The organism is Paenibacillus sp. UNC496MF (assembly GCF_900113915.1).
Taxonomy (GTDB): domain Bacteria; phylum Bacillota; class Bacilli; order Paenibacillales; family Paenibacillaceae; genus Paenibacillus_Z; species Paenibacillus_Z artemisiicola.
The window spans coordinates 92,759-323,444 of the sequence record NZ_FORE01000006.1 but is presented as its reverse complement, the minus strand read 5'-3'; the positions used below and the strand labels follow the sequence as shown (position 1 = coordinate 323,444).

Genomic DNA, 230,686 nt, shown 5'->3' with positions numbered 1-230,686 from the left:
CGCCTTTTTTGCGTACAGAATGCGCCGCGCCCTTACGCGTCCGGCGAGCTCTCGTCCACGATCCGGTGCCCGTGCGTGTACACGTTCATTTCCTGCCCGCGGATGAAGCCCGCGCAGGTAATGCCGAGGTCGTCGGCGAGCTTCAGGGCGAGGTCCGTCGGCGCGGACTTCGACAGCAGGAAGCCGACGCCGATCTTCGCGGCCTTCAGGACGACCTCGGACGAGATCCGGCCGCTGAAGGCGACGATCTTGTCCGCGACGGGCATGCGCGCCCGCAGGGCGTAGCCGAACAGCTTGTCGAGCGCGTTATGCCGGCCGATGTCGGTCCGCGCGGCGAGCAGCTCCGTCGCCGTGCAGAGCGCGGCGTTATGCACGCCCCCGGTCAGCCGGAAGTCGGCGGACTCGAGCTGCAGCAGCCGCATGAGCGCCATGCACTGGCCCGGCGTCAGCGTCATCCGCGTCATCGACGTCCGCGCCGTGCGGGCGTCGCTGCGAAAATAAAACTGCCGGCTCTTCCCGCAGCAGGAGCCGATGAACCGCTTGGCGTAGTCGTCCTTGCCCGTCGACTGCGGGCGGTGCAGCGACGCATACGCGTAGCCGCGCGCCTCGTCGATCCGCAGCTCCTTCACGTCCGCCGCCTCGAGGATGATGCCCTCGGACGCGAGGAAGCCGATCGCGAGCTCCTCCAGATCCGTCGGCGAGCAGACGATCGTGGCGAATTCCTCGCCGTCCACCTCCAGCGTCAGCGGGTATTCCGACGCGATGTCGTCCTCCCGCAGGATGGCGGCGCCGTCCGCGTACTTGCGGATCGGCCAGGTCGTTACGATACGGGGCAGCATGCCGTCTCCTCCTCTCCTGTCGCCGGGCCTCGGCCGGCGTCCGTTCCGCGCGGCGCCGTCCGTCATGTCGACGCACGGCGGTCCTCTTCTTCGTCCGCTTCATGGTCCAGCTCCGCGATGCGCTTCTCCACGTAGCGGGTATCCTTCAGCGCATGGTACGTGTCCGCGCGCTCCAGGACGACCGCCGCGTTGTACTCCGGGATGCCGGCATGGGGTTCGTACACTTTCTTCGGGATGAGCGCGTTGCATTCGGGCCAGAAGAGCTCCAGGTTGCCCGGCGCGACGGAGGCGAATTTGGCCCGGCCGTGGAACGTGCCGCTGGCATTGTAGAGCACGACCGCGTCGCCTTCCTTGACGTCGTGCTTCGCGCCGTCGTTCGGGTGCATGAGCACGTCGTACCGGTCGGCCGCGTTGAAGGCGTCCTTGTCGCTGTAAATCATCGAGTTGAACTGCTTGCCCCGGCGCGAGGTCACGTAGAAATGTCCCTCGGGCTTGCGCAGCTCCGGCAGCTCGATCGGCAGCAGCTGGCCGCGGCCGTCGCGCGTCGGGCAGACGCCGCCTTCGCACAGCCACGCGCCGCCCCATTGGAACACGTCGCCGCGTTCCTTCAGGAACTGGATGCCGTCGTAGTTGGGCGCGGCGAGCGCGATTTCCGAGCGCAGCGCTTGCGCGCTCCGGAAGACGATCGCCTTGGCGCGCTCCGGGTACACCCGCGACGCCAGGTCGCCGTAGATGGCCCATTCCGCGCGCGCTTCCCCGATGCGGGGACCCGCGATCTCCGGCGAGAAATACACCATCCGCTCCGTAGAGGTGGACGTGCCGCCGCCCGGCTGCTCGTAGCGGGTCATGGCCGGAAGGACGACGACGGCCTCCCGCGCGTCGGCGAGCGTCGACGTGTTCAGGACGATGTCCTGGTGCACGCGGATGTCGACCGCCTCGAGGCACGCGCGGACGAAGTCCGGGTCCGGCATCGTCTCGAGAAAATTGCCGCCGGAGGTGTAGAACACCTTGAGCTTCCGCTCGTGGTCGTCCGGCAGCATCGCGTTCTCCAGCGTGACGCCGACGATGTCGCCTTGCCAGCGCGGGAGCGGGAAGCCCCAGACCCCCTCGATGCGCGGAATGTCCATCCCCTTGAATTCGCCGCCTGGCAGGCTGAACGGATCGGCGCCCATCTCGCCGGAGCCCTGCACGCCGCTGTGGCCGCGGATCGGCATGAGGCCGCAGTGCTCGCGGCCGAGGAAGCCGCGCAGCAGCGCCAGGTTCGCGACCTGCGAGATGTTGTCCGTGCCGAAGCGGTGCTGCGTCAGCCCCATGCTCCAGACGAAGACGCCGGACTTCGCGGCCGCCAGCAGCTCGGCGAATTCGGTCATCCGCGCGCGGGTCAGGCCGGAGGAGCGCTCCAGCTGCGCCCAGTCCTGGCGCTGCGCGTGCGCGCGAAGCGCCTCGTAGCCGTTCGCGTGCTCGCGGACGAACGCATGGTCGACCGCGGAGCCGGGCTTCGCGGCTTCCATGTCGAACCAATGCTTCATGACGCCGTGCATGAAGGCGATGTCCCCGCCGATGTTGACCTGGTAGAAGTCGTCGGCGAGCTTCGTGCCGAACAGCGCCGACTCCGCGATGGACGGCACCCAGTAGCCGTCCATCGCCGGCTCGCGGTACGGGTTGATCACGATGATCCGCGTGCCCTTGCGCTTGGCGGCATACATGTATTTGGTCGAAACCGGCTGGTTGTTGGCGGCGACGCTGCCCCAGAAGACGAGCACGTCCGTGCCGATCCAGTCCTTGTAATTGCAGCTCGACGCGCCGATGCCGACCGACCGCTTCAGCGCCGTCTTGGACGGCGAGTGGCAGATGCGCGAGGCGTTGTCGATGTTGTTCGTGCCGAGGAAGCGGGCGGCCTTGGCCGCCGCGTAATACGATTCGTTCGTGATGCCGCGCGCCGTCAGGTAGAAGGCGAGCTGCTTCGGATCGATCGCGCGGATGCGCGCCGCGACCAGATCGAGCGCCTCGTCCCAGGACAGCCGGCTGAACCGCCGCTCGCCCTTGCGCCGGATGAGCGGGTAAGGCAGGCGGCCGAGCTTCCGCAGCGCGGCGCTGTCGTGCTTGCGCAGCTCGTCGATGTCCGCGTGCAGCGCGTCCGGCTTGATGGCCGGCATCGTGTTCAGCCGCAGCAGGTTGAGGCGCGTCGTGCAGACGTGCGGCCCCGCCAGCGTCCGGTCGTGCAGGCCGGACACGCCGAGCGCGCAGCCGTCGCAGACCCCCTGCGTCAGGATGCGGTACGCGTACGGCAGATTGTCGCGGTTCTCCGCCACGACCTTCAGCGTGTCGCGGATATGGTGGGGCTTCACCTTGCCGAGCCCGAACGGCATTTTGCTGACCCACAGCTTGGGATCCGGCCGGCCGGGCAGCTTGACCGGTCCCGTATGCTTCGTTTTCCCCATCTTAAGCGTCTCCTCTCGTACGTCGGCGGGCCGGAAGGGACAAAAAAACCGCGCCGGGGCGTTTCTCTCCAAGCCGTTGCCAGACCGGAAAAAAATCGTCCCGAACGCGGTTAGTCTCTCGCAGGTTCGCTGCCAAGCGCCAACGCGTGCCGTTATGGGCGGCTTCCGCCGAACTTGCGCTCGATGTCCTGATCGAACACGAAGATCGACATGCCGAAATCTTTATCGATATCGATATCCACGTACAGCTCCAAAAAGCGGGCGCCGAGCAGCGCCTCCATCTCGACCGGCGGGTGGTTGCGGTAAATGTCCTTCACCCACTGCGTGCGCGCTTCGCGCAGCATCTGCTTGCCGTCGTCGGCCGTCGCGATGAATTTCTCCACGGGGGAGAGGTTGCCTTCCATCTCGCAAATCGCCCAATGCTTGCAGAAGGTCGTCGTGATGCGGCCGGGGCCTTTGCCCATGTGGCGCTTGCGGAAGGCTTTGACCAAATTGCTGAATTCCGCTTCCGCCTTGTTCATTGCCATGCACCTCGTTTGCCCGCAGAACCGGTGACAGGAGCGCTGTTCCGTGTCGTGCGGCGTCTGTTCAACGCGCAGCTTCCCTTACTGGTTTCATTCTAGTTCAATCTTAGCAAGAAAGCGCAACCATGGCAATGCATCGGCGAGGCCTAGAATGCCGCCGCGAAGAGCGAGACGCCGAGGGGGATCAGCGACAGGAGGAGCAGGAAGGCGAGCGCGCCGCCGAACCGCTTCCGCCGGCTGCCGGTACTCGCCAGCGTGAAGTCGGCGAAGAAGAAGAGCGCCGCGCACAAGGCGCCGAGCCAGCCGCCGCTCAGGGCGCCGAACAGCAGCGGAAGCGCCCAAAAGCCGCAGAGGGCGTGCAGCAGCAGCGAGATCGGGGCATGCGGACGGCGATGGAGCAGCCGAAAGAGCGTCAGCTCGATCAGCATGGAGCAGGCGACGCCGTAGACGAAGTTGAACGGCGCGGCGTAGATCAGCAGCACGAAGCTGCCGAACAGCCAGGATCTCAGCGCATCCGCCCAAGACGGGCTGCCGGACGCGAAATGGAATAACGCGGGGAGAAAGACGGCGGAGATCCCCGTCGCGACCGCGGCGGCCGCCAGCTTGCGGCCAAGCCAGGGCAGAACGTGCCGGAAGAGAGGGGCGGTCGGGTCGGCCATGGGAGTCACTCCTTCGGGAAGGTTTGTTTCCAGCATAGCGCCGCCCCGCGCGCGCGGAGAGTTCTAACTTTCGTGGTACCCTCGAGGCGCCGGCATGCGTTTCGCGCCGATTTGTGGTACCATTTTTTCAGAAAAACGCATTATCGTAGGGGGATTACCGTTCATGATCGCATTAGCTTACGCCCTGCTCTGCATGCTGGCGCGCAAGCCCTGCTCGGGGTACGAGCTCACGAAGCTGCTGCAGCTCTTCTGGCAGGCGCAGCACAGCCAGATTTATCCGCTGCTCGCGAAGCTGGAGAAGGAGGGACTGGTCACCTTCGAGCTCATCGGCCAGACCGGCAAGCCGGACAAGAAGCTGTACAGCATCACGGAAGCCGGCACCGGGCGCCTGCGCGCCTGGATCAAGGAGCAGCCGCCGTCCGACATTCTCGAGCGCGACGAATTCCTCATTAAGATCTACGCGATCGGCCTCATGGACCCGGAGACGGGCCGTCAGCTGTTCCTGGAGCGCCGCGAGGCGCTGCTCGCCCGGCTGGCGCGGATGCAGGAGGGCATGAGGGGCATGGAGGAGGACGACGATCCGCCCGTTACGGACATCGCGTCCAAGCAGTTCGGCCGCTACCTGATCTACGAGCGGCGGATGCGCCTGCTGCGGGAGGAGGTCGGCTGGATCGAGTGGGCGCTGCCCTTGTTCAAGCCGTCGTCCGCGCGGCCGCGGCCGGAGGAGTGACGCCGCGATCCCGGCGCGGCGGGAACAGTCTCTTCCGCGACCAGCGAAGCGTCATCCAGGCCGTCGCAAAGCTCCGTTTTTCGAACGCGCGCGCGATGGCCGCGGCGACGTACCGGAAGCCGGAATTTTTGTATTGTGTTTCCCTCGCGAATCCGGCAAACTGTTGTCAGGCTTGACGCAAGCGACCAACTGGCGGAATGGGGTTCGAGGAGAGACATGAGAGAGACGAAGCAGGAACGCAAATGGATGCATTATGCCGGGCTGGCCGTCGTCGCCGCCGTCTGGGGCGCGAATTTCGGGGTATCGCGGAAGGGGATGGAGACGTTCGATCCGGTGCTGTTCTCGTTCCTGCGCTTCTCGCTCGCGCTGCCGTTCTTCTTCCTGCTGCTGAAGGCGCGGGAGGGCAGCGTCGGGCTGCCCGCGAAGGAGCTGCCCCGCCTCGCGGTGCTCGGCTTGTTCGGCGTGACCGGGCTCGAGATCGCGGTCATGTATTCCATCAAATACACGACGCTCGCGAACGCGTCGCTCCTGAACGTCGCTCCGTGGCCGATCTTCGCCGCGCTGTTCGGGCCGCTCTTCCTGCGGGAGCGGATCACGCCGCGCCTCGTCGCGGGCGGGATCGCCGCCATGGTCGGCGTGTGCTTCATCATTCTCGGCGGCGGGGAAGGCTTCGACCTCTCGTCCGGCCACATGACCGGCAACCTGCTCGCCTTGGCCGTCAGCGTGGTGGGCGCCTTGTTCAACCTGGCCTGCATGCCGCTCATGCAGCGCTACTCCGCGCTGCGCGTCAGCACCTGGTATACGGCGTTCGGCGTGCTGTTCATGTTTCCGTTGACCCTGCCGTCCTGGGGCAAGGTCGAGTGGGCCGCGCTCGGCGGCAGCGAGTATACGGCGATCCTGTTCAACGTGTTCGTCTGCACCGTCTTCGCCTTCGTCGTCTGGAACGCCGGCATGTTCAGCATCGGCGCCGCGCGGGCGAATTTCTTCCGCTACGTCGTGCCGGCTTCCGCGGTCGGGGCCGGTTATCTGTTCTTCGACGAAGCGTTCAGCGGCTGGCAGCTGGCCGGGACGGCCTTCATGGCGGCCGGCCTGCTGTGGATCAGCATCGAACGCCGCGAGCCGGCGTCGATCGGCGCCTGAGCGGGCGCGCGTCGGCGCCCATAGAAATTGGACGACCCCCGCTTCGTAACGAAGCGGGGGTCTTGTATGTGCAAGCAGAGCGTAGCGCCGGGTATTACCTGCAGCGCTGCCCCGATATAGTTAAGCGTAACCGCCATGTCTTCCTACTTTCATAAACATGCACGAAAGCGACGATAGCCCGACCTCTCGATCGTCCTTGCGGTTCCTAGACCGCGCCAGTGGTGAATCCGTGTTCCTTCAAGCAGCCGTGTTAAAAGGAATTAAACTGCGGTGATTCGTGGAGGGTAAATCACATCAATTCGAGGAAAAACCAGAGGTTACACTTGACACTTGATACGATTCATCATTATACGCGCATAACCGTAATCCGTCAAGCCGCGGCCGCGCCGGCGCGCATGACAAACATGCCGCGAAACGGGTGACACTTGTCATGCGAAACGCATTACGTTCATGCGTACCGGGAGACCGGCGCCGGCGGTAGAATGAAATCATCAAGAACGCGAAGGCGGGAGTGAACGAGATGAAACCAGCAATTCAGTTAACCGGCGTGAGCAAAATCTACAAGGACAAAAAAGCCGTCGACAATTTGACGCTGTCGATCGCGGAAGGCACGGTCGTCGCGCTGCTCGGCCCGAACGGCGCCGGCAAGACGACGACGGTGTCCATGATCCTCGGCCTGCACAAGCCGACGAAGGGCACGGTCAAGCTGCTCGGCGGCGATCCCGGCGACGCGCGCGTCCGCGACCGGATCGGCGCGATGCTCCAGGAGGTCAGCGTCATCGACGGGCTGAAGGTGGGCGAGAGCATCAACCTCTTCCGCAGCTATTACGAGAAGCCGCTGCCGCTCGATTACCTGCTGAAGGTATCGAACCTCGAAGCCGAGAAGGATAAGCTCGCCTCCGCGCTGTCCGGCGGCCAGCAGCGCCGGCTCGGATTCGCCCTCTCGCTCGCGGGCGACCCGGACGTCATCTTCCTCGACGAGCCGACGGTCGGCATGGACGTGACGTCCCGCCAGTTGTTCTGGGACACGGTCCGCGCCATGGCCGGCAAAGGCCGGACGATCGTGCTGACGACGCACTACCTCGACGAGGCGGACAGCATCGCCGACCGCATCGTCGTCATCAACAACGGCCGGATCATCGCCGACGGCACGCCGGGCGAGATCAAGTCGGATACGACCGGCCGGGTCGTCTCGTTCGTGGCCGGTCCGTCGGTCACGACGGACGCGCTGCACCGGCTGCCGGGCGTCACGGACGTCGAGTGGAGCGGGCGCAAGGTCAAAGTGTTCAGCCGCGATACCGACGGCCTGATCCGGGCGCTCGTCGAAGGCAAGTTCGACATGCGCGACATCGAAATTCACAGCGGCGGGCTGGACGACGCGTTCCAGGCGCTCGTGGAGCAAGCCAACTAAGGCGCGCGGCCGGACTTTCGGCTTGACGGAACGAAAGGCGAGATCGCGAATCGCATAGCCCACCCTCATTTAGGAGATGAATACGAATGAATCAAACGATGCTTCGGGCGACGGTCGCCCAATGCAAGGCGGAATTGCTGCGGACGGTCCGCAATAAACGGTTCGTCATTTTCTCGGTCATCATGCCGGTCGTCTTCTACTTCCTCTTCTCGAGCACGATCGGCAACCAGGACATCGCGGGCACGAATTTCAACGCGTACTATCTCATGTCCATGACCTGCTACGGCATCATCGGCGCGAGCTTCACGACCTTCAGCATGCGGCTCGCCCGCGAGCGTTCCCAAGGCTGGATCCGGATGCTGAAGATCACGCCGCTCCCTTCCTGGGCGTACATCGTCTCCAAGATCGGCGCGCAGGCGCTCATCAACCTGTTCATCATCGTCATGATGTTCCTCATCGGCGGCTTCGGCAAGCATCTCGACCTGCCGGCGTCGACCTGGCTCTCGTGCGGCCTGTGGATCTGGATCGGCGGCATGTCGTTCATGGCGCTCGGCACGCTCTTCGGCTCGATGCGCAACCCCGACGCGGTGCAGGTCGTCAGCATGATCGTCTACATGGGCATGTCCGTGCTCGGCGGCCTGTGGATGCCCATCACGACGATGTCGAAGACGATGCAGGACATCGCCAAGGCGCTGCCGACCTACCGGCTCGGCCAAGGCGCGTGGAACATGCTTGCCGGCGGCACGGTCGATTGGGCCGGCATCGGAATATTGGCTGCATACGTGGTCGTGTTCATGGTAGTATCTTCTTATATCATGAGAAAGCAGGAAGCGGTGTAATCCATGTTCAAATTCGCCAGGCGGCCCGCATCGGGACCGCCTCTCGTCTTTACGCTGGTCTGGCTCGTCTATCTGGTGTTTCCGCTCACGGCGCTGTTCCAGCTGCCCGCGGTGCAGATGATCGAAGGCCTGGGCGTCGTCCTCGTCTTCGTCGCGCTGTACGTCGGCGGCTACTTCCTGGACCGCTGGCGGATCGTCTCCGTGTTCGGCCTCATCGCGATCACGCTGCTGTTCTGCCTGAAGTTCGACGCGAGCGGCATCTACCTGGCGTTCTACGCGTCGCCGCTCGTCGGGCAGCTGCGGAAGCGCTGGGAGCTGATCGCCGGCTACATCCTGATGCTGGGGCTGTTCGGTTTCAATATCGTCTATTGGCACGTATATCGCGATCCGGACATGATGGTGCAGCTCTTCCCGGCCATGGCCGTCATGCTGCTCATGCCGATCGGCTTCAAGCTGGGGCAGCGGTCGAAGGAGCTGCGCAAGAAGCTGAACCTCGCCAACGAGGAGATCGCGCGGCTGTCGAAGAACGAAGAACGGCAGCGCATCTCCCGCGACCTGCACGACACGCTCGGCCATACGCTGTCGCTCATCACGCTGAAGAGCGAGCTGGCCGAGAAACTGATTATGAAGAACCCCGATCGCGCCGCGCAGGAAGTGAAGGACATTCAGATGACGTCGCGCGCCGCCTTGAAGCAGGTCCGGGAACTAGTATCGGGCATGAACGCGGTGACGATTCGCCAAGAGGTCGACCATGCCAAGCAAATTCTGGCCGCCGCGGGCATCTTCCTCGAGAAGCGGGGCGAGCTGGCCGAGGCGGCGGCGCGCGACGACGGAACGGTCTCGCCGGAGGAAGAAGCCGCCTTCGCGGGCGAATCCCCGCGCTTCGGCATCGCGCCGCAAGGGAGCGAGAGCGATGCCGAGCGCTTGAGTCCGTCGCCGCTCATCGACAACATCCTCGGCATGTGCCTGCGCGAGTCGGTCACGAACGTCGTGAAGCACAGCCGGGCCCGCGTCTGCACCGTGGATCTGCGGCGGGAGCCGGGCGTCCTGCGGATGACGGTCGAGGACGACGGCGTCGGGCTGCCGGACAAGGGCAAGGACGAGACGGCCGCGGGCTGCAACGGCATGAAGGGGATGCGCGACCGGCTGAAGCTGATCGAGGGCGTGCTCGCGGCGGAGCGGCCGCTCGCGGAGCGCGGAACGCGGCTCGTCTTCACGGTGCCGCTCGTGGATAAAGCAAGGGAGGGCGCATAGGCCATGAAAGTCATCGTAGCGGAAGACCAGGGCATGCTGCGCGGCGCGCTCAGCGCGCTGCTCGACCTGGAGGACGACATCGAGGTCGTGGCCCAGGCGGAGGACGGCCGGCAGGCGCTGGAGCAGATCGAGCGGCTCCGGCCGGATATTTGCGTCATGGACATCGAGATGCCGCACATGAGCGGACTCGACGTCGCGGAGAAGCTGAAGGAGCGGAGCCATGCGTGCAAAGTCGTCATTTTGACGACCTTTTCGCGTTCGGGGTATTTCCAGCGGGCGATGAAGGCGGGAGTGCGCGGCTTCCTGCTCAAGGATTCGCCGATCGACGAGCTGGGCGCGGCGCTGCGCACGGTGCACAAGGGCGGCCGCGCGGTCAGCCCGGAGCTCGCCCTGTCGTTCTTCGAGAGCGAGAACCCGCTGTCGGAGCGGGAGCGCGAGGTGCTGCGCCTGGCCGCGGAAGGGCTCTCCGCGGGCGATATCGCCGGCAGGCTCTACCTGTCCGCGGGGACGGTGCGCAACTACTTGTCCGAGGCGATCCAGAAGCTGGAGGCCAAGAACCGGATCGACGCGATCGGCATCGCGGAGAAGAACGGCTGGCTGTAAGGCGGGCATTTCGGGGAAATCGCAAAAAACAGTCTGACCGCGAAAATAACGCGGCCGACTGTTTTTTTGTTTTGCCGCACGATCATCCGTCAGCCCGAACAATCAGAATATCGTCGGTACCATTCCGCCGTCCATGCGGATCGGCGAGCCTTTGAAGGCCGAAGCCATCGGGCTGCAGATGAAAGCGGTCAAGCGCCCGATCTCCGCGGGCCGGATAAACCGTTGGATTTCGGATTGAGGCAGGTGCTTCGCCATAAAGTCTTTCTCTTTCGCCTCGAAGGCCATCTCTTCGTTCGAATACGCGCTCTCGATGATCTGCCGCACGTTCTCGGAGAGGGTCGGTCCCGGCAAGATCGCGTTCACGGTCACCTCGGCGCCGCGGGTCAGCTTGGACAAGCTCCGGGACAGCGCCAACAGCATGGATTTGGTCGTGCCGTATGGAGGCATCAGGCCGGAAGGCATGACGGCTTCCTCGCTCGCGATGAAGACGATGCGGCCGTATTCGCGGCTCAGCATGTCGGGCAGATAGAACTTGGTTAAGCCGTTGGCGGCCAGAACGTTGGTGCGGATGTACTTCTCCCATACGTCATCGTCTGCATCGTCATAAGCCATGATTTCGTAGATGCCCACGTTGTTGACGAGTATATCGACGCAAGGGAACTTCGCGAGCAAAGCCTCTCTTTGCCGCGCATCGGCGAGGTCGGCCGCCGCGTTCCGCGGTTCCGTCTCCGGAAACGCCGCTCGGATCTCCGCGACCGTGCGCGCGACGTCCTCGTTGTTCCGGCCATTGACGAGCACGTGAACGCCTTCCCGGGCGAGTTCAAGGGCAATCGCTTTTCCGATGCCTCGGGTCGATCCCGTTACTAAAGCCGTCTTATTCGTTAATCCCATATCCATCCGCGTGTACTCCTTTTATCTAGGATAGGGATTAGGATACTTCACTTCGCCTGCCCGGTAACTAGCGCGGAACGTCAACGTTCTTGCGCGGCGCGCCAATTGGCGGGGGTCTCCCCCTCCCACGAGCGGAACGCGCGATAGAACGAATTCTGGTCTTCGTAGCCGACGAGAAAAGCGATCTCTTTGATCGCGAGCGACGGGTCCGCCAAGTAAGCGAGCGCCCGCTCGTGCCGGGTTTGCGCCAACAACCGCTTGAAGTTCGTGCCTTCGTCCGTCAGTCTGCGCTGCAAGGTGCGATCGCTCGTCCCCAGCTCGAAGGCGACGGTTTGGATGTCGATTGGCCCTCGCGCGAGGAATCGGGACAAGGTCTGCTTCACCTTGGCGCTCATAGTGAGCCGGTTCCGTCGTTCATCCAGCGTACGGTCCAAGGCGGGAGTCAAAATCTCGAGAAGCTCTTCGTTGTGCGAAGCGAAGGGACGGTCCAGATCGTCCCGATTCAGCGTGAGCCGATTGCGGTCCGCCCCGGCCCGGACGCGGCAGCCGAAATAATCTTCAAGGGCACGAACGTCGCCCATGGAAGGGATGATTTCGACGGAACGAGCCGTGAGACGACGGCCGGTTCCCCGGCGCCCGAGCTCGATCAGGTAGGCGAACGTGATGCCGACCAGCACCGGCGGTCCGGGTTGCCCGGCATCCCGCCACGCCAATTCAATCAAGGATTGCCGGCCTTCTTCCCGCATGCGCAAGTTTTCCGGAGGACACAGCTGCTTATAGCGCGCCATGCGGTTCAGCGCGTCCCGGTAGTCGCGGGCGTGGAAGGTCGTCAAGGCGGCCGGAGGATACAGAGCCGTTTCGTACGCGGTCGCAAGCTTGACGATTCCCGCGGCGGCGTCGCCGATTAGATCGGAATAGGCTTGCCAGATCGCGTAATAGTGGGCGGTCGTGACGAACGGTTCGTTGATGACGGATCGCGCAAGACGGGCTTGGATCGCTACGTCAACGGGCTCTACCCCTATGCTTCTTAAGCTTGTCCAGAAGCCCGGCGCGATCTTGATGCGGTCTGCGGAAGGAGCGTTCATGGCTGTCGACCTCCTAAGACAACGTCCAATCGCAAACGGTCCGCGGAGCCCGCGGACCATCGATGCTTCCGAGTATAGCTTAACCGTCGGGCGCCGTCACCTTGGGTCTTTTTAACTCCTCGTCGCCGTGTCGATGCCGGCGCTGTTCCGCAGCGTAACCCGGGATTGCCCCTGGCGGCCGCGACTAGGCCGTTCGGGGCATTTTCGCGTCCGCGGAGTTCAAAATATTGTAAATCGCGGCCGCGCATGTGGTAAGCTAGGGACGAAATGCTAGATTCATAGCGTTGGCGAGCAATCGAGAGATTCCTAGCGAACACGCGGGAGGGTACGGAAACGGATGCAGATACAGAAGCGGATACAGAAGCAGCTGCAAATGGGGAAACGGAAGACGGAACAGAGACGGAAACCAATACGGACGCCAATGCGGATACGAACGAGCAGCATGGGGATCGCGCTTATCTTGATCGTCGCGCTGCTGGCGGGACAGCTGGGCTGGCCGGCCCGGCCGGCGGCCGCCGCGGCGGCGGGCGCGCCGAGTTCCTGGGCGAAGGCCGAGATCGACGCGGCCATCGCGAGCGGGCTCATTCCGTACGGCCTGACGAACAGCTACCAGCTGGCGCTCACGCGGCAGGAATTCAGCGACATGGCGGTGCAGCTGTACGAGGTGCTGACCGACCAGGAAGCGCCGGCGCCGGGCGCCAATCCGTTCAAGGACACGAGCAGCGCCGGCGTGCTGCGCGCGTACGCGCTCGGCATCGTGAAGGGGACGGGCGCGCATACCTTCTCGCCCAAGGCGACGGTGACGCGCGAGCAGATCGCGCTCATGCTCTACAACACGCTCGCCAAGGCGGGCTTCCGCGACGAGCTGGCTTCGGGCGCGGCCGGGACGGCCCCCGTATTCGCGGACGCGAAGCAGCTGGCCGACTGGTCGCGCGGGGCGGTCGGCTTGCTGGCGGCGAGCGGCGTCATGAAGGGCGACGGCACGGGCCCGTACGCGCGCTTCCTGCCGAAGCAGACGACGACGCGGGAGCAGTCCATCGTGCTCGTGTACCGGATCTTCGAGCGGTTCGGCTCGTACTTCGTCCGCGGCGAGGCCGACCTGCTGGGCGCGCCGCTGCAGGCGAAGCCGGTCGTCATCAAGGACGAACGGGCGGGCATCGTCGACAAGAAGGCGCGCGAGATTCTCGCCGAGATCGTCGAGCCGGGCATGACGGAATACGAGCGGGAGCTGGCGATCCACGATTATATTTTGCTGCACGCGGCTTACGATTACGATAATTACCGCAAGGACACGGTGCCGGCCGATTCCTACACGATGTACGGTCTGCTGGTCGACGGCGTCGCCGTCTGCCAAGGCTACGCGTACACGGCCCAGCTGCTGCTGCGGATGGCGGGCATCGAGGCCTACTACGTGCGGGGCACGGCCGGGGGCGGCGCGCATGCGTGGAACAAGGTCAAGATCGACGGCAGCTACTACAACCTGGACGTCACCTGGGACGATCCCGTGCCGGACCTGGAAGGGCGGGTGGCGTACGGGTACTTCAACGTCACCGACGCGGAGCTTCGCCGCGACCACGTGTGGACGGACAAGCTGCCGAAGGCGACCGCGCAGGCGTACAACTACTACGTCTACAACGGGCTGGTCGCGGACACGCCGGCCGCGTTCGAGGCGCGCGTCGACGCCGCGATCGAGGCGGGCGAGGAGACGATCACGCTGAAGCGGACGTATGACGACCCGAACGGCGAGGATTTCTGGAACGCCATGATCACGAAGCACGGCAACGTCCGGTCGTACGCCTATACGCTGGACAACAGCGGCGTGGTGACGTTCCGCTTCGCGTACGCTTGAACCCGGCCTTTTTTGATCGGGAGCGGCTTCGGGTGATACACTAGTTGAAAACGGCTTTGCATTGGAGTGCTTGCATCATGATTCGTATTCTTGCCGCAACGGAAGACAAGCGGATGGTTCAGTTGTCCTCGCTCGATGAGCTGAAGGATTACGCGGTCGCCTGGTTTTGGGTCGACTTCATGGCGCCGACGCAGGAGGAGGCGCAGCTGCTGGGGGAAGGGCATTTCCGCTTCCATCCGCTCGCCATCGAGGACTGCCTCTACTACTTGCAGCGCCCGAAATTGGACCATTACGACGACGTCCACTTCCTCGTCCTGCACGCGATGTCGGCGGACACGCTGGAGACGCAGGAGGTCGACCTGTTTCTCGGCCCGAACTATCTGGTCAGCTACCATAAGCACCCCCGCCGCGAGCTGCTGCGCGCCTGGGAGAAGGTGCTGCACAAGCCGCATTGGGAGGCGCACGGCTGCATCCATGCGGCGTACGTCGTCGTCGACGAGCTGGTGGACGAATATTTTCCGGCCGCGCAGGCGATCGAGGACCAGATTCTGGAGTTCGCGACGGGCTCGAACGACCAGGGCACCCAGCAGAAGCTGGCGCAGGTGTTCGACATGCGGAACCGGCTGCTGAAGCTGCGCAAGACGGTCCTGCCGATGCGCGAGCTGCTGTACCGGATTTTGAACACGCAGCGGATCGAGAACCTGAACCGCTACCAGATGTTCTTCACCGACGTGTACGACCATTTGCTCAAGCTGTCCGAAATCGTCGAGTCCAACCGCGAGATGACGTCGGATCTGCGCGACCACTACATGTCCCTCAGCGCCAACCGCATGAACACGATCATGAAGACGCTGACGGTCATCACGGTCATCTTCATGCCGCTGACGTTCATCGCCGGCGTCTACGGCATGAATTTCGAGAATATGCCGGAGCTAAAGTGGCATTCCGGCTACTACGGCGTCCTGGTCATCATGGGAATCGTGGCGCTCGGCATGTTCGCGTGGTTCAAAGTGAAAGGCTGGTTCGACTGACGCGCGCATAAGATGCCCGCCGCTTGGGGAACGTAGGACTACCGATACCCGAGGAGGCGAGACACATGTCAAGACGCAGCAGGCGCAAGCATCTCGTGCCCGGCGCGGATGCCGCGATGAGCGCGTTCAAGGCCGAGGTGATGCGGCGGGAAGGGTTCGTCGTGAACCCGAGCCGGCCGGACGACGTGAAATTCGAGGTGGCGCAGTCGCTCGGCATTCCGCTCGAGCGGGGCTACAACGGCGACGCGTCCACCGAGCGGATGGGCCAGATCGGCGGCCAAATCGGCGGCGCGATGGTCAAGGAGCTCGTGCGCATGGCGCAGGAGAAGCTGGCCAAGCAGCAGCCGTAAGGCGGCAGCTGATTGGGCGGCCTTATGATGACGGCCTTTTTCGCTCAAGCGGCGAGAGGACCGTTGGATGGCTATCGTTTCGGAAGAAATTCCGCAGCCGAAATCCGAAGTCGCCATTCGCATCGATACGCAACTCTTGCCGTCATCATGCAGTCATTATGCCGATCGTCAAACGATGAAGCCAAGCCGTCCGGGCAGCCGGGCGGCTTTCGCGCGTCCGGGCGGCCATCGTTCCGGCGGCGCCGGACGCGTATTAGCTTGCCTGGGTTTTTCAGCTAAAATTCAGATTGCTTTCATTTTTGCTTCAGCAAGGGCGGCTACACTGAACGTATCTTAGTTCAATGGGGGTTGTTTGCCTATGCCCGCGGCTATTCTTGTCATTGAGGACGACCAGGCGATCCAGGAGCTGATCGCGGAGTTTCTGCGCGCCCAGCAGTACGACGTCGACGTGGCCGAAGACGGCTTGGAAGGATGGGAGAAGTTCCAGGCCGGGACGTACGATCTCGTCATCCTCGATCTGATGCTGCCGACGCTGGACGGCTATACGATTTGCCGGCGCATCCGGGAGAAGGGCGATACGCCCGTCGTCGTGCTGACGGCGCTCGGCGAGGAGAAGGACCAGCTGCGCGCCTTCGAGGAGGAAGCGGACGATTACATCACGAAGCCGTTCTCCTTCCACGTGCTGATGAAGCGGGTGGAGGCGGTGCTGCGGCGGACGCGCGGCGCGCAGTCCGGGGAGCAGCTATGGGGCGGCCGGCTGCGGCTCGATGCCGACGCGTACAAGGTGTTCGTGGACGGCAAGCCCGTGGAGACGACGACGAAGGAGTTCGACATCCTGAACACGCTGATCGCGAACGCCGGCCGCATCATGACGCGGGACATGCTGCTCGATAAAGTCTGGGGCTACGATTATTTCGGCGATTCCCGGATCGTGGACGCGCATATCAAGAACATCCGCAAGAAGCTCGGGATCTCCGTGATCCGCACGGTGAAGGGCGTCGGGTACGCCCTGGAGTCGGAGCTGGCCGGGGTTGGCGGATGATCCGGCGCAAAGGGATCCGGTTCAAAATCTTCCTCGTCACGACGGCGCTGCTCGTCGTCTCGGCGGTGCTCATCTACCTGACGCTGTATTTCATGCTGCCGAGCTACTACCGCTACATCAAGCAGTCGCGGCTGGAAAGCGGCGTCAACGAGCTGATCCGCGCCGTGGACGGGCAGTCGGCGGAGGACGGACTGCCGCGGATCGCGGCGTTCGGGCAGGAGCATAACGCCGTCATGATGCTGCGGGACAAGGACGGGGGCGGGTATTACATTCCGCCGAACTTCCGCTCGTTCAAGGGCTGGCTGTCCGACGGCTCCGGCGCGGGCGGCTTCCCGCTGCTGCGCAAGCAGATGGAGACGGGGCGGTTCGTGGACCGCGGCGGGCCGGGCTCGCCGAACGGCGAGCGCATCCTGAGCGCCGAACGGCAGGTCTCGTTCGCGGGCAGCGACGACTCGTTCACGCTGTATGTGGACGCGCCGCTGCAGCCGATCGGGGAAGCGGCCGACGTCATCCTGCTGTTCCTGCCGTACATGCTCATCCCGATCCTGCTGATCGCCATCGGGGGCGCGTTCATCTACGCCCGGCTGATCGCGCGGCCGCTGCTGTCGCTGAACGGCGTGGCGCACCGGCTCGCGAAGCTCGATTTCACGGCGACGGAGCCCGCGCTCAAGTCGCGCGACGAGCTCGGGGAGCTGTCGCTCAGCCTGAGCAAGCTGGCCGTGAACCTGCAGTCGACGATGGGCGAGCTGCAGGACGCGAACGCCCAGCTGAAGAGCGACATCGAGCGGGAGCGGGAGCAGGAGGCGAAGCGGCGGGAGTTCGTGGCGACGATCTCGCACGAGCTGAAGACGCCGATCACCGCGGTCAGCGGCCAGCTCGAGGCGATGATCGCGGGCGTCGGGCCGTTCCGCGACCGGGACACGTACCTGCGCAAGTCGTATCGGATCATGCAGGACATGGACAAGCTCGTGCACGAGATTCTGGAGCTGTCCAAGCTGGAAAGCCGCGATTTCCGGCCGCTCATGCGGAAGGTGGACCTGTCCGAGCTCGTGCGGGAATCGATGGACGGCATGAGCTATCTGGCGGGCGTGAAGCAGATGGAGCTGGCCTGCGAGCTGCCGGAGGAGGCGATGATCATCGCCGACGAGCGGCTCATCTCGAAGGCCGTGTCGAACATCATCACGAACGCGGTGCAGTATTCCGGCGAAGGCGAGCGGGTGTACGTGCGGCTCGTGGAGGAGCGCCGGGCGGCCGGCGGGGCGGCGGCGGGGACGCCGGACGAGGCGCTCGGCGGGCATGGAGGCGCGAAGGAGGCGGCGGCCGGTTCCTCCGGCGCGACGCTGGAAGGCACGACGGCGTCCGAGCTGCTGGACGACCTCGAGGCGGCGCCGCTCCGCTACCGGCTGGAGGTGCTCAACACCGGCGTCCAGCTGGACGAGGCGAAGCTGCCGCGCTTGTTCGAGCCGTTCTTTCGCGCGGAGCAGTCGCGCAGCCGGTCGACGGGCGGCAGCGGGCTCGGGCTGTACATCGTCAGCAAGGTGCTGGACGCCCACGGCGCGAAGTACCGGATCGGCAACACGCCGGAGGGCGTGCGCTTCGACGTGCTGCTGCCGGGCGCGGCGTAGCTTGGGTTATGGGGAGAGCCTCCGCTTGTCCGCGGTCGTCGCGGGCGGGCGGGGGTTTTTTGCGGTTCGGCCGCTAGGAAGTCGGGAGGGGAGAGCGGCCGCTGTTAGGCGGACAGGAGAGCCGCTATTGCGGCGAATGGGCATAAATCTCCATTTCGCGGACACAAGAGCGCTTATTGGCTTGTTCGGCAAGCAAATATGCCGCGTTATGATTCAATAGCGGAACGTGTGGCCGCTTCAAGCGCCCGCGATTGCCGTTTTGGACGGCAGGGCGGATGAACCGGGCGGTCCCGCGGGCGGCGGATGCATGCGGACATGCGGCGGCCTAAGACGCGGCGGCCGGGCGCCGCGCGCAAGCATGGCCAAGCATGCGGCGCGGCTAAAGCTCCATGAACTCCAGCCGGTTGCCGAACGGATCGTTCGCGTAGAAGCGCCGCACGCCTTCTTCGCCGCGCGCGTCGTCGGGCGTAACGGCATAACCGCGCTCGGCAAGGCGGGCGATCAGCGCGTCGAGCCCGCGGATCGCGAAGGCCGGGTGCGCCTTCGTCGCCGGCGCGAAATCGCGCTGGACGCCGATGTGCGCCTGATGCGCGCCGCAGCGGAACCAGACGCCGCCGCGCCGCGCGAGCGGCTCCGGCTTCGGCAGCTCCGGCCAGCCCAGCACGCCGCCGAAAAACGCCCTTGCCGCCGCCTCGCAGCCCGCCGGAGCGGCAAGCTGAACGTGATCGATGCCGAGGAACGAGAATGTCATGAACAAGACCTCCTAACGAGGGATGATTTCGAGGTATGGCGTTGCCGTATGATTTCATGGCTTGGTTTTCCGTAAGATTTCATGTCCCGGTTCGTGGGATGATTCTATATAACGGTTTCATTGTATGAAATTTAGTTTCGTATAATGACAGTATAGTCGTTGAGCGGCAAGTTGAGCAAACGGAGCTAATCCGGTCGGGAGCGAGCCGGGCGCCGCGCGGAAACCCCGCACCGGCACGCGACAAAAAAAGGGACGGGAGGTCGCCTTCGACCTGCCATCCCTTCCTCGTTCGCCCTTCCGTCCCTTCCTCGTCCCGCGCTCAAACCACTTTCAAACGAATCACGTTCCACGACGCTCGGCCGAGCCGCGCCCGCACCGCGCCGCCGTCGGCTTCGGCGCCGCCGCGCGCGTGCGGGGCGACGCGGTCCGGCGCGTCCTGCGTGTTCGCCGCCTTCAGGTCGTCGCTCTCGAGCACGAGATGCTCCAGCACGCGGCAGGCGCCGAAGCTGCGCAGGTCGATCTCGAGCGGCAGCGCTTCGCTCAGGTGGCGGTTGACCGCGAAGACGGTCACTTCGCCGGCTTCCGCGTTGTGCACCGCGACCGCGTCGAGATAAGGCACGTCGGTGTAGTCCTTCGCGTCGTACTTCGGCGACGAGACGAGCGGCACCAACGCCGTGCCGCGGCCGAACAGGCTCGCGTGCATGTACGGGAAGTAAATCGTCTGCTTCCAGGCGCCGCCGCCGTTCGCGGTCATGATCGGCGCGATGACGTTGACGAGCTGCGCGAGGCAGGCCATCTTCACCCGGTCCGCGCGCTTCAGCAGGCTGATGAGCATGCTGCCGACGAGCAGCGCGTCCTCGTGGTTGTAGACGTCCTCGAGCTGCGGCGGCGCGACCGACCACGGCTCGATCCGGGCGTCGGCGTCGTTGGAGTGGTACCAGACGTTCCATTCGTCGAAGGAGAGGTGAATCTTCTTCTTGCTCCGCTTCTTCGCCTGCACGTAGTCGGCCGTGGCGATGACGGTGTGGATGAAGCTGTCCATGCCCATGGATTGGGCGAGAAAGTTCGCCGTATCTTTGTCGCGGTTGCCGTAATATTGGTGCAGCGACAGGTAGTCCACCTGGTCGTAGCACAGCTCGAGCACCGTCCGCTCCCACTCGGGGAAGGACGGCATGTGCAGGCTGGAGCTGCCGCAGGCGACCAGCTCGATGGACGGGTCGACCCAGCGCATGACCTTCGCGCTCTCGGCCGCGATACGGCCGTATTCCGCGGCGGTCTTGGCGCCGATCTGCCACGGGCCGTCCATCTCGTTGCCGAGGCACCACGTCTTGATGCCGTGCGGCTGCTTATACCCGTGCGAGACGCGCAGATCGCTCCATTGCGAGCCGGACGGATGGTTGCTGTATTCCACGAGCTGCCGGGCTTCTTCGGGGCCTCGCGTCCCCAGGTTGACCGCCATCATCGGCTCGGAATTCGCCTTGCGGCACCAGTCGACGAACTCGTTCAAGCCGATCAGGTTCGGCTCGACCGTGCGCCAAGCGAGCTCCAGCCGCTTCGGGCGCAGCTCGACCGGTCCGACGCCGTCCTCCCAGTTGTAGCCCGAGACGAAATTGCCGCCGGGATAGCGGATGATCGGCACGTCGATGCCTTTCACGAGCTCCAGCACGTCGGTCCGGAAGCCCTGCTCGTCGGCCGACGGATGACCGGGCTCGTAAATGCCGCCGTACACCGCCCGCCCCAAATGCTCGATGAACGAGCCGTAGAGACGCTTGTCGACCTCGCCGATCGTAAAATCCTTATCCACGATCATCGTCGCTTTCATTGCCATGGAACCCACCTCGTCAATTAAATTAATATTGTTGTTAACCAATTAACATAATAGCGTTTACAACCCTATTAAACCTTATCCCGAAGTCCTGGAGCAAGCTTTTCTTTTGCTTCGTTCTGAATTAATATAAAGGTTAACTTGAATGGGATGGAGCGGTGTGAAGCAATGATACGCGCGAATTTGGACCGGAAATGGCTTCCCCTCTACGAAGCGCTCGCGAGCGACGTCCGCCTGCGGATCCTGGAGCTGCTGTCGGCGCAGCCGATGAACGTGAAGGAGCTGGCCGCGGCGCTCGGCCTCAGCAGCGCCATCGTGACGATGCACACGAAGAAGCTGGAGAAAGGCGGCCTGATCCGGACGAAGCTCGTCCGGCGGGGCGGCGGCACGCACAAGATCTGCTCGCTCGCCGTCAGCCGCGTCGAGCTGTCCCTGCCGCAGCCGGAGGGGCAGAAGCGGGAATGCCAGGAAATCGCCGTACCCGTCGGGCATTACACGGATTTCGAGGTGCATCCGACCTGCGGGCTCGCGACGACGGAACGGATCATCGGGCAGTTCGACGACCCGCGCTATTTCATGGAGCCGGAGCGGATGCACGCGCAGATCCTCTGGTTCGGCAAAGGCTTCGTCCAGTACCGGATCCCGAACTACATCCTCCCCGGCCAAGCGCTGGAGGAGATCGAAATCTCGTTCGAGATCGGCTCGGAGGCGCCCGGCGTGCAGGCGGACTGGCCGTCGGACATCCATTTCTACCTCAACGACACGCTGCTCGGCGTTTGGACGAGCCCAGGCGATTCCGGCGACGGCCGCGGCCGGCTGACGCCCGCTTGGTGGACCGTCAACCAGTACGGCTGGCTGAAGGTCGTCCGCGTTACGAACGAGGGCACCTTCATCGACGGCCAGCGGCTGTCCGCCGTGACGCTGCGGGACATCGTCCGGGCGCGCAACGACTGGCAGCTGCGCTTCGAGGTGCCCGAGGACGCGGAGCACGTCGGCGGCCTTACTCTCTACGGCGAGGGCTTCGGCAACTACAACCAGTCCATCCTCTTCCGCACGTACCGCAGCGCGGGAATGGAAGGCTGAGGATATGCAAAACATGCAAAACATGCAAAACATGCAAAACATGCAAAACATGCAAGAGCTGGAACGCCCGGCTTTTCTCTACCCGGTCGCCTCGCACGAGGACGAGCGGGACTTGTTCCTCCTGGAGATGCGCGCGCTGTTCGGCGCCGAACCTGTCGACGGTTGTGTGATATCCGGTAAAAACGTCGATCCGAGCCGAAGTCCGTTCATCCGCGGCCGGCTCGCGGTCACGGCGTCCGCCGAGCTTCCGGAGGACATCGCCGCCTACGCCGCGGACGCCGTGCGGCTCGAGGGCCGGACGTTCAAGGTGACGTTCGTCAGCGGCGAGCTGGACTACGACGCGCAGCGCGCGGCCGAGCGGACGATCGGCTGGCGGATCGCCGGCAAAGCCGAGATGCGCCGGCCGGAGCGGCTGTTCGGCGTCGCCTTCGCGCGGGGGCGCTATTGGTTCGGGGAGTATGCGAAGAGCGAGGCCGCGTGGCTGAAGCACAACGATAAGCCGCAGCCGTATTCCACGGCGCTCGGCACGCGCGTCGCGCGGGCGGTCGTCAACCTCGCCGTGCCGGACATCCGCGCGGGCTTGCGAGCCGTCGACCCTTGCTGCGGCATCGGCACGGTGCTGATCGAGGCGCTGTCGATGGGGATCGACATCGTCGGCTACGACCTGAACCCGCTCGCGCTGAAGGGGGCGCGGCTCAATTTGGCGCATTTCGGCATGCCGGACGTCGTGAAGCTCGCGGACATGACGACGCTTGCGCCCGGCCCGGACGGGCCTTGCGACGCGGCGGTGCTCGACCTGCCGTACAATCTGTGCTCCGTGCTGCCGGAGGACGAGCGGCTCGCCATGCTGCGCGCCGCGCGCCGGCTCGCGCGCCGCGTCGTCGTCGTCACGGCGGAGACGATCGACGCCGCCCTGGCGCAGGCGGGCCTGCGCGTTCTGGACCGCGCCGCGGTCCGCAAGGGCAAGTTCGAGCGGCACGTGCTGATGTGCGAAGGCGAATGAGCGAAGCGGCAAGGCGCCAATGAAACACAACGGCAATGAAGCAAGCAGCGAAGATGCGAATAAGGCGCATGGAATGAGCGTTTCGCATACTAAACGCTTAGAATGGCTGTACCCGGTATTGATGAAGCATTTAAGCGGAACCTCCCGGGAACGGGGAGGCTTTTTTGCCGTGCGGCCGTGACGAAACGCCGCGAATTTCTTCCATATTTATGCGATTCGCCAAATCCTTCCGGTTTTCGCCGGCACGCGGGACGAACGGCCTTCCTTTTTCCGGGAGTCCCTTGTCGGCCGGGCCGGGCAGCGGTACACTGGAATCTATAACGCAATACTGTTACTTGTTGGGGCGGACAGATACGGGGGGATTCGCAACGTGTACAAATTGCTGATCGTGGACGACGAGAAAGAAATTCGCGAGGGCCTCGCTTCCTGGTCCTGGGAGACGGTCGGAATCGAAGTGGCGGGCACCTGCTCGCATGGATTGGAAGCGCTTCAATTCGTGGAGGAGCGTCCCGTCGACATCGTGGTGACGGATATCCGCATGCCGTTCATGGACGGCATCGAGCTGATGACGTCCATGAACGCGCGCTATCCGTTCATCCGGGTCGTCATTTTGTCCGGCTACAGCGATTTCGAATACGCCCAGAAGGCGCTCCAATTCGGGGCGATCGATTACTTGCTGAAGCCGCTGCAGTTCCAGATGCTGCGCGATACGTTCGCGCGTGCCGTGGAGCGGCTGCGCGAGGAGAAGCAGGCCGAGCTTCGCGTCTCCGTGCTGAAGCGCAAGGCCGAGCTGCTCACGAGGGTGCTGCGCGACGATTTCCTGCGCCGCCTGTTCCAGGAGCCGCTCTCCGAGGCCGATTTCGAGGAGGGCTGCGCGGGCGGCGAGGTGCTGCTCGAAGGCGGCAGCTTCACGGTCGCAATCTTCCGGCCGGACCGGATCGCGGCGGGCGCGCCGATCGGGGACAAGGAGCGGCGGCTGCTCGCGTTCTCGCTCGACAACATCTTGGAGGATCTGTGGGAAGGCAAGGAGCTCGGCTACCATTGGGTGAACGGGCAGACGGGCGAGGCGTACGTGCTGTGCGCGAAGCCCGAGGCCGAGCGGCATTTCGCCGAGCTGCTCCCGATGTGGCGCAAGTACCGGGGTCTGTTCAAGTCCGCCTTCTCCGGCGGCATCGGCCATGCGGCGGCGTTCCCCGCCGGCATCCATCTGTCCGCCCGGGCGGCGGCCGCGGCGCTCGCGGCGAACGCCGAGGAAGGGACGCTCGCGTTCGCGTCGCCCGTCCACGCCGCCTTCCGGCCCGAGACGGCGGAGCCCGCGACCCGCGAACCGTCCCGCGCCGGCGCCGCCGAGGGCGGCCGGCCGGGCGAGGAGCCGGTCAGCGCGCTGCTGACGCAGGCGAAGCAGTATATCCGGGACCATTACGACCGCAGCCTGACCTTGAAGGAGGTCGCGGAGCAGGTGCACGTATCCGGCAGCCATCTGTTCGCGCTGTTCAAGAACTCCGGCCAAACGTTCCTCAGCTTCCTGACCTCGATCCGGCTGCAGCGGGCCATGGAGCTGCTGAGCGGCACGAATCTCAAGATTTACGAGATCGTCGAGCAGGTCGGCTATTCCGATCCGGCGTACTTCACGGAAGTGTTCAAGAAACACACGGGCAGGACGCCGCATGAATACCGCAGCCGATCGCGCTAGCATCCGGGGGGAGACATCATGATCAACCGGTTCGGACCGACGCTGAAGCGCATCGTCATCCTCGCGTCGGCGCTTACCCTGGTCACGCAGCTGGCGCTTGCCTATATCGGCCTCACCTATATGGACGCCATCGACAAGTCGCTGCACGAGAAGCGGACGCAGGACATGCTCTACCAGTTTCGGCAAAACGTGCTCGTCCAGCTGAACAACATCGATAACCTGATGCTCCTGCTCCAGACGCCGGAGTTCAGCGATTATTACAAGAACCTGATGCGCCTGCGGAGCGACAGCGTCGCGGAGCTCGGAATGCGGGAGCTGCAGCAGAAGTTCGACACGCTCGACCTGCCGCCGGATTCCGTGCAGGCCGTTTATTTCCTGGGCCAAAGCTTCGTCCAGCGCTCCATGGTGCAGCGGATCGGCTCCGGCTTCGTCGACCTGCCCCGGCTGGATCAGGACCGGCTGCATTATTCCAAGCTGGACCGGCTCATCCTGCCGGACCGCGAGCAGCTGACGCGGTATACGCCGGAGGATTTCGCGGGGGCGTTCCGCACGGCCAATCCGATGCTCGAGAAGAGCGACGTCAAGCAGCTGCAGACGTTCATGGCGGCGCTGACGGGCCGGCTCGTCTTCTCGAACGGCAACGAGAACGGCGTGCTGACGATCATCGTGCTGAGCGACGACTTCTTCCGGCAGGCGATTCCGGCGCAATCGCCGGAGGGGACGTACTTCTCCGTGCTCGGCAAGGACAAGCGGCTCCTATGGACGACGGCGCCGTCGAATCCGCTGCCCGTGCCGGCTTCCGCCGCAGCCGGCACGGGCGCCGCCGCGACGAACGCCGCCGCGGACGCCGCGACGAACCCCGGGGCGTCCGGCCCGGCGGACGACCCGTCCTACAACAACGCGGTGCGGCAGCTGTCGCCGTTCAACCTCAGCATCGTGTACACCGACAGGGGCGGCTCCGCGGGCGCGGTCCGAGGCGAGCGCCTGTACCAAGTAGCGGCGCTCTCGCTGGTGACGCTGCTGATCACGGTGCTGTTCGGCTGCTTGTACCTCAAGCAGGTGTTCAAGCCGTTCCGGATGATCTCCAAGCAGATCAAGAGCTTCTCGCTCAGCAGCGACTGGCTGCTGCGCTCCCTGCCGGACGACCTGATCAAGAAAGGCTTTCACGCCGTCTCCATGCGGAACAAGATCATACTCGCGCTCATCGTCGCGGTCGGCGTGCCCGCCGTGGCGGACGGGGTGCTGTACGCCTGGCTGTCGAAGCACGACATCCGGCGCGAGATGCAGACGTCGGTCGACGTGACGGGGCGCTTCTCCGCGGTCAGCATCCATAACCGGCTGCAGTTCACGGAGACGATCCTGAAGGAGATCTCCGCCAGCCGCCAGCTGCAGGACTACGTCACGAACGATTACACGACGCCCCTCATGATGGGCGGTCTCCCGACCAATCTGCTCATGTTCCCGGGGCTGAACGACATTTCGTACTTCGTCCTGCTCGACGACAGCGGCAACTGCATCTATTCGTCCATCTTCTCGAACAACAAGAGCGCCTTCAACACGGACACGGACTACCTGGAGGACCGCGACGACCCGTACTGGATCACCAATTACAAGAACGTCTTCAACCCGCTGTCGACCGCGCTCGTGAAGCGGCTCGAGGGCTCCGGCGCGAACGGCGAAGCCACGTACCTGCTCATGGTGCCGAAGCAGTCGATCTTCGAAAATCTCGATTCGGGGCTCATCAATACGTCCTACGCCATCACCGACGCCAAAGGGCGCACGATCTACGAGTCGGACGCGAACGCCGCCTTCGGGGACGCCGGCCGGTACTTCTACGCGAGCGGCATCCCGAACACGGACTGGAAGCTGAAGATCGGCTTCGTCTTCGGCGACGTGCTGGAGAAGAACCGGGAATACCAGGAGCAGTTCCTGCTGTTCACGTCGATCGTGCTGCTGCTCGCCATCGCCGTCGCGGTCGCGATCGCGATCCAGCTGGTCAAGCCCATTCACCGGCTAAAGGAGACGATGCTGCGCGTCGGCGAAGGGGATCTGTCGCTGCGGCTCGAGGACGTCGACAACACCGAGATCGGCGGCATCGTGCGCAGCTACAACCGGATGATCGACCAGCTCGACCGCGTCATGCGCGAAGAGAACGAGCTGATCGCGATGAAGACGCGGGCCGAGCTCGACATGCTGCAGGCGCAGATCAATCCGCACTTTCTGTACAACACGCTGGAAGTCATCAACATGCGCAGCATGAAGACCGGCAACCTCGAGGTGAGCGCGATCGTCGGAGCGCTGGCGGACTTGTTCCGCTACAGCATCGCCAAGGGCTCGGACATCGTGGAGCTGGACAAGGAGCTGACGCATGTCGCGAACTACGTTACCATCCAGCAGATCCGGTTCGGCCACAGCTTCGAGGCGGCGTACGAGGTGCCGGACGAACTGCGGAACCTGCCGATCGTGCGCTTCGTGCTGCAGCCGATCATCGAGAACGCGATCAAGCACGGCTTCGAGGGCTGGGAGGAGGGCGGCCTGATCGTGATCTCGGCGTCGGCGTCGGGCGGCCTGCTGCAGGTGCGGATCGCGGACAACGGCGTCGGCATGGACAAGGAGACGCTCGCGATCGTGCGGGCCGACATGGAGCGGGAGGACGGGAAGGCGCACGGCGGGGAGAACGGCATCGGGCTGCGCAACGTGTACCGGCGCCTGAAGCTGACGTACAGGGAAGGGATGTCCATGACCATCGCCAGCGCCGAGATGCGCGGGACAAGCGTCACCCTGACGGTGCCGCTGCTGACCTTGTAAGGTGCGCCCGGGCACCCGTCCGTTCTCCCGCAGAGGCGGCGCGATCGACGGGGACATCGACGACGTCCGGGCATACCGGAAGTAAACGCAGCGGCTGTCCGCGGCTCCGAGAGGACCGGCGGACAGCCGCTTTCGGTTGGCCGGCGCCGGGTCGAATCTCCCGCAAAAGCCCGCCCGAACACCGTATGATTACCCCGTAAAATTGGAGGATTCTCGTATACAAACGCTTTCATTTCCCATGCTATCCTTAATGCAGCAAGAAACCATCATCATTACTTCTCCGAGGGGGAAAAGAACTTGAGAAAATGGTCCATCATGCTGACGGCGGTCACGGCCGCGGCCGTCGTGCTTTCGGGCTGCGGCAGCAACAACGGCGACAACGGGGGCAATGCCGCAACGAATAACGGCGGCAACGCCGCGACGACGAACGACGGGGCGGACGGCGGCAACGCCGGCGGCAACGCGGCGGCGGGCAACGGCGGCGGCGCGAGCAGCGGCGAGGTGGTCACGATCCGCACGAACATCACGGACGGCGAGCTGTCCAAGGACCAAATCGCCGAATTCGAGAAAGAGCATCCGAACATCAAGGTCGAGATCGAAACGGTCGACGCGACCAAGCTGGCCGCGGAGCTCGCGACCGGCGACGCGCCGGACGTCATCCGCCTCTCCGGGGTGTTCGACCTGCCGAACTACGTCATCAAGGGCATCGCGCTCGACCTGACGGACCGCATGAACACGAGCGCCGTCATCAAGCAGGACGACCTGCTGCCGATCACGAACGTGTTCCGCTTCGACGGCAAGACGGTCGGCGCCGGCCCGATTTACGGCCTGCCGAAGGATTGGTCCAACGACTACGCCATCTTCTACAACAAGAAGCTGTTCGACGCCGCCGGCGTGCCGGTGCCGGATCCGACGAAGCCGCTCACGTGGCCGGAGGTCATGGACCTGGCGAAGAAGCTGACGATCAAGGACGGCGACAAAGTGAAGCAGTACGGCCTGGCCGCCAACGAATGGGGCAAGACCGAGCCGAACTTCAACAACATGCTCCAATACCTGCTGAGCGCGGGCGTCGACGTCAGCGCGGCGGACGGCGCCTCCGTCGACTTCAACCAGCCGGCGGTGAAGGACTACATCAACCTGTGGGTCGACGCGGTGAAGAACAACGTCGGACCGAACTCCGTCAACAACGACCAGACGTCCGGCGGCGACCTGTTCTTCAAGGATCAAGTCGCGATGATCATCGACGGCTACTGGTACAGCGGCGCGATCCGGAGCAACGAAACCGCGAAGACGCATCTGGCCGACTACGGCATGCTGCCGACGCCGACGGCGCCGAACGGCGCGCGCGTGGCGCCGACGGGCGGCGCGACCGGCGCGATCATCAACAAAGCGTCGAAGCATCCCGACGAAGCGTGGACGTTCTTCGAATGGTTCTTCGGCGGCAAGCCGGCCGACGACCGCGCCTCGACCGGCTGGGGCCTGCCGATCTTCAAGAGCAAGATGGACCTCCTGCCGAAGGACACGGACTTCGACAAGCAAGTCAACGCGGTGCTCCAAGACGAGCTGAACTACACGAGCCAATACCTCAAAGTCAACCCGTACCTCGCGGGCGGCGGCTGGTCGATCTTCGACAAGTACGTGCAGCCCCTCTACTTCGGCAAATCGAGCCTGGACGAAGCGATCGGCGGCATGACCAAGGACGCGAACGTCGCCATCCAGGAAGCGAAGGACGCCGTCGAAGCCTCGCAGTAATCCGAAGCCTCGCAGTAACGCCTACCGGGGAGAGTTCCCAGCGGAACTCTCCTTTCTTCGCATAAAGGAGTGGAAAGCATGAAGGAGAAGACGAAGCGTACGATCGCGTTCTATTCGATGATCTCGCCGTGGTTCGTCGTGTTCATCATTTTCGGGCTCTACCCGATGCTGTACGGGCTGTACCTCAGCTTTACGAACTACTACGGCTTCAACATCAAGCATTTGAAATGGATGGGCCTGCAAAACTACCATAAAGCGTTCACGGATTCCGATGCCATGTACTCCCTCGGCCGGACGCTCTACGTCACGGCCTTCAACGTCCCGCTCAGCGTGGCGATCGGCCTCGGCCTCGCGCTGCTGCTGAACCGGCAGGTGCGCGGCGTCAGCGTCTACCGGACGATCTTCTATCTCCCGTCCATCGTGCCGGCGCTGGCCAGCGTCATCATGTGGAAGGTCATCTTCTCCAGCAACAACGGCATTCTGAACGGCATCTTGAAATTGATCGGACTGCCGGAAGTGAACTGGCTTGGCTACGACTATGCCACGACGTCCCTGCTCATCTTGCTTCTGTGGGGCGCAGGCGGCGGCGTGTTGATCAATCTGGCGGGACTGAAGGGCATCCCGCGGGATCTATACGAGGCGGCTTCCATCGACGGCGCGACCCCGATCAAGCGGACGATCTACCTGACGCTGCCGCTCATGACGCCGGTGATCTTCTTCAACGTCATCATGGGCATCATCGGCTCGCTCCAAATCTACATGCAGCCGATCCTGCTGAACGGCACGGAGCTGCTCGCGCGTCCGATCCAGCCGAACTACCTGTATTTCGTGCACGCCTTCCAGCAGATCTTCGCCTTCCAGCGGTTCGCCTACGGCATGGCGCTGCTGTGGATCCTGTTCCTGGCGATTCTGGCGCTGTCGGTCATCGTCTTCACGACGAGCAAATACTGGGTTCATTACGAAACGGATCAGGAGTGATAGGACGTGAATACGCAATCGCAAAAAGGAAGCGTCCCGCTGTACGCGGCGCTGGTACTGTTCTCCGCCGTCTTCTTGTTCCCGATGTACCTGGCGGTCGTCAACGCGTTCAGCGCCTGGAATACGACGCCGGGCCTGCTGCCGGCGGGCTTTCACCCGGAAAACTTCAAGTACGCGGTAACCATGATCGACTTCTGGAAATTCGCCCGGAACTCGCTCATTCTGCTCGCGATCACGCTCTGCACCTCGACCTTCACGAGCGGTCTCGTCGGGTACGCCTTCGCGCGGATCGTCGCGCCGGGGCGCAACGCGCTGTTCATGATCGTGCTGTCGACGATGATGCTGCCGGGCATCGTGACGCAGATCCCGCAGTACATCCTGTTCCACAATTACGGCCTGCTCGATACGTTCTGGCCGTGGGTGTTCTGGGGCATCGGGGGCAACGCCTTCTACATCTTCCTGTACCGGCAGTTCTTCGCCTCGGTGCCGAAGGAGCTCGAGGAGGCGGCGCGCATCGACGGCTGCTCGATCCTGCGGACGTACTGGAACATCTTCCTGCCGATGTCGCTGCCGGTCGTGGCGACCGTCGCGATCATGAACTTCCAAGGGTCGTGGGGCGACTTCATCGGTCCGTTCATGTTCCTCAAGCAGGACCATTACCCGCTCGCGACCGCGCTCAGCACGATCAGCTACACGCAGAACGGCTCGAAGCTGGTGCTGCAGTCGGTCACGACCGCGGCGGCGCTCCTCATCCTGCTTCCCGTGCTGGTCATCTACTTCTTGGGACAGCGCTTCATCGTCGAAGGGATCGTGACGACGGGCGTGAAAGGGTAAGCCGGGCTTGAAGGCACGAGGCGCGCATCGGACAACCGGTGCGCGCCTCGTCCGCTTCCCGTCCGTCCGGCGTTCGCGGAGGACGAAAGGCGTGACGCCCGCGCCGGCCCGAGCGCGCAAAAAAGCCATCCCCGGCCGCTGCCGAGGATGGCTATTCGCGCTGCGACTCGGCGCGGAGACGAAACCGCGCTATATCGCAGCTCGCCTGCCCGCCGCCCAATCCAGCCGCCGCCGAGGCGCCCTTACCGCCGCCCGCACAGCGCCGACAGCTCCGCGAGCTCGCGCAGCTCGTCCGCGTCCAGCGCGAACGTCATCGCGCGGACGTTCTCCTCCGCGTGACGCGGCTTGGAGGCGCCGGGGATGGCGAAGACCGTCTCGCCGTTCGCGTGAATGAGCCAGTTGAGCGCCACCTGGCTCGGCGACGCGCCGTACTTCGCGGCCAGCTCCTCGAGCCGGTCGATCAGCGGCAGCGTCCGCTGCAGGCCGGCGGCCCGGAAGCCGGGCGAGAACCGGCGCGGTCCCGAGAGGCGCTTGACCAGCCCGGGATCGCGGTGGAACTTGCCGCTCAGCAGCCCTTGCTCGAGCGGCGAATAGGCGATGATGGCGACGCCGAGCTCCTTGGCGGTCTCCAGGACGCCGTTTTGCTCGATGCGCCGGTCGAGCAGGCTGTACTTGACCTGGTTGGACGTCAGGCGCAGGCCGTGCGCGCGCAGCGCCCGGTCGGCCTCGCGCATTTTCGCCGCCGAGAAGTTGCTGACGCCGACGTGCCGGATGCGTCCGGCTTTCGCCAGCTTCGCCATCTCGTTCATTTCGGCGGTCGCCGAGGAGAAGGAGAACGGCTGATGCACCTGGTACAGAGCGATCGGCCACCCCTTCAGCCGGCGCTCGCGTTCGCCGATCGTGCGCGGAATGCCGTCCGCCGTCCGCAGGACCGGCCACCATTTCGTCGCGACGCGCGCGTCCTCGGGCGTGGCGCCGATCGCGTTCAGCGCGTCGGCCAGCGCCTCCTCGGAGCGGCCGCCGCCGTACACCTCGGCGGTATCGAACCAATTGATGCCGCCCGCGAGGCTGATGCGCACGATCGACGCGATGTCGGCGTCGTCCAAGGCGGGCCAGAACTTGCCGACCAGCCCGCTGCCCTTGCTGAACTGCCAGCAGCCGAGGCCGAGCGGGGACAGCTCCAGATCCGAAGCCCCCATGCGCCTGCGCATCGCCGGTCCGGCCGACCGGCCGCCATCCTGCCGGTTCCCCCGCTCCGTTCGGCCTTCCCGCCCGCCGCGCCGGGCCGCCTCGTTCGATTTGTCCTGCCCGTCAACGCGGCGCGTTTGCGTTACTTCCCAGTCCTCCGCCATGTCCGATTCGCCCTCTCTCCCTATAATCAGCGATTCAAACGATTCCGCGGCCCCGGCCCGACGACGGCAGCCCGACCGGCCGCCTCGCGAGCGAAGCCGTCCGCGGCCGCCGCGGCGCGGTCTAGCCGCCGCGTTCGCGCGGCCGCGCCGCGCTTACCGCGCGTAGCCGATCGCGACCTCCAGCTCGAGCGTGCCGCCCGCTTCCAGCTCCGGCAGGCCGTCGCGCGTGTTCAGCGCGGCGTTCAGCGCCATCCACGGCTCGACGCAGACGAACGGCGAGCCGTTCACCTGCCACAGCACGACGTAACGGAACGCGTCGCTGTACGTCAGGACGACGGTGCCGCCGTCCGGTCCCGGGAAGGCGATCCGGCGCTCCGAAGCGTCGAGCAGGGCGACGGATTCCTTCAAGCCCGTCAACCGCACGGGGCCGTCGATCGGCTTGACGGCGTTGTCGTTGTAGTCGAGGTATTTCGTCGCGTCCGTCTCGTAGGCGAGATCCTTGTTTTCCGTGCGGAAATACGGGTGGAAGCCCGCGTAGAACGGCATGCCGCGGTCCGACAGGTTGCGGTACGTCTGGCGGATATGGAGTTCGCCGTCCCGCAGCGCGTAGGTGAACTGCAGCTCGAAGGCGAACGGGAATTCCGCCAGCGTGCTCTCGTCGCTGCGCAGCCGGACCGTCAGCGCCGCTTCGCCTTCCTCGGACGTCGACACGACGTCCCACGGGCGGTTGCGGGCGACGCCGTGGTTGCGCATCGCGTACTCGCGGCCTTCCCATTCGAATTTGCCGCCGACGAGCTGGCCGCAGATCGGGAACAGCACGGGATTGCCGCCGCGGATATTCGCCTGCGGATCCTCGAACGTCGCCCGGTCGAGATAGAAGAGCTCGGTGCCGCGAAGCGTGCAGCCGATGGCGATGGCTCCGCGTTCCGGACAAATCGTGACCGAAGAGCCCGTCTCGGCGTCCTTCAGCGTGTACAGCGGATAAGCGTCCTCGCGGCGCGCGACTTCATAGCGATTCTGGTGATTCATGCGTAATTGGCCTCCATTCATATCGGTCGGGATACGAAAATCATACCATATCGCGCCGCTTGTTCTAAAGCGGACCGAAGGAGCAGCGTCTTGCGGCCCCCGCAGCGGCCTCGTCTTGCGGCCCCCGCAGCGGCCTCGTCCTGCGGCAGCCAGGGAAGACGAATCATTTTCGACCAATTGGCGAGATTTTCCAATCAGGTATATTGCATTGTTGAATAGCTGATGATATAGTATAGCTGTAACGCGGATAGCCGCTTCTTTTTTTGGCCGGCTATTCTGCATTGATTAATACTCAACGATAACAAATAGGGGCGCTGCGAATGAACGTGCAATTCAAGAAAGGCGTGCTCGATTTGTGCGTGCTGGCTCTGACCGCATGGGAGGACCGGTACGGCTACGAGCTGGCCGTGACGATGTCGTCGAAATTCGAGGTCGCGGTCGGCAGCGTCTATCCGCTGTTGAACCGGCTGACGCAGGAGGGCTTCTTCTCCACGTACCTCAAGGAATCAAGCGAGGGACCGCCCCGCAAGTACTACAAGCTGACGCCGCAGGGGCATTCGCATCTGATGGGGCTGATCCGCGAATGGCGGAGCTTCTCCGTCGCCGTGGACGAACTCATTAAGGAAGGTGTAGAGCGATGATCAGAGAGCAGTATTTGGGCCAGCTGCGGGAGCTGCTCGCGCCCGTGCCGGAGAAGCTCCGGCGGGAGTGGCTGTACGATTACGAAGAGCATTTCCGCGTATCGGCGGAGCACGGACGGAGCGAGGCGGACGCGGCCCGCGAGCTCGGCGATCCCCGGATCATCGCGAAGGAGCTGCTGCTGAACTACCGCGTGGAGCAGGCGGACGGCAAGCGCGGCAGCATTACGCTCGTCTCGCGCGCGGTATTCGCGGCGGTCAGCCTCGGCTTCTTCAATCTGATCTTCGTGCTGGGGCCGTTCGTCGGGCTGCTGGGCGTGCTGGCCGGCATCTGGGCCGCCGCGATCGGCGTCGGGCTTTCCTCGCTCGCCGTCATGTACGAAGGGCTGTTCGGCGGCGCGTTCACGGGCATGGAGGCGTCGTTCGTCGCCCTCGCCTTGATCGGCCTCGGCATGCTGCTCGGGGCGGGCGCGCACTGGCTGACCCGGGCATTCGCCAAGCTGACGCTGCAATATTTGAAGTTCAATTCCAGAGTGATAAGGGTGAGAAAATGAGAAACTGGATCGTTATCGGCCTCATTTTGCTGGTCGTCGGCCTGATCGGCACGTTCGGTACCTTGGGCGCGAGCGGGAATTACGCGTTCGGCACGGAGAAGGTCGAGCGCGAGCAGGCGGTCGCGGCGGACGGCATTCGCGCCGTCGAGCTCAAGACGGGCAGCGTCGACGTGAAGATCGTGCCCGGCGAGGGAACGGAAGCGAAGGCGAGCCTGACGGGCCGCGCCAGCAAGAAGTACCTCGCCAAGCTGGAGCTGAAGCTCGAGAAGGACGGCGACACGCTGAAGGTCGGCTTTCAGGATCATGCCGGCTTCCAATTCGGCTTCAATATCCTGAGCCTGAATCTCAAGCTCGAGCTGCCGAAGCGGACGTACGAGCGGCTGACGATGAACACCGGCAGCGGGGACATCGCCGTCGACGGCGTGCAGGTCGATACGGCCGAGCTGAAGGGCGGCTCCGGCGACGTCGACATCAGCCGGGTGCAGGCGAAGGCGGTCACCGTATCCATCGGCAGCGGGAACCTGCATTTCGAGGACGTCACGGCGGATGACGCCTTGACGGTCAAGGCGGCTTCCGGCGACGTGACCGTCAGCGGCGCGAAGACGAAGCTGCTGAGCGTGGACGTGAAGAGCGGCGACGTGGACCTGGCCGACGCCGACGCGGAGCTGAAGGTGCAGACGGGCAGCGGCGATATTTCCGCGGAGCAGCGGACGCTGAGCCGGCCCATGACGCTCCGGACGGGCAGCGGCGACGTCGACATCATGACCGACGAGCAGCCGGCGGACGCGGAGATCGCGTACAGCAGCGGCTCGGGCGATCTCGACAACGATTGGGACGGCGCCAAGGGCTCCACGGACGACGACGGCGCGCACCGTCTCGTGTTCGGAAGCGGGTCCGTCCGCGCGCAGGTCCGCACGGGCTCGGGCGATCTCGACGTCGGCCGGCGATAATGGAGACCCTTCCGGGCTTTGCCCCGTCCTCGCGGCGGGCAAGGCCCTTTTTGCGTCTTTGGAACTACATTTTGCCCGGCGGAAAACCGATATTCTGAAGGAGGCGCCGTCGCGGGAATTCGCGGCGGCGAAGCCTCATAACGCCAACAACTTCACTCTGCCTGCGGGCTGCGCGTTCGCGAATTCAAGTCGGCTAGGCCGGACAGAGGGGACCGATTGGACAAGGGAGAGGATTTTGGATCATGCAGGTTAAACGCACCGCCGTCATCGGCCCGATATTGGCCGCCGTTCTTCCGGTCGTCCTGTTCGAATGGTTCCGCTCGGACGCGGCGGCCGACGTCGCGCTGAAGGCGCCGCAGGGACATTTCTACTTCGTGACGGCGGTCGCGGCGCTCGCCACGATCGTCGCGATCGCCGTGGGCATCGCGGGCCACCGGCTCCGCAACATCAAGGTCGGCTTCATGGCGCTCGGCTATTTGTCGCTGGCCGGCATCTTCCTCCTGCACGGCCTGACGACGCCGGGCTTCGTCATCCATACCGGCAACCTGCCGGCCATGTTCGCCCAGCTCAGCATCCTGCTGACGTCCCTGTGGCTGTGCTTGTCGGCGGTGTCCTCCGACCATGGGCTCATCCGGCGGCTGTCCAGATGGCGCGAATGGCTCATCCCCGTTTGGCTGCTCCTGCTGGGAGGGCTGGCGGCCTTCACGCTGCGGATGCCGCACGACATGACCATGATTCCGCTCGGCGGCGACGGGCCGTACAAATGGGCGGCCGTGACGCTGACCTGCGCGGCCTGCCTGTGGACGATGTACCGCTACTGGCAATCGTACCGGCATGCCGGCTTCCCGCTGCAGCGGGCGATCGTCTACAGCGTCAGCCTCATCCTCGCGGCGCAGTACATCATCGTGGCCGGGACGATGTGGCGGCTCAGCTGGTGGCTGTACCATCTGCTGCTGCTCGCCTCCATGCTGGTCATGCTCGTCGGGCTGATCCGGCAGTATTTCTCCCAAGGCTCCTTCAGCTCGTCGCTGCGCGTGCTGTTCCAGGCCGATCCGCGCGCCTGGCTCGAGGCGTGCAAGACGCCGAGCGTGAAGGCGCTCATCATGGCGACGGAGGCGCGGGACGCCTACACGGCGGGGCACAACAACCGCGTCGCGCTCTACGCGCTGCGGCTCGGCGAGGAGATGCAGCTCTCGAAGGACGAGCTGCGCGCCATCGCGCAGGGCGGCGTCGTCCACGACGTCGGCAAGCTGCGGGTCCCGGACGCCATCCTGAACAAGGCCGGCAAGCTGACGGCGGAAGAGCGGCTCGTCATCGAGCGGCATCCCGTCTCGGGCTACGACATGTGCAAGCAGCTCGGCTTCCTGGCCGACGAGCTGTCCGTGATCCGTTCCCACCACGAGAAATGGGACGGCACCGGCTATCCCGACCGGCTGAAGGGCGAGGAGATTCCGCTGCTCGCGCGCATTACCGCCGTGGCCGACGTCTACGACGCCCTGACGTCGTCCCGTTCGTACCGGCAGGCGATGTCGCACGAGGAGGCGATGGCCATCATCGCCGGGGGGAGCGGCGTCCATTTTTGTCCGGCCAGCGTGAGGGCATGGCAGCGGCTCGCGGCGGAGGACGCCGGGTTTTTCGCCGAGATCGCCGCCAGCAGCCGCACGCTGCGCCTCGTGCGCAAGGAGGCGCAGTAAGGGGGTTTAACCGTGCGCTGCTGTGGCGCACTTCCCCGTTCCTCCGGCGCTACTGCAACGCACCGTTCCGTTTATCTGGCAATGCTTTAATGCACTAAACCGCGAGGGCGCAAAGTCCCGCGGTTTTTGCGTTCTGAGGGTATTTTCGGGTTTACGGCCAGATGTCCTGCGGCGCGACTTCCAAGGCTTTGGCGATGAGCAGCGTGGTCTGTCGCTGCGGCCGGCCGATCTTGCCGTTGCGCAGCTTCGAGATGGTTTGAAGCGAGATGCCGGTTGCGGACGAGAGCTGCTGGGCGGACATGTACTTGCGGGCCATCAGCACTTTCAAGGTAACGGAAGGGTCCAAAGCGGCGGCTTCGGTTTCGGCGAGCGAGCGGATGTCCGTGGCGATGAAGGCGATGCACTTCAGGGTTCCGTCTCCGTGGAAGAACGGGCGGTACGTGATCTGGAGCTCCAGCTGGACGGATTCGGCCAACCTCTTGGTATGGACGATGAGATGTTCGGTGCGGCGATGGAAGGCGGCGTGTTTCAGCGAAGCGAGGATGCGTTCGCGCTCGCTGTCGTGGAAGAACCGGCTGAGCGATTCCTCTTCCACGGAGAACAAGCGGTCCACGACGGGCGCAGGGTAGTGTTTGTAATAGCGTTCGACCACGAGCCGTTCGTTCAGAATTCCGGATAACAGCACCTGCCCGGAGGCCGCCATGCGATCGATCCACGATTTGGCGCTGATGTCCTCGACGGTCAGCAGGAAGGCCGGTTCGTCCGCGCCGGCGATCGCTTCGCAGGTCAGCACGAGCCGCAGCGGATCGTCGTCGGACCAGGACCGGAGCAGGGACGTCTCATGGCGGTCGTCCGAGCGGAGCGCGCTGCTGCTCCATTCCGAGAACACCCTGTCCGGCGGGAGCCCTTCGAGGACGTCGCCCGAGCACCCGACCAGCCTGGAAAAGGCTTTGTTGGCCAGGTTGAAGTGGCAGTCGTCGTCCTGGCCGACGACGACGGCCAGCGGCGTTTTTAAGTTTTGGAAGACAGCGGTAGTCAGCGTCAAAGGCATTCCCTCTCAATCTGTAACTAAGCTGGTTTATAGAACAGTATAAGAGGCGTTATCCGACTTTTCAACCGGGACGAACACAAAAAATAAGAAAGCGTTTTTTTTTGCTTTTAGTTCTGAAGGATTAGATGCCCGCATGTCCGTCCGATCCCCCTCGAGGGGCGGCGGGAAACGTCCGGCGCGCGGAATATTTCAAGGGAACCCCCTGCATTTCCGCATGTTGGGTTTCAGTCCGCTAACGTGTTGAAATTTCCAGGAAATTTGCGGCATTGAAGGCTTTTCAAAGCCGATTCGATCCCTCATAATGATAATCTATCGCGCACCAGAGACTCCTACACCGAGAGGACGAAGCCGGATGGAATTGTGTACCGTCGATGCTTGCCGTAAACCTGTAAAAGCGAAGCGGATGTGTGCGATGCATCATCAGCGCTGGAGGAGACACGGCGATCCGGGCGTCACCAAGGTCCGACGGGCCGCGGAGCCGACCCCGTGCAAGTGGGTCAACTGCGCCAAGCCTTCCTTGAGCAAGGGGTATTGCTCGAAGCATTACTACATACACCGGACGCGCGCGAAGGCGCGGCCGGAAGCCTGAGCGTCCGCGCCCGCGGACGCTCCCCCCGGCTTTTCCTGAACTAGCCAGCCTATGAAGCGTTTCCCTCCCAAGGTATAATAGGGCCGATACGACCTATTGTACGGGAGGTTTTTTGCCGTGGGTACCTTTTCGCTCCGGACGAAAGTGCTTGTCCTGATCCTGTTCGTCACGACCGGCGTGCTGTCGGTCGTCGGCTACGGCAATTACGCCGCGGCCAAGCGCGCCATCATGGAAGCGCTCGTCGACAAAGCCGGCACGAAGGTGCAAAACGCCGCGGGCAGCCTGGCGTCCTGGATCGAAACCCGGCGCGCCGAGGTGGAGGTCATGAGCCGCACCGACCAGGTGCGGTTCGGTTCCTCCGCGGAGCGCCTCGCGTATTTTCGCGGCGAGATCGGGCGCTCCGCTTCGCCCTTCCGCACGATCGGCTTCGCCGACAAGACGGGGCGCGCCGAGCTGAGCGACGGCTCGGTCATCGAGATCGGGGACGAGCCGTCCTTCCCGGCGGCGATCCGGGGCAAAGCGATCGTCACCGACCCCTTCGTCGGCAAATACGGCGGCGGCGGCATCGTCGTCATTCAAATTCCCGTCTACGGACGCGACAACGCCATCATCGGCCTCGTCGACGCGGCAATCCCCGCGGAACGGGTGTTCCGGGAGCAGCTGAACGTCCGCGTCGGCCGAACGGACCACGCGTTCGTGTACAACGACGGCGCCGCGGTCATCGAGGCGCCGCCGGCGGCCGGCGCGCTCCGGCCGTCGTCGTCGCTCGCTTCGCCGGAGCTGCCCTTCGCGCCCGTCGCGCGGGACATGCTGCGGAATCCGTACGGCACGGCCCGGCTGAGCGGCGGCTCCGCCGGCGGTTCGATGCTGTTCTACGCGGCGGTGGAGGGCACGAGCTGGCATCTCGCCCTGAACGTGCCGCTGCGGGAGATCGAAGCCCCGCTCGCGGCGATCAAGTGGCGGTCCATCCTGTCCATCGCCGCCGCCGAGGCGATCCTCACGATTCTCTTCTTCCTCTTCTCGTACCGCGCCATCGGGCGGATCAAGCGGATTCTCGCCGTCACCGAGGCGGCCGCGGCCGGGCGGTTCGACGTGAACGACGTCCGGGACGCGGGCGGCGACGAGCTGTCGCAATTGTCCAAGTCCGTCAACCAGATGAAGCTGCGGCTGAACGGCATGTTCAGTCAAATGGACGCCATGATCAACCAGAACCAGTTCGCGTTCATCGTGCTCGACAGCCAGTACCGGGTCACTTACTTCAGCAAGGCGGCGGAGCGCATGCTCGGCTACGCGGCGGAGGAGGTGCTCTACAAGGCGACGGGGCTCGCCTTCGTCGCGCCGGAGGACATCGTCCGGGAGGCGGAACGGCTGAGCGGGCGGTACGGCCGGCCGGTCCCGCCGGACATCACGGTGTTCGAGCTGCTGCGCAAGGATCATTTCGCGTACGAGCGGGAATGGAACTACGTGCGCAAGGACGGCACGCGCTTCCCCGTCGCGCACAGCTCGAACGGCATGCGCGACCGCGAAGGCCGCTTCGTCGGCGTCGTCGGCATCGCGCGGGACATCACCGGACAGAAGCAAGCGGAGAACGCGCGCAACCGGCAGCTGAAGGTGATGGGCGCGGCGAAGGATCTGATCGCCACGTTCGACGAAGCGGGCAAGCTGCTCTATATGAACGAGGCGGGCCGGGCGATGCTGGGCATGCGGCCGTACGGCATGAGCGTGGACGAGGTGCCGAAGCGCACGGTCCGGGAGCTGCTCGACGGCATCGAGGACGCGCGGGAGGCGGGCTACCGGGAGAAGGAGGCGCTGCTGCGCACGCTGCAGGGCGTGTTTTTCCCGGTATCCAAGATCCTGGTCGTCCATCGCGACGACGATACCGGCGAGACGTTCTACTCTTGCATCGCGCGGGACATCACGGAGGCGAAGCGCGTCCAGTCCGAGCTGGAGCAGGCCAAGCGCGACGCGGAGAGCGCGAACGTGGCGAAGAGCCAGTTCCTGGCGCAGATCAGCCATGAGATCCGCACGCCGCTCGCCGGCATCATCGGCTTGACGGGACTTATGCAGAAGACCGGCCTGACGCCGCTGCAGCGGGATTATCTGCGCAAGACGCGGGATTCGTCCCAGGCGCTGCTCGCCATCATCAACGACATTCTGGATTTCTCCAAAGTCGAGGCCGGCCGCATCGAGCTGAACGAGAAGCCGTTCGATCCGTACGAGCTCGTCCAGAAGCTGGCGGAGACGCTGAGCGTGTTCGTCGGCGGCAAGGAGCGGTTCCAATTCGTCGCCGAGACGCCGACCGGGCTGCCGGAGCGGGTCGTGGGCGACTGGCTGCGCATCGAGCAGGTGCTGCTCAATCTGTGCGTGAACGCGATCAAATTCACGGAGCGGGGCTACGTCCGGCTGCGGCTCGCGCTGCCGGAGGGCATGGCCGCGGAAGAAGGGCGCGTCCGCATCGCGTTCTCCGTGGAGGACACCGGCATCGGCATGACGGAGGAGCAGCTCGGCCGGCTGTTCGAGCCGTTCGTGCAGGCGGACGCGGAGACGAACCGCAAGTACGGCGGAACGGGTCTCGGGCTCGTCATCGTGAAGCGGCTCGTGGAGCTGATGGGCGGCGACGTCCGCGTCCGCAGCGAGCTTGGCCGGGGAAGCGCGTTCTCCTTCGCGCTCGACCTCGCCGTGGCCGAGCCGCCGCGCGCCGGCCGCTTCGCGATCCGGGCGGACGCGGAAGGCTCCGTCTGGGTCGTGGAGGACCATCCGCTTATGAGCGGCCTGCTATGCGCCGTCATCGAGGACGGCGGCTTGACGCCGGTCCCGCTCGGCTCGTGGAAGACCGCCCGGGAGCGGCTGGCGCGCTCCGGAATCGGCGTCCGGCCGTCCGCGCTGCTGCTGGACTTCGAGATGCCGGACATGTACGCGGAGGAGACCTGGCATGCCATGCGCGAAGCGGCGCAGGAGGCGGGCGTCCTGACGGTCGCGCTCACGACCGCGTTCGGCCGGGAGGAATTGCTGAAGCTGCCGCAGGAGCAGCGGCCCGACGCCATCCTCGTCAAACCGGTCACGCGCGTCGGCGCGCACCGGGCGCTGCAGACGCTGTTCGACCGGCCGGCGCGGGACGCGGAGGCAGGCGCGCGGGAAGCCGCGGCCGCCGCGGAGGCGCCGGAATCGCCGGCGGGCACGATCCTGCTCGCGGAGGACAACGACGTCAACCGGATCGTCGCGGTCGAGCAGCTGCGGGCCGGCGCGTACCGGGTGGACGTGGCGCGGAGCGGGACGGAGGCGCTGCGGATGCTGACGGAGAAGCGCTACGACCTCATTCTGATGGACATCCATATGCCGGACATGGACGGCGACGAGGCCGCGCGCATCATTCGGCTCGATTCCAAGTACGACCGCATGCCGATCATCGCGCTGACGGCGAACATCATGCGGGAAGACCATGACCGGTACATGCAGCTCGGCATGAACGACGTGCTGACGAAGCCGATCGATCCCGAGGAGCTGACGGCGGCCATCGGCAAATGGCTGCGTCCCGGCAAGGAGCCGGGCACCGAGGCGGCCAAGGCCGGGCCGAAGGAGCGGGAAGCGGCGAACGCCGCGTACGTGCCGGCGCCGCCAGCGCCTGACGCCTGGTTGGACCGGGGCGTGCCGGGGATGCGGCTGGGCGAGGCGCTGCGGCGGGTCGGGGGCAAGCGGGCGATTCTGACGCATATGCTGACGCTCTTCGTCCGGGAATACCGCGGCTTCGGCGAACGGCTGGCGGCCGCGCTCGCGGCCGGGGATTACGCCGGCGCCCGGCGGATGGCGCACACGCTGAAGGGCGTAGCCGGCAATCTGTCCGCGGAAGGGCTGTTCGAAGCCGCGCGGCGGCTCGAGACGCGGCTCAAGGAAGCGGGGGACGGCACGCCGGGCGGCGCGCTCGCGGAAGCGGCGGCCGAAGCGGACGAAACGCTGCGCGGACTCTTGTCGGAATTGGCCGGCGTCATGCCGGATTTCGACAGCGAATCCTAACAATTTTCTAACATTCTATTGTTGGGTGGATCTTCCTATTGTATAGTTAAGAGGAATCCAGGTTCGTCCGGAGCCAGCGGCGCCGCGAACGGCGTCGAACGGACGGGCCCCTTCACGAGGTGAGGCGTCATGTACAAGCTCCTGGTGATCGAAGACGATAAGATGATGAGCGAGATGCTGTCCATGTACATGTCTGGCGAAGGTTACGAAATCAAACAAGCGGAGAACGGCGAACAAGGCCTGAAGCTGCTCGCGTCGTTCGACCCGGACGTCGTGCTGCTCGACCTGATGCTGCCCGACTGGGACGGCACCGAGCTGTGCATCCGGATGCGCCGGCAATCCTCCGTGCCGATCATGATCGTATCGATGAAATCGGAGGTTTCCGAGCGGGTGCAGGCGCTGCGCGCCGGCGCGGACGATTACTTATGCAAGCCGTTCAGCATGCACGAGCTGAGCGCCCGCGTCGAGGCGCTGATCCGCCGGTCGCGGCTGATGCAGGCCGGCGCGGCGGGCGAGCGCCCGGAAGAGGGCGGGCCCGATGCCGAGAAGGAGATCAAGCTGGATGCCGAGCGCAGGCTGCTCCTCGTTCGCGGCGGCTTCGTCGAGACCACGTTTTCCGAATTCGAGATCATGAAGCTGTTCCTGTCCCATCCCGGGAAAGTGTTCACCCGCGAGGACCTGATCAACGCCATCCGCGGCTTCGACTCCTTCGTGACGGACCGCGCCATCGACGTGCATATCGTGAACCTGCGCCGCAAGATCGAGAAGAACCCCAAGGAACCGCATTACATCCGCACCGTATGGGGCGTCGGATACAAATACGTGACCGAAGTGGAAGCGCCGCACTAATACTTTCCTAACAGCTCCTATTCGCCGGCTTGGCCGGCGGAAGGGGCTTTTTGTTTGCGCGCCGAACCCGTTTGGGGCCGGGCCGGGTGAAGAAGCTAACGCCGCGCTCATACCCGCCTGTTTCTTTTCTAATCGTTTTATGCGAAAATTTACCTATTTACGAGATGAAGAGACTAGGACCAATGGCGGCGTGGAGGATCGGTTATGAACGAACAGGATTACGGTAGCGGCACGACGTTCATCACGCGGAAGGGAGCGCCGGCGCTCGGCGAAGTGGTCGATTCCTCGACGGGGGTGCCGGGGCGGAAGGCGGCTTTCGCGATGCTCGCGCGCGCGGTCGTGCTGGCCAGGCAGACGGGGCGGCGCGTCGTGGCGGCGCTCGTGGACGTGGACCGCTTCTACATCGTCAACGAGACGAAGGGGACGGCCTTCGGGGACGAGGCGCTGCGGCAGATCGCGCGACGGCTGAAGCGGCTTCGAGGTCGTCGCCGAGGGCGGCGAGACGACGGAGCAGCTCCGTCTGCTGCGGGAATGGGGCTACGACTTCTTCCAGGGCTATTTGCTCGCCGGACCGCTGGACGAGGGGGCGGTCGGCCCGCCGCTGCTGCGGGCGGCGCGGGAGCTCTTCGGCGCCGCGGGCGAGCGCTTGGAGCCGGCGATGCGGCGATGGGCGGCTCGGGCGCAGCGCGCGTGCGCGGGCGCGGCCGGCGCGAACGCGCAATCAAGCGCGTCGGCAACAACAAAGGCAGCCTGCGCGCAAGCGGGCCGCGGCCGTTCGGGCCGGGTTCGCGTGCGCGGGCTGCCTTTTTTTGCGGGTTTCGGTCGCTCAAGAGGACAAGGGAGGTCTAATCAGCACACTTCCAGGTAAAGCTTGGTACCGTCGCTGTATTGCAGAATCGCGACGTCGCGGATCATTTCCACGGACTTGATGCGTTTCCACTTCTTCCGAAAATCGAAGTTGTATTCCATTTCCTGCAATTTATTTTGCAGCAGCTCCATGTACGAAAGCTGCTCGGATGGATAATGTACCGGGACGGAACGGTTTTTGAAGGTAATGACTCTGGTCACGGGAAGTGCACCTCCTCTTTAATGATGCCATTGTACAAGGCGAATCTTAGTCCCTTATAAAATGAACATGAGCCGGTTGTTTGTTTTGCTTACCCTTTTCTAACAGGTTTTAAAAACAAGGCGGATTGCCGCGCGCAAAGCATCGATATCCGCATTCCGCCGACGACCCGCGCCCGCGGCGTAGTGGTATTATGCGCGGAATGCCGGAAAGTTTATCCGCTCTGCTTCAAGTCGGGAAGGAACGGGTAATGACGGGAAATGGAATGCGGGGGGATCAACGACTTGACATTCGTCTTTGCTAAAGCGTTATTCGCCAACATCAGCCTGCTGATCGCGTTGGCGTACTTATTCGATCTCGGGTACCGGTACCTGTTTCAATACGCGCCCGCCCGGGTCAAATACGGCATCACCGTCGCCGTGTTCATTCTCGGCGGCTGGCTCGCGATGGCGTTCGGCTTGAAGACCGACGGCATGCTCGTGCTGGATTTGCGGTTTCTGCCGATCGTCGTCGCCGTGCTCGTATTCCCGAGTCCGCCGGCGATCCTCATGATCGGGCTCGGCATCGGCATCGGCCGGCTGCTGATGGGCTTCGATCAGACGGCGATCGGCGCCTGTCTGAACATGGTCGTCCTTGGCGTTCTGTCCATGTGGCTGACCAAATGGCTGCACGCCAAGCCGTGGACCTTCTTCGCGAAGAGCGCTTTCGCGCTCGGCTTCGTCAACGTGCTCTTCGCCCTCAACGCGACGCTGGTCGTCATGGCGTCCCCGGACGTGACGGCAAAGCAATTTTGGCTGAATTACGGCTTGTATTCGTTCCCGCTGCGGATTCTGCTGAGCGCGCTGTTTGTGTTCATCATCCGCGACTTTCAGAAGGAGCAGCAGCGGGTGGACGAGCTTCGCAAAATGAACATGCTGCTCCGCCGGCAAACCCGCGAGCTGCGGGCGGCGAAGCGCGACGTGGAGGCGAAGGCGCGCGAGCTGATGCTCGCGAACAAGTACAAGTCGGAGTTCCTCGCGAACATGTCGCACGAGCTGAAGACGCCGCTGAACAGCATCATCATGCTTTCCCAGCTGCTCAAGGAGAGCGAAGAGGAGCGCGGAGACCGCGGCGAGGATGCCGGGGAGGAAGCCGGATACGCGGAGCTGATCAACGCGGCGGGCAACGACCTGCTGCAGCTGATCAACGATATATTGGACCTCTCCAAGGTGGAGGCGGGCAAGATGGACATCAACATCGAACCGCATTCGACCCAGGAGCTCGTGCAGACGCTCTACCAGCAATTTCTGCCCATCGCGGCGCAGAAGAACCTGGCGTTCGAGATCGAGATGGGCCCGCTGGTGCCGGAGGCGATTCAGACCGATGCGCTGCGGGTCAACCAAATCCTGCGCAATCTGCTCGCCAACGCGTTCAAATTCACGGAGACGGGCGGCGTGCGGATCGTCGTCAAGGCGGAAGGCGGCATGCCGATCGAGCCGTCCGCGCTCCGGAAGCGCCGGCTGCGGAACTGGTATCCCGGAGCCTGGGGCCGGCCGGCCGTGCGCATGATTCCGCCGATGCGGATCTCGTTCTCCATCGCGGATACGGGCATCGGCATCGACGAGGAGAAGCAGCAGCTCATCTTCGAGGCGTTCCGGCAGGAGGACGGCTCCATCAGCCGCAAGTACGGCGGCACGGGGCTCGGGCTGTCCATCAGCCTGCAGCTCGCGCGGCTGTTGGGCGGCACGCTTTCGCTCGAAAGCCGGAAGGGCGAGGGCAGCCGATTTACGCTGCGGCTTCCGGCGGCCGCGCAGGCCGGCGGGGAGTCGCCCTCCCGGGCGCAAGAAGGGGCGGAAGCGAGGTCGCAGGACGCCTGACGGAAGGGCGGAAAAATATTTTTTAAAAAGCATTGACTCCTTCACACTACTGCGGTATATTATAAAAGTCGCCTCAAGCGAACGAGGTTGTACAAGCTGGTGTAGCTCAGGGGTAGAGCAACGCACTCGTAATGCGTAGGCCGGGGGTTCAATTCCCTTCACCAGCACCATTTACTCCAATAACGGCGGGGTTTCCGAGCAATCGGCGATCGCGCTTTTTTGCATGCGGAGAAGGCAGCCGGGAACGGAAGTCCGGCGAAACGGAATGAAAAACCGGATGTAAACTGGAATGATTCCAATGTATCGACATGGGTTGACACCGTTTGCTGAAAGCGCTACTATTGACACATCACTTCTTTGACTTATCGAAATTGGAACGTTCCCAAAACGAACGAAGCCGTTTGTGCAAACGCGGCAATTCGGTTGCGGACATTCCGATTCTCGGCTGCAAGGAGAGATTTTATTTTTTGCGTCTTTTGGGAACGTTCCCAAAACCAGAAGGAAACATTGGCGACTCGTTTCTCTCTTCCTTTCGGGGAGATTGATTCCAGGTTCCAGGGCAGCGATGCCCGACATCCAGGGATGAGAGCGGTCGTTCCGACAAGATTGGGAACGTTCCCGAATGTAGGGTTTCCGAAGAAACCCTATCGCGGCACCGGTATTATTTGCTAAAATGGGAACGTTCCCAAACACCTCGGAAGCAAATGGCGCAAACGGGAAACGATAACAGAAAAGAGTGATCGCAAGTGGGGCCGACAATTCATGACGTAGCACGGCTGGCGGGGACGTCGAAGAGCACCGTTTCCCGCTATTTGAACGGACAGCAAGTGAAAAAAGAGACGCAGGAAGCGTTGGAAAAAGCGATCAAAGAATTGAACTTCCACCGCAACGCCAACGCGCGCCGGCTCGTGCTCGACCGGACGAACAGCATCGCGGTCGTGGTCGACAACATCTCCAACATCTTCTATTCCGGCATTATCCGCGGGATCGAGACGGTTGCGAATATGAAAGGCTATAACTGCATCTTTCTCAGCTGGACGTCGAACTACGAGAACGAAATTTCGTTCCTGAACCTGCTGTACGAAGGCCAGGTCGACGGCATCATCCTCGTCAGCTTCCAAAAGCGGGCGAAGCAGGACCTGGAGCAGATCCGGAGCTCCAGCTACCCGATCGCGCTCGTCGGCGACCACGGCGAGATGGACGGCATCTTCTCCGTCGACGTGGACAACGCGGCGGGCGTGTACGAGATCGTCGAATACCTGCACGGCCTCGGGCACCGGAACATCGCGTACATCTCCGGCCCGGACCACGCGGCGGCGAACAAGTACCGCTTCAAAGGTTACCTGCAGGCGATGGAGCATCTCGGTTTGAAGCACAACCCGGAGTGGGTCGTGCAGTCGGACTGGAGCAACCAGGGCGGCTATCAAGCCATGAAGAAGCTGCTGCAGGCGGACGGCTTCACCGCCGTCGTCGCGTCGAACGACGAGACGGCGATCGGGGCGCTGCGGGCCACGCAGGAGCACGGTCTGAACGTGCCGAAGCGGATGTCGGTCGTCGGCTTCGACGATATCACGATTTCCGAATGGGTGTATCCGTCGCTGACGACCGTGCGGCAGCCGTTTCAAGACATCGGCATGAAGGCGGCGCAGGGACTTTTCCGGAAAATCGACGGGAACGCGGAGGACGACGGAGACAACCATTATCTGTTAAAGCCGACGCTCATAATTCGCGATTCGTGCGGAAAATTATAGAAAAGAGGTGAGGTCGAATGGGCTCCAAGGTTAACAAATCGTACTACGGCTATTTCTTCGTCGCGCCTTTCTTCATCGGATTCGCCGTATTCGGTTTGGCGCCGATTCTGTATACCTTGTACTTAAGCTTCATGAAGTGGGACGGTTTCACCGACCCCGTCTACGTGGGCTTCGCGAATTACACGCGGCTGCTGCACGATACGTTCTTCTACCAGACGATCTGGAACACGCTGATCATCTGGGTGCTCTCGAACACGCCGCAGCTGATCCTCGCGCTGCTGCTGGCGCTGATCCTGAACGAGAAATTCATCCGGGGCAAGCATTTCTTCCGGGCGGTCTACTTCTTCCCGCACATCATTACGCCCGTCACGCTCGGCGTCATCTTCAGCCTCATGTTCGACTGGCAGACGGGCAGCATCAACAAGGTGCTCATGGACCTCGGCATCGTGCACGATCCCATCAACTGGTTCAACAGCCCGTGGTGGTCGCGGCTCATCGCTTCGGCGGTCATCTGCTGGCAGTACTTCGGCTTCAACATGATCGTCTTCATCGCCGGCCTGCAGGGCATTCCGAACGAAGTGTACGAAGCGGCGGAGATCGACGGCGCCTCGAAGACGCAGACGGCGCTCTACATTACGCTGCCGCTGCTGCGTCCGGTGTTCCTGTTCATCTTCATCACGTCCGTCATCGGCGGCCTGCAGCTGTTCGACGCGCCCCTCATGCTGGGCGACGGCCCGGACAACACCGCGCGGACGATGGTCATGTACTTGTACGAGACGGCATTCAAAAACTTCGATTACAGCTACGGCGCAGCGGTCGCGTACGGCATTTTCTTCGTCGTCATGGTTTTCACGGCAATTACCGCCCGGGCCTCGCGGCTGAAGGATTAAGGAGGCGAAGCATATGGCTAAAGCCATCACAAGAGGAATCCTGTACTTGTTTCTGATCGCCGTGGCGGCGACCTGTCTGATTCCGTTCTACAGCATGATCATCACGTCGACGCACACGAACTCGGATATCGCGCGGAAGCTGCTGCTCGTCCCGGGCGACCAGTTCATCGACAACTACAACCGGCTGAAGGACACGGTCAACATCTGGCGCGGCTTCGGCAATACGGTCTTCCTGACGGTCATATCGACGATCATCAACGTGTATTTCGCGGCGCTCGCCGGCTACGGCTTCTCGAAATACAACTTCAAGTACCGCGGCTTGCTGTTCCTGTTCGTGCTCGGCACGATGATGATCCCGGGACAGCTCGGCATCATCGGCTTCTACAAGCTGATGGATTCCTTTAACATGCTCAACACCTACTGGCCGCTGATTCTGCCGGCGATCCACAACGCCTTCGGGATCTTCCTGATGCGCCAGTTCGCGGATTCGTCGGTGCCGACGGAGATCATCGAATCCGGCCGGATGGACGGCTACGGCGAGCTGCAGATCTTCAACCGGATCGTGCTGCCGATCATGAGTCCGGCGCTGGCGACCTTGGGCATCTTCGCCTTCATCGGCAAATGGAACGACTTCCTCACCCCGATGATCATCCTGTTCGACAACAATCTGCAAACGCTCCCGGTCATGATCGCGAGTTTGAAATCGCAGTTCACCTCCGATTTCGGCGCGCAGTACGTCGGCATCGTCATCGCCGTCGTGCCGGTGCTCGTGTTCTTCTCGTTCATGTCGAAGCGGATCATCGACGGCGTCGCGGCAGGCGCGGTCAAAGGCTGATCCGAACCGAATTCCATCGAAAGAGGTGATGCCGCCGATCGGGCATGCATGACCGGAACGGTCAGAAGCGAACGCGCAATCTAGGGGTACGCATTTCACGCATTTCAAACGTCTCAAGGAAACCATGAAAAAGGGGAGATCGGTTTTGAAAACGAAAAAATGGCTGACGATGACGACATCGGTCGTACTGGCTGCCGGCCTGCTCGCGGGCTGCGGCAACGGCGGCAACGCCAACAACGGCGGCAACGCGGCGGGAGAAGCGAACGGCGGCGCGACCAACAACGGCGGCACGAACGCGGGCGCGGCGAACGGCGGCACGAAGGAATTGTCCGGCAAGCTCGTCATCTGGACGTTCTTCGATCAAGTCAAAGACATGGCCGACCAGTTCCATGCGAAAAATCCGGGCGTGACGGTCGACGTCAAAATGTTCCCGGGCGACCAGTACCAAACGAAGCTGCTGACGGCGCTGCAATCCGGCAGGGACGTGCCCGACATTTTCGACCTCGAGCGCGGCTACATCGGCAAGTTCATCGACTCCAAATTCCTGACCGACCTGTCCGCGATGGGCGGCGACGATCTGGTGAAGGACTACATTCCATACGTACAAGAGCTGGGTCGCTCGACCGACGGCAAGCTGCGCGCGATTTCCGACCACTCTTCGCCGGGCGGCTTCTGGTACCAGAAGGAAGTGGCGAAGAAATACCTCGGCACGGACGACCCGGACAAAATCGGCGACATGGTCAGCTCGTGGGATAAAATCGTCGAACTCGGCAAGAAAGTCGCGACGGACAGCGGCGGCAAAGAGCATCTGATCCAAAACTCCGGCGACCTGTTCGACATCGAAGCGTACAACACGGAGCCGTGGGTCAAGGACGGCAAGCTGAACATCGATCCGAAATGGCAGACGGTCTACGACGCGCAAGTAAAAATCCGCCAAAACAACGTCGACGCCAAGCTTCCGTTCATGTCGGCGGGCTGGGGCAACGCGCTGAACGACGGCAGCGTCGTCCTGACGTCGATGCCGGCATGGGCCGGCTTCATGATCGACAACAAGGACAACAAGGCGAACGGCAAATACGGCGTCGCCAAAACGCCGGAAGGCTTCTACGTCGGGGGCACGTACCGCGGCATCTACGACAAATCGGACAACAAAGACCTGGCGTACGAATTCATCAAGTACATCGCGGGCGAAGAATGGCAGCAGCACAACCTCGAGAAGACGGGCAACATGCCGGGCAACGGCAAGGTGTACGAAACGAACCTCGAGACGTACAAATCCGCCTTCTTCGGCGATCAGAACATCCTGAAGCCGTACTATGAATCCGTCAAGCAAATGCCGGCGATCAAAGCCGACAAATACGGCGAGGACATCCTCAGCAAGTGGAGAAAAGCCGCCGGCGACGGCGTGACGAACAACAAGAGCTTCGACGACGTCGTGAGCGCGTTCAAGAAAGAAGTGAAAAACACGTTCCCCGAACTGAACGTAGACTAATCGGTCAGCACAAGGCGCGGCTGCTTCTCCCCGAGAGGCAGTCGCCCATTTTTGGAAGGAGAATCGGCCCGATGAGCAGCATTCATGAATACGTAAAGCAACTTCGGATCATCGACGGACATGAACATCTGGCGACCCCGCTAATCCGCAAGCACGAAAACCAGGACTTTTTCTCGCTGATGCATTATTTGGACTCCGACCTGATCACGGCCGGCATGGCGCGCGGCGCGCTGGGCCGGAAAGCCGGCACCGACGAAGAGCGGGCGGCGACGTTCCTGCGGCATTGGGAGCGGACGAGCAACACGACGTACGCGCGGATGTTCCGGACCGCGATGGAGGATCTGTACGGATTTCACGATTGGAGCGTTCCCGGCATTCTGGCCGTCAACGAGAAAGTCAAAGCGGCGACGCACGATCCGGGCTGGTACGACAAGGTGCTGTACGAGAAATCGGGCATCGACCTGGCGTTCACGCTCATTCAGACGACGAAGCTGGACTATGAACGGTTCCGCCCGATCATGTTCATGGATTTCACCTTTAAATTGCGAAATCGAAAGGACATCCGCGACGTGGAACGCAGCGCCGGCGCGAACGTACATACGTTCCCGGCCTATCTGGACGCGGTGGATGCCTTATTGCATAGATTCAAATCGGAAGGCATGGTGGCAACGAAGCTCGGCCACGCCTACTGGCGCTCGCTGGCCAGTTCGAAGCCGACCTTCCAGGAAGCCGAAGCCGTATTCAACCGGCTGATCGGCCGCACGCTCGAGGACGGGCTGTCGCAGGCGGAGTCGGAACCGCTGCAGGATTACCTCATTCATTTCGTCATCCAGCGTTCTACCGCGTACGAGCTGCCGATCCAGATTCACACGGGGCATCACGAGACGAGCGTATCGAGCAACGGGAACTTGATTCCGAATTCGAACGCGTCGCTGCTGCTCCCGCTGCTGGCGGAATACCAGGACGCGAAGTTCGTCCTGCTGCACTGCGGCTTCCCGTACCACGAGGCGTACCTCAGCATCGCCAAGAATTATCCGAACGTGTACACGGATTTTACGTGGACGTACATCATTTCGCCGACGGCGGCGAAAGGAATTTTGCACCAAATGATCGAAATGGTGCCGCAGACGAAAATTCAGGGCTTCGGCGGCGATTACAATTACGTCGAAGGCACGTACGCGCACCTGAAGCTCGCGCGGGGCATCGTCGCGGACGCGCTGGCGGAGAAGATCGCCGAAGGCGCGATGAAGGAGAAGGACGCGATGCGCTTCGCGGACCGGATCTTCCGCGACAATCTGATCGAGCTGTACCAGCTGGAGCTGTAAGCGAAAGGACGGGGAGATAGCATGGGTTGGAAGGCGGAATGGAGCGGCGGCGGCCGCGAGCTGCGGGTGTTCGCCCCGGAAAGCGAGGACGGCGCGAGCTGCATGCGGTTCGGCCGGCTGCTGGCCGTGCGGGACGCCGAGGGCCGCGAGATCGGCGAGCTGCCGATCGGCGAGATCGCCGATGACGGCGGCGGCCTGCGGATGACCGGCGCGTCGGAGCTGTACGAGGCGGAGGCGGTCTGGACGGCCGCCGCCGACGCGCGCGGCGTGTACGACGTGACGCTGCGGTTCGTCTATAAAGGCGAGGCGCCGGGCGCGTTCGGGCTGACGTTCGGGTGCGAGCTGCTCGGCCCGGGCCGGCCCGACTGGATGATCCCGGGCGCGTTCTACAAGGAGAACCGGTTCGAGAAAAACCTGCGCATGTATCCGCGCTACGATTACCGGGGCGGCGATCCAGGCAAGATGGTGTCCGACCATTGGTCGTTCCGTTCGGACCGCGCGGCGCTGCCCGCGGTGTTCGCCTGGAACGACGGCATGTGCGGCGCGCTCTGCACCGGCGAGACGTCGGAGCTCGGCCTGACGGGCCTCGGCTTCCGCGGCAACGAGGCGGGCACGGCGATCTGGCTCGACTTCCCGTACCGCGAGACGCCGGTCACCTTCGTCGGCGACGCGGTGCCGCGGCCGGCGGACGTCGCCGTCGCGACGTTCGCGCCGGGACAGGCGGTCACGCTGAAGCTGCACGCGTACGCCGCGAGCCCGGATCCGCATGCCTACGACCCGTTCGTGCGCCGGATGTACCGGCTGGACGCGGCGGAGCACGGGCTGAACCCGTGGATGGGGCTGGAGCAGGCGGCGGAGCTGACGGCGCACGGCCTCTACACGTGGCATTACGATCCCGAGGAAGCGATCTTGAACGAGACGGCGGCGTTCGACCGCGAATTCAATCACAACGTCAAAGGGATGGGCGACCGTCCCCATATGCATGTCGGCTGGGTCAGCGGAGCGCCGTACGCGTACGCGCTGCTCGCCTACGGCCGTCGGAAGGGCATAGAGGACTACGCGTCGGCCGGCGCAGCGGTGCTCGACAAGATCGCCGGCGGCCTCTCGCCGAGCGGCATCTTCTGGGCGTCGTGGGTCGCGGGCAAGGGCTGGACCGCCGGCTGGAATCCGAAGTCCGATTGGCTGCAGGCCCGCACGATCGCGGAGGCGACGCTGTTCATGGCGCGCGCGCTCGCGTTCGAACGGGAGCGCGGCGAGGCGCATCCCGCCTGGGAGGCGGCGGTACGGTCCAACCTGGACTTCGCGGCGTCCCGGCAGCGGGCGGACGGCAACTTCGGCTCGTACTACAACTGCCGGAGCGGCGAGGTGGAAGAATGGGACGGCGCCGGCGGCCTGCTGTGGATTGCCTCGCTGCTGGCGGGGGCATCCTATTTCGGCGAGGCGCGCTACGCGGAAGCGGCCGTGCTGGCCGGCGGCTATTATAGCCGATTCGTCCGCGACGAGTACATCTACGGCGCGCCGGAGGACGTGCACCTGACGCCGACGTCCGAGGACGCGTACAACGCGGTCGCCTCGTACGTGCATCTGTACGAGCACGACCGCGACCCGCAGTGGCTGGCGCTGGCCGCGAGCGCGGCGGACTGGATGATGACGTTCCGCTGGACGTACAACCTGGCGTTCCCGCGCCATACGCTGCTCGCGCAGTACGATTATCGCTCGCGGGGCGCCGACCAGGCGTCGACGTCCAACCAGCATTTGCATAATTACGGCTTGTTCTGCGTGCCCGAGATGCTGCGGCTGTGGACGTACACGAAGGATGCGTATTACCTCGACCGGACCCGCGACCACATCGCCTGCTTCCTGCAGTTCATCGCCCGGGAGGACGGCGACTTCAACGCCTACAAGGGCATGGTCACCGAACGGTTCTACAACACGAACTGCTTCCAGCCGAAGGGCATGATGCTGACGCTGTCGCATTCGTGGTGCGTCGGGCTCATCCTGTACGCCGCCCAAGAGGCGCAGGCGTACGCCGACGACCTGAAGCTGTAGCGGTTCGGGCCGGCGGCCGCAAGCCAATCAAGATCCAATCCCGAATGGAGGTTCACGTATCGTGCAAGTAGCAGGAATCGATATCGGCACCACATCCATCGCGCTCGTCATCGCCTCGGACGCGGGCGAGACGCTCAGCGCGGCGACGAAAGCGAACGACGCCGCCCTGCCGAGCGAACGAAGCTGGGAGCATGCGCAGGAGCCGGAACGCATCGTCGCGCTCGTCCGCGAGCTGATCGCGGACAGCGCGCCATACTGGGACGAGGCGGCCGCGGTCGGCATCTCCTGCCAGATGCACGGCGTGCTGTACGTGAACCGGGAAGGCCGCAGCGTCAGCCCGCTCTATACGTGGCAGGACGGGCGGGCCGATCTGCCGATGGCGCGGGGCGACGGGACGTACGCCGAGCAGCTCGGCCGGCTGTCCGGCCATGCGGTCAGCGCCGGCTTCGGGCTCGCGACCCACTATTACAACCTGCTGAACGGCGAAGTGCCGAAGGACGCGGCTTATCTGTGCACGATCGGCGATTACGTCGCCATGCGGCTGACCGGGTCGGCCGCGCCGCGCATGGACGCGTCGAACGCGGCCGCCCTCGGGTTGTTCTCGAACCGGCTGCTGGCTTTCGACCTGTCGGCGCTCGCGCGCGCCGGCATCGACGCGTCGCTGCTGCCTCCGGTCTGCAAGGGCGACCGGATTCTCGGAACGACGCCGGACGGCAAGCCGGTCGCCTGCGCCATCGGCGACAACCAGGCGAGCTTCATCGGCGCCGTGCCGCGGCTCGAGGGGACGCTGCTCGTCAACGTCGGCACGGGCTCGCAGATGTCGGTGTACGTCCCGCGGCAGGAGGAGGTACCCGGGCTGGAGACGCGTCCGTTCCCGGGCGGCGGCTTCCTGCTCGTCGGCGCGCCGCTTAGCGGCGGCAAGTCTTACGCGCTGCTGGAACGGTTCTTCAAAGCGGCGTGCGGCGCGTTCGCGGACGTCGATCTGGACGACGCGGACATCTACGAGCGGATGAACGCGCTCGCGGGCGAGGCGCTGGACGACGGGCTCGGCCAGCTCCGGTTCGCCACGCAGTTCTACGGCACGCGCCACGATCCGCTCGTGCTGGGCCACGTGGCCGGCATCGGCCCGGCCAACTTCACGCCCGGCCATTTCGCGGCGGGCGTGCTCGGCGGCATCGTCGACGAGCTGCTGGGCTACGTGCACCTGCTGCCGGGACGGCTGCTCGGCGGCGTGACGAACGCGGCCGGCTCCGGGAACGGCATCCGCCGCAACCCCGTCCTGCAGCGGCTGCTTCGGGAGCATCTGAACCTGCCGCTGCAGCTGGCGGAGACGCAAGAGGAGGCGGCGTTCGGGGCCGCGGCGTACGCCGCGTCGGCATCGGGCGCGTTTCCGGATTTGAACGCGGCCATGGCCGCGATGAAGAAGGGATGATCGAACATGGGAGAGAGCAGAACCGATTGGTCCGGCCGCAAGCTGGCCATTATCCACACGACGCCGCTGACGGTGGAGCCGCTGAAGGGGCTCGCGCTGTCGCTGATGCCCGGCCTTAACGTCGTGAACCTCGTCGACGATTCCGTCCTGCCGCAGCTGGCGGCGAACGGCGGGCGCGTCGAAGAAGTGCGCGGCCGCTGGCGGGATTACGCCCGGATCGCCGAGCAGCTCGGCGCGGATTGCATCCTGAACGCCTGCTCGTCGATCGGCGAGCTGTGCGCGCAGGTGCAGCCGGAGATCGGCGTGCCGATCGTGCGCATCGACGAGGCCGTGGCGGAATACGCCGTGGCCCGCGCGGCGCGCATCGGCGTCGCCGCGACGCTGGCGACCACGCTCGAGCCGACGCAGCGGCAGCTGCGCGCCAAGGCGGAGCAGGCCGGCCGCGAGGTCGAGCTCGTGCCGGTCGTCGCCTCGACCGCCTACCAGCTGCTGCTGGCGGGGGACAAGGACGGCCACGACAACGAGCTGGCGGAGGCGCTGCGCGAGCTGGCGGCGGACACGGAACTCGTCGTGCTGGCGCAGGCGTCGATGGCCCGCGTCGTCGAACGGTTCGCGCCGGAAGAGCGGGCGCGTTTCCTGACGAGCCCGGAGCCGGGCATGAACCGCGTGCGGGATACGCTGGCCCGCGCGCGCTGACGAACGGCGCGTTACAAAACAGACCGTTAACCGACAGAGATAAAAAACAGCGGATACCGAGAGGAGAGAAATCATACATGTCTCATCAAACGAAGCCCCAAAACGTCATCACCCTCAAACGCGCGCTGGAGTTCGCCGAAGCGGGCCGGTTCGCGATCGGCTCGTTCTCGCCGCGGTACACGCCGATGATCGCGGCCGTGCTGCAAGCCGGCCAAGAGGCGAATTCGCCCCTGATCGTGCAAATCTCGCATAAGGAGCTGATCCGCTATGGCATTACGCCGGCGGAATTCGGCGAAGAATTCTACTGCCAGCTCGGCGAGCTGAACATCACGGTGCCCGTCGTGCTCCATCTCGACCACACGAAGGAGCTGGCCGCGATCGCCGAAGCGATCGACGCGGGCTTCACGTCCGTCATGATCGACGCCTCCGAGAAGCCGTTCGACGGCAACGTGAAGGACAGCAAGGAAGTCGTCGATTACGCGCACGCGAAGGGCGTCTCGGTCGAAGCGGAGCTCGGCATGATCGGCACGACGGACTTCGTCGAGACCGACAAGGACGAGGAGCTGTACACCGACCCGCGGGAAGCGGCGGAATTCGTCCGCCTGACCGGCGTCGACGCGCTGGCCGTCTCGTGCGGCACGGCGCACGGCGTCTACAACGTGAAGCAGCCGAAAATCGACTATGACCGCCTGTCGGCCATCCGCGCCCTGACGCCGGTCCATCTCGTGCTCCACGGCGGCTCCGGCGTGCCGGCGGAGATGATGCAGCACGCGTTCCGCCTGCCGGGCGGCGGCGTGAGCAAGGTCAACATCGCCACCGACCTCGAGCTGTCCCTGCTGGCGGCGCTCGGCCGCGAAGAACGGATGTCGAACGTCGAGTGCAAGTCGCTCTCGCCGGAACGGCTGGCCGTCGGCCGCGGCGCGGTCAAAGGCACCGTCATCGACAAAATGCAAAACTTCGTCTGCAGCGCCGGCCGCGCGGACCGTTTCCGCCTGTAAGCGCCGCGCGGCGGCTCTATGAACAAGCGATCGCCCAACACGTTTTGATAGGAGCTGACTTCATCGATGAAAGACAAGAAGCTGTATATGATCGGCAATGCGCATCTGGACCCGGTATGGCTGTGGCAATGGCAGGAGGGCTTCCAGGAAGCGAAAGCGACGTTCCGCTCCGCCCTCGACCGGATGAAAGAATCGGAGGATTTCATCTTCACCTCGAGCTCGGCCGCGATGTACGAATGGATCGAGAACAACGACCCCGGCATGTTCGAAGAAATCCGGAGCCGCGTGGCCGAAGGACGCTGGAACATCGTCGGCGGCTGGTGGATCCAGCCCGACTGCAACATCCCGAGCGGCGAATCGTTCGTACGCCAAGGCCTGTACGGCCAGCGCTACTTCAAGGAGAAGCTAGGCGTGACCGCGAAGGTCGGCTACAACGTCGACAGCTTCGGGCATAACGGCATGCTGCCGCAAATCCTGAAGAAGAGCGGCATGGACTACTACGTCATGATGCGCCCGATGCCGAACGAGAAAGGCCTGCCGGGCCGCACGTTCTGGTGGCAGTCCGACGACGGCTCGAAGGTGCTGACGTTCCGCATCATGTACGAGTACCTGTCATGGGGCAAGGACCTGGAAAACCACGTCCGCCGCTGCCTCGGCGAATTCAAGGAGCCACTGAACGACCTGATGCTGTTCTACGGCGTCGGCAACCACGGCGGCGGCCCGACGAAGGAAAACATCGCCAGCATCCGCCGGATGAACGGGGAAGCCGATCTGCCGAAGCTCGAATTCGCGACGCCGGACCGATACTTCGACGACATGGTCGAATCCGGCCTGTCCTTCCCGGTCGTGCACGACGACCTGCAGCACCACGCGAGCGGCTGCTACGCCGCGCATTCCGGCATCAAGCAGTGGAACCGCCAGGCGGAGAACCGGCTGATCGCCGCGGAGAAATTCTCGGCGCTCGCGTCGTGGATCACGGGCCAGCCGTATCCGCAGGCGGATCTTAGCCGCGCGTGGAAGAACGTGCTGTTCAACCAGTTCCACGACATCCTGGCCGGCACGAGCCTGGAAGCGGCGTACGACGACGCGCGCTACCTGTTCGGCGAAGCGATGGCGATCGCCGACCGCTCGCTCAACTACGCCGTCCAATCGCTCTCGTGGAACATCGGCATCGAGCAGGACGAGTCCATGCACCCGATCGTCGTCTTCAACCCGCACGCATGGCAGAGCCGCGTCAACGTGGAGCTCGAGGTCGGCGGCATGAAGGACGCGAGCGTGCTGCTCGACGAGACCGGCAAGCCGGTGCCGTTCCAGACGGTGAAGTCGCAGGCGTCCGCGCGCGGCCGCTACCGGCTCAGCTTCATGGCGGACCTGCCGCCGCTCGGCTACCGCACGTACAAGCTCGTGAAGGAGTCCGCGTCGCTGAAGCCGGTCGGCGAGCCGATCACGGCGAGCGATCTCGTGCTGGAGAACGGCCTGCTGCGCTTGGAATTCGACAAGCACACCGGTTTCATCAAGAGCCTGAAGGACAAGGAGCTGAACTTCGAGGTCATGAAGGACGGCGCGCGTCCGGTCGTCATCGAAGACAAGTCGGACACGTGGAGCCACGACGTGCTGCATTTCAACGGGCCGTCGGAGACGTTCAAGGCGGCGAAGGTGCTCCGCATCGAGCACGGGCCGGTCAAATCCGTCGTCCGCGTCGTCAGCGAGTACGGCAGCTCGAAGCTGGTGCAGGATTTCGCCATGTACCCGGGCAGCAAGCAGATCGACGTCAGCGTGACGGTCGACTGGCGCGAGAAGTTCAAGATGCTGAAGCTCGTGTTCCCGGTCAACGTCATTTTCAGCAAGCAAACCTATGAAATTCCATCTGGCACCATCGAGAGAGAGCATAACGGCGAAGAAGAGCCGGGCCAAAACTGGGTCGACTACACGGGCATCGTGCAGGAGACGAACGACGTGTACGGCCTCAGCCTGATGAACGACGCCAAATACAGCTACAGCATGCACGCGAAGGAAATGGCGCTGACGGTGCTGCGCAGCCCGATCTACGCGCATCACGTGCCGTACGAGCCGGATCCGAACGGCGAATATTCGTTCATCGACCAAGGCATCCAGCACTTCAACTACGCCCTGCTGCCGCACCAAGGCACCTGGGAGCAGGCGGGCACGGCGCGCCGCGCGGCCGAGCTGAACTGCAAGCCGGCGGCGGTCATCGAGACGTTCCACGAGGGCAAGCTGCCGCAGACGGATTCGTTCGTCCATGTCGATCGCGACAACATCATCGTGAGCGCGGTCAAGAAGGCCGAGGACAACGACGACCTGATCGTCCGCTGCTACGAGACGGCCAAGCGGGCGACGTCCGCCGAGATCCGGCTGCCGAAGTGGAACCGGGTCATCCGCGCCGACTTCAAGCCGTCGGAGATCAAGACGTTCCGCGTGCCGGCGAACGCCGAGGCGGCCGTCACGGAGACGAGCATGCTGGAATGGGAGCTCGCGTAGGATGACGCGGCGGGAGGAGACGGCCGCGGAGCTGCGCGCGGCGGGCAAGTACATGATGGACAACGGGCTGGCGTGGGGGAACGCGGGCAACATCAGCGCGCGCCTCGACGACGGCGGCTTCCTGATTACCGCGACGGGGACGTTCCTGGGGGAGCTCGGCGAAGACGATTTCGCCGACTGCTCCCTCGCCTCCGGCGGCGCGGACGCGGTTCCCGGGACGGGCAAGAAGCCGTCCAAGGAAGTGCCGATGCACGCCGCGGTGTACGAGGAGCGGCCCGATATCGGCGCCGTGCTGCACGCGTCGCCGTTCTACAGCACGCTGTTCGCGTGCGCGTCCGAGCCGGTGCCGTCCGGGTTATTCGTCGAGACGATGTATTACCTCGAGCGGATCGAGCGCGTCGGGTATTATCACCCCGGCTCGGCGGCGCTCGGCGAAGCGGTTAGGGCCAAGGCGAAGAGGGCGAACGTGCTGCTGCTCGAGAACCACGGCGTGCTGGTATACGACGCGAGCGTCAAGGAAGCGCGAATGGCGCTGCAGACGCTGGAGATGGCCTGCCGGATGATCGTCGAAGCGCTGGGCGCGGGCATCGGGCTGAACCGGCTGCCGAAGACGATCGAAAGCGATTTCCTGGAGAAGTCCGGCTACCGGCCGAGAAGGAAGTGGGAAGGGTGAGCGGGATGATCGGCATCGTCGCGGACGATATCACGGGCGCGAACGACATCGGCATCATGTACGCGAAGGCGGGGCTGCGCACGGACGTCTATCCGCTTGAAGCATGGGACCCGGACGCGGTCGCCAAGGACCGGCCGGACGTGCTCGTCATCGACACCAACTCGCGGCTCGACCGCCCGGAGGAAGCATACGCGAAGGCCGCGAAGGCGACGCGCGCGCTCCGGGAGGCCGGCTGCGTCCGGTTCGTCAACAAGACGTGCTCCGTCTTCCGGGGCAACATCGGGCCGGAGTTCGACGCCATGCTGGATACGCTCGGCGCCGCGTTCGCCGTCGTGGTGCTCGGCTTTCCGAAGAACGGCCGGACGACGCTCGGCGGCGTGCATTACGTGCACGGCAAGCTGCTGGAGGAATCGGAATTCCGGCGCGACCCCGTCCATCCGATGACGGAGTCGAACCTCGTCGATATCCTGCGAAAGCAGACGGAGCGGAAGGTCGCCCTGCTGACGATCGAGACGGTCGAGCGGGGGCCGGAAGCGCTCCGCGCCGAGATCGAGCGGATGCGGACGCGGTGCGCGTACCTGATTCTCGACGTGCGCGACCAGGCGTCGCTGCGCATCATCGCCGAAGCGGCGAAGGAGGAGCCGATTCTGTGCGGCAGCTCGGCGCTGTCGGAGGAGTCGGCGCTCCTGATCGCGGCGGAGCGGGCGGCAGCGGCCGGCGACGGGCAAGGCGGAGCGGCCGGCGAAGGCAGGCCGAATGGCGAAGGCGCGTCTCCGCTTGCGGCGGGTGCCGGCGCGGAGCAAGGCGTCCCGGGCGGCGTGCTGTGCGCCGCCGGCAGCCTGATGCCGCAGACGGTGGCGCAGCTCGCCTATGCGAAGCGGAGCGGCGTCGCGGCGCTCGAGCTCGATTCGCTCGTGCTGCTGCGGCCGGAAGAGAAGGACGCGCATCTCGCGGCGCTCATCGGCCTCGCCTGCGCGGAGCTGCGCGCGGGACGCGACGTGGTGGTGCACGCGTCGAACGAGCCGGAGAAGGTCGCGGCGACGAAAGCGCTCGCCCGGACGCTCGGCAGCGGCAACACGGACATCTCGCGCGTCGTCTCGGGCGCGCTGTCGTCCGTCGTGGCGGCGGTCGCGGAGCGGACCGGCCAGCGCAGCCTGCTGATCGCGGGCGGCGAGACGTCCGCGGCGGTATGCGGCGCCCTCGGCGTCCGCGGCCTGCGGCTGCTTCGGGAGATCGAGCCCGGGCTGCCCTCCTGCCTCGCGCTCGGGGGCACGCCGTACCGGCTCGTGCTGAAATCCGGCAGCTTCGGCAGCGAAACGTTTTTCGTCAAGGCGATCGAGCACCTGAAGCGGCTCGGCGACGATATTGAATAGGGAGTGGTTGCGGTGAGCGACGTATTCAACGGACTTTTTGCGAAATATCCCGATCTGGAGCCGTGCCGGGAATCGATCCGGCAGGCGTTCGAGGCGATGGAGGCCTCGTTCCGCAAGGGCGGCAAAATGCTGCTGGCCGGCAACGGCGGCAGCGCCGCGGACTGCGAGCACGTCGTCGGCGAGCTGATGAAGGGCTTCATGTCGCCGCGGAAGCTGCCGGCATCGGAGCGCGAGAAAATGCTGATCCACGGCGAAGAAGGCCAATACATCGCCGACCGGCTGCAGGGCGCGCTGCCGGCGATCTCGCTCGTCAGCCAGAGCGCGCTCGCGACGGCGTACATCAACGACGTGGCCGCGGACATGGTGTTCGCGCAGCAGGTGTACGGCTACGGCCGGCCGGAGGACACGCTCGTCGTGTTCAGCACGTCGGGCAATTCGGCCAACGTCGTCCGCGCGGTGCAGGTGGCGAAGTCGCTCGGCCTGGCGACGATCGGCTTGACCGGCCAAGGCGGCGGCCGCCTGAAGGAGCTGTGCGACGTCACGGTCCGCGTGCCGTACGCGGGCACGCCGGACATCCAGGAGCGCCATCTGCCGATCTATCACGTCTTGTGCATGATGCTCGAGGAGGCGTTCTTCGGATGAGCATGCTGCTGGGCGGATTCGATATCGGGGGGACGAAATGCGCGGCCGTCCTCGGCATCGCCGCGGACGGCAAGGTCGAAATCGCGGCGAAGCGCGCCTTCCCGACGCCGGCGACGCCGGAGGAGACGATCCGGCAATTCGGCGAAGCGATGGAAGCGCTGCTGGCGGACGCGAAGGACGCGGGGCCGCTGCGGGCGATCGGCATCAGCTGCGGCGGGCCGCTCGACAGCCGCCGCGGCCTCGTGCTGTCGCCGCCGAACCTGCCGGGCTGGGACGGCATCGACGTCGTGTCGCCGCTGCGCGAGCGGTTCGGCGTGCCCGTCGCCCTGCAGAACGACGCCAACGCCTGCGCGCTGGCCGAGTGGAAGTGGGGCGCGGGCAGCGGCGTCTCGAACCTGGTCTTCCTGACGTTCGGGACGGGCATGGGCGCCGGACTGATCCTGGACGGCCGGCTGTACGCGGGCATCTCCGACATGGCGGGCGAGGTCGGCCATATGCGGCTCGAGGACGACGGCCCCGTCGGCTACGGGAAAGCGGGCTCGTTCGAAGGCTTCTGCAGCGGCGGCGGCATCGCGCGGCTGGGACGGGCGCTGGCCGAGCGGCGGCTGCGGGAAGGGGGCGCGACCGCGGTCTGCGCGGACGCCGCGGGGCTGGACGGCATTACGGCCAAAGCGGTGTTCGACGCCGCGCACGATGGCGATGCGCTGGCGCTTGAGGTCGTCGGCCTCGTCGGGCGCAAGCTCGGCAGAGGGCTGGCGCTCCTGATCGACGTGCTCAATCCCGAGCGCATCGTCATCGGCAGCATTTACGCGCGGCAGGAGGCGCTTCTGCGCCCGATCGTCATGGCGGAGCTGGCCCGCGAGGCGCTGCCGCTGTCGCTGTCGGCCTGCGAGATCGTGCCTTCGGGGCTCGGCGAGCACGTCGGCGACGCGGCGAGCCTGTCGGTCGCTTTGCACGCGCTGGGATAAACGAACATCATTCGATTCACGGATAGATCGCGGGAGGAGCGGGGAGACATGTTTGCATTCAACGAGAAGGGCGCCTTTCGCGCGTCTTCGATCGCGTTCGGGCCCTTCGAGGTCGCGGTCAAGCTGGACGGGCGGGCGCAAGAGACGCTGGCGCCGCGGGGCTTCGAGCCGGACGCGGCGGGAAGCGGGGGCGTGTACCGGTACGCCGACGAAGGGGAGACGGTGCGCGCCTCGGTGCGCGTCGAAGTGCTGGCGGACGGCACCGCGCTGGCGAGCGTGAGCGCGGAGACGGCGAACGACAACGATTTCGGCCCGCAGCGCATGTTCGCGGCGGAGCACGCGATTATCGTGACGGTCCGGCCGGCGGAGCCGATCGAAGGGCTGATGGCGAACTATCAGCATAAGGACTGGTGGACGCGGCCGCATTTCGACGCCGATCCGGCGCGGCTGCCGGGGCGGACGCAGTCGATCCTGTGGCGGTCGGCCGGCGGCTACCGCCACCTGCTGCCGGTGACCGGCGCCGTCTGGCGCACGGACGCGGCCGGCGCGGAAGGCGGCTTCGCGCTGCGGCTGTCCGCGTACGAGAGCGGCCATCGCCGCTGCGAGACGCTGGCGTTCGCGCTTTCGGCCGGCGACGATCCGTACCGGCTCGTGCAGGCGAACGTCGACGCCGCGCTGCAGGCGCTGGACTACCCGACGCTGCCGCGCGAGCGGAAGACGTATCCGGCGCCGCTGGACCGGCTCGGCTGGTGCAGCTGGGACGCCTTCTATCATAAAGTCGACGAGGCGGGGCTGCTGGAGAAGGCCGAAGAGCTCCGGAAGCTCGGGCTGCCGGTCGGCTGGGTCATGATCGACGACGGCTGGTCCGAGATCAAGGACGGCAAGCTCATGCATTTCGAAGCGGATCCGGTCAAATTCCCGGGCGGCTTGAAGCGGACCGTCGCGGCGCTCAAGGAGCGCTTCGGCATCCGCCACGTCGGCGTCTGGCATACGATCGCCGGCTACTGGGGCGGCGTGCACGCGGACAGCGCGATCGCGCGCGAGAACCGCGAGTCGCTGTATCAGGTGCCGCGGGGCAACTTGATCCCGTATCCCGAAGCGGGCCGCGGCTTCGGCTTCTGGCATGCCTGGCACGGCTTCCTGCGCCGCCAAGGCGTCGATTTCGTCAAGGTGGACAGCCAGGCCGCCGTGCTGAACTATCTGAAGGAGCGCCGGTCCGTCGGCGAAGCGGCCGCGGCGGCGCACGGGGCGCTGGAAGCGTCGGTCGCGCTGCACTTCGACGGCACGATCATCAACTGCATGGGCATGGCGTCCGAGAACGTTTGGCACCGTCCGAAATCGGCGGTCTCGCGCAACAGCGACGACTTCGTGCCGCAGGAGAAGCGGGGCTTCCCGGAGCACGCGCTTCAGAACGGCTACAATTCGTACTACCACGGCGTCTTCTACTGGGGCGACTGGGACATGTACTGGACGAACAACCACGACGACAAGCAAAGCGCGGTGCTGCGCTCCGTGAGCGGCGGCCCGATCTACATCAGCGACGCGCCGGGCAACACGAATCCGGCCAACGTCTGGCCGCTGATCTATGCGGACGGCGCGATCATCCGCTGCGACGGCACGCCGAATCCGACGCCGGACTGCCTGCTGGCCGATCCGGCCGAAACGCCGGTGCCGCTGAAGCTGTGGAATACGGCCGGCGGCGCGGGCGTCGTGGCGGCGTTCCATATCCATCGCGACTCGGCGCCGGTCGACGGCTTCATCGGTCCGGACGACGTGCCTGGCCTGGCCGGCGACGAGTTCGCGGTCTATGAGCATTTCACGCAGAGCTGCTCGTTCCTCGCGGCCGGCAAGCGCGAAGCGATCCGCCTGGAAGAAGGCGGCTACGCGCTGTTCGCGGTCGTGCCGGTGACGGGCGGCATCGCGCCGATCGGTCTCGCGGACAAGTATATCTCGTCGGCGGCGATTACGGGCTGCGAAGCGCGGGGCGCCGCGACGGCCGTGACGCTGCGGGAGGGCGGACGGTTCGTCTTTGCCGCCAAACGGCAGCCGCCGCGCGCGAGCGTGGACGGCGAAGAAGCCGAGATCAAGCCGATCGGCGACTACGTGTACGAAATCGCCGCCGGCTCGCCGGACCGTGCCGTCCGGATCGAGATCGCGACGGCGTAAAGGCACGCGGGAGGAGCGATACGGATGAACAAGCTGAACATCTTGCGCGCGGCGGTGCCGGTGCTGGACGAGGCCGACGCGGCCGTCGTCGGCGGTTCCCTCGCCGGCATCGCCTGCGCGCTGGAGCTGGCCGCGGCGGGGAAGCGCGTCTGGCTCGTCGAGCCGCGGACCTATATGGGCCGCGAGCTGACGGCGACGATGCGGCCGTGGCTCGCGGCGCCGGAAGCCGGCGCTCCGGTGCCGGCGCTGCTGGCGCGCGTGCTGGAGGCGCAGCGGCAGGCGGGCGGCGCGGAGCGGCTCGAGGCGGCGTCCGTGCGCGGCGTCGACGCGCCGCTGCACCCGGACGCGCTGAAGCGGAGTCTGGAAGATCTGCTGGAAGCGGCGGGCGTGAGATTCCTGTACGCGTCCCTGCCCGTGGAGATCGCGCGCCGGAACGGGCGCGCGTCGGGCATCGTCGTCGCGAACAAGTCCGGGCGCCAGCTTATCGCGGCGCCGCTCGTCGTCGACGCGACCGAGACGGCGCTCTGCGCCGCGCTCGCCGGCGAAGACGTCTCCGGCTATGCGCCCGGAGCGGAAGCGCGGTACAGGCGGACGCTGGAATTCGTCGGCGTCGACGAGGACGCTTGGTCCGGCGGGCTGCCCGCGGAGCTGGCGGCGCCGGCCGGGATCGGCATCGACGGCGGCGCGGTCCGGCTGCGGCCGGGCTATCGCGGCCCTGGCCACGTCTACGCCGAGTTCGCGCTGACCCTGCCGAGCGCGAACGCGCTGGACGCGGCGCGGGCGCGCGAGCTGGAGGCGCGCCGCCGGGGCATGCGGCTCGCCGTGCACCTGCTGCAGCGCGAGCCGGCGTTCGCGAAGGCCGTGCTGAGCGCGGCCTCGCACGAGCTGCACGGCCCGTTCCCGCTCGGCGAGCGGGCGGGCGGCGACGCCGGCGCGGATCCGGCGGCGGCCGCCACGGCGCTGCCGGGCGTCTGGTCGCTGTGCCGCGCGGCGTATCGCTTCGGCGGCGCGGCGGTGCTCGAGCCGGCCGGCGCGGCCGCGGCCGGCGAGCGGCTCGGCCGCCTGCTGGCGGCCGGCGGCGCGGAGGCCGCATGGCCGGGCGAGGCCAGCGGCGGCGCCGATGCGCGGCCGAACGCTTACGCCGGCGAGCCCGGTACTGGCGCCGATGCGCGGCCGGGCGATTCGGCCGGCGAGCCCGGCGGCGGCAGCGCATCGGCGCCGGGTATGCGCGGCGCCACGGATGCACCGGGCGCCGCGCACGCGGCTTCCGGCACGGAATCCGCGGCTTCGGCCGCTGCCGGAACGCTGCCATGGACCGTCCGCATCCCGACCCTCGGGAGCGGCGATACGCTCTACCCGATGGCGGACGTCCCCGCCTCGGACGTCCCCGTCGTCGCCGACGTCGACGTGCTCGTCGCGGGCGGCGGGTCGAGCGGCGCCTGCGCGTCGTTCACGGCGGCGGGCGAAGGCGCGCGCACCGCGCTGATCGACCTCAATCCCGGCCTAGGCGGGACGGGCACGTTCGGCGGCGTGGACAGCTACTGGTTCGGCCGCAGGGCCGGCTACGCCGCGCGCATTCACGACGCCGTGACGGCGCTGCAGCGGGAGCTGCGCTACAAGGGGCACAAGTGGAACATCGAAGCGAAGATGCACGCGCTGCTGGAAGAAGCGGCGGGCCGCGGCGTCATGCTGTTCCTGAACGCGATCGCGTTCGGCGCCGTCATGGAAGGCAGCCGCCTCGCCGGCGCGGTCGTCGCGACCCGCTGGGGACCGGCCGCCATCGCGGCGCGGGCTTCCGTCGACGCGACCGGCGACGGCGACCTCGCGGCGTTCGCCGGCGCGGGCTACGTGTACGGCTCGGAGCGGGACCATACGGTCATGTGGTACTCGCTCGCGCAGTATGCGGCGCCGGACAAGATCCAAAACAATTTCACGAGCATGGTCGACGTCTCGAACGCGCTCGATTACACGCGCGCCATTCTGGCGGGCCGCCGGCGCGGTGCGGCCGACGTCCACGACCACGGCACGTACGTCGCGACGCGCGAGAGCCGGCACGTCAAAGGCGACGTCGTGATGAAGCTGTCGGACCAGCTGCTGCACCGGCGCTGGCCGGACGCGATCAACGTCCACTTCAGCAATCACGACGTGAAGGGCGTCAGCGGGGCGGATTGGGTCAATATCGGCCTGATCCCGCCGAACCTGGACATCGAGATTCCGTACCGCATGCTGCTGCCCGAAGGGCTGGACGGCCTGCTCGTCGCGGGCAAGGCCGTCTCGGCGACGCACGACGCGCTGCCGGCGATCCGCATGCAGGCGGATCTCGAGAACCTCGGCGCGGCGGCGGCCCTCGCCGCCGTGCAGGCGGTCCGCGCGGGCGTGCAGCCGCGCGGCATCGACCTGCGGCCGCTGCAGCTTCGCCTGGAGGCCGAGGGGCTGCTGCCGGCCGGCACCGCCGACCGGACGCTCCGCCCGCGCGCCTGCGACGACGCGGACCTCGAGCGGCTCGTCGCCTCCATCGAAGCCGAGCAGCCGCTTTACGATTATTCCAACATGCGGATGAACGAGGTCCGGACGGAACCGATTCCGTTCGTCGAGATCGTCTCGGCCGGCCCGCGGATCGTGCCGTTCCTGGAGCGGGCGCTCTCGCGCGCGGACGGCCTGCGGCGGATCCATCTGGCGCAGGCGCTGGCCATGATCGGTTCCAACGCCGGCGTGCCGGCGCTGCTCGACGCGGTCCTGCGCGACTTAGCCGGCGGCGCGCTGCCGCGGCGGACGGCGGACATCATGTACGTGCAGCTGCCGCCGGATCACGGCGCGATGCCCGACGCGGCCTACCTGCTCTATTCGCTGGCGCAGGCGAAGGACGCACGGAGCATCGAGGCCTGGAACCGGGTCGCGGCGCTGCTGGATCCCGCCGAGGACGATTTCAAGGATTCGCTGCTGGGGCTCTATTATTACGTCGACGCCGTCTGCCAGGGCGCGGAGCGGCTTGGCGACCCGCGCGCGATCCCGGCGCTTGCGGCGATTCGCCGCGTGCCGCTGCTGCGGGATCAGCAATCCCGGCAAGGGTACCAGCCGGATTACTTCCCGGAGCGCCGGGCGATGCTGGAGTTGGCGATCGGCCGCGCGCTGGCCGCCTGCGGCAGCCGGGAAGGCTACGAGGTGTTGATCGGCTATCTGTCCGACGCGCGTTCGCTGCTGGCCCGCCAAGCGCTGCTGCTGCTGCGCCGGCTGAGCGGACGGACGTATCCGGCGGAGCCGGCGCGCTGGACGGCGTGGCTGGCCGAGGCCGAAGCCGGGGACGGCTTGACGCCGCGGCCGTACGACCTTCGGCTGGACGTCGAGACGGACAGCGCGCGGCTTTTGCGTTGAGACTTTATCATGCAGGACATTCAAGCAGGGACATTCACGCCGGCCGGCACGGCCGATGCCGGCGTTGGCGACAATGTGCGGGACGAACCGGCTTCGGATGCGAATGCCGGTTCGCTTGCGATCAGGGGAGGGAAGCGGCATGCTGCTGGCCATCGACGTCGGCACCACGAATCTGAAAGCGGGGCTGTTCCGCGAGGACGGCTCGTCCGTCGCGCAGGCGGAGCGGCCCAACGCCAAGGCGGCCGGTCCCGCCGGGACGGTCGCTTACGACCCCGAGCGGCTGTGGGAAGCGGCCGCCGGTCTGATCCGCGACGTGACGGCGGCCGCCGGCTCGCCCCGCGTGCGGACGGTCGGCCTCACGAGCATGGCGGAGAGCGGGCTGTTGCTGGATCCGCGGAGCGGCCGGGCGCGGACGCCGATCTTGCCGTGGTTCGAGACCTGCTCGCTCGCGCAGGCGGAGCGGGTAAGAGGGGAGATCGACGCGAAGGCGCATTTCCGCCAAACCGGCCTGCACGCGTCGTTCAAATACGGCCTGCCGAAGCTGCTCTGGATGCGGGACCATTGTCCGGACGCGTTCGACGGGAGCGGCGTCTGGCTGTCGATCTCCGCGTACCTCGCCTACCGCCTGACGGGCGCGATCGCCGAGGACGAGACGCTCGCGGCCCGGACGTTCGCGTACCGGATCGACCGCCGCGAATGGGACGAGCCGTTCCTCCGCCACTTCGGCTTCGGGCCGGAGCGCTTCCCCCGCGTCGTGCCGCCCGGCAGCGCCGTCGGCACGGTCTTGCCGGGCGTCGCGCCGCGGCTCGGGCTGGACGAGGGCGCGGCCGTCTGCCTGGCGGGCCACGATCATGTCGCCGCTTCGCTCGTCTGCTCGGCGGACGGGGACGGCGTCTACAATTCCATGGGCACGGCGGAAACGCTGGTCGGCTCGATTCCCGCCCGCGCGCTGGACGACGCCGACTACGCCTCCGGGCTGTCGTTCGGGCGCCACGCGTTCCCGGACCGGATGTTCTGGATGGGCGGCCATTCGACCTCGGGGGGCTCCGTGGAGTGGCTTCGCGACGTTATCGGGGACGGCGGCCTCCCGTACGCGGCGATCATGGAGCTGCTGGAAGGGACGGCGCCCGGACCGACGGGCATTCTCTACTTTCCTTACCTCGCCGGCAGCGGGGCGCCGCGGATCGACCCGGCGGCCAAGGCCGCGTTCGTCGGCTTGACGGCGAAGCACGGCCGGGCGGAGCTGCTCAAGGCGGCGCTGGAGGGCAACGCCTACCAGCTGGAATTCATGCGCCGCGAGGCGGAGCGGGTCGGGGGAAGCCCGATCCGCGGGATGAACGTCGTCGGCGGAGGCGCGAAGAACGGCGTCTGGCTGCAGATCAAAGCCGACGTGTCGGGCATCGCCCTGACGGTGCCGGGCGCCGCCGAGGCGACGCTGCTCGGCGCGGCGCTGGCCGCCGGCGTCGGTTCGGGCGTCTACGGCTCGTTCCGGGAAGCGGCCGCCGCGGCGCGCCGGCCGGCAAGCCGGCGGTACGAGCCGGATCCGGGGCGCCATGCCCGATACGCGCGGCTGTTCGAGCACGGGTACATGGCGCTGCTCGGCCCGCTGTCGGCCTATTACAAGGGCCTGCCGTAATCGGTATAATCGGCTAAAATGCCCGGCCGTCCGGCCGCCCGCGGGTCTTCCGCGGGCGGCTTTTCGTTTGCCGGTACGCGCGGCCTCCGGCAGCATTTCGCGGGGGTCGCCGGGTGCGACGGCGTTCCGCTCCCGCCCGGAAGCCGCGGTTTCCGGCCGCTTCGGCGGCGGGACGGTTGCCGGGCCAGGCGCGCGCCCCCGCGAATTTCCTGCGCTGCAGCTTGTGCGCTTGGCATTGGCATCTTGTCTTATTCAAGGATGTCCCCCTTCACATAGAGTAAATTAGCTCTCGAGAAGGAGGAATTACAATGTCCGCCAAGTTTAAAGTGAAGAACGTCAAGGCCGTCCGCACGAAGTCGAAGTCCGCCCGCAAAGCGAAGGTGTCCAACGAAATGGTGGGTGGCGTCAGCATGAGCCACGGCTGCTGCAACCGCCGCGACGGCGCCGTCGAAGGCATCCAGGAGGCAGGCGCGGATCTGAGCGATCTGTTCTGCCAGCTGAAAAACCCGGTCGTTGCCGCTAAGCTCGTCCGCGCCATCCGCTGCAGAAACCGCAAGATCGTCGAAGAATTGATCGGCGCGAACTGCCAAGTCGTCTGTTTCTTCCACCAAGGCCGTTTCTCCTGCGTCCGCATCGCGTGCACGTTCGGCAACTGCTGCGACGTCCGCATTTCGTTCGACATCTGCGTGTCCCAAGGCAACTGCCACAACGTATTCTAATTCTCCTCTCGATCCTCCGGTCAGGCCGGAATGTCCCGGGAAGGTCCGCAAGGACGCTTCCCGGGACGTTTTGGCGCGCAACGCGGCAAGGCCGTTCCCGCCAACCGGCGACGGAACGGCCTATTCGCGATTCGTCGTCTGGATTCAACCTCGTACGGAGCCCTGCCGTCCGGTCAAGCCTCCGGCGCCTGCAGCCATGCATTGGCGAGCAGGAGCGCGCCGCGCGCCGCGGCGGTGCCGGCCAGCTCGTTCAGCATGACGAAGTCGTGGATGATGCCCTGGAAGCGGACAGCCGTCACGCGCACGCCGGCCTCCCGGAGCTTCGCGGCGTACGCTTCGCCCTCGTCGCGCAGCACGTCGGCTTCGCCCGTGATGACGAGCGCCGGGGGCAGGCCCTTCAGCTGCTCGACCGTCGCCCGCAGCGGCGACGCCGTGATCTGCGCCCGCTGCTCCGGATCGGTCGTGTATTGGTCCCAGAACCACTGCATCCCTTCGCGGCTGAGAAAATACCCTTTCGCGAACCGCTCGTAGGACGGCGTATCGAACGACGCGTCCGTGACGGGATAGAACAGCAGCTGCTTGGCGATCTTCGGGCCGCCGCGCTCCTTGGCCATCAGCGTCACGGCCGCGGTCATGTTGCCGCCGACGCTGTCGCCGGCGACGGCGAGCCGGTCCGGATCGGCCCCGAGCTCGTCCGCATGCTCGGCGGTCCACCGGAGCACCGCGTAGATTTCCTCGATCGCGGCCGGGTATTTATGCTCGGGCGAGAGGCCGTATTCGGGAAAGACGACGACCGACCGCGCGCCGTCCGCCAGCTCGCGGATCAGCCGGTCGTGCGTATGCGCGTTGCCGAACACCCAGCCCGCGCCGTGAACGTAGACGACGACCGGCAGCGTTCCTTCGGCCCCCTTCGGCTTCAGGATCGTCACCGGCACGCTGCCGCCCGAACCGTTCGGCACGAGACGCTTCTCCATCCGCACGTCCGGCTTGTCGGCCGGGCTCGTCTGCACCTCGTCCACCTGCTTGCGGCCCTTCTCCGGGCCGAGCTCGTACAGGAACGGCGGATTCGCCGTCTTCTCCGCGAATTGCCGCGCTTCCTTCTCCAAAATCACGTCGTTGCCTTGCATGTCGATCGTACTCCCTTCCTTGCTGGAATGCGTGCCGTTCTTGTCTTAATACACGGCAGGGGCAATTGCGAAACCGGCGCGGGAGAGGCGAACCGATGCCGGGCCCCCGGCATATGCTGATGACCAGAACGCTTGCAAAGGGAGGGGACAGGTATGCCGCTCATTCCGAATTTCCCGCAGTCGCTGCTCGAAGAGCATATGCGCTGGCATCATGCGAACCATTACGACGACTTCTCGCAGCTTCCCCCGGGCTACGGACAGAGCTTCCTCAATTTCCACCGGCAGTTCATTAATAAGGTCTACCAATGGTACGGCACGACCGGCTACGACCCGCGGGCGATCGCAGGCTGGCAGAGCGTCCCGGAAGCGATCCGCAACACGGCCTGCTACAACCGCGCGGCGGAGGCCCGCGTGCTGAACAATCCGCAGTCGTTCGCGTCGGCGGACCAGCTGGGGATCTTCCTCGAGGCGTCGAGCCTGCACGGGTGCATTCATCAGGAGTCCGCCCGCCTCTTCGGCGAGCCCGCGCTCAACGACTTCGACGAGGCGCCGCGGACGACGATGTTCTATAACATCCACGGCATGATCGATCAGTGGTACCGCAACTGGGAGCGCGCGGCCGGAGTCGCCCGGGAAGCAGGCAAACCGTCTTCCGGCGCGGCCCGCAAACGGAACCGGCGCTAGTTCCGGCGCGGCCGCCTTCCGGGCAGCGCGAAAAGGACCGCGAATGCTCGCGGTCCTTCTTGGCGTGCCAGGGCTGCCGCTCACAGACGGAGCAGCAGGTCGCGGAACACGCCGCTGTAATAGGCGGCCGGCCGCGGCACGAAGCTCGCGGCTTCGACGTCCGTCTCCGCGTCCTCCGGCGCGCCGTCCGCGCCGAGGCGGAAGCCGGACGCGCGCACCCGGTCCGTCCGGTTCTCGAACAGCGCGATCATGGCCTCCAGCTCCGCCTCGTAGACGCCGGCTACCTCCTCGCGCTGCAGCGTGAGCGCGGAAAGCGGCTCCCCGTAGACGAAGCCGTACACGCCGCTGATCTCGCGGTCGACGAAGGCGAGGCCCTTCGCGGTGCCGGCCGCTTCCTTGCGGGCTTCGCCGAGCGGGATCAGCGCTTCGAACGGAATGGCGGCGCCGAGCTCCTCCTCGATCTCCCGCGCCGCGTCCCGCATCGTCTCGCCGGCGGCCAGATGGCCCGCCGCCGTAATGTCGAACAGGCCGGGGAACGTGTCCTTGCCCGCCGACCGCTGCTGGAACAGGACGAGCTTCCGGTCGCCGTCGCGCCGCGCCAGCCAGCAGTGGATGGACCGGTGCCAGAGGCCCCGGGCATGCACCTCGCTCCGCGGCGCGGTGCCGAGATGGACGCCGTGCTCGTCGTAGATATCGAACCGTTCCTCTTCGCCGGCCGGACCGGCTTCGCCGCGCGGGGCCCGCGCATCCCGTTCCATGTCCATCGTCAGGACAAGCCTCCCTCAAGCTCGGGCTCGACCTCGAGATGGGACGTGCAGTGCGAGCAGCGCGTCGCCTTGATCGGGATTTTGGACAGGCAGTACGGGCAGTTCTTGTCCGTCGGCTCGGACGGAGCGGCCGGGTCGGGCTGGCCGAGGCGGCGCAGCGCGTTCGCGCCCTTGACGATCATGAAGATACAGAAGGCGACGATCGCGAAGTCCAGGATGACGTTGAGGAAATTGCCGTAGGCGATGACCGTGACCGATTCTTTCTGCGCATCGGCGAGCGTCGTCGGATGCTTGTCCAGCTTCGATATCTGAATGAATTGGTCGACCAGGTTGACGCTGCCAAGCAGCCGGCTGATCGGCGGCATGATGATGTCGTTCACCAGCGAGGTGACGATCTTGCCGAAGGCGCCGCCGATGATGACCCCGACCGCGAGATCGAGCACGTTGCCGCGGACGGCGAATTCCTTGAACTCTTTCAATATTTTTTTGATCATGATTCCACTCCTTCCACTTGTCTTATTATAGCGGACGGCGCGGCCGCATCAAGCCCGAATTCCCGGTTCCGGGACCCGCGCGCAAAAGCGTGTCGCGAAAAAAAGGTTTTTCTGGAAATCTGTCGAAATGGAGGACGTAACCACTACTTCGGACTATTGGAGAAACGTCATGATGGAACCTTGGATTGGCGATAAATGGATGATGCTCCTGCTCGCGCTGGCGATCCATTTATTCGCGTCGATGACCATTTATAGCATGATCGGCCAGCTCAAGCGGGTGCGGGCCATGCATCCGTACTGGCTGCTGAGCGGCGCGCTCGTCTACGCGCTCGGCCTGTGGGTCAGCCATTTCATCATCCTGCTGACGTCGGATTCGATGATCGCCATCGACTGGACGAGCGCGGTCAAGCTCTTCGGCATCATGGCCTGCACGTACGGCGCGTTCCGGCTGCTGGGCTCCCGGGCGTCGTACGCCGTCCGGCTGTCCGGCGGCAGCCTGCTCATGGCGCTCGGCGCGAATCTCGTGCTGTACACGGCGCTGCTCGGCAACCAGGCGGAATCGTTCCGCGTCGATCCGAGCTTCGTGCTGTTCACGTTCCTCTTCGGCTTCGTCGGCACGGCCGGCTCGCTCTACCTGTTCGACCGCAAAGCCGGTTCGCCGCTGGTGCCCGGCCTGCTGCTCGGCCTGACGGACATGGTCATGGAGCTGTTCGGGCTCGGCACGGTCACGAGCGTCGACGCCGACTACGTCCTGACCGCCGACCGGCTCAACGATTACATGCAGCTGCTGTCCATCGTGCTCGGCCTCGCGACGCTCGTCATCTTCGCGTTCAGCCTGGTCGCGCGCTACGTGGACCGCCGGTACACGTCCATCAACGAGCGCTACAAGCTGCTCGTCGAGAATTCCATCGACATGATCGCCGTCATCCGCGACGAGCATTGGGAATACATCAACCGCTCCGGCATGCGCATGTTCGAGGCCGAGAGCGGCCGCGACCTGATCGGCCGCAGCATCTACCTGCACCTGCAGCCGAAGTTCCACGCGCCGATGCGGCAGCTGCTGCAGACGCCGCGGCCGAAGGAACGGCAGTCGCCGATCGAGATGGACTGGTTCACCGCGCAGGGCGGGACGCTGCATACGGAGGTCATCGAATCGGTCACGAAGCTGTCGGGGCAGCCGGTCACGCAGGTGATCATCCGGGACATCTCGGAGCGGAAGAAGAACGAGGAGCTGCTGATCAATTCCGAGAAGCTGTACGTCGCCGGGCAGCTCGCCGCGGGCATCGCCCACGAGATCCGCAATCCGCTGACGTCGCTCAAGGGCTTCCTGCAGCTGATCGCTTCCGGCCGGAGCAGCAAGAACTACTACGACATCATGAAATCGGAGCTGACCCGCATCGAGTCGATCGTCAGCGAGCTGCTTATGCTGTCCAAGCCGCAGATCTACGACCTGTCGCATCAGGACATCCGCGTGCTGATCGCGGATACGATTACTTTGCTGGAGGCGCAGGCGATCCTGCACGACATCGTGATCGAGGCGAATCTCGGCGACGAGCCGCTGTGGGTGCACGGCGTGGAAAACCAGCTCAAGCAGGTGTTCATCAACGTGATCAAAAACGCGATCGAGGTCATGCTGGACGGCGGCAGCATCGACGTCGCCTGCATGCGCGACGCGGGCGGGCGCATCGTCGTGCGGATCGCGGACCGGGGACCCGGCATCCCGGAGGACCAGCTGGCGAAGATCGGGCAGCCGTTCTATACGACGAAGGAGAAGGGCACGGGTCTCGGCCTCATGGTGACGTACAAGATCGTGGACAACCACCAAGGGAGCGTCGTGGTCAACAGCCGCGTCGGGGAAGGCACGACGTTCGACATCCTGCTGCCGTACCAGGCGCCGCCGGGCGCCGAGGAGTCGGGCCGGGGCAAGGTCATTTCGCTGCACCGGTACCGCGAAGACAACGAAAGCGCGTCTTAGTCCGCTACAAGTCGTTCCGTTCGCCAAATCCGGCGGCCGGTTTTCGCTGCCAACGGCGGGGGAAGCCGGCCGTTTTCGCGCGCGGAGGCAGCGGCGGCGAACGGCTTCGGCGCGGACGGGAACGAAAGACCGGTGGGGCGGAAGGCGCGTAAACGGCGTATAGGGAGGAAAGGGAACGCGCGCTTTTTTATCTTCGCCCGCGGATCGTCTATAATAGCGGAAGGAGGCGAGAGAAGAACATGCCCGAACCGTTGAAAGGGATGTATGATCTGCCGTTTCTCCGGCAGTTCGCGGCGATCGTGTCGTCCGCTTGGCCGGCCTTCCCCGGGGAGGACTTCGTCCGGCGCGCGACCGCCGCGGGCTGGGAGGAGCTGGAGCTGAAGGGCCGCATGCGGCGGATTACGACGTCGCTCGGGGAGACGCTGCCCCCGAAGTATCCGGAAGCGCTGGACGTGCTGCTGTCCGTCTGCGACCGGTGCGGCGGATTTCCTTATTTGTTTTTTCCCGATTTCGTCGAAACGTACGGCCTGGATGACTGGGAGCGGTCGATGGCCGCGCTGGAGCGCTTCACGGTCCAATCCTCGGCGGAGTTCGCGATCCGGCCGTTCATCCTGCGGGAGCCCGAACGGACGATGGCGCGGATGGCGGAGTGGTCCCGCCACGGCAACGAGCACGTCCGCCGGCTGGCCAGCGAAGGCTGCCGGCCACGCCTGCCGTGGGGGCGGGCGCTGCCTCTATTCAAGCGCGACCCGTCGCCGATCCTGCCGATTCTGGAGCAATTGAAGGCCGATCCGTCCCTGTACGTGCGCAAGAGCGTGGCGAACAACCTGAACGACGTCGCCAAGGACCATCCGGACGTCGTCAAGGCGATCGCGGCGCGGTGGATGGGCCGGAATCCGCTGACCGACTGGATCGTCCGGCGGGGCTGCCGCTCGCTCGTCGGCGCCGCCGATCCGGAGGCGCTGGCGCTGTTCGGCTACGAGGGAACGGCCGCCGCGGACTTGGTCGCGGCCGCCGAGCTCGAGGCGCCGCATCCCGAAGCGGAGCTCGGGGGCAGCACGGAGCTGCGATACGCGCTGCGGCTGAAGGACGAGGGAGCGGGGCCGGTCCGGCTGCGGCTGGAGCTGGGCGTCGGCTACGTGAAGTCCGGCGGCAAAGTATCGGAGAAGCGCTTCCTGCTCGGCGACAAGCGCGCGATGCCCGGCGCGGGCATCCAAGGCGCGAAGCGGATCGACTGGAAGGACCTGTCGACGCGCAAGCATTACGCGGGGCCGCACCGGCTGGCGCTGCTCGTGAACGGCGCGGCCGTCGCGGAGACGTCCGTCCTGCTGCGGGACGGGGCGCAAGCGGCGCGGGCAACCGGCGCCGCCCCGGCAAGGAGCGATGACGCATGACGATCGGAGCGCGCGTGGTCAAGACCGGCCTGGCCGTGGCGCTGGCCGTGTACGTCAGCACGCTGCTGGGCTTCCCGTCGCCGATTATTTCCGCGGTCGCCGCGATCTTCACGATCCAGCCGTCGATCTCGCGTTCCTGGCAGCAGGTGGTGGAGCAGGTGCAGACGAACGTGCTCGGCGCCGTGCTCGCGCTGGCCGCGGTCCGGCTGTTCGGGCAGACGCCGATCGCCCTCGGCATGGTGTGCATCATCGTCATTCTCGTCTGCATCCGGCTGCGGATGGAAAGCGCCGTCGGCCTGACGCTCGTTACGGTGGTCGCCGTCATGGAGGCCAACAACCAGGCGGGCTGGCAGTTCGCGGTCGAGCGGCTGCTCATGGTGCTGACGGGGATGGCCGCGGCGTTCGTGGTGAACATCCTCGTGCTCCCGCCGCGGCCGCGCAAGCAGTTCATCGCGCAGGTGCACGACGCGCACGACCAGCTGTCGCTGCTGCTGCGCATGGCGATCTCGAACGAGATGAAGGAGAGCGTCCACCGCGACGAGAAGGAGAAGCTGCAGGGCAAGCTGCGCAAGCTCGACGAGGCGCACCGGCTGTTCGAGGAGGAGCGGCCGCTGATGCCGAACCGCAAGCAGGCGAACGCGCGGCAGCTGATTCTGTCCAGGCACATGATCAAGGCGCTGCACAAAGGCGTGGACCTGCTGGAGGCGGTGGAGGAGCACTACTTCGCCGTCTCGGGGTCGGAGGCGTGGGCGCAGCGGTTCGACCAGCAGATCGAGGAGCTGTCGAAGTACCACGAGCATCTGCTGCTCAAGCTCGAAGGGAAGATGAAGGCGAACGCCGCCATCGAGCCGGAGGAGGAGCGGGAGGGCCGGCTGATCGCGCAGCTGAGCGATTATTTGCACCGGAATCCCGAGGAATACAAGCGGCTCGTCTTCGTCGCGTCGACGATGCTGGAATACGCTTACCATCTGCGCCGGCTCGACCGCGTCGCGGACCAGGTCCAGCAGCGCCGGGAGGCGGAGGCGGCGGAAGCGCAGCGACCCGTTTAGCGGCAGCCAAACGGCAGCAAACGGCGGCCAGCCGCAGCCAAACGGCAGCCAAACGGCAGCCAAACGACAGCCAAACGACAGCCCAATAGCAGCCTTTTCGCCGCCTTGGCGCACGCCGAGGCAGGGCCGAACGGCCTGCCGACCGCGCATTGCGCGGTTTTTTTATGCCGTACGAAGGGCAGCAGCCCTCGCCCGGCTGCGCCTCCGACGAACGGAAGAGCCCGCCATGAATGGCGGGCTCTTGTCGCAGGCTTAGCCGGCCGATTCCCGGGCTGGCGCGGTATAGACGAGCGGGAAGTCGTCGCCGGTCAGCAGCTCGCCCGGCTTCACCCGCACGTAATCGTGCATCGGATGATCGGCGCGCGGCTCGTAGCGGATATGGCCGGGCATGTAGTGGACCGCGATCGCGCGGCGCTTCAGCTCGGACCGGTTGTGCGGGCTGCCGTGCCAGGTCAGGCTGTGGTGATACCCGACCTGGCCCTTTTTGATTTCGAACGGGACGGCTTCGACGACCGCGCCCGGCGGCAGCAGCTCCGGTTGTTTATGATAGGGCTTGAACGCCTTGTCGCTCGCCAGATGCTTCTGGTGGTTGCCCCATTTATGGCTGCCCGGCACCATCCACATGCAGCCGTTCTCGATGACCGCGTCGTCGAGCGCCACCCAAGCGCTGACGAGGTCGGCCGGCTGGATGATCGGCCACAGCGGGTGATCCTGGTGCCAGCCCGTCGGGCCTCCGGACACGGGCGGTTTGTACTGAATCTGGTCATGCCACACGCGAAGTTCGCTCGTGCGGCAGAGCTGGGCGACTTCTTCGCAGATGCGGGGATTGGCCGCGTGCTGGAGGAAAGCGTCGCTGGCCATCCAAATATTCACGATCTGGACGACCCGATCGTTCACGGTCATTTTCATGTTGTCGTACAGCGTGCCCCCGCCCAGCATGTTGTGATTCAAGACGGGCTTCTTGACCGTTCTGCCTTCCATGACGTCGTCCAGCTCCCGGCGAAGCATCTCCACTTCGTCCTCGTCAAGCACGATCTCCCCTTTAAGAAATCCGCTGCGGTCGAACTCTTCGATCTGGCTTTGCGTCAGCATGCGCGCTGCACCTCACAGGTTTGAATTTGGCCGTACTCTCGATTCCAGCATACTAAGCTTTCGCCCGGATGTATTTAGCAGAATGCCAGGCAGTTTTGCGATTTTCCCATATCGCGAAGTCGAATCGGACCTTATTCTGTCGAACGCGACGAAATCTGGGAAAAACGCAAATAAACCTTCTTTTTTTCTAAATACAAGCGAGGGGCGCGTTAGTATGATGAAAGCGCAATCATCCTTGCGATGGAACAACGCCTCAGGAGACCATTACGGGAACGCGCCGGGGAGGCGCGTCCGAAAAAGGGGAGGGTTCGTCGGTTCGTTCGGTTTCCCCCGGTCGCTCCGCAACTATGCGCAAACCTATATATATACGCGGAACGGTCGTCCGTCATCACGGTTGTAAGCGATTGCCATGACGAATGGAAAAGCCGGTAGGTCAGCCAAATTTTACGGTCGGAGGATGCCTATGAGAAAAAAGAAGCACAGGTCGCTCGCGCTATTGTGCGCGGTCGCGCTGATTCTGTCCGCCGCCTTGAGCGCGTGCGACAGCGGCGGCGGCGGAGGCGCCGAAATCGGAGCCATTAACGATACGGCCAAGGAAGGCGACGCCGCGGGCAACGCCGGCGGCACGAACGCGAAAGCCGACAACGCGAAGCCGGAGAACGACGCCGATGCCGCGGCGCCGGCGGATGAAGGCGCGGCGCCGGCGGAAGACGTCAAGCTGACCGACTTCAAGCAGTCGCCGGCGCTGGACAGCTTCGCGGTCGCGCTGAAGGACCGCCTGCCCGAGGACTACAAAATCACGAACGAAATGCCCGGCAGCCTGCTGAAGTACGAGGTCGGCACGTACGGCGGCACGCTTCGCACGGTGACGTCGGTCGTCGACTGGGACGCGGACGTCTTCATCATGAACGACGAGGCGCTGCTGAACACGCCGGGCCTGCTCGGCGAAGAGGTCACGGGCAACGTCCTGAAGAGCTACGAGATGAGCAGCGACGAGAAGAGCTTCACGTTCCACATGCGCAAGGGCCTCAAGTGGTCGGACGGCCAGCCGGTGACGACCGAGGACGTCCGGTTCGCCGTCGAGGACGTGCTGCAGAACAAGGAGCTGACGCCGATCTTCCCCGCGTGGCTCAATGCCGGCGGCGATCCGAACGGCAAGCCGTTCGTATTCGAGCTGATCGACGAATACACCTTCAAGCTCAGCTTCGACCAGCCGTACGGCGGCTTCCTGCTCAGCCTGGCGGTCCAAGGCTGGCGCGGGTATACCGATCTGCTGAAGCCGGCGCATTTTCTGAAGAATTACCACACCAAGTACACGGAGCTCGCCAAGCTGGAGCCGGCGATCAAGAAGGCCGGATTCAAGAAGGGCGAGTGGGTGAATCTGTTCAATGAGATGGACGTCACGAACTGGGAGCTCACGAAGCCAAGAGCCATCGGCTTCCCGGTGCTCTACCCGTGGATGCTGACGAAGAAGACGAACACGACGGCGACCTTCGAGCGCAACCCGTATTACTTCAAGGTCGATTCCGCGGGCAACCAGCTTCCGTACATCGATAAAATCCAAAGCACGCTCGTTCAGGACATCGAGATGGTCACGCTGAAGACGATCGCCGGCGAAGTCGACTTCTCCCGCGAATCGGCTTCCCTGGTCAAGATGCCCCTGTACCGCGAGAACGAGAGCAAAGGCTTCAAGGCGATGCTCAGCAATCTTCACGTGTCGCCGACGGACATCTTCCTGAATCTGAGCAGCAGCGACAAGAACTGGGCGCAGGTCGTGAACGACGTGCGGTTCCGCAAGGCGCTCAGCCTCGCGCTCGACCGCGACGAGATCATCGACTCCATCTACTACGGGTTCGCGGAGAAGAACACTTGGCAGGACTCCACGTACAGCGTGGACGAAGCCAACAAGCTGCTCGACGAGATGGGGCTGAAGAAGGGCGCCGACGGTTTCCGCGTCGGACCGGACGGCAAGAAATTCACGATTCCGATCGAGGTCGGCGCGCAGGCGCCCGATATCGTGCCGATGACCGAGCTCGTCGTCGAGATGTGGAAGCAGCTCGGCCTCGACGTCACGATGAAGAAGATCGACGGCACGCTGTGGGGCAAGCGCAACGAGGCGAACGACCTGAAGGCGACCATTATCTGGGCGGCCGATCCGATGTGGTACTACGGCGATTGGGGTCAGGGCATCTGGGGTCCGGCCTGGAACCTGTACAATTCCTCCGGGGGCAAGAAGGGCGTCAAGCCGCCGGCCGACGTCGCCGCGTTCTACCAGAGCCTGGCGAAGGCGAACGTCGCCAATCCGAAGGACGCCAAGGCGATCGTCGACAATGAGATCAAAAAAGCGCTCGGCGACCAGTTCTACTTCATCGTTCCGCTTCAGAACGTCAAGCAGCCGCTGATCGTGAACGCCAAGCTGCATAACGTCGGCAACGAGAACGCGCTCGCGGTCGCGACCGATTACGCCGGCGAGCAGCTGTTCTTCGGCAAGTAAGCCTTGGCTCGGCATCGCCCAGGACCATCGGCAGCTTCTCTGCCGCCTGGGCGTTGCCGTTTGGGATATTCCCGAGAGGAGGGAGCGCATGCTCAATTACATCGGCTACCGGGTGCTGCAGCTGATTCCGCTGCTGATCGCGATCAGCATCATCGTGTTCTTCATCATCCAGCTGCCGCCCGGCGATTTTCTGTCCACGTACATCCAGCAGCTGGAGCTGTCCGGCACGAAGGTCGACGCCGGCACGATTCTCAATCTGCAGCGGCAGTACGGGCTGGATCAGCCGTTCATCGTCCAATACCTCATCTGGATCAAGAACATCGTCGTGAACGGCGACCTGGGCCGCTCGTTCCAGTGGAACCAGCCGGTATCCGAGGTGCTCGGCGGCCGGCTGATGCTGACGATGGTCATCTCCGTCGTCTCGCTGATCTTCGTCTGGATCGTCGCGATTCCGATCGGCATCTATTCCGCCGTGCGGCAGTATTCGATTCTCGATTACGTGTTCACGTTCATCGGCTTCATCGGGCTCGCCGTTCCCGGCTTCCTGATCGCCCTGGTCGTCTTGTATTTCGTGTTCGCCACGACGGGCGTCTCGCTAAGCGGCCTGTTCTCGCCGGAATACGTGGACGCGCCGTGGAGCATGGCGAAGGTGATGGATATGCTGCCGCGGCTGGTGCTGCCCGTCGTCATCATCGGCATGTCCGGCACGGCGGGCCTGATCCGCGTCATGCGGGGCATGCTGCTCGACGAGCTCTCGAAGCAATACGTCATCACCGCCCGCGCCAAAGGGGTCGAGAGCAAGAAGCTGCTGTTCAAATATCCGGTCCGCATGGCGATCAATCCGCTCATCAGCACCATCGGGTGGACGCTGCCCGCGCTCATCTCCGGAGAAGCGATCGTGTCCATCGTCATGAATTTGCCGACGACCGGGCCCGTGCTGCTGCGGGCGCTCATGTTCCAGGATATGTACCTCGCGGGGAGCTTCCTGCTGATCGTGAGCGTGCTGACCGTCATCGGCACGCTGATATCCGACATTCTGCTCGCGTGGCTGGATCCGCGCATCCGGTTTGGAGGGGTTGCCGATTGAATACCGCCGTACCGACGAAAGCGGAGAAGAAACGATGGTTCCGCCTCGGCAAAGTCCCGAAGACGGCCGAGCCGGACGAGGCGTACGAGGTCGCTTCCCAGTGGAAGCTGATGTGGTGGAAATTCAAGAAGCACCGCATCGCCATGGCCGCGGCCGTCGTGCTCGTCCTGTTCTACCTGTCCGCGCTGTTCTGCGAATTCCTGTCGCCGCATCTGCCGCTCGACCGGTATACCGCCTATAAGAACGCGCCGCCGCAGGCGATCCATTTCTACAGCAAGGAATCCGGCTTCAGCCTGCGTCCGTTCGTCTACGACATGAAAATGAGCGTCAACCAGGAGACGTTCCTCCGGACGTTCCAGCCCGATACGTCCAAGAAGTATTACCTCCACTTCTTCGTCAAGGGACGGGAATATACGATGTGGGGGCTGTTCAAGACGGACATCCACCTCTTCGGGACGAAGGACATCCGCGCCCCGCTGTTTCTCGCCGGAACGGACGATCTCGGGCGCGACTTGCTGTCCCGGATGATCTACGGCGGCCGGATCTCGCTCTCCTTCGGGGTGCTGGGCATCGTGCTGACGCTGATCCTCGGGCTGCTGCTCGGCGGCCTGTCGGGCTATCTCGGGGGCGTGACCGACACGATCGTGCAGCGGACGATCGACCTGCTGATCTGCATTCCGACCATTCCGTTATGGATGGCGCTGTCCGCCGCGCTGCCGCGGGACTGGTCCGCGCTGGAGATCTACTTCGGCATGGTCATCATCTTCTCGATCATCGGCTGGACGGGGCTGGCGCGCGTCGTGCGGGGCAAAATCCTGTCGCTGCGGGAAGAGGACTTCACGATGGCGGCGCGGCTCGCCGGCGCGAGCGACCTGCGGATCATCCGCAAGCATCTGCTGCCGTCGTTCGCCAGCTACACGATCGTGACGGTGACGCTGTCCATCCCGGCGACGATTCTCGGCGAGACGGCGCTCAGCTTCCTCGGGATCGGCCTGGCCCCGCCGGTCGTCAGCTGGGGCGTGCTGCTGCAGGATTCGCAAAACCTCGAGACGCTGGCCCACCATCCTTGGCTGCTCTGGCCGGCGGCGCTGATCGTCGTGACCGTGTTGATGTTCAATTTCTTGGGAGACGGGCTCCGCGACGCGGCCGATCCCTACAAATAAGGAGGCCGTGCGATGAGCATCGAGCTGCCGAACCGGCCGCTGGCCGGCTCGATCGAGGACGACGACGTCATTTTGCAGGCGACCGGCCTGAAGGTGCATTTCCATTTGGACGAAGGCAGGCTCAAATCCGTTGACGGCGTGGACCTGCTCATCCGCAAGGGCAAAACGCTGGGCATCGTCGGCGAGAGCGGCTGCGGCAAGAGCGTGACGTCGCAGGCGCTGCTGCGGATCGTGCCGAAGCCGGGCCGCGTGGAGGGGGAAATTCTGCTCAAGCGCGGGGGCGGCGAGACGAAGGCGGAGGTCGTCGATCTGGCGAAGCTGGACGGGGACGGCAAGGAGATCCGGAGCGTCCGGGGCGGGGAGATCGCGATGATCTTCCAGGAGCCGATGAAGGCGTTCTCGCCGATCCACACGGTCGGCAACCAGATCATGGAGGCCATCCTGCTGCACCGGACGAACGACAAGAAGGAGGCGCGGGAGATCGCGCTCGAGACGCTCGCCAGCGTCGGCATGTCGAACCCGCGGCAGCGGCTGGACGAATATCCCCACCAGCTGTCCGGCGGCATGCGCCAGCGCGCGATGATCGCCATGGCGCTCGCCTCGCATCCGAAGATCCTGATCGCGGACGAACCGACGACGGCGCTGGACGTGACCGTGCAGGCCCAGGTGCTGATGCTGATCAACCGGCTGAAGGAGAAGCTCGGCACGTCGGTCGTCTTCATCACGCACGATCTCGGCGTCATCGCGGAAATGTCCGACGAGGTGGCGGTCATGTATCTCGGCAAAGTCGTCGAATACACGGACGTCGATACGCTGTTCTACGGCCCGCGCCATCCGTACACGAAGGCGCTGCTGCATTCGATTCCGTCCGTCGCGCACCGGAACGCGCGGCTCGAATCGATCGAAGGCTCGGTGCCGTACCCGATGAACCTTCCGGCGGGCTGCGGGTTCTACTCCCGCTGCCCGAAGGCGCAGGCGGGGGCGTGCAACGTCGCGGACATTCCGCTGATCAAGGTGAAAGACAATCATTACGTGCGCTGTCTGTTCGCCGAAGACGATACGACCGGAGGAGGTGCGGGACAATGAGCGTGCGCGAAGCCGATCTCGGAGGCCGAGCCAACATGGGGGCCGGGCAAGGCGACGTCATTTTAAACGTCCAATCGTTGAAAAAATATTTCCCGATCCGGAAAGGCTTTCTCCAGCGGACGGAAGGCTACGTCAAGGCGGTCGACGACGTGAGCTTCTATATCCGCGAAGGCGAGACGTTCGGGCTCGTCGGCGAATCCGGCTGCGGCAAGACGACGCTCGGCCGCTGCGTGCTGCGGGCCATCGAGCCGACGGAAGGGACGACGCTGTTCAAGGACCGGGAAGGCCGCGTCAGCGACCTCAACGGCCTGGACAACAAGCAGATGCGCAAGCTTCGCCGGGACATCCAGCTGATCTTCCAGGATCCCTATTCGTCCCTCAATCCCCGGATGACCGTGTACAACATCGTGGCGGAGCCGCTGATCTGCAACGGGCTCGCGCACGGCGAAGAGCTGCGGAGCCGGGTCCGCCAGCTCATCGAGCTGGTCGGGCTGAACAGCCGCCACATGGACCGGTATCCGCACGCGTTCAGCGGCGGCCAGCGCCAGCGGATCGGCATCGCCCGCGCGCTCGCGACGAATCCGCGGTTCGTCGTCTGCGACGAGGCGGTCAGCGCGCTGGACGTGTCCGTTCAGGCCCAGATCTTGAACCTGCTGCAGGATTTGCAGCGGCAGCTCGACCTTAGCTACTTGTTCATCTCGCACGACTTGGGCGTCATCCAGCATATCTCCGACCGCGTCGGCGTCATGTACGTCGGGCGGATGGTGGAGACGGGGCGGACCGCGGAGCTGTTCCGGCGGCCGCGCCATCCGTATACGGAGGCGCTGCTGTCCGCCAAGCCGGTGCCGGATCCGCGCCGGAAATCCGAGCGGATCGTGCTGCAGGGCGAGGTCGCCAATCCCGCGAAACCGCCGTCGGGCTGTTATTTTCACCCGCGCTGCCCGTACGCGCAGGAGACGTGCAGGCTTCAGAAGCCGGAATGGCGAAGAGTCGGCGAGGATCATTTCGTCGCCTGCCACCTCGCCGACGAATTGACGCTGCAGGGAGCGCTCGAATTATGAGCCCCCTCCTCGGCGCGATCCTGCTCTACGTCGCGGCGTTGATCGGCTTCCTGCTCGGCACGGCGGCGTTCGTCCGCTTCGCGGTCAATCGCCTGATCGGGCAGAAGCACCGGCTGCTGGAAGAAATCTTGGACACCGGCAAGCTGCCGCAGGCGTGGACGGACGGGGCGGCTCGGCCCGCGGACGCGGAGAAGCGGGTCAGGCGGCTGGCGGCTTACGTCCGCAAGACGCGGCTGGTCGACGGCGAAGAGACCCGCGCGCTGCTGCTGGCCAGGCTGGAGCAAGCCGGAACGTCCGGAAAGGAATAGCGCGCATGGATCCTTATCTGAGACAAGAGAAGCGCAGGGCCAGCGCCGGCTTTCTGTCCTGGCTGCTCGTCCTCGCGCCGTCGCTGCTCGCCCTGTTCCTATGGTTGTCGCTGCAGCGGGCGATCGAGATCGCGCTCGTCGCGGGCGGCGTCAGCACGTGGTCGTGGAGCGCGATCAAGTCGTTCGCGTTCATCGGCTTCGGCCTGGCGTGGCTGGCCGGCGTCTTCTTGATGCAGCATCTGCTGTACCGGAGCGCGCTCCGCGGCAGGCTGTCCGACCGGATCCTGCAGCTGCTCGCGCTGCTGCTGGGGCTGCTGGCGTGCAGCCAGGCGATCCGCTATCCGCTCGGCGCCGAGGAAGCCACCTTCCGCTCGCTGCTTCCGGTCGTCCTGGAGGCGGCGGCGGCCGTCCTGCTGTACGCGGGCTCCCGCATCGCCCGCGCGCGGCGGGCGGCCCGATCGGACCCGGCGGATCGTTAGCTTCGAGAAGATGAGGAGGACCCGATGGGAGAAGTGCCGCACTACCTGACGATCAAACGAGACATTCAACGGCTGATCCGCGACGGGCAGCTCCTTCCCCACGTGCTGCTGCCGGGACGCTGGAAGCTCACGGAGCAATACGGCTGCAGCTGGGCGACGGTCAACCGCGCCATCCAGGAGTTGATTCTCGAAGGCATGCTGTACGCCGAGAAGGGGAAGGGGACGTTCGTCAGCCCCGCGGCTCCCGGGCGGGCGGGCCCCGTCCGTACGCTGTCCGTCCTGCTGTGCAGCTTTACCGAGAGCGTCTACCATTCCGTGCTGAAATTGATGCAGGGCATTCACGAGGCGGCAGGCGAAAGCGGCGTGCACGCGGAATTTACCGGCATGCGGGAACCGGGGCGGCTCCATGACCTGGGCGGACTCGACGGCCGGATCGTCATCACGCCGGGGGCGGCGGATTATCCCGAGCTGGCCAAGTCCGTCTCGCGCGGAGAGCGGTTCGTCGTGCTCGGCTCCGAATTCCGCGAGCCCGGCGGGCGGTGGGTCAGCTCCGATACGCGGGAAGGGACGCGCCGGGCGGTCGGGCAGCTGCTCGCCGCCGGACACCGCCGCATCCTGCTGTTCGGGCTGCGGCGCGGCATGGCCAACTACGAGCAGAAGGCGCGCGGCTACGAGCTGGCCCTGACCGAATACGGCCTGAAGCCCGACGCGGACTGGATGGTGCACCGCCCCGAGAAGCCGGCGGACGCCGAAGCGCTGCTCGGCCGCTGGATGGGCGGACATCCCGCGTGCAGCGCCGTGTTCGCCGCGGATTACACGTCGGGCTTGGCCGTGCTCGGGTGGGCGATGAAGGCCGGCGTCCGCATTCCGCGGGATCTCTCGCTGTTCGTCATGGGGGAGGTGGATTCGTCGCCGTATCTGGTCGTGCCGCCGAGCAGCGTGGTGCAGCCGTTCGCGGAGATGGGCAGGCAGGCAGTCCGGATGGCGCTCGGCGACGACGACGATCCGTGGGCGCTGCTGCCTTGCCGGATCATTAATCGCCAATCGGTCCAGCCGCCCTCCGGCCGCGGTTAGAGAAGGCGCGGGAGAGCGTCGGAGGACGGGCCGCCGTCCGGGCGATGAAAGGGGATAAGCTGACGGACGCTAAGGCAGTCAAGGTACGCACGATGCCAGGCTAAGACAAGGCTCGGATCGGGTTAAGGCATGGATTCTTATCGGGAGGCGACCGTTCATGCATATGGGGAACTTGATGGAATTGACGCCGAGATTGAATTTCGCGAGCCGCGACCGGGCACGGGCGGGGGACCGCTGGGGGCCGCGGACGATTCCGGATTGGCAGATCTTCTCGGTCGTGTCCGGAGAAGCGCTTCTGAAGCTGGGCAGGCAAACCTACCGGATCCGTCCGGGCGAAAGCGTACTTTACGGGCCGAACAGCCCGCATGATCTGTCCGCCGAGATGCCGACCGAATATTTCAGCTTCCACTTCTCCTGGCACGAGACGTCCCCGGCGCCGGTGCATCCCGCGTACCGCATCCAGAACGTGCCGGCCGGAGCGCTGACGACGCGGCCCGAAAGCTGCGGCGTATTCGTGCCCGGCGTGGGCGAGATGGAGATTCCCCCCCACTTCCCGACGGGCGGCTTGGATGCCATCATGTTCCGGATGGTCAAGGAGTACCATGACGAAGCGGCCGGCAATTATTTTCTGCTGCGGGCGATGCTGATGGAGCTGCTCGTCCTGCTCATCCGGCAGCTTGCCCGCCAGCATAAAGGCGCGCCGGCCAGCAAGATCGAGCCCGCGCTTGCCGCGATCCGGGACAATCCCGGCGCGAAATGGTCGGTGTGCCGGCTCGCCGAGATGTGCGGGTACCATCCGAGCTACTTTACGGGCTTGTTCTTTCAGGAGGTCGGGCAAAATCCGAAGGAGTACCTGATCGCGGAGCGGGTCCGGCAGGCGAAGACGGCGCTGCTCAAGGGCGAGCCGGTCGAACAGATCGCCGAAAGCTTGGGCTATGCCAGCATCCATTATTTCAGCAGCAGCTTCAAAAAAGCGACGGGCCTGTCGCCGAGCGAATTCAAGCAGAATCCGACCACCCTGGTGCATATGCTGGCCGTCAAATCCTAATCCTGATTCTCATTCCGATCCGCCCGCGCGCATACGAATAACAAACGCCCTTGCACCGGACCGGCTCGGCCGGCGTGCAAGGGCGTTCCGCATTAGTTCGTTTCCTTCGTGTCCTTCGGATGGCGGCGCGGATGCTGCAGATGCGCCTCGAGCGAGCTCGTCTCCTTCTTGGCCACGAGCCGCACGTCGGTCTTGCCTTCATGGTGATTCTCGAAATCGAGCTGCGTAAGCTCCCATTCCGTCGTGCCGAGCTGCGGATCGGCGGGGAAGATGTCGCCGCGGCTCAGCTTCTCCTCGCGGCCCCATTCGTTCTTGTAGACGCCGTCCACCTCGACCGGCTCGCCGGATACGGGCTCCATTTCGAAATGCCCTTGTTGTTCGCTCATATCGATCGCCTCCTGATGGTTCGCGGCCGCGGCTTACAGGCCGTGCTTCGGCACGGCGGCGCGGTCGGCGTCGGATTGGGCTTTGCTCGCCGCTTCCTTGCCTTGGCCGCCGCCGCGGTCCGCTTTGGACTGCGCCCTGCTCGCGGCGCGCTGCAGATGGGAAGGATGTTCGCCTGGCATGATGATCGTCCTCCTGATCGGATAAGTCATGATGACCCACCTTCAGTGTGCCACGGCGGCGCGCAAACTATGTGCGCGCCGCCGCGGCCGGATCGCCGGCGGGCGGCGCCGTTACAGCAGCCGCAGGCCGCAGCCGGAGCATTCGGCGTCCCGGTGCGTCGTCACGGCGCCGCAGGCCGGGCACGGCTCGCTGAAGGGCTCCCGCTGTGCGGCGAGCTGCCGGGCGGCCGCTTCCGCTTCTTCGTCCTTCGCGGCGTCCTGGCGCCCCGCGGCGCCGCCGAAGAGCGCCTCCACGAACTGCCGGAGCTCGGAGGCGCGGCCGGAGTCGTCGGCGGCGAGCCGGACGACGAGAATCATGGCCGCGACGAGCGCGCCGGCAACCGCGAGGACGATCAAGGTCGCAATCGTGTTCATCATGGGCGGACGCTCCTTCTCGCGGGCTATTTCAACTGATAACGGGCTTCCAGCCGTTTGCCGCCGAACCACATGACGACGAGCAGCACGAGCGCGAGCAGAATCCGCCACGGCTGCTCGAGCAGATCGCCGATGTTGAAGCTGAGCAGCGACACGGCGAAGATCATGACGGCTTTGCCGAGCAGGATGGCAAGGGCGAAGGAGCGGAACGAGATGCCGCTCAAGCCGGAGATGACGTTGATGAGCGCGGACGGGGAGAAGGGAAAGCAGGCGAAGAGGAAAATCGGCGTGAACCCCTTGCGCTCGACGTAGCCGAACAGCTTGCCCGCGCGGGGGAAGCGTCTGCGCAGCCAGCCGCCGAAATGGCCCCCGAGCTTGCGCGAGAGCCAGAACAGCAGCAGGGAGCCGCAGCAGACGCCGAGCCACGAGTAGAGCGAGCCGAGGAACAGGCCGTAAATGTTGGCGTTGGCCGCCACGAAGACGAGCAGCGGGAGCACCGGAAGGAACGATTCCGCGAACGGCAGGAGGATCCCGGGGAGCGGACCGAAGGCGGAGTAGCTCTCAAGCGTCCGCTGCAAATGCTCCAAGTCCATGCCCTTCAGCTTTTGGAGCCAGTTTTCGACCAATTCCATCCCTTGTCCCCCTGTTTTGTCGGCCCGTCAGCCGGGCGCCTTGGGATCGTGAAACGCGCGGAACGGAAACCAAATGTAAAAAAAACCGATCGCGGCGTACATAATGCCGCAGTACAAGAGCACGTGGGCCTGGCTTTGCCACAGCGCGAGCGTGCCGCCGACGACGGGGCCGACCATGCCCCCGATCCCTTCGACGGTGGAGAAGATGCCCCAGCCGAGCCCCTGCTGCATCGGCGGCACGTAATTGGCGAGCAGCGCGTTCCAGGCCGGCAGCAGCGTGGCGTAGGAAAGCCCGAGCAAGCCGGTCAGCGCGATGCAGATCCCGATCGGCGGCGCCATGGACAGCAGGTACAAGCCCCCGCCGATCAGCAGGAAGCCGAGCACGAGGAACCACTTCTTGCCGCCGAGCATGTCCGACAGGCGGCCGAGCGGCATGAGGCTGATGACGGTGCAGGCGCCGCCCGCGAGCAGCAGCAGCGAATACTGCGAGCCGTTCATGCCGAGCTTGTCTTCCGCGAAGCTGGGCAGTATGGGCACGAGCATGCCCGCGCCCATCGTTTGCAGCACCATGCCGGGAAGCAGCAGCCGCATATGGCGCAGCCGCTCCCGCAGGATGGCGAACTGCTCCCGCACCGGAAGCGTCGGCGCGACGCCGGACGCCCGGGCGCTCGTGAGCAAGAGCGAGAACAGCCAGCTGAGCGCGGCGATGCCGAGAATCAGGTAATAGGCCGCCGTCCGGCTGACGTCCATGAGCAGGTTGCAGGCGATGGGCCCGGCGCCGATGCCGATGAACCAGATCGTATAGAAATACCCCATTTGCATCGCGCGGCGCTCGCCGGTCACCTTGGTCAGGCAGACGATCCAGATCGGCGAGATGCCGACGCCGTACAAGGCCGACGCCGCGATGAACAGCCACGGCTCATTCGCGACCGGAAGCAGCAAAATGCCGGCGATCGAGATGAGCAGCCCCGTATGGACGACGAAGCGGATGGAGAAGCGGTCGAGCAGATACCCGATGAACATTTTGAGCACGGTGTCCGTCAGGTAATGGGCCGTGATGGCGATGCCGATAATGTCGAGCGACAGCCCCAGCGTCTTCTCCCCGTAAATGGGCAGGAAGCTGATGAGCGCCGCTCCGCGGATGAATTCGACGAACAGCAGAATGACGGAAAACAGCATGATTTCGCGGTTGAAACGGCTTGGTTCGATGACGGTCACAACCCCTTGTACCATGGATCCCGATATGGCCCTTCCATGCCGGGTCGATTATAGTTGGACGGACGTCCTCTCCATTATAAGCAAGCTGGAACAAAAATCCAAGGCGACGGTCTCGGCCGCGTCCTTGTACTGGAGCTTGCGGGCCCGGACGCGATGCTGCGTGAGCAGGACGGGATCGTGGAGAAGCGCGGCGATTTCCCGAGCGAGCTGCTCCGGCCCGTGGATCAGGCGGGCGACGGATTTGCCGGCCAGGTAGCGCGCGTTGTTCCGTTCTTGGCCCGGTACGGGCTGGTAGGCGAAGATGGGCAGGCCGATCGACAGCGATTCCGCCAGCGTGACGCCGCCGGGCTTCGTCACGATGCAGGCGGAGAGCGCCATGAGCTCGTGCATCCGCTCGACGTAGCCGAAGACGCGCAGCCTTCCGTTCGCGCAAGCTTCGGGGGCCGTTTCCGGGAGGGCGGCGGCCAGCGCCTCGTTGCGCCCGCACACGACGGCAACGGTAAGATCAGGATACCCTAATAACGGGGAAATCATAGCCCAGACGGCGGCCGCCGCGGCCTGCGCGCCGGCCATGACGAGCACGACGGAGCTGCCGACGCGGAAGCCGTAGCGCTCGCGCGCCGCCGGATCGGCCGCCGCCGTGCGGAAGCCGCGCTTGATCGGAATGCCGCTGACGCAGACGCGGCGTTCGGGGATGCCGAGCGCTTGCAGCTCGTGCTTCATGTCGTCGGTGGGCACGTAATACCGGTCGATGTCGGGATGGACCCAGCGGCGGTGCAGGTCGAAATCCGTGACGACGGTGCAGGTCGGGATGCGCAGGCCGATGCGCTTCTTGAGCGCGGGCATGGCCAGCAGGGGGAAGGTATGGATAACGGCGTCCGGGCGCTGGCGAAGCAGGATGCGGCGCAGCCGGTCGCGGCCGAACGAGTGGAGCCAGTTGGCGAAGACGGAGTCGTGCTTCATCGGCTTGGTCCGGTCGTACAGCCAACCGTACAAGCCGGGAATGAGGGAGTAGCTCTTCATATAGACATGCCGCGTCATGGCGTTGATCCACGGATGCGCTTCGGCGAGCAGGTCGACGAGGATGGGCTCGCCGAGGCCCCGGTCTTCGATGGCTTCGCCGATCGCGCGCGCGGCCTGCAGATGCCCGTCGCCGTAAGAGGCATACAGAATCATGATTTTCATTATGAACAGCACCTCCTACCGGCAAGCATAGCGCGGGAATGTCACAGGGCCGTTAGCGGTTTGTAAAGTGATTGTAAGGAATAGGAAAAAGCCTTGAAACGCGCGTCGGACGGGCGTTCCAAGGCTTGTACGAATGAGGCGGGAGAAGGCAATACGGGTTAAGCGCGGCGGACCGCCGAAGTGAAGGAAGCCGGCCGCCAAGCTCGCTCGGCTGGCCGGGGGGAACCGCGCCGGCCGGGGCGCCCGCCCGGTCAGATCAACAGGTTGAACAGAACGGGGTCCTTGTTCAGCTCGAGGTAGCTGAGCCCCTTCTGGTTCATGCGGGCGATGAGCGGCTCGTAATCGCCGCGCTGCTTCAGCTCGATGCCGACGAGCGCCGGGCCGTTGTCCTTGTTGTGCTTCTTCGTGTATTCGAAACGGGTGATGTCGTCGTCCGGCCCGAGCACCTCGTCGAGGAATTCGCGCAGGGCGCCCGCCCGCTGCGGGAAGCTGACCATGAAATAGTGCTTCAGCCCCTCGAACACGAGGGAGCGTTCCTTGATCTCCTGCATCCGGTCGACGTCGTTGTTGCCGCCGCTCACGACGCAGACGACCGTCTTGCCCGCGATCTGCTCGCGGTACAGGTCGAGCGCGGCGATCGGCAGGGCGCCGGCCGGCTCCGCGACGATGGCGTTCTCGTTGTACAGGTCGAGCATCGTCGTGCACGCCTTGCCCTCCGGCACGAGCACGATGTCGTCGAGCAGCTCGCGGCACATGCGGAAGGTCAGGTCGCCGACGCGCTTCACCGCCGCGCCGTCGACGAACTTGTCGATCGTCTCGAGCGGCACGACCTCGCCGGCGTCCAGCGAGACGCGCATCGACGGCGCGCCTTCCGGCTCCACGCCGATCAGCTTCGTGGCCGGGGAAACGGCTTTGACGTACGCGGCCACGCCCGCCGCGAGCCCGCCGCCGCCGATCGTGACGAAGACGAAGTCCGGCGCGGTCTCGACCGCCTCCATGATTTCCTTGCCGATCGTGCCGTTGCCGGCGATGATCCGCGGGTCGTCGAACGGATGGATGAAGGCCAGGTCGTCCTTGCGGCTCGCTTCCGTTGCTTCGCGGAAGGCGTCGTCGAACGTGTCGCCGGTCAGGACGATCTCCACGTCGGAGCCGCCGAAAAACTTCACCTGATTGACCTTCTGCCGCGGCGTCGTGCTCGGCATGAAGATCTTGCCGGGGATGCCAAGTGCCTGGCAGGAGTAGGCGACGCCCTGCGCGTGGTTGCCGGCGCTCGCGCAGACGACGCCCCGCATGAGCCGCTCCGGCGGCAGCGACTTGATGAGATGATAGGCGCCCCGCAGCTTGAAGGAGCGGACGACCTGCAGGTCCTCGCGCTTCAGCAGGACGTTGCAGCCGTAGCGCGCGGACAGCACGCGGTTCTGCTGCAGCGGCGTGCGCGCGGCCACTTCCTTCACGTGCATCTGCGCCTGGGCGATTTCCGTCAGCCCGACCGTCAGCGCCTCGTAATTTCGTTCGTATCCCATGGGATCCGTCTCCTTTGCTTCTATTGGATTCGACGATCGCTCCGCCGGCCGCATGCCGCCGGAACATAAAAAAAATCCCGTCCCCGATAAGGGACGAGATTGCCTCGCGTTACCACCCTGTTTCCGTCCGGCCCGGCGCTTGACGCCCGTGCCCGATCGACGGCTCTTTGCCGCGTACGATCATACGCGCTCCGGGTAACGGCGGATACCGTCCGCGCTTACTGGCCGTTTCCGCTTGGCGGAGGCTTGCGTTTCGGCGCGGCTTCTCGGGGAGGATGCGTCAACGGCGGGCAATCGTCGGCTTTCAGCGGACGCCGACTCTCTGGGGATTGCCTGAGGCGCGGTGCGCGTGTTCCCTTCTGCGAATGTGACGATGTCGGGAATGAATTATATTTGTTATACCCCTCCGGCCGGTCATATGTCAACGGCAAAAATAAACCAAGCGCCGACGGACGGCCCGCCCCGGCCGCCGGGCCGTCCGCGCCCTGCGCGCTTACGCGTCGGCTTCGCCGGCCAAATCGCGGAACGGCGCCATGTCGACCTGCGGATACGTCAAATCGAGCGAATCGAGCGCGGATTCCGCGATGCGGAGCACCAGGTAGTCGCGGAACCAGCGGTTGTTCGCGGGGACGATGTACCACGGGTTGCGCTTGGACGCGGTCGCCCGGAACGCCTGCCCGTAGGCTTTGGCGTACGCGTCCCAGTACCGCCGCTCCGCCAGATCGCTAGGATCGAACTTCCACAGCTTCTCCGGGTTCTCCATTCTTTCGCGGATTTTGCGCAGCTGGAAGTCCGGCGAGATGTGGAGGAAAATTTTGACGATGGCGATGCCGCCGTCGGTCAGCATTTTCTCGAAATGGCGGATGTGCTTGAGCCGCCGTTCCGCTTCCTCGTCGTCGACGAGGCCATGGACGCGCGTGACGAGCACGTCCTCGTAGTACGACCGGTTAAAGGCGGCGATCGCGCCTTTGGCCGGGGCGACCTTGTGCGCGCGCCACAGGAAATCGTGCGCCGACTCGTCCGCCGTCGGCTTCTTGAAGCTCTCCGCCCGGAAGCCCTGAGGGTTCAGCCCGGCGAGCACCTTCTTGATGACGCCGTCCTTGCCGCTGCAGTCCATTCCTTGAAACACGATCAGCACGCCGTTCGATTTGCTCGCGAACAGCTTCTCCTGATGCTCCTTCAGCTTGTCCTTGAGCTTGTCGAATTCGGCCTCGATCTCGTCCTTGCCGCCGATGCCGGCGGTATCCTCGGGATCGAAATCCGCGAGGGATTCGCCTTTCTTGCCGGTCAGCCGGTAGTTGTCCAACATGGGGCATTCTCCTTTGCGTCGTCTGGAATACGCTTCTCTTACCTCGCGGAAGCGCCGTTGAACCGGGCCGCGCCCGGAGCGTGCGGCGCCCGGCGCCCGGCGGAAAAATCCGTCGTCTGCAACGCGAAACGCTGTGTTAAAATGGATTATACTCGAAATCGTTCCGCGATGCTTGCGGACCGGGAAGGGGGACGGGGACGCCATGAACACGACGCTGCTGCTCGTCCGGCACGCGGAATCCGACGTGCGCTCCGGGGCGGACCGCGAGCGGGGGCTGACCGCGAAGGGGCGGGAGGACGCAGCCTTGCTGACGGACAAGCTGCGGGGCATGCGCATCGACGCCGTCGCGTCCAGCCCGTACGCGAGAGCGGTGCTCACGGTCCGCGGGCTTGCCGACGAGCGGGGACTCGCGGTGCGGGTGATGGAGGATCTGCGGGAACGGCGGCTGCACGGGGAAGACGCGCCGCTTCCGCGGGAAGCGTTTCTGGCCGCCGTCGGGCGGTCGTTCGCCGACCCCGACGCGGTCCTTCCCGGCGGCGAATCGTTCCGCGAGGCGCAGGCCCGTGGCCTCGGGGCGGCGCATCGCCTGCTCGGCGCGCATCGCGGCGGAACGGTGGCCGTCGGCACGCACGGGAACCTGATGGCGATGATCCTGCGCGCGTACGACGCGCGCTGCGATTTCGCCTTCTGGGAGCGCCTCGCGATGCCGGACGTCTACCGGCTCGATTTCGAGCATGACGAATTTCGGGGAGTGGAACGGCTGTGGACTTGACGTACCGGGAAATGACGATGGACGATTACGACGCGAGCTTCGCGCTCTGGGCCGCCACCCCGGGCATGGTGCTGAGCGCCTCCGACGAGCGCGGGCAGATGGCCGCATTCTTGGCGCGCAATCCGGGCTTCAGCTTCGTCTGCGCCGAAGGCGGGCGGCTGGCCGGCACGGTGCTGTGCGGCCATGACGGACGAAGGGGCTTCCTCTACCATGCCGCAGTGGCGTCCGATATGCGCGGCCGGGGCATCGGCGGGACGCTGGCGCGGCTCGCCCTCGCGAAGCTGCGGGCGGCGGGCATCGGCAAGTGCCACCTGTTCGTGCTCGCGGACAACGAGCCGGGGCAGGGCTTCTGGGCGAGGACGGGCTGGGAGAAGCGGGAAGGCATTCTGCTGTACTCGACGGATACTTGACCGGACGAGGGAAGCCCGCGGCGGAACGACGCAAGAGACAAGCGCCGGCCGCAAACGCGGAAGGCGGGACATTCAACTTGAGGAGGACGAAGACAATGGGACAAACGGGCATTCAGCACATGGTGATTTTCAACTTGAAGCATGAGGCGGGTTCGGAAGCGGCGGAGACATTCCTGCGCGACGGGGAGCGCCAGCTCGCCTCGATTCCGGCGGTGAAGCAGTTCAGCGTATTCCGCCAGGTCAGCCCGAAGAACGATTACGATTACGGGTTCTCCATGGTTTTCGACAATCAAGCGGATTACGAGACGTACAACGCGCACCCGCTGCACGTCGATTTCGTGGAAAACCGCTGGGTGCCGGAAGTGTCGCGGTTCCTGGAGATCGACTTCGAGCCATACGGGCAGCAAGCGTAAGCGGCCGGCGGGGCATCGAAGTTAACGAGAACGGGCGGAGGGGATGATACCATGGCGACGCATGCGCGTTCGTTCCGGGCGTCCGTCGAGATTCAAGCGGACATCGGGTACAAGCTCTTCGTGCCGGACCACTACGACGCGGCGCGGCCGTGGCCGCTGATCTTGTTCCTGCACGGCATCAAGAAGCGCGGCGCGGACCTGGCGGCGCTCGACGGCTACGGGCTGCTCGGGACGGCCGAGCGCGAGCCGGGATTCGGGTTCCTCGTCCTGGCGCCGCAATGTCCGGCGCATCTGTCCTGGCCCGCCGTCCGGCACGAGGTGCTGGCGCTGCTGGACCGGATCATGGGCGAGTACGGCGTCGACCCGGCGGCCGTCTATTTGACGGGCTTCAGCATGGGCGGCAACGGCGTCTGGGATTACGCGGCGCGGGACGACGGGCGCTTCGCGGCGGCGGCGCCGCTCGCGGGCTATCACGAGACGGCGGCGATGGGCGGGATCGCGCTGCCGGTCTGGGCGTTCCACGGGATCGAGGACGATACGGTGCCGATCGGGCGGTCGGCCGAGCTGGTCGAGGCGCTGCGGCGGGCGAACCCGGACGCGGAGGTGCGGTTCACCCGCCATCCGGGCCTGTCCCACGCGATCATGGAGCAGACCTACGGGGACCCGGAGCTGTTCCGGTGGCTGCTCGGCCATAAGCGGCCGAACCCGCATGCGGAAGGCGGGCGGCGCGCGTGAAGCTCGGCGGCATCAACCACCTGCTCTTCTCCGTGTCGGACCTGGACCGGTCGATCGCGTTCTACCGCGACGTCTTCGGCGCCAAGCTGCTGGTCAAGGGCCGCGCGACGGCGTATTTCGACCTGAACGGGCTGTGGCTGGCGCTGAACGCGGAGCCGGACATCCCGCGCGCCGAGATCCGGCAGTCGTACACGCACATCGCGTTCTCGGTCGAAGAGGCGGAGTTCGACGAAGCCGCGCGGCGGCTGGCGGCGCTTGGCGCGGACATCCTGCCCGGCCGCGAGCGGGACGAGCGCGACAAGCGCTCGGTCTATTTCGCCGACCCCGACGGCCACAAGTTCGAATTCCATACCGGCAGCCTGCGGGATCGGTTGTCCTACTATAAAGCCGAGAAGCCGCATATGCTGTTCTGCGAGGAATGAAGATTCGCGGGGAGGAGCGGCGCCGTGCTTCAAGGCGAAGAAGAGGAAGGGATTCCGGGCCCGGCGGTCCGGCGGGAGGCGAAGCAGCCGTCGCTCGGCCGCCTGCTGCTCCTGCTGGCCGTCGCGGCGGCGATCGTCGCCGTCAGCTTCGCGCTGGCTCACCTCCTGGTCGGCGAGGCGTTCGACCGGCTGACGGACTGATGCGTTCGTCGGCGCATAACCCCGCGTTTCGTTCCGGCTAGCCCGGCAGCGAAGCGCGGGGTTTTGTTCATTCGGGGCGGCGCGGGCGGCTTTCGCCTCGGCCCCGGACGTTCGGAGTTTTCAAACGGTTTGCCGCTTCTTTACAAAACATCAAAATACCATTAACAATCTCGACATAAAACTCCGATACGCTGGGTGCGAAGTCCTAGAATAGGAGTTGAAGTAGAGTTGAAAACGAGAAACAGACGCCTGCTTTCCCTGCTGCTCTCCGCAGAGATCGCGGCGGGCATCGTCGTTTCGGCGGTTCCGGCCGCAGCCGCCGGGCCGCTCGCCGGCACGCCGTACGACGCGAACGGGACCTATGACGTGACCGTTCCGCACGTGGTGATCAATCAGTATTACGGGTCGGGCATCTCCACGGGCGGGGCCGCGGATTACGGTTTCATCGAGCTTTACAATCCGACGGGTTCCGCCATCGATCTCAGCACTTGGTCCGTCCAATATGCCGACCGGATGGCGCTGGTAGACACCGGTACCGGCGAACTGCCGCTGACCGGTCCGACCGGACCGTGGGAAGTCCTGAATTTGTCCGGCACGATTCCCGCGCACGGCTCGTACCTGATCCGCGCCGCCGCTTCGAAGTCGCCGAGCATTAAGATGAACGTCAAGACGGGAGATCAAGATTTCGGCCGCACGCCAGCCGACATGACGACCCAAAACAAAGGCATGAAGGTCGTCCTGATGAGCAACCGGACGCCGCTGCAACCGGAGAACGTCAATCCGTCCGCCGATAAACCGGCCGGCTTCGTGGACATGCTCGGAGCAGCGGGCAACGATACTGGCAGCACGATCGACGGCGCCGAAGGCGATTATCCGAAGGAAGCCGGCGGCCCGTCCAAGAACATCGCGCTGCGCCGCGTCGATTTCGCCGATACGGACAGCAACGTGAACGACTTCGCCCTAATCGATTACAAGAGCCTGGGGTCCGCCGCCGCGGCGCCTTTCTATCCGCATAACGCCGGCGACGGTTCGTGGGCAGCCGTGCCGGATCCGGTCGCGATCTCCACGCCTTCGCTTCCGAACGCGTACAAGGGCGTCGCGTATTCGGCCGGCATCGCGGCATCGGGCGGCGTCAAGCCGTATGCGTTCGCGGCGACGGGGCTTCCGAGCGGCCTGAGCATCGACGCCGACACGGGCGCCATCTCCGGAACGCCGGCGCAGGACGCGCCCGCCTCCAGCACGGTTAACGTCACGGTGACCGACAGCCAGTCCGGGACGATCAGCAAGCCGTATACGCTGAACGTGGGCATCGGCCATCCGGATACGGTCAATATCACGAAATTGGGCTCCTTCATCGCCGGCGAGCCGAACGAGGACGGCGGCGTCGCCGAAATCGTGAAATACAACCCGGAGAACCGGAAGTTCTATTCCGTCAACGGCTCCAGCACGCCGGCGACGCTGGATATCGTGAGCCTGGACAGCCAGGGCAAGCCGGCCGAGAACGCGCAGCGCGTCAACATCGAAGATGCGGTAGCCGCGCATCTGGAAGGCTTCGAATACGGCGATTTCACCAGCGTGGACATCGATACGCAGCATAATCTGGTGTATGCGGCGATTCAAGAAAAAGCGTACGACAAGAACGGCGCGATCCTCGTGTTCGACTACGACGGCAACTTCGTAAAGTCGTACGAAGCCGGCGTGCAGCCGGACATGATCGAGGTAACGAAGGACGGACGCTATGTCTTGACCGCCGATGAGGCCGAAGACCGCGAAGGCGGCGCGGATCCGGAGAAGGATCCGAAAGGCAGCATCACGATCGTCGATACCTTGGATGGCACGGTGAAGCACGTCCTGTTCGACGACGAGAGCGTCATCGACGACAACGTGCATCTCCGCGGCGCCGTCGTGGACGGCGTCATCACGGGTCCTGCCGCGGACAAAACGGCGGCGGAACGCGACCTCGAGCCGGAATACATCGCGCTGTCGGCCGATGAATCCGTCGCGTACGTTTCCCTGCAGGAAGGCAACGCGATCGGCACGATCGACATCGCCAATGGCAAGGTCACGTCGGTGAAAGGGCTTGGCTACAAGGATTTGAACCTGCCGGAAAACGCCCTGGACCTCGTCAAGGACGGCGCGATCAAATTCGAAAACGTGCCGTTCAAAGGCATGTACATGCCGGACGGCATCGACACGTACACCGTGAACGGCAAAACGTACGTGTTCACGGCCAACGAAGGCGACAGCACGGAATGGCCGGGCAGAACGAACGTATCGACGATCAAGGACATGAAGGCGAAGCTGGATCCGAACTCCGCGTCCGCACGATTCCTGGCGGGCAAAACGGCGTACGACGGCGTCGAAATCCCGAGCGACATGGGGCCGGACGGCATTTACTTGTACGGCGCGCGTTCGTTCTCCATCTGGGACGCCGACTCGATGGACCAAGTCTACGACAGCCACAACGACTTCGAGAAAATCACGGCCGAACGGATTCCGGCGTATTTCAACTCCAACCATGCCGACGTATCCTTCGACAAGCGCAGCCCGAAAAAAGGACCGGAGCCGGAGTACGTGAAGGTCGGCCAAGCGGGCGATAAGACGTATGCGTTCGTCGGTCTGGAGCGCGTCAGCGGCATCATGACGTACGACGTGACCGACCCGGCGCATCCGGTATTCGCGAACTACGTCAATACGCGCGATTTCGCGCACCCGGACAACATGCAAACCGACGCCGGTCCGGAAGGCATCGACTTTATCCCGGCAGCGGCCAGCCCGACGGGCAAACCGCTCATTCTGGTGGCGAACGAAGTGGGCGGCACGATCTCCGTGCTGCAAATGGAAGTGAGCCAAACGCCCAATAACGGGACCGGCAGCGGCGTGTACGTACCGGTCGCGCCGGATAACGGCGCGACGGTAGACGGCTCCGCGGTCACGCTGGAAACGAAGGCCGCGACGGACGCGAGCGGCAACGCGACGGCGGCCGTGACGGCGCAGCAAATCGACCAAGCGATCGAGAAGCTCTCCGGCGCGGTCAAGACGGTGGCGATCAAAGCGGCCGCGGACGCGAGCGCGAAGCAAAACACGGTCTCGCTGCCGGCGGCAGCGGTCGACAAGCTGGCGGCCAGCGCGGCGGACGCCATCGTCCTTGACGCGGGCATCGGACAAGTCACGTTCGACAAAGCGGCGCTGACGGCGATCGCGAACGGCGCCACGACGGGCGACGTCGCGATTGCGGTTGCCAAGAAGGATCCGGCCGACGTGACGGCGAATCTGCCGGCCGACAAGCAGGCGGCGGTCGCGGCGGCGGTCGGATCGCATCCGGTCTACGACTTCTCGGTAACGGCGGACGGCAAGAAAGTCGCCGGTTTTGCCGGCGGCTCCGCGGAAATCCGCGTGCCGTATACCCCGGCGGCGGGCGAGAACCCGAACGCCATCATCGTGTACTACATCGCGGATAACGGCGAGCTCGCGCTCGTGCCGCAAGCGAGCTTCGACCCGGCGACGGGCACGCTCCGCTTCGCGGTGAAGCACTTCTCGACGTATGCCCTGGCGTACAGCCCGGTGAACTTCGCGGATATCGCGAACAGCTTCGCGAAAGACCACATCGCGTACCTGACGGCGCGGAACATCATTCAAGGCAAGAGCGCGAGCGTCTTCGATCCGAAAGCGAACGTGACGCGGGCGGACTTCACGCTCATTTTCGCGCGCGCGGCCGGCGTGGATCTGAGCGCGTATAGCGCGGGCGGGTTCGGCGACGTCGGGGCGGACGCGTACTACGCGAAGTCCGTCGCGTGGGCGGCTTCGGCCGGCATCGCGAGCGGCGTCTCCGCGAACCGGTTCAGCCCGAACGCGAACATCACGCGCGAGCAGATGGTCGCGATGATCGCCCGCTTCGCGGACGCGCGGAAGTTCGAGCTGCCGGCGTCGGCGCCGGGCATCGCGTTCACGGATGCCGCGAGCATCTCGCCGTTCGCGCGGGAAGCGGCGGCGGCCGTGCAGCAGGCCGGCATCATCAACGGCCAGCCGAGCGGCAGCGGCACGAAGTTCGCGCCGAAGCAATTCGCGACGCGCGAAGAGACGGCGAAAATGATCGCCGTGCTCTACCGGCTCATGACGAAGTAACCTCGACGGCAGCACCGAAGCACGCTGCATGAAACAGCCCGGACCGCTCGCGGTCCGGGCTGTTTCGGCGTTCAAGGGGTCTGATGCGTTAGGACAGCGGGCAGCGCACCGGGGCTCCCGGACGGTTCCGGGCAGACGGTTCCTGGTTCCGGGCAGGCGGTCCGGGGCTCACCTCAAGGGCAGAAGACGATCCGGGCGGACGGCGCGCCGGCGGACGGGGCGGCCCGACAGCGGCGCAGCCTCGCAAGCCCGGGCGTCATGCGCCCGGGTTTGCGAGAAGCCGTTTGAACTGCGCCGTCAGCTCCGGCACGACCTCGAACAAGTCCCCGACGATTCCGTAATCGGCCACGCCGAAGATGGGGGCGTCGGGGTCTTTGTTGACGGCGACGATGACGCGCGACTGGCTCATGCCCGCCAAATGCTGGATCGCGCCGCTGATGCCGCAGGCGATATAGAGCTTCGGCGTGACGGTCTTGCCCGTCTGGCCGATCTGCAGCGCGTAGTCGCAGTAGCCGGCATCGCACGCGCCGCGCGAGGCGCCGACCGCGCCGCCGAGCACGGCCGCCAGCTCCGCGAGCGGGGCGAAGCCCTCCGCGCTTCGCACGCCCCGGCCGCCGGCGACGATGACGTCCGCCTCGGCGAGGTCGACCGTGCCGCCGGCCTTGCGCGCGATGCCGCGGACGACGGTCCAGAGCGGCGGCGGCGCGTACGGCAGCGCCGCCACCGTGCCTTCGGCGCCGGCCGCGACCGGCTCCGCGGCCGGCAGATTATTGGGGCGCACGGTCACGACCTGCGGCGCCCCGGGCAGCAGCCGCCGCTGCTCGAACGCCTTGCCGGCGTAGAGCGGGCGGGTCAGCACCGCGGACGCGGCGCCGTCGCCCTGCGGCTCGACGGCGGTCACGTCCGCGACGTGGCCGGCGCCGAGCCGCGCGGCCACGCGGGGCGCGAGCTCGCGCCCCGACGCGGTGTGGCCGAGCACGATCACGCTCGCCCCCGCCGCGCCGACCGCGGCGCCGATGGCGGCGGCGTACGCCTCCGGCGCGAAGCCGGCCAGGGCCGGGTCGTCGACGACGTGGACGACCTCGGCCCCGCGGGCGGCGAGCTCCGCGGCGGCCTCCGGCAGCGCCGCCCCGGGCCCGCCGCCGACGACGACGGCGTGCACGGCGCCGCCGTCCCCGGCCAGCAGCCGCGCGGCGCCGAGCGCCTCCAGCGCCACGCGGCGCAGCTTCCCGTCCAGGCACTCGCCATACACGAGCGCCGTAACCTTTCCTGTATCGGTCATCGATCCGCGACCTCCCTTCTCAAAACAGCTTCGCTTCGCGGCGCAGCGCGTCCGCCAGCTGCGCGGCCTGCTCCGCGGCCGTGCCGCTCAGCCGGCGGCCGGCCGCGCGGGCCGGCGGCGCCAGCAGCGCGGCGCGCGCCGTCCGCGGCGCGAGATCGTCCGCGCCGAGCCCGAGCTCCGCGGCGGTCAGCTGCCGCAGCGGCTTGCGCTTCGCTTTCATAATGCCCGGCAGCGACGGGTAGCGCGGCTCGTTCAGCCCCTGCTGCGCCGTCACGAGCGCGGGCAGGGGCACCGCGGCCGTCTCCACGCCCCATTCCGTGTCCCGTTCCACGACGGCGACCCGGCCGTCCCCGCCGCCCCACGCAGCGGCGCTCGGTGCCTGGCCGGCGGCTGCGCCGTCCTCCACCGTCAGCTTCAGCGCCGCCGACGCGTGCGGCAGCCCGAGCCGTTCCGCCACCTGCAGCGCCACGCTGCCCGCGCCCCGGTCGACGGCGAACAGGCCCGCCAGCACGAGGTCCGGCCGCAGCTTCTTCACCGCGGCGGCCAGCGCGGCCGCGACGGCATGGCCGTCGTCCGGCAACCCGTCCCGCGCGACGAGCACCGCCTCGTCGGCGCCCATGGCGAGCGCGGTCCGCAGCGCTTCGACCGCGCGGTCGCCGCCGCAGGAGACGACCGTCACGGTTCCGCCGTGCGCCTCGCGCAGCCGGAGCGCCTCCTCCAGCGCGTATTCGTCGTACGGGTTGATGATGAATTTGACGCCGTCCTCGGCGACGACCCCGTCCGCGATTTCGATTTTCTCCTCCGTATCGAAGGTTTGCTTGATCAGCACCGCCAGCTGCACCGGTCCGTGCACCTCCCGAACTCACTTGGATTTGCCTGCGGCAGTCATACCGTCCCACGGCCGCCGAATACGATAAAATAAGCCGCCCGCCGCCTTTGTTACCTTATGAACTTGGCCCTCGGATTAGACCGCGGCGGGCCTCGAGGGCCTTGGCCCCGCGACATGCGGGCGTCCGCAGGGACATATACTGAACCGCATCGCGTGCCAAGGGAAGGAGGAAGCCTTGTGGGAGGAATGAACGAGCTGACGCTGGCTTCGGGCATCCGGTGGCTGGGCTTCGCGCTGCTCGTGTTGGCGGCGCTGGCCTGCTTTTATGCGGTCGTCCGCCGCAGGGTGGCGTACATGCTGCTGGGCCGCAAAGCGGAGCGCGCGCATCCGCCGCCGCCCGATCCCCCGGATCCCGAGAACGACGGCGACGACCTGCTCCGCGTGTCCTCGTTCGCGGCGAACGCCGCGCTGGCGTCGGAGGCGGCGCCGAGGTTCGCGTGGGGCCTGGGCTGGGCGGCGCACGTGTTCGGACATCGCAGGCTGCTGAAGGATCTGCGCAGCGGGGTCATGCACCTCGTGCTCTTCTACGGGTTCATCGTGCTGCAGTTCGGCGCGGCGGACATCGTGTGGAAAGGGCTGACGGGCCGCGCGCTGCCGTATCCGGCGTATCACGGGTTCGTGCTGACGCAGGAGATCACGGTATCGCTCGTGCTGCTGGCGATCCTGTACGGCGGATTCCGCCGGTACGTCGAGCGGCTGACGCGGCTGAAGCGGGGCTGGAAGCCGTCGGTCGTGCTGTGGTTCATCGGCGGGCTGATGCTGGCGGTGCTGCTGACGCAGGCGTTCGATCATGTGAAGGAAGCGCCTTCGGGCGGCGGGGGAGCGGAGGCGTCGCTGTATGCGGGGTACGCGCCGGTCTCCTCGGGCATCGCCGAAGGCTTCCGGGAGCTCGGCGCGACGCCGGCCGCGGGCGGCGTGCTGTACGAGGTGTTTTGGTGGCTGCATTTGGCGGTGCTGCTCGGGTTTCTCGTGTACGTGCCGCAGTCGAAGCATTTTCATATTTTCACGGCGCCGGTCAATCTGTGGCTGCGCCGCGGCTCGCCGCCGGGCCGGCTGGCGCCGCTCGACCTCGAGGACGAGGACGCGGAGTCGTTCGGAGTCGGGGCGGTGGAGCAGTTTACGCGCAAGCAGCTGCTCGACTTGTACGCCTGCGTCGAATGCGGCCGCTGCACGAACGTCTGCCCGGCCGCGGGCACGGGCAAGCTGCTGTCGCCGATGCATCTCATCGTCAAGCTGCGCGATCATCTGACGGAGAAGGGCGCCGCGATTACCTCGAAATCGCCGTGGGTGCCCGCGTTCCGGGGCGGCGCGCCGGGCGCGCACGCGATGGCGGAAACGGTGCCGCTCTGGAGCGGCGGCGGTCCCGCGGCGACGACGATCGAGCCGACGATGACGGCGCAGAAGCACGGCTGGCAGGCGCGCGCCGGCGCCGCGGCGGCGGACGCCGCGCTGATCGGCGACGTCATGACGGAGACGGAGCTGTGGGCGTGCACGACGTGCCGGAACTGCGAGGACCAGTGCCCCGTCGGCAACGAGCACGTGGACAAAATCATCGACATGCGCCGCTACCTCGTCCTGACCGAGGGCCGCGTGCCAGCGGAGGCGCAGCGCGCGATGCAAAACATCGAGCGCCAAGGCAATCCGTGGGGCTTGCCCCGCGGCGAACGCGGCGCCTGGCTGGCGGCGTACGAAGCGGCCGTGCCGGACGCGCGGCCCGTGCGGACGATGAAGGAAGCCGCCGGCGGAGGCGACCGGCCGGAGCTGCTGCTGTGGGCCGGGACGATGGGGGCGTACGACCAGCGCAGCCGCAAGGTGCTGTTCGCGGTCGTGCGGCTGCTCCAGCAGGCGGGCGTCCCGTTCGCCGTGCTCGGCGGCGAGGAGCGGAATTCCGGCGACACCGCGCGGCGCCTCGGCAACGAGCTGCTGTTCCAGACGCTGTGCGCCGAGAACGTCGCGACGCTGCAGCGCTACGGGGTGAAGCGGATCGTGACGATTTGCCCGCACACGTTCAACGCGCTGAAGAACGAGTACGCCGACTTCGGCCTCGCGAGGGCCGTGGCGGTGGAGCATCATACGACGCTGCTCGCGCGGCTCGTCGCCGGCGGCTCGCTCGTGCCCGCGCATCCGGTGTCCGAGCGGGTCGTGTACCACGACTCGTGCTACCTCGGCCGGTACAACGGGGAGTACGAGGCGCCCCGGGCGCTGCTGCGGGCGATCCCCGGCGTGGAGCTGCTGGAGATGGAGCGGAATCGCGCGAACGGGCTTTGCTGCGGCGCGGGCGGCGGCCTGATGTGGATGGAGGAGCGCGCCGGCGTGCGCGTGAACGAGGCCCGGACGGCGCAGGCGCTGGACACGTCGCCGACGGTCATCGGCTCCGCGTGCCCGTACTGCCTGACGATGATGGAGGACGGCATCAAGCTGCACGAAGCCGAGGACCGCGTCCGCGCCCGCGACGTCGCCGAGCTGCTGGCCGAAAGCGTATTCGGCGGCGGGCGGTAGCGGGAGTAGGCGCCGGGAGCGGGTGAATTCGGCTAGAAACGAGCAAAGAGCGGTAACCAGTACGGTACATGACCACGATTTGGCGAGAAACGCGCAATGAACGGTACCAAGTACGGTACATGACCGCGATTTGGCGGAAAACGCGTAAAGAACGGTACCAGGTACGGTACATGACCACGATTTGGCGGAAAACGCGCAAAGAGCGGTACCCGGTACGGTACATGACCGATTCGGCGGGAAACGCGCAAAGAGCGGTACCCGGTACGGTACATGATCGCGACTAGACGGAAATTTAGCAAAGAACGGTACCCGGTACGGTTCACGACCGCGATCTGGCGAAAAACGCACCACCAAGAGCCGTACCCGGTACGGCACACGACTGCAAGCAGGGGCGGAAACGGCGCCAAGAGCCGGCCCCGGCACGGCACATCGCCGCGCCGGGGCCGGCATGGACGCCGAGACGGTACATAGCCGCCGCAGCCGCGCCGAGCGGCCATTTTACCCCGAAGGAGGGAGCTGCGTGGGAGTACGATCGACGCCGGCGGTTCGCCGTGCGGCAGTCATTGGATCGGGCGTCATGGGGGCGGGCATCGCCGCCCATCTCGCCAACGCGGGCATGTCCGTGCTGCTGCTGGACGTGGTGCCGGACGCGCTGACGGAACAGGAGGCGAAAGCCGGCGCGACGCTGGAGGACCGGGCCGTCCGCAACCGGCTGGCCGCGGCCGGCCTCGCCCGGCTGGCGAAGCAGGAGCCGCCGGCCTTGTACGAAGCCTCGTTCATCGGGCGCATCGCGCCCGGCAACCTGGAGGACGATCTCGCCCGGCTCGGCGAGGTCGATTGGATCGTCGAAGCCGTGGTCGAGCGGCTGGATATCAAACGGAGCGTCTTCGCCCGCATCGAGTCCGTGCTGAAGCCCGGCACGCTCGTGTCCTCGAACACGTCGGGGCTGTCCGCGGCCGCGATGGCGGAAGGGCGCGGCGAGACGTTCCGGAAGCAGTTCGCGGTGACGCATTTCTTCAACCCGCCCCGGCACATGAAGCTGGTCGAGGTCGTGCCCGGCCCCGATACGGCGCCCGGGACGATCGACCGGCTGGCGGCCGTCTGCGAAGGGCAGCTCGGCAAAGGCATCGTCCGCGCCAAGGACACGCCGAACTTCATCGCCAACCGGATCGGCACGTACGGCATGGCGACGACGATCGCGGCGGCGCGGGCATACGGGCTCGGCGTCGACGAGGTCGACGCGCTGACGGGTCCGGCGATGGGCCGGCCCAAGACGGCGACCTTCCGCCTGCTCGACCTCGTCGGCCTCGACACGCTGCTGCACGTCCTGGACAACGTGCGGGAGCGCAGCGACGACCCCGCCGAGCGCGACGCGTTCGCGCGGCCGCCGGAGCTCGAGGCGCTCGTGGCGAAGGGCTGGACCGGCGAGAAGGCGGGGAGCGGCTTTTACCGCAAAATCAAGCGGCCCGGCGGCGGCAGCGACATCGAAACGCTGCAGCTCGACACGCTGACGTACGCGCCGCGCCGCAGCGTCCATTCGCCCGTCATCGAGGCGGCGAAGACGGCCAAGGGCACCGCGGCCAAGGTCAAGGCGCTGCTGTTCACCGACCCCGATGACCGGTATGCCCGGTTCGCGTGGACGGCGCTCAAGACGGTGCTGCTCTATTCGGCCCGCCAGCTCGGCGCGATCGCGGACACGATCGCCGACATCGACCGCGCGCTGGTATGGGGCTTCAATTGGGAGCTCGGCCCGTTCGAGCTGTGGGACGCGATCGGCCTCGAGCGCTCCGTCCAGCGGATGCGCGCGGAGGGCGACGAGATTCCGGCATGGGTGGCGGACTGGATCGCCGCCGGCAACCGCGGCTTTTACAAGCAGGAGGGCACGCGGCGCTTCTACGTGAGCCGCGGGGAGTACCGGCTGCAGGAGGAAGAGCCCGACGTCCTCTCGCTGAAGGCGGTCAAGGACGCCGGCAAGCTCGTGCTCGGCAACGCCGGCGCGTCCCTGCTCGACATCGGCGACGACGTGGCCGCGCTCGTGTTCCATTCGCCGAACAACGCGATCGGCGGGGATATCCTGACCGCGATCCGCCAAAGCGCGGCGGAGGTCAGCCGCAATTGGCGCGGGCTCGTCGTCGCGAACGAAGGACGGCATTTCTGCGTCGGGGCGAATCTGATGATGCTCCTGCTCGAGGCGCAAAACGGCGATTTCGACGAAATCGACGACATCATCGCGGAGTTCCAGCAGAGCATGCTGACGCTGAAGCGGCTCGACCGGCCCGTCGTGGCGGCGCCGCACCGGATGACGCTCGGCGGCGGGGTGGAAGCGTGCCTGCCGGCGGACCGGATCGTGTTCGCGTCCGAGACGTATTTCGGCCTCGTCGAGACGGGCGTCGGCCTCATTCCCGCCGGCGGCGGCTGCAAGGAGGCGGCGGCGCTCGCCGACGCGCGGACCGGCGCGGGCGGCGACCTGCAGCCGCAGGTGAACGCCCTGTTCGAGACGATCGCGCTCGGCAAAACGTCGACGAGCGGCTACGACGTCGCCCGCCTCGGCTTCATGCGGCCGCAGGACCGCGTCGTGCTCCGCGGCGAGACGCGCGCGGCGGAGGCGAAGCGGACGGTGCTCGCGATGGACCGCGAGGGCTACGCCCCGCCGCCGGCGGACCGGCGCATCCGCGTCGCGGGCCGCGAAGGGCGCGCCGTGCTGCGGCTGGCGGTCGAGAACATGCGGCTCGGCGGCATGGCGAGCGAGCACGACGTGCGGATCGGCCGCAAGCTCGCGCACGTGCTCGCCGGCGGCGACGCGGCGCCGGGGGCGGAAGTGAGCGAGCAATATTTGCTCGACCTGGAGCGCGAGGCGTTCCTCAGCCTGTGCGGCGAGCCGAAGACGCAGGCGCGGATGCAGCACATGCTCGCGACCGGCAAGCCGCTGCGGAACTAACGGAACGGACGGGAGAAGCCGTCCGCGCTCCGACCCATTCACGAAGGAGGGATTCCCCGAGATGAACGCTGAACGAAATCCGCGCGACGCCGTCATCGTCGCCGCCGTGCGCACCGCCGTCGGCAAAGCGAAGAAGGGCAGCCTGGCCGACGCGCGCGCCGAGGATCTCGGCCGCGCCGTGCTTCGCGCGGCCGTCGACCGCGTGCCCGGCCTGGACTACGCCGACGTCGAGGACGTCGTCATCGGCTGCGCGATGCCCGAGGGCGAGCAGGGGCTGAACTTCGCCCGCATCATGACGCTGTATGCGGGCTTTCCGGTCACGACGCCGGCCGTGACCGTCAACCGGTTTTGCGCGTCGGGGCTTCAGGCGATCGCCTACGCCGCGGAGCGCATCCGGCTCGGCGAGGCGGACGTCGTCCTCGCCGGCGGCGTCGAAAGCATGAGCCACGTCCCCATGACCGGCTTCAAGCTTTCGCCGCATCCGGGCATCGCGGACGGCATGCCGGAGGTGTACATGGGCATGGGCCACACCGCCGAGGAGGTGGCCCGGCGATACGGCGTCAGCCGCGAGGCGCAGGACGCGTACGCGGCGGAGAGCCACCGCAAGGCGGCCAGGGCCATCGCCGAAGGCCGCTTCCGCGAGGAGATCGTCCCGCTGCACGTGCAGCGGGAGGGCGTCGACGACAACGGGCGCCCGTGGAGCAAGCCGTTCACCTTCGACCAGGACGAAGGCGTGCGCCCCGACACGACGGCGGAGGTGCTGGCGAAGCTGAAGCCGTCATTCGCCCGCGAAGGCACCGTGACGGCGGGCAACGCGTCGCAGATGAGCGACGGCGCCGCGGCGGTCGTCGTCATGAGCCGGGAGCGGGCCGAGCGGATCGGCGCGAAGCCGCTGGCCGTCTTCCGCGCGTACGCCGTGGCCGGCGTCGCGCCGGAGGTCATGGGCATCGGGCCGATCGAGGCGATTCCGAAGGCGCTTGCCCGCGCGAACGTGACGCTCGGGCAGGTGGACGCGATCGAGCTCAACGAGGCGTTCGCCGCCCAATGCCTGCCGATCATCGCGGAGCTCGGCCTCGATCCCGCGAAGGTGAACGTGAACGGCGGCGCGATCGCGCTCGGCCACCCGCTCGGCTGCACGGGCGCCAAGCTGTCCGTGTCGCTTATCCACGAGCTTCGGCGGCGGGGCGGCGGCACCGGCATCGTCTCCATGTGCGTCGGCGGCGGCATGGGGGCGGCGGGCGTGTTCACGGCCGAGCCCGACGCGGACCCCGCTTGAGCGGAGGCGCGGCTTTGGACCGTTTTGCACATGAATCCGCCATTTCCGGTATTTTTCGCGAGGGTGCACCTCGTTCCCATCTCTGACGCATCTCCCGCTTGATAGAGAAAGGAGGCAGCGGTATGGCCCAGAACAAAGGTTGGGGCGGCCGTTTCGTAATCGAAGACATGGCGCCGCAGGATATCGTCACGCCGGAGGATTTTACCGACGAGCAGGTCATGATCGGCGAAGCGGCGCGCGCGTTCCTCGAAGGCGAGGTCCGGCCCCGCGACGCCGAAATCGAAGCGCTGAATTACGAATTGACGGTGAAGCTGCTGCGCAAGGCCGGCGAGCTCGGCCTGCTCGGCGCGGACGTGCCGGAAGCGTACGGCGGGCTCGGGCTCGACAAGGTGAGCTCGACGCTGCTCGCGGAGACGCTGGCGGAGGCGTCGTCCTTCGCGCTGTCCGTCGGCGCCCACGTCGGCATCGGCACGCTGCCCATCGTGTTCTTCGGCACGCCGGCGCAGAAGGCGAAGTATTTGCCCGGCCTGGCGGCCGGCACGAAGATCGCGGCGTACTGCCTGACGGAGCCGTCGTCCGGCTCCGACGCGCTCGGGGCGAAGACGACCGCGCGCCTGAACGCCGAAGGCACGCATTACGTGCTGAACGGCTCCAAGCTGTACATTACGAATTCCGGGTTCGCCGACGTGTTCATCGTGTACGCGAAGGTGAACGGCGACCATTTTACCGCGTTCATCGTGGAGCGCGGACTGCCCGGCTTCAGCATCGGCCCGGAGGAGCACAAGATGGGCATCAAGGGGTCCTCGACCTGCCCGATCTTCTTCGACGATACGCCGGTACCGGCGGAAAACGTGCTCGGCGAGGTCGGCAAGGGCCATGTCATCGCGTTCAATATCCTGAACATCGGCCGCTTCAAGCTGGCCGCGGGCTGCGTCGGCGGCGCGAAGGAAGCGGTGGCGCTCGCGGCCAAATACGCGAACGGCCGCAAGCAGTTCGGCCGCCCGATCGCGTCGTTCCCGCTCATCGGGGCGAAGCTCGCGGACATGAACATCGCGGCGTTCGTCACGGAGAGCATGGTGTACCGCACGGCTGGCTGGATCGACGAGATGCTGCGGGCGAGCGAGGCGGCCGGGGGCGACGCGGACGGCGCCGGGGCGCGGGCTGCCAAGGCCATCTCCGAATACGCGCTGGAATGCTCGATCAACAAGGTGTTCGCGACGGAAGCGCTTGACTTCGTGGCGGACGAAGCGGTGCAGATTCACGGCGGCTACGGCTACGTCAAGGAGTACAAGGTCGAGCGGATTTACCGCGATTCGCGGATCAACCGGATTTTCGAGGGCACGAACGAAATCAACCGGATGCTCATCCCCGGCACGCTCATGAAAAAGGCGCTGAAGGGCGAGCTGCCGCTGCTGCGCAAGGCGCGCGCGCTTCAGGCGGAGCTCCTGCAGCCGATGCCGCTGCCGGCGTTCGACGAGCCGCTCGCCAAGGAGACGTACCGGATCGGGCAGGCGAAGCGGACGTTCCTCGCGGTCGGCGGGCTCGCGGTGCAAAAATTCGGGCTCGCGCTCGAGCAGCAGCAGGAGACGCTGTGCCTGCTCGCGGACATGATGATCCAGACGTTCGCGATGGAGAGCGCCGCGCTCCGGACGCGCAAAATGCTGCTGCGGGCCGATCCCGCCGCGGCCGCCCGCACCCGGAACGCGGTCGAGATGACGGCCGTCTTCGTGCAGGAGGCCATGGAGCGCGTCGAAAGCCACGCCAAGACGGCGCTCGCCGCGCTGGAGACGGGCGACGCGCTGCAGACGCAGCTCGCGGTGCTGAAGAAGCTCATGCGCGCGCCGCTCGGCGACACGATCGCGCTCAAGCGGAGCATCGCCGCTCGGGTCGTGAAGAGCCAGCAGTATACGCTGTAGGCTGTCCGAAGCGAGTTTTTGCCCAGGAAGTTTCGCAAAACGCGTCTATGCTTCCGAAGCGAGTTTTTGCTCGCGAAGAAGTTGTTCCAGGAAGCTTCGCAAAAACTTTCAGCCTATGCTTTCGGAGCGAGTTTTTACTCGCGAAGATGTTTCCCAGGAAGTTTCGCAAAAACTTTCAGCCTATGCTTTCGAAGCGAGTTTTTGCTCGCGCAAAAACAAGCCTATGCTTTCGGAGCGAGTTTTTACTCGCGAAGATGTTTCCCAGGAAGTTTCGCAAAAACTTTCAGCCTATGCTTTCGAAGCGAGTTTTTGCTCGCGCAAAAACTTTGGGAGGCCACAAAATGAACCAACCGCAGGCTTGGCCCTGGCTTCGCAACTATCCCGGCGAGGTTGCCCCCGACGTCGCGATTCCGAATATCGCCCTCGGCGACATGCTGATCCAGACCGCCGCCAAGCATCCGGCGAAGGAGGCGCTGTTCTTCTTCGGCAAGCGGATCTCCTACAAGGAGCTGCTCGCCGCGGCGCAGCGGATGGCGGCGGGGCTGCAGGCGGCCGGCGTCGCCAAGGGCGACCGCGTCGCCATCCTGCTCCCGAATTGCCCGCAGGCCGTCGTCTCCTACTTCGGCGCGCTGCTCGCGGGCGCCGTCGTCGTCATGACGAACCCGCTCTACGTGGAGCGGGAGCTGGAGCATCAGCTGCGGGACAGCGGCGCCGCCGTCATCGTCACGCTCGACGTGCTGTATCCCCGCCTGGGGCGGGTGCGGGGCGAGTCGCCGGAAGCCGGCCCGGTCCCGGGACTGCGCAAGGTGATCGTGACGTCCATCCAAGACGGGCTGCCGTTTCCGAAAAACCTGCTGTATCCGATCAAGCAGCGCCGAGCGGGACCGCAGCCGCTCATTCCGTACGGCAAGGACGGCGTGACGCGGTATGCGTCCTTCATGGCGAAGGCATCGAAGCTGCCGGCGCACGTCGAGACCGCTCCGGAGACGGACGTCGCGCAGCTGCAATATACGGGCGGCACGACGGGCACGGCGAAGGGCGTCATGCTGACGCACCGCAGCCTGATCGCGAACGCGGTTCAGTGCGAGGCGTGGTTTTACCGGATGCGGGAAGGGCAGGAGCGGTTCCTTGCGGCGCTCCCGCTGTTTCACGTGTTCGGGTTGACGGTGATTATGAATTTGTCCGTGCTCAAAGCGAGCTCCATCGTGCTGCTTCCGCGGTTCGAAATCGAGAACGTCCTGAAGGCGATCCGCGACGAGAAGCCGACGGTGTTCCCGGGCGCTCCGACGATGTACGTGGCGCTGCTGAACCATCCGGACGCGAAGAAATACGACCTGTCGTCCGTGAAGGCGTGCATCAGCGGCTCCGCGCCGCTGCCGCTCGAGGTGCAGACGCGGTTCGAGGCGGTGACCGGCGGGCGGCTCATCGAAGGCTACGGCTTGACGGAAGCGGCCCCCGTCACCCACGCCAACCCGCTCTGGACGAAGCGCAAAATCGGCACGATCGGCCTTCCGCTCCCCGGCACGCTGGCCAAGGTCGTCGACCCGGCGACGGGCGGGGAGCTTCCGGCCGGCGACGTCGGCGAGCTGCTGGTGAAGGGCCCGCAGGTCATGAAGGGGTATTGGAACCGGCCGGAAGCGACGGCCGAGGCGCTGCGGGACGGCTGGCTGCATACCGGCGACCTGGCGAGCGTCGACGCCGACGGCTTCTTTACGATCGTGGACCGGATCAAGGACATCATCATCGCCGGCGGCTTCAACATTTACCCGCGCGAGGTGGAGGAGGTGCTGTATGAGCACCCCGCCGTGCGGGAAGCGGCGGTCATCGGCGTGAAGGACGAATACCGCGGCGAGACGGTGAAGGCGTTCATCGTGCTGCGCAAGGACGTGACCGTCTCCGCCATGCAGCTCGACCGCTGGTGCCGCGAGCGGCTGGCCGTGTTCAAGGTGCCGCATCTGTACGAATTCCGCGACGAGCTGCCGATGTCCATGATCGGCAAGGTGCTGCGGCGCAAGCTGAAGGAAGAAGAGGAACTGGCCGCGGCCGGGAACGATGAGGGTGGAGGCCATGAAGGATAACGGGCACGGCCCTCCGAACGAGCCGGACGCGCGCCCGGCGCTCGACGCGCTGGAAGCGGCGGCGAAGAAGTCGTTCTGGGGGTATCTGGGCTTCGAACTGGTGACCGCCGAATCGGGCAAGGCGGTCATCGCGCTGCAAGTGCGGCCGGAGCATCTGAACATGGCCGGCATCGTCCACGGCGGCGTCCTGGCGTCCATGCTCGACAACGCCATGGGCCTTGTCGCGATTTTGGCGTGTCCGGGGGACGGGACGGTCACGACCGGGTTGAACGTCCATTATTTGCGCCCCTCCTCGGAGGGGCGGTTGACCTGCGAGGCGGCGCTGATCCATCGTTCGCGCCGGACGCTCACGCTGGAGGGACGGATTGCCGATAATAAGGGCGATCTCCTTGCTTGGGGAAGCGGAACGTTTCGCAGGGTAACCGGATTGTAACATGTTACATTTCCGAAGCGGTTGTCCGCCGCATTGAAAGCGTTATTCCTTTCCTCTATAATTAGCCTATATATGGAAACTCAGCGGAGCGAAGGGAGGGCGCATGGTGGTTAGCCCTTGGATCACGACTGCGGTCATCCTGTTCGGCATCCTCGTTGCGATCGTTGGCGTCTTGGCGTACTTGCGCATGTACAAAAGCAGCGCCTGGTCGGCCTCGGCACCGCGTTCGCAGGAGAGGGATATCCCCGGCGCCGATTCGACAGAAAATGACAAAAAAGGATCGTTCACAAATAAATAATGCCGTGTTCGCTTTTATAATCCGATTGAAAATGTTATAATTGATTGATAAATTAGAAAATTTAATTTATATGGCTCCATCAAGCTCCTGACTCACCTTCATTCATATGGATCGTTCAACATGCTCGCTTACGGATTTGTTAGAACTACCAACCGATGCTAGGAGGGGATTTCATGGCGAAACACAGCCACAATGAAGTCAAAGAAAGCCTCGTGGAGCTTACGCGAATTTTCCAGCCGAAGGACTCCCGGAAGTTCGTTCGGGATTATATCCGCAAGTATCGGATTACGGGCGGGTATGAGGAGGAATTGACGCTATTGGTGGAGCATGAAATGGGGCGCCTTCGCTCCTCGGTGAGTTAACTAACCTGAAATGATAAGCCTTGCCCGGTACGATAGGGACAAGGCTTTTTTGTTGCCCGCCCCGGCCGGTTTCCCGAACCGTCCTATCGATCACGGCAGGCCATGCCGCATCTCCGGTCCGAATCGATCCCGCGTCCTTCGGGCACGGACGATTCGCGCCTTCGTCTCCGCACCGCATCCCGCGCCCGTCCCTTTCTCTTCCGTACCCGCGATCGCCAGCCGCCTGCTTCAGGAGGGATGACCCATGATTCAACTCAAAACGATGGAGGAGATCGCCCGGATGCGCCGGGCGGGCCGGATCGTCTCGGACTGCCACCGCGAAATCGGCAAGCGGCTGCGGCCCGGCGTCACGACGCTCGACATCGACCGCTTCGCGGAGGCGTTCATGCTCGGCCGCGGCGCGAAGCCCGCGCAGAAGGGCTACCGCGGTTACCGGTTCGCGACCTGCGCGTCCGTCAACGACGTGGTCTGCCACGGCTTGCCGACGGACGTCCCGCTGCGCGCGGGCGATATCGTCACGATCGACATGGTCGCGGAGCTGGACGGCTGGATGGCCGATTCCGCTTGGTCGTACGCGGTCGGACGGGCGCGTCCGGAGATGGCGCGCCTGATGCGCACGGCGAAGCTGGCGCTGTACCGGGGCATCGGCAAGGCGACGGCGGGCGCCCGGCTCGGCGACGTCGGCAGCGCGGTGCAGGCCGTCGCCGACCGGGGAGGATACGCCGTCGTGGAAGCGTTCATCGGCCACGGCATCGGCAGGCGGATGCACGAGGATCCGCAGGTGCTTCACACGGGCAAGGCCGGCACCGGCAAGAAGCTAAAGGAAGGAATGGTCATCACGATCGAGCCGATTCTCGTGACGGGCAGGCCGAATATTATCGTCGACGCGGACGGTTGGACGGCCCGCACGTCCGACGGCTCCCGGGGCGTGCAGTACGAGCATACGGTCGCGATTACGGCTTCCGGCCCGGTCATTCTGACGGAATGATCATTTCATCTTGCCGACGTTGTCGATCGTCATCCGGATGCGGCATTGCACGTCGACGTTCGGATAGAGCGTCTCCCAATTGGCTCTCTTCCAGGCGGCGTAGCCCATATGGTTGCGTACGCAGGTACCGATGCCCGCGCTGTCGGCGCCTTTCGCCTGCATCCGCTTCATGACGCGCTTCGCTTCCTCCGACAGATACGCCCCGACCTTTGCCTCCAGCTTCTTCACGTCCTCCGGCCTGCCGAGCTCGAGGCCGCCCACGTATTCCAGCACCGAGCCGTGCAGCTTCACGTTGATGGCCACTTTCGTCTTGGAACCGGACCCGGTCACGCGGACGCCGCGCTTGCTCACGAGGGACGTGATGAACACCGATTCGTTGCCTTTGCCTTCTTCCTTCGGCAGCGTGAAGGCTAATTCGCCCTGTCTGAAATCGCCGCGCAGCACGGCGAAGATCATCGCGTCCTCGGGCGGCAGGCGTTCGACGTAGCGGTCCTGCTTGAACAGGGCGATGCCGTCGATGAAGATGTTTTCGCCCGCCCGTCGCAGGAGAGGCGCGACGGGATCGATGCCGTCGTCGAAGTAATCGCGCACGAATTGATGCAGCGTGGCTTTCGGGATGGAATGCGTGCTGGCTTCCTTCTCGAGCATGCGCTCGATATATCGGTCCGTCCGGGGATGCTGGCTGTACCTTCGGTTCAGCAGCTCCTCGGCGTCCCCGTTCACGACGGCGATCTTCATGAGCGGCGAGATGGCCGGATCGCGCGCCTGCGTGTCGAGATGGTGGCCGATGCCGGCCTGGACGAACGACTTGCCGAGCAGCGTGACGCGCAGTTGGCCGCTGACGAGCTGCAGGCTGGTCTGCCGGGACATCTCGACTCTGGCCTGCTTGCTGGTCGGGGCCGTCGTGCTGAGCACCTCGCGCTTCTCGTTCGATGACGCGTCGAGCCGCGGAATGGCGACGGCGACCTTCAATTCGCCGTTCGGCGCGAGGTCGTAGCTGGTCGTCTGGATGAAGCCGATCCGTTCCAGCACGCGCTGGTCGCCGCAGCCCGCGAGCAGGATGGCCGCGAGCGCGAACGGCACGAGCCGGCGGGAGAGATTACGCACTGGCGGGCGCCCCTTTCTCTTTGCGGATCAGGAGCAGGGCGATCAGGAACAGCGGCAGGCCGAACGAGATGCCGATTTCGGCGAAGCTGAACAGCGTCAGCCATTGATTGACGTCGCCGATGGTGTTTGGTACCAAGCCGACGAAGAACGTGCTTGCGACGAGCGCGGCGCCGCGGTATTCGGGCTTGATCTTCGGCAGCAGCCGGCCGCTCGTCTCGTTCGCCGACCAGAAGTACATGGACATGGTGGACAGCATCGTAAACAGCAGCAGGCCGTACAGCATGTTCTCGATTCGTTCGATGAACGGGAATTTAATGAAGGCGAACATGTCGATGAGCGGGAATTGCATGATTTTGAGCTCGTGCAGGCCGAAGAAGCCGAATACCAGGACGGCAATGTACCCGTAGCTGAGCAGCACGAATAAGTTGGCCCAAATCGCCATTTTGATCACCTTCACGGAACGGTCGACCTGTCCGAACATCAACAGGACGAGCTCATAGCCGAAAAAAGCGGTAAAGATATTCAGGATGCTCATCGGCTCGTAGTTGCCGCCCTTCAGCAGGAACGGCGTCATCCGGCTCCATTCGAACTCGTTGAAAAACATGCACGAGAACGGGTACATCCAGACCGTCAAATAAAAGAAGACCGTGCTCGCTTTGGCCATCGTATAGAGGCCTTTCGTGAACAGCATGAAGCCGAGCACGTCGATGACGAGCTTGAACCAAATCGGATTGGTCGTCGGGAAGGCGATCATTTGGAAGATGAGCACGTACTCCAAGACGACGAGGCAGGCGAGCATGCTCCATACCGAGATGAGCAGGAGGTAGAGCGGCGCAAGCAGCGGCTTGGGCAGCCGCGCCTCCATGATGTCGAAGACGGACTTCCCTCGACCCATGCGGTGAACGAGACCGATCAGCAGCAGGTTGAGCGTGACGACGGCGGCGTAGACGGGCAGCGCCAGCCAGCCGTTGTAGCCGAACGTGACCGCGAGCATCTGGCCGAGGGACAAGACGACGATGCCCGTCTGCGTCATATAAATCAAGATCAAGGCGTGGAAGGCGGATAGTTTCTCTTTGACGGCCTTCAATTCGGAACGCCTCCTATTTCTTCATTTTCATGTGCACCGGATTCGGGGTTCTGGATTGCGTCGGCCGTTTCTTCAGCAGCTTGAAGGGCGCGCGGATGAAGACGTCCAGCCAGTCGCCCGGCTTATGCGGCGCGATCGGCGTCAAGTAGGAGGAGTTCAGGCTCGTCAGGTGGCTCAGATGGATGATGAGGAACGCGATGCCGACCGTAATGCCGAGATTGCCCCAGATGCCGGCCAGGATGATCAAGCCGAAGCGGATCAGGCGGATGGACGCGCTCATGATGTAGCTCGGCATGACGAAGGAAGCAATCGCGGAAGATGCGACGACGATGATTAGGATGTTGCTCGTGAAGCCGGCCTGCACGGCGGCTTGGCCGATGACGATACCGCCGACGATGCCGATCGTTTGGCCGATCTTGGTCGGCAGCCGCGCGCCCGCCTCGCGGAGAAACTCGATGACCGCTTCCATGAACAGCGCCTCGTAGACCGGCGGAAACGGCACCCGGCTGCGCGACTCCGATAAAGTCAGCAGCATGTTTTGCGGGATCATCTCGTAATGGAACGTCGTGACGGATACGTAGAAGCAGGTGAATAGAATCGTGATCACGAACGACACGAACCGGAGCACCCGCGTGGCCGTGCCGAGCGACCATCGCTGGTAGTAATCGTCGGACGCGATGAAAAATTCGAAAAACGACGTCGGGGCGCTGAAGGCGAACGGACTGCCGTCCATGACGCCGACGATTCGGCCCGCGACGAGCTTGGAGGCGATCGCGTCGGGACGCTCCGTCGTGAAAAACTGCGGAAAGATGGACATCGGCTTGTCGTCGATCAGCTGGACGAGCATGTTCGTATCGTGCACCGCGTCGATCTCGACCGCCTGGATGCGGCGCTTCAATTCGTCGACGTACTCCATGTTGGCGATATCCGCGATGTAGAGCAGGTAGACGTCCGATTTCGTGATTTCCCCGACGCGAAAGCGCAAGCATTTCAAGTGGGAGCTGCGCACGCGCCGGCGAATGAGGGAGAGCGTATCCCCGACGGGCTCCGAAAACGCCTCGTGCGGCCCAGTGATCGTCGTCTCGGTCTCCGACTGGCTGACCGGCCTGCCCTTCGGGCTGTACAGATCGATGATATAGATCTCGTCCAGGTAAAACAGCGCGACGCTGCCGCTCAGGATGTCCTCGACGATTTGCTTGTCCTCGCTTTTCCGAGCTAGCGACAGGCGATCGAGCACGTCCCGCAATTCGCCCTCGGACGCCGACAGCAGCGGCGATAGAATCTCGCGATCCAGCTTCGCGCCGTCGATCATATGATCGAAGTAGAACAGGTCCGCGTTCAGCTTGGGATAGGCCTGATGCTTGAAATCGGCGCAATCCGCGAACTGCTGCAATATATGGGTCATTTGTGGCCGTTCCTGCCGCTGTTCCTGCTGATTCATGATCCCACCTGCAATGTAAGAAATCGGTATGGTCTCAGCGTTTCCTACGACTGGCAATTTATACGGAATATGGCGGAAACGGGGTGCGGACGGGGCGAACGAAGGGCGGCGCAGGGGCGTTTCGCGCAATCGCTTCGATTATCGTGGAGGCGTTATAGGAATTCCTCGTAACTTCGGACGGGCGGTACATGATTTTGGAAGATGCGGCCATACTAGCCAAAACAAGAGGAGGTTTTTGCCAAATGTGCCAAGCTATATCGATTGCGGCCGCGTCTTCCGAGTTGATCGAGCGTTTCGCGCTCGACAACGTGCTGTTCCACACCGCCGGCCGGTACGAGATTTTCCCGACGGAGTCGATTTCGGCGATCATTCACCACAAGAACGAACGGATTTTGGACGAATTCCGCTGGGGCATGGTCCCGTATTGGGCGAAGGATTCCGTGCGGATGGACAGCCTGAAGCTGTTCGACAAGCCGATCTACGAACGGATCGCGGCCAAGCAGCGCTGCGTCATTCCGTGCACCGGCTTCTACGTGACGCGGACCGAGGGCAAGGTGACCGAGCGCTTCAAAATCACGATGCGCAGCGGGACGTTCGCCATCGCCGGCTTGTACGACGTGTTCCGCCAAGCGTCGGGCGACGAGATGCGCACCTGCACGATGCTCATGACCAAGTCAAACGGCCTTATCGCCCCCTTCCAGCAGCAAATGCCCGCCATACTGGAGCCGGAGGACATCGACGATTGGCTGACCCGCGGCGCCCGCTCGCCGTTCGAGCTGAAGAACATGCTCCGCATGATGGAATCGGTGCGCATGCTCGCGATTCCGCTCACGCCGAGCGGCGAAGCGGATCTGGAGTTCGAAGCGCCGCGTACGGAAATGGTGTAGCGTATTGGAGGGGAGAGCCTCCGTGCCGCTTGTCAGCGGCTCGGGGGCTTTTTTGCGCGCTTCGGCGGACGTGGCGGCCGGGGGTCGGCGCGTAATAATGTCTGGCTCGCCGATAGGTGCGATGTCACGGGCGGAAGGTTGCCGGGCGAGATGCACGGCTTACCGATAGATACAATGCCGCCGGCGGAATGTCGTCGGGAGACATGTCCGGCGTCCCGGATGGGTGCGCCTCCGGGGGAGGATGTGTTCGCCCATCGCCCGTCTCCCCGCCCCGCCCCCGCGCTTCATTCCAGCCGCTCCCGCTCCGCGATCGCATCCGAGGGCAGCTTGCCCGTGATGCGCTTGAAGATCCGATTGAAGTACGACGGATCGCTGTAGCCGAGGTGGTCCGAGATGTCCTGCGCGGTCAGCCGCGAGTGCTGCAGCAGGTAGAGCGCCGTCTTCATCCGCCGCCGGTGGACGTAGTCGCTGATCGTCATGCCCGTCACCTTGCGGAACAGGGACGCGGCGTAATTCGGGCTGACGCCGATGCAGGCGCCGAGCTCGTGCTTCGTGATTTTGCCGCGGTAGTGGTCGTCGACGTAACGCTTCATGACCTCGATGTGGTGGATGGACGAAGGCGCCTTCTCGCCTTCGTCGACCTCCCGGCTGACCGTGACCATCAGCTCCGTCAGCAGCGCCGCGCACATGACCGAGAAATAGCGATCCCGCGCCGTCCACTGCTCGACGATGTACAGCAGCTTCTCGAGCAGCAGCTCCGGCATGTGCGTCACCCAGCGCAGGGGCGCGCGGCGGGCGAGAATCGGAAGCAGCCGCACCGTCGCGGCGTCGGCCGGGCTGAAGCGCACGACGACGCTTTCGCGGATCGTGCCGGCGCCGCGCAGCTCGGCGGCGGGCAGGCCGGCGGGGATGAGCAGCAGGTCGTTTTTGCGGCAGGCCATCGGTTGGCCGGCGACCCGGTAGGCGGTCTGCCCGAACCGGACCCACACCAGCGTGAAGCTGTCGCTGCCGAGCGGCTGCTGTTCGCGCTGCAGGATGCCCCGCTCCTGGCGAATGTCGAAAATGTCGAACATGGCAAATTTCACCGCCCGTCTTCATCATACTATATTACAAACACTGTACTATAGTACATCGCGCTCGCGCAATTGTTCCTCTACAATGAAAACAGGAATGAAAATGATCGAGGAGTGAGCGTAAATGAAAAAGACAGCGATCGTATGTACCATGGGACCCGCGTGCATGTCGCCGGAAATGTTGGAAAATATGCTGCTTGCCGGCATGAATATAGCAAGACTGAATTTGGCGCACGGGGAGCTGGACGACCATAAGCAGCGCATCGGGATGGTCCGCGCGGCCGCGAAGAAGACGAACCTGCCCGTCTCCATCATGCTGGACATCAAAGGACCGGAGATCCGCACGGGTCTTCTGCAAGAGCCGTCGTACCTGCTGCAGGCCGGCGAATTCCTGACGTTGACGACGGAGCAGATCCAAGGCACCGAGAAACGGATCTCGGTGTCCTACGACCTCGCGCAGGACGTCAAGGTCGGCTCGCGCATCATGATCGACGACGGGCTGATCGAGCTGCAGGTCGTCCGCATCGAAGGCTCCGACGTCGTCTGCCTCATCCAGAACGGCGGCATCATCAAGTCGCGCAAGGGCGTCAACCTGCCGGGCATCCGCACGAGCCTGCCGGGCGTCACGGAGCGCGATAAGCTGCACATCGCCTTCGGCATCGAGAACGGCGTCGACGTCATCGCGATGTCGTTCGTCCGCCGCGCCGAGGACGTGCGCGAAGTGAAGGCGATGCTGGCCGCGAAGGGCGCAAGCCACATCCAGGTCATGTCGAAGATCGAGAACCAGGAAGGCCTCGACGAGCTGGAAGCGATCGTGGAAGCCTCCGACAGCATCATGGTCGCCCGCGGCGACCTCGGCGTCGAGATTCCGATCGAGGACGTGCCGCTGGCGCAGAAGCAAATGATCGACGCCTGCAACCGCGCCGGCAAGTTCGTCGTCACGGCGACGCAAATGCTGGAATCCATGCAGAGCAACCCGCGCCCGACCCGCGCCGAAGCGTGCGACGTGGCGAACGCGGTATGGGACGGCTCCGACGCGGTCATGCTCTCGGGCGAGACGGCCGCGGGAAAATATCCGCTGGAAGCGGTCCGCACGATGGCGGCGATCGCGATCCGCGCCGAGCAGGCGCGGGAGCAGCTCGCCAAGAAAGATTTGATCGGCGCGTAGGCTTCGTTTAAAGTGAATAGAGAAGGTAAGCGCGGCGCCGCCCTTTGGGGCGGCGTTTGGCGTATTCATTAACGTAAGGCGGGAGCAATCATGCACGTATTGACGGTTGATCATATTTCGAAGACCTACGGGGAAAAGGTGCTGTTCCAGGACGTGTCGTTCGGCGTGGAGACGGGCGACAAGATCGGCATCATCGGCGTCAACGGCACCGGCAAATCGACGTTCATGCAGGTGGTCGCGGGACTGGAGCCGCCCGATTCGGGCGCCATTCTGACGGCCGGCGGCGCGACGGTGCGGATGCTGGCGCAGGATCCGAAGTTCGACCCCGAAGAGACGGTGCTGGACCATGTGCTCGGCGGCGATTCCGCGCCGATGCAGGCCGTCCGCGCATATACGGAAGCGCTGCGGGCGCTCGAGCTGAAGCCCGGCGACGAGGCGCTGCAGGAGCGGCTCGTCCGCGCCAATCAGCGGATGAACGAGCTGGACGCCTGGGGCATCGAAAGCGATGCGAAAATCGCGCTCTCGAAGCTCGGCATCCAGCACTACGACGCGAAGCTCGGCGTGCTGTCCGGCGGGCAGCGCAAGCGCGTCGCGATGGCGGCGGCGCTCATCCAGCCGGCCGACGTGCTGCTGCTGGACGAGCCGACCAACCATATCGACAACGAATCCGTCGCCTGGCTGGAAGGCATGCTGCAGAAGCGCAAGGGCGCGCTGCTCATGATCACGCACGACCGGTACTTCCTTGACCGCGTCAGCAACCGGACGCTCGAGCTCGACAAGGGCCGCGCGTACTTCTACACGGCGAACTACAGCCGTTTCCTCGAGCTCAAGCTGGACCGCGAGGAGCGGGAAGCCGCCTCGGAGGAGAAGCGCCAGAACCTGCTGAGGGGCGAGCTCGCATGGATGCGCCGCGGCGCGCAGGCGCGCTCGACGAAGCAGCAGGCGCGCATCCAGCGCTTCGAGGCGCTGAGCTCGCAAGGGCCGGAGAAATCGGCCGGCAAGCTGGAGATGTCCGTCGCGTCCTCTCGGCTCGGCAAGAAGATTCTCGAGATCGAGGGACTGCGCAAGTCGTTCGAGGGCCGCGCCGTGATCGACGGCTTCAGCTACATCGCGGTGCCGGAGGACCGCGTCGGCATCGTCGGGCGCAACGGCCTCGGCAAGTCGACGCTGCTGAAGCTGATCGCGGGCAAGCTCGAGCCGGACGCGGGCGCCGTGACGCTCGGGCCGACGGTGAAGCTCGGCGTCTTCTCGCAGGAGCGCGAGGAGATGGACGAGTCGCTGCGCGTCATCGATTATATCCGCGAAAGCGCGGAGCAGGTGACGACGGCCGACGGGTCGACGATTTCGGCGGGCCAAATGCTGGAGCGGTTCCTCTTCCCGCCGGCGCAGCAGTGGACGCCGATCGCGAAGCTGTCGGGCGGCGAGAAGCGGCGGCTGCAGCTGCTGCGCGTGCTGATGGAAGCGCCGAACGTACTGCTGCTGGACGAGCCGACCAACGACCTCGATATCCTGACGCTGACGGTGCTCGAGGATTATTTGGACGACTTCCCGGGCGTCGTCTTCACGGTGTCCCACGACCGGTACTTCCTGGACCGGACGGCGGAGCGGATCTTCGCCTTCGAAGGGGACGGCGTCATCGAGCAGCATGTCGGCAATTTCTCGGATTACCAGGCATACGCGTCCGCGCACGGGGTTCGCTCCGCGGACGCCGCCGAGCGCAGGGCGGAGACCGAAGCGCCGAAGCGGCCGGCGGCCGAAGCGGAGCAGGAGCCGGCCAAGCCGACGAAAATGTCGTACAAGGAGCAGAAAGAATTCGAGACGATCGACGCGGACATCGAACGGACGGAGGATGCGCTGCGGCAGGTTCAGGCGGACATGGAGGCGGCCGGCAGCGATTCCATGCGGCTGCAGGAGCTGATGGCCAGGCAGGCGGAACTGGAGGCGAAGCTCGAGACGCTGATGGACCGCTGGACGTACCTGAACGAGCTGGCGGAACAGATCGCGGCGAACAAGAAGAAATAAGCGGCGCGCCCCGGGCGGGCGAAGCCGGCTATGCAATAAAGGCAGACCGGAACGCGGATTCGCGTTTCGGTCTGCCTTTTTGTTTTGCTTTATTTTCAGCGCTTTTTTGGACTTATTGGCAAGGCAACAGGGGGATACGGCAAGTCAGCCGGGCCGGGCCGATGGCCGGGGACGCCCGGCCATGACGAAACGCGTGCCGCGCCTCTCCGCGAGGCGCGAGCGGCCCGTCGTACCGGCGCGGGCCCGCTTAAGCGCGGGCGCCGGTTGCGGCCGCGTTCGCGCCGGCCGCGGCGCCCGCCGGCTGCCCGGCCACGCCGTCGGCCGCGGACTGCTGCCGCAAATCCCGCTGCTCCGCGCGCGTCAGGTGCTTGCGCTGCCGCCAGCGCAGGAACGCGAGCGCGCCGCGGACGTATTCGTCGGCGATCATGCAGGCGTAGACGGCGACGAGCCCCCACCCGAGGTGCAGGCCGAAGTAGTACGACAAGCCCGTCGCGACGCCCCACATCGAGAACAGGGCCGTCATCATCGGGAAGCGGGTGTCGCCGACCGCGTTCAGGCCGGAGCCGAAGCCCATGTTGAGCATTTTGCCGGGCTGCAGGACGATGTTGAGGGCGAGCAGGGAGACGCCCATGCGCAGGATCTCCGGGTCCTTCGTGAAGAAACCGAGGAACCAGCGGCCCGTCAGCGCGAGCGCCGCGGCGTTGACGGTCACGATGACGAGCCCGACGCCGAGCGCCTTGTACGCGCTGGCGTACGCGTCCTTCCACTGCTTGGAGCCGAAGAGGTGGGCGATCTTGATCTGCACGCCCATCGCGATCGCGAGGCCGAGCATGAAGCAGAACGATTCCAGCGTGTTCAGGTAGGCGCGCGTCGCGAGCTCCTTGGCGCCCATGACGGCGAGGAACATGAAGATGACCATTTGCGAGAGCATCCAGCAGGACGAGTTGACCCCGAGCGGCCAGCCGATCCGCAGCACTTCCTTGAACAGCTTCGGACTCCGCAGCCGAATATCTGCGATTCCAACCTTGCGCTCGAACGCATGCATGAACATGTAGGCGAGCACGAGCATCATGATCGTCCGGCAGGAGAAGGTCGAGATCGCGACGCCCTGCAGCCCGACCTTCGGGAACCCGAACGCGCCGAAAATAAACCCGTAATTCAAAATCACGTGCAGCAGGTTGATGCCGACCGCCGTCAGCATCGGGCCCCGAGTGTTGCCGGTGTTGCGGATGACGGTGCCGAACGCCGCGGACAGGGCGAACGGCGCGAGGCCGCAGCCGGCGACGGCGATATAGCCGCGGGCGAGCGGGAGCAGCTCCTCCGGCATCTGGATGAGCCGCGCCACCTGGTCCGGCAGCAGGCAGAGCGCCGCGCTGATGCACAGGCCGATGCCCGCGGTGAACTTCGCGGCGATGATGCCTATCGTGCGCGCCTCCTCCGGCTTGCGCGAGCCCAGCTTCTGCGCGACGAGAATGCCCGCGCCGCCCGTAATCGTCATGAACAGCGTGTTCAAGCCGTTGAACAGCTGGTTGGACAGCCCGACCACCGCGACGGCGTCGTCGGAGACGCGGCTCACCATGAGCGTGTCCACGGTGCCGAGCAGGGTGGCAAGGAACAATTCGATGAAGATCGGCCAAGATAAGGACCATAGGGAATACGAACGGGAATCGGTTTTGAGGGTGGCGGTCGCGCCCATGTCGGTTGCCTGCTTTCCGGTGATGTCGTCGTGCGGCCGCGCGGCAGCCGCGCCCGTTTCACATTCAAATTATAGATGGTATACTGGACGCAAAGTATGAGGGGATCAACCGAAACTTTCACGATCGCAACCTCCGTGCCCTCGTTAAGCCGACCTCGCCGGGAAAGGAAGGGACCGCCATGAGCATGCTGCAATTCACGGTGCCGCCGCTGCCGCATTACATGCTGTGCGGACCGTCGCACTACGCGCCGGGCGGACGGCACGTCAGCCGCCGCAACGTCGGGGTCTTCGATCTGCTGTTCGTCCGCGAAGGCTGCCTGTACATGGCGGAGGAGGACCGGACCTTCGAGGTCGGCGAAGGCTGCGCGCTGATCCTGCGGCCGGACCGTTACCACTACGGGACCAAAGGGTGCGAGGTGCCGACGTCGTATTACTGGCTGCATTTTCAGACGACGGGAAGCTGGGCCGCCACGGACGGCGAGCCGCCGCGGCACGGGGAGGAAGCCTACGACGAGAAACGCACGCAGGCGCTTTGGTCGTACGCCACGCATACGTTTCCGATCCACGTGCCCCAATTCGCCCGTCTGTCCCAGCCCGGGAAAGCCGAGGAGCTGTTCGAGCAGCTGGTCAAGCTAAACCAGAGCTTCTACTCCGGCAGCGCGAAGTGGAGCCAGCAGTCGGTGTTCCAGGAGCTGCTGCGGCAGCTGTCCGCGTCCGCGGCCAAGGACGAGTCGACGCCAGCCGCGGCGTGCGCGGACCAGGCGGCGGCCTATCTGCGCAAGCACTACCGGGAGCCGGTGACCGCCCAGGAGCTCGGCGAGCGGCTCAACTTCCATCCCGTGTACATCGCTCGCTGCATGCAGCGCTACTACGGCTGTCCGCCGATGGAATACCTGCTCCGCCACCGCATCGAGCAGGCGAAGCTGCTGCTGCTGCAAACCGACCACCCCGTCGCCCGCGTCGCGGAGGAGGTCGGGTTCAACCAGGCGGCGTACTTCACCTCCTGCTTTACCCGGGCGGAGGGGCTTTCGCCGCGCAAGTTCCGGCAGCGGTTCGCGTACGGCTGACGCCGGCCGGTCCGCGTTTGGCGCGCCGCCGGGAAAGCTTGGGCGGGCGCGCGCTCCCGGACCTGGCACGGCCCTTCGGCGGCTCTCGCGGCTCCTGCTCCAGCACCCGCGCGTGCCGGGCCGGGATCCGCGCGCATGAGGCCGCCATCGAGCCCGGAATGCCAATAGACCGGCAAGATGCAGCAAGACCGCCGGGACGCAATTAAAACCGGAACGCAAAAAGACCGCCACCCGCGGCGTCTTGCCGCGAATGACGGTCTAGGGCAGGGCAGGGCGCCGATCCGGCTGCCGTCCCGCGCTTTAGCGTCCGTTGAACGCTTTGAGCATCCAGATGTGCTTCTCGAGCGACTTGTGGATGGCGAGCAGCAGGTCGCCGGTCGTGTCGTCGCCCGCTTCGGCCGACACGTCCATGCCTTCCTTCAGCTCGGCGGCCACCTTCGTGAAGTCCTCGATGAGGATGTCCACCATCTCCGAGGCGGATTCGCTGCTCGAAGCTTCCTTCACCGTCGAATGCTCCAGGTATTCGGTCATCGTGGCGAGCGGCTGGCCGCCGATCGCGAGCAGGCGCTCCGCGATGTCGTCGACGTGCAGCGTCGCTTCCTCGTACAGCTCCTGGAATTTCACGTGCAGCGTGAAGAACTGGTTGCCTTTGACGTACCAGTGGTAGTTGTGGAGCTTCACGTACAGGACGCTCCAGGTCGAGATTTGTTTGTTGAGGATCGTTTGCAGTTTTTTCGTCGGCATGTTCGGCATCTCCCTTTGTCATAAAATGAGCGTGTTGGCGCTGCTGCAATGTACCGGAGCCGCACGCTGTCAGCCGTCCGGCGCTCCGTGCGGTCCCCGCGGTTCCGGCAGGATACCCAATTATTGTGCCGAAACGCCCGGCGAAATAATCGCGGCGGGCGAAGCGGGGCTCCGCGCTCTTCTCTTCTTAACCGCGGCCCGTCGATGCTGAAACTCAGATAAGAATAACTTCTAGATTAAAATTATTATAAATAAGTATGTTTGTCAATAGCCGTTGCCACGATTCCGCGCGCGTGATACGTTAGCTTCGACTCGGCCGGAGCGAACGGTATAAATCCGGCCGATCTGGCAACACAAGAAGAGAGGAGAACGATACCAATGGCACATACTCGGGTACGAAAAGCAATCATTCCGGCCGGCGGACTGGGGACGCGCTTCCTGCCGGCGACGAAGGCGCAGCCGAAGGAAATGCTGCCGCTCATCGACAAGCCCGCCATTCAATACATCGTCGAGGAAGCGGTCGCCTCCGGAATCGAAAGCATCATGATCGTCAGCGGCCGCAACAAGCGGGCGATCGAGGACCATTTCGACAAATCGTTCGAGCTCGAGGCGGAGCTCGAGGCCAGCGGCAAAGCGGAAATGCTGGAGCTCGTCCGGGGGATCTCGCATCTCGCGGAGATCGTCTACATCCGGCAGGGCGCGCCGCTCGGACTCGGCCACGCGGTGCTCTGCGCGCGGCGGTTCGTCGGCGACGAGCCGTTCGCGGTGCTGCTCGGGGACGATATTTTGCAATCCCGGCGGCCGTGCCTGGCGGAGATGATCGAGCTCTACGAAGAACGGGCGTCGTCGGTCGTGGCCGTCATGGACGTGCCTTGGGACCAGACGCATAAGTACGGCATCGTCGATCTCGCGGAGGGCGGCGGCGGCCGGCTGAAGGGGCTCGTCGAGAAGCCCGCGCCGGGCGAAGCGCCGTCCAATCTGGCGATCGTCGGCCGCTACGTGCTGGAGCCCGGCATTTTCGAGCTGCTGGAACATGCCAAGCCCGGCAAGGGCGGCGAAATCCAATTGACGGACAGCTTGCAGCGGCTGAACCTGACGAACCCGATGACCGCGTTCCGGTTCGAAGGCCAGCGCTACGACGTGGGCGACAAGCTCGGCTTCGTCCAGGCGACGATCGATTTGGCTTTGCGCCGGGGCGATCTGGCGGACGACGTGCGCCGCTATATGATCGAACGGCTGAAGCAAGACTAACGCCGGCGGCCGGAAGCGTCCTTCATTCGGCGCATCCCCGCCGGAAGGAAGGCGGGTTGACATTGAAGATGAATCGGAAACAGGTCCGCAACCGGACCCTGCTGCTGTCGGTTTCGCTGCTGGCCGGCATGGCGATCGGGCTGTGGATGAACGAGCGCATGCCCGAGCGGCAGAACCTGCCGGCGGCCGCGAAGGCGGCGGACGAGCCGGACGGCGCTTCGCGGGCGGCGGGCGCGGGCGCGGCGGACATGCGGCACGAACATGCGCATGACGACGCGGCGGACATGGATATGGACATGTCCGGCATGGCGCCCGGCGCGGAAGGCGCGGATGCCGCGACGTGGACATGGCCGGACGGCGCGCCGCGGGCCGGCGAGGCCAGCACGCTGCGCGTGACGATCACGGACGCCGCGGGCAAGCCGGACGCCGGGCTGCAGGTCAACCACGAGAAGAAGCTGCATCTGATCGTCGTCAGCCAAGGGCTGTCGACGTTTCTGCACCTGCATCCCGCGGAGACGGCGGAGCCCGGCGTGTTCGAAGGGGACGTGACGTTCCCTTCGGCCGGCCGGTACAAGCTCATCGCCGACTTCAAGCCGGCGGACGGGGCGCAGCAATGGCGCGGCGCCTGGGTGCAGGCGGAAGGCGGCGGCGGGACGCGGCAGACGGAGCCGGCGCTGGCCGCGGACAAGCGGCTCGAACGGACCGCGGACGGCGTGGCGGTCAAGCTGTCGTTCGACCGCGCGCCGAAGGCGGGCGAGGCCGTAAAGCTGGCCTTCTCGTTCGCGGACGCCGCGAGCGGCGAGCCGGTCCGCGACCTGCAGCCGTACCTCGGCGCCGCCGGGCACGTGGTCATACTCGGCGCGGACGCGGACGATTACCTGCACGTGCACGCGATGAGCGCGGCCGGCGGGCCGGTCGCGGAGTTTCACGCGACGTTTCCGAAGCCGGGCCTGTACAAGCTGTGGGGCCAGTTTCAGCGGAACGGCCGCGTCATGACGGTGCCGTTCGTCGTCGAGGCGGCTTAGCGCGGCGGGCGGGATCGCCCGCCGGCCAAGCGGCCGGCAAGCATGGAAGCCGTTCGCGGGACGATTGCGTCCCGCGAACGGCTTTTTCTTATGCCCGCGGACCGCGCCGCCACGCCCGGTACGCGCGCATCGCCGTCGCGGCCGCCAGCCAGAACATGGCGACGGCGATGACGGGATGCAGCGCCGACACGTACGGGGCGTCCGCGCCGATATGCGCCGTCATGTATTGGAGCATGACGAGCGCGAAGAGAACGAGCGAGCACCAGCGGACGGCGCCGCCGACGCGGCCGAAGAACGTGAGGACGAACGCGGCGGCCGGGACGAATTCGAAGACGTGCACGAACGACGTATGGGCCTTCCAATGCTCGGCGTCGACCAAGACGGCCATGCCGGCCAAATATGTCTGCACGACGACGCAGAGGGCGAACAGCGCGGCTAGCAGAAAGACGGCGAGCCGGGCGTAGCGGTTGCCTTCGGACATGGGAACGGCCTCCTTCGGAGCGGGAGTGGGCAAGGCGTTGCTTCTCAAGGCATTGCTTCTCAAGGCGTTGCTTCTATTGTAGGCGCTCCGGCGCGCGCCGTATATTGCCCTTAGGTCCAGTTTATCCGCGCGCCGCCGCGGGCCTTCCGGCGGTTCGGGCGACAGGTACGTACAAGCCCGCGGATATGCTATACTAGACCATACAAGTGAAAGCCAGCAAGCAGAATGAACGAGGTGCCGCGTGAAGGAACAGCAAACGCCGAAATACCGGCAATTGAAAGAAGAAATCGTCTCATGGATCGCGACGGCGCAGTTCAAGCCGCACGACAAGCTCCCGTCGGAGAACGAAATCGCCGCCCGCTTCGGCTTCAGCCGGCAAACGGTCCGGCAGGCGCTCGGCGACCTGGAGGCGGAAGGGTGGCTCTACCGCTCCCAGGGCAAGGGGACGTTCGTCGCCGAGGCGGAGCGCGGCCGGCCGAGGCCGGAGGCGCAGCGGCAGCTGACGATCGGCATGATGACGACGCACATCTCGGACTACATCTTCCCGACGATCGTCCGCGGCGTGGAATCCGCGCTGCGCGCGCACGGGTCCCGGCTCCTGCTCGCGAGCACGGACAACGAGAAGGAGCGCGAGCGGGAGAGCCTGGAGTCGATGCTGCTGCAGCAGCTGGGCGGGCTGATCGTCGAGCCGACGAAGAGCGCGGAGGGCAACCCGAACCTGGATTATTATTTGGCGCTGGAGGCGCGGCGGATTCCGTACGTGATGCTGAACGAGCGCTACAGCGATCTCGACGCTCCGTGCCTGAAGGTCGACGACGAGCTGGGCGGTTACCGGGCGGCGGAGCATCTGGCGAAGCTCGGCCATCGGCGGATCGCCGGCTTCTTCAAGACGGACGACTTCCAGGGCGTCCGCCGGATGCGCGGCTTCATGCGCTGCCTGCGGGAGCGGATGCTCGCGCTGCAGCCGGACTTCCTCGTCCGGTACGCGACCGAGGAGAAGGGCGCGAAGCCGGCGGAGGCGCTCGCGGAGCTGCTCCGGCGCCCGGCGGACGCGCGGCCGACGGCGGTCGTCTGCTACAACGACGAGCTGGCCGTCCGCCTGCTCGACGTCGTGCGGCTGAGCGGGTTGTCCGTACCGGCCGATCTGTCGATGGTCGGCTTCGACGACGCCAGCCTCGCCGTGGCGACGGAGGTGAAGCTGACGACGCTGGAGCATCCCAAGACGCGGATGGGCGAAGACGCCGTGGCGCTGCTCATGAAGCTGATGGACGGCCGCGCCGAGGCGGGCGACGCCGGCGACGTCGTCTACGATCCGAAGCTGATCGTCCGCCAATCGACGGGCCCGGCGCCGGAGCCGGAGGCGAAATAAAGCAGTCGACACACTTGTACGTACAAGTTATAATGGAGACGGATAGAAGCGGCGGCACGTCAGGGCGGGGCTGATGCGAGCGGATTCGTTCTCAGCGGTGCCGAACGTCCGCCTTGCCAATCGCGGGGAGGAGAATGGACAACATGCTGGAATCGTTGAAGCAAGCCGTGTGGGAAGCGAACATGGAGCTGCCGCAGTACGGGCTCGTCACGTTCACGTGGGGCAACGTCAGCGGCATCGACCGCGCCAGCGGGCTGGTGGCCATCAAGCCGAGCGGGGTGCCGTACGCGGAGCTGCGCCCGGAGCATATCGTCATCGTCGATCTGCAGGGAAATCCCGTCGAGGACGGCCTGCGCCCGTCGTCCGACACGCCGACGCACGTCGCCTTGTACCGGGCGTTCGAGGGCATCGGCGGCATCGTGCACACGCATTCGCCTTGGGCGACGAGCTGGGCCCAGGCCGGCCGCGGCATTCCGGCGCTCGGCACGACGCACGGCGATTATTTTCACGGCGAAATTCCGTGCACGCGCCCGATGACGGAAGCGGAGATTCTCGGCGCGTACGAGCTCGAGACCGGCAACGTGATCATCGAGACGTTCCGCGAGCGCGGGATCGATCCGAACCGCGTGCCCGCCGCCCTCGTGTACAGCCACGCGCCGTTCTGCTGGGGCAAGGACGCGCATAACGCGGTCCATAACGCCGTCGTCGTCGAAGAGGTGGCCAAGATGGGACTGCATACGTTCCAGCTGAATCCGGGGGCGGGGCCGATGGACCGGCAGCTGCTGGACCGCCACTACTTGCGGAAGCACGGTGCAAACGCTTACTACGGACAGTCGCAGGGCTGAGCGCGAAACCGAAGCGCACCGTTCCGCATCGCGGCGCATTTATACGCCAGGCATGTATACTTCTGCGCGATTGCGCGCAACGCATTCTTAACCCGGAAGGAGCATTCCTACGATGACTCAGAAATACGCAATCGGCGTGGATTACGGCACGGAGTCCGGCCGCGCGGTGCTCGTGCGCCTGGCCGACGGCGCCGAGATCGCCGAGCACGTCACCCCTTATCGCCACAACGTAATCGACGAGCGCCTGCCCGGCACCGGCCTCAAGCTGGAGCACGACTGGGCGCTGCAGCATCCGCGGGACTATATCGAGGTGCTGGAGCAGTCCGTTCCGGCGGTCGTGCGCGAATCCGGCATCGACCCGTCCGAGATCATCGGCCTCGGCATCGACTTCACGGCGTGCACGATTTTGCCGGTCGACGAGGCGGGACGGCCGCTCTGCTTCGACGAGGCGTACGCCGCGAACCCGCACAGCTGGGTGAAGCTGTGGAAGCATCACGCGGCGCAGGACGAGGCGGACCGCATCAACGAGACGGCGGCAGCCCGCGGCGAAGCGTTCCTCGCCCGCTACGGCGGCAAGATTTCGTCCGAATGGATGCTGGCGAAGGCGTGGCAGATCCTGGACGAAGCGCCGGAGATCTACGAACGGGCGGATCAGCTCGTGGAAGCGGCGGACTGGGTCGTTGCCCAAATGACGGGCCGCATCGTGCGCAACAGCTGCACCGCGGGCTACAAGGCGATCTGGCATAAGCAGGACGGCTATCCGAGCCGCGATTTTCTGAAAGCGCTTGATCCGCGTCTCGAGGCGTTCGCCGAGACGAAGCTGCGCGGCGACGTGCTGCCGCTCGGCACGAAGGCCGGCGAGCTGACTCCCGGCATGGCCGCGCGCATGGGGCTCGTCGCGGGCACCGCGATCGCCGTCGGCAACGTCGACGCGCACGCGGCCGTGCCGGCCGTCGGCGTCGTGTCGCCGGGCAAGCTCGTCATGGCGATGGGCACGTCGATCTGCCACATGCTGCTCGGCGACGAGGAGAAGCAGGTCGAAGGCATGTGCGGCGTCGTCGAGGACGGCATCATTCCGGGTTATTACGGCTACGAAGCGGGCCAATCCGCGGTCGGCGACATTTTCGCCTGGTACGTGGACGAAGCGGTGCCGGCTTACGTCGCCGAGGCGTCCAAAGCCGAGGGCATCGGCGTGCACGAGTGGCTCGAGCGGGAAGCGGCCAAGCTGAACGTCGGCGAATCCGGCCTGCTGGCGCTGGACTGGTGGAACGGCAACCGTTCCGTCCTCGTCGACACGAACCTGACGGGGACGATCGTCGGCCTGACGCTGCTGTCGAAGCCGCAGGAGATCTACCGCGCCCTGCTGGAGGCGACGGCCTTCGGCACGCGCAAAATCGTCGACGCCTTCCAGGCGAACGGCGTGGACGTGAACGAGCTGTACGCCTGCGGCGGCCTGCCGCAGAAGAACCGCCTGCTCATGCAGATCTACGCGGACGTCACGAACCGCGAGATCATGGTCGCGGCTTCGAAGCAGACGCCGGCGCTCGGCGCGGCGATGTTCGGCGCCGTGGCGGCCGGCGCGGCCAAGGGCGGCTACGACAGCGTCGTGGACGCCGCCGCCGCGATGGCCCGCGTCCGCGAGGAGACGTTCAAGCCGATCCCGGCGAACGTCGCGGCGTACGAGAAGCTGTACGCGGAGTACAACCTGCTGCACGATTATTTCGGCCGCGGCGCGAACGACGTCATGAAGCGGCTGAAGGCGCTCAAGGAAGAAGCCGCGCGCTGATTGCCGGCCGCGGCCGGCTCGGTCCGGACAGGTGCGGACTTATCGAACGCGTACAGACAGCGTATAATTGAAGAAGCGCATAATAGCTCTAAAAGCGCGCATACATTTTGCCCGATCGGGCGATGCGGAGGCGAGTGGCGGCGATGGAACCCCGGGAACGGTTTGTGGAAGCGGTCCGCGACGGACAGATCGAAGCGGCCGCGCGGCTGCTGGAAGAGTACGAATTCCTTAGAGAAGGCGTGAACGAGCCGTGGTTCTCGTTCGATACGCCGGCCATCGTGGCGGCCGCCGCAAGCGGCAGCCGCGAGATGGTCGATCTGCTGCTGGCGCACGGCGCGGACATCAACGCGAGGAGCGGCTGGTGGGCCGGGGGCTTCGGCGTGCTGCATCACGATCACCGCGAGCTGTCGCGGTATCTGATCGAGCGCGGCGCCGAGGTCGATCCGCACGCGGCCGCGGCGCTCGGCATGCTGGACGCGCTGCGCGCGTTCGCGCTGGAGGATCCCGGCTTCGCCAACCGGCGCGGACCCGACGGCCAGGTGCCGCTGCATTTCGCGTCGTCGAAGGCGGTCATCGACTTCCTGCTCGAGCACGGCGCCGACATCGACCGGCGCGACGTCGACCATGGCAGCACGCCCGCGCAGTGGGCGGCGAACGACGCCGAGAAATGCGGCTACTTGGTCGCCCGCGGAGCGAAGCCGGACATTTTCATGGCGATCCTGCTGGGCGACGAGGCGCTCGTCGACAAGCTGCTCGCGGAGGATCCGGGCTGCATCGGCGCGCGGATCGGCGAAGGCGAATTCACGTCGGGCGAGTCGGACGGCGGCCACATCTACGACTACGTGATCGGCCGGACGTTCACGCCGCTCTTCCTGGCCGCGCACCGCGGCCATTCGGGCATCGCGGCCAAGCTCGCGAGCCGGAGCCCGCTCGGGCAACGGTTCCTGCTGGCCTGCGGCACGGCGGACGCGGAGCGCGCGCGGGCCATGCTCCGCGAGCACCCGGACCTCGTCGCTTCGCTGTCGCCGGCGGAACAAGGCCTGCTCGCGGACGTCGCCTGGGATCAGCGCCTCGAGGCCGTGCGCCTCATGCTGGCGGCCGGCTTCCCGGTCGATGCCCGCAGCCAGGGCTTCACGGCGCTCCATCGGGCGGCCATGCGCGGGAACGCCGCCATGGCGCGGCTCCTGCTCGAGCACGGCGCGTCCCTGCGCGAGCCGAACGACTACGGCGGCAACGCGTTGTCCAGCTGCAGCTGGGGTTCGCTGCATATCCGCGATTCGCGCGGCGATTACGCCGAAGTCGCGTCGCTGCTGCTCGCGGCGGGCTCCCCGCTGCCGGAGCAGGCGGCGGGAAGCGAGCCGGTCCGGGAGGTCCTGCTCCGCGCCGGCGTCCGCGAGGCGGACTGACGCGCTTCCCCGTTTGAACCGCCAAGCAAATATTGGAACCGTTCAGCCCGCCTCCGGCGGGCTGAATGCGTTTTCACAGGCGCCTCTCCGATGCTATAATAACGGCGATGGACGTCATAACCGGAGCCGGGGGATACTCGCATCATGAACGTACTGCGCAGGCTGCCCATCCGCGGGCAGATGTATATGATCGCGCTGCTGACGATGGCCGTGTTCGTCGCGATCCTGCTGTTCAATTACAACCGCAGCGCCTCGTTCATCGCCAAAAACAACGAAGTCTACACGAACGATATCTTCGGGCAGATGGAGCAGACGATTCTGTCCAACTACGACGTCGTCAAATGGCTGACGTACAACATCGCTTACAATAAATCGATCCAAGACTACCTGCTCGACGAGGACATGCTGTCCAAGGTGCAGCGGTACCCGACGGTCAAGAACCTGTTCCTGAACCTCTCGACGGTGAAGCCGGGCATCTCGGACTTCGTCGTCGTCGGCAAGAACGGGGACTGGTTCTCGCTGCAGGGCTCGTCCGCCAGCGAGTTCGGCGACTTCATGCCGAAGAAGGCGGATTCCTATTTCTCCAAGGTGCAGGAATGCAAGAGTCCCGTCGGCGCGTCGAGCTACTGCTTCGCGGTCGGCACGAATATCTTCTCGAGCGACCTGAAGCGCCAATACACGAACGTCATCGGGCGGATCATCCTCATCATCGACGCGTCGACGCTCACCGGCGGCTACGACCTGAAATCGCTGCAGCCGGGCACGGGCCTCTACCTGCTCGACCGGACGGGCCGCATCTTCATGAGCAACGACCGCGGCATGATCGGCAAGCCGTTCGAGGTGCCGCCGATGACGGGCAACAGCGGCGTCGTCCGGCTGAACGGCGAGCTGACGCATATCCAGGTGGACGAGCTGCCGCAGATCGGCGGCCGGATCGTCCGGGTCATTCCCGACGACGTCTTCTTCCGGGACATCCGCAAGCTGCAGCGGCAGTCGCTGCTGGCGCTGGCCGCGGGCATCCTGCTGCTGGCCGTGCCGTTCCTGCTCATCCTGAACAACATGATCTTCCCGATGCGCAAGCTGTACCAGTACCTGCGCATCAGCGACAGCGGCGACCTCAACAAGCGGATCAACCTGCGCGGCTCCGCCGAGGCGGCCGTCATCGGCAACCGGTACAACCAGATGCTGTCGAGCGTGCAGCATTTGACGCGGCAGCTGGTGGAGTCGAACGAACGGCTGTACCGGACGGAGATCGAGAAGAAGCAGGCCGAATTCGATTTTTTGAAAAGCCAGGTCAATCCGCATTTCCTGTACAACACGCTCGACGCCATCCGCGGCATCGCCGCGGAGCGCGAGGTGCCGGAGATCCGGGACATGACGCGGTCGCTGTCGCGGATCTTCCGCTACAGCATCAAGGGGCACGACATCGTGCCGCTCGGCGAGGAGCTGCGCATCGTCGAAGCGTTCATGAACATCCAGACGATCCGGTTCTCGCACCGGTTTCGGTTCGATTGCGCCGTGCCGGACGCGCTGCGCGCGATTCCGGTGCCGAAGATGATCCTGCAGCCGATCGTGGAGAACGCCGTCTACCACGGGCTCGAGCCCCAATACGAGCCGGGCGCGCTGACGCTGACGGCGTCGGTGGAAGGCGGCGCGTCCGGCGCGTTCGGCGTGTCCGGCAGCGCGGCGGGAGCCGGCGGCGAAGGCGGGATCCTGGTCCTGACCGTCCGCGACGACGGGGTCGGCATGGACGAGGCGCGGCTCGCGGCCGTCCGCGAGCGGCTGGCGGACGGCGGGCGCGCCGCGGAACCGGACGGCATCCGGGGAATCGGGCTCTCGAACGTGCATCATCGGCTGCAGTTTCTCTACGGAAGCGATTACGGCCTGGCGATCGGCGGCCGGCCAAGGGCGGGAACCGAAGTAACGCTCCGCATCCCCATTCGGAAGGAAGGCGGTGATTCGCATGTATAAGGCCATGCTCGTGGACGACGAGCAGTGGGTCGTGGCCAATTTGCGCAGCGCGGTGGATTGGGCGCGGTTCGGCTTCGAGATCGCCGGCACGGAGACGCACAGCCCGACGGCGCGCGAACGGATCCGGGAGCTGCGCCCGGACGTGGTGTTCGTCGACATCCGCATGCCGGAGATCAGCGGGCTCGAGCTGATCAAGCAATGCCGGGAGCATCAGCCGGACATGCTGTTCATCGTCGTCAGCGGCTTCGCCGAGTTCTCGTACGTGCAGAAGTGCCTGAATTTGGGCGCGATCGGCTACTGCCTGAAGCCCGTCGAGGAAGAGGAGCTCGTGCCGCTGCTCAAGAAGGCGAAGGACATCCTGGACGAACGGGCGGAGAAGGACGTGCCGTCGATGCTCGAATGCCTGATGGAGGATTCGCCGCCGGGCCTTGTGCGGTTCTCGCGGCTGCTGGCGCAGGCCGGCATCGAGCCCGGCCGGGGGATGCGCGTGGTCGCGGCCGTGGACCTCGAGGGCCCCGAGCCGCTGCCGCCGTACCGCCACGTCAAGCTGAACGGGCGCAGCGGCAGGAGTCTGTATATCGCCCAGGAGGACGCGCAAGCGCCGCTGCTGGAGCATTTGCGCCGGTACGAAGGCCAGTACGCGGGCATCGGCCTCAGCCGGCCCGTGCACCGCGCCGAGGCGGTCAAGGCGGCGATCGAGGAAGCGGAGATGGCGGCGTGCCAGTATTTCATCGCGGGCCGGCCGGCGGTGTGCCAGGCGGGCGAGCCGAAAGGATACGGGGATTTCAAAGGGCTGTCGGAGGCGCTTCGGAAGCGGGACATGTCCGAGCTGACGAAGCTGTACGAGGACTATGCCGGCCGGTTCCAAACGGGCGCGTACCGGATCAAGCACGCGTTCTTCCTGTACAACGCGGTATTGACCGCCATCCTCCAGGAGCAGCGGACGGACGCGGAACAGCTGGAAGACTACCTGCTGATCGATTACGAGCGGCTGATCGAGCGGTACGAGAACCTCGGCGAGCTGCTGCGGGACTTGCAGCGGATGACGACGGCCTATCTGGGCGGCCTGTACGTCCAGGGGCAGGGACAGATCCGCAGCGACGCGTTCCTCGCGGTGCTGCGCTACGTGAACGACCATTACAACCGGAACCTGACGCTGCAGATGCTGGCGGACGAGTTCTACATGAACCGCAACTACATCGGCCAGCTGTTCATCAAGCATGTCAGCCGGTCGTTCACCGATTACTTGGCCGAGCTGCGGATCCGCCGGGCGTGCGAGCTGCTGCGGGACAGCAATCTGCCCGTGCACCGGGTCGGCGAAGAGGTCGGCTACCACGACGCGTATTACTTCAGCAAGATTTTCAAAAAGATGACCGGCAGGACACCCAGAGCCTACAGGACGAACGAGTGAGCGAGCCGGTCAAGCAGGACGAGGGGCCTTTCTCCGGGTAACGGCGGGAAGGGCCTCTTTTTGTCTTCCGTTAGGCCGCGCCAGGCTGCGCGAGCCGAAAAAATGGACGATTGCGCGATGATTTTGTCTTCTCGCTCGGGATTGCGGGCAGCGGGCGGGCGCCGCGGCGGCAAAAGATCGATGTCCATTACAAAATCGGCTGGCTTTTGCCAATGGTAAGCGCTTTCAAACTTGTCTAGAATGGGAGTTGTCAACAGACGGCGACAGCATACCCGAAGGCGAGGAGAGGTGCAGGATGAATGGAACGGTTTCGCGCGAAGGGACGGTTCGGCCCGGCTACGGCGCTCCGCCGCGAACGGAGGACGAGAAGCGCTTGAAGCGATCGCGGCTGTGGCGAAGAGTGAAGCAGTACCGGGTGTTCTACCTGCTGCTCGTTCCCGTCGTCGCGTTCTACGCGGTCTTCTCGTACGTGCCGATGTACGGCATCACGCTGGCGTTCAAGAAGTACATGTTCAACAAAGGCGTGCTGCACAGCCCGTGGGTCGGGCTGGACAATTTCCGGTACATTTTCCGCTACTCGGACTTCTGGACGGCGTTCCGCAACACGATTCTGATCAGCTGCGGCCGGCTGCTCGTCGAGTTTCCGATGGCGATCATCATGGCGCTGCTGCTGAACGAGATCGCCCGTTCGAAGCTGAAGCGGCTCTACCAGACGGTGTTCACGTTCCCGCACTTCCTGTCGTGGGTCGTGCTCGGGGGCATTCTGGTCAACATTCTCGGCAACACGGGCGCGATCGCGACGCTGTTCGCGAAGCTCGACCTGCCTTACGTCAGCTTCCTCGGCGATCCCGCCACGTTCCGGCCGCTGCTCTACGTTACGAACATCTGGAAGGAAGCCGGCTGGGGCGCGATCATCTATTTCGCGGCGATCGCGGGTATCAGCCCGGAGCTCTACGAAGCGGCGTACGTCGACGGGGCGAACCGCTGGAAGCAGATGCTCCATATCACGTGGCCGTCGATCCGCGGCGTCGTCGCGATGATGCTCATCCTGGCGGTCGGCGGCATCATGGACGGCGGCTTCGACCAAATCTTCAACCTCTACAGCGCGCCGGTCTACCAGGTCGCGGACACGCTCGATACGTTCATGTACCGGCTGTCCTTCGCGGGCCGCGTCAATCTCGGCTTCGGCATCGTGACGGCGGTCGGCCTGTTCAAATCGATCATCAGCCTCTGCCTGCTCGTCATCGCCAACCAGCTCGTCAAACGTCTCGGACAGGAGGGACTCGTCTGATGGCCGACGCAACCTTAACGAATCCGTCCGAGCACGGGGAGCGCCTCGCGAACCGGGGCAAGAGCAAGGCGGACCTGCTGCTGCACGCGATCTTCATCGTGCTCGGCATCTGCGCCGTCTTCCCGTTCTACACCGTCATCATCACGTCGTTCGGCACGCCGAAGGGGATGCTGCTGCCGACGCACTTCACGCTGGAGGGCTACAAGCAGATCATCGAGTTCGGCATCGGGCGGGCGTTCGTCGTCTCGTCGCTGGTCACGCTGACCGGCACGGCCCTCAGCCTCACGCTGACGATCATCGCGGCGTACGCGCTGTCCAAGAAGGCGATGCCCGGGCGCAACGTGCTGATGACGATCGTCATCTTCACGATGTTCTTCGGCGGCGGCCTCATCCCGTATTACTTGACGGTGAAGGGCGTCGGCCTGTACAACAGCTACCTGGTCATGATCCTCCCGTCGGCGATCAGCACGTATTACGTCTGGATCATGATGAGCTTCTTCCGGGACTTCCCGGCGAGCCTGGAGGAATCGGCGCGGATCGACGGCGCCGGCGACCTGACGATTCTGCTGCGGATCGTCATCCCGACCTCGCTGCCGGTGCTCGCGTCCATCTCGCTCTTCTACGCGGTGGACCGCTGGAACGACTGGTACGGCCCGATGCTGTTCCTGTCGGACTCCGACAAGTACCCGCTGCAGCTGATGCTGCGGAACATCCTCATGAACATCAGCCAGATTCTGAGCAAGAACGTCGGCATGTCCGCCGTCGACCAGTCCAAAATCAACATTCCCCAGGAAGCGATGCAAATGGCGGCGATCGTCATCGCGAGCTTCCCGATCATGGCCGTCTACCCGTTCCTGCAAAAGTATTTCGCCAAGGGGGTGATGGTCGGCTCCATCAAGGGCTGACGATCCTTCCCGAACGCGACATGCTCGCCATCGTTACGCAACCATTGCGGGGTCAATCCATTAGAGGAGGCAATCGCCATGAAGAAAGGCCAAACCTTAGCCGCGGGCATCGCGAGCCTGGCGCTCGCCGCGAGTCTGCTCGCCGGCTGCAGCTCGAATTCCGGAAACGGGGGAACGGACAACGCCCCGGCCGCGTCCGATAACGGAGCGGGCGCAAACGCGGGCTCGAACGGGAACGCCGGCGCCGCGCAGGACGATCCGTTCAAGGAGCATTTGGACATTTCGCTCGCCTTCTACGACATCGCCACCTCGATCAAAGCCGACCAGCCCGATCCGATGCTCCAAATGATCGAGAAGAAATTCAACATCACGATCAAGCCCGTGAACGAATCGTGGGGCGACTACGGGGACCGCACGAAGCTGTGGGCGGCTTCCGGCCAGCTTCCGGACGCGTTCTTCTTCGACCAGACGAGCGGGGACCTCGTCAACCAATGGGCCGACCAGGGCATCATCAAGCCCTTGCCGGACGACATGAGCGCCTACCCGAACCTGAAGAAATACGTCGATCTGCCGGACGTGGCCGGCGCCGCGGCGGCGGACGGCAAGAACTACTTCATCCCGCGCATGCTGGCCAACCGCAACGAGCTGCCGATGGACCGGGGCATCGAGATCCGCAAGGACTGGATGGACGAACTCGGCCTGAAGGATCCGACGACGTACGACGAGCTGAAGAACGTGCTGAAGACGATCGCCGACAAGAAGCACGTCATCGGCATCACGGCCGGCGGCATCGGCTGGATCCGCGAGAGCGTGTTCCAGAACATCAACCCGGGGTCCACGTGGTGGCAGAAGGTGAACGGCCAATGGCAGCCGGGCTGGATGACCGACGGCTTCGCGGAGCAGGTCGCGCAGATCCGGGACCTGTACCAATCCGGCCTGCTGGACAAAGACTTCGCATTGCCGAACGTCGACGCGGAGAATAAGTTCATGCAGGGCAAGGCGGCCGCGCTCGTGACGACGCCGAAGACGATGAACGCCGAGCCGGCGCTGTGGAACAAGGCGAATCCGAACTCCAACATTCTCGACCACGTGAAGATATTGAACCCGGTACCGGCCGCGGACGGGAAGAACTACCTGTACGGCTACTTCGACTACTGGTCCGGCACGCTGTTCAGCGGCAACACGTCGGACGAGAAGCAGGCGCGCCTGCTGGCGCTGATGGATTGGCTCGCTTCGCCGGAAGGGCAGAAGGTGACGCGCTACGGCCTGCAGGGCGTGGACTGGGAGCCGAACGGCGACATGGTCACGAACAAGCACAAGGACGAGAAGGATTTCGACCTGATGAAGCTGTATCCGTCCAACAACGTGTTCGGCGCGCTGGCCATCTGGTCGGACGGCAACAAGTACGTCGAGGGCTATCCGGCGACGGAGACGGGCAAGGTCCAGGAGTACATCGACAAAGTCGAGGCCGAGCAGCTGCAGGCCGGCGAGAAGCCGCCGATCAACTGGATCGTGAATTCCTACGCGAGCTCGCTCAACACGGGCGGCGGGGACTTGGACGCCCTCGTCACGAAGCTGGTCATCGGCAACGAGGACATCAAGGCGGCCATGAAGAAATACGCCGACGAGCAGATGGGCCTCGGGCTCTCGGACGCGATCAAGGCCGTCAACGACAAGTATCCCGACGAGAATTAAGCGGCAAAGACGCGGCTTGGCGCGGATTGCCGGGCTACTAGCGAAGCAGGATCGAAGGGGCGGCCGGTTCGGCCGCCTTTTTCGCGGGATCTGGCGGCACTGAACGCGGATCAATCCGCTCACGGACCAAGGAGGGAACGCGAAGATGAATTATGAAATCGTCCATGCGCACGAATGGCTGTATCCCGACAGCGAGGCGCGGGAAGACGGGGCGAAGGCGATCGAGCTGGCCGCCGCCCGGGGCGGCCATGCCGGCTGCCAGCTGCTGCTGAACGGCGCCGTGCCGGGAGCGCCGCTGCGGGCGGCGTTTCGCGGCCGCCCGCGCGCCGAAGGCGGACGCGGCGAGCCGGAGGCCGAGCTCTATCGGCTGCGCGATATTCTCGTCGAGCGGAATACGGGGCCGGTCGGCTTCTGCCTGCAGCCGGGCGAATCGGCGGCGGGCTACGCGACCCGGGCGGCGCCGTTCCGGCTGTTCGAGGCGCTGCGGCCGCTGACGGCCGATGCCGTCGCCGAGGCGCCGACGGAGGCGCTGTACGTCTGCTGGGCGATTCCGGCGGACTCGGAGCCCGGCGCATACGTCGGCGGGCTGACCGTCGAGGCCGGGAGCGAGGCGGTCCGGATTCCGGTGCGGATCGACGTCTGCGCCGCCGCCGTGCCGGCGCGGGAGACGCTCGCGGTCACGAACTGGTTCAGCCTCGCGAATATGGCGAGCCGGTACGGGCTGGAGGCCTGGTCCGAGCTGCATTGGGCCATGATCCGGAAGTACGGGCTGCTGATGCGCCGGGCGCGGCAGACGCATTTTTGGGTGCCGCTCGAGGCGGTGGCCGTCGAGCTCGCGGGCGAGCACCGGTACCGGTTCGACTTCGCCCGGGCCGAGCGGCTCATCCGGCTCTATCTCGGCCTCGGCTTCACCGGCATCGAAGGCGGCCTGCTCGCCGGCAGGAAGGACTTCCGGGACGCGGAATTCCACGTCTGGAACACGTGGAACGGCGGCGAGGCCTTGCGCGCGGTCGCCGCGGAAGGGTACGCGTTTCTGGCGCAGTATTTGACGGCTTGGCGGGCGTTCCTGGAGGAGAACGGCTGGCTGCCGCTTCTCGTCCAGCACGTCGCCGACGAGCCGACTGAGAACAGCAAGCACGAGTACCGGATGCTGTCCGCGATCGTGCGCAAATTTCTGCCCGGCGTGCCGCTGCTCGAGGCGGTGGAGACGCATGACCTCGGCGGGGCCGTCGACATCTGGATCCCGAAGAACGTCTACTACGAGGAGCACCGCGCCGCGTTCGAGGAGATCCGGTCGCTCGGGGACCGGCTGTGGTTCTATACCTGCTGCTATCCGGGCGGCGCCTACCTGAACCGGCTGTGGGACATGCCTTTGCTGCGGACCCGGTATTTGCATTGGGCCAATTATCTATACGGGCTCGACGGTTTCCTGCATTGGGGTCTCAACCATTGCGACGCGGACAAGGACCCGTACGAGCAGACCGGCCTGCTCTTCCCGCCGGGCGACACGCATCTCGTCTATCCCGGCGCGGACGGGCCGCTCGGCAGCATGCGGCTCGAGGCGATGCGGGCGGGCCTCGAGGATTACGAGCTGCTGCGCCTGCTCGCCGCCAAGGACAAGGCCGCGGCGGACGCGATCGTCGCGGACTGCCTGTCGAGCTTCCATGAAATGAACGAGGACGCGGACCATTTCGCCGCCGCGCACCGCCGGCTGCTCGCGGCCGCGTCCGAGGCGTGCATGACGGAAGGAGGGGAAACGCCATGACCGCGAACGACCCGGCATTCGAATGGCGCTGCTTGTCCCCGCTTGCGAAGGTGTTCCCGGGCGAGGAGCCGGCGGCCGCCCGGGAAGAGGGCTCGGCGCTGATCGGCGAGCACGTCTCGTTTCAGGTGGCGTACCGGTCCGCGGCGCTGCTTCGGCGCATCCGGGTCGACGTCGAGACGGCGCTCCCGGGCACCGTCTCCGTCCGCGCCGTCGGGCTCGTGCCGTCGGAGCTGCCGAATTACGCCGACCACGACGGTTACGTGCTGCGGACGGCGCCGGGGCTGTATCCCGACCCGCTGTACCCGCTCGGGGCGGACGGGGTGCACGCACCGCCCGGGCAATGGCGGGCCGTCTGGGTTACGGTCCGGCCGGAAGGCGCCGGCGCGGCCGGCGTTCATCCGATCCGGGTCCGGTTCGCGGACGAGGCGGGCCTTCCGCTCGGCGAAGCCTGCTTCCGGCTCGCCGTCCATGGGGCGGAGCTGCCGGAGCAGGAGCTGCTGCACACGGAATGGTTTTACGCGGATTGCCTGGCGACGCAGTACAAGACGGCGATGTTCTCGGAGGCGCACTGGGCGCTGATCGAAGCCTACGCGCGGTTCTACGCCGACCACGGGATGAACATGATCTTGACCCCGCTGTTCTCGCCCCCGCTCGAGCTCGATCCCGGCCGGGAGCGCCCGACCGTGCAGCTGGTCGGCGTGCGGCGGGACGGGGAGCGGTACGCGTTCGATTTCGCCCGCTTGGCGCGCTGGGTGGACGTCTGCCGGCGCGCGGGCATCGCGCACTTCGAGTTCGCGCATCTGTTCACGCAGTGGGGCGCGAAGCATGCCCCGAAGATCATGGCCGGCACGGAAGAAGGCGAAGAGCGGATCTTCGGCTGGGAGAGCGACGCGGACGGGGCGGCGTACCGGGCGTTCCTCGCGCAGTTCGTGCCCGAGCTGCTGGCGTTCGTCCGCGGGCAGGGACTGGAGGAGCGCGTCTGGTTCCACGTCTCGGACGAGCCGTGGATCGGGGACATGCCGCATTACGAGCGGGCGAGCAAGCTGCTGCGGTCGCTGATCGGGGACTATCCCGTGCTCGACGCGCTCTCGGACTACCGGTTCTACGCCGAAGGACTGCTCTCGCATCCCGTCGTCTCCACGGAGCATATCGATGTCTTCCTCGAGCGCGGGGCCGATAATCTGTGGGCGTATTACTGCTGCTGCGAGTACAAGCACGGCGAGTCGAACCGGTTCATGGCGATGCCGTCCGAACGGACGCGGATCATCGGGGCGCAGCTGTACAAGTTCGGGCTGCAGGGCTTCCTCCATTGGGGCTTCAACCACTGGTATTCGCAGCGGTCGCGCAAGGCGATCGATCCGTACGCGTGCACGGACGCGGACCTCGGCTTTCCGTCGGGGGACGCGTTCCTGGTCTATCCGGGCGCGGACGGTCCGGTCGGCTCCGTCCGCCTCGAGCTGCTGCGGAGCGCGATGCAGGACGCGCGGGCGCTTCGGCTGCTGGAGCGCCTGTCCGGCCGGGAGGCGGCGATCCGCTGCCTGGAGGAAGACGCGGAGGAGCCGCTCACGTTCCGGCAGTACCCGCGGGACCCGGCTTGGCTGCTCGGGATGCGGGAGCGGGTGAACCGGCGGATCGCGGAAGCGGCGGCCGGGGGCTGCATCCGATGAGCGAAGCCTTCGGGTAAAGCCGGAGGCCGAGCGCCCGACAGCCGCGGGCGCATCGCAAGAGCACGATGGATAGACGGCTTAACGGCCAAACAGCCCTCCCGGGCCAAACCGAGATCGGTTTGGCGGGGAGGGCTGTTCGGCGTGCCGCGGAATCGCCGGACGCGGGAGGGCTTGCGGCCGCCGGCCGGATCAGCCCTGCTCTTCCGCTTCCAGCCGCTGCAGCTCCGCGAAGTTGTTCTCGACCTGGCTCGCATAGTCGAAGGCGGCCTCGTCGGCGCGCGGTCCGCGCACGAAGAGCTCCAGGCCGACGAAGTCGCCGGCGCGCACCGGGAGGAAGAGCAGCGTTTGCGGAATCGGGCGGCCGTTCAGGCGGACGATGACCTCGACGTTGCCGGCGATGACGACGCCGTCCACGGCGATGATGCGGCCGTTATTGGCGAAGCGGACGATGCGGGTGCTCGCCAGCGCCTGGCCGACGTTCATGCCGGGGAAGTGCCGCACGTTGTAGGCGCTGGTCAGCCACGGGAAGAATCCGCCGCCGTTCACGAAGACGCGGACGAAGCCGAACGCCGGCGGCGGGAACGGCCCCGGGCCGGGAATCGGAATGGGAATGGGAATCGGAAGCGGAAGCGGGAACGGCCCTGGGCCGGGGAAAGGCGGCGGAGGCGGGAAGCCGGGACCGCCGGGGAATCCAGGGCCGCCGGGGCCGCCGGGAAATCCAGGGCCGCCGGGGCCGCCGGGGAATCCAGGGCCGCCGGGGCCGCCGGGGAATCCAGGGCCGCCGGGGCCGCCGGGGAATCCAGGGCCGCCGGGACCGCCGGGGAATCCAGGACCGCCGGGACCGCCGGGGAATCCAGGGCCGCCGGGACCGCCGGGGAATCCAGGGCCGCCGGGGCCGCCGGGCATGCCGGGGAATCCCGGACCGCCAGGGCCGCCGGGGAATCCCGGACCGCCGGGACCGCCGGGGAATCCAGGGCCGCCAGGGCCGCCGGGCATGCCGGGGAATCCCGGACCGCCAGGGCCGCCGGGGAATCCGGGACCGCCGGGCATGCCGGGAATCCCCGGGCCGCCGGGCAGCGGGGTCATGCCGCGCGGGCCGCCGCAGCCGCAGCCCCTGTTCCGTACGGGATAGCCCTCGGGCGCGCCGGGAACAAACGTATAGTTGTACATGAGTCGGTCTCCTTTTCGCACGCAAGGATGGGTGAATATCTCGGTTCAGTTTATGCGGCAGGAGCCTATCCCGTGTCGGTTTTCGCCAAGCCCGACTATCTCCGTCCCCGCCGGTATACATATAGAAGGACGAAAGGCGGGATGAAGCGTGGGGAGTTACATCGAAACGGAAGCGAACGTCAAGCTGTACGTCGAAGACGTCGGGCAAGGAAGGCCGGTCGTCTTTCTCCATGGGTGGCCGCTGAACGGCAAAATGTGGGAGTACCAGTGGAACGTCGTGCCGAAGCACGGCTACCGCTGCGTCCGCATCGACCTGCGGGGCTTCGGCCGTTCCGACGCGCCGCTCGGCGGTTATTCGTATAACCGGCTGGCCGACGACGTCCGCGTCGTGGCGGAGGCGCTCGGCCTGCAGGATGCCACGCTCGTCGGCTTCTCCATGGGCGGCGCGGTCGCCATCCGCTACATCGCCCGGCATGCCGCGCGGCGCATGCGCGGGCTCGTGCTGGCGGCCGCGGCGGCGCCGCTCGCGACCAAGCATCCGGGCTTTCCGGTCGGCCGCCCCAAAGCCTATTACGACGCCATCATCCGGGGATTGGAAGCCGACCGTCCGAAGACGACGGCCGATTTCAACGCCGGCGTCTTCCATAAGCCCGTCAGCGGTCCGTTCCGGGCCTGGTTCGACGGGCTTGGCCTCGAGGCGTCCGCCTACGGCGCCATCCGGGGGATGCAGGCGGTGCGGGACGAGGATCTGCGCGGCGACCTGCCGCTGATCCGCGTGCCGACGACGATTCTGCACGGCAAATACGACGGCATCGTGCCGTTCAAGTACGCCGAGCTGCAGCGGCAGGGCATCCCGGACGCCGAGCTGGTGCCCTTCGAGGAGAGCGGTCATGGACTGTTCTACGAAGAGCGGGAGAAGTTCGACCGGGAGCTGCTGAAGGCGCTGCAGGCGCAGACGCCGCCGGCTCGCCGGTACCGGTAGCTTAAGGCGGCGCGCAAAAAGGCGGCGGAACCTTGAACCGCACCTCCCGTTGCTAGATGGCGTCTGCCAATCGAGAGGCGGTTCAATCTTGTTCGGCTGCCTTTTTTTGCTGCGCGCGCCGATGCACGCGCATTGCGTTTCGCGCTCAATCGCGCCGGTAGATCAACCCCCGCAGCGTCTTCGCATCCTGCTCGGAAATCTCCCAGCCCTGCGAGCTATGCTCGGAGTCGACGAGCAGCCCCTTCCAGCCGTCCCCGTCTTCGATGTTGAGCACGTAATCTTTCCGCGAGCCATTCTCGAAGTAAAGCCGCATTCGGAATAACGCCCCGTAATCGAGCGCGCCGGCCATTTTCTTCGCATCGCCCAAAACCTGCACGAACGTGCGGATCTCGCCCTCGTCCGAGATCATCCTTGACTGAAACGGCGGCTTATCCATCCGTTGGCACAGCTCCGCGCAGGTCAGTTCGATCTTCGTCACGGCGCTGCCGGGCAGGCTCGCCTTGAACCGTTCGGCGCCGGACGAGCAGGCCGACGCCGCGAGCACGAGCAGCAGCACCGGAAGCAGCAGGTACCGTTCGCGTTTTCGCATAAAGACTCCCCCATTCTTTTTCCGGCTTGCGTCTTCTTAGACGGCGGCAAGCGCGAGAAGGTTCCGTGACGATTTCCGCGATTTCCCGTTGGTTCCTTTTGGCGGGAGATACATCGAAGAGGAGGCCCTCGGACGAGCCCTGCCGTTCCGGCGCCCGAAAGAATCCCCTTGACGATTTCGGTTATAATGTACCTATTTGGCAGCATAAGGGGGAAGCGGCATGTCGCATTACTGCAAGGTGCTGATCGTCGACGACGAGGCGCTGATCCGGCAGGGCATCAAGCATTATATGAATTGGGAGCAGGAAGGCTTCCGGATCGTCGGCGAGGCGGCGAACGGGAAGGAGGCGCTGGCGCTCGTCGAGGAGCTGCGGCCGCATATCGTGCTGACGGACCTCGTCATGCCCGTCATGGACGGGGAGGAACTGACGCGGCAGATCAAGCTGCGCCATCCGGAGATCGAGGTGATCGTCCTGAGCAGCTTCGGCGATTTCGATTCCGTGCGCGCGACGTTCCAGAGCGGCGTCCGCGATTATATTTTGAAACCGAAACTCGAAACCGGGCATATGCTGGAGGTCCTGAAGGCGGCCGCCGCGAAAATCCCGGAACTGCAAGTCGGCCGCGACGCGGAGCGGCGCGGTCCCTCGGTGGACGCGGCGCTCGAGCGGCTGCTGTCCGGCTACGGATCGGACGGCGCGCGGGACGAGCTGGCCGCGGCCTTCCCGCACGGCGCGTTCTGCCTGCTCGGCGCGGACGTGCGCGGCCGGCCGAACGCCAAGCGGCTGGCCGCCGCGATCCGGCAGCGCATCGAAGCGGAGCTCGGCAACCACGCGCAGGACAACCGGGTCGCGTACCGGGGGCTCGCGTCCGAGACGGCGGCGGCGCTCGTGCTCGTCAACCTCGACGAGCAGGCGCTCGGCCTGCTGCCGATCTGGGCGCGGGCGATGACGGGCGCGCCGGAGCTGGCCGAGGCCGGGTCGGCGCTGGTCGTCGGCGAGCCGTTCGCGGAGCTGACGCGCCTCGAGTCCGCCTACCGGGACGGCCTGCTCCGGCTGATGGACGCCGCGTTCTATCTCGGCGGGCGGAAGCTGCTGCTGCACAACGAGCTGCCGGAGCCGGCGCAAGCGCCGGAGCCGTTCAACCTGAACCGGTTCACCGACCTGTTCAAGCGGGAGCGCTTCGACGCGGCGTTCGACTACGTGCGCGCGTTCATGCGGGCGTACCGGGCGGATTACGCCACGGACGTCTTCGCGTTCAAGTCGTTCCTCAACAACCTGATGTTCAACGTCGCGGTGCTGCTCGGCAACATGGGGTACGACGCCCGGCCGCTCGAGAGCAAGAAGTACGACTATTTCAAGGCGATCGAGGAAGCCCGGAGCGCGGAAGCCGCATCGGAGCTGCTGGACGCGTACGTCGCGGAAGCGCGGGCGTGCATCGCCGCCAAGCACGAGCAGGCGGGCAACGCGAACATGAAGCGGCTGCTGGACTATATTCACGAGCATTACGCGGAGCCGCTCAACCTGACGGAGATGGCGAAGCATTTCCACTTCAATCCGTCCTACCTGTCCAGCTACTTCTCCGCGCATCATAACGAAGGGTTCGTCGATTACGTGCACCGCGTCCGGCTCGAGAAAGCCGAGGAGCTGCTGCGCGCCGGCGAAGCGTCGATCTCGGAGATCAGCGGCCTGGTCGGCTATTCCGACCACAGTTACTTCTGCAAGGTGTTCAAGAAGCACGCCGGCCTGTCGCCGAGCCGTTACCGGCAGCAAGCCCTGCATGAAAACGGAGCAAAGCCATGAGAAGCCTATTGGATCGCTTCAAATACAACGGGCTGTTCGTCAAGTTGTTCGTCATCATGGCGGCCGGCATCGTCGCGGCTTCGATCACGACGACGTGGACGACGATCAACATGTCGAGCCGCGTCTTCATGGACACGTTCAGCATCACGAACTCGAAGATCGTCGGCCAAATCCAGGGCAGCCTGGACTCGTTCAACTATTCCATCATCCTGACGGCGAACAAAATCGCACAAAGCGGCACGATCCGGCAGTTCCTCACCGAGGGCGAAGGCGACTCCCGGGCGATGTTCAACGCTTATTTCCAAATGGCGCAGCAAATGAACCGGTACCGCTCCAGCGTCGACGCGTACGACATCGGCATCACGGTCACCGGCGTCAACGGCCGGCGCTATTCCACGGACCGGTCGTACTGGCCCGTCGCGGACAGCGCCCTGCCCGGCCATCCCATCACGAAGCGCACGCTCGCCGAGCCGCGCAAGCTGCTCTATTCGTACGACGACGCCGCCGCGTCCGGCATTCAGGGGCTGACGCCGACGGTCATCGCGTCCAAGGCGCTCGTCGACCGGAGCGGCGACGTCTACGGCATGGTCTATTTCGCCGTGCGCGAGCCGTATTTCGCCGGCTTCTACGACGGCAACACGAGCGCGGGCAACGACGTCGCCGTGCTGGACAAGCAGGGCCGGATCGTGTCGTCCAACCGCGCCGACTGGATCGGCCGCGTGGCCCCGGACCTGCTCGCGAGCGCGGAGGCGATCGACAAGAAGGGGCTGCCTTACCTGAACGCCCGCGTCATGGGCAAGGACCAGCTGCTGCTCGCGAAGCAGCTCGGCGGCCTCGGCCTGTACATGGTCAACGTCATCGACAAGCGGCAGGTGCTCGGGCAGATGACCGACACGCCGCGGATCGCGCTTAGCGCGATGGCCATCGTGGCCGTGACCGTCCTGATCGTCTTCCTCGTCTCCCGCAACCTGACGAAATCCATGACCCGGCTCGTGAAGCAGATCTCGACGATCTCCAAGTACGAATTCGACCGCCACGTCAAGGTCGACGGGAGCTACGAGACGCGGCAGCTCGCCCTCGCGTTCAACGCGATGATCGACGAGCTGAACGATTACGTCGGCAAGCTCGTCGAGACGCAGAACCAGCGGCGGAACGCGGAGCTGGAGGCGCTGCAGCAGCAGATCAACCCGCATTTCCTGTACAACACGCTCGCCTCGGTGAAGTTCATGGTGCAGCAGGGCAGCAAGGAGAAGGCGGCGGAGACGATCCACGCGCTCATCTCGCTGCTGCAGAACGCGATCGGCAACGTCAGCGAGATGATCACGGTCCGGGAGGAGCTCGATAATCTGAAGAGCTACGTCCTGATCAATCAGGTGCGCTACGGCGAGCGCATCCGCGTCAGCTACTTCGTCGCGCCGGACTGCCTGGACTGCCGGATTCCGAAGCTGATGATCCAGCCGTTCATCGAGAACGCGTTCTTCCACGCCTTCAACGAGAAGCCGGAAGGGTACATCCACATCATGGTCGCGCAGGAGAACGCATCGCTCGTCTGCGAGGTGGTCGACAACGGCGACGGCATGAACCTGAGCGGCGCGATGCCGAAGCAGGTGAGCAAGCGCCAGCTGTTCAGCGGCATCGGCGTGCGCAACGTCAACGACCGCATCAAGCTGCTGTTCGGCGAAAGCTACGGGGTCGAAATCTCGAGCAAGCCCGGCGAAGGGACGCGGGTCCGCATACGAATTCCGCTGCTGCGGCATAATAATTTTACAACTTTCTAAAGATTGTCCAAGCTGACAGGTAACGCTTTCAATAACTCATAAGAATATGACAAGCCGTTGTAAAGATCGTCCTAACGAGCCCGAACGAGCGGGTGCTATCATGAAATTGTAAGTTGCGGAAACGCTTACAATATACAATCAATCGGAGGTCTTGCACGTGAAGAAATTGATTGGACTGCTCGCGATTTGCGCATTCGTCCTCTCGGCATGCTCGTCGAACGCGGGCAATAACGCGGGCACCGGCACGAACGCGGGCGGCACAGGCAACGCAGGGGAGTCGACCGGCAAAATCACGGTTTGGGCATGGGATCCCAACTTCAACATCAAAGCGATGAACCTCGCCAAAGAAGCGTACGCGGCGAAGGATTCGAGCCTGACGGTCGATATCATCGAGAACGCGCAGAACGATATCGTGCAGAAGCTGAACACCGGCATGAGCTCCGGCACCACGAAGGGCCTGCCGAACATCGTCCTGATCGAGGATTACCGCGCGCAGAGCTTCCTGCAGGCGTACCCGGACATGTTCTACGACCTCAGCGGCACGATCAAGCCGAGCGACTTCGCGGACTACAAGCTCGGCACGACCGCGGTCGACGGCAAGCAGTACGGATTGCCTTTCGATTCCGGCGTAGCGGGTCTGTACGTGCGGACGGACTACTTGAAGCAGGCGGGCTATACGATCGACGACCTGCAGGACATCACCTGGGACCAATACATCGAGATCGGCAAGAAAGTGAAGGCGGCCACGGGCAAAGACTGGATCTCCCTGGACCCGAACGATCTCGGCATCATCCGCATGATGATCCAATCCGCGGGCTCGTGGTACCTGGACGCGGACGGCAAAACGCCGAACATCGCCAACAACGCGGCCATGAAGGAAGCGTTCGAGGATTACAAGAAGCTGATGGACGCGAACATCGTCAAGATTCACTCCGACTGGAGCCAACTCGTCGCGAACTATAACAAAGGCGACGTCGCGTCGGTGCCGACGGGCAACTGGTTCACGCCGTCGATCACGGCGGAAGCGTCGCAGTCCGGCAAGTGGGCGATCGCGCCGATGCCGAAGCTGGCGAACACGCCGAACTCGGTCCACGCGACCAACCTCGGCGGCAGCTCGTGGTACGTCCTGAACGTGCCGGGCAAGGAGAAAGCCGCGCAGTTCCTGAAAGACACGCTGGGCTCCGACGTGAACCTGTACCAGAAGCTCGTGACGGACGTCGGCGCCATCGGCACGTACAAGCCGGCGACGTCCGGCGAGGCGTACACCGCGGCCAACGAGTTCTTCGGCGGCCAGAAGATCGTCTCCGACTTCGCGAAGTGGACGACCGAAATCCCGAGCGTCAACTATGGCTTGCACACGTACGCCATCGAAGACATTCTCGTCGTCGAAATTCAAAACTACCTGAACGGCCAGAAGCTGGACGACGTGCTGAAGCAAGCGCAAAGCCAAGCCGACGCGCAGGTGAAATAAACGCCTCACGCCCGGGCCTTGGGACAGGGTTACGCGCGGCGCCGCCGAGTCGTTATCGGGCCGGTCCCGCGGACCTGCCCCAAGGTCTTTATTATGAAGCCGAGAAGAAAGGAGCTGGCGCTCCAATGAGCAAAACGAAAACAAGCCTGAACATCAAGGCGAGAACGAACGCGGTCGGCTGGTCGTTCATTGCGCTGGCGGTGCTGCTGATCTGCGCGTTTTACTTCTATCCGATGATCAAAGCGCTGAACCTGTCGTTCCAATCGGGAACGGGCACGAACCTTCACTACGTCGGAGGCCACAATTACACGCGGCTCTTCAAGGACCAGACGTTCCTGACCGCGCTCAAGAACACGTTCGTCTTCCTGATCGTGCAGGTGCCGATCATGATCGTGCTCGCCCTGTTCATCTCCGTGCTGCTGAACGACAGCAAGCTGAAGCTGAAAGGATTTTTCCGCACGGCCATCTTCCTGCCGGCCGTCACCTCGCTCGTCGCGTATTCGGTTATTTTCAAGTATCTGTTCGGCAACGACGGACTCATCAATACGGCGCTCCTGAAACTCCATCTCATCGGCGCGCCGATCCAATGGATCACCGACCCGTTCTGGGCCAAAATCACGATCATTATCGCCATTACGTGGCGCTGGACCGGCTATAACATGATTTTTTACCTGTCGGCCCTGCAAAACATCGACAATTCCATCTACGAAGCGGCGCGCATCGACGGCGCATCGGCCTTACGCCAATTCCGCCAGATCACGATTCCGCTCTTGAAACCGATCATCCTGTTCACGTCCATCACGTCGACGATCGGCACGCTGCAGCTGTTCGACGAGGTCATGAACATTACGAAGGGCGGACCGGGCAACGCGACCACGACGCTCTCCCAATATATTTACAACCTGTCGTTCAAGTACACGCCGGACTTCGGCTACGCGGCCACGGTCTCGTACGGCGTCGTCATCCTGATCGTGATCTTCTCCATCATCCAGTTCAAAGTGGCAGGTGACCGAAATGGCTAAACGAACCTTCACCTACGTATTCTTAAGCCTTGCGGCGATCATCTCGATCTTCCCGTTCCTGTGGATGATCGTCAGCGCGACGAACAAGTCGGTCGACGTCACCAAAGGCACGCTGCTGCCGGGCGCGAACCTGGGCGCCAACTTCAGCAAAATCGTCGATCAGATCGCGCTCGGGCCGGCCCTGCTCAATTCCGCCAAAATCTCGATCTCGACGACGGTGCTCGCGCTTCTGATCGCTTCGCTGGCGGGCTACGGCTTCGAAATTTTCCGCAGCCGCGCGAAGGACGTCGTCTTCAATATTTTGCTGCTGTCCATGATGATTCCGTTCGCGGCGCTCATGGTGCCGCTGTACCGCATGTTCGGCACGATCACGCGGGTGATTCCGGCGATCGGCATCGACACGATGTCGGCGGTCGTGCTGCCGACGGTCACGACGGCGTTCCTGATCTTCTTCTTCCGCCAGAGCACGAAGATGTTCCCGAAGGACATGCTCGAAGCGGGCCGGATCGACGGGCTGAACGAGCTCGGCGTCTTCTTCCGCATCTACGTGCCGACGATGCGCACGTCGTACGCGGCGGCCGCGATCATCACGTTCATGTCCAGCTGGAACAACTACCTGTGGCCGCTCGTCGTGCTGCAGTCGCCGGAGAAGCGGACGATTCCGCTGCTGATCTCCAATCTCGGCTCCAGCTACGCGCCGGATTACGGCGTGAACATGCTCGTCATTCTGATCGCGACGCTGCCGACCGCCATCGTGTTCTTCCTGATGCAGAAGCATTTCGTCGCCGGCATGACCGGATCGGTCAAATAAGCAACGCTGAAGGAAAGCAAGCTGAAGGAAAGCAAGCATACGCAAGGAGGATTCCGCAAGTGAAAGCAACGAATGCCGACATCCATTGGCTGAGCGACCCCGAAGTGTACCGGGTGAACCGGCTCGACGCCCAATCCGACCACCGGTATTACCGCACGATGGCGGAAGCCGAGCGCGGCGGGCCCATGGCCATGCGCCAATCGCTGAACGGGCGGTGGAAATTCAGCTGCGCGGCCGACCCGTCGGGCCGGGCGGAGCGCTTCTACGAGACGGATTACGACTGCGGCGCCTGGGACGACATCGACGTGCCGGGCCATATCCAGCTACAGGGCTACGGACGGCCGCAATACGTGAACACGATGTACCCGTGGGACGGGCTCGAGGACGTCCGGCCGCCGGCGATTCCGCGGCGCAATCCGGTCGGCAGCTACGTGAAGCGGTTCCGGCTGACGGAGGAGCTGCGTTCCGGGCCGGTTTATATTTCGTTCCAAGGCGTGGAGTCGGCGTTCTACGTCTGGCTCAACGGCCGCTTCGTCGGCTATGCTGAGGACAGCTTCACGCCGTCGGCGTTCGAGCTGACGCCGTACCTGCGGGACGGCGACAACAAGCTCGCCGTCGAGGTGTATCAGCGCAGCACGGGCGGCTGGCTCGAGGACCAGGATTTCTGGCGGTTCTCGGGCATTTTCCGCGAGGTGTACCTGTATACCGTGCCGGAGGCGCACGTCCGGGACCTGCAGGTGCGCGCGGAGCTTGGCGACGATTACGCGCACGGACGGCTGACGGTCGACCTCGAGCTGCTCGGACTCGCGGACAGCCCCGGCGAAGGCGGTCGCGCGGCGCTCACGCTGAAGGACGCGGACGGGAACGTCGTGGCCGAGGCGGAAAGCCGGTTCGCGGGCGGCCGGGCAACGCTCGCGGCGGACGCCGGGCGGGTCGAGACGTGGAGCGCGGAGACGCCGTATTTGTACCGGGTCTGCCTGTCGGTCTACGACGCGAGCGGCGAGCTGCGGGAAGCGATCGTGCAGCGGGCCGGCTTCCGCCGGTTCGAGCTGCGCGGCGGCGTCATGCGCTTGAACGGCAAGCGGATCGTCTTCAAGGGCGTGAACCGCCACGAGTTCAACGCCCGCCGCGGCCGGTCGGTCACGGAAGAAGACATGCTGTGGGACGTCAAGACGATCAAGCGCCACAATATGAACGCCGTCCGCACGTCGCATTATCCGAACCAGACGCGCTGGTACGAGCTGTGCGACGAATACGGCCTGTACGTCATCGACGAGATGAACCTGGAAACGCACGGCTCCTGGCAGAAGATGGGCGCCGTCGAGCCGTCCTGGAACATTCCGGGCGACAAGCCGGAATGGCGGGGCGCGGTGCTGGACCGGGCGCGGTCGATGCTGGAGCGGGACAAGAACCATCCGTCGATTCTGATCTGGTCCTGCGGCAACGAATCGTACGCCGGCCAGGTGATCCTGGACGCGTCGAATTACTTCCGCGAACGGGATCCGGGCCGGCTCGTCCACTACGAGGGCGTGTTCCACAACCGCGCCTACGACGCGACGAGCGACATGGAGAGCCGGATGTACGCGAAGCCGGCGGACATCGCCGCTTACCTGGAGACCGATCCGGCGAAGCCGTACATCAGCTGCGAATACATGCACGCGATGGGCAATTCGGTCGGCGGGATGCACAAGTACACGGAGCTCGAGGACCGTTATCCGAAGTATCAGGGCGGCTTCATCTGGGACTATATCGACCAATCCCTGATCGCGCGGGACCGGTACGGCCGCGAATATTTCGCCTACGGCGGCGATTTCGGCGACCGTCCGACGGACTACAGCTTCTGCGGCAACGGAATCGTGTTTGCCGACCGGCGCGAGACGCCGAAGCTGCAGGAGGTCAAGTTCCTGTACCAGAACGTCCGGCTCGCGCCGTCGCGCGAAGGCGTGCGGATCGCGAACGGGAACCTGTTCGCGAACACGGACCGTTGGGCGCTGTCGGTGCGGCTGTACCGCGACGGCATCGAGACGTTCCGGTGGACCGGCGAAGCGTCGGTCGCGCCGGACGAGGAAGCGTTCGTGCCCGTGCGGCTGCCGGACGAGGCGGCGGCCGCGCCGGGCGAGTACGCGATGCACGCGGCGCTCGTGCTGAAGGCGGACGAGGCGTGGGCAGAGGCCGGCCACGAGGTCGCCTTCGGCGAAGGCCGCTTCGAGGTCGCGGCGCCGGCGGATGACGCGGCGCTCGCGCCTGCCGCGGGAACGCTCCGCGTCGTCGAAGGCGACGTCAACATCGGCGTGCACGGCGACGGCTTCTCCGTCCTGTTCTCGAAGCAGGCCGGCTCGCTCGTCTCGCTGCGCTACGGCGCGCGGGAGCTGATCGAGGCGCCGCCGGTGCCGCTGTTCTGGCGGGCGGCGACGGACAACGACAAAGGGACCAACCTCGGCTTCGACGCCGGCCTGTGGTACGCGGCCAGCCTGGCGCGCCGGTGCACGGGGGTCTCGCTGGAGGCTTCCGCGTCCGGCGGGGAGGCGACGGCGGCGTTCGACTACGCCTTCGCGATCAGCGCGGAGCTGCGCGTCCGCGTCGCCTATACCGTCCGCGCGGACGGCCAAGTCCGCGTCCGGATGGACTACTCCGGCGCGGCCGGACTGCCGGACGTGCCGATCGTCGCGCTGTCCTTCAAGACGTCCGCCGATTACGGGCATACGGAATGGTACGCCCTCGGGCCGGAAGAGAATTACGCGGACCGCGCGTTCGGCGCGCGTCTCGGCCTGTTCTCGCGGAACGTGCGGGAGCTGCCGTCCCCGTACCTGGTGCCGCAGGAGTCCGGCAACCGGACCGGCGTCCGCCGGCTGCGCCTCACGGACGGCCGCGGGCAAGGGCTGCAGCTCGCCGCTTCGCCCGCCGCGCCGGTAGAATGCGCCGTCTCGCCGTATACGGCGTTCGAGCTGGAGCACGCCGCGCATCCGTACGAGCTCCCGGACGTCCACTACACCGTCGTCACCGTGGCGGGGCGCCAAATGGGCGTCGGCGGCGACGACAGCTGGGGCGCGCCGGTGCACGCGGAATACCGCATCCCGGCGGACCGGCCGCTCAGCTTCGCGTTCACGCTGTCGCCCGTCGACGGCGCGGCCGCGGCGCGCGGTTGATCGGCTAACGCGCTCGCAATCGCGAAAGGCCGGCATGGCGGCGATCCTTCGGGATCGCCCCGCGCCGGCCTTTTTCGCCGTGCCCGAACAAGAACAAGCCTATAGAAGAAAACCCCCGGCCGAGTGGCGCGGGGGTTGTTCGTATCGGAACCGATGCTTATTTCGCGGCGTCGTAACGCTTGCCGACTTCCGCCCAGTTCACGACGTTCCAGAACGCGCCGATGTAATCCGGGCGTTTGTTTTGGTATTTCAGGTAGTACGCGTGCTCCCAAACGTCCAGGCCGAGGAGCGGCGTGTCGCCTTCCATGATCGGGCTGTCTTGGTTCGGCAGGCTGTACACTTTCAGCTTGCCGTTGCTCAGCGCGAGCCATGCCCAGCCGCTGCCGAAGCGCGTCGTGGCCGCTTTCGCGAAGTCGGCTTTGAATTGCTCGAGGCCGCCCAGTTCGCTTTCGATCGCGTCGGCCAAAGCACCCGTAGGCGCGCCGCCCGCGTTCGGGCCGATCGTTTCCCAGAAGAGGGAGTGGTTCGCGTGGCCGCCGCCGTTGTTGCGGACAGCCGTGCGGATCGCTTCCGGCACGCTGTTCAGGTCGGCGATCAGGTCCTCGACGGATTTGCTTTGCAGCTCGGGAGCGGATTCCAGAGCGGCGTTGAGGTTCGTAACGTAAGTGTTATGATGACGGTCGTGGTGAATCATCATCGTCGTTTCGTCGATATGCGGTTCAAGAGCGTTGTTCGCGTAAGGTAAAGCCGGCAGTTGATGGGCCATTTCGAAAACCTCCTAATAGATATGTATTTTCCCTTCTCATTATCTCCGTTCCCGTCCAATAAATCAACATAAATGTTTGTAAAGTCGGTTTGTACATTCATCGGCGCCGGAACATCCTTTAGCATGAACATTTCCCCGTTTTTCCATACCGTCCTTCGGGGCGGACGAGCTTCGAGGCAAGACGACCTCCGCCGGAATATACATAACTACCAACGTGCAAAGGGGTGAGGCCGAATGAAGGTATCGGACGCGGGATTGCCCGGCGTGAAAGTCATCGAGCCCGGCGTGGTTCAAGACGCCCGCGGCTTCTTCATGGAGAGCTACAACCGCGAAGCCCTGCTGCGGCACGGGATCGCGGCGGCGTTCGTGCAGGATAACCATTCGCTGTCCGCGGTGCCGGGCACGCTGCGCGGCTTGCACTACCAGCTGGAACCGCGGGCCCAGACGAAGCTTGTCCGGGTGACCGCCGGCCGCGTCTTCGACGTCGTCGTGGACATTCGCCGCGGCTCGCCGGCGTTCGGGCGCTGGGAAGGGTTCGAGCTGTCGGCGGACAACAAGAAGCAGCTGCTCGTCCCGCAAGGCTTCGCGCACGGGTTCGTCACGCTCGAGCCGGATACGGAAGTGCTTTACAAAGTCGACGCGTATTACTCGCAGCCCCATGACCGCGGCATCGCCTGGGACGATCCGGAGCTCGGCATCGCCTGGCCGCTCGCGCCGGCCGTGCTGTCGGCCAAGGACGGGCGGCATCCTCCGCTCCGCGAAGCGGACATCAATTTTACCTACTCGAGGTGAGGACAGCGTGAAACTGTTGATTACGGGCGGAGCCGGCTTCATCGGCAGCAACTTCGTGCATTACATGCGCAAGGCGCATCCGTCTTATACGCTCCTGAACGTGGACGCGTTGACGTACGCAGGTAATATAACCAATTTGGACGGCATCGAATCGGATGCGCGCTACCGGTTCGTCCGGGCGGACATCCGGGACGCCGCCGCGCTCGAGCCGCTCTTCGCGGAAGGCGTGGACGCCGTCGTCCACTTCGCGGCGGAATCGCACGTCGACCGGAGCATTTTGCGGCCGGACGTGTTCGTGACGGCGAACGTCCTCGGCACGCAGACGCTGCTGGAGCTGGCGCGGACGCACCGGGTCGGCAAATTCGTGCAGGTCTCCACCGACGAGGTATACGGCACGCTGGGCGCGACCGGCCTGTTCTCGGAGACGACGCCGCTCGCCCCGAACAGCCCGTATTCCGCGAGCAAAGCGGCGGCCGATCTGCTCGTGCGGGCGTACCGCGAGACCTACGGCCTGGACGTGAACATCACGCGCTGCTCCAACAACTACGGGCCGTACCAGTTTCCGGAGAAGCTCATCCCGCTCATGATCGCGAAGGCGATGCGGGACGAACCGCTGCCGGTGTACGGCGACGGGCTGAACGTGCGCGACTGGCTCTACGTCGAGGACCACTGCAGCGCGATCGACCTCGTGCTGCACAAGGGCGCGCCGGGCGAGGCGTACAACGTCGGCGGCCGCAACGAACGGACGAATCTGGAGGTCGTGTCGACGATTCTGGAGGCGCTCGGCAAGCCGGCTTCCTTGATCGCGCACGTGCCGGACCGGCTGGGACACGACCGCCGGTACGCGATCGACGCGGACAAAATCCGCGACACCCTCGGCTGGTCGCCGCAGTACCCGTACGAGCGGGGCATCCGCGCCACGATTCAATGGTACGTCGACCATCCGGCCTGGATGGCCGATATCGCCTCCGGCGCGTACCGGCGCAAGAACGAAGGACATTAAGCGAAGGCAAGGAGCGGGATGGACATGACAACGAGAGCGATGCGCATCATCGTCACGGGAGCGAACGGACAGCTGGGCCAAGAGCTGCTGCGGCTGCCGAATGTGGAACGGCAGGGCGTCAGCCTGCTCGGCTTCGGCCGCGGCGGGCTGGACGTGACGAGCCTGCAGAGCTGCCGCGAAATCGTCAAGCGGTACCAGGCGGACGCCGTCATCCACTGCGCGGCGTACACGGCCGTCGACAAGGCGGAGTCGGAGCCGGACGAAGCGTTCCGCATCAACGCGGAGGGGACGCGCAACATCGCGCTCGCCGCGAAGGAGTTCGGCGCCAAGCTGGTCTATGTCAGCACCGATTACGTGTTCGACGGGACGGCTTCGGAGCCGTACAAGGAAGGCGACGCGACGAAGCCCCGCACCGCGTACGGCCGGACGAAGCTCGCCGGGGAACGAGAGGTGCAGGCCGTCGGCGGGCGCGCGTTCATCGTCCGGACTTCGTGGGTCTACGGCAAATACGGCCGCAATTTCGTCGAGACGATCCGCGGCCTGGCGAAGACGCAGGACGAAATCCGGGTCGTGAACGACCAGTTCGGCTCGCCGACCTATACGCGCGACCTGGCGGAATTTCTGATCCGGCTCGCGCAGACGGACCGGTACGGCCTGTATCATGCGAGCGGCAGCGGCGTCTGCTCGTGGTACCAGTTCGCGCGGGCGATTCTGGAGGATGCCGGCGTCCGGGACGTCAAGCTCGTGCCGTGCGCGACGGCGGACCATCCGCGGCCCGCGCCGCGGCCGGCGTATTCCGCGATGGAGCACGGCGAGATCAAGCGGCAGGGGTTCGAGGATCTGCGGCATTGGCGCGAGGCGCTGTCCGCATACATGCGCGACTGACGCGGTTGCGCGCCGGCGGCGGCGGGTCGTCCGCTCCCGCGGAGAAGAACGGCTGCACGGAAAAGCGCCTATTAATGTAAGCGCTTCAAAAACCTGTCCGCCCGTCCCTGGGCGGATTTTTCTTTGCTTCGCGGCGCCGCGTATCGCCTGGTTCGCGATTATCCTGATCGACGGTTGCTGCGACGCCGTTCCCCAAACCCGCCGATGCCTCTGTTCCCCGCAAGCCGCCCGCAACGTCGGAGGGGGTTGCCATTTCGTCAATTGAGTAGTAAACTGACAGCGAGCCCGACGTAGAGAGGAGGAACGAAGTGAGCGGCAACACGTTAGGTTCCCTGATTTGGCTCCGCATGGTCCGGTTCTCGAACCGCAGCCATCAGATGACGAACGAATTTTTGAAGCGATTCGAGCTGACGACCGCCCAATTCGACGTGCTGGTGCAGGTTCACGCGTTCCAGCCGCTGAATCAGACGGAGCTGGCCCGCAAGGTGACGGTCACGCAGGGCGGCATATCCCGCATGCTCGACCGCCTGGAGAGGGACGGCTACATCGCGCGCCGCCAGGATTGGAAGATCAAGACGATCCGCCTGACGGACAAAGGCGAAGCGGTCGTCAAGCAGGCGCTGCCGGCCCAGATCGCGTTCCAGTCGTCGTTCTTCGACGAGGTGCTGACGCGGGAGGAGCAGCAAGCGCTGTACGGAATGATGACGCGGCTTCAGAAGCACGGCGAGCGCAAAGAGCTGCCGCCGGAAAAATAAAACGGCCGATCCGCAGAGACAATTTTTTTTGCCTTATCAATTGACTAGTCAAGTCATAAAAACATCATGATCCGCAAAGGAGCGTTCCATTTATGAAAAGCTATCGCATCGATCCAAGCAAAGGCATGGAAATCGGACTGTATTCGGTCGGGGATTATTTTCGAAATCCGCATACGGGGACGATGATCAGCCCGCAGCGGCGCATGCAGGAGTTCGTGGAGGCCGCGCAGCTGGCCGAGCAGGCCGGTCTCGACGTCTTCTCCGTCGGCGAGAGCCATCAGGAGCACTTCGTCACGCAGGCGCACACGGTCGTCCTGAGCGCGGTCGCCCAAGCGACCCGGCGCATCAAGATCGCCAGCTCGACGACGGTGCTGAGCGTGCTGGATCCCGTGCGCGCGTACGAGGACTTCGCGACGATCGACCTCCTCTCCGGCGGGCGCGCCGAGATCATCGCCGGCCGCGGCTCGCGCGTGGGCGCCTACGAGCTGCTCGGCGCCGACGTGCAGGATTACGAGGAGCTGTTCGAAGAGAAAATGGGCCTGCTGCTCAAGCTGAACGACGAGGAAACCGTAACCTGGAGCGGCAAATTCCGCGCGCCGCTGCGGCAGGCGAAGATCCTCCCCCGTCCGCTGAACGGCCGGCTTCCGATCTGGCGCGGCGTGGGCGGCTCGCCGGGCAGCGCGGTCAAGGCCGGCGCGGCCGGCGTCCCGATGACGATCGCGATGCTCGGCGGCCCGTCGGCCAACTTCAAGGACTCCGTCGACGCGTACCGCCGCGCGGCCGCGCAGAACGGCCACGATCCCGCGGAGCTGCCGGTCGGCATCACGAGCATGCTTTACGTGGCGGAGAATTCGCAGGACGCGGTCAAGGAGTTCCACCCGCACCTGAACATCGCGTTCCGGGCGCTGCGCGGCGGATCGTATCCGTTGGAAGCGGTGAGCCATGCGGCCGCCGACCCGGGAGAAGCGCTGATGGTCGGCAGCCCCGAGCTCGTGATCGAGAAAATCCTCCGCCAGCACGAGCTGTTCGGCCACCAGCGGCTGCTGGTTCAAACGGACGTCGGCGGCGTGCCGTTCGGGAAGCTCGCGAAGAACATCGAACTAATCGCCGCGCGCATCCTGCCGGCCGTGCGGAAATACACGCGGGCCGGAGGGGAGGCATGACCATGCGAATCGCGGTGCTGTCCGGAACCGTCGTGGGCGCCAATACGCGAACGGCGATGAACCGGGTGCTGCAGGAAGTGCGCGCCCTGCGCCCCGAGGCGGAAGTCGCGCTGATCGATCTCGCGGAGCACGATCTCGTCTACAGCGACGGACGTCCTTACCGGCATTACAAAGGCGACACGAGGAGGGTGCTCGAGGCCCTGATGGAAGCGGACGCGGTGCTGATCGGGACGCCGACCTTCCAGGCTTCGATCCCGGCGCCGCTTAAAAACGTCTTCGACCTGCTGCCGGCCGACGGCTTCCGGGACAAAACCGTCGGCATCGCGGTCACCGCCGGGACGCCGAAGCATTTTCTGATGGCCGAGCAGCAGCTGAAGCCGATCTTGGCTTACATGAAGGCGAACGTCGTGCCCGCGTATGTGTTTATCGAGGAGAAGGATTTCGACGGCGGGACGCTCGCGAACGAGGACGTCGGGCGGCGCATCCGCCGCTTGGCGGAAGATACCTTGGCGCTCGCGGACGCCTGGGGGAGCATCCGGCGGACGAGTTGACGGCGCCGGCGCGGAAGCCCGTCCGAGCGAGGAAGCGGACTCGGAAGGGAAGAGGGGAATGGCAAAAAGGGACAACGCCGGTTGTTCCTTTTTGCCGTTTCGCCGGGGCAAGGCTGGCGAAGAAGGGCGCAACGCCGGCGCAGCGGAGCTTGCCGCGCTGGCGGGCTGTTCCTTTGTTCCCAGCGAAAACGCAGACACCGGCATGAAAGCGCTTAATTTTAAGCGCTTTCAACAGGATTCGGGCGGATTTTCAACTTTTTTAAGGATTTTTAAAGGTTTTAGAAGGAATTCAAATGATTTTGTCGTATTATTAAATTTACCTAAAAAATTCGTTAGAGGCTGCACCCATACTGGACTTGAAGAGGAGCATGAAGTTATGGACGTTCGATCCTTCCAATTAGCCGACTATCAATCCGTTACCGAGCTGCTGGAGACCGTCTTGACGCCGGAATGTTACGAGCAAACCATGGAAGCCTTCGCCCGCCAGCTCTCGTGGGACAGCGAGCTGGTGCTGGTCGCCGCTGTCGGCAACGACGTCGCGGGCATCATGATCGGAACCATCGACAACGGCCGCGGGTTCTACTACCGCATCGCCGTTCATCCGAAGTACCAGCGCCAAGGCATCGGCAAACAGTTGATCGCGTCGCTTCGCCAGCGCTTCGTGCAGCGGGGCGTCTCGAAGATCATGATCACGGCCGACGAACACAACGAACCGATCCTCTCGCTTTACGAATCGCTCGGCTACGTGACGGCGGATTTCTTCCGTTCGTTCCAGAAGCTGAGCATCGTCGCAGGGTAACCTGCGGCTCGGGCCTCTTTATTTATACCGCGTACGACCGGACAAGCATATCTGCCGTCATTGCTTTTGGCGAACAGATATGCTTTTCTTGACTTATACGCTCGTTTTCGCGTCATAATTGGAAATAATAAGAATAACGATCTGCACGCCTGCAAGAAATTCAACCTGCGTAGGAGTATTGCTTATGACGACCTATCGGCCTTGTGTCATTAAGAGCTTTAAGAACAACGGGCATTTGCACCGGGTATGGCTGGAGAATTGGCTCGTGCCCGCGGAGGCGCTCGCGCCGGCGCACGCGGCGGAATCGATGCTCGTGTTCATCAACCGCCAAACCCCGATCCAGGAAGCGGACGGCAAGCAGTGGATCAGCCGGGTCCCGGCGGTGTCCTTCTTCATTCCGGGCGAGTGGTTCAACGTCGTGGGGCTGCTGGAGGATCAAGGCGTGCGGTATTACTGCAACGTGGCTTCGCCGCTTTTCTTCCAGAACGACGTGCTGACGTACATCGACTACGATCTCGACGTGATCGTGCCCCGCGGCGGCGGCAAGGCGCAGGTCGTGGACCAGGAAGAGTACGAGATGCACAAGATCGCCTATCATTATTCGGAGGAAGTCAACCGAAAAGTAATGGAGGGGCTCAAGGCGCTGCTGGACCGCGCGCAGAACGGCAGGGCGCCGTTCGACGACGCGCTTATCTTATCCTATTACGAGGCATGGCATAACCAGACGGGCGAGGTGTAGCTGAACGATGAGTACGGGGCCAGGCCCGGGAACCGGGTTCCCGAAGGAGCCGAAGCAGGCGCTGGGGCCGCGCAAGCACAGGAAGGCTTCCGCGAAGGCGCGGAAGCCGGCGTCCGAACCGGAGCGCGCGTCCGGAGCGAAGCGGCGCGGCGAGGGCGGGCGATCCGAGCTGTCCCCATGGGCGAAGGAGCTGTGGGAATGGGGACGGACGCTCGTCGTCGCCGTGGTCGTCGTGCTCGGCTTGCATTATTTCGTCTTCAGTCTTTCGACGGTGGAAGGCCGGTCGATGCAGCCGACGCTCTACGAGAAGGAATGGCTGTTCGTCAACAAGCTGAGCTACCGGACCGGCTCGCCGGGGCTCGGCGACGTCGTGATTCTAAAGGATCCGGCCCCGGAGTCGGAGCGGGAGGACTATCTCGTCAAGCGGATCGTCGGCATGCCGGGAGACCGGATCGAGATTCGCCAGGGCGAGCTGTACCGCAACGGGAAGCTCGTCGTAGAGCCGTACACGGACGTGCTGATCGAGGACGAAGACTTCGGTCCGGTGGACGTGCCGGTCGATCATTATTTCATCATGGGCGATAACCGCCACGCCAGCGCGAGCCGCGACAGCCGTTCGTTCCAGGCCGTGCCGCGGAGCGCCATTCTCGGCCGCGCGGACTTGATCCTGTGGCCGATCACGCAGTGGGCCGCCCTGTAGGGGAGCGGGGAAGGAGGTGCCGGGCTTGGAACGCGGCAGCATCGATTGGACGCAACTGAAGGAAGACATGAAGGCCGCCGCGCGGCAGCTCGGCATCGACAAAATCGGCGTCGCCTCGGCGGAGCCGTTCACGGAATTGCGGGAGCGGCTCGAACGGCACCGCGCGCTCGGTTACGAATCCGGGTTCGAGGAGCCCGACCTGGACAAGCGGACGGAGCCGTCGCTGCTGTTCGACGATCCGCGGTCGATCGTCGCGATCGCGATCGCGTATCCGTCCAAGCTGAAGAATCCGCCCAAATCCGAGCCCGGCGCGCGGCGCGGCCTGCTGTCCCGCTCCGCCTGGGGCGAGGATTACCATGCGGTGCTGCGCGAGCGGCTGCGGCGGCTGGAGGCATGGCTGCGGGAGCGCGTCCCGGAAGGGCGCTTCCTGAGCATGGTCGATACGGGCGCGCTCTCGGACCGCGCGGTCGCGGAGCGCGCCGGCATCGGCTGGAGCGGCAGCAACTGCGCGATCATTACGCCGGAGTGGGGCTCCTGGGTCTACCTCGGGGAAATGATCACGAACCTGCCGCTGCCGCCGGACGCGCCGGTGACCGAGAGCTGCGGCAGCTGCACGGCCTGCATCGACGCCTGCCCGACGGACGCGATCGTCGCGCCCGGGCAGCTGAACGCGCAGCGCTGCATCTCGTTCGTGACGCAGACGAAGGGGCTCGTCTCCGACGAGCTGATGCGCAAGATCGGCAACCGGCTGTACGGCTGCGACACGTGCCAGATCGTCTGCCCGGAGAACAAAGGCAAGCATGCCGATCATCATTCGGAGCTGGAACCGGATCACGAGAAGGTAAAGCCGCTGCTCGTGCCGCTCTTGACGATGGGCAACCGCGAGTTCAAAGAACGGTACGGTTCCAATGCGTCCGCCTGGCGGGGCCGCAAGCCGATCCAGCGCAACGCGGTCATCGCGCTCGGCAACTTCAAGGACGCGGCGTCGGTGCCCGCGCTCGCGGGCGTGCTGCGGGACGATCCGCGCTTCGAGCTGCGCGCGACGGCCGCCTGGTCGCTCGGCCGGATCGGCGGCGGGGCGGCCGCCGAAGCGCTCGCGCAGGCCTTCGGGAACGAGCGGGACGAGGCCGTGCGGGACGCGATCGGACAGGCGCTGGACGGCTTGCGCGAGACCGGCGGAGCAACCGCCGCGAACGCGCTTTCCGGCGTGCCGGAACGGGAATAATCATAGCGGAGGGACCATGCATTCTTTGTTTGCGAACGCATGGTCCCTCGTGCTATTATAAAGGGCAATATGACTATAAAACGAGACAAGGCAAGGTGACGAATATGTGGACGGTCATCATTCCGATCATTACGCTCATCGTCGGCGCCGTGGGCGGCTTCTTCGTCGGCGTCTTCTATCTCCGCAAGCAGTTGGAGAAGATGCAGAACGATCCGGACATGCTCAAGAAAATGGCGAAGCAAATGGGCTATAACATGAACAACCAGCAGCTGCAAAAGGCCCAGCAGATGATGAAAAACCAAAACCAGCGTCCGGGCGGGAAACGGAGATAATCGTCCCCGGCTTGCCGGCAGGGAAAGGAGACGATACGCTATGGCGGGGATCAAGGACTACGTCAATACTGTCGTTTCGGATAATCGGGAGCAAATCGAGCACCATATCAAGCAAATCCTCAGCCTGATCGGCGAGGACGTCGACCGCGAGGGGCTGCAGGAGACGCCGGCGCGCGTGACGCGCATGTACGAAGAAATCTTCGCGGGCTACTCGGTCGATCCGCGCGACGTGCTCGGCGTCACCTTCGACGAGCGGCACGAAGAGCTGGTCATCGTGCGGGACATCGTCTATTACAGCCAGTGCGAGCATCATATGGCGCCGTTCTTCGGGAAAGCGCACATCGGGTACATCCCGAGCGGCAAAATCGCCGGCCTCAGCAAGCTGGCGCGGCTCGTCGAGGCGGTCACGCGCCGTCTGCAGGTGCAGGAACGGATCACCACGCAGATCGCGGACATTATGGAAGAAGTGCTGCAGCCGCACGGCGTCATGGTCGTGGTGGAAGGCGAGCATCTGTGCATGTGCGCCCGCGGCGTGAAGAAGCCGGGCAGCAAGACGGTGACGTCGGCCGTGCGCGGGGAGTTCCGCACGAGCGCGCCGCTCCGCTCGGAATTCCTGTCGCTGCTGAAGCAGTAATCGCATACGCAAAGGCCCTCTTCGCGGGCCGCCTGACGGCGGCAGCGCGAAGAGGGCCTTTTTGCGATGCGCGGCACGCGCCGGTTAAGCGACTTTGCCGGCATCGGCTTCCTTGGCGGTCTTGTAGGACGCGTCGACCTGGCTCAGGAACAGCGCGGCGCGCTGAATGTATTCCTTCGGCCGCGTCTTGAAGAGCAGCTCGTGCTTGCCGCCCTGCACGACCCAGCTGCGCGACAGCGCGTTCTGCTGGTCGGCCGCGATCCGCTTCGCGGTCGAGACGGAAGCGATGGCGTCGTCCGTGCCGTGCATGATGAAGACCGGCATCGGATAAGGGGTGTGAAGCACCTGCCGCACCGGAAGACTGTCGAGATGGACGCCGGTGAAGAACGGCAGCATCCACTTGATGAGCGGCACCGACGGGTAGCGCGGCAAGTCCTTCAAATACTGCTGCACGTTGCTGTAGAGCGAGTCGCCCGTCGGCAGGAACAGGCTGTCGAGCAGCATCGCGTCGATCCGGTCGGAGGCGTCGGTCTGCAGCGCCGCCTGCAGCGCGGTGCCGGCGCCCATGGAGAAGCCCCAGACGACGACTTCGCCGGCGCCCTGCGAGCGCGCGTACTGGACCGCGGCCAGCAGCTGCTGGGATTCCTCGCGGCCGCCCGTGGCCGGCGTCCGCACGCCGGAAGACGCATAGCCGTAGTCGAACATGAAGACGTTGTAGTGCAGGCCGTGCATCAGCTCGGCGAGGTCGTACATCGGCACCCACGTTTCCTCGCGGTTGGCGCCGTAGCCGTGGCTGAAGACGACGGTGCGGTCGGAAGCGGGAACCGCGGCGGCCTTGGCCGCGGCCGGACCGCCTTCCGCGCCGGCGGCGGCCAGCGTCGCCGGCGCGCCGCCGCCGGAGGCCGCCGCGGGAATGTACCAGCCGTGGACGGTCGTGCGCCCGCTCTTGCTCGGGAAGGCGACGTCGTCGTACGCGAGCCCTTTGGCGGCGAGCGGATTCGACGTCAGCGCGGGCACGTACGGATGCGCGATGACCCACGCGACGTAGCCGTGGAAGGCGAGCGCCAGCAGCAGCAGCAGCGCGGCGAAGGCGGACAGCACCGCGAGCGCGGCATGCCTGCGCCGCGCGCCGGGACCCGCTTGTTCGGCCGGCGCGGGCGCGAGGGGGGGCAGAAGGCCGGGCGGGAAAGGGCCGGCCGGGTGCAGCGGTGTAATCGTCGTGCTCATGATGGGAACCCCCTTATGCTTCTGGATGACGGGAGAGGAAGAGGCAAACGAACGGCGGCCGGACGACCGTGCCGAACGTGAATGGTTTCGACAAAAGCAGGTAAACATTTAAATGAGCGGAAGATTCGGAAAACTTTTCTGAAAGCGTTTGCTATTAGTTCCGTATTCCTATGTTATGACCGAAAGGACCAGCCTGTCAATGCGTGTCGACAACTTGTTATCCGCCTGTAATCCTGCTGTAAAATAAGACGGATTCGACGGCGATGCTTTACCGTTCTGCGTCATTCGGGTTATACTAGGTGTAAATAAGTTTCATTAAGTGAAACCATTATTCGATAGAAAGAAACCGGCGATTGGGGGAGAAGGCCTATGGCGGAGGATGGGAAATCGACGGTGCGCGCCGTCGAGCGCGCGCTGGATTTGCTGCTGTGCTTTACCGAACGGCGGGAATGGGCGATGACGGAGCTGGCCGAGCAGGTCGGGCTGCACAAGAGCACCGTCCACCGCATGCTGGCGACGCTGGAGCAGCGCGGCTTCGTGGCGCGGGACGCGGCCTCGGACCGCTACCGGCTCGGGCTGCGCATCTGGGAGCTGTCGGCGAACATGTCGGGCGCCGACGATCCCGCCGTCATCGGGCTGCCGGAGATGGAGCGGCTGCGCGACCTGCTCGGCGAGACGGTCAGCCTCTACCTGCGCGACGGCAACGAGCGGATCCGGATCCAAGCGGTGCAGAGCATCCAGGCGATCCGCCGGGTGGCGCCGATCGGCGCGCGGCTGCCGCTCTACGTCGGGGCCTCGAGCAAGGTGCTGATCGCGTTCGAGGAGCCGGAGCGGCGCGAGGAGCTGCTCCAGGACGCGTCCTGGCCGGCCCAGTTCGACCGCGCGCAGTACCGCGAGCAACTCGAGGAGTGGCGCGCGCTCGGCTATGCGATGAGCGTGGAGGAGCGCGAGCAGGGCGCGGCCGCCGTGGCGGCGCCGATCTTCTCCCGCACGGGCAAGCTGGTCGCCGCGCTCTCCGTGTCCGGCCCGTCCAACCGGCTGACGCCGGAGAAGATGCGGGAGCAGGCGCCGGCGGTCATGGAAGCGGCGAAGCGGCTCGGTTCCATGCTGAAATAAGCGGCCGGCCCGCGCCTCGCGTCCCCGTCCGATCCTATGCACGTCCCCGGGAGAAGCGCCCGTCGGCATCCGCCGCGGGCGCTTCTCTCTGCCCGGCGCGCGCGGAAATTCGCGTCCGCCGCGCCTTGGGGGACAACCGCACAAGCGGCGCCGCGCCCTCCGCCATAAGCTAAGACCAGGATGACGCGATCCGGCCCCGGCGCGATAGCGACGGCGGCGCGCCCCGGCAAGGGTCCGGAACGCCGCGGCATCCTCCAAGGCAATCGCAACGCGCAGGGAATCCGAGCCGTCCATGAACAGGTTTATTCCGTCGAAGTCCCGCCCCCGCCGGCCGCCGTTACGCCGCGGCGCCGGCGGGAGGGGACTTCCGTACCATACAGGCAGCAGGCATGCTTTCGCCGGGCGCGACCGCCGGCCGCATACGCGTGAAGGACGGGGATCGAAGAATGAGTGATCGCAGTTGAAAATTCTATTCGCCTTCTTCACGCCGAGCGGCGGCATGGAGACGCTCAACCGGGTCCGGTGCAAGGCGCTGCGGAAGATCGGCGCCGAATGCCACCTGCTCTACACGCACGACGGCGAAGGGCTGAAGAACATTTGGGACATCCCGACCTTCGTCCTGCGTACGGACGCGGAGTTCCGGTGGCTGATCGAGAGCCAGCGCTACGACGCGGTCATCGTCTGCACCGACGACAAGATGCTGCGCACGATGCGCAGGATCGGGTACGCCGGTCCGCTCGTCTTCGAGCTGCAGGGTCTCGGGCAGCCGGAAACCGCCCATGCCTTCATGGCCGGGGCGGCGGCGGGGATCCGCCAAACGGCGGACGCGCTGCTCATTCCGCGCACTTCGCATCTGGAGACGCTGCTGGCGACGTATTTGCAAGGCATGCCCTATTTCACGTTCGACAACCCGCTCGAAACGGAGGAATTCGCCTACGTTCCGTATCCGCCCAAGCCGTTTCCCATCGTCGGCTGGGTCGGGCGGCTTGAACCGAACAAAAACTGGCGCGAATTTTTGCTGATCGGCTCGAGGATCCTCGCGCACAATCCCGACGCGTGCCTGTGGATGTTCGGCGACGCGACCTTGAACGTGCCGGGCGAGAAGGAGGAGTTCGACCGGTGGGTCGGCGGGCTGCGGCTGCAGGATAAAGTGATGGCCCTCTCCAATATTCCCCACGCGCAAGTCGCGGATTATTTATCCGTCATCGGAGATTCCGGAGGCTTCCTCTGCTCCACGTCCGTTCTCGAAGGATTCGGCTACGCGGTCGCGGAAGCGATGCTGTGCCGCTGTCCCGTCCTGACGACGCACTCGGACGGCGTCAACCGGTTCGTGATCCATAACCGGACCGGCAAGCTCTATCCGCTCGGCAATATCGACGCGGCCTTCGCCGAAGCGAAGTCGCTCATGACCGACGCGGCCCTGCGCAGCGCGATCCGCAATCAGGCGGAGATGCACATCCGGCATCATTTTTCCGCCGAGCGCTATACGACGTATTTCATGAGCATGCTGAACGACGTGATCGTTCGCAAGCCCTGAGGCGGGGATGCTCTGGACATAGAAAAAACCGGGTCCGCTCTTGCGAGCGGACCCGGTTTTCGTATGCGTCGGCAAGCTTAGTTGTTGCCGGCGATCATTTGACGGAGCACGGTTTGGAGAATGCCGCTGTTCCGGTAGTAGTCGACGTCGACCGTGGAGTCCAGGCGGACGATGGCCGGGAATTCGAACGTCGTGCCGTCTTCGCGCGTCGCGGAGACCGTCACCGTTTGGCCCGGTTGGACGTCGTTGCTCAGCCCGACGATGTCGAACGTTTCGCGGCCGGTGATGTTCAGCGTCTTCCAGCCGTGGCCTTCTTGGAATTGAAGCGGCAGGACGCCCATGCCGACCAGGTTGGAACGGTGGATCCGTTCGAAGCTCTCGGCGATGACGGCTTTCACGCCGAGCAGGAACGTGCCCTTCGCCGCCCAGTCGCGGGAGCTGCCCGTGCCGTACTCTTTGCCGGCGATGACGACGAGGTTCTTGCCGTGCTTCTGATACAGCATCGACGCGTCGTAGATCGACATGACTTCGTCCGTCGGCAGGTACGTCGTCACGCCGCCTTCCGTGCCCGGCGCGACCTGGTTGCGGATGCGGATGTTCGCGAACGTGCCGCGCATCATGACTTCGTGGTTGCCGCGGCGGGAGCCGTAGGAGTTGAAGTCCGCTTTGTCGACGCCGTGCTCGATCAGGTACTTGCCCGCAGGGCTGTCGGCCTTGATGTTGCCGGCCGGCGAGATGTGGTCCGTCGTGACGGAGTCGCCGAGCAGCGCCAGCACGTTCGAGCCTTTGATGTCGGCGATGTCGCCCACGTCCGCGCCGAGGTTCTCGAAGAACGGCGGGTTTTGGATGTACGTCGACTTCGCGTCCCACTCGTAGCTTTCGCCCGTCGGCACGTCGATGGCGTTCCAGCGTTCGTTTTGCGTAAAGACGTTCTCGTATTTCGAGCGGAACATTTCAGGCGTGATCGCGGAAGCGAGCGCGTCGGAAATTTCTTTGGACGTCGGCCAGATGTCCTTCAGGTACACCGGCTGGTTGTTGCCGTCGTAGCCGATCGGATCGTTCGACAGGTCGATGTTGACCGTGCCCGCGAGCGCGTAAGCGACGACGAGCGGCGGCGAAGCCAGGTAGTTGGCTTTGACCTGCGCGTGGACGCGGCCTTCGAAGTTCCGGTTGCCGGAGAGCACGGCCGCGACGGTCATGTCGTTGTCCGCGATCGCCTTGCTCACTTCGTCCGGCAGCGGGCCGGAGTTGCCGATGCACGTCGCGCAGCCGTAGCCCGCCACGTAGAAGCCGAGCTGCTCCAGCGGCTCGAGCAGGCCGGACTTGGTCAGGTAGTCCGTGACGACCAGGGAGCCCGGCGTCAGGGAGCTCTTCACGTAAGCCGGCTTCTTCAGGCCGCGCTCGACGGCCTTCTTCGCCACGAGGCCCGCGCCCAGCATGACGCTCGGGTTGGACGTGTTCGTGCAGCTCGTGATCGCCGCGATGACGACCGCGCCCGTGCCCATCTTGCTCGCTTGGCCGTTCGGGTGCTTCACTTCGACCGTCTCTTCGATCTTGCTGTCGGTCAGGCCGTAGCCGCCCTTCTCGATCGGCGTGCGGATGATGCCGTTGAACGATTCCTTCATCGCCGTCAGCTCGACGCGGTCCTGCGGACGCTTCGGACCGGCGAGGGAAGGCACGACCGTCGACAGGTCAAGCTCGACGACGTCGGAGAACGTCGGCTCGGCCGTGTCGTCCGTGCGGAACATGCCTTGCGCCGTATAATACGCTTCGACGAGCGCGATCTGCTCTTCCGTGCGGCCGGTGGCGCGCAGGAAGCGGAGCGCTTCGTTGTCGACCGGGAAGTAGCCGATCGTCGCGCCGTATTCCGGGGCCATGTTGGCGACCGTCGCGCGGTCTTCGAGGCCAATGTTGGACAGGCCCGGGCCGAAGAACTCGACGAATTTGCCGACGACGCCCTTCTTGCGGAGGATTTGCGTAACCGTGAGCGCCAGGTCGGTCGCCGTCGCGCCTTCGGACAGCTTGCCCGTCAGGCGGAAGCCGATAACCTCCGGCGTGACGAAGTAGAGCGGCTGGCCGAGCATGCCGGCTTCCGCCTCGATGCCGCCGACGCCCCAGCCGACGACGCCGAGACCGTTGATCATCGTCGTGTGGGAGTCCGTGCCGACGAGGGAGTCCGGGTAGACGACCGTTTCGCCTTCGACCGTTTTGGTCGCGGCCACGGAAGCCAGGTACTCGAGGTTGACTTGGTGAACGATGCCCGTGCCCGGAGGAACGGCGCGGAAGTTATCGAACGCCGTTTGCGCCCAGCGGAGGAACCGGTAACGTTCTTCGTTGCGCTTGAATTCGATGTCCATATTGTATTCGAGCGCGTCCGGCGTGCCGAACGCGTCGACCATGACGGAGTGGTCGATGACGAGGTCGACCGGCACCAGCGGGTTGATTTTCTTCGGGTCGCCGCCGGATTTTTTCACGGTGTCGCGCATGGCCGCCAGATCGACGACGACCGGCACGCCGGTGAAGTCCTGCAGGACGATGCGCGCGGGGATGAACGGAATTTCTTTGTCTTCGCGTCCGTCCGCCCACGTGGCGAGCTGCTTGACGTGTTCTTTGGTGATGCCGCGTCCGTCGAATTGGCGAACGGCCGCTTCGAGCAGCACTTTAATGGAAAAAGGGAGTTTGGAAATCTTGCCCAGTCCTTGCTCTTCCAGTCCGTTCAGCCGGTAGTAAGCGAACTGCTTGCCGCCGACCGAGAGCGTTTCGCGGACGGAATACTCGTTTTGCTTGGTCATTGCGCTTCGCGCCTCCTTGACGTTGGGGTGTTTCTGTTTCACTCTGTGAAACACAATTTCAAAAAACAATTGATACTCTAAGTATAGCGGGTTTTGCGCGATTAGGAAAGACCAAATATCGCCTTCCGCGGCCGTTTTCCGCCCGTTTTTCATGAAACCGCTGCGCGGCTCATATAATGAACCAGCCATCTTCCGCCTGCGGGCAGGAATGGGTTTTCATGACGGATTTGCGGGAGGGATCAATGGTGCCGCGATCGCGAACACGGACGGGAACGGGCAAAACGATCACGAAAAAGGGCGCGTCCGCCCCGGGCAGGCCGGAGCGCGCGCCGTCGCCGGCCCCGCGGCCTCACGGCGCGCGCGGATCCGGCAGCGCCATGGTGGCGCGGGAAAGCGTCGGGCCGGGCCATGCGGCCCGCTCCGAAGGCTGGAAGGAAGCCGTGCACAAGTACGTGAAGCTGTACAATCAAGCCGAGATCGACCGCTACGCCGCGCCGTTCGGCGCCATCATCGCCGACGAAGACCATCTGCAGCGGTTCGGACAGCGGCTTGCCCGCCTGCGCGAGAACGAGCTGCTGCGCGGCCTCGTGCCGACCCGGAGCGAGACGAGCGCCGAGCTGCTGCGCGTCAGCGAGTCCGGCACGCTCTCCGAAGTGTCCGTCCTGATCGAGCTGCGCGTCAAACGGACGGTCGACCACCGCGGCCGTACCTACGCGGAGGAGCGGCGCGACCGCGAGCGTCTCTGGCTGTCCGCCGACGGCGGCGACTACGCCATTACGCGGATCGAGCCGATCGTGTCCGAGCGCCGTCCGCGGTACGCCTCGTCCCATTCGAACCATGCGGCGGAATTCGCCGACGAACTCGCCCTTGCCGCGGAGAGCAAGCCGCAATCCATACCTTATATAAATTATGACGTTTTGCCGAATTTCAAACATGGCCGCGCCGGAATCCGGTACAGGCGCGACATGGCCGCCGCCTATGCCGACCGCTGGTGGAACGAAGCCAATCCCGCCTACGAGCTTTTCGAGGTCAATTGCACCAATTACATCTCCCAGTGTCTCTTTGCAGGGGCTGCGCCGATGAACTATACTGGTAAAAGGGCTTCCGGCTGGTGGTACCGCGGCTTCAGCGGCGGCCGGGAAAATTGGAGCTACAGCTGGGCCGTGGCGAACGCGCTGCAGCATTATTTGTCCGCGCCGCATAATTCCTCGCTGCGGGCGACGGTCGTCGACTCGGCGGATCAGCTCGCCCTCGGCGACGTCATCATTTACGACTGGGGCGGCGACAACCGGTTCCAGCACAGCACGATCGTCACCGCGTTCGACGCGGCCGGCATGCCGCTCGTCAACGCGAACACGGTGCCGAGCCGCCACCGGTACTGGGACTACCAGGATTCTTACGCCTGGACGGAGAACACCAGGTACCGTTTTTTTCATATCGCGGACGAATTTTAAAGTGCGCTTCAAGCCCAAGGAATGACAACCCGCCTGTGTGGGAAATTATACGTAACCGGAGGATTGAATCATGGGGGAGAAAGTGCGCGTAGGCCTGGTTTACGGAGGGCGTTCCGGCGAGCATGAGGTCTCGCTGCAGACGGCCTTGGCGGTCATGAAGGCATTCGATTACGGCAAATACGAAATCAAACCTTTCTATATTTCCAAAGCGGGCGAATGGCGCTCGGGCGACGTGCTGCTGGCGCCGCCGGCGGATCTCGCCTCGCTTCGCCTCGCGGGCGGCGCCGCGGTCGTCGGCACCGAGGCGCTCATGCCGGTGTTCGGCGGCGGCGCGGAGCAGGAAGAGCAGCCGGCGGCGAAGGTATCCGCCGTCCCGGCCAAGGCGACGATCTCCGCCGTCTCTTCGGCGGCCGGCGCGATGTCGGCGGACGGCGCGCCGCTCGACGTGGTGTTCCCGCTGCTGCACGGGACGTTCGGGGAGGACGGCACGATCCAGGGCCTCTTCGAGATGGCGAACATTCCGTACGTCGGCGCGGGCGTGCTCGCCTCGGCGGTCGGCATGGACAAAATCACGATGAAAAAGGTGTTCGCCCAGGACGGCCTGCCGCAGTGCGTCTACCGTTATTTCAACCGGACGCAATGGGAGAAGGACGAAGATTACTATATTCTGGAGATCGAAACCGCGCTCGGCTACCCGTGCTTCGTCAAGCCGGCGAACCTCGGCTCGAGCGTCGGCATTTCCAAGGCGCGCAACCGCGAGGAGCTCGTCGACGCCGTGAATTTCGCGCTCCGCTTCGACCGCAAGGTCATCGTCGAGGAGTTCGTGGACGCGCGCGAGATCGAAGTGAGCGTGCTCGGCAACGACGAACCGCGGGCATCCGTGGTCGGCGAGATCACGTCGTCTAGCGAATTCTACGACTACAAGGCGAAGTACATCGACGGCAAGTCGATGATGCATATTCCGGCGAACCTGCCGGCCGAGGTGTCGGAAGCCGTCCGCGAGATGGCGGTCCGCGCGTTCCAGGCGATCGACGGCTCCGGCCTGTCGCGCGTGGATTTCTTCCTGCGCAAGGAAGACAACCAGCTGCTCATCAACGAAGTGAATACGATGCCGGGCTTCACGCCGTTCAGCATGTATCCGCTCATGTGGAAGGAAAGCGGCGTCTCGTACGCGGAGCTGCTGGATACGCTCATCGCGCTCGCGATCTCGCGCCATAGCGAGAAGCAGCGCATCGATTTCAGCGGGGGGAGTCCGGCTTGACCCAAGCCGGATTTTCTCTTCGCAGCCGGCTTCGCGAAACCGGCCAATCCCTACATAAACCCGGGAAGCCTCGGCTTGCCCGCGCAATCCAAACCCAATGAGGAGGAACCGCCATGGGATTCCAAACGGAGTTTAACTCGGTCTGCAAGTTCAAGTCCAAGCAGGAATTGTACGAGCTGCTCGAGTACGGCCGCGGCAAAATGGTCAAAAGCGGCTTCCGCGTCTTCCCGACCGGCCAGAAGGTCATCGCCTACACGCCGGACAACGAGGCGATCGCGATCGTGCGCATCCTCGTGTCCATCGCCGAGATCAATTTCCAAGGCGAAGAAGTGACCGAGGTGGAGATGGAGCTCGTCCGGAAGCTGACGGAGGAAGAGGCGCGCGTGCAAACCGCGCTCGCCTACGAAATGTTCTTCGGAGAGCACCAGGCATGATCGTGCGCTTCGGGTTCGTGGCGATGAGCGTGCTGCTGGAGAACGCGTCCCCTTCGCGGACGATGACCTACGCGACGTTCTCCAAGCTGGACGACCGGGAAGCCGGGCTGCGCAGGCTCGAACGGATCGCGGAGGAGAACCTGCGGACGACGCTGCGGCTCATGAAACACTGCGTCGGCCACGACGTGTACGTGTACCGCATGACGTCCAAGCTCATCCCGCTCGCGACGCACGACGCGCTGAAGGATTGGAACCCGTACCCCGCGCTGGAGGCGGCGTTCGCGGACGTCGGCGCCTATGCCCGGGACAAGGGCATGCGCGTGTCGTTCCATCCCGACCACTTCTGCGTGTTCAGCTCGCCGCGTCCCGAAGTGCTGGCCAAGTCGGCCGAAGATTTGAATTACCACGTCACGATGCTGGAGCATATGGGCCTGGGCCCCATGACGAAGTGCAACATCCACGTCGGCGGCGCCTACGGGGACAAGCCCGCCTCGCTCGAGCGGTTCATCCGCCAGTTCGGCGCGCTGGAGGAACGGCTGCGCGTGCGCGTCACGCTGGAGAACGACGACAAGACGTTCACCGCGCGCGAGACGCTGCACGCGGCGGAAGCCGTCGGGGCGCCGATGGTGCTCGATATTCACCATCACGCCGTGAACGACGGCGGCGACGGCGAGGCGGCGCTGCACGGCGAGCTGTGGCCGCGCATCGTCCGGACGTGGCAGGGCCCGGACGGGCAGCCGCTGCCGCTCGCGCCGAAGCTGCACGTGTCGAGCCCGAAGAGCGAGCGCGACCCGCGCGGCCATGCCGACAACGTGGAGATCGGGCCGCTGCTGCGGTTTCTGCGGGGCATCGCGGACTCCGTCCCGCGGCTCGACGTCATGATCGAAGCGAAGCGCAAGGACGCCGCGCTGCTGCAGCTCATGGACGACATGCGGTTGCTGGAGGCGGAGGGCGCGGGCGTCCGCGTCATCGACGGCGGCAGCGTCGAGATCCGCTGACCGGCGCCGCGTTATCCGGCGGCGCCGGCGTCCGCCGAAATCTTCAGGCAAGCAAGCTCGAGACTCTTACCCGACGCAGACCGGATAGCCGCGCCCCGATGGCGCAGCCGCCGGTCTTTTCAGCGTGTAACATTTGTGTAAATTCCGGGGAAATGGTACACTTTTGAAGGATATTACAAGGGGATCCTTGCGTTTCGCCCGGGCCGGGGCGGATTTGAACAATGCGTTAAATTCGCGTTTCGGAAGAAACTTTGTCCGAAGCCGGACGTATAGTGGTACTACGCAATAGAACTCATAGGAAGGTAGCGTGATAGACCGTGAGCGAAGGGAAAGACATCCCTCTGGTCGGAGGCAAGAGCTTCACCGCCGTCGCGATTAATTGCGCGGCCAAGGCCGGTGAATGGATCAAGACCAAGCTTGGCAATCATACAAGCCTATCGATAAAATACTCCGCGCAGGATCTCGTGACGGAAGTGGACAAAGGCGCGGAAACGATGATCCGCAATCTCGTGGGCACGCATTTCCCGCATCATTCGTTCCTCGGCGAAGAGGGCGTCGAGCCCGGTCCGGAGGCGTCCGCGAAAGCGCTCCAAAGCGTGCAGGACGCGGAATACCTCTGGATCGTCGATCCGGTCGACGGCACGACGAATTTCGTGCACGGCTTCCCGTTCTTCTCGGTGTCGATCGCGCTGGCGTACCGGGGCGAAGTCATCGTGGGCGTCGTGTACGATCCGATGCGCGACGAACTGTTCGTGGCGGAGAAGGGCAAGGGCGCGTACGTGCGCGGCCGCCGCATGGCGGTGTCGGGCGAGGCGGCGCTGCGGGACAGCCTGCTCGCGAGCGGCTTCCCGGCGGATCCGCACTACGCCCAGCCGCTTAACATGAAGCAGCTGCAGGCGATCGCGCCGCAGGTGCGCAACGTCCGCTCCGTCGGCTCGGCCGCGCTGCATATGGCCTACGTGGCGTCGGGCCGCGTGAGCGGCTTCTGGGAAGTCGGCCTGAACGCATGGGATCTGGCGGCCGGCGCGCTGCTCGTGAAGGAATCCGGGGGCAAGGTGACCGACATGCAGGGCAACGATTACCACCTCGGCGTCCGCCATGTCGCGGCGACGAACGGCCGCATTCACGACGAACTCCTGCAGGCGCTGCAGCAGGCTGAAACCGCCGGCACCTAACGAAGAACGTCTCTTGTACCGTCCGCATATGACGGAGAAGAGGCGTTTTTTTGTTAAGGATCGCGCAAGCGCGCGATCGGAGGGGAGGCTGGGGGATGTTCATCGAGCTTGACCTGCAGGGCGATGTGCCGCTTCACGAGCAAATCGCCCAGCAAATTATCGCGGGAATCGCGTCGGGGACGCTGAAGCCGGGCAAGACGCTGCCCTCGGCCAAACGGCTGGCGGCGGATCTGCGCATCAAGTCGCAGACGGTGCAGAAGGCCTACCGGACGCTGCAGCAGGATGGCTTCCTGCTGGAACGGTACGACGGCCGGCTCGGCATGCTCGTGCCGACGAAGGAGGAAATGCCGCGCCTGACGGAGCGCTACATGGACCGGCTGAACAGCAAGCTGCGGTCGCTCGCGGCGGAAGGCCGGGCGCGGGGCATGACGGAGGCCGAGTTCAGCAGAGCCTGCGTCGCGATTTACCGCAGCGATTTATCGCGGATGGGAGATTCATTGGAATGAACGGAACGCAACATGGCCGGGACCGCCGCCAAGGGGTCCTGTCGCTGCATTGGTATTGGCTTCAGGCGCTGGTCATCGCGGGCTCCGCGCTCGCGGCCGCGCTGCTGTGGAAGGACATTCCCTCCACGCTGACGACGCATTACGATCTAAGCTTCGAGCCCGACGGCTTCGGCCGGAAGAGCTGGGCGAACGTCTTTCTTCTCAACATCGTGCAGCTTTGCCTCCTCGCGACGATCATGGGCACGAATGCGGTCATCGCGCAGGTCAAGGCCGCCTCTTCGGCGGACAAGGAATCGGGGGAGGCGAAGCAGCGAAAATTCCGGTACGCGAACAGCGTCTTCCTGTACGGCCTGTCGCTGCTGCTGACGCTGTTCTTCAGCTACATCCAGGCGACGATGCTGTACGGCTGGCCGCCCCAGGCGCTGCGGGCCGTCACGATCGGCGTGATGGCGCTCGTCGCGGGCGGCATCGTCGGCCTGGTCGCGACGGTGAGGCGGCTCGGCCTGCAAGGCCAAGGAACCGGCGACGAAGAGCACTGGCTCGCGGGCGGCGGCGTCTATTACAACCCGGGGGACCCGGCCGTCTTCGTGCCGAAGAAGCACGGCATCGGCTGGACGGTCAACTTCGGCCGCCCGATGGGCTGGCTGATCATCGCCACGCTCGTCGCCATCCCGTTCGCCGTCGTCGCGCTGTTCGCGCTGATGACGTGATCGAGAAGACGAAAAAAGACGCCGATCCGCCGGCGCCGTCGCCGCGCTTCATGCGCGGCGGGCTGCCTTCGGACAGGCGTCTTTATGGTTTCGGGCGGCGGTTGGCGGCGGTTCGGCGCCGGTTTGACGGCGAGATCGCCGGGGCCGTGCCGGCTTCAGTCCTTCAGCGCTTGGAAGGCGCGCTCGGCCGCCGCGATCGTCGCGTCGATGTCCGCGTCCGTGTGGGCCGTGGTCAGGAACCACGCTTCGTACTTCGACGGCGCCAGGCAGATGCCTTGGTCCAGCATGAGGCGGAAGAACCGGCCGAACCGCTCGCCGTCGGTAGCCTGCGCTTCATCGTAATTGGTGACGGGATGGCTGCAGAAATGCGCGGAGAACGAGCCGCGGATGCGGTTGATCGTCAGCGGGATGCCGTGCTTGTCCGCCGACGCCCGCAGCGCGTCCGCGAGCCGGGCCGCCTGGTCGTCCATGCGCTCGTACGCGCCGGGCTGCCGCAGCACCTCCAGGCAGGCGATGCCGGCGGAGATGGAGGCCGGGTTGCCGGCCATCGTGCCGGCCTGGTACGCGGGACCGAGCGGCGCGACCTGGTCCATGACCTCCTTGCGGCCGCCGTAGGCGCCGATGGGCAGTCCGCCGCCGATGATCTTGCCGAGCGCCGTCAGATCGGGCTCGATGGCGGCATGGTCCGGGAACGCGGCGAACGTTTGGGCGCTGCCGTAATGGAAGCGGAAGGCGCTGATGACCTCGTCGTAGATGACGAGGGCACCCGCCTCGCGGGCCATCCGGCAGAGCCCTTCGAGGAAGCCGGGCTTCGGCATCACCATGCCGAAATTGCCGACGATCGGCTCGACCATGACGGCGGCGACGTCCTCGCCGAAGGCGTCCAGCGCCGCGCGCAAGCCGTCCAAGTCATTGAACGGCACGGTAATGACCTCGCTTGCGATGCTGGCCGGCACGCCGGCGCTGTCCGGAATGCCGAGCGTCGATGGGCCGGAGCCCGCGGCGACGAGCACGAGATCGGAGTGGCCGTGGTAGCAGCCGGCGAACTTGATGATTTTGCTGCGCTTCGTGTAGGCGCGGGCGACGCGGATCGTCGTCATGACGGCTTCCGTGCCGGAATTGACGAAGCGGACCTTGTCGAGCGACGGGATCGCGTCCTTCAGCATCCGCGCGAGCGTGATCTCGAGCTCCGTCGGCGTGCCGTAGAGCGTGCCGTTCGCGGCGGCCGCGGATATCGCCTCGGTGATATGCGGATGCGCGTGGCCGGTAATGATCGGGCCGTAAGCGCACAAGTAATCGATATAGCGGTTGTCGTCGACGTCCCAGAAATGGGCGCCTTGCGCGCGCTTCATGAAGACCGGCGCGCCGCCGCCGACGGCCTTGAACGAACGGGAGGGGCTGTTGACGCCCCCGACGATATGCTGCAGCGCTTCGGCGTATAACGCTTCCGAGCGCGGACGATGCGTAGTGGACATGGATGGGGCCTCCTTGATCGGCGGGTTGAACGCCGCCGGCAATATGTAAGACAAACTCGCAATAACCTATTGTACCTCCGCCGCACGGCGGAGCACAACAAAGAAGGGAGCGGCCGGCCGAACCGGTTTGCTCCCTTCTCGTACACGCCGCATGAATCGTCAGATGGTTCGTTTGAATGCGCGCGTTCGATCGAATCGCCGAAAAGAATGATTCGAAATCAATCGTTCGAGCCGTTCGCGGTGTCGCCGCTGCCGCCCGTCTTGCCGTCCGACGAGTTCGTCACCGCGCCGCTCGCGCCGTTCGCGCCCTGCGCGTCCGCATCCGCCGGAGGCGCAACCGTCGAATCCTTCTGCAGCTCGTCTTGGACGAACTGCAGTACTTTGTCCTCGTCGGAGATGGCGAGCACCGACGCGCCGCCGACCTTCTCGCCGCTGATCAGGTCCATCGGAGGCACCTGCGCCTGGCCGGCGATGTGGCTGCTCACGCCGAGCTGGCCGAGCTTGATCATGTCGTCGACGCCGATGTTGGTCTTGATGTAGCCTTGGACGCTGTCGACGATGTCCTTCATCTTCAGCAGGCTCCAACCGCTCTTCATCTTGTCGGCCACGGCGCCGAGCAGCTTGCGCTGGCGCTCCGTGCGCGTGAAGTCGCTTAGCGCGTCGTGGCGGAAGCGGACATACTGCAGCGCCTTCGTGCCGTCGAGGTCCTGGACGCCCTTCTTCAGGTGAATGTCGTACCGGTTGCCGTCGGCGTTGTCGACGTAGTTCATGTCCTTCTCGACGTCGAAGTTCTGAATGCCGCCGATCGCGTCGATGACGGACTTGAATCCTTCAAAGTCCGTGTACACATAATATTGGATATCGAGACCGAGCACGTCGCCGATCGTCTGCATGGCGAGGTCGGGGCCGCCGACCGCGAACGCGGTGTTGATCCGGTCGCTGCCGTGATCCTGGATGTCCACGTACGTGTCGCGGAGGACGGAGAACAGGTGAATGTCCTTCTTGACCGGATCGACGGAGACGACCATCATGGAGTCGGAGCGGGCCTTCTCGTTCTCCTGGAGACCGCGGTTGTCGCCGCCCATGATCAGAATGTTCACCCGTTCCTTGCCTTCCCATTCCGGCGGCTTCTCGGCCGTCTTCACTTCGTAGTTCGTGAATTTGGGATCGGTGGTCGGTTTGCTCAGGGAATCGAGACCGTTATATACGCCGTAAGCCTGGTAGACAAAGTAGCCGACGACCGCCAAAATCACGAGGGATACACCGAGCAGCGCCCATTTCCAGGGCTTTTTGCGTTTCGGTTGCTTTGCTTGTGCGCGCGCCATTTTCGTTTCGCTTCCTCCTTGTATTAGCCCGAAACGGATGAGGATCGACCGGTTTCGGTGCAGTGAATAACGTCCGATTTTAGGTGTTCGGCTTTCGTAAAGCGGAGGCAATCGCGTTGCCCGGCTTGAAAATCCGGTATAGCATTACATATCATAAAATTATAAAATGGATTGTCGTAGAGAAGCAAGTTTTATCTGATAGGAACGAATAGGGCGGACATTTCCCAGGAAATGTCGAAACGGAGAGGAGCCGGATGCTTCATGCTGGCAATAGACGTCAAAGATTTAAGGAAGCAGTTCCGGGTACAGAAGAACCGGGAAGGCCTCGGCGGCGCGATGAAGGACTTGTTCAAGCGCCAGTATAACGAGATTACCGCGGTCAAGGACATCGGCTTTCAAATCCCGCAGGGCGAGATTTGCGGTTATATCGGCGAGAACGGCGCGGGGAAATCGACCACGATCAAAATGCTCACGGGCATTCTCGTGCCGACCTCGGGCCACCTCATGGTAAACGGCTTCGTGCCTTATAAAGAAAGGGAAAAATTCGTCCGCGGCATCGGCGTCGTCTTCGGGCAGCGCAGCCAATTATGGTGGGATATCGGCGTCATCGAGTCCTTCCAGCTGCTGCGCAAGGTGTACCGCGTGCCGGAAGCGGAGTTCAAGAAACGGCTTGACGAACTGGTCGAACGGCTGCAGCTCGGCGACCTGCTGAACCGTCCCGTGCGGAAGCTCAGCCTCGGCCAGCGGATGCGCTGCGAGCTGGTCGCGTCCCTGCTGCACAACCCGTCGATCGTGTTCCTGGACGAGCCGACGATCGGCCTCGACATCGTCGTGAAGACGGAAATCCGCGATTTCTTAAAAAAAATTAATCGGGAGCAGGGCACGACGATCCTGCTGACGACGCACGACCTGCAGGATATCGAGGCGCTCTGTTCGCGCGTGATCATGCTCGACGACGGCCGCATCATCTACGACGGCGGCTTGGACGAGCTCAAGAACCGCTGGAGCAAAGGCCGGGAGCTGCAGTTCCAGTTCGGCGAGCAGCCGTCGATCGACGCGCTGCGCGGTCTGACGAACGGTCTTGCCGGCGTGGAATGGACCGTCGACAACGAGCTGACGGCCACGATGTGGCTGCCGCACGCGGTGAACGTCTCGGAAGCGCTGGCGCGCGTCGTCGGCGGCACGTCGGACATCCGCGACATCAAGATCATGGAGACCAACACCGACGAGATCGTCCGCGAGATCTACTCCTCCGGCTCGGCGTCGAACGACGCGGCCGCGAAGCTCGGCGCGGGCGCCGAAGCGGGCGGCCGGACTGAAGCCGCCGGCCGGTCCTATGCGGCCGGTCCGGCCGATGCGCCGCAGACCGGCGCGGAAGGCGGTGCCGGAGCTTCGGTCCAAGCGGATGCCGGAGCCGCCGGACAAGCCGAACCGGCCGCCGCGTCGTCCGCGTCCGCGGACGGCGAGCCCGTTCCGGTCGGCGCGGGCGCGTCCGCGGCCAAGGAGCCGAAGCGATGAACAGCGCGTACCTGGACCTGATCCGCATCCGGTTTCTCATGATGCTGGCGTACCGCGTCAATTATTACAGCGGCATCGTCATCTACACGATCAACATCGGCGCGTACTATTTTCTGTGGGAAGCGATCTACGGGGACCAGAAGCTGCTGGCCGGCTTCACGCTCGCGCAAATGACGACGTACGTCGCGGTCTCCTGGATGGCAAGGGCTTTTTACTTCAATAACCTCGACCGCGAGATCGCAAACGAAATCCGCGACGGCAGCGTGGCCGTGCAGTTCATCCGCCCGTACAATTATCTGTTCGTCAAGCTGATGCAGGGCTTCGGCGAAGGGCTGTTCCGGCTGCTGCTCTTCATGGGGCCGGGCCTCGCGATCGTCTGTCTGATCTTTCCGGTCAAGCTGCCGACGGATCCCGGCGTGTGGGCCGTGTATCTCGTCATGCTGCTGTTCAGCTTTCTTATTAATACGCAGATCAACATGCTCGTAGGCTTGTTCGCGTTCTTCGTCGAAAATAACGAGGGGATGCTGCGCATGAAACGGGTGCTCGTCGATCTGTTCTCCGGCGTCATCGTGCCGATCTCGTTCTTCCCGGGCTGGCTGGCCGTGACGATGAAGTGGCTGCCGTTCCAGGCGATCACGTTCCTGCCGAGCTCCGTCTTCACCGGCCGGATCGCGGGAGACGAAGTGCTGCGGGTCGTCGGCATTCAAGTCGTCTGGTTCGTCGTCCTGATCGTGCCGATCGCCTGGGTATGGCGTCAGGCGCGAAGCCGGCTGTTCGTGCAAGGAGGGTAAGGGTCATGTTCTATTGGTCGCTCGCAACGGAATATATGAAAAACTACGTCAAAACCAAACTGAGCTACCGCGCCGACTTCTGGATCGAAGTGCTGTCGGACCTGCTCTTCCAGGCGGTCAACCTCATCTTCATCCTGATCGTGTTCCGGCATACGCCGACGCTCGGCGGCTGGACCGAGGCCGAGGTGGTGTTCGTGTACGGCTACTTCATGGTGCCGTCGGGCATCTTCAGCATGCTGTTCAACATCTGGAACTTCAGCGAAAGGTATATCGTCAAAGGCGAGATGGACCGCGTGCTGACGCGTCCCGCCTACAACCTGTACCAGGTGCTGCTCGAAAATCTCGATCCGCCGGCCCTGTTCGGCTCGCTCGTCGGGGTCGTCATCATGGCGCTCAGCTGGGGCGAGCTCGGCTTGGCGTTCCACCTGACGGACTTCCTGATGCTGGCCGTCTTCACGATCGGCTCCGTCTTGATCTACGCGGGGATCTTTACGGCGCTGACGGCGATTTCGTTCTATTCGGACGCGCCGACGGGGATCCTGCCGCTGATGTACAACATCTCGGCTTACGGCCGGTATCCGGTCAACATATACAACAAGGTCATCCGGTTCCTGCTGACGTGGCTGCTGCCGTTCGCCTTCACGGGCGTCATTCCGGCGTCGTACTTCCTCGGGCATAACGAGACGGGACTGACCGACCTGGCGCCGTACACGCCGCTCATGGGCGTCGTCGTATTCGGCCTCGGGCTGCTGGTCTGGAACCACGGCGTCAAGCGGTACCGGGGCGCGGGCTCGTAGCGGAACGCGCCGAAGCACGGTTTACGAACGAAGGGAGATGTGGGCGATGCCAGCGAAAGCGAAAGCGATCGTGGGAAAAAAAGCGCCGGATTTCGCGCTGCCGGCCATGGGCGGACGGGAGGTCCGCCTCAGCCAGTTCGCCGGGCATAAAGTGGTGCTGTTCTTCTATCCGAAGGATCTTACGCCGGCGTGCACGCAGGAGTCGTGCGATTTTCGCGACGCCTACGCGGAGTTCGGGAAGCACGGCACCGTCGTGCTCGGCATCAGCAACGATCCGGCGGAGCGGCACGAGAAGTTCGCGGCGAAGTACGAGCTGCCGTTCGAGCTGCTGGCCGACACGGAGCACAAGGTATGCGAGCTATACGGCGTCTGGCAGATGAAGAAGCTGTACGGCCGCGAATACATGGGCCTCGTGCGCTCGACGTTCCTGATCGACGAGAAGGGCAAGCTCGTCCGGGAATGGCGCAATCTGCGCGTGAAGGGTCACGTGCAGGAAGTGCTGGCGGCGGCCAGCGAGCTGTGAGGGGTTTTGGGCGGTTCTAGCGGTATGAGTAAAAGAGCAAAAGAGCAAAAGAGCAAACGAGCAGAAGAGCAAAAGAACAAAAGAGCTGTAAAAGCTTAGGGGAAAGAAGGGGACCCGCGCACGGAGCGGGTCCCGTCGCGACCAAGGCGTTCGCGCAAGCCGGCATGTACCGGCTTGCGCGAACGCCTTTTTTGCGTCGCCCAATAGGATTCGCATGCTTCGACCGTCCCGGCGGCGGGGCGAACGGGATGCCCCGGCGTCGGCGGATTTTTGGCGTCCGCGCGGGCGGAAGGTGTAAAGCGGGCGTTTGGTGGCGAAACTAGCAAGTAGAGCATTTCACTAGGTTTGGAAGAGTAGGAGATGAAATCGGCATGATACTGAAACCATCGACAACGAAACAATCGACGCAGCAAGGGGATAACGGGGCGGCGGAGATCCATTTCGCGCCGGAGGCGGACCTGTGGCCCGAGGCGGCGCAGCAGTCGCTGCAGCTGATGCTGGCGCGCGTGAACAGCGTGCTGCTCGGCAAGGAGGAAGTCGTGTCGCGGGTGTTCGGCGCGCTGCTGGCGGGCGGCCACGTGCTGCTCGAGGACGTGCCCGGCGTCGGCAAGACGCTGCTCGTGCGCGCCATCGCGCGGGTGATCGGCGGGGAGTTCCGCCGCATTCAGTTCACGTCGGACCTGCAGCCCGCGGACGTCGTCGGCGGGATGGTGTGGGACGGCAAGCGGAGCGAGCTCGTCTTCCGCCAAGGGCCGCTCATGGCTAACGTCGTGCTGGCCGACGAGATCAACCGCACGCCGCCGCGCACGCAGTCCGCGCTGCTCGAAGCCATGGAGGAGCGGAGCGTGTCCGCCGACGGGGAGACGCGTCCCTTGCCGCAGCCGTTCATGCTGCTCGCGACGCAAAATCCGCTGCGCGACGACGGCACGTACCCGCTGCCGGAGGCGCAGCTGGACCGCTTCATGATGCGGCTGTCGATCGGCTATCCGGCGCCGGAGGACGAGATCGGCATGCTGGCTTCCGGCCGGCAGCGTCTGCTGCCGGAGCTGCTGCGGCCGGTCATCGTGCCGGAGGAATGGATGCGGATGCAGAAGGATGCCCAGTCGGTGCACGTGCATCCCGCGCTGCTCGCGTACGCCGTGCACGTCGTCGGCGCGACCCGCGCCTCGGCGGAGCTTCAGCTCGGGGCGAGCCCGCGCGCGACGCTGGATTGGGTGCGCGCCTCGCAGGCGGCGGCGTACGTCGCGGGCCGGCGCTACGTCGTGCCCGACGACATGAAGGGGACGGCGGAGCCCGTGCTGGCCCATAGGCTGCTCGTGCGGGACGAGGCTTGGGTGAAAGGGCGGACGGCGGCGAAGGTGCTGGCGGATATTTTGGCGGCTGCGCCGGTGCCGATGCCGGCGTCCGAAGGCGGCCGCAGGCGTTGACGGCGCGATAGGCGCGGGAATTGGCGGGCCGCGCGAAGATCGCGGATGAAGGGACTTAAGCGCGCACGGCGGGATGGGTGCGCGAATCGGAACGGAAAGCGGTGGGAAGATGAGCACGGCGGGAACGAATCAGGGCGCGGGCCGCGAGCAAGCGGCGAAGCCGGGCGCGAAGGCGTCCGGAGCGGGTGACAAGCAGGGAGCGGGAGCGGCCGGGAAGCAAGGCTCCTCGGCGGACAAGCGAAGCGGCGGCGCCCCGGCGCGGGATACCGGCGCAGGGGACGGCAACCGGTTGGACGCGACGGCCGCGCCCGTTCCGGGGACGGCCGGGCTGCGCGGCCGGTTCGCGGCGCGCGCGGCGGCGCTCGTCGTGCTCGCGGCCGCGGCGTTCGCGCTGCTGGAGCGGGGCGGGGCGGTGGAGTGGCTGTTCGCGGCCGCGGCGGCGCTGACCGCGGCGTGCGGGCTGCTGCTGCCTTACGCGTCGCTCGGCCGCGTCCGGGCGGAGCGGATCGTGTACGGCGCGGACGGGCTCGCGGACGGCGGCGAGATGCGCGTCCGGCTCACGCTCACGCTGAGCCGCATGCTGCCGTTTACGTGGGTGTGCCTCGAGGAGGAGATTGTCCCGGCGGCAGATGGGCCGGCGGGCGCGAAGGCCGCGATGGCGGATGCGAAGGTCGTGAAGGGCGTAGCGAGAGAGGCAAAAGCCGTGAAAAACGCGCAGGACGTGACAGATTCAACGGTCGCGGAAGCATCGGCGGGCGCGAAGGATCCGAAGGAACCGGCGAATGCGAGCGGCCGTCAAAGAACGGAGCGCGCGAAGCAGCCGGCGAAGCGGGGCGTCCAAGTCGTGCGCGCGCTGCTGCCCGGCTTTAACCGGCGCCTGGTGCTGGAGTACACGGTCGAAGGGCTGCAGCGCGGCGAGCTGGCGTTTAACCGCGTCGCGCTGACCTGCGGCGACATGCTGGGGCTGACGGTCCGCACCGTGCGGGTCGACTGCCCCGGCCGCGCGGTCGTCAAGCCGGCGCCGCCGGCCGGCGAACGGCTCGGCCCGCTGCCGGGCTTCGAGCCCGAGCAGGTCCGGCAGGGCCTGCAGCCGGTGTCCGCGTTCGGCGGGCAGATGGCCGCCGCCGCTTCCCGGCTCCGCCGGGACGGCGCCGGACCGGAGCTGCGCGCCTACGCGCCGGGCGATTCGCTGCGGCGCGTCGACTGGCGCGCGATGGCGCGCGGGCTCGGCATGCAGACGCGGATGAGCGAGGCCGAAGAGGCGGGCGCGATCATCGTGCTGCTGGACGTGTCGGCGTCCGCCTACGGCAAGGCGCGCCGGCTGTTCGACGCGAACGCGGGGCGCGCCGCGGCGATCCTGCGGGAAGCGGCGCGCGAAGGGAAGCGCGTCAAAGTGCTGACCAATGGCGCTCCGGACGGCGTCATCCACGACGGCGGCAGCGGCGCCGACGCGCTGCGCGAGGCCGAGACGCGCCTCGCCGGGCTGCGGCTCGGCGACACCGCGAAGCCGATGTCGCAGCGGTTGTCCGACATCGTCGCCGGCGCGCCGCGCGGCGCCTCCGTCATCTGCCTGACGGCGGGCCGGACGGGGAACGCCGAGACGATCGCGAGGCAGTCGGGCGATCCGGGCAATATTTCGTACGGCGCGAAGCTCGCCGGCGTGCGCGGCGTCCGGCTGCTTCTGCTGCTCTCGGTGCACGAGGCGGGAGGAGACGCCGCCGAGCGGAGCTGGCAGGAGCGGCTGCGGGGAACGGGCTGCGGCGTGAAGGCGCTGCCCGTGCCGGCGAGCTACGCGAACGCGTCGCCGCGGCTGGCCGAGGCGGCGGCGAGCGCCGGGAAGGAAGGAGGCGGCATGCATGCCGAACCCGCGAACGGGTAGTGAAGGAAGGGGCATGGGAAGCGGCGGAAGCGGATTGACGCCTCCGGCCGCGAATCCTCCGTCCAAGCGGCAAGCGGAACGGGAGGGGCTGCATTTTTTTCGGCACGCCTCCCGCAGGCTGATCACCAGCCTGCTGCTGTACGGGCTGATCGTCGAATGGCTGCTGCCGCTGGAGCAGCTGAAGTCGTATACGGAGCTGTACCAGATCAGCCCGCTGCTCGTCGCGGTCGGCCTGTATTTGGCGGTCGGCTTGTTCGTGCCGCCGACGTGGGCGGCGCTGGCGCTGAACGGCCTCGTTACGGTCGGCGCGGTGCTCGTCCTGTTCGAGCCGCACTACGGCTCCATCGGCGGATCGGTGTCCGGCTTCGTCCGCGCCGTCCGGTCGGACGCGCTGCATGTGCTGCGGGCGGACTTCATGCTGAGCGGCGAACTTCGCACGCTGCTGCTCATCGGCGGCCTCGGCATGATGGCGATCGCCGTGCAGTCGCTCATGTGGCTGCGGCAGTGGGGGCTCGGCTTGACGGCGCTGACGGCGGTCTATTTGCTGCTGCTGTACGGCTTCCTCGGCTTGAACGTGTTTCCGGGCCTGCTGCGGGCGTGCGCGGAAGGATTGGTGCTGAGCGCGCTCGTGACGGTGCCGCGGATCGAGCGGCTCGCCGGGGTGCCGGACGTGTTCGCCGGGGCCTCCGGCGGAAGCGGCGGCGGCCTTGGCGCAGCCGGCAAGGGACGCGGCGCCAAGCCCGGGCAAGGCCTGCTCGCCGGCTGGACCATCGGCTGGTGGAGCGGCGCGGCCTGGCTGGCCGTGCTCATCATGGCGGCGAGCATCGGCGCGGCTTGGAGCTGGTCGAGCGGCACGACCGCGAAGCAGGCGCCTTGGGCGGCGGACGCCGTCCGCTGGAGCGAAGCCCGCTTGGACGAAGCGGAAGACGGGCAGGCGTCGGAATCGACGGCCGCGGCGGAGGCGATGGCCGAGACCGGGCTTGGCGGCGGCGCGGGGCGAACGGGCTACGGCTTCGACGACACCCGGCTCGGCGGCCCGCTCTCCTCGGACGATACGGTGCTCTTCACGGTGACGTCGGCGGAAGCGGGGTATCTGCGCGGCGACAGCAAAGCCGCGTACACCGGGAAAGGCTGGGAGCAGGACGGGCACGACTGGCAGAAGCTGAACGTCGCCGAAGCCGACGATGACGGCGCGTCCGGCGTTATCGTGCAAACCGTGACGCCCGCCAAGCCGACCGTCGGTTACCCGCTGTTCACCGGCGGCGCCGATTCGGCGGTGACGGCGCTGAAGCTGCAGCTCGCGCCGAAAGGCGCGTCCGGCAAATATTGGCGGGATGCCGACACGGGAGCGCTCTACCCGGGCGGCGACGAGGACCGGGTCGCGCAATACACGATCGTGACGAAGCTGCCGAACGAGGTCGACGTGCGCAGCGTCGGAACCGAGGGGGCCGGGAGCGAGGGCGCCGGGGCGGCGGATGCGTCCGCGCCGGACGGCGCGCCGTCGCTGACGGACGAAGCGGAGCGCGCCTACACGCAGCTGCCCGCGGGTCTGCCCGCGCGGATCGGCGGGCTTGCGGCGCGGATCATCAAGGACGCCGGCAATCCGTCGGGCCGTTACGAGCAGGCGCAGGCCATCGCGGATTACTTGCGCGCGAATTATACGTATACGCTGACGGATACGGAAGCGCCGGAGGCGGGGGCGGACTTCGTCGACGATTTCCTGTTCCGGCAGAAGGAAGGGTACTGCGTCCACTTCGCGTCCGCGATGGCGGTGCTGCTGCGGACGCAGGACATTCCGGCGCGGTACGTGAAAGGCTTCGCGCCGGGCGAGCCCGCGGAAGCGGCCGACGGCGGCGCGGCCGGCCGGTATGCCGTGCGCGCGAGCGACGCGCATGCGTGGGTGGAAGTGTGGTTCCCGGGCGCCGGCTGGGTGCCGTTCGAGCCGACGCCGGGCTTCGCGCCGCCGGAAGACGGCGCGGCCGGCGAAGCCGATGCGGCGTCTTCCGCGCCGGACGCCGCCGCATCGGCGGGCGAGGGCCGGCCCGCGGACGGCGACGGCGCGTCCGCGCGCGGCGGCGAAGCCGCCGCTGCCCGGGGCATCGCCGGGCAGCTCGGCGCGCGGCTGCGCGACGCCGCGGAGCGCGGGGCGCGCGCGCTCGCGGACGCGGGCCGCGGCGCCATGGCGTCGCCGCCGTGGGCCAAGGCGGCCTGCGCCGCCGCGCTGACCGGCGCGGCCGGGCTCGCCTTGGCGGCGCGCCGCCGGCGCGAACGCTTCGCGTTCGGCGCGGCGCTGCGCCGGTACGGCAGCGCCCTGAAGGCGGGCCGGCACACCGCGGCCCGCAGCCAGTTCCTTCAGCTCGCGGACGCCGTATGGCGCGAGCTGTACAAGCGGTGCGGCGCGAAGCCGCCGCACCGCACGGCGCGCGAGTACGCGGCGGGACTGGCGCTGCCGCCGGAGGCGGCCCCGCTCGTCGCCGACTTCGTGCGCTGGGACGAGGAGGCGCGGTTCGACGAGCTGCCGCGCCGGCTGCCGTCGCCGCAGCAGATGGCGGCGCTCATCGAGGGGCTCAGCGCCCCGAAATAAGCTTTATCTGGGGTATTCGCCGATTTGAGGAGCAAGAGCTGTACCACATACGGCTCTTTAATAGAATTGCCGTTTTGCGGCACATGAGCAGTACTGGAGAACTCTTTCCGCAACATGGCAGGTAACCGGTTCAAGAACGGTACCGCGTACCGTTCTTTTGGCGCATCCGCTGGTTTGCGGCGCAAGAGCGGTACCGCGTACCGTTCTTTTGGCGCATTCGCCGGTTTGCGGCGCATGAGCGGTACGAGGTACGGTTCTTTTGGCGGAAATGCCGTTTTTCCGCGCAGGAACGGTACTGGATACCGTACTTTCGGCAAAATGGGAGCCAGACGGTTTAAGAACGGTACGAGGTACCGTTCTTTTGGCGCATTCGCCGGTTTGCGGCGCATGAGCGGTATGAGGTACGGTTCTTTTGGCGGAAATGCCGTTTTTCTGCGCAGGAACGGTACTGGATATCGTACTTTCGGCAAAATGGTCATCAGACGCTTCAAGAACGGTACCGAATACCTTTCTTTCGGCGACTCGGCTCGTTTCAACAATAAAGGCTGTTCCTCCGTCATGAAAAGGACGAAGGGACAGCCTGATTCAGGTTCTGGAGAGGTGCCGGGCATCCTCGGCGCCATCGGCTTCCGCTGCCGACATGCTTAAAATTGCACTCGCGCCCATGTCTTCGCTTTCGGCGTATGCGACAGCCGTCATGGCTTGTGTCGGCGCGTCAAGCGCGGTCGCCGTTGCTTCAGTCCTGGGAGCCGCAGCAGCGGTATCGATCGCATTTACAGCGCCGCTCGGTACCGCCTCGCTTTCGGCTGCGTCAGTCCAGGGAGCCGCCGCCACGGCTTCCTCCGCCTCCGAATCAGCGCCCGCCGCCATGGCCACACTCGTCGGAGTTTCGGCTTCCTCCGAATCGGCTCCCGCTACCGCAGCCACGCTTGTCGGAGTCTCAGCTTCCTCCGCTTCCGGCTCGGCACCCGTTGCCGCCGCAACTCCTGCCGCAACCTCCTGAAGCGGTGGAAGAAGAACCCGGACATTCAGTGCTTCTACGTGCTCGGCGGCGGTGGCGCGGCATTGCGCGGCTACCTGACCGAGGCGGCGGGGCCGGTGCGCCTACGGTTCGTGTGGAGGACGGCGAATTCCAGAACGTCTACGGCTACTTGAAGCTGGCCAAGAACAAACAGCTGCAGGCGCAAGCCGCCGCCGCTGTCGCTGCCGAGGAAGCCTAAACGCGTATCGCGAGCGAGAGCCGGACGGGCCTTGTCAGGGGCTTGTCCGGTTTTTTGACTGCGCCGCGTAGCGTGGCGGCGGTGGGGGCGGGCGCGGGCGGGATAACGCGCGCCGGCAGTCGGGACGCGGGCTGTTGCGCGCGCGTCCGATCGGCTTGCGTTTCGGCGACGCAAGAACGGACGTCGGAACATGGCAACATGCTTTGCTTGCATGGAGCGGGGCGGAGGCTTCACCTTAATTGTGAATCGTCTTCCCGTCTTGGGTCACGGCGCATGCCGGAGACTTACGCGGACAGGTCAGTCGCCATTGAGCCGGATGTAGCGATTTCGGGATGCTGAGCGGACACAGATGCCGCTATTTACCTCAAGAGCGGCCTAAAGCGGTCCGGTTCACGCCAATAGAGGCTCGTGCGTCCGCGGCAATACGAAAACGCCCCGAAACGCGCAAATAGCGGTTCGTGTGTCCGCGAATCTCGCAGCGCGCGCTCGTGTCTAGCCCGGAGCGCGCGAGCCCCGGCACCGCAAGCCCGGCTCGCCGTTAGCGAGGCACCCCGCGCCGCAGCCGCACCCTCATTCCAGACCTCCCGCGAGCCCCGTCCCCGCCCGCGGCAGCCTCGCCCGCGCCCCATCCGAGTCCCTAATTCCGGCGTATCCCGCAAGCCCCGTCCCCGCCCGCGAACTCCGGCAGCGGTTTCTTCCGTTCCCCCGCGCAAACCGCGCCTTTCGTTTCCTTGACTGTCCCATAGCGCCTATATATAATTGACACAATGATTTGAGGGAGGCCTTGACAAAAAAGTGAACAAGCCAAATGAAATGATCGTTGTCCTCGACTTCGGCGGACAGTACAACCAGCTGATTGCACGGCGCATCCGGGACTTGGGCGTCTACAGCGAGCTGCTGCCCTTCAATACCCCGGTGGAACGGATCCGGGAGCTGCAGCCGAAAGGCATCGTGTTCTCGGGAGGACCGGCTAGCGTATATGAAGAGAAGTCGCCGCTCGTGGATCCCGCGATTTACGAACTGGGCCTGCCGATCTTCGGGATTTGCTACGGCATGCAGCTGATCGCGCACCAGCTGAGCGGCAAGGTCGAGCGCGCCGGCAAGCGCGAGTACGGCAAAGCGGAAGTGGATTTCGTCGCGGGCAGCGAGCTCGTGAAGGATCTCGAGGCGCGCCAAACGGTCTGGATGAGCCACGGCGACCACGTCGTGGAGCTGCCGTCCGGCTTCCGCGTCGACGCCAGCACGGACCACGCGCCGATCGCGGCGATGAGCCATCCGGAGCGCAAGCTGTTCGCGGTGCAGTTCCATCCGGAAGTGCGCCACTCCGTCAAGGGCAACGAGATGATCCGCAACTTCCTCTACAACGTCTGCGGCTGCGAAGGCAACTGGAGCATGAGCACGTTCATCGACGACACGATCCGCGACATCCGCGCGCAGGTCGGCGGCGGCAAGGTGCTGTGCGCGCTGTCCGGCGGCGTCGATTCGTCCGTCGTGGCGATCCTGCTGCATAAGGCGATCGGCGATCAGTTGACGTGCATGTTCATCGACCACGGCCTCCTGCGGAAAGGCGAAGCCGAGAGCGTCATGGAGACGTTCGTCGGCAAGTTCGACATGAAAGTGGTCAAGATCGACGCGAGCGAGCGGTTCCTCGGCAAGCTGAAGGGCGTCGACGATCCGGAGCAGAAGCGCAAAATCATCGGCAACGAATTCATCTACGTGTTCCAGGAGGAATCCGCGAAGTTCGACGACTTCGAATTCCTCGCGCAGGGCACGCTGTATACGGATATCGTCGAGAGCGGCACGGCGACGGCGCAGACGATCAAGTCGCACCACAACGTCGGCGGCCTGCCGGACGACATCACCTTCAAGCTCGTCGAGCCGCTGAAGGCGCTGTTCAAGGACGAAGTCCGCAAGGTCGGCGAAGAATGCGGCCTGCCGGAAGCGATCGTCTGGCGGCAGCCGTTCCCGGGTCCGGGCCTCGCGATCCGCGTCCTCGGCGAAGTGACGGAAGACAAGCTGAAGATCGTCCGCGACTCGGACTGGATCCTGCGCGACGAGATCGCCAAGGCCGGCCTCGACCGCGAGATTTGGCAATATTTCACGGCGCTGCCGAACATGAAGAGCGTGGGCGTCATGGGCGACGCCCGCACGTATTCGTATACGGTCGGCATCCGCGCGGTGACGTCCATCGACGGCATGACGGCCGACTGGGCGCGCATTCCGTGGGACGTGCTCGAGAAGATCTCCGTCCGCATCGTCAACGAAGTGGACAACGTCAACCGGATCGTGTACGACGTGACGTCCAAGCCGCCGGCGACGATCGAGTGGGAGTAGACGGCGCCAAGTAGGGGTCACTGGCCCGAAAGCGCTGAACGTCAAGGCCTTCGGCGTCTTGTGCCTTCCTGGCGAGCTTTTAATACGCAACACGCGCGCGCCAATCGTGCGGCGTCGCGGACGCTCTTTCATCTGCCTCTTCGGCGATGGAAGAGCTTCTTTTTTTGCGGGTTGTTTCGGCGTGGGCGCTATCGGGGACGAGATGGTTTATACTAGACGATATCAATCCGGATAGGGGGCGTTTCGCGAATGACGACGGGCAACAAGACGAATCCGCAGGCGGAGGCGTTCATCGCCAAGGCGAAGACGTGGAAGGCGGAATACGAGAAGCTGCGGGAGATCGTGCTCGACTGCGGGCTGACCGAGGCGTTCAAGTGGATGCATCCGTGCTACACGTTCCAGGACAAAAACATCGTCCTGATTCACGGGTTCAAGGACTACTGCGCGCTGCTCTTCCACAAAGGGGCGCTGCTGAAGGACCCGCACGGGATTCTGATCCAGCAGACGGAGAACGTGCAGGCGGCGCGCCAAATCCGGTTCGCGGACGTACGGGAGATCGTCGAGCTGGAGGCGACGGTGCGGGCGTATATTTACGAGGCCGTCGAGGCCGAGCGGTCCGGCCGGGAAGTGACGTTCAAGAAACCCGAGGAGTTCGCCATGGCGGAGGAATTCCAGGCGAAGCTCGACGAGCTGCCCGCGCTGAAGGCCGCCTTCGATGCGCTGACGCCGGGACGGCAGCGCGCGTACCTGCTGCATTTCTCCCAGCCGAAGCAGGCCAAGACCCGCGCGTCGCGGGTGGAGAAGTGGCTCCCGCATATTCTCGCCGGCAAAGGCTTGAGCGATTAGGGCCGGTTCCCCGAATCCCGGCGACGTCCATCGACGACATGACGGCCGGCATGGTGCGCCTACCATGGGACGGCTGGTGAAGATCTCCGTCCGAATCGTCAACGAAGTCGACAACGTCAATCGGATCGTCTACGACGTTGCGTCGAAGCCGCAGGCCATGATCGAGCGGGAATGGACGGGAAGATTATCCGCGTATAAGAACGGCGAATACGCCCTTGGTTTGCGCAATTCGCAAATCAAGGGCATTTTTTGGCTTTCTTGGTCTTCTATTAATTGGAAATCGCTTTCTATATGGGGGAGTTTGCATTAGAATCAAGGTGAAATTCATGTAGATTTTTGGCATTTATTCCAGCGAGGGGTCGATGAATGTGGGTACAAACAAAGGCGGCAGCCGATTTCGTAGAGTCGGCGTTATCGTCATGGCCGCAGCGGGGTTGACGCTCGCGGCAGGCGCGGGCGCCTACGCCGCGGCGAAAATGACCTTGATCGTGAACGGCAAGAAATCGGCGGTAGAACCGGCATCCATAAAGGGCGTGACCTACGTCCCGCTCCGCTCCGTCGCCGAGATGCTCGGGGCAAGCGTCAACTATAACGCCGCTTCGAATTCGGTCGCGATCGCGGGCAAGCCGTCGGCCGGCGTCGGCAATGAAGCGGTCGGCTCGGTGAACGGCGTGGTGATTTCCAAGAACCGGCTGTACGACGCGCTGGTCCGTGCCGGCGGCGTGCAGACGCTGAACAACCTGATTCAAGACGAGCTTGTCAAGCAGGAGGCGGAGAAGCAAGACGTCGTGGTCACCGACAAAGACGTGGAAGCGGAAATCTCGCGAATCAAGAAACGGTTCTTGTCCGAAGCGGATTTTCAAGCCGCTCTGCAGCAATCGGGCATGACGCTCGACGACTTGAAAAAGCAAGCCCCGACGCAGATTCGCATTCGCAAGCTCCTCGAACCGCGCGTGAAGGTGACGGACGAAGAAGTGAAGCAATACTTCGAAGCGAATCGGGAGATGTACGATCAGCCTGAACAGGTGAGAGCGTCGCATATTTTGGTCTCGACGGAGGCGGAAGCGGACGACATTTTGAAGCAGCTGAAGGGCGGAGCGGATTTCGCGAAGCTGGCGCGCGACAAATCAACCGATGAAGGCAGCAAAGGTGCCGGAGGCGATCTTGGTTACTTCGAACGGGGCGCGATGGTCCCCGAGGTCGAGGAAGCGGCGTTCTCGCTCAAGGTCGGGGAGTTGGGCGGACCGATCAAGTCGGAGTATGGGTACCACGTCATCAAGGTCACGGACCATAAGGCCGCGAAGAGAGCAATGTTGGAAGCGTACCAAGCTCAAATCCGGGAAGAGCTCGTTGAAGCGAAGATTTCCGGTCTTTCTTCCGCATGGCTCGAAGAACTAAAGGCCAAGGCGCAAATAACGAATACGCTGGCAGGGAAATAATAAAGGCCGACGTGGGCGTTGTCAGAATAAACGAACATTCCCATTTTTGCAAAAACCCTCCGAGGCGACTCGGGCCGTTTGTCCGTACCGCGATTTCACGGGGCGGCGCCTTCGATTTCCGCTATTTTCGGACGTTAGGAGGCTTGGGCGAGTGACCTGGGGCTTTCTCCGCGTTTTCCGAACGTTTTCCATTGACAGGCCGTGAATAATGTCGCTAAAATGTTCACAGACTCAATACAAACAATTGCATGTCTTTTCGTATAATCTCAAGAATCGGCTTGAGAGTCTCTACGAGGTCACCGTAAATGGCCTGTCTACGAAAAGCAAGAACGCGCGCGAACGGTCCATTCGCGGCGGCGTGTCTTGTTTTGCGTGGAACCTAGAGAGGGATGCCGAGCAACTCGGCGTTTTTTTCTAGGTTCTTTGTTTGTTCTGAACAACATTTTTTGGGAGGGTTTTTGAAAAATGGGTGGTTTCTTTCGTTTGAAGGAACACGGAACAAATGTAAGAACAGAGATCATGGCGGGCCTCACGACTTTCATGACGATGGCGTATATCCTGGCCGTCAATCCGAGCGTACTGGGCGGAGCGGGACTGAACGTGTACTCCGTCTTCCTCGCGACGGCGCTCGCGGGCGGTATTTTCACGATCGCGATGGGGCTGTTCGTGAACTTCCCCGCGGCGCTGGCGCCGGGCATGGGCCTGAACGCGTATTTCGCGTCGACCGTTCTGGCATCGAAGGCGACGAATTCGCCGATTTCCCCGGAAATGGCACTGACGGCCGTGTTCATCTCCGGCATCATCTTCATGATTCTGACGGTCACGCAGGTCCGGCAAATGCTGATCGTCGCCGTGCCGGACAGCCTGAAGCACGCGATCACGGTCGGCATCGGCTTGTTCATCACGATCATCGGCCTGAAGAACAGCGGCATCCTGACGGTCGGCGTGGAGAACGCCGTCACGGACATTCCGAAGGGCCAATTCACGGACGTGCTCGGCTTCGAAACCGTCTTCCACATGGGCAGCCTGGAAAATTCCAGCGTGTACCTCGCGCTGCTCGGCGTCCTGCTGATCGCGGTGCTGATGGTGCTCCGCGTGCCCGGCGCGATTCTGTGGGGCATCGTCGGCGTGACGATCATCGCGATCATCACCGGCGACGTCAACGTTAGCCAGACGCTGAAGGGCCAAAGCTGGTCCCCGGACTTCAGCCAGCTGAGCTGGTGGGATTTCGACTTTAAGGGCGTTTGGCATACGGGCTTGATCTCCATCATCGCGACGTTCACGTTCGTGGAGCTGTTCGATACGTTCGGCACGCTGGTCGGCACGGCCACCCGCGCGGGCGCGATGAAGGATCCGGCGAAAGGCAAGAAGCTCGTCGGCAAAGCGATGTTCGTCGACGCGGTCGGCGTCAGCGGCGGCGCGATGCTCGGCACGAGCACGGTCACGACGTTCGTCGAGAGCTCCGCGGGCATCGCCCAAGGCGGACGCACGGGCTTGACGGCGCTGACGACGGGGATCGCGTTCCTCGCGTCGCTGTTCATCTGGCCGATCATCAAGCTCATTCCGGATTCCGCGACGGCGGCGGCCCTGATCATCGTCGGCGTGCTGATGGTGCAATCGGTCAAGGAAATCGACTTCCAGGACATGGTGTACGCGATTCCGTCGTTCCTGACGATCGCCCTCATGCCGTTCACGTACAACATCGCCAACGGCGTATCGGCGGGCATCGTCTCCTACGTCGTGCTTGCGACGATCGGCAACCTGTCCGGCAAGAGCAAATACAAAGTCCACTGGCTCATGTGGGTACTCGCGATCTTGATCGTCGCGCGTTACGCATGGATCGGCAGCCAAGGATAACGACAGAGAGAGAACCGAAGCACAGCGCGGACCGGCGCCGTGCTTTTTTTTGCGCGCCGGCGCCGGAGCAGGCGTCCGATTTCGGGCGGCCCGTTCAGCCGCCGGACCGCGGATAGGCTTCTTCGCCGGTTGCGTGCTTGTAGGCGGCGAGCCGCAGCGTATAGTCGAACGCCCGGCTTCGCTTCATGCCGAAGGCGCCGGCGTAGACGGCATGGACGGTGACGCGGGCGGAGGCGTAATCGCTGAAAATGCCCATGCTCGTCAGCTTGACCGGAGGAAGCTCCGGGTTGCCGTTGGCGGCCTCCACCAGCCGCCGCTCGATCAGGTCGGGGCGATCCTGCACCTTCGCGACGTAACGCGTCGCGCTTTTGGCATCGCCGATCCTTTTGACGCGGGGCATCTCCGGGTCCCGCTGGGCGGCGTTCATGGCCGCGGCGAGCGCGAAGCCGATTTTGTCCCGCATGCCGGCGTCCCGCTCGGCGTTATAGTACAAGCAGCCGAGCGCGAGCGCGGCGACGGCCGCGATCGGGACGGCGATGTAGATGGGTTTTCGTCTCATGAAGCAGACCTGTCTTTGCGCTCCGGACGCCGTTAGAGCCGTAGGATCCCGGCCTCGCCGAGGGTCCGGCTATGCTTGCCGTTATTCTTGCCTGTCGCGAACGCGGTGCGATCGCCTATATCTTCTTCTATAGAACGTTCCGGGGCTCGCTGAAGTTTCGCGCCGCATGGTCCGCGCTGCTTGGGAAACATCGGTTGTCCGCCTCGGCGCCCATTCCTCCGTCCGTTTCAAACGCATGCATACGCGAAGCGCCCCTGCGAAGTCGCGCGCGACTTCGCAAGGGCGCCGCGGTTCGGCGCGTTCGGCGTTACCGCCGGTACACCCCGTACTTCACCATGTCGATGAACGCGTCGCATTCCTCGATCAGCATCGCCTGCAGCGCTTCGTGCGTGTACTGGCCGGTTTTGTACAGCTGCATGTACTTGGCGGAGAATTGGTTCAGCATCATGACGACCATGTCGAACACCCGCTCCGGCACCAGTCCTTCGCGGAGCGGTCCGGCGGCCAGCAGGCCGGTCCGGAAAATGCCGTCCAGCATGAACGGATCGGTGTACTTCGCCATATGCGCGGCGAAGAACGCGTCCAGCTCCGTCTTCAGCGCCTTCGGCGGGTGGACGAGCGCCCGCTGCACCAGCTCGGTCTCGGACGGGAAGCGGTGCGCGATCCGCTGCTTCGCGAGGATGACTTCCTTGAGCCGGTCGAAGAAATCCGCCGTCTCGATGGCGTTCACTTCGTCGAGCGTCCGCGCGATGAGCAATTGCGTGACATGATCCACGACGGCGAGAAATAAATTTTTTTTGCTTTTGAAATAATGAAACAGAATGCCCTTGGATATGCCCGCGCGGGACGTGATCGTATCCGTCGAAGCATGGTCGTAGCCGTTCTTGGCGAATTCCTCGACGCAGACGGACAGGATGAGCGCCCGTTTCTCGTCCGGAAGCTTCGCGAACGCGGGATACAACACGGCCTTCACCTCGGTTCTGCGCGTTAGACGGCGATGTCTTTCTTCCTATAATACCAGTACGCGGACAGGAAACAAAAGGCGATCGCGGCGACCATGATGCCGGCATGGAGCGGCGGGAACCGTTCCTCCGTGAGGATGGCCGCGGAATCCGCGTATTTGAACGGCGTGACGTACTTCAGCCAAGACAGCGAATCGGAGAGGCCGGCGACGACCCCGAGGAAGTACATGACGAACACCAGGCCAAGCGACGCGGAGACGATCGTCCGCGTCCGGCGCGCGACGGCGGAGAACAGGAACGCGATGCTCGCGAACGTCAGGTGCATCAGGCACACCGCCAGCTCCAGCAGGAAGAACGCTTTGTACGAGATGTCCCCGCCGCCCGCGAATTGAAAGCCCGCCAGACTGGCCGCGACGATGACGAGGTTGAAGAGCAGGACGTTGGCCAGGACGGCGAGCCCTTTCTGGAGGATGACCGTCCGGCGCGAGATCGGCATCGCGAGCAGAAACTCCGCCGTTTTGTCGTTCTGTTCCTTGGCCACGATGCCCGAGGCGAGCATGGCCGCGAAGATGCTGCCGAGCAGCGTCGTCATGAGATGGATCTCGATCCCGTAGAAGCCGAGCGGCGTTCCGAGGCTCAGCCGGTCCATGCCGAACGCGTTGCGCATCCCTTCGGGCATGGAATTCATGAGGTTATCCATGCTCTGCTGCTGCTCCGCCATCGACGGGAAGATGCTGAGGTACAGCAGCACGATGGCCGCCATGATGACGCTCCAGATGATCAGGCTTCGCGAATTCCGTTTGAACTCTCTTCTGAACAGCATGCGCTCACGCTCCGTTAATTCGTGTAATAGTGCAGGAAAATATCGTCCAGCGACGGCTCCTCGACCAGGAGGTCGCTGAAGGGACGCGACGCGATGGCTTCCACGAAGCGCTTCATGTCGCCGTCGTACAGCAGCTTCACGTGCGTGCCGATCGTCTCCTGCTTGACGATGCCGGCGATGCCGGACAAGTCGAGCGTCTCCGGCCGCAACGACGTCAGCGTGATGTGCCGCAGGTTGTTGCGCAGCAGGTTCTCGATCGTCTCGACCTTGACGAGCGAGCCGTCCTTGATGATGGCGACGCGGTCGCACATCCGCTGCACCTCGCTCAGAACGTGCGAGGAGAAGAAGACCGTCGTTCCTTTCGCGCGCTCCTCCTTCAGGAGCTCGAAGAATTCGTTCTGCATGAGCGGATCGAGCCCGCCCGTCGGCTCGTCGAGAATGAGCAGCTTCGGTTCGTGGAGCAGCGCCTGGACGATGCCGACCTTCTTCCGGTTGCCGAAGGAGAGGTCTTCGATCTTGCGTCCGGGGTCGAGATCGAGCCGTTCCAGCAGCGCGGCCATCCGCTGTTCGCCGCGGTAATGATGGAACGCCGCCGCGTAACGCAGCAGGTCGGCGACCTTCATGTCGTCGTAGTAGAACACCTCGGAGGGCAAATAGCCGATCTGCCGCCGGATGTCCTGGGAGCGCGCGACGATGTCGAGACCGAAGATCGTCGCGCTGCCCGAGGTCGGGAACAGAATGTTCAGCAGCGTGCGGATCGTCGTGCTCTTGCCGGCGCCGTTCGGGCCGATGAAGCCGAACACTTCGCCTTCCTCGATGGCGAACGTGAGGTCGCGGATGCCTCGGCGCTTGCCGTAGGTCTTGGTCAGACGATGGATGTCCACGATCGGTTTCAGGGGAATAACCTCCTTCGGATGAAAGCGGGACGAGCACATTGACTCGCCAGTCAATTTCAGTTATACGCCGGATTGACCCGTTAGTCAATAGCGAGTTGCATGAGTTTTCTGACAAAACCGTCTCTACGGGGGCGGCAAAGAAAACCATTTCGATTGAAATCACGGCAAAATACGAACTATTAATAATAACCTTTGTTTAATGTTCGGGTTTTTGCGTTGACATTCCAAGTGAGGATTGATACACTAGAAACAGCTAAGCCCAATAAAAAATGTTGTCGATCATCTCGTATATCCTTGGGAATCAGGCCCGAGAGTATCTACCCGAGAACCTTAATTTTCGGACTACGAGACACGCAATGAAGAGCCAGGTTGCCGCCGGGACGGGGCAGCCTGATGTTGTCTTTACCGTTTACGCATACCATCCGCTTCGCGGGTTGAAACGGGCAGGTCACCTCTTCGCTGCAGGTCTTGTCGAATCCCGAAGCATGCCAGGTCTTGGACGATGCCGAGGGATTTTTTTACGGCAATCTTTAAACGACGAAAAGGTGGTAATTGGCGAATGTCAGCACAAGTGGGCGTCATCATGGGCAGCAAGTCGGACTGGGACACGATGAAATTAGCCTGTGACGTTCTGGACGAGTTGCAAATTCCGTACGAGAAGAAGGTCGTGTCGGCTCACCGGACGCCGGATCTCATGTTCGAATACGCGGAATCCGCCGCGGAGCGCGGATTGAAGGTCATTATCGCGGGTGCAGGCGGCGCTGCGCATTTGCCCGGCATGGTCGCAGCCAAAACGATCCTGCCGGTTATTGGCGTTCCCGTCAAATCATCGAATCTGAACGGGCTCGACTCGCTCCTCTCGATCGTGCAGATGCCGGGCGGCATTCCGGTCGCGACAGTGGCGATCGGCAACGCGGGCGGCACGAACGCGGGGCTGCTCGCGGGCCAGATCCTCGGCGCCTTCGACCCGGCGGTGCAAGCGCGCGTGCAGGCGCGCCGCGACCGGATCAAGCAAGACGTGCTGGAAAGCAGCGAGACGCTATGAGCGGGGCGGCGAAGGGCGCGAAGACGATCCTGCCGGGCGCGACGATCGGCATTCTGGGCGGCGGCCAGCTCGGACGGATGATGGCGAACGCGGGCAGCGCGATGGGCTACCGGTTCGTGGCGCTGGATCCGACGCCGGACGCGCCGGCCGGGCAGGTCGCGCGGCAGCTCGTCGCGGCGTACGACGACCGCGAGGCCGCCGGGGAACTGGCGAAGCAGGCGGACGTCATCACGTACGAGTTCGAGAACGTCGACGCCGGCGTCGCGGCGATGCTGATGGAGCGGTCCTACGTGCCGCAGGGCAGCGAGCTGCTGTACACGACGCAGCACCGGCTGCGCGAGAAGCGGGCGATCGAGGCGGCGGGCGTGAAGGTCGCGCCGTACGCCGAGGTCCGCAGCGCGGACGAGCTGCGCGAGGCGGCCGGGCGCTTCGGCCTGCCGTGCGTGCTGAAGACGGCGACGGGCGGCTACGACGGCAAGGGCCAATGGGTCATCCGCGACGAGGCCGAGATCGGCGAAGCGTTCGAGACGCTGAGCCGCGCGGGCACGGAGCTGGTGGTGGAGCAGTTCGTCCGCTTCGCGAAGGAGCTGTCCGTCATCGCGGCGCGCAGCCCGCAGGGCGAGATTCGCACGTTCCCGGCGGCGGAGAATATCCACGTCGACAATATTTTGCACCTGTCGATCGTGCCGGCGCGCATCGACGAGTCGCTGCAGCGGGAGGCCGAACGGCTGGCGTTCCGCATCGCCGAAGGGCTCGGCGTCGTCGGGCTGATCGCGGTGGAGCTGTTCCTGACGGCGGACGGCGAATTGTTCGTGAACGAGCTCGCGCCGCGGCCGCACAACAGCGGCCACTACACGATGGAAGCGTGCCGGACGTCGCAGTTCGAGCAGCATGTGCGCGCGGTATGCGGCCTGCCGCTCGGCGAGACGTCGCTGCTGACGCCGGTCGTGATGGTCAACGTGCTCGGCGAGCACGCGGCGCCGCTGCTCGATCGGATCGCGATGAAGGACGAGGCGGCCGAACGGCTCGGCGTCGCGCCTAAAATTCACTTATATGGGAAACATGAAGCCAAAGCCAAACGGAAGATGGGGCACGTGAACGTGCTCGCGGCCGACGTGGAACAGGCGCTGGAATGGATAGCCGAAACGAAGATTTGGAGGGTTTGATTCGATGTTACAACGCTACAGCAGACCGGAAATGAGAGCGATCTGGACCGAGGAAAACAAATTCAAGGCGTGGCTCGAAGTCGAGCTGTGCGCCTGCGAGGCGTGGGTGGAGCTCGGCGTCATCCCGCGCGAGGACGTCGAAGCGCTGCGCGCGAACGCGACGTTCGACATCGACCGCATCAACGAGATCGAGCTGGAAACCCGCCACGACGTCATCGCCTTCACGCGCGCGGTGTCCGAGTCCGTCGGACCGGAGCGCAAGTGGGTGCACTACGGCCTGACGTCCACGGACGTCGTCGACACGGCGATGGGTTACCTGCTCCGCCAAGCGAACGAGATCCTCGCCAAAGACATCGAAAACTTCATCGGGATCCTGCGCGGCCAAGCGGTCGCCTACAAGGACACGGTCATGATGGGCCGCACGCACGGCGTCCATGCCGAGCCGACGACGTTCGGGCTGAAGCTGGCGCTGTGGTACGAAGAGATGAAGCGGAACCTGGAACGGTTCCGGCATGCGGCCAGCGGCGTGCAGTTCGGCAAAATCTCCGGCGCGGTCGGCACGTACGCGAACATCGACCCGTTCGTCGAGGAATTCACGTGCCGCAAGCTCGGCATCACGCCGGCGCCGATCTCGACGCAGACGCTGCAGCGCGACCGCCACGCGGAATACATGGCGACGCTGGCCTTGATCGCCACGTCGCTCGACAAGTTCGCGACGGAGATCCGCGCCCTGCAGAAGAGCGAGTTCCGCGAGGTGGAGGAGCCGTTCGCGAAGGGCCAGAAGGGCTCGTCCGCGATGCCGCATAAGCGCAATCCGATCGGCTGCGAGAACATCTCCGGCCTGTCGCGCGTCATCCGCGGCCATATGCTGACGGCATACGAGAACGTGACGCTGTGGCACGAACGCGACATCAGCCACTCGTCGGCGGAGCGCGTCATCCTGCCGGACGCGACGATGCTGCTGAACTACATGCTGAACCGCCTCGGCAACATCATCAAGAACCTGACGGTGTTCCCGGAGAACATGAAGCGCAACATGCAGCGCACGTTCGGCGTGCCGTTCTCCGGCCGCGTCATGACGAAGCTGATCGACAAAGGCCTCAGCCGCGAGCAAGCGTACGACACCGTGCAGCCGCGCGCGATGCAGGCGTGGGAAGAGCAGCGCCAATTCCGCGACATCATCGAATCGACGCCGGAGATCACGAGCAAGCTGACCCCGGACGACATCGCGGACTGCTTCAATCCGGCGTGGCATCTGAAGCACGTGGACACGATTTTCAAGCGGCTTGAGTTAGTTTAAAGGCAGACTCCGCAAGCGAAAACGTCCTCCGATCGCATAAGGTGATTGGTTTGCGTTCACTGGCGAAGGCCAGGGAATGCAGCATTCACCGGTACAAAGGCGACCACTTCAGGTGATTGGTTTGCGTTCACTGGCGAAGGCCAGGGAATGCAGCATTCACCTTCGTTTCTCCGGACTGTTTTCGCCTGCTCCGTCAAACCGTTTAAAACCATTCAAGCCTTTGAAGTGGGGAGAGGGAGAGTGACCATGACACAAGCATTGTCCACGGCCGCCGATTATGTGAAGGCGCCGCTGTTGTATAAAGGCAAGGTGCGCGAGCTGTACGATTTGGGCGAGCATTTCCTGATCGTCGTGACGGACCGCATCAGCGCGTTCGACTACGTGCTGGACCCGGCCGTGCCGGAGAAGGGGAACGTGCTGAACCGGCTGTCGGCGTTCTGGTTCGAGCGGACGGCCGACATGATGGCCAATCACGTCGTGCATACGGACGTGTACAAGCTCGGCGAGCTCGTGACCGAGCCGGAGCGGCTGAAGAACCGCATCATGGTAACGAAGAAGGCGGAGCGCATCGACATCGAGTGCGTCGTCCGCGGCTACATCACCGGCGGCGGCTGGCGGCAATACGAGAAGACGCAAGCGATCAACGGCATCGAGCTGCCGGCCGGCCTGCGCAAGAACGAGCGCTTCCCCGAGCCGCTGTTCACGCCGGCCGCGAAGAACGACGTCGGGCATGACGAAGACATCCCGTTCGCCCGCATGCAGGAGCTGGTCGGCGCCGAGCTCGCCGAGGAGCTGCGCGGCAAGAGCATCCGCCTCTACGAATTCGCCCGCGATTTCTGCGGCGAACGCGGCATCATCTTGGCGGACTGCAAATTCGAATTCGGCTTGATCGACGGCCAGGTCATTCTGATCGACGAGATTTTCACGCCGGATTCGTCCCGGTTCTGGGCGAAGGCCAACTACGCCTACGACATCGAGATCGACAGCATGGACAAAGAACCGGTGCGCACGTACCTGCTCGGCTCCGACTGGGACCGCGAAAGCAAACCGGCCCCGCTGCCGCAATCGGTCGTCGACGCGACGACGAACCGCTACCTGGCGATCTACGAAGCGCTGACCGGCAAGCCGCTCAACTAAAGCAAACCCGCGGGACAAGCACAGATGTCCCGCATCATATACACGCCCAAGCGGGAAGCGCAACCCCGCCGGCGCCCAACGACGCAAGCGGGCGCAAAGCCCCCGCAAGCAAGCAATCCGCCGCAAGCGGTAGCGAAGCCCGGCAAGCGATTAAGAGCCGCAAGCGGCGCAAGCCCGCGCAGCGCGCAGGGTGCTCCCGAGAGCATCCTGCAAATGGTTCGGTTTTAAAAAATGGGTGGAGCAAAGAAAAGCGGTTTGCCGGACGGAGAGCGCAAGCGATCGCCTTTGAACTTGAAAAACCTCCGATTAGGATTGTTCCGGTTTCTCAAGTTCAACAGCTGAAAGTTTTCGTAAGAAAACTCGCTTCGGAAGCGTATGCTTGAGACCGGCAAATCCGCGTTTTGCGGAACGTTCCCATTTTGCTATCAGAAAATTTCCAGGAGGCGACCCCCCTAATGAAGGCTAAAGTCTACGTCACGATCAAAGAAAACGTGCTCGATCCGCAAGGCAGCGCCGTGCAAGGCGCCCTGCACACGATGGGCTTCGAGGAAGTCGGCAAAGTCCGCATCGGCAAATTTTTGGAGCTGGACCTGGACACGTCCGACCGCGCGGAAGCGGAAGCGCGTTTGACCGCGATGTGCGAGAAGCTGCTCGCGAACACGGTCGTCGAAGATTTCCGCTTTGAATTGGAGGGGTAACGATGAAATTCGCGGTACTCGTATTTCCGGGCTCCAACTGCGACATCGACTGCTTCAAGGCGGTCGAGGACACGATCGGCCAAGAGGTCGACTACGTATGGCATACGGCGACGGACCTGTCCGGCTATGACGCGATTCTCGTGCCCGGCGGCTTCTCGTACGGCGACTACCTGCGCTGCGGCGCGATCGCGCAATTCGCCCCGGTCATGAACGAAGTGGTGAAGGCGGCGGAGGCCGGCAAGTTCGTCCTCGGCATCTGCAACGGGTTCCAAATCCTGACGGAAGCGGGGCTGCTCCCGGGCGCGCTGCTGCGCAACACGGGCATGAAGTTCATTTGCCGCCAGACGCCGCTCGAAGTCGTGAACAACGCGACGGCGTTCACGAACCAATACGCGCAGGGCGAAGTCATCAACATCCCGATCGCGCACGGCGAAGGCAACTACTATTGCGACGACGAGACGCTCGCGCGGCTCGAAGCGAACAACCAAATCGTCTTCCGCTATGCGGGCGACGAGCATAACCCGAACGGCTCGCTCCGCAACATCGCCGGCGTCAGCAACGAGCGCGGCAACGTGGTCGGCATGATGCCGCATCCGGAGCGCGCGGTGAACCAGCTGCTCGGCTCGGAAGACGGCAAACGGATGTTTACATCGATTTTGAACGCATGGAGGGAACAGCATGGCGCAGCAGTTAACGGCTAAGGAGCCGACGGCGGAACAAATCGCGGATCAGCGCATTTACACGCAATTCGGCGTGACGGATCACGAATACGAGCTCATTTGCGGCTTCCTCGGGCGCAAGCCGAACTACACCGAGATCGGCGTGTTCAGCGTCATGTGGTCGGAGCACTGCTCCTATAAGAATTCCAAGAAGATCCTGAAGAAGTTCCCGATCACGGGACCGAAGGTGCTCATGGGGCCGGGCGAAGGCGCGGGCATCGTGGACATCGGGGACAACCAGGCGGTCGTGTTCAAAATCGAATCGCATAACCATCCGTCCGCGGTCGAGCCGTACCAAGGCGCGGCGACGGGCGTCGGCGGCATCATCCGCGACATTTTCTCGATGGGCGCGCGGCCGGTCGCGCTGCTGAACAGCCTCCGCTTCGGCAACCTGGAGAACGCGCGCGTCAAATATTTGTTCGAGCACGTCGTCGGCGGCATCGCCGGCTACGGCAACTGCATCGGCATTCCGACGGTAGCGGGCGAAGTCATGTTCGACGAGAGCTACGAGGGCAACCCGCTCGTCAACGCGATGTGCGTCGGCCTCATCGATCACGATAAAATCCAGCGCGGCGTCGCCAAGGGCGTCGGCAACCCGGTCTTCTACGTCGGGCCGGCCACGGGCCGCGACGGCATCCACGGCGCGACGTTCGCGTCCGTCGAGCTGTCCGAGGAATCCGAAGAGAAGCGCACCGCCGTCCAAGTCGGCGATCCGTTCATGGAGAAGCTCGTCATGGAAGCGACGCTCGAGCTGATCAACGCCGGCATCGTCGTCGGCATCCAGGACATGGGCGCGGCGGGCCTCACGTGCTCCAGCGCGGAGATGGCGTCCAAGGCGGGCAACGGCCTCGAGCTGTACCTCGACGAGGTGCCGCAGCGCGAGGAAGGCATGACGCCGTACGAAATGATGCTGTCCGAGTCGCAGGAACGGATGCTGTTCGTCGTCGAGCCGCAGCACGAAGCGCAGGCGCAGGAGATTTTCGACCGGTGGGGCATCATCTGCGTGAAGGTCGGCAAAGTCACGGACGACGGCCGTCTCCGCCTGTTCCACCAAGGCGAGGAAGTGGCGAACATGCCGGTCACGGCGCTCGTCGACGAGTGCCCGATGTACGACAAGCCGTCCAAGGAGCCGGCTTATTATGCGGCAAACGCGGCGATCGATACGGCGGCGTATCCGGAAGTGACCGACCTGACCGGCGCGCTCGAGAAGGTGCTCGCCTCCCCGACGGTCGCCAGCAAAGAATGGGTATATAACCAATATGACTATATGGTCCGCACGAGCACGGCGGTGCAGCCGGGCTCCGACGCGGCGGTCGTCACGATCCGCGGCACGCGCAAGGCGCTCGCGATGACGACGGACTGCAACGGACGCTACGTGTACCTCGATCCGGAGGTCGGCGGCCAAATCGCCGTCGCGGAAGCGGCGCGCAACATCGTCTGCTCCGGCGCGGAGCCGCTCGCGATCACGGACAACCTGAACTTCGGCAGCCCGGAGAAGCCGGACGTGTTCTGGCAGCTCGAGAAAGCCGCGGACGGCATTTCCGAAGCGTGCCGCGTGCTGGACACGCCGGTCATCGGCGGCAACGTTAGCTTGTACAACGAGAACGCGAAGGGCGCGATCTACCCGACGCCGGTCATCGGCATGGTCGGGCTCGTGCAGGACGTCGACCACATCACGACGCAGGGCTTCAAGGCCGAAGGCGACGTCATCATCCTCGCGGGCGAGACGAAGCACGAACTCGGCGGCAGCGAGCTGCAGTACGTGCTGAACGGCAAGAGCGAAGGCCGTCCGCCGCAGATCGACCTCGCGGTCGAGAAGAAGCTGCAGCAGGGCGTGCTCGGCGCGATCAAGCAAGGCCTCGTCGCTTCGGCGCACGACTTGTCCGAGGGCGGCCTGGCCGTCGCGCTCGCGGAATCCGCGATCAGCGGCAAGCTCGGCGCCGAGGTCAACGTCGCGACCGGGCTGCGCGCCGACGCCGCGCTGTTCAGCGAATCCCAATCCCGCATCCTGCTTTCGGCGAAAGCGGACCAAGCGGACAAGCTTGCGAACTATTTGACGGAGCACGGCGTTCCGAATGCGGTCATCGGCGCCGTACGCAGCAACGGACTGGTCATCAACATCAACGGCAAACCGGGCGTCAACGCCTCGGTTGAGCAACTGGAGAAGGTCTGGAAGGATGCGATTCCATGTCTGATGAAATAAAACGGCTGCCGAAGCTGTGGACGGGCGATCATTATAACGAAGGCATCGGCCGCGACGATATTTTCGATAAATTGCGCGAGGAGTGCGGGGTGTTCGGCGTGTTCGGCGTGCCGGACGCTTGCTCGCTCGGCTACTACGGCCTCCACGCCCTGCAGCACCGGGGCGAGGAGAGCGCGGGGCTGGCCGCGGTGGAATCGGCCACCGGGCATTTCTCGTATCACCGCGGCATGGGGCTCGTCAAGGAAGTCTTCGATCAGTCGAAGCTGGAAGCCCTCCCGGGCGACCGCGTCATCGGCCACGTCCGCTATTCGACGGCGGGCGAGAGCAAGCTGGCGAACGCGCAGCCGCTGATCTTCAAGTACCGCGACGGCGACCTCGCCGTGGCCACGAACGGCAACATCGTGAACGCGCCGTCCATCCGCAAGGAGCTCGAGAGCCAAGGGTCGATCTTCCAGACGACGAGCGACACCGAGGTCATCGCGCACTTGATCGCGCGGTCGAGCAAGGATTTCGTCGGCGCGGCGAAGGACGCGCTGCAGCGGATCATCGGCGGCTTCGCGTTCCTGATCATGACGAACGACAAGCTGCTCGTCGCCTCCGATGCGCACGGCCTGCGCCCGCTCGTCATGGGTCGGCTGGGCGACGGCTACGTGTTCGCGTCGGAGACGTGCGCGCTCGAGACCGTCGGCGCCGAGTACGAACGCGACGTCCAGCCGGGCGAGCTGCTCGTGCTGGACCGCGGCGGCCTGCGCGTCGACCGCTTCGAGCGGCTCGAGCGCCGCGCGACGTGCGCGATGGAGTACATCTATTTCGCCCGTCCGGACAGCGACATCAACGGCATCAACCTGCATTCCGCCCGCAAACGGATGGGCCGCCAGCTGGCGCTGGAATCGTTCATCGACGCGGACATCGTGACCGGCGTGCCGGATTCCAGCATCTCCGCGGCGATCGGCTACGCCGAGCAGACGGGCATTCCGTACGAGCTCGGGCTGATCAAGAACAAGTACACGGGCCGGACGTTCATCCAGCCTTCGCAGGAGCTGCGCGAGAAGGGCGTGAAGATGAAGCTGTCCGCCGTCCGCAAGGTCGTGGAAGGCAAACGGGTCGTCATGATCGACGACTCCATCGTGCGCGGCACGACGTCCCTGCGGATCGTCAACATGCTCCGCGAGGCGGGCGCGACCGAGGTGCACGTGTGCATCACGTCGCCGCCGTTCAAGAACCCGTGCTACTACGGCATCGACACGCCGGACCGCAAGGAGCTCATCGCGTCGCAGAAGACGGTGGAAGAGATCCGGCAGGCAATCAACGCGGACTCGCTTTATTTCCTGAGCAATGAAGGGTTCGTCGAGGCGGTCGGCGGCAACGACGGCGAGTACAACCGGGGCATGTGCATGGCTTGCTTCGATAACGATTATCCGACGCCGGTCGATCCGACGTCGGAAAAGAGTTGCAGCTGCTAGCAGTCGTTATAACGGTGGGGCTGCCGCCTGCGGTCAACACGGGTCTCCGATCGCTGTTGTAGATGGATTTCTTAATTTTCAACCTTAACGGTTGAAATCCATCTACAAAGGCGACCGCTGACGCTTCTCCGACTCCATGTTGACCTCCGGCCGGAGCTTCACCTTTTCCCTTTTAAAGCGAAGTAGCTAACGCGTTAGGGCGCGCTTTCGCTAGAATTACTAACCCATTTCTACCCCGAAATACCGGGGCGGGACGGTCCCGCAAAATTGACGAAGGAGCTGACTTAAGGCGTGGCAGAAGCGTATAAACAAGCCGGCGTCGACATCGCGGCAGGCAACGAAGCGGTCGAACGGATGAAGAAGCACGTGAAGAAAACGTTCCGCCCGGAAGTGCTGACGGATCTCGGCGGGTTCGGCGCGTTGTTCGGCCTGAACAAGGACAAGTACGAGGAGCCGGTGCTCGTGTCCGGCACGGACGGCGTGGGCACGAAGCTGAAGGTCGCGTTCGCGATGGACAAGCATGACACGATCGGCATCGACGCGGTCGCCATGTGCGTGAACGACATCGTCGTGCAAGGCGCGGAGCCGCTCTTCTTCCTCGACTACCTCGCGTGCGGCAAGGTCGAGCCGGCGAAGATCGAAGCGATCGTCAAGGGCATCTCCGATGGCTGCGTGCAGTCCGGCTGCGCCCTGATCGGCGGCGAGACGGCCGAAATGCCGGGCATGTACCAGGGCGACGAATACGACATCGCGGGCTTCACGGTCGGCATCGTGGACAAGAAGAAAATCATCGACGGCAAGGCGATCCGGCCGGGCGACGCGGTGCTCGGCCTCGCTTCGAGCGGCATCCACAGCAACGGCTACTCGCTCGTTCGCCGCCTCCTGGTCGACGGCTCCGGCTACGGCCTGAACGACAAGCTGCCGGAGCTCGGCGGCGAGAAGACGCTGGGCGAGATCATCCTCGAACCGACGCGCATCTACGTGAAATCGGTGCTGGAGCTGATCAACCGCGTCACGGTGAAGGGCATGGCCCACATTACGGGCGGCGGCTTCATCGAGAACATTCCGCGCGTCCTGCCGGACGGCGTGAACGTGGACATCGCGCCGGGTTCCTGGCCGATTCACCCGGTGTTCAAACTGATGCAGGCCAAAGGCGGCATTACGGACCGCGACATGTTCACGACGTTCAACATGGGCGTCGGCATGGTCGTCGTGGTCGGCGCCGAGCAAGCCGAGGACGCGCTGCGCGCCGCGAAGGAGCTGGGCGAGGATGCGTACATCATCGGCCAAGTGACTTCGGGCAGCAAGATCGTGACGTTCGGAGGAGCCGAGCTGTAATGACGGCCGGAATGCGCGTCGCCGTCTTCGCCTCGGGCAGCGGGAGCAATTTTCAAGCGCTTGCCGAGGCGGCCCAAGACGGGACGTTCCCCGCGGACATCGCGCTGCTGGTTTGCGACAAGCCGGCGGCGCAGGTCGTGCGGCGCGCGGAAGCGCTGGGCGTGCCGACTTATCTTTTCGACCCGAAGGCGTACGCTTCCCGCGAAGCGTGCGAAGAAGAGATGGTCGGCCTCCTTCGGCGGGAGGGCATCGAGCTGATCGTGCTCGCCGGGTACATGCGGCTCATCACGGACGTGCTCCTGAAGCCGTACGACGGGCGGATGATCAACGTGCATCCTTCGCTGCTGCCCGCGTTTCCGGGCGTGCGGGCCATCCGTCAGGCGCTGGACTACGGCGTCAAGCTGACGGGGGTGACGGTGCACTTCGTGGACGGCGGCATGGACACGGGACCGATTCTTATGCAGCGGGCGGTCGAGGTGGCGGACGACGATACGGAAGAGACGCTGGCCGCGCGGATTCACGCGGTCGAGCACGAGCTGCTGACGCTCGCGGTACGCCGCATCGCCGAAGGACGCGTGACGTTGGACGGACGCAAGGGGACGGTACGGCGCGGGTAGCGCGCACGATGACGGGATACGAGAAAGGACGACGAACGATATGATGAGCGATGTAAACGAAATTGCTTTGCGATACGGCATGAACCCCCACCAGAAGGACGCGAAGATCTATGCCGCGGACGGCCAGGCGCTTCCGCTGACCGTCGTGAACGGCGACCCCGGCTTCATCAATCTGCTCGACGCGCTGAACGCGTACCAGCTCGTGCGCGAGCTGCGCCAGGCGACCGGCTTGCCCGCGGCGGCTTCGTTCAAGCACGTGAGCCCGGCCGGCGTGGCGGTGTACGCGCCGATGAAGCCGGAATTGGCGAAGGCGTACTTCGTCGACGGCATGGAGCTGTCGGAGCTGGCGACCGCTTACGCGCGCGCCCGCGGCGCCGACCGTATGTCCTCGTTCGGCGACGCGGCCGCGCTGAGCGACGTGGTGGACGCCTCCACGGCGCTGCTGCTGAAGCGCGAAGTGTCCGATCTCGTCGTGGCGCCCGGCTATACGCCGGAAGCGCTCGACATCCTGAAGCAGAAGAAGGGCGGCAAGTACCTGATTCTGCAGATCGATCCGGACTACGTGCCGGACCCGGTCGAGACGCGCACGCTGTTCGGCATGAAGCTGCAGCAGGAGCGCAACAACGCCGTGCCGGACGCGTCGGTGTTCGACAAAGTCGTTACGGCGAACAAAGAGCTGCCCGACCACGCGAAGCGCGACCTGCTCGTCGCGCTCATCACGCTCAAGTACACGCAATCCAACTCCATCTGCTATGCGCTGGACGGCCAGACGATCGGCATCGGCGCCGGCCAGCAGTCGCGCATTCACTGCACGCGCCTCGCGGGCGACAAGGCGGACCGCTGGTACCTCCGGCAGCATCCGGCCGCGCTGAACATGAAGTTCCGCGAAGGCTTGGCGCGCGCGGAGCAGAACAACGCGATCGACCTGTGGCTGGAAGACGAAGTCACGCCGGTCGAACAAGCGGCATGGGAGCGCTGCTTCGAGGAAGTGCCGGCGCGCCTGACGCGCGAACAGAAGCGCGAATGGCTGAACGGCCTGCAGGGCGTATCGTACGGCTCCGACGCCTTCCTGCCGTTCCGCGACAACCTCGACCGCGCCAGCCGCAGCGGCGTGAAATACGTCATTCAAGCGGGCAGCTCGATGCGCGACGAAGAAGTCGTGCAGGCGGCGAACGATTACGGCATGGTCATGGTCTATTCGGGCGTACGCCTGTTTCATCACTGAATTAACGCTTTCGAAGTCGTTTTGTATAGTCGCCGGCATGCCGGCTTCAGGCTTCGCGCAAAACTTCAACCTAGGAGGCGACCAGGGTGCCCACGAACACAACGACGAAATGGAAGGCGCTGGCGGATGCGACCGTCCGGCGTTTGCAAGCGAACAGCTATCCGGGCCGCGGCATCGTCATCGGCTTGACGCCGGACGCGACGCGCTACGTGCAGGTGTATTGGATCATGGGACGCAGCGAGAACAGCCGCAACCGCGTCTTCATTCCGGAAGCGAACGGCTTCCTGCGCACGGAAGCGCGCGATCCGGCGAAGCTGACCGACCCGTCGCTCATCATTTATTATCCGCTTCGCCACGAGGGCGGCGCGCATATCGTGACGAACGGCGACCAGACCGACACGATCTGGGACGCGATCCAGGAAGGCGGCACGTTCGAGCAGGCGCTCGCGAAGCGGACGTACGAGCCGGATCCGCCGAATTTCACGCCGCGCATCTCGGGCATCGTCGATCTGAACGACGCCCAGAACGCGTACAAGCTGTCGATTCTGAAGTCGAACGAGAACGACGAGTCGCAGACGAAACGGCAGTATTTCCACTATGAGCAGGCGATCGCGGGCTACGGCCACTTCATCTCCACGTACGTGGGCGACGGCAATCCGCTGCCGTCGTTCGCCGGCGAGCCGCAGGTGGCGCCGTTGTTCGACGACGAGGAAGAGACAGCGCGCTTCTATTGGAACCTGCTGAACGACGACAACAAAATCTCCCTGCTCGTCAAGACGATCCGGATCGCGGACGGCGAGACGAAGCTGACGGTCGTGAACCGGCCGGCCGAAGGAGGCGCGTAACCGATGCGGATCATGGTCATCGGCGGCGGCGGGCGCGAGCATGCCATCGTCTGGGCGCTGAGCAAGAGCGACAAGGTCCACAAAATCTACTGCGCGCCGGGCAACGCGGGCATCGCGGAGCTGGCGGAATGCGTGCCGATCCCGGTCAACCGGTTCGCCGATCTCATTCAATTCGCCTGCGACAACGAAGTGGATCTCGTCGTGGTCGGGCCGGACGACCCGCTGGCGGACGGCATCGTCGACGCGTTCGAGGAGCGCGACATTCCGGTCTACGGCCCGCGCAAGAACGCGGCGGAAATCGAAGGCAGCAAGATTTTCATGAAAAACCTGCTGAAGAAGTACGACATCCCGACGGCCAAGTACGAGACGTTCACGGATTACGAGTCCGCGCTCGCGTATCTGCGGGAGCAGCAGGCGCCGATCGTCGTCAAGGCGGACGGCCTCGCGGCGGGCAAAGGCGTGACGGTCGCCTATTCCATGGAGGAAGCGGAAGCGGCGCTGCAGGGCATGATGGTCGACAAGGTGTTCGGCGAATCCGGCGGCCGCGTCGTCATCGAGGAATTCCTCGAGGGGCAGGAAATGTCCATCCTGGCGTTCGTGGACGGCGCGACGGTGCGCGCGATGGTGCCGGCGCAGGACCATAAGCCGGTGTACGACAACGACAAAGGGCCGAATACCGGCGGCATGGGCACGTATTCCCCGCTGCCGCATATCGACCCGGCGCTGGTCGAAGACGCGATCGCGAACATCATCAAGCCGACGGCGAAGGCGATGGTCAGCGAAGGCCGCCCGTTCCGCGGCGTGCTGTTCGCGGGGCTCATGATCACGAAGCAGGGCGTGAAGACGATCGAGTTCAACGCGCGCATGGGCGATCCCGAGACGCAGGTCGTGCTGCCGCGCCTCAAGACCGATCTGGTAGACATCATCCTCGCGTCGCTGAACGGCCGCCTGGATCAGCTCGACATCGAATGGAGCGACGAGGCCGCGGTCTGCGTCATCGCTGCGTCCGAAGGCTACCCGGGTCCGTATCCGAAAGGGCTGCCGATCGCGGGGCTGGACGCCGCCAAGGCGCAAGGCGCGCTCGTCTTCCACGCCGGCACGGCGCTGAAGGACGGCGCGATCGTCACGAACGGCGGCCGCGTGCTCGGCATCGTCGGCCGCGGCCGCGACATCGCGGAGGCGCGCGCCCGCGCGTACGAAGCGGTATCGGTCATCTCCTTCGACGGCATGCACAGCCGCACCGACATCGCGGCGAAGGCGCTTCGCGGGTAGAGCAAGCGGAAGCCTCGCGCCGCGAGGGCGGCGCCAGCCATCATCCTAGCATCGAAAAAGCCTGTCGAGCCCGGCTCGGCAGGCTTTTTCGCGCTTTCTGCGCATGCCGCGAGCGGAGCGGCGGCCAAGGCAAAGAACGACGCCGAACAAGCCGGCGGCGGCCGAAGCGGTCTCGCGGGCGGCCCGTTCCGCCAGCGGCATCGCTCGGTCTCGCGATCGGCCCGTTCCGCCAGCAGCATCGCTCGGTCTCGCGATCGGCCCGTTCCGCCAGCCGCATCGCCCGGCGTCCCGGCCCGTGCCGGCAAAGGGCCGACGGAAGGAATTTCCGGGTTCGCCGCGAATGTATTGATTACAACAAGAATGCGCTTTCATTTTTGTGTCTAAGAGAATTATTTAAACTTATGGCGACGAGGGGAGGGCGATGCGAGGAATCGGGTTTCCGCAAGGACGGCGTACCGGTCAAGCCGCAGCTTGCAATCACGTCAGGATTAACAGCGCAATTACCAATGGATGAGGAGTTGACTCTGTAAACCATGCAACTGCCTGTTCTTCATTTATGCGGAGACTTCGTGGTCAGACGGAATTGGAAGCTGGATTCGCGGGTGTTGGAGGAGCACGAGCTGGTCTATTTCCCGATCGGAACGGGAGCCGTCTACCAGATCGGCGATCGGACGCTGACGATCGACCGGCCCTGCTGGATCATGACGCGCGCGGGCTGCGCGCACCGCTGGCGGTTCAGCGAATCGTCCGCCACGCGCCATTTGTTTCTCCACTTCAGCGCCGACGACGGCCAGTTCCCGCATTTGCTGCGGGAGAACGGCCCGGACCTTCTGCCGGCGCCCGAAAGCAGCTTTCACGCGTCGCTCATCAGTTATCTGCTGGAAGTGACGTACCTCGAGAAGAACGGCCGGCGCAGCGGCATGCTGCTGGCGTCGCTGCTGAACGAGCTCGACCACCTGGCCGCCCGGAGGAACGCGCCGCCGGACGAACCGGTTCCCCAAGCGGCGGGGTCGCCGTACTCCCTCGTCGTCGGCAAAGCCATCCACTACATCAAGCGCCATCTGGCCCAGCCGATCACCGCCCAGGCGATCGCGGAGCACTGCCGCATCTCCCACGAGCACCTCTCCCGGCTGTTCGTGCGCGAGGTCGGGATTCCGCCGCGCCAAATGATCATCCAGCTGAGGCTGGAGCGGGCCGCGCACCAGCTGCGCCACAGCACGCTCAGCATCAACGAGATCGCGGCGCGGTGCGGATTTTCCGAGAACCATTACTTCTCCCGGACGTTCGCCTCCCATTTCGGCTTGTCCGCCTCCGCCTACCGCGCCAAATACGCGGTGCGGGACGGCCAGCACGTCGACTGCGACGAAACGATCGAAGAGAAGTACCCCATCAACGCCTACATTCGCCTTACCCCTTGATCCCCGTCATCGTAATGCCTTCGATGATATAGCGCTGCAGCAGGAGATAGACGAGCAGCACCGGGACGACCGCGATGGCGGACCCGGACATCATGAGCGTCCAGTCGGTTACATACAGCCCCTTGAACGTGCTCAGCATGAGCGGCACGGTGAAATGATCGGTCGTGCTGAGGAAAATGACGGGTCGGAAGAAATTGTTCCACGTCCCGAGGAACGCGATGATCGCGAGCGCGGCGAGCGCCGGCTTGATGAGCGGCACCATGATCCGCCAATAGATCGTCCACATGTTCGCGCCGTCCACGTACGCCGATTCGGACAAGTCCCGCGGGATGCCGAGGAAGAATTGGCGCAGCAGGAACACGCCGAAGGCGCTGAACAGCATGTCCGGCACGATCAGCGACAGATGCGTGTCGAGCCAGCCGAAGTTCTTGAGGATGACGTACAGCGGCACGATCGTCACCTGCTCCGGCACCATCAGCATGGAGAGGAACAGGATGAAGAGCGTGTCGCGGAACGGAAAAGTAATCTTGGCGAACGCGTACGCCGCCATGGAGCAGGTCAGCAGCTGGCCGAGCACGATGCAAATCGAGATGTACGCGCTGTTGAAGTACGCCTTGTCGAACGGCATCGCCGTCAAGGAACGGTGGATGTTCGACCAAACCCACGGATTGGGGAGCAGCGTCGGCGGGATGATGAAGATTTGCGACAAGTCCTTCAGCCCGCTGGAGATCATCCACCAGAACGGCGCGATCATGAGCACCGACGCGGCCAGCAGGACGAGATGGAGCAGAATGGCGGAGACGTTGATTTTGCGGTACGCGGCTTTAGGCTTGACCGTGTGCAGCGGCCGCAGCGATTCCGGTTTCACCGTGTTCATGGCGATGCCCTCCTATTCGGCGTAATGGACCCATTTGCGGGACAGGCGCGTTTGCAGGATGGTCAGGACGAGGATGACGACGAACAGGACGACCGCGGCGGCGGAGCTTCGGCCGAACTGGAAGTTCTTGAACGCGAGCTCGTACAGGTGGTAGACCATCGTGTAGCTGGCTTTCGCCGGCCCGCCGCTCGTCATGACGAAGGCGGTGTCGAACACCTTGAAGGAGTCGATGACGGCGATGATCGTGACGAACAGCGTCGTCGGGGAGAGGAGCGGCAGCGTGATGCGCCAGAATTGCTGGTTCTTCGTCGCGCCGTCGATCATGGACGCTTCGTAGTAGTCTTTCGAGATGCCCTGCAGGCCGGCCAGGAACAGCACCATGTTGAAGCCGAGGCCTTTCCAGATGCTCACGATCGCGAGGGACGGCAGCACGAGGCGCAGATCCGTCAGCCACTGCGGCCCTTTGACGCCGAAGAGCTGCTTCAGCAGCACGTTGACCAGGCCGAAATCGCCGTTCAGGAGCCACATCCAGACGATCGCGACGGCGACGGAGCTCGTGACGACGGGCATGAAGAAGAACAGCCGGTACATGATGCGCAGCCGGACGTTGTTCAGGGCCACGGCGACGAGGAGCGCGAGGAAGATGCCGGCGGGCACCGTGAGCACCGAATAATACAGCGTGTTCGTCATCGCTTTCTGGAAGTCCGGGTTCCGGAACGCGTAGGTGAAATTCTCGAGGCCGAGGAATTTCGGCGTGCTGAAGCCGTCCCAATCCAGGGAGCTGATCACGAAGGTGCTGATGAGCGGAATGAGCGAGAACACGAGGAGCCCGATCAGCTGCGGGGCGATGAACGCAAAGCCCCATATCGCGTTGGCACGTTTAGGATTCATGGTAGTCCTCCCGTATCAGAATGGTCGGACAGGCGAAAGGGGCGGAAGCGAGTTCCTCCCCTTCGGCTGCCCGTATATCGGCCGGCGGCGCTTAGTTGGCGCTCGCCTCGGCGATCTTCTTGTTCACGCCCTCGGCTATTTTCTTCAGCGTGGTCGCGGCGTCCTGCTTGCCCAGCAGCATGAGGTCGTAGTTGTCCTTGACGACGTCCGACGCGCCCGGCACCGCGGATTCCGACGGCCACAGCGCGTAGCCGATTTCGCGGGCGTCGAGGAAGTACTGCGCGTGCGCCGGCTGCGCCTTGTCGTCGAGCACGAGATCGTCGACGCCGGATACCGATGGCACCGCGTTGCCGCCCTTCAGGCGGAACTGCTGGCCTTCCTTCGAGACGAAGTACGAGAGGAAGTCGTACGTTTCTTTCGGATGCGCCGTTTTCTTGTTCATGACCATGTAAGCGGTCGGGATGCCGGCCGGCTCCATTTTGTTGCCCGTGTTCGTCGGCAGCGGCACGATGTCGTACTGCAGCGCCGTGTTGGCGTTATATTGCGGCACCCACCAGCGGCCGGCGATGCCGAAGCCGACTTGGTTGGACATGAACATCGCGTCGGCGCCTTGGCCTTTCGGGAGCGAGCCGGAGAAGACGAAATTCTTGTTCTTCACGTTGTCGGCGAGGAATTGGAACGCTTCGACCGTCTTCGGATCGGTGTCGCCGATGAATTTGCCGCCCTGCTCCTTGTCGTAGATCTTGCCGCCGTTCGTCGTGGCCCACGAGTAGATCGGCGCGGACCAGTCCTCGAGCACGAGGCCGTACTTGCCCGCGGCCTGCAGCTTGGACGTCAGATCGGTCAGCTTCTGCCAGTTCCATTCGCCGGATTCGTACAATTGCTGCGGATCGTCGGCAATGCCGGCGTCCTGCAGCACTTTTTTGTTGTAGTACATGACGAGCGGGTTGCAGTCGACGGTGACGCCGAAGATTTTATCGTCGCGCTTCGCGCCGCCCCAGAGGCCGTCGGCGAAATCCGACGCCTTGATCGGGCTGCTCGGGCTGTCGATGAGGGAGGTCAATTCGGAGATGGAGCCGTTCGCGATCAGCTTGACGACCGTGGCGTCGCCGGCGTAGAACGCGTCCGGGGCCGTGCCGCCCTGCAGCTGCGTGATGATCTTCTCTTCATAGCCGTCGTTCGGAACGGCGACCAGCTCCCATTTGACGTTCTTATGGTCTTTGTTGTACTGGTCGGTCAATTCGTAGAACCGCTTGAGCTCGCCCGGGTTGCCCCAGGTGCTCCATTTCAGGTGAAGGACTTCCCCGTTCGACCCGCCGTTCGAGCCCGAGCCGGAACTGCACCCGCTGACGATCAACGAGACCAACGCCACCGATCCTGCCGTAAGCTGCCATGTTTTCTTCATAGACTTGCTACCCCCTCCAGGTTTAGAAAGATCGTGCAAAAGCGGCGAAATCCAGCGGAAAATCCCATTCGTAAGCCGATTATAAGGCGCTATGAGAGCGGTTTCAATGTGCGGAATCCGAAGAAGAAATGGACTTTTGTGATCTGTGCGGCCGCGAGCGGTTAATAAGGGAGATGCGGATGCCGGTATTTTCCGGGCCGGTGTTACTTCTTTGTAACGACTCGGGGTTTCGGTTCCGGTACGATGGGAAGAAGATCGAATCATAGGGGAGTGCAGCATGCGACTGAGGGGAAACGGCCGCGGCGGACGGCGTTTAGCCGTATCGATATTGGCAACGATGATAATAGGAAGCGCGCTCGCGGGATGCAGCCTGCGTCCGGGCGGTCATGCCGCCGGCACGCAGACGGGCGACGCGGGCGGCTGCGCGGACGGCGATGGGCAGAGCCAAGGCAAAGGACAAGGACAAGGTCAAGGGCAAAGCCAAGGTCAAGGACAAGGACAAGGGCAAGGACAAGGCAAAGGACAAGGACAAGGACAAGGACAAGGACAAGGACAAGGCAAAGGCCAAGGACAAGGACAAAGCCAAGGGCAAAGCCAAGGTCAAGGGCAAGGACAAGGACAAGGCGCTGCCGTCCGGACGCAGGTGCCGGTGAAGGGCGCGGACGGCTCGACGGCGTGCCGGGATGTTTTGGGACCGCCGGCGGTTGGAAGCATGGCCGGCGGCCAGGCCGGAGACGGCGTTTCGCCGGGAGCGGGTAGCGCGGCGCAGCCGCCGGACGGCGCCGCGAACGGCGCGAATGCCGGGGGCAGCGGGGACGCGAAGCCGGGAGCCGGGAGCGATGCGAACGCCGGGGGCAGCGGGGACGCGAA

At 64.7% G+C, this 230,686-nt stretch carries 192 protein-coding genes, 1 tRNA gene, 3 pseudogenes and 2 riboswitches; of the genes and pseudogenes, 149 read left to right on the top strand and 47 right to left on the bottom strand.

Annotated features, from left to right (window positions below):
* Positions 1 to 32: 32 nt before the first annotated feature.
* The 4 genes from fdhD to BMZ79_RS10000 form a co-directional block, all read right to left on the bottom strand.
* Positions 33 to 839 (bottom strand): formate dehydrogenase accessory sulfurtransferase FdhD, encoded by an 807-nt coding sequence (gene fdhD, locus BMZ79_RS10015; protein ID WP_090639308.1) that lies wholly within the window; start codon positions 837 to 839, stop codon positions 33 to 35.
* 62 nt (positions 840 to 901) lie between these two features.
* Positions 902 to 3,280 (bottom strand): FdhF/YdeP family oxidoreductase, encoded by a 2,379-nt coding sequence (locus BMZ79_RS10010; protein WP_090639306.1) that lies wholly within the window; start codon positions 3,278 to 3,280, stop codon positions 902 to 904.
* Positions 3,281 to 3,432: 152 nt separating this feature from the next.
* Positions 3,433 to 3,801, bottom strand: a complete 369-nt coding sequence (locus tag BMZ79_RS10005) for a Na-translocating system protein MpsC family protein (RefSeq protein ID WP_090639304.1) — start codon at positions 3,799 to 3,801, stop codon at positions 3,433 to 3,435.
* A gap of 149 nt (positions 3,802 to 3,950) precedes the next feature.
* Complete coding sequence (locus tag BMZ79_RS10000; RefSeq protein WP_090639302.1) at positions 3,951 to 4,463, bottom strand: hypothetical protein; 513 nt, start codon at positions 4,461 to 4,463, stop codon at positions 3,951 to 3,953.
* 163 nt (positions 4,464 to 4,626) lie between these two features.
* Between BMZ79_RS10000 and BMZ79_RS09995 the strand changes: the two genes are divergently transcribed.
* From BMZ79_RS09995 to BMZ79_RS09970, 6 genes are all read left to right on the top strand, one after another.
* Positions 4,627 to 5,193 (top strand): PadR family transcriptional regulator, encoded by a 567-nt coding sequence (locus tag BMZ79_RS09995; RefSeq protein WP_177222083.1) that lies wholly within the window; start codon positions 4,627 to 4,629, stop codon positions 5,191 to 5,193.
* A 216-nt stretch (positions 5,194 to 5,409) separates the two neighbouring features.
* Positions 5,410 to 6,333: a DMT family transporter gene (locus tag BMZ79_RS09990; protein WP_090639298.1), complete on the top strand. Its 924-nt coding sequence runs from the start codon at positions 5,410 to 5,412 to the stop codon at positions 6,331 to 6,333.
* A 520-nt stretch (positions 6,334 to 6,853) separates the two neighbouring features.
* Entirely contained in the window at positions 6,854 to 7,744 is an 891-nt protein-coding gene (locus BMZ79_RS09985) for an ABC transporter ATP-binding protein (RefSeq protein WP_090639296.1), read from the top strand.
* Positions 7,745 to 7,830: 86 nt separating this feature from the next.
* Entirely contained in the window at positions 7,831 to 8,583 is a 753-nt protein-coding gene (locus BMZ79_RS09980) for an ABC transporter permease (protein ID WP_090639293.1), read from the top strand.
* Between the two features lie 3 nt (positions 8,584 to 8,586).
* The gene (locus BMZ79_RS09975; RefSeq protein ID WP_090639291.1) at positions 8,587 to 9,837 is read left to right on the top strand and encodes a sensor histidine kinase; all 1,251 of its coding nucleotides are present in this window, start codon (positions 8,587 to 8,589) and stop codon (positions 9,835 to 9,837) included.
* A 3-nt stretch (positions 9,838 to 9,840) separates the two neighbouring features.
* A complete protein-coding gene (locus BMZ79_RS09970; protein ID WP_090639289.1) occupies positions 9,841 to 10,440 on the top strand; it encodes a response regulator transcription factor in 600 nt (199 codons plus the stop codon).
* A gap of 102 nt (positions 10,441 to 10,542) precedes the next feature.
* On the opposite strand, the gene BMZ79_RS09965 is transcribed toward BMZ79_RS09970, so the two are convergent.
* Both BMZ79_RS09965 and BMZ79_RS09960 read right to left on the bottom strand, forming a co-directional pair.
* Positions 10,543 to 11,337 (bottom strand): SDR family NAD(P)-dependent oxidoreductase, encoded by a 795-nt coding sequence (locus tag BMZ79_RS09965; protein WP_090639286.1) that lies wholly within the window; start codon positions 11,335 to 11,337, stop codon positions 10,543 to 10,545.
* Positions 11,338 to 11,411: 74 nt separating this feature from the next.
* The gene (locus BMZ79_RS09960; RefSeq protein ID WP_090639284.1) at positions 11,412 to 12,416 is read right to left on the bottom strand and encodes a helix-turn-helix transcriptional regulator; all 1,005 of its coding nucleotides are present in this window, start codon (positions 12,414 to 12,416) and stop codon (positions 11,412 to 11,414) included.
* A 421-nt stretch (positions 12,417 to 12,837) separates the two neighbouring features.
* Between BMZ79_RS09960 and BMZ79_RS09955 the strand changes: the two genes are divergently transcribed.
* From BMZ79_RS09955 to BMZ79_RS09935, 6 genes are all read left to right on the top strand, one after another.
* On the top strand, positions 12,838 to 14,265 hold the full coding sequence (locus tag BMZ79_RS09955; protein ID WP_218154678.1) for a transglutaminase domain-containing protein: 1,428 nt from the start codon (positions 12,838 to 12,840) through the stop codon (positions 14,263 to 14,265).
* A gap of 77 nt (positions 14,266 to 14,342) precedes the next feature.
* Positions 14,343 to 15,296, top strand: coding sequence for a magnesium/cobalt transporter CorA (gene corA, locus BMZ79_RS09950; protein ID WP_090639279.1), 954 nt, complete (start codon positions 14,343 to 14,345; stop codon positions 15,294 to 15,296).
* A 65-nt stretch (positions 15,297 to 15,361) separates the two neighbouring features.
* Positions 15,362 to 15,646 carry a small, acid-soluble spore protein, alpha/beta type gene (locus BMZ79_RS09945; RefSeq protein ID WP_090639278.1) on the top strand — a complete coding sequence of 95 codons (285 nt, stop codon included), beginning with the start codon at positions 15,362 to 15,364 and terminating at the stop codon, positions 15,644 to 15,646.
* A gap of 67 nt (positions 15,647 to 15,713) precedes the next feature.
* On the top strand, positions 15,714 to 15,983 hold the full coding sequence (locus BMZ79_RS33565) for a hypothetical protein (RefSeq protein ID WP_143088922.1): 270 nt from the start codon (positions 15,714 to 15,716) through the stop codon (positions 15,981 to 15,983).
* A gap of 21 nt (positions 15,984 to 16,004) precedes the next feature.
* A complete protein-coding gene (locus BMZ79_RS09940; RefSeq protein ID WP_090639276.1) occupies positions 16,005 to 16,688 on the top strand; it encodes a response regulator transcription factor in 684 nt (227 codons plus the stop codon).
* Entirely contained in the window at positions 16,685 to 18,313 is a 1,629-nt protein-coding gene (locus BMZ79_RS09935) for a sensor histidine kinase (protein ID WP_090639273.1), read from the top strand. The genes BMZ79_RS09940 and BMZ79_RS09935 overlap by 4 nt, the downstream gene beginning before the upstream one ends.
* 379 nt (positions 18,314 to 18,692) lie before the next feature.
* Here BMZ79_RS09935 and BMZ79_RS09930 read toward each other — a convergent pair whose 3' ends face one another.
* Together BMZ79_RS09930 and BMZ79_RS09925 are read right to left on the bottom strand one after the other, a co-directional pair.
* Positions 18,693 to 19,064, bottom strand: coding sequence for a VOC family protein (locus tag BMZ79_RS09930; RefSeq protein WP_090639272.1), 372 nt, complete (start codon positions 19,062 to 19,064; stop codon positions 18,693 to 18,695).
* Between the two features lie 319 nt (positions 19,065 to 19,383).
* Positions 19,384 to 20,892: an arabinosylfuranosidase ArfA gene (locus BMZ79_RS09925; protein ID WP_090639270.1), complete on the bottom strand. Its 1,509-nt coding sequence runs from the start codon at positions 20,890 to 20,892 to the stop codon at positions 19,384 to 19,386.
* A gap of 165 nt (positions 20,893 to 21,057) precedes the next feature.
* Here BMZ79_RS09925 and BMZ79_RS09920 point away from each other — a divergent pair, with 165 nt between their 5' ends.
* The 7 genes from BMZ79_RS09920 (at position 21,058) to BMZ79_RS09890 (ending at position 31,040) form a co-directional block, all read left to right on the top strand.
* Entirely contained in the window at positions 21,058 to 21,972 is a 915-nt protein-coding gene (locus BMZ79_RS09920; protein WP_090639268.1) for an ArsR/SmtB family transcription factor, read from the top strand.
* A gap of 13 nt (positions 21,973 to 21,985) precedes the next feature.
* Positions 21,986 to 22,975, top strand: a complete 990-nt coding sequence (locus BMZ79_RS09915) for a TRM11 family SAM-dependent methyltransferase (RefSeq protein ID WP_256252637.1) — start codon at positions 21,986 to 21,988, stop codon at positions 22,973 to 22,975.
* Positions 22,976 to 23,345: 370 nt separating this feature from the next.
* Positions 23,346 to 24,668, top strand: coding sequence for a response regulator transcription factor (locus tag BMZ79_RS09910; protein ID WP_090639265.1), 1,323 nt, complete (start codon positions 23,346 to 23,348; stop codon positions 24,666 to 24,668).
* 18 nt (positions 24,669 to 24,686) lie between these two features.
* Positions 24,687 to 27,476 (top strand): sensor histidine kinase, encoded by a 2,790-nt coding sequence (locus BMZ79_RS09905; RefSeq protein ID WP_090639262.1) that lies wholly within the window; start codon positions 24,687 to 24,689, stop codon positions 27,474 to 27,476.
* Positions 27,477 to 27,773: 297 nt separating this feature from the next.
* The gene (locus BMZ79_RS09900; protein WP_090639261.1) at positions 27,774 to 29,228 is read left to right on the top strand and encodes an ABC transporter substrate-binding protein; all 1,455 of its coding nucleotides are present in this window, start codon (positions 27,774 to 27,776) and stop codon (positions 29,226 to 29,228) included.
* Between the two features lie 78 nt (positions 29,229 to 29,306).
* Entirely contained in the window at positions 29,307 to 30,206 is a 900-nt protein-coding gene (locus BMZ79_RS09895) for a carbohydrate ABC transporter permease (RefSeq protein WP_090639259.1), read from the top strand.
* A gap of 6 nt (positions 30,207 to 30,212) precedes the next feature.
* Entirely contained in the window at positions 30,213 to 31,040 is an 828-nt protein-coding gene (locus tag BMZ79_RS09890; protein ID WP_090639257.1) for a carbohydrate ABC transporter permease, read from the top strand.
* A gap of 242 nt (positions 31,041 to 31,282) precedes the next feature.
* Here BMZ79_RS09890 and BMZ79_RS09885 read toward each other — a convergent pair whose 3' ends face one another.
* Positions 31,283 to 32,251: an aldo/keto reductase gene (locus tag BMZ79_RS09885; protein WP_090640151.1), complete on the bottom strand. Its 969-nt coding sequence runs from the start codon at positions 32,249 to 32,251 to the stop codon at positions 31,283 to 31,285.
* Positions 32,252 to 32,545: 294 nt separating this feature from the next.
* Positions 32,546 to 33,421 (bottom strand): aldose epimerase family protein, encoded by an 876-nt coding sequence (locus BMZ79_RS09880; RefSeq protein ID WP_090639254.1) that lies wholly within the window; start codon positions 33,419 to 33,421, stop codon positions 32,546 to 32,548.
* Between the two features lie 320 nt (positions 33,422 to 33,741).
* Here BMZ79_RS09880 and BMZ79_RS09875 point away from each other — a divergent pair, with 320 nt between their 5' ends.
* From BMZ79_RS09875 to BMZ79_RS09860, 4 genes are all read left to right on the top strand, one after another.
* On the top strand, positions 33,742 to 34,062 hold the full coding sequence (locus tag BMZ79_RS09875; protein WP_090639252.1) for a PadR family transcriptional regulator: 321 nt from the start codon (positions 33,742 to 33,744) through the stop codon (positions 34,060 to 34,062).
* Positions 34,059 to 34,613 carry an HAAS signaling domain-containing protein gene (locus BMZ79_RS09870; protein ID WP_090639251.1) on the top strand — a complete coding sequence of 185 codons (555 nt, stop codon included), beginning with the start codon at positions 34,059 to 34,061 and terminating at the stop codon, positions 34,611 to 34,613. The genes BMZ79_RS09875 and BMZ79_RS09870 overlap by 4 nt, the downstream gene beginning before the upstream one ends.
* The gene (locus tag BMZ79_RS09865) at positions 34,610 to 35,563 is read left to right on the top strand and encodes a DUF4097 family beta strand repeat-containing protein (RefSeq protein ID WP_090639249.1); all 954 of its coding nucleotides are present in this window, start codon (positions 34,610 to 34,612) and stop codon (positions 35,561 to 35,563) included. The genes BMZ79_RS09870 and BMZ79_RS09865 overlap by 4 nt, the downstream gene beginning before the upstream one ends.
* A 242-nt stretch (positions 35,564 to 35,805) precedes the next feature.
* Complete coding sequence (locus tag BMZ79_RS09860) at positions 35,806 to 37,257, top strand: HD-GYP domain-containing protein (RefSeq protein ID WP_090639248.1); 1,452 nt, start codon at positions 35,806 to 35,808, stop codon at positions 37,255 to 37,257.
* A 151-nt stretch (positions 37,258 to 37,408) separates the two neighbouring features.
* Here the strand turns inward: BMZ79_RS09860 and BMZ79_RS09855 are convergent, their stop codons facing one another.
* Positions 37,409 to 38,302 carry a helix-turn-helix domain-containing protein gene (locus tag BMZ79_RS09855; protein WP_177222081.1) on the bottom strand — a complete coding sequence of 298 codons (894 nt, stop codon included), beginning with the start codon at positions 38,300 to 38,302 and terminating at the stop codon, positions 37,409 to 37,411.
* A 712-nt stretch (positions 38,303 to 39,014) separates the two neighbouring features.
* Here BMZ79_RS09855 and BMZ79_RS09845 point away from each other — a divergent pair.
* From BMZ79_RS09845 to BMZ79_RS09835, 3 genes are all read left to right on the top strand, one after another.
* Complete coding sequence (locus tag BMZ79_RS09845; protein ID WP_090639241.1) at positions 39,015 to 42,908, top strand: response regulator; 3,894 nt, start codon at positions 39,015 to 39,017, stop codon at positions 42,906 to 42,908.
* 129 nt (positions 42,909 to 43,037) lie between these two features.
* Entirely contained in the window at positions 43,038 to 43,757 is a 720-nt protein-coding gene (locus BMZ79_RS09840; protein WP_090639239.1) for a response regulator transcription factor, read from the top strand.
* 204 nt (positions 43,758 to 43,961) lie between these two features.
* Positions 43,962 to 44,606: a diguanylate cyclase domain-containing protein gene (locus tag BMZ79_RS09835; RefSeq protein WP_090639237.1), complete on the top strand. Its 645-nt coding sequence runs from the start codon at positions 43,962 to 43,964 to the stop codon at positions 44,604 to 44,606.
* Here BMZ79_RS09835 and BMZ79_RS09830 read toward each other — a convergent pair whose 3' ends face one another.
* A complete protein-coding gene (locus BMZ79_RS09830; RefSeq protein WP_090639236.1) occupies positions 44,607 to 44,825 on the bottom strand; it encodes a hypothetical protein in 219 nt (72 codons plus the stop codon). It abuts the gene before it with no gap.
* Positions 44,826 to 45,107: 282 nt separating this feature from the next.
* Here BMZ79_RS09830 and BMZ79_RS09825 point away from each other — a divergent pair, with 282 nt between their 5' ends.
* The 20 genes from BMZ79_RS09825 to BMZ79_RS09730 all read left to right on the top strand — a co-directional run bounded on the left by BMZ79_RS09825 (position 45,108) and on the right by BMZ79_RS09730 (position 72,195).
* Positions 45,108 to 46,679, top strand: coding sequence for a sensor histidine kinase (locus BMZ79_RS09825; RefSeq protein WP_177222080.1), 1,572 nt, complete (start codon positions 45,108 to 45,110; stop codon positions 46,677 to 46,679).
* Between the two features lie 95 nt (positions 46,680 to 46,774).
* Positions 46,775 to 46,849: transfer RNA gene (locus BMZ79_RS09820), tRNA-Thr, on the top strand.
* Positions 46,850 to 47,425: 576 nt separating this feature from the next.
* A complete protein-coding gene (locus BMZ79_RS09815; protein ID WP_090639231.1) occupies positions 47,426 to 48,430 on the top strand; it encodes a LacI family DNA-binding transcriptional regulator in 1,005 nt (334 codons plus the stop codon).
* Between the two features lie 17 nt (positions 48,431 to 48,447).
* A complete protein-coding gene (locus tag BMZ79_RS09810) occupies positions 48,448 to 49,320 on the top strand; it encodes a carbohydrate ABC transporter permease (protein ID WP_090639229.1) in 873 nt (290 codons plus the stop codon).
* 13 nt (positions 49,321 to 49,333) lie between these two features.
* The gene (locus tag BMZ79_RS09805; protein ID WP_090639227.1) at positions 49,334 to 50,155 is read left to right on the top strand and encodes a carbohydrate ABC transporter permease; all 822 of its coding nucleotides are present in this window, start codon (positions 49,334 to 49,336) and stop codon (positions 50,153 to 50,155) included.
* Between the two features lie 145 nt (positions 50,156 to 50,300).
* Positions 50,301 to 51,647 carry an ABC transporter substrate-binding protein gene (locus BMZ79_RS09800; RefSeq protein ID WP_143088921.1) on the top strand — a complete coding sequence of 449 codons (1,347 nt, stop codon included), beginning with the start codon at positions 50,301 to 50,303 and terminating at the stop codon, positions 51,645 to 51,647.
* A 71-nt stretch (positions 51,648 to 51,718) separates the two neighbouring features.
* Positions 51,719 to 52,972: an amidohydrolase family protein gene (locus tag BMZ79_RS09795; RefSeq protein ID WP_090639222.1), complete on the top strand. Its 1,254-nt coding sequence runs from the start codon at positions 51,719 to 51,721 to the stop codon at positions 52,970 to 52,972.
* A 21-nt stretch (positions 52,973 to 52,993) separates the two neighbouring features.
* Complete coding sequence (locus BMZ79_RS09790) at positions 52,994 to 55,021, top strand: YyaL domain-containing protein (RefSeq protein ID WP_090639220.1); 2,028 nt, start codon at positions 52,994 to 52,996, stop codon at positions 55,019 to 55,021.
* A gap of 61 nt (positions 55,022 to 55,082) precedes the next feature.
* Entirely contained in the window at positions 55,083 to 56,453 is a 1,371-nt protein-coding gene (locus BMZ79_RS09785; protein WP_177222079.1) for a sedoheptulokinase, read from the top strand.
* Positions 56,454 to 56,459: 6 nt separating this feature from the next.
* Positions 56,460 to 57,149, top strand: a complete 690-nt coding sequence (locus BMZ79_RS09780; protein WP_090639216.1) for an aspartate/glutamate racemase family protein — start codon at positions 56,460 to 56,462, stop codon at positions 57,147 to 57,149.
* 77 nt (positions 57,150 to 57,226) lie between these two features.
* A complete protein-coding gene (locus BMZ79_RS09775; RefSeq protein ID WP_090639213.1) occupies positions 57,227 to 58,147 on the top strand; it encodes a class II fructose-bisphosphate aldolase in 921 nt (306 codons plus the stop codon).
* A 66-nt stretch (positions 58,148 to 58,213) separates the two neighbouring features.
* Complete coding sequence (locus tag BMZ79_RS09770) at positions 58,214 to 60,646, top strand: alpha-mannosidase (RefSeq protein WP_090639211.1); 2,433 nt, start codon at positions 58,214 to 58,216, stop codon at positions 60,644 to 60,646.
* Position 60,647: 1 nt separating this feature from the next.
* Positions 60,648 to 61,319 (top strand): class II aldolase/adducin family protein, encoded by a 672-nt coding sequence (locus BMZ79_RS09765; protein WP_090639209.1) that lies wholly within the window; start codon positions 60,648 to 60,650, stop codon positions 61,317 to 61,319.
* A gap of 5 nt (positions 61,320 to 61,324) precedes the next feature.
* Entirely contained in the window at positions 61,325 to 62,692 is a 1,368-nt protein-coding gene (locus BMZ79_RS09760; protein ID WP_256252684.1) for a four-carbon acid sugar kinase family protein, read from the top strand.
* 12 nt (positions 62,693 to 62,704) lie between these two features.
* Positions 62,705 to 63,334 (top strand): D-sedoheptulose-7-phosphate isomerase, encoded by a 630-nt coding sequence (locus tag BMZ79_RS09755; RefSeq protein WP_143088920.1) that lies wholly within the window; start codon positions 62,705 to 62,707, stop codon positions 63,332 to 63,334.
* A complete protein-coding gene (locus tag BMZ79_RS09750) occupies positions 63,331 to 64,302 on the top strand; it encodes an ROK family protein (protein ID WP_256252636.1) in 972 nt (323 codons plus the stop codon). The genes BMZ79_RS09755 and BMZ79_RS09750 overlap by 4 nt, the downstream gene beginning before the upstream one ends.
* A 48-nt stretch (positions 64,303 to 64,350) precedes the next feature.
* A complete protein-coding gene (locus BMZ79_RS09745; protein WP_090639205.1) occupies positions 64,351 to 66,468 on the top strand; it encodes a Sip1-related alpha-galactosidase in 2,118 nt (705 codons plus the stop codon).
* Between the two features lie 24 nt (positions 66,469 to 66,492).
* Positions 66,493 to 69,840: an FAD-dependent oxidoreductase gene (locus BMZ79_RS09740; protein ID WP_090639204.1), complete on the top strand. Its 3,348-nt coding sequence runs from the start codon at positions 66,493 to 66,495 to the stop codon at positions 69,838 to 69,840.
* A gap of 139 nt (positions 69,841 to 69,979) precedes the next feature.
* A complete protein-coding gene (locus BMZ79_RS09735) occupies positions 69,980 to 71,476 on the top strand; it encodes an FGGY-family carbohydrate kinase (protein ID WP_090639200.1) in 1,497 nt (498 codons plus the stop codon).
* Positions 71,477 to 71,784: 308 nt separating this feature from the next.
* Positions 71,785 to 72,195, top strand: coding sequence for a hypothetical protein (locus BMZ79_RS09730; RefSeq protein WP_090639198.1), 411 nt, complete (start codon positions 71,785 to 71,787; stop codon positions 72,193 to 72,195).
* 173 nt (positions 72,196 to 72,368) lie between these two features.
* On the opposite strand, the gene BMZ79_RS09725 is transcribed toward BMZ79_RS09730, so the two are convergent.
* Positions 72,369 to 73,322, bottom strand: coding sequence for an alpha/beta hydrolase (locus BMZ79_RS09725; RefSeq protein ID WP_090639196.1), 954 nt, complete (start codon positions 73,320 to 73,322; stop codon positions 72,369 to 72,371).
* A gap of 153 nt (positions 73,323 to 73,475) precedes the next feature.
* Between BMZ79_RS09725 and BMZ79_RS09720 the strand changes: the two genes are divergently transcribed.
* Complete coding sequence (locus BMZ79_RS09720) at positions 73,476 to 74,006, top strand: hypothetical protein (RefSeq protein WP_090639193.1); 531 nt, start codon at positions 73,476 to 73,478, stop codon at positions 74,004 to 74,006.
* An 80-nt stretch (positions 74,007 to 74,086) separates the two neighbouring features.
* Here BMZ79_RS09720 and BMZ79_RS09715 read toward each other — a convergent pair whose 3' ends face one another.
* Together BMZ79_RS09715 and mscL are read right to left on the bottom strand one after the other, a co-directional pair.
* On the bottom strand, positions 74,087 to 74,770 hold the full coding sequence (locus BMZ79_RS09715; protein WP_256252634.1) for an NUDIX hydrolase: 684 nt from the start codon (positions 74,768 to 74,770) through the stop codon (positions 74,087 to 74,089).
* A 2-nt stretch (positions 74,771 to 74,772) separates the two neighbouring features.
* Positions 74,773 to 75,267 carry a large conductance mechanosensitive channel protein MscL gene (gene mscL, locus BMZ79_RS09710; RefSeq protein WP_177222078.1) on the bottom strand — a complete coding sequence of 165 codons (495 nt, stop codon included), beginning with the start codon at positions 75,265 to 75,267 and terminating at the stop codon, positions 74,773 to 74,775.
* 172 nt (positions 75,268 to 75,439) lie between these two features.
* Here mscL and BMZ79_RS09705 point away from each other — a divergent pair, with 172 nt between their 5' ends.
* From BMZ79_RS09705 to BMZ79_RS09695, 3 genes are all read left to right on the top strand, one after another.
* Positions 75,440 to 77,242 (top strand): ATP-binding protein, encoded by a 1,803-nt coding sequence (locus tag BMZ79_RS09705; RefSeq protein WP_218154677.1) that lies wholly within the window; start codon positions 75,440 to 75,442, stop codon positions 77,240 to 77,242.
* A 239-nt stretch (positions 77,243 to 77,481) separates the two neighbouring features.
* Entirely contained in the window at positions 77,482 to 78,636 is a 1,155-nt protein-coding gene (locus tag BMZ79_RS09700; protein ID WP_090639186.1) for a DNA alkylation repair protein, read from the top strand.
* Positions 78,633 to 79,685: an FUSC family protein gene (locus BMZ79_RS09695; RefSeq protein ID WP_090639184.1), complete on the top strand. Its 1,053-nt coding sequence runs from the start codon at positions 78,633 to 78,635 to the stop codon at positions 79,683 to 79,685. Before BMZ79_RS09700 ends, BMZ79_RS09695 begins: the two co-directional genes overlap by 4 nt.
* A gap of 252 nt (positions 79,686 to 79,937) precedes the next feature.
* Here BMZ79_RS09695 and BMZ79_RS09690 read toward each other — a convergent pair whose 3' ends face one another.
* Positions 79,938 to 80,777 carry a phytanoyl-CoA dioxygenase family protein gene (locus BMZ79_RS09690; RefSeq protein ID WP_090639180.1) on the bottom strand — a complete coding sequence of 280 codons (840 nt, stop codon included), beginning with the start codon at positions 80,775 to 80,777 and terminating at the stop codon, positions 79,938 to 79,940.
* 463 nt (positions 80,778 to 81,240) lie between these two features.
* Between BMZ79_RS09690 and BMZ79_RS09685 the strand changes: the two genes are divergently transcribed.
* The 9 genes from BMZ79_RS09685 (at position 81,241) to BMZ79_RS09645 (ending at position 90,577) form a co-directional block, all read left to right on the top strand.
* Positions 81,241 to 83,271, top strand: a complete 2,031-nt coding sequence (locus tag BMZ79_RS09685; protein WP_177222076.1) for an ABC transporter substrate-binding protein — start codon at positions 81,241 to 81,243, stop codon at positions 83,269 to 83,271.
* 88 nt (positions 83,272 to 83,359) lie between these two features.
* Positions 83,360 to 84,358, top strand: a complete 999-nt coding sequence (locus tag BMZ79_RS09680) for an ABC transporter permease (protein ID WP_090639177.1) — start codon at positions 83,360 to 83,362, stop codon at positions 84,356 to 84,358.
* On the top strand, positions 84,355 to 85,521 hold the full coding sequence (locus BMZ79_RS09675; RefSeq protein ID WP_256252633.1) for an ABC transporter permease: 1,167 nt from the start codon (positions 84,355 to 84,357) through the stop codon (positions 85,519 to 85,521). Before BMZ79_RS09680 ends, BMZ79_RS09675 begins: the two co-directional genes overlap by 4 nt.
* A gap of 12 nt (positions 85,522 to 85,533) precedes the next feature.
* Positions 85,534 to 86,607 (top strand): ABC transporter ATP-binding protein, encoded by a 1,074-nt coding sequence (locus BMZ79_RS09670; RefSeq protein ID WP_090639175.1) that lies wholly within the window; start codon positions 85,534 to 85,536, stop codon positions 86,605 to 86,607.
* A 35-nt stretch (positions 86,608 to 86,642) separates the two neighbouring features.
* Positions 86,643 to 87,668, top strand: a complete 1,026-nt coding sequence (locus BMZ79_RS09665; protein WP_090640136.1) for an ABC transporter ATP-binding protein — start codon at positions 86,643 to 86,645, stop codon at positions 87,666 to 87,668.
* The gene (locus tag BMZ79_RS09660) at positions 87,665 to 87,976 is read left to right on the top strand and encodes a hypothetical protein (RefSeq protein WP_090639173.1); all 312 of its coding nucleotides are present in this window, start codon (positions 87,665 to 87,667) and stop codon (positions 87,974 to 87,976) included. Before BMZ79_RS09665 ends, BMZ79_RS09660 begins: the two co-directional genes overlap by 4 nt.
* Positions 87,977 to 87,981: 5 nt before the next feature.
* On the top strand, positions 87,982 to 88,455 hold the full coding sequence (locus BMZ79_RS09655) for a hypothetical protein (RefSeq protein ID WP_090639170.1): 474 nt from the start codon (positions 87,982 to 87,984) through the stop codon (positions 88,453 to 88,455).
* A 24-nt stretch (positions 88,456 to 88,479) separates the two neighbouring features.
* The gene (locus BMZ79_RS09650; RefSeq protein WP_090639168.1) at positions 88,480 to 89,529 is read left to right on the top strand and encodes a substrate-binding domain-containing protein; all 1,050 of its coding nucleotides are present in this window, start codon (positions 88,480 to 88,482) and stop codon (positions 89,527 to 89,529) included.
* A 157-nt stretch (positions 89,530 to 89,686) separates the two neighbouring features.
* On the top strand, positions 89,687 to 90,577 hold the full coding sequence (locus BMZ79_RS09645; protein WP_090639166.1) for a helix-turn-helix transcriptional regulator: 891 nt from the start codon (positions 89,687 to 89,689) through the stop codon (positions 90,575 to 90,577).
* A 92-nt stretch (positions 90,578 to 90,669) separates the two neighbouring features.
* Here the strand turns inward: BMZ79_RS09645 and BMZ79_RS09640 are convergent, their stop codons facing one another.
* The 8 genes from BMZ79_RS09640 to BMZ79_RS09610 all read right to left on the bottom strand — a co-directional run bounded on the left by BMZ79_RS09640 (position 90,670) and on the right by BMZ79_RS09610 (position 97,424).
* Entirely contained in the window at positions 90,670 to 90,963 is a 294-nt protein-coding gene (locus BMZ79_RS09640; protein WP_090639164.1) for a transposase, read from the bottom strand.
* 33 nt (positions 90,964 to 90,996) lie between these two features.
* Positions 90,997 to 91,143, bottom strand: a complete 147-nt coding sequence (locus BMZ79_RS34240) for a hypothetical protein (RefSeq protein WP_177222075.1) — start codon at positions 91,141 to 91,143, stop codon at positions 90,997 to 90,999.
* Positions 91,144 to 91,254: 111 nt separating this feature from the next.
* Positions 91,255 to 91,560, bottom strand: a complete 306-nt coding sequence (locus BMZ79_RS09635) for a hypothetical protein (protein ID WP_090639161.1) — start codon at positions 91,558 to 91,560, stop codon at positions 91,255 to 91,257.
* A 23-nt stretch (positions 91,561 to 91,583) separates the two neighbouring features.
* Positions 91,584 to 92,189: a TVP38/TMEM64 family protein gene (locus tag BMZ79_RS09630; protein ID WP_090639159.1), complete on the bottom strand. Its 606-nt coding sequence runs from the start codon at positions 92,187 to 92,189 to the stop codon at positions 91,584 to 91,586.
* 27 nt (positions 92,190 to 92,216) lie between these two features.
* Entirely contained in the window at positions 92,217 to 93,422 is a 1,206-nt protein-coding gene (locus BMZ79_RS09625) for an MFS transporter (protein WP_090639157.1), read from the bottom strand.
* 33 nt (positions 93,423 to 93,455) lie between these two features.
* The gene (locus BMZ79_RS09620; RefSeq protein ID WP_090639155.1) at positions 93,456 to 94,592 is read right to left on the bottom strand and encodes an MGDG synthase family glycosyltransferase; all 1,137 of its coding nucleotides are present in this window, start codon (positions 94,590 to 94,592) and stop codon (positions 93,456 to 93,458) included.
* 251 nt (positions 94,593 to 94,843) lie between these two features.
* The gene (ilvA, locus tag BMZ79_RS09615) at positions 94,844 to 96,115 is read right to left on the bottom strand and encodes a threonine ammonia-lyase IlvA (protein ID WP_256252632.1); all 1,272 of its coding nucleotides are present in this window, start codon (positions 96,113 to 96,115) and stop codon (positions 94,844 to 94,846) included.
* Positions 96,116 to 96,608: 493 nt separating this feature from the next.
* Positions 96,609 to 97,424: a PPK2 family polyphosphate kinase gene (locus BMZ79_RS09610; protein ID WP_090639151.1), complete on the bottom strand. Its 816-nt coding sequence runs from the start codon at positions 97,422 to 97,424 to the stop codon at positions 96,609 to 96,611.
* A 202-nt stretch (positions 97,425 to 97,626) separates the two neighbouring features.
* Between BMZ79_RS09610 and BMZ79_RS09605 the strand changes: the two genes are divergently transcribed.
* The 7 genes from BMZ79_RS09605 (at position 97,627) to BMZ79_RS09580 (ending at position 104,502) form a co-directional block, all read left to right on the top strand.
* Complete coding sequence (locus BMZ79_RS09605) at positions 97,627 to 98,196, top strand: histidine phosphatase family protein (RefSeq protein ID WP_090639149.1); 570 nt, start codon at positions 97,627 to 97,629, stop codon at positions 98,194 to 98,196.
* A complete protein-coding gene (locus BMZ79_RS09600) occupies positions 98,187 to 98,606 on the top strand; it encodes a GNAT family N-acetyltransferase (RefSeq protein WP_371263659.1) in 420 nt (139 codons plus the stop codon). The genes BMZ79_RS09605 and BMZ79_RS09600 overlap by 10 nt, the downstream gene beginning before the upstream one ends.
* 95 nt (positions 98,607 to 98,701) lie before the next feature.
* The gene (locus BMZ79_RS09595; RefSeq protein ID WP_256252631.1) at positions 98,702 to 99,019 is read left to right on the top strand and encodes a Dabb family protein; all 318 of its coding nucleotides are present in this window, start codon (positions 98,702 to 98,704) and stop codon (positions 99,017 to 99,019) included.
* A 51-nt stretch (positions 99,020 to 99,070) separates the two neighbouring features.
* Positions 99,071 to 99,754, top strand: coding sequence for a carboxylesterase family protein (locus BMZ79_RS09590; protein WP_090639146.1), 684 nt, complete (start codon positions 99,071 to 99,073; stop codon positions 99,752 to 99,754).
* Entirely contained in the window at positions 99,751 to 100,176 is a 426-nt protein-coding gene (gene fosB / locus BMZ79_RS09585) for a metallothiol transferase FosB (RefSeq protein WP_090639144.1), read from the top strand. The genes BMZ79_RS09590 and fosB overlap by 4 nt, the downstream gene beginning before the upstream one ends.
* Before the next feature lie 24 nt (positions 100,177 to 100,200).
* Positions 100,201 to 100,377: a hypothetical protein gene (locus tag BMZ79_RS34235; protein ID WP_177222074.1), complete on the top strand. Its 177-nt coding sequence runs from the start codon at positions 100,201 to 100,203 to the stop codon at positions 100,375 to 100,377.
* A 228-nt stretch (positions 100,378 to 100,605) separates the two neighbouring features.
* Positions 100,606 to 104,502, top strand: coding sequence for a choice-of-anchor I family protein (locus BMZ79_RS09580; protein ID WP_143088919.1), 3,897 nt, complete (start codon positions 100,606 to 100,608; stop codon positions 104,500 to 104,502).
* 256 nt (positions 104,503 to 104,758) lie between these two features.
* Here BMZ79_RS09580 and BMZ79_RS09575 read toward each other — a convergent pair whose 3' ends face one another.
* On the bottom strand, positions 104,759 to 105,784 hold the full coding sequence (locus tag BMZ79_RS09575; RefSeq protein ID WP_090639141.1) for an electron transfer flavoprotein subunit alpha/FixB family protein: 1,026 nt from the start codon (positions 105,782 to 105,784) through the stop codon (positions 104,759 to 104,761).
* A 19-nt stretch (positions 105,785 to 105,803) separates the two neighbouring features.
* Positions 105,804 to 106,625, bottom strand: coding sequence for an electron transfer flavoprotein subunit beta/FixA family protein (locus tag BMZ79_RS09570; protein WP_090639138.1), 822 nt, complete (start codon positions 106,623 to 106,625; stop codon positions 105,804 to 105,806).
* A 234-nt stretch (positions 106,626 to 106,859) separates the two neighbouring features.
* Between BMZ79_RS09570 and BMZ79_RS09565 the strand changes: the two genes are divergently transcribed.
* From BMZ79_RS09565 to map, 9 genes are all read left to right on the top strand, one after another.
* Positions 106,860 to 109,172 carry a (Fe-S)-binding protein gene (locus tag BMZ79_RS09565; protein ID WP_256252682.1) on the top strand — a complete coding sequence of 771 codons (2,313 nt, stop codon included), beginning with the start codon at positions 106,860 to 106,862 and terminating at the stop codon, positions 109,170 to 109,172.
* Positions 109,173 to 109,692: 520 nt separating this feature from the next.
* Positions 109,693 to 112,110: a 3-hydroxyacyl-CoA dehydrogenase/enoyl-CoA hydratase family protein gene (locus BMZ79_RS09560; RefSeq protein ID WP_256252630.1), complete on the top strand. Its 2,418-nt coding sequence runs from the start codon at positions 109,693 to 109,695 to the stop codon at positions 112,108 to 112,110.
* A 61-nt stretch (positions 112,111 to 112,171) separates the two neighbouring features.
* Complete coding sequence (locus tag BMZ79_RS09555; RefSeq protein WP_090639133.1) at positions 112,172 to 113,386, top strand: acetyl-CoA C-acyltransferase; 1,215 nt, start codon at positions 112,172 to 112,174, stop codon at positions 113,384 to 113,386.
* A gap of 122 nt (positions 113,387 to 113,508) precedes the next feature.
* The gene (locus tag BMZ79_RS09550) at positions 113,509 to 115,302 is read left to right on the top strand and encodes an acyl-CoA dehydrogenase family protein (protein WP_090639131.1); all 1,794 of its coding nucleotides are present in this window, start codon (positions 113,509 to 113,511) and stop codon (positions 115,300 to 115,302) included.
* 341 nt (positions 115,303 to 115,643) lie between these two features.
* Positions 115,644 to 117,380, top strand: a complete 1,737-nt coding sequence (locus tag BMZ79_RS09545) for a long-chain-fatty-acid--CoA ligase (protein WP_090639129.1) — start codon at positions 115,644 to 115,646, stop codon at positions 117,378 to 117,380.
* The gene (locus tag BMZ79_RS09540) at positions 117,370 to 117,813 is read left to right on the top strand and encodes a PaaI family thioesterase (RefSeq protein ID WP_090640126.1); all 444 of its coding nucleotides are present in this window, start codon (positions 117,370 to 117,372) and stop codon (positions 117,811 to 117,813) included. Before BMZ79_RS09545 ends, BMZ79_RS09540 begins: the two co-directional genes overlap by 11 nt.
* Before the next feature lie 106 nt (positions 117,814 to 117,919).
* The gene (locus BMZ79_RS09535; protein ID WP_143088918.1) at positions 117,920 to 118,111 is read left to right on the top strand and encodes a hypothetical protein; all 192 of its coding nucleotides are present in this window, start codon (positions 117,920 to 117,922) and stop codon (positions 118,109 to 118,111) included.
* A gap of 173 nt (positions 118,112 to 118,284) precedes the next feature.
* A complete protein-coding gene (locus BMZ79_RS09530; RefSeq protein ID WP_090639126.1) occupies positions 118,285 to 118,473 on the top strand; it encodes a hypothetical protein in 189 nt (62 codons plus the stop codon).
* 244 nt (positions 118,474 to 118,717) lie between these two features.
* Positions 118,718 to 119,461, top strand: coding sequence for a type I methionyl aminopeptidase (gene map, locus BMZ79_RS09525; RefSeq protein WP_090639123.1), 744 nt, complete (start codon positions 118,718 to 118,720; stop codon positions 119,459 to 119,461).
* Here map and BMZ79_RS09520 read toward each other — a convergent pair whose 3' ends face one another.
* Genes BMZ79_RS09520 through BMZ79_RS09510 form a run of 3 tightly spaced genes read right to left on the bottom strand, consistent with a single transcriptional unit; the run spans position 119,462 to position 123,096 of the window.
* Complete coding sequence (locus tag BMZ79_RS09520) at positions 119,462 to 120,568, bottom strand: Ger(x)C family spore germination protein (RefSeq protein ID WP_090639121.1); 1,107 nt, start codon at positions 120,566 to 120,568, stop codon at positions 119,462 to 119,464.
* Positions 120,561 to 121,655, bottom strand: a complete 1,095-nt coding sequence (locus BMZ79_RS09515; protein WP_090639119.1) for a GerAB/ArcD/ProY family transporter — start codon at positions 121,653 to 121,655, stop codon at positions 120,561 to 120,563. Before BMZ79_RS09515 ends, BMZ79_RS09520 begins: the two co-directional genes overlap by 8 nt.
* A gap of 13 nt (positions 121,656 to 121,668) precedes the next feature.
* The gene (locus tag BMZ79_RS09510; protein ID WP_090639116.1) at positions 121,669 to 123,096 is read right to left on the bottom strand and encodes a spore germination protein; all 1,428 of its coding nucleotides are present in this window, start codon (positions 123,094 to 123,096) and stop codon (positions 121,669 to 121,671) included.
* A 242-nt stretch (positions 123,097 to 123,338) separates the two neighbouring features.
* Here BMZ79_RS09510 and BMZ79_RS09505 point away from each other — a divergent pair, with 242 nt between their 5' ends.
* The gene (locus BMZ79_RS09505) at positions 123,339 to 123,983 is read left to right on the top strand and encodes an SOS response-associated peptidase (RefSeq protein ID WP_177222073.1); all 645 of its coding nucleotides are present in this window, start codon (positions 123,339 to 123,341) and stop codon (positions 123,981 to 123,983) included.
* Between the two features lie 284 nt (positions 123,984 to 124,267).
* Here the strand turns inward: BMZ79_RS09505 and BMZ79_RS09500 are convergent, their stop codons facing one another.
* On the bottom strand, positions 124,268 to 125,068 hold the full coding sequence (locus BMZ79_RS09500; protein WP_218154676.1) for a helix-turn-helix transcriptional regulator: 801 nt from the start codon (positions 125,066 to 125,068) through the stop codon (positions 124,268 to 124,270).
* Between the two features lie 112 nt (positions 125,069 to 125,180).
* Here BMZ79_RS09500 and pyk point away from each other — a divergent pair.
* Both pyk and BMZ79_RS09490 read left to right on the top strand, forming a co-directional pair.
* A pseudogene (gene pyk / locus BMZ79_RS09495) lies at positions 125,181 to 126,191 on the top strand (pyruvate kinase); the annotation flags it as partial.
* Between the two features lie 123 nt (positions 126,192 to 126,314).
* Positions 126,315 to 128,246: an ABC-F family ATP-binding cassette domain-containing protein gene (locus BMZ79_RS09490; protein ID WP_090639108.1), complete on the top strand. Its 1,932-nt coding sequence runs from the start codon at positions 126,315 to 126,317 to the stop codon at positions 128,244 to 128,246.
* Positions 128,247 to 128,493: 247 nt separating this feature from the next.
* On the opposite strand, the gene BMZ79_RS09485 is transcribed toward BMZ79_RS09490, so the two are convergent.
* On the bottom strand, positions 128,494 to 129,942 hold the full coding sequence (locus BMZ79_RS09485; RefSeq protein WP_090639106.1) for an MATE family efflux transporter: 1,449 nt from the start codon (positions 129,940 to 129,942) through the stop codon (positions 128,494 to 128,496).
* A gap of 179 nt (positions 129,943 to 130,121) precedes the next feature.
* Between BMZ79_RS09485 and BMZ79_RS09480 the strand changes: the two genes are divergently transcribed.
* Positions 130,122 to 131,009, top strand: coding sequence for a helix-turn-helix transcriptional regulator (locus BMZ79_RS09480; RefSeq protein ID WP_090639104.1), 888 nt, complete (start codon positions 130,122 to 130,124; stop codon positions 131,007 to 131,009).
* Between the two features lie 300 nt (positions 131,010 to 131,309).
* Here the strand turns inward: BMZ79_RS09480 and BMZ79_RS09475 are convergent, their stop codons facing one another.
* Entirely contained in the window at positions 131,310 to 131,762 is a 453-nt protein-coding gene (locus BMZ79_RS09475) for a Dps family protein (RefSeq protein WP_371263658.1), read from the bottom strand.
* Between the two features lie 369 nt (positions 131,763 to 132,131).
* On the opposite strand from BMZ79_RS09475, the gene galU reads away from it, so the two are divergent.
* Together galU and BMZ79_RS09465 are read left to right on the top strand one after the other, a co-directional pair.
* Positions 132,132 to 133,004, top strand: a complete 873-nt coding sequence (gene galU / locus BMZ79_RS09470; protein WP_090639101.1) for a UTP--glucose-1-phosphate uridylyltransferase GalU — start codon at positions 132,132 to 132,134, stop codon at positions 133,002 to 133,004.
* A 68-nt stretch (positions 133,005 to 133,072) separates the two neighbouring features.
* Positions 133,073 to 134,029, top strand: coding sequence for a hypothetical protein (locus tag BMZ79_RS09465; protein ID WP_143088917.1), 957 nt, complete (start codon positions 133,073 to 133,075; stop codon positions 134,027 to 134,029).
* Between the two features lie 88 nt (positions 134,030 to 134,117).
* Here the strand turns inward: BMZ79_RS09465 and BMZ79_RS09460 are convergent, their stop codons facing one another.
* Positions 134,118 to 134,510 (bottom strand): DUF6220 domain-containing protein, encoded by a 393-nt coding sequence (locus BMZ79_RS09460; protein ID WP_090639097.1) that lies wholly within the window; start codon positions 134,508 to 134,510, stop codon positions 134,118 to 134,120.
* 241 nt (positions 134,511 to 134,751) lie between these two features.
* On the opposite strand from BMZ79_RS09460, the gene BMZ79_RS09455 reads away from it, so the two are divergent.
* The 11 genes from BMZ79_RS09455 (at position 134,752) to BMZ79_RS09405 (ending at position 150,621) form a co-directional block, all read left to right on the top strand.
* A complete protein-coding gene (locus tag BMZ79_RS09455) occupies positions 134,752 to 135,879 on the top strand; it encodes a GntR family transcriptional regulator (RefSeq protein WP_090639095.1) in 1,128 nt (375 codons plus the stop codon).
* A gap of 143 nt (positions 135,880 to 136,022) precedes the next feature.
* Positions 136,023 to 136,724, top strand: coding sequence for an L-ribulose-5-phosphate 4-epimerase (locus BMZ79_RS09450; RefSeq protein WP_090640121.1), 702 nt, complete (start codon positions 136,023 to 136,025; stop codon positions 136,722 to 136,724).
* Between the two features lie 112 nt (positions 136,725 to 136,836).
* Positions 136,837 to 138,510, top strand: coding sequence for a ribulokinase (locus BMZ79_RS09445; protein WP_090639092.1), 1,674 nt, complete (start codon positions 136,837 to 136,839; stop codon positions 138,508 to 138,510).
* Between the two features lie 122 nt (positions 138,511 to 138,632).
* Entirely contained in the window at positions 138,633 to 139,916 is a 1,284-nt protein-coding gene (locus tag BMZ79_RS09440) for an ankyrin repeat domain-containing protein (protein ID WP_143088916.1), read from the top strand.
* A gap of 144 nt (positions 139,917 to 140,060) precedes the next feature.
* Complete coding sequence (locus BMZ79_RS09435) at positions 140,061 to 141,887, top strand: sensor histidine kinase (RefSeq protein ID WP_090639088.1); 1,827 nt, start codon at positions 140,061 to 140,063, stop codon at positions 141,885 to 141,887.
* Positions 141,880 to 143,298, top strand: coding sequence for a response regulator transcription factor (locus BMZ79_RS09430; protein ID WP_090639085.1), 1,419 nt, complete (start codon positions 141,880 to 141,882; stop codon positions 143,296 to 143,298). Before BMZ79_RS09435 ends, BMZ79_RS09430 begins: the two co-directional genes overlap by 8 nt.
* Positions 143,299 to 143,593: 295 nt before the next feature.
* Positions 143,594 to 144,589, top strand: a complete 996-nt coding sequence (locus BMZ79_RS09425; protein ID WP_090639083.1) for an ABC transporter permease — start codon at positions 143,594 to 143,596, stop codon at positions 144,587 to 144,589.
* Positions 144,589 to 145,494 carry a carbohydrate ABC transporter permease gene (locus tag BMZ79_RS09420; protein ID WP_090639081.1) on the top strand — a complete coding sequence of 302 codons (906 nt, stop codon included), beginning with the start codon at positions 144,589 to 144,591 and terminating at the stop codon, positions 145,492 to 145,494. The genes BMZ79_RS09425 and BMZ79_RS09420 overlap by 1 nt, the downstream gene beginning before the upstream one ends.
* A gap of 78 nt (positions 145,495 to 145,572) precedes the next feature.
* A complete protein-coding gene (locus BMZ79_RS09415) occupies positions 145,573 to 147,189 on the top strand; it encodes an extracellular solute-binding protein (RefSeq protein WP_090639080.1) in 1,617 nt (538 codons plus the stop codon).
* Positions 147,190 to 147,334: 145 nt separating this feature from the next.
* The gene (locus tag BMZ79_RS09410; protein WP_090639078.1) at positions 147,335 to 148,954 is read left to right on the top strand and encodes a DUF4091 domain-containing protein; all 1,620 of its coding nucleotides are present in this window, start codon (positions 147,335 to 147,337) and stop codon (positions 148,952 to 148,954) included.
* Entirely contained in the window at positions 148,951 to 150,621 is a 1,671-nt protein-coding gene (locus BMZ79_RS09405; protein WP_090639076.1) for a DUF4091 domain-containing protein, read from the top strand. Before BMZ79_RS09410 ends, BMZ79_RS09405 begins: the two co-directional genes overlap by 4 nt.
* Before the next feature lie 189 nt (positions 150,622 to 150,810).
* Here the strand turns inward: BMZ79_RS09405 and BMZ79_RS09400 are convergent, their stop codons facing one another.
* On the bottom strand, positions 150,811 to 151,167 hold the full coding sequence (locus tag BMZ79_RS09400) for a hypothetical protein (protein WP_090639073.1): 357 nt from the start codon (positions 151,165 to 151,167) through the stop codon (positions 150,811 to 150,813).
* 772 nt (positions 151,168 to 151,939) lie between these two features.
* On the opposite strand from BMZ79_RS09400, the gene BMZ79_RS09390 reads away from it, so the two are divergent.
* Entirely contained in the window at positions 151,940 to 152,773 is an 834-nt protein-coding gene (locus BMZ79_RS09390; protein WP_090639071.1) for an alpha/beta fold hydrolase, read from the top strand.
* Positions 152,774 to 152,918: 145 nt separating this feature from the next.
* On the opposite strand, the gene BMZ79_RS09385 is transcribed toward BMZ79_RS09390, so the two are convergent.
* Complete coding sequence (locus tag BMZ79_RS09385; RefSeq protein ID WP_090639069.1) at positions 152,919 to 153,362, bottom strand: YhfM domain-containing protein; 444 nt, start codon at positions 153,360 to 153,362, stop codon at positions 152,919 to 152,921.
* Positions 153,363 to 153,582: 220 nt separating this feature from the next.
* On the opposite strand from BMZ79_RS09385, the gene BMZ79_RS09380 reads away from it, so the two are divergent.
* The 6 genes from BMZ79_RS09380 to BMZ79_RS09355 all read left to right on the top strand — a co-directional run bounded on the left by BMZ79_RS09380 (position 153,583) and on the right by BMZ79_RS09355 (position 163,388).
* On the top strand, positions 153,583 to 155,160 hold the full coding sequence (locus tag BMZ79_RS09380; RefSeq protein WP_090639068.1) for a response regulator transcription factor: 1,578 nt from the start codon (positions 153,583 to 153,585) through the stop codon (positions 155,158 to 155,160).
* Positions 155,157 to 156,938, top strand: coding sequence for a cache domain-containing sensor histidine kinase (locus BMZ79_RS09375; protein ID WP_090639065.1), 1,782 nt, complete (start codon positions 155,157 to 155,159; stop codon positions 156,936 to 156,938). The genes BMZ79_RS09380 and BMZ79_RS09375 overlap by 4 nt, the downstream gene beginning before the upstream one ends.
* Positions 156,939 to 157,095: 157 nt before the next feature.
* A complete protein-coding gene (locus BMZ79_RS09370; protein ID WP_090639063.1) occupies positions 157,096 to 158,409 on the top strand; it encodes an ABC transporter substrate-binding protein in 1,314 nt (437 codons plus the stop codon).
* A gap of 125 nt (positions 158,410 to 158,534) precedes the next feature.
* Complete coding sequence (locus tag BMZ79_RS09365; RefSeq protein WP_090639061.1) at positions 158,535 to 159,431, top strand: carbohydrate ABC transporter permease; 897 nt, start codon at positions 158,535 to 158,537, stop codon at positions 159,429 to 159,431.
* Positions 159,424 to 160,242: a carbohydrate ABC transporter permease gene (locus BMZ79_RS09360; protein ID WP_090639058.1), complete on the top strand. Its 819-nt coding sequence runs from the start codon at positions 159,424 to 159,426 to the stop codon at positions 160,240 to 160,242. The genes BMZ79_RS09365 and BMZ79_RS09360 overlap by 8 nt, the downstream gene beginning before the upstream one ends.
* 59 nt (positions 160,243 to 160,301) lie before the next feature.
* Positions 160,302 to 163,388 carry a beta-galactosidase, LacZ type gene (locus tag BMZ79_RS09355; RefSeq protein WP_256252629.1) on the top strand — a complete coding sequence of 1,029 codons (3,087 nt, stop codon included), beginning with the start codon at positions 160,302 to 160,304 and terminating at the stop codon, positions 163,386 to 163,388.
* A 157-nt stretch (positions 163,389 to 163,545) separates the two neighbouring features.
* Here BMZ79_RS09355 and BMZ79_RS09350 read toward each other — a convergent pair whose 3' ends face one another.
* The gene (locus BMZ79_RS09350) at positions 163,546 to 164,154 is read right to left on the bottom strand and encodes a superoxide dismutase (RefSeq protein ID WP_090639056.1); all 609 of its coding nucleotides are present in this window, start codon (positions 164,152 to 164,154) and stop codon (positions 163,546 to 163,548) included.
* A 234-nt stretch (positions 164,155 to 164,388) separates the two neighbouring features.
* Here BMZ79_RS09350 and rfbC point away from each other — a divergent pair, with 234 nt between their 5' ends.
* The 12 genes from rfbC to folE all read left to right on the top strand — a co-directional run bounded on the left by rfbC (position 164,389) and on the right by folE (position 173,732).
* The gene (rfbC, locus tag BMZ79_RS09345; protein ID WP_090639054.1) at positions 164,389 to 164,946 is read left to right on the top strand and encodes a dTDP-4-dehydrorhamnose 3,5-epimerase; all 558 of its coding nucleotides are present in this window, start codon (positions 164,389 to 164,391) and stop codon (positions 164,944 to 164,946) included.
* A gap of 7 nt (positions 164,947 to 164,953) precedes the next feature.
* Positions 164,954 to 165,949 carry a dTDP-glucose 4,6-dehydratase gene (gene rfbB / locus BMZ79_RS09340; protein WP_090639052.1) on the top strand — a complete coding sequence of 332 codons (996 nt, stop codon included), beginning with the start codon at positions 164,954 to 164,956 and terminating at the stop codon, positions 165,947 to 165,949.
* A 24-nt stretch (positions 165,950 to 165,973) separates the two neighbouring features.
* Positions 165,974 to 166,834, top strand: coding sequence for a dTDP-4-dehydrorhamnose reductase (gene rfbD / locus BMZ79_RS09335; protein WP_256252628.1), 861 nt, complete (start codon positions 165,974 to 165,976; stop codon positions 166,832 to 166,834).
* 308 nt (positions 166,835 to 167,142) lie between these two features.
* The gene (locus BMZ79_RS09330) at positions 167,143 to 167,589 is read left to right on the top strand and encodes a MarR family winged helix-turn-helix transcriptional regulator (protein WP_090639047.1); all 447 of its coding nucleotides are present in this window, start codon (positions 167,143 to 167,145) and stop codon (positions 167,587 to 167,589) included.
* 92 nt (positions 167,590 to 167,681) lie between these two features.
* On the top strand, positions 167,682 to 168,752 hold the full coding sequence (locus BMZ79_RS09325; RefSeq protein WP_090639046.1) for an LLM class flavin-dependent oxidoreductase: 1,071 nt from the start codon (positions 167,682 to 167,684) through the stop codon (positions 168,750 to 168,752).
* 2 nt (positions 168,753 to 168,754) lie between these two features.
* Entirely contained in the window at positions 168,755 to 169,303 is a 549-nt protein-coding gene (locus BMZ79_RS09320) for an NADPH-dependent FMN reductase (protein ID WP_090639044.1), read from the top strand.
* Positions 169,304 to 169,679: 376 nt separating this feature from the next.
* Positions 169,680 to 170,102, top strand: a complete 423-nt coding sequence (locus BMZ79_RS09315) for a GNAT family N-acetyltransferase (RefSeq protein ID WP_090639042.1) — start codon at positions 169,680 to 169,682, stop codon at positions 170,100 to 170,102.
* 184 nt (positions 170,103 to 170,286) lie between these two features.
* Positions 170,287 to 170,841: a DUF402 domain-containing protein gene (locus BMZ79_RS09310; RefSeq protein ID WP_090639040.1), complete on the top strand. Its 555-nt coding sequence runs from the start codon at positions 170,287 to 170,289 to the stop codon at positions 170,839 to 170,841.
* Between the two features lie 7 nt (positions 170,842 to 170,848).
* Complete coding sequence (gene lepB / locus BMZ79_RS09305) at positions 170,849 to 171,541, top strand: signal peptidase I (protein ID WP_090639038.1); 693 nt, start codon at positions 170,849 to 170,851, stop codon at positions 171,539 to 171,541.
* Positions 171,542 to 171,608: 67 nt separating this feature from the next.
* The gene (gene queG / locus BMZ79_RS09300; RefSeq protein WP_090640115.1) at positions 171,609 to 172,766 is read left to right on the top strand and encodes a tRNA epoxyqueuosine(34) reductase QueG; all 1,158 of its coding nucleotides are present in this window, start codon (positions 171,609 to 171,611) and stop codon (positions 172,764 to 172,766) included.
* Positions 172,767 to 172,870: 104 nt separating this feature from the next.
* Positions 172,871 to 173,098: a YneF family protein gene (locus BMZ79_RS09295; protein WP_090640112.1), complete on the top strand. Its 228-nt coding sequence runs from the start codon at positions 172,871 to 172,873 to the stop codon at positions 173,096 to 173,098.
* Positions 173,099 to 173,138: 40 nt separating this feature from the next.
* Entirely contained in the window at positions 173,139 to 173,732 is a 594-nt protein-coding gene (gene folE / locus BMZ79_RS09290; RefSeq protein ID WP_090639037.1) for a GTP cyclohydrolase I FolE, read from the top strand.
* 84 nt (positions 173,733 to 173,816) lie between these two features.
* On the opposite strand, the gene BMZ79_RS09285 is transcribed toward folE, so the two are convergent.
* Positions 173,817 to 174,959 (bottom strand): alpha/beta hydrolase, encoded by a 1,143-nt coding sequence (locus tag BMZ79_RS09285; RefSeq protein ID WP_090639034.1) that lies wholly within the window; start codon positions 174,957 to 174,959, stop codon positions 173,817 to 173,819.
* Between the two features lie 369 nt (positions 174,960 to 175,328).
* Here BMZ79_RS09285 and BMZ79_RS09280 point away from each other — a divergent pair, with 369 nt between their 5' ends.
* Positions 175,329 to 176,075, top strand: coding sequence for an IclR family transcriptional regulator (locus BMZ79_RS09280; protein ID WP_090639032.1), 747 nt, complete (start codon positions 175,329 to 175,331; stop codon positions 176,073 to 176,075).
* Between the two features lie 460 nt (positions 176,076 to 176,535).
* Positions 176,536 to 177,612: a glycosyltransferase family 4 protein gene (locus BMZ79_RS09275; protein WP_090639030.1), complete on the top strand. Its 1,077-nt coding sequence runs from the start codon at positions 176,536 to 176,538 to the stop codon at positions 177,610 to 177,612.
* Positions 177,613 to 177,689: 77 nt separating this feature from the next.
* Here the strand turns inward: BMZ79_RS09275 and acnA are convergent, their stop codons facing one another.
* Positions 177,690 to 180,404, bottom strand: a complete 2,715-nt coding sequence (gene acnA, locus BMZ79_RS09270) for an aconitate hydratase AcnA (protein WP_090639029.1) — start codon at positions 180,402 to 180,404, stop codon at positions 177,690 to 177,692.
* A gap of 245 nt (positions 180,405 to 180,649) precedes the next feature.
* Between acnA and BMZ79_RS09265 the strand changes: the two genes are divergently transcribed.
* The 7 genes from BMZ79_RS09265 to BMZ79_RS09235 all read left to right on the top strand — a co-directional run bounded on the left by BMZ79_RS09265 (position 180,650) and on the right by BMZ79_RS09235 (position 186,942).
* Positions 180,650 to 181,858: an amidase domain-containing protein gene (locus BMZ79_RS09265; RefSeq protein WP_256252627.1), complete on the top strand. Its 1,209-nt coding sequence runs from the start codon at positions 180,650 to 180,652 to the stop codon at positions 181,856 to 181,858.
* Positions 181,859 to 181,928: 70 nt separating this feature from the next.
* Positions 181,929 to 183,119 (top strand): D-alanine--D-alanine ligase, encoded by a 1,191-nt coding sequence (locus BMZ79_RS09260; RefSeq protein ID WP_090639025.1) that lies wholly within the window; start codon positions 181,929 to 181,931, stop codon positions 183,117 to 183,119.
* Positions 183,120 to 183,232: 113 nt separating this feature from the next.
* Entirely contained in the window at positions 183,233 to 183,553 is a 321-nt protein-coding gene (locus BMZ79_RS09255) for a hypothetical protein (RefSeq protein ID WP_090639023.1), read from the top strand.
* Complete coding sequence (gene uvsE / locus BMZ79_RS09250) at positions 183,550 to 184,551, top strand: UV DNA damage repair endonuclease UvsE (RefSeq protein ID WP_090639021.1); 1,002 nt, start codon at positions 183,550 to 183,552, stop codon at positions 184,549 to 184,551. Before BMZ79_RS09255 ends, uvsE begins: the two co-directional genes overlap by 4 nt.
* Before the next feature lie 317 nt (positions 184,552 to 184,868).
* A complete protein-coding gene (locus tag BMZ79_RS09245) occupies positions 184,869 to 185,726 on the top strand; it encodes an inositol monophosphatase family protein (RefSeq protein WP_090639018.1) in 858 nt (285 codons plus the stop codon).
* A 95-nt stretch (positions 185,727 to 185,821) separates the two neighbouring features.
* A complete protein-coding gene (locus BMZ79_RS09240) occupies positions 185,822 to 186,232 on the top strand; it encodes a GntR family transcriptional regulator (protein ID WP_090639016.1) in 411 nt (136 codons plus the stop codon).
* Entirely contained in the window at positions 186,229 to 186,942 is a 714-nt protein-coding gene (locus BMZ79_RS09235) for a DUF5808 domain-containing protein (RefSeq protein WP_090639014.1), read from the top strand. The genes BMZ79_RS09240 and BMZ79_RS09235 overlap by 4 nt, the downstream gene beginning before the upstream one ends.
* A 155-nt stretch (positions 186,943 to 187,097) precedes the next feature.
* On the opposite strand, the gene BMZ79_RS09230 is transcribed toward BMZ79_RS09235, so the two are convergent.
* Positions 187,098 to 188,417: a glutamate-1-semialdehyde 2,1-aminomutase gene (locus BMZ79_RS09230; protein WP_090639012.1), complete on the bottom strand. Its 1,320-nt coding sequence runs from the start codon at positions 188,415 to 188,417 to the stop codon at positions 187,098 to 187,100.
* A gap of 218 nt (positions 188,418 to 188,635) precedes the next feature.
* Positions 188,636 to 189,742 (bottom strand): LCP family protein, encoded by a 1,107-nt coding sequence (locus BMZ79_RS09225; RefSeq protein WP_090639010.1) that lies wholly within the window; start codon positions 189,740 to 189,742, stop codon positions 188,636 to 188,638.
* 261 nt (positions 189,743 to 190,003) lie between these two features.
* On the opposite strand from BMZ79_RS09225, the gene BMZ79_RS09220 reads away from it, so the two are divergent.
* The 13 genes and pseudogenes from BMZ79_RS09220 (at position 190,004) to BMZ79_RS09160 (ending at position 206,957) form a co-directional block, all read left to right on the top strand.
* On the top strand, positions 190,004 to 191,260 hold the full coding sequence (locus tag BMZ79_RS09220) for an ABC transporter ATP-binding protein (RefSeq protein WP_371263657.1): 1,257 nt from the start codon (positions 190,004 to 190,006) through the stop codon (positions 191,258 to 191,260).
* Positions 191,257 to 192,051, top strand: coding sequence for an ABC transporter permease (locus BMZ79_RS09215; protein ID WP_090639008.1), 795 nt, complete (start codon positions 191,257 to 191,259; stop codon positions 192,049 to 192,051). Before BMZ79_RS09220 ends, BMZ79_RS09215 begins: the two co-directional genes overlap by 4 nt.
* A 5-nt stretch (positions 192,052 to 192,056) precedes the next feature.
* Complete coding sequence (locus BMZ79_RS09210) at positions 192,057 to 192,848, top strand: ABC transporter permease (RefSeq protein WP_090639006.1); 792 nt, start codon at positions 192,057 to 192,059, stop codon at positions 192,846 to 192,848.
* A 46-nt stretch (positions 192,849 to 192,894) separates the two neighbouring features.
* Positions 192,895 to 193,371, top strand: coding sequence for a thioredoxin-dependent thiol peroxidase (gene bcp / locus BMZ79_RS09205; protein ID WP_090639004.1), 477 nt, complete (start codon positions 192,895 to 192,897; stop codon positions 193,369 to 193,371).
* Positions 193,372 to 193,742: 371 nt separating this feature from the next.
* Complete coding sequence (locus BMZ79_RS09200) at positions 193,743 to 194,798, top strand: AAA family ATPase (RefSeq protein WP_090639002.1); 1,056 nt, start codon at positions 193,743 to 193,745, stop codon at positions 194,796 to 194,798.
* Between the two features lie 109 nt (positions 194,799 to 194,907).
* Positions 194,908 to 196,677 carry a DUF58 domain-containing protein gene (locus BMZ79_RS09195; protein ID WP_177222070.1) on the top strand — a complete coding sequence of 590 codons (1,770 nt, stop codon included), beginning with the start codon at positions 194,908 to 194,910 and terminating at the stop codon, positions 196,675 to 196,677.
* The gene (locus BMZ79_RS09190) at positions 196,655 to 199,261 is read left to right on the top strand and encodes a transglutaminase-like domain-containing protein (protein ID WP_090638997.1); all 2,607 of its coding nucleotides are present in this window, start codon (positions 196,655 to 196,657) and stop codon (positions 199,259 to 199,261) included. Before BMZ79_RS09195 ends, BMZ79_RS09190 begins: the two co-directional genes overlap by 23 nt.
* Positions 199,262 to 199,375: 114 nt before the next feature.
* On the top strand, positions 199,376 to 199,909 hold the full coding sequence (locus tag BMZ79_RS33555) for a hypothetical protein (RefSeq protein ID WP_143088915.1): 534 nt from the start codon (positions 199,376 to 199,378) through the stop codon (positions 199,907 to 199,909).
* Between the two features lie 1,367 nt (positions 199,910 to 201,276).
* Positions 201,277 to 202,815, top strand: coding sequence for a glutamine-hydrolyzing GMP synthase (gene guaA, locus BMZ79_RS09180; protein WP_090638994.1), 1,539 nt, complete (start codon positions 201,277 to 201,279; stop codon positions 202,813 to 202,815).
* Between the two features lie 249 nt (positions 202,816 to 203,064).
* Entirely contained in the window at positions 203,065 to 203,661 is a 597-nt protein-coding gene (locus BMZ79_RS09175; protein WP_090638991.1) for a YdeI/OmpD-associated family protein, read from the top strand.
* Positions 203,662 to 203,684: 23 nt separating this feature from the next.
* Positions 203,685 to 203,833: pseudogene (locus BMZ79_RS35580) on the top strand (hypothetical protein); the annotation flags it as partial.
* 196 nt (positions 203,834 to 204,029) lie between these two features.
* A complete protein-coding gene (locus BMZ79_RS09165; protein WP_177222069.1) occupies positions 204,030 to 205,100 on the top strand; it encodes a peptidylprolyl isomerase in 1,071 nt (356 codons plus the stop codon).
* 236 nt (positions 205,101 to 205,336) lie between these two features.
* Positions 205,337 to 205,437: riboswitch (purine riboswitch) on the top strand.
* Between the two features lie 128 nt (positions 205,438 to 205,565).
* Positions 205,566 to 206,957, top strand: a complete 1,392-nt coding sequence (locus tag BMZ79_RS09160; protein WP_090638987.1) for an NCS2 family permease — start codon at positions 205,566 to 205,568, stop codon at positions 206,955 to 206,957.
* Between the two features lie 94 nt (positions 206,958 to 207,051).
* On the opposite strand, the gene BMZ79_RS09155 is transcribed toward BMZ79_RS09160, so the two are convergent.
* From BMZ79_RS09155 to BMZ79_RS09140, 4 genes are all read right to left on the bottom strand, one after another.
* Complete coding sequence (locus tag BMZ79_RS09155) at positions 207,052 to 207,516, bottom strand: hypothetical protein (protein WP_090638984.1); 465 nt, start codon at positions 207,514 to 207,516, stop codon at positions 207,052 to 207,054.
* Between the two features lie 307 nt (positions 207,517 to 207,823).
* Positions 207,824 to 208,489, bottom strand: coding sequence for a TetR/AcrR family transcriptional regulator (locus tag BMZ79_RS09150; RefSeq protein ID WP_090638982.1), 666 nt, complete (start codon positions 208,487 to 208,489; stop codon positions 207,824 to 207,826).
* Positions 208,490 to 208,503: 14 nt separating this feature from the next.
* Positions 208,504 to 209,301 carry an ABC transporter permease gene (locus BMZ79_RS09145; protein ID WP_256252626.1) on the bottom strand — a complete coding sequence of 266 codons (798 nt, stop codon included), beginning with the start codon at positions 209,299 to 209,301 and terminating at the stop codon, positions 208,504 to 208,506.
* A 14-nt stretch (positions 209,302 to 209,315) separates the two neighbouring features.
* A complete protein-coding gene (locus tag BMZ79_RS09140; RefSeq protein WP_090638980.1) occupies positions 209,316 to 210,236 on the bottom strand; it encodes an ABC transporter ATP-binding protein in 921 nt (306 codons plus the stop codon).
* A 225-nt stretch (positions 210,237 to 210,461) separates the two neighbouring features.
* Positions 210,462 to 210,562, top strand: a riboswitch (purine riboswitch).
* Between the two features lie 194 nt (positions 210,563 to 210,756).
* Here BMZ79_RS09140 and purE point away from each other — a divergent pair.
* The 14 genes from purE to BMZ79_RS09070 all read left to right on the top strand — a co-directional run bounded on the left by purE (position 210,757) and on the right by BMZ79_RS09070 (position 226,643).
* Positions 210,757 to 211,242: a 5-(carboxyamino)imidazole ribonucleotide mutase gene (purE, locus tag BMZ79_RS09135; RefSeq protein WP_090638978.1), complete on the top strand. Its 486-nt coding sequence runs from the start codon at positions 210,757 to 210,759 to the stop codon at positions 211,240 to 211,242.
* On the top strand, positions 211,239 to 212,408 hold the full coding sequence (purK, locus tag BMZ79_RS09130) for a 5-(carboxyamino)imidazole ribonucleotide synthase (RefSeq protein ID WP_090638976.1): 1,170 nt from the start codon (positions 211,239 to 211,241) through the stop codon (positions 212,406 to 212,408). Before purE ends, purK begins: the two co-directional genes overlap by 4 nt.
* 4 nt (positions 212,409 to 212,412) lie before the next feature.
* Positions 212,413 to 213,708, top strand: a complete 1,296-nt coding sequence (gene purB, locus BMZ79_RS09125; protein ID WP_090638974.1) for an adenylosuccinate lyase — start codon at positions 212,413 to 212,415, stop codon at positions 213,706 to 213,708.
* 246 nt (positions 213,709 to 213,954) lie between these two features.
* Positions 213,955 to 214,845 carry a phosphoribosylaminoimidazolesuccinocarboxamide synthase gene (locus tag BMZ79_RS09120; RefSeq protein ID WP_090638971.1) on the top strand — a complete coding sequence of 297 codons (891 nt, stop codon included), beginning with the start codon at positions 213,955 to 213,957 and terminating at the stop codon, positions 214,843 to 214,845.
* Positions 214,846 to 215,300: 455 nt separating this feature from the next.
* Positions 215,301 to 215,543, top strand: coding sequence for a phosphoribosylformylglycinamidine synthase subunit PurS (gene purS, locus BMZ79_RS09115; RefSeq protein ID WP_090638969.1), 243 nt, complete (start codon positions 215,301 to 215,303; stop codon positions 215,541 to 215,543).
* Between the two features lie 2 nt (positions 215,544 to 215,545).
* On the top strand, positions 215,546 to 216,244 hold the full coding sequence (gene purQ, locus BMZ79_RS09110) for a phosphoribosylformylglycinamidine synthase subunit PurQ (RefSeq protein WP_090638967.1): 699 nt from the start codon (positions 215,546 to 215,548) through the stop codon (positions 216,242 to 216,244).
* A complete protein-coding gene (gene purL, locus BMZ79_RS09105) occupies positions 216,222 to 218,465 on the top strand; it encodes a phosphoribosylformylglycinamidine synthase subunit PurL (protein ID WP_090638964.1) in 2,244 nt (747 codons plus the stop codon). The genes purQ and purL overlap by 23 nt, the downstream gene beginning before the upstream one ends.
* The gene (purF, locus tag BMZ79_RS09100; RefSeq protein WP_090638962.1) at positions 218,450 to 219,928 is read left to right on the top strand and encodes an amidophosphoribosyltransferase; all 1,479 of its coding nucleotides are present in this window, start codon (positions 218,450 to 218,452) and stop codon (positions 219,926 to 219,928) included. The genes purL and purF overlap by 16 nt, the downstream gene beginning before the upstream one ends.
* A 291-nt stretch (positions 219,929 to 220,219) precedes the next feature.
* Positions 220,220 to 221,266 carry a phosphoribosylformylglycinamidine cyclo-ligase gene (gene purM / locus BMZ79_RS09095; RefSeq protein WP_090638960.1) on the top strand — a complete coding sequence of 349 codons (1,047 nt, stop codon included), beginning with the start codon at positions 220,220 to 220,222 and terminating at the stop codon, positions 221,264 to 221,266.
* Entirely contained in the window at positions 221,266 to 221,883 is a 618-nt protein-coding gene (gene purN, locus BMZ79_RS09090; protein WP_090638957.1) for a phosphoribosylglycinamide formyltransferase, read from the top strand. Before purM ends, purN begins: the two co-directional genes overlap by 1 nt.
* 40 nt (positions 221,884 to 221,923) lie before the next feature.
* Positions 221,924 to 223,108: a phosphoribosylaminoimidazolecarboxamide formyltransferase gene (locus BMZ79_RS09085; protein ID WP_218154675.1), complete on the top strand. Its 1,185-nt coding sequence runs from the start codon at positions 221,924 to 221,926 to the stop codon at positions 223,106 to 223,108.
* A gap of 86 nt (positions 223,109 to 223,194) precedes the next feature.
* Positions 223,195 to 223,953 (top strand): IMP cyclohydrolase, encoded by a 759-nt coding sequence (locus BMZ79_RS09080; protein ID WP_218154674.1) that lies wholly within the window; start codon positions 223,195 to 223,197, stop codon positions 223,951 to 223,953.
* Between the two features lie 3 nt (positions 223,954 to 223,956).
* Positions 223,957 to 225,225, top strand: a complete 1,269-nt coding sequence (purD, locus tag BMZ79_RS09075; RefSeq protein ID WP_090638955.1) for a phosphoribosylamine--glycine ligase — start codon at positions 223,957 to 223,959, stop codon at positions 225,223 to 225,225.
* Positions 225,226 to 225,794: 569 nt separating this feature from the next.
* Positions 225,795 to 226,643, top strand: coding sequence for an AraC family transcriptional regulator (locus BMZ79_RS09070; RefSeq protein WP_177222068.1), 849 nt, complete (start codon positions 225,795 to 225,797; stop codon positions 226,641 to 226,643).
* Here the strand turns inward: BMZ79_RS09070 and BMZ79_RS09065 are convergent.
* From BMZ79_RS09065 to BMZ79_RS09055, 3 genes are all read right to left on the bottom strand, one after another.
* On the bottom strand, positions 226,633 to 227,520 hold the full coding sequence (locus tag BMZ79_RS09065; protein ID WP_090638951.1) for a carbohydrate ABC transporter permease: 888 nt from the start codon (positions 227,518 to 227,520) through the stop codon (positions 226,633 to 226,635). The two genes, BMZ79_RS09070 and BMZ79_RS09065, sit on opposite strands and share 11 nt — an antisense overlap.
* 12 nt (positions 227,521 to 227,532) lie before the next feature.
* Positions 227,533 to 228,411 carry a carbohydrate ABC transporter permease gene (locus BMZ79_RS09060; RefSeq protein ID WP_090638949.1) on the bottom strand — a complete coding sequence of 293 codons (879 nt, stop codon included), beginning with the start codon at positions 228,409 to 228,411 and terminating at the stop codon, positions 227,533 to 227,535.
* A 91-nt stretch (positions 228,412 to 228,502) separates the two neighbouring features.
* Positions 228,503 to 229,816 carry an ABC transporter substrate-binding protein gene (locus BMZ79_RS09055; RefSeq protein ID WP_090638947.1) on the bottom strand — a complete coding sequence of 438 codons (1,314 nt, stop codon included), beginning with the start codon at positions 229,814 to 229,816 and terminating at the stop codon, positions 228,503 to 228,505.
* Between the two features lie 386 nt (positions 229,817 to 230,202).
* On the opposite strand from BMZ79_RS09055, the gene BMZ79_RS09050 reads away from it, so the two are divergent.
* Positions 230,203 to 230,469, top strand: coding sequence for a hypothetical protein (locus BMZ79_RS09050; protein WP_143088914.1), 267 nt, complete (start codon positions 230,203 to 230,205; stop codon positions 230,467 to 230,469).
* Positions 230,466 to 230,686, top strand: a pseudogene (locus BMZ79_RS35040) (hypothetical protein); the annotation flags it as partial. The gene BMZ79_RS09050 and the pseudogene BMZ79_RS35040, both read left to right, overlap by 4 nt.

Coding starts and splice junctions, on each gene's coding strand:
- fdhD (WP_090639308.1), bottom strand. CDS start 839: ATGCTGCCCCGTATCGTAACGACCTGGCCGATCCGCAAGTACGCGGAC.
- BMZ79_RS10010 (WP_090639306.1), bottom strand. CDS start 3,280: ATGGGGAAAACGAAGCATACGGGACCGGTCAAGCTGCCCGGCCGGCCG.
- BMZ79_RS10005 (WP_090639304.1), bottom strand. CDS start 3,801: ATGAACAAGGCGGAAGCGGAATTCAGCAATTTGGTCAAAGCCTTCCGC.
- BMZ79_RS10000 (WP_090639302.1), bottom strand. CDS start 4,463: ATGGCCGACCCGACCGCCCCTCTCTTCCGGCACGTTCTGCCCTGGCTT.
- BMZ79_RS09995 (WP_177222083.1), top strand. CDS start 4,627: ATGATCGCATTAGCTTACGCCCTGCTCTGCATGCTGGCGCGCAAGCCC.
- BMZ79_RS09990 (WP_090639298.1), top strand. CDS start 5,410: ATGAGAGAGACGAAGCAGGAACGCAAATGGATGCATTATGCCGGGCTG.
- BMZ79_RS09985 (WP_090639296.1), top strand. CDS start 6,854: ATGAAACCAGCAATTCAGTTAACCGGCGTGAGCAAAATCTACAAGGAC.
- BMZ79_RS09980 (WP_090639293.1), top strand. CDS start 7,831: ATGAATCAAACGATGCTTCGGGCGACGGTCGCCCAATGCAAGGCGGAA.
- BMZ79_RS09975 (WP_090639291.1), top strand. CDS start 8,587: ATGTTCAAATTCGCCAGGCGGCCCGCATCGGGACCGCCTCTCGTCTTT.
- BMZ79_RS09970 (WP_090639289.1), top strand. CDS start 9,841: ATGAAAGTCATCGTAGCGGAAGACCAGGGCATGCTGCGCGGCGCGCTC.
- BMZ79_RS09965 (WP_090639286.1), bottom strand. CDS start 11,337: ATGGATATGGGATTAACGAATAAGACGGCTTTAGTAACGGGATCGACC.
- BMZ79_RS09960 (WP_090639284.1), bottom strand. CDS start 12,416: ATGAACGCTCCTTCCGCAGACCGCATCAAGATCGCGCCGGGCTTCTGG.
- BMZ79_RS09955 (WP_218154678.1), top strand. CDS start 12,838: ATGCGGATACGAACGAGCAGCATGGGGATCGCGCTTATCTTGATCGTC.
- corA (WP_090639279.1), top strand. CDS start 14,343: ATGATTCGTATTCTTGCCGCAACGGAAGACAAGCGGATGGTTCAGTTG.
- BMZ79_RS09945 (WP_090639278.1), top strand. CDS start 15,362: ATGTCAAGACGCAGCAGGCGCAAGCATCTCGTGCCCGGCGCGGATGCC.
- BMZ79_RS33565 (WP_143088922.1), top strand. CDS start 15,714: ATGGCTATCGTTTCGGAAGAAATTCCGCAGCCGAAATCCGAAGTCGCC.
- BMZ79_RS09940 (WP_090639276.1), top strand. CDS start 16,005: ATGCCCGCGGCTATTCTTGTCATTGAGGACGACCAGGCGATCCAGGAG.
- BMZ79_RS09935 (WP_090639273.1), top strand. CDS start 16,685: ATGATCCGGCGCAAAGGGATCCGGTTCAAAATCTTCCTCGTCACGACG.
- BMZ79_RS09930 (WP_090639272.1), bottom strand. CDS start 19,064: ATGACATTCTCGTTCCTCGGCATCGATCACGTTCAGCTTGCCGCTCCG.
- BMZ79_RS09925 (WP_090639270.1), bottom strand. CDS start 20,892: ATGGCAATGAAAGCGACGATGATCGTGGATAAGGATTTTACGATCGGC.
- BMZ79_RS09920 (WP_090639268.1), top strand. CDS start 21,058: ATGATACGCGCGAATTTGGACCGGAAATGGCTTCCCCTCTACGAAGCG.
- BMZ79_RS09915 (WP_256252637.1), top strand. CDS start 21,986: ATGCAAAACATGCAAAACATGCAAAACATGCAAAACATGCAAGAGCTG.
- BMZ79_RS09905 (WP_090639262.1), top strand. CDS start 24,687: ATGATCAACCGGTTCGGACCGACGCTGAAGCGCATCGTCATCCTCGCG.
- BMZ79_RS09895 (WP_090639259.1), top strand. CDS start 29,307: ATGAAGGAGAAGACGAAGCGTACGATCGCGTTCTATTCGATGATCTCG.
- BMZ79_RS09885 (WP_090640151.1), bottom strand. CDS start 32,251: ATGCGCAGGCGCATGGGGGCTTCGGATCTGGAGCTGTCCCCGCTCGGC.
- BMZ79_RS09880 (WP_090639254.1), bottom strand. CDS start 33,421: ATGAATCACCAGAATCGCTATGAAGTCGCGCGCCGCGAGGACGCTTAT.
- BMZ79_RS09875 (WP_090639252.1), top strand. CDS start 33,742: ATGAACGTGCAATTCAAGAAAGGCGTGCTCGATTTGTGCGTGCTGGCT.
- BMZ79_RS09870 (WP_090639251.1), top strand. CDS start 34,059: ATGATCAGAGAGCAGTATTTGGGCCAGCTGCGGGAGCTGCTCGCGCCC.
- BMZ79_RS09865 (WP_090639249.1), top strand. CDS start 34,610: ATGAGAAACTGGATCGTTATCGGCCTCATTTTGCTGGTCGTCGGCCTG.
- BMZ79_RS09860 (WP_090639248.1), top strand. CDS start 35,806: ATGCAGGTTAAACGCACCGCCGTCATCGGCCCGATATTGGCCGCCGTT.
- BMZ79_RS09840 (WP_090639239.1), top strand. CDS start 43,038: ATGTACAAGCTCCTGGTGATCGAAGACGATAAGATGATGAGCGAGATG.
- BMZ79_RS09835 (WP_090639237.1), top strand. CDS start 43,962: ATGAACGAACAGGATTACGGTAGCGGCACGACGTTCATCACGCGGAAG.
- BMZ79_RS09810 (WP_090639229.1), top strand. CDS start 48,448: ATGGGCTCCAAGGTTAACAAATCGTACTACGGCTATTTCTTCGTCGCG.
- BMZ79_RS09805 (WP_090639227.1), top strand. CDS start 49,334: ATGGCTAAAGCCATCACAAGAGGAATCCTGTACTTGTTTCTGATCGCC.
- BMZ79_RS09795 (WP_090639222.1), top strand. CDS start 51,719: ATGAGCAGCATTCATGAATACGTAAAGCAACTTCGGATCATCGACGGA.
- BMZ79_RS09790 (WP_090639220.1), top strand. CDS start 52,994: ATGGGTTGGAAGGCGGAATGGAGCGGCGGCGGCCGCGAGCTGCGGGTG.
- BMZ79_RS09780 (WP_090639216.1), top strand. CDS start 56,460: ATGGGAGAGAGCAGAACCGATTGGTCCGGCCGCAAGCTGGCCATTATC.
- BMZ79_RS09775 (WP_090639213.1), top strand. CDS start 57,227: ATGTCTCATCAAACGAAGCCCCAAAACGTCATCACCCTCAAACGCGCG.
- BMZ79_RS09770 (WP_090639211.1), top strand. CDS start 58,214: ATGAAAGACAAGAAGCTGTATATGATCGGCAATGCGCATCTGGACCCG.
- BMZ79_RS09765 (WP_090639209.1), top strand. CDS start 60,648: ATGACGCGGCGGGAGGAGACGGCCGCGGAGCTGCGCGCGGCGGGCAAG.
- BMZ79_RS09760 (WP_256252684.1), top strand. CDS start 61,325: ATGATCGGCATCGTCGCGGACGATATCACGGGCGCGAACGACATCGGC.
- BMZ79_RS09750 (WP_256252636.1), top strand. CDS start 63,331: ATGAGCATGCTGCTGGGCGGATTCGATATCGGGGGGACGAAATGCGCG.
- BMZ79_RS09745 (WP_090639205.1), top strand. CDS start 64,351: ATGTTTGCATTCAACGAGAAGGGCGCCTTTCGCGCGTCTTCGATCGCG.
- BMZ79_RS09740 (WP_090639204.1), top strand. CDS start 66,493: ATGAACAAGCTGAACATCTTGCGCGCGGCGGTGCCGGTGCTGGACGAG.
- BMZ79_RS09735 (WP_090639200.1), top strand. CDS start 69,980: ATGCTGCTGGCCATCGACGTCGGCACCACGAATCTGAAAGCGGGGCTG.
- BMZ79_RS09730 (WP_090639198.1), top strand. CDS start 71,785: ATGTCCGCCAAGTTTAAAGTGAAGAACGTCAAGGCCGTCCGCACGAAG.
- BMZ79_RS09725 (WP_090639196.1), bottom strand. CDS start 73,322: ATGCAAGGCAACGACGTGATTTTGGAGAAGGAAGCGCGGCAATTCGCG.
- BMZ79_RS09720 (WP_090639193.1), top strand. CDS start 73,476: ATGCCGCTCATTCCGAATTTCCCGCAGTCGCTGCTCGAAGAGCATATG.
- BMZ79_RS09715 (WP_256252634.1), bottom strand. CDS start 74,770: ATGGACATGGAACGGGATGCGCGGGCCCCGCGCGGCGAAGCCGGTCCG.
- mscL (WP_177222078.1), bottom strand. CDS start 75,267: ATGATCAAAAAAATATTGAAAGAGTTCAAGGAATTCGCCGTCCGCGGC.
- BMZ79_RS09705 (WP_218154677.1), top strand. CDS start 75,440: ATGGAACCTTGGATTGGCGATAAATGGATGATGCTCCTGCTCGCGCTG.
- BMZ79_RS09700 (WP_090639186.1), top strand. CDS start 77,482: ATGCCCGAACCGTTGAAAGGGATGTATGATCTGCCGTTTCTCCGGCAG.
- BMZ79_RS09695 (WP_090639184.1), top strand. CDS start 78,633: ATGACGATCGGAGCGCGCGTGGTCAAGACCGGCCTGGCCGTGGCGCTG.
- BMZ79_RS09690 (WP_090639180.1), bottom strand. CDS start 80,777: ATGCTGACGCAAAGCCAGATCGAAGAGTTCGACCGCAGCGGATTTCTT.
- BMZ79_RS09685 (WP_177222076.1), top strand. CDS start 81,241: ATGAGAAAAAAGAAGCACAGGTCGCTCGCGCTATTGTGCGCGGTCGCG.
- BMZ79_RS09680 (WP_090639177.1), top strand. CDS start 83,360: ATGCTCAATTACATCGGCTACCGGGTGCTGCAGCTGATTCCGCTGCTG.
- BMZ79_RS09670 (WP_090639175.1), top strand. CDS start 85,534: ATGAGCATCGAGCTGCCGAACCGGCCGCTGGCCGGCTCGATCGAGGAC.
- BMZ79_RS09665 (WP_090640136.1), top strand. CDS start 86,643: ATGGGGGCCGGGCAAGGCGACGTCATTTTAAACGTCCAATCGTTGAAA.
- BMZ79_RS09660 (WP_090639173.1), top strand. CDS start 87,665: ATGAGCCCCCTCCTCGGCGCGATCCTGCTCTACGTCGCGGCGTTGATC.
- BMZ79_RS09655 (WP_090639170.1), top strand. CDS start 87,982: ATGGATCCTTATCTGAGACAAGAGAAGCGCAGGGCCAGCGCCGGCTTT.
- BMZ79_RS09650 (WP_090639168.1), top strand. CDS start 88,480: ATGGGAGAAGTGCCGCACTACCTGACGATCAAACGAGACATTCAACGG.
- BMZ79_RS09645 (WP_090639166.1), top strand. CDS start 89,687: ATGCATATGGGGAACTTGATGGAATTGACGCCGAGATTGAATTTCGCG.
- BMZ79_RS09640 (WP_090639164.1), bottom strand. CDS start 90,963: ATGAGCGAACAACAAGGGCATTTCGAAATGGAGCCCGTATCCGGCGAG.
- BMZ79_RS34240 (WP_177222075.1), bottom strand. CDS start 91,143: ATGCCAGGCGAACATCCTTCCCATCTGCAGCGCGCCGCGAGCAGGGCG.
- BMZ79_RS09635 (WP_090639161.1), bottom strand. CDS start 91,560: ATGATGAACACGATTGCGACCTTGATCGTCCTCGCGGTTGCCGGCGCG.
- BMZ79_RS09630 (WP_090639159.1), bottom strand. CDS start 92,189: ATGGAATTGGTCGAAAACTGGCTCCAAAAGCTGAAGGGCATGGACTTG.
- BMZ79_RS09625 (WP_090639157.1), bottom strand. CDS start 93,422: ATGGTACAAGGGGTTGTGACCGTCATCGAACCAAGCCGTTTCAACCGC.
- BMZ79_RS09620 (WP_090639155.1), bottom strand. CDS start 94,592: ATGAAAATCATGATTCTGTATGCCTCTTACGGCGACGGGCATCTGCAG.
- ilvA (WP_256252632.1), bottom strand. CDS start 96,115: ATGGGATACGAACGAAATTACGAGGCGCTGACGGTCGGGCTGACGGAA.
- BMZ79_RS09610 (WP_090639151.1), bottom strand. CDS start 97,424: ATGTTGGACAACTACCGGCTGACCGGCAAGAAAGGCGAATCCCTCGCG.
- BMZ79_RS09605 (WP_090639149.1), top strand. CDS start 97,627: ATGAACACGACGCTGCTGCTCGTCCGGCACGCGGAATCCGACGTGCGC.
- BMZ79_RS09595 (WP_256252631.1), top strand. CDS start 98,702: ATGGGACAAACGGGCATTCAGCACATGGTGATTTTCAACTTGAAGCAT.
- BMZ79_RS09590 (WP_090639146.1), top strand. CDS start 99,071: ATGGCGACGCATGCGCGTTCGTTCCGGGCGTCCGTCGAGATTCAAGCG.
- BMZ79_RS09575 (WP_090639141.1), bottom strand. CDS start 105,784: ATGACCGATACAGGAAAGGTTACGGCGCTCGTGTATGGCGAGTGCCTG.
- BMZ79_RS09565 (WP_256252682.1), top strand. CDS start 106,860: ATGAACGAGCTGACGCTGGCTTCGGGCATCCGGTGGCTGGGCTTCGCG.
- BMZ79_RS09555 (WP_090639133.1), top strand. CDS start 112,172: ATGAACGCTGAACGAAATCCGCGCGACGCCGTCATCGTCGCCGCCGTG.
- BMZ79_RS09550 (WP_090639131.1), top strand. CDS start 113,509: ATGGCCCAGAACAAAGGTTGGGGCGGCCGTTTCGTAATCGAAGACATG.
- BMZ79_RS09545 (WP_090639129.1), top strand. CDS start 115,644: ATGAACCAACCGCAGGCTTGGCCCTGGCTTCGCAACTATCCCGGCGAG.
- BMZ79_RS09540 (WP_090640126.1), top strand. CDS start 117,370: ATGAAGGATAACGGGCACGGCCCTCCGAACGAGCCGGACGCGCGCCCG.
- BMZ79_RS09530 (WP_090639126.1), top strand. CDS start 118,285: ATGGCGAAACACAGCCACAATGAAGTCAAAGAAAGCCTCGTGGAGCTT.
- map (WP_090639123.1), top strand. CDS start 118,718: ATGATTCAACTCAAAACGATGGAGGAGATCGCCCGGATGCGCCGGGCG.
- BMZ79_RS09510 (WP_090639116.1), bottom strand. CDS start 123,096: ATGAATCAGCAGGAACAGCGGCAGGAACGGCCACAAATGACCCATATA.
- BMZ79_RS09505 (WP_177222073.1), top strand. CDS start 123,339: ATGTGCCAAGCTATATCGATTGCGGCCGCGTCTTCCGAGTTGATCGAG.
- BMZ79_RS09490 (WP_090639108.1), top strand. CDS start 126,315: ATGCACGTATTGACGGTTGATCATATTTCGAAGACCTACGGGGAAAAG.
- BMZ79_RS09485 (WP_090639106.1), bottom strand. CDS start 129,942: ATGGGCGCGACCGCCACCCTCAAAACCGATTCCCGTTCGTATTCCCTA.
- BMZ79_RS09480 (WP_090639104.1), top strand. CDS start 130,122: ATGAGCATGCTGCAATTCACGGTGCCGCCGCTGCCGCATTACATGCTG.
- BMZ79_RS09475 (WP_371263658.1), bottom strand. CDS start 131,762: ATGCCGAACATGCCGACGAAAAAACTGCAAACGATCCTCAACAAACAA.
- galU (WP_090639101.1), top strand. CDS start 132,132: ATGGCACATACTCGGGTACGAAAAGCAATCATTCCGGCCGGCGGACTG.
- BMZ79_RS09465 (WP_143088917.1), top strand. CDS start 133,073: ATGAATCGGAAACAGGTCCGCAACCGGACCCTGCTGCTGTCGGTTTCG.
- BMZ79_RS09460 (WP_090639097.1), bottom strand. CDS start 134,510: ATGTCCGAAGGCAACCGCTACGCCCGGCTCGCCGTCTTTCTGCTAGCC.
- BMZ79_RS09450 (WP_090640121.1), top strand. CDS start 136,023: ATGCTGGAATCGTTGAAGCAAGCCGTGTGGGAAGCGAACATGGAGCTG.
- BMZ79_RS09445 (WP_090639092.1), top strand. CDS start 136,837: ATGACTCAGAAATACGCAATCGGCGTGGATTACGGCACGGAGTCCGGC.
- BMZ79_RS09440 (WP_143088916.1), top strand. CDS start 138,633: ATGCGGAGGCGAGTGGCGGCGATGGAACCCCGGGAACGGTTTGTGGAA.
- BMZ79_RS09435 (WP_090639088.1), top strand. CDS start 140,061: ATGAACGTACTGCGCAGGCTGCCCATCCGCGGGCAGATGTATATGATC.
- BMZ79_RS09430 (WP_090639085.1), top strand. CDS start 141,880: ATGTATAAGGCCATGCTCGTGGACGACGAGCAGTGGGTCGTGGCCAAT.
- BMZ79_RS09425 (WP_090639083.1), top strand. CDS start 143,594: ATGAATGGAACGGTTTCGCGCGAAGGGACGGTTCGGCCCGGCTACGGC.
- BMZ79_RS09420 (WP_090639081.1), top strand. CDS start 144,589: ATGGCCGACGCAACCTTAACGAATCCGTCCGAGCACGGGGAGCGCCTC.
- BMZ79_RS09415 (WP_090639080.1), top strand. CDS start 145,573: ATGAAGAAAGGCCAAACCTTAGCCGCGGGCATCGCGAGCCTGGCGCTC.
- BMZ79_RS09410 (WP_090639078.1), top strand. CDS start 147,335: ATGAATTATGAAATCGTCCATGCGCACGAATGGCTGTATCCCGACAGC.
- BMZ79_RS09405 (WP_090639076.1), top strand. CDS start 148,951: ATGACCGCGAACGACCCGGCATTCGAATGGCGCTGCTTGTCCCCGCTT.
- BMZ79_RS09385 (WP_090639069.1), bottom strand. CDS start 153,362: ATGCGAAAACGCGAACGGTACCTGCTGCTTCCGGTGCTGCTGCTCGTG.
- BMZ79_RS09380 (WP_090639068.1), top strand. CDS start 153,583: ATGTCGCATTACTGCAAGGTGCTGATCGTCGACGACGAGGCGCTGATC.
- BMZ79_RS09375 (WP_090639065.1), top strand. CDS start 155,157: ATGAGAAGCCTATTGGATCGCTTCAAATACAACGGGCTGTTCGTCAAG.
- BMZ79_RS09365 (WP_090639061.1), top strand. CDS start 158,535: ATGAGCAAAACGAAAACAAGCCTGAACATCAAGGCGAGAACGAACGCG.
- BMZ79_RS09360 (WP_090639058.1), top strand. CDS start 159,424: ATGGCTAAACGAACCTTCACCTACGTATTCTTAAGCCTTGCGGCGATC.
- BMZ79_RS09350 (WP_090639056.1), bottom strand. CDS start 164,154: ATGGCCCATCAACTGCCGGCTTTACCTTACGCGAACAACGCTCTTGAA.
- rfbC (WP_090639054.1), top strand. CDS start 164,389: ATGAAGGTATCGGACGCGGGATTGCCCGGCGTGAAAGTCATCGAGCCC.
- rfbD (WP_256252628.1), top strand. CDS start 165,974: ATGACAACGAGAGCGATGCGCATCATCGTCACGGGAGCGAACGGACAG.
- BMZ79_RS09325 (WP_090639046.1), top strand. CDS start 167,682: ATGAAAAGCTATCGCATCGATCCAAGCAAAGGCATGGAAATCGGACTG.
- BMZ79_RS09320 (WP_090639044.1), top strand. CDS start 168,755: ATGCGAATCGCGGTGCTGTCCGGAACCGTCGTGGGCGCCAATACGCGA.
- BMZ79_RS09315 (WP_090639042.1), top strand. CDS start 169,680: ATGGACGTTCGATCCTTCCAATTAGCCGACTATCAATCCGTTACCGAG.
- BMZ79_RS09310 (WP_090639040.1), top strand. CDS start 170,287: ATGACGACCTATCGGCCTTGTGTCATTAAGAGCTTTAAGAACAACGGG.
- lepB (WP_090639038.1), top strand. CDS start 170,849: ATGAGTACGGGGCCAGGCCCGGGAACCGGGTTCCCGAAGGAGCCGAAG.
- queG (WP_090640115.1), top strand. CDS start 171,609: ATGAAGGCCGCCGCGCGGCAGCTCGGCATCGACAAAATCGGCGTCGCC.
- BMZ79_RS09295 (WP_090640112.1), top strand. CDS start 172,871: ATGTGGACGGTCATCATTCCGATCATTACGCTCATCGTCGGCGCCGTG.
- folE (WP_090639037.1), top strand. CDS start 173,139: ATGGCGGGGATCAAGGACTACGTCAATACTGTCGTTTCGGATAATCGG.
- BMZ79_RS09285 (WP_090639034.1), bottom strand. CDS start 174,959: ATGAGCACGACGATTACACCGCTGCACCCGGCCGGCCCTTTCCCGCCC.
- BMZ79_RS09280 (WP_090639032.1), top strand. CDS start 175,329: ATGGCGGAGGATGGGAAATCGACGGTGCGCGCCGTCGAGCGCGCGCTG.
- acnA (WP_090639029.1), bottom strand. CDS start 180,404: ATGACCAAGCAAAACGAGTATTCCGTCCGCGAAACGCTCTCGGTCGGC.
- BMZ79_RS09260 (WP_090639025.1), top strand. CDS start 181,929: ATGGGGGAGAAAGTGCGCGTAGGCCTGGTTTACGGAGGGCGTTCCGGC.
- BMZ79_RS09255 (WP_090639023.1), top strand. CDS start 183,233: ATGGGATTCCAAACGGAGTTTAACTCGGTCTGCAAGTTCAAGTCCAAG.
- uvsE (WP_090639021.1), top strand. CDS start 183,550: ATGATCGTGCGCTTCGGGTTCGTGGCGATGAGCGTGCTGCTGGAGAAC.
- BMZ79_RS09240 (WP_090639016.1), top strand. CDS start 185,822: ATGTTCATCGAGCTTGACCTGCAGGGCGATGTGCCGCTTCACGAGCAA.
- BMZ79_RS09235 (WP_090639014.1), top strand. CDS start 186,229: ATGAACGGAACGCAACATGGCCGGGACCGCCGCCAAGGGGTCCTGTCG.
- BMZ79_RS09230 (WP_090639012.1), bottom strand. CDS start 188,417: ATGTCCACTACGCATCGTCCGCGCTCGGAAGCGTTATACGCCGAAGCG.
- BMZ79_RS09225 (WP_090639010.1), bottom strand. CDS start 189,742: ATGGCGCGCGCACAAGCAAAGCAACCGAAACGCAAAAAGCCCTGGAAA.
- BMZ79_RS09220 (WP_371263657.1), top strand. CDS start 190,004: ATGCTGGCAATAGACGTCAAAGATTTAAGGAAGCAGTTCCGGGTACAG.
- BMZ79_RS09215 (WP_090639008.1), top strand. CDS start 191,257: ATGAACAGCGCGTACCTGGACCTGATCCGCATCCGGTTTCTCATGATG.
- BMZ79_RS09210 (WP_090639006.1), top strand. CDS start 192,057: ATGTTCTATTGGTCGCTCGCAACGGAATATATGAAAAACTACGTCAAA.
- bcp (WP_090639004.1), top strand. CDS start 192,895: ATGCCAGCGAAAGCGAAAGCGATCGTGGGAAAAAAAGCGCCGGATTTC.
- BMZ79_RS09200 (WP_090639002.1), top strand. CDS start 193,743: ATGATACTGAAACCATCGACAACGAAACAATCGACGCAGCAAGGGGAT.
- BMZ79_RS09195 (WP_177222070.1), top strand. CDS start 194,908: ATGAGCACGGCGGGAACGAATCAGGGCGCGGGCCGCGAGCAAGCGGCG.
- BMZ79_RS09190 (WP_090638997.1), top strand. CDS start 196,655: ATGCCGAACCCGCGAACGGGTAGTGAAGGAAGGGGCATGGGAAGCGGC.
- BMZ79_RS33555 (WP_143088915.1), top strand. CDS start 199,376: ATGGCAGGTAACCGGTTCAAGAACGGTACCGCGTACCGTTCTTTTGGC.
- BMZ79_RS09175 (WP_090638991.1), top strand. CDS start 203,065: ATGACGACGGGCAACAAGACGAATCCGCAGGCGGAGGCGTTCATCGCC.
- BMZ79_RS09160 (WP_090638987.1), top strand. CDS start 205,566: ATGGGTGGTTTCTTTCGTTTGAAGGAACACGGAACAAATGTAAGAACA.
- BMZ79_RS09155 (WP_090638984.1), bottom strand. CDS start 207,516: ATGAGACGAAAACCCATCTACATCGCCGTCCCGATCGCGGCCGTCGCC.
- BMZ79_RS09145 (WP_256252626.1), bottom strand. CDS start 209,301: ATGCTGTTCAGAAGAGAGTTCAAACGGAATTCGCGAAGCCTGATCATC.
- BMZ79_RS09140 (WP_090638980.1), bottom strand. CDS start 210,236: ATGTGCTCGTCCCGCTTTCATCCGAAGGAGGTTATTCCCCTGAAACCG.
- purE (WP_090638978.1), top strand. CDS start 210,757: ATGTCAGCACAAGTGGGCGTCATCATGGGCAGCAAGTCGGACTGGGAC.
- purK (WP_090638976.1), top strand. CDS start 211,239: ATGAGCGGGGCGGCGAAGGGCGCGAAGACGATCCTGCCGGGCGCGACG.
- purB (WP_090638974.1), top strand. CDS start 212,413: ATGTTACAACGCTACAGCAGACCGGAAATGAGAGCGATCTGGACCGAG.
- BMZ79_RS09120 (WP_090638971.1), top strand. CDS start 213,955: ATGACACAAGCATTGTCCACGGCCGCCGATTATGTGAAGGCGCCGCTG.
- purS (WP_090638969.1), top strand. CDS start 215,301: ATGAAGGCTAAAGTCTACGTCACGATCAAAGAAAACGTGCTCGATCCG.
- purQ (WP_090638967.1), top strand. CDS start 215,546: ATGAAATTCGCGGTACTCGTATTTCCGGGCTCCAACTGCGACATCGAC.
- purL (WP_090638964.1), top strand. CDS start 216,222: ATGGCGCAGCAGTTAACGGCTAAGGAGCCGACGGCGGAACAAATCGCG.
- purF (WP_090638962.1), top strand. CDS start 218,450: ATGTCTGATGAAATAAAACGGCTGCCGAAGCTGTGGACGGGCGATCAT.
- purN (WP_090638957.1), top strand. CDS start 221,266: ATGACGGCCGGAATGCGCGTCGCCGTCTTCGCCTCGGGCAGCGGGAGC.
- BMZ79_RS09085 (WP_218154675.1), top strand. CDS start 221,924: ATGATGAGCGATGTAAACGAAATTGCTTTGCGATACGGCATGAACCCC.
- purD (WP_090638955.1), top strand. CDS start 223,957: ATGCGGATCATGGTCATCGGCGGCGGCGGGCGCGAGCATGCCATCGTC.
- BMZ79_RS09065 (WP_090638951.1), bottom strand. CDS start 227,520: ATGAACACGGTGAAACCGGAATCGCTGCGGCCGCTGCACACGGTCAAG.
- BMZ79_RS09060 (WP_090638949.1), bottom strand. CDS start 228,411: ATGAATCCTAAACGTGCCAACGCGATATGGGGCTTTGCGTTCATCGCC.
- BMZ79_RS09055 (WP_090638947.1), bottom strand. CDS start 229,816: ATGAAGAAAACATGGCAGCTTACGGCAGGATCGGTGGCGTTGGTCTCG.
- BMZ79_RS09050 (WP_143088914.1), top strand. CDS start 230,203: ATGCCGCCGGCACGCAGACGGGCGACGCGGGCGGCTGCGCGGACGGCG.